A 230,686-nucleotide genomic window follows, 5' to 3' on the forward strand; every position below is an offset into this window, starting at 1 on the left:
TCTGCTAATTCCTGTCCGGAGTACCACGTCCGCTGACGAAGTGCGATCAAGATTTGTTCTCGGACTGAGTGCGCCATCGCTCTACCTCCTTCAATAATGTTACGCGGTCGTTTGGGCAAGCGCGGGTGACGACACTGTATTCCAAATGCAAAAGTGCTTCTTTGATCTGTTGTTTTTGGAGACCGAGGCGGATCATGTCTTTTCCGTCTACAGCGAGCTCTTTACGACTGCGAATCGGTAAGTCTGATCGCTCTGGATAATCCGTTCCTGTCATTTCCCGAAGGATCATCAGTTCTTCGTCCGACAATTGATAACGATCCCAGTCTTGTAACGGTCGGTGTAACAGAGGTATTAAACGCGTTGCGAGCTGCACTTGATGTTTCGATCGTTTCCAGCGTGTCAATTGATCTTTCGCGAGACCGGCATCGAGTACGAGTGTCCAGACAGCATCCTTTGAAACACCCTGAAACGACTGCTGCGCGAGTCCTGTGACGATTTCTGAAGTCATGCCGGGGAGGTAGCGTTCGATTCCAGTCCGGAGCATCGCCTGTAACGCCCGCTGTTTTCCAGGACCAAGTAAGAGTTTCTCGAACTCGATCGCAATCCGCTCAATCGCAACGGCCGCTAGGTGCGGAGCGAGTTCGACAATCGCTTGTTCAGTTGCCTCGTCAAGCGAGAAATCCAGTTGGCTCATGAAGCGGAATGCCCGCATCATTCGAAGCGCATCTTCATTAAAACGTTCGGCTGGTTCGCCGACCGTCCGGATGATCCGCTCTTCGATGTCACGCGCTCCTCCGAACAGATCGACACGTCCTGATGGTCTGAGTGCCATCGCGTTGATCGTAAAGTCTCGCCGGGTCAAATCCTCTTCCAAACTAACACCAAGCGTTACCGCATCCGGTCGCCGGCGATCGCTGTACGTTGCTTCCGAGCGGAACGTCGTGATCTCGTACGGCACGTGGTTGAGAACGACCGTCACGGTTCCGTGCTCGAGTCCTGTCGGAATGACGACAGGGAATAAGTCGATGATCTGTTCCGGTAACATCGAGCTCGCTAAATCATAGTCTCCTGGTGTCCGGTCGAGTAACATGTCGCGAACGGCGCCACCGACGATATAGGCTTCACCACCCGCTTGTTCGATCGTCTGAATGATATGATGTGCGCCTTCAAGCAAGTTCATGACGCGCACACACCCGTTCATAGACTTGTTCATAACGACGGACGATCTCATTCGAATCAAAACGACGACGCGTATCACGAATGCCCTCTTCTGCCATCCGTTCCCGTAACATCGGGTCATCCGCGAGTTCACCGATTCGTGCCGCAGCCATTTTGACGTCGTAAGTCGGAACGATATATCCGGTTAATCCGTCCTGGATGACTTCCGGTAAGCCACCTGCTGTCGAGACGACACTCGGGACACCAATTGCCATCGCCTCAAGGACGACGAGTCCGAACGCTTCTTTTTCAGACAACAGGACATGAATATCACTAATGGCGAGCAATTGCGCGACGTGTTCCTGTTTACCTGCAAAGATCACTTTGTCGTAAATGCCGAGTTCCTTTGCGCGACGTCTCGTTTGTCCCATCTCTGGACCATCCCCGACGAGCAACAGACGCATCTTCCGGTCTTTCGCTGCAATGGCGAACGCCGCAAGCGTATCATCGATTCGTTTGACCGGTCGGAAGTTCGAGATGTGAATGACGACGACTTCGTCCGCTTCGATGCCGTAATGCCGCTTCAAGCGTTCATCCCGCATCGGATAATAGACACTCTCATCAATCGAGTTCGCAATGACATCGATGTCGTAGTGTGCGTTGAGCGTCGCATTCGTCTCAAGCGCTAGACTCTCGGAGACGGCCGTGACCGCGTCTGATCGTTCGATGCCGTACCGGATGGCCGGTTGCATCTCTAAATCTTGCCCGATGACGGTGATGTCCGTTCCGTGTAACGTCGTCACGACGGCGACACCTTTTTTCTTTGCCATGTTTCGTCCGAGATCTGCACAGACCGCGTGCGGAACGGCATAATGAGCATGGATGACATCGAGATCGAATAAATCAATGATTTCTGCGACTTTTGACGCTAACGTAATGTCGTATGGTGGATATTTAAAAACGGAATACTGGTTGACTTCAACCAAGTGGACCGTGATGTTTGGCCGATATTCCGTCAGGCGAAACGGCATGCTCGACGTAATGAAGTGGACGTCATGTCCACGATCCGCTAATTTCATACCGAGCTCCGTCGCGACGACCCCACTCCCGCCGACGGATGGATAACAAAGAATCCCAATTGCTTTTTTCATGATAAAACCACACTCTCTTTATGACTTCTATTCGTCTCTATTCTAAGCAATATCAATCGGAATGACCATACTGATCACTTTTCGACTGATTTTCATAGGAAAAGCTAGTCTTTTTCCGACCGTGCCGTTACCCTAGAGAAAGAGTCTTGATTTGAAAGGAGCATACGGAAATGGCACCTCCATTCCAATTTCCGATTCGGATCCAGAACATTTTCTGGATTTTGATCGGATCATTCATCTTTGCTTTTGGTATTTATCATTTTAACGTTCAAAATGAGTTAGCAGAAGGCGGTTTTACTGGGATTACCTTGATCTTAAAAGGACTGTTCGGATGGTCTCCATCGATCACGAACTTAGTATTGAATGTCCCACTTTTTTTCGTCAGTTATAAAATTCTTGGTCGGACGACCTTCGTCTACACATTGGTCGGTACATTCAGTTTTTCCTTCTGGTATGGATTAATTGCCAAATATTCACCACTCGTCATCGACCTGCGCGACGATATGGTGCTTGCTGCGCTTTTTGCCGGTGTCTTCATCGGCGTTGGTCTTGGTATCATCTTCAACAATGGTGGTACGACAGGTGGCGTCGATATCATCGCGCGTTTGACGAAACGCTACTTCGGTTGGTCGATCGGTCGAACTTTCTTGATTTTCGATTTCTTCGTCATCGTCGCATCCTTGACGTATCTCGACTACAAACAAGCGATGTATACGTTACTTGCCGTTTACGTCGGCGCCCGCGTCATCGATTGGATGCAGGAGGGCACTTATGCTGGTAAAGCAGCGATGATCATCAGTGATCACCGGACGGAAATCGCCGACGGTATTCATGCGACGATGAATCGTGGCACGACCCGTCTGATCGCAAAAGGCGGTTACTCCGGACGGGATCTCGAAGTACTGTACGTCGTCGTCGCTCGCAATGAGATCAATCGCTTGAAGACGCTCGTTAAAAGTGTCGACCAGCACGCCTTCATCACGTTGCATGACGTCTATGAAGTAACAGGAGAAGGTTTCACGTTCGACGAAAATCGGGTCCCAATCAAAGAAACGTAAAAAAACACGGATCGCTCAAACGAGCAATCCGTGTTTTTCGTTTTAGTCATCACTTGACGGGTTGAAGACGAGCAGTGCGAGACGAAGGAACTCGGCAACAGCAACGAGTGTTGCTGCCACGTACGTCCAAGCCGCTGCGTTCAAGACACGACGTGAACCACGTTCTTCTTCGGCATCAATGATGCCATGCTCCGTCAACTGCGCCATCGCTCGATTTGAGGCATCAAACTCGACCGGTAACGTGACGAGTTGGAAGATGACGGCACCAAGCATCAAGACGACACCAAGCATCGCAAGACCACTAAATCCAGCGAACAGACCGATCAACAACAGTGGAAACGATAAGTTCGATGTGATCGACGCGACAGGTGCGATCCGGTGACGGACACGCATCATGTTGTAATCCGTCGCATCTTGAATGACGTGACCGATTTCGTGCGCTGCGATCGAAACGGCTGAGACCGTCGAACCGTAATAGACGTCTTCCGACAAACGAACGACTTTGTTCGTCGGGTCATAATGATCGGACATCGTTCCACCGATCGGCTCGAGACGGACGTTCGTGATCCCGTTCTGCTTCATGATGAAGTCTGCGACCTGCGCTCCCGTCACCCCACTCTGAATCGGAACATCTTGATATTTTTTATAGGTGCTCCGCACCCGCATCTGAGCCCAGATCGGGACGATGATGATGATCGCGAGATAGATCAAATAGTTTGCCACGAGACATCGTTCCTTTCTTTTTTTGATTATAGGTCTATTTTATGTTCAAGTGATCTTATTGTCAATTGAATCGCGCGCGACAAGCAGATATCCCATCAAAAGACATAATCCGGTCAACCAGAAGGAGCCGTAGCCGATCCACTGGATATGCTCCGCAAGCGCTGGGTAACGCGGCCATTGTCCGAGGACGTAATCGACGACATCGTTGTGAATGACCCAGATGGCGACGAGGACAAGCTCCTTGACGCGAAACGTCATCAGCGGACTGTATAATAACGCCTGGAACGCCATCGCTCCGTGCGACACCATCAACATCAGTGCCATTGCTGTTAAGATTGGATCCTCCGTTCCGAGTTGATTCAACATCAACGCATTCATGACGACTGCCCAGACCCCATATTTGATCAATGTCACGAACGCGAGCGCTTCAAATAGGCGGGAACGTCGTCCGAAAATCCAGAGAAAGACGATGATCGTAAAGAACAGGGATGCTGTCGGGCTATCCGGAATAAATGGGTAGTAATACCACTTCGATGTCGCAAGTTGTGGTTCATACCAGTAGTAACCGTATAATGTGCCTGCTAAGTTGATCAACCCGACAATCCAGAGTACGGCTTTATGTCGGAGTAATGTCAAAATACCTTGCAATCGTTTCACCTCATCATCGACAAAAGCCGGAGGATTGCTCCCCCGGCTTTTGGCTTATTTATTGTTTTCGCCGCCTTCACCGTATGAAGCGATGAATTTCGCGAGTTCTTTACGATCCGCATCTGATCCTTTGTACTGACCAGCAGGCATCGAACCGATCCCTTTATCTGCGATTTCATAAATCTCTTCTTCTGTCTTCTTCGTACCGACGAGTGCCGGAGCTGCTGCTCCACCCTCGAGGTTTTTACCATGACAGTTGACACATGACTGGTTCGAATAAATTTCGTATCCTTTTGCCGCTGTATCAATTTCTGGTCCTTCGTTCATCGTCAACTCACCTTGTTTATGGATTGTATCCCAGTGAGTCGTTTGAACAGATTCCCAAGTCAAGAAGACGATCGAGACGACTGCGAGGAGCATCATGCTGACTGCGATCGGACGTTTCGCAGGACGACGTTCAAGACCTTGGTCGAGCCATGGCGCGACGAGAAGTGCTGTGAACGCAAGACCTGGGAGAATGACCGTTCCCATCAAGATATATGGACCTGCAGCGAATTGGTATTTCAAGAGCTGATAGAGGAATAGGAAGTACCAGTCCGGAAGTGGAATGTACGACGTATTCGTCGGATCGGCAATGTTTTGAAGTGGTGCTGCTTCTACGATTGTCAGTGTCATGAAGCCGATCAAGAAGACCGCTCCAACCATCCATTCGCGAAGTAAGAAGTTTGGCCAGAACGCTTCCGTTCGACCTGGATATTCCGAGTAGTCTTTCGACTTGTTCGGCATCCGGTTGTTGATCGACACCCGTGAATCGGTGACGAATTTCATTCCTTTACCACGATGCATCGTGTTCTCCCCCTTTTTTGTTGTCTAGATGATAGTCGGTTTAAAGTGGTCCAGAGATCCCTTGTTTACGGATCATCATGAAGTGGGCCCCGAGCAAGACGAACAATGCTGCAGGAAGGAAGAAGACGTGAATCGCAAAGAATCGAGCGATTGTACTTGCGCCGACGATTTCTCCACCCGCAAGGAGGGTCTTCGCGATACCACCGATGACCGGAATACTTTCAGCAATCTGAATCGTAACTTTTGTCGCGAACAACGCTTTCATGTCCCAAGGCAATAGGTATCCTGTCAGACCGAGAGCTAAGACGACGAAGAACAAGAGAACTCCGACGACCCAGTTCAATTCACGTGGTTTCTTGTATGAACCAGTGAAGAAGACACGTAATGTATGTAGGAACAACATTACGATAACGACCGACGCACCCCAGTGGTGCATACCACGAACGATTTGTCCGTGTGCGACTTCATTTTGAAGATAGTAGACGGACGCGTGTGCGTTGATGATGTCCGGTACATAATACATCGTCAAGAACATCCCCGAAAGAATCTGGATGACGATCGTAAAGAACGTCAATCCGCCAAAACAATAAACGAAAGCTGAAAAGTTATGTGCCGGGTTGACGTGCTCCGGTACTTCATGGTCGGCGATATCTCGCCAGAGCGGCGTAATGTCAACGCGCTCATCGATCCAATCATAGATTTTTTGCATCATCGCTTACGCACCTCTTTCGACTGGTTTACCAAGGTAGAGGAAACCATCTTTCTGCTGCATTTCATAACCATCGAGTGGTTTCGTCGGAGGCGTTCCTGGAACGTTGACGCCATCCTTCGTGTACCGACCGAAGTGACATGGGCAATAGAATTGCTCCGGGTGCGTCGGATCTGAACCGAAGCTGACTTGGCAACCTAAGTGTTTACAAATTGGTGAGAGGGCTAAAATTTCTCCCTTATCATCTTTGAACACCCAAGCTGACAACGTTTCTTCGAACTCATACCATGCATCTTGCGTTTGTTTCTTGAAGTCGACCCGTTTTGGTTCTGTCGTGATATCCGACAACTTCATTACTTTTACTTTATCGCCTGCTCCTGATTTCTTCAGGACTGGATCAACTGCGAAGTTGACCATCGGCATGACCATCGTCGCCGCCATGAAACCGCCGACGCCTGTCAATGTATACGTCAAGAACTGACGACGTGTTACGTTAGACCCGTTTTGAGCCATCTCGATCCCCCCTTGTGATGTACGCTGTGCCCCAAGACGACAGTACTTCACACAAATTTCTCACATGGTAATAGTATCTTAATAAAATCATTGCGTCAACCGCTTCATAGCGCGGTCCAACGGTTTCCTAACTGTTCGAGAACTTGTCCTACAAAATTCCCGACCATCTGACCTTGTTGGTCACGACTCATCGTCTCAAGAGCTAGACGTGGCACGTAGATAATCTCTTCAGCGGCAGTCTCCTTCCACCTTAAATCAGCAGTGATGAAGGTGATGAAACGGAATTGCCCGGAAGCAGCCGCTTGACGCCATCCTTCCAACTGTTCGATCGACGGTGCATCGATATAGGTCAGAGCAGGAACGAGCAACGCCCGTCCGGATAGCTGGCGTTCGACTTCGGACGCCACCGTCAATGTCATGTCTGCGCATTCCGCGTAAGCATGCATCGCCTCATCGAAACCGACCGGAAGCAAAGGCACGATCAGCGTATCGATGTACGCTTGCTCGCTTCGTGTCCGCTGTACGTCGGATGGTTTGAAACGCAAGTCATTTCCCCCTTTCTTCGTACTTACAATTCGTCACATTTAATGTATCATATCCGCATTTCCTCCTACTCTCTTAATGTGAACGTTTTATGAAATTCCACTCTATTTTTCTTCATATTTTGCACAAATCTTCACATACGAAAGGACCCTACTACCTCTGCTGGGCAATAGAGTCCTTCTGTTAAGGAAGTTGACTTCGAACGAGCCGTAACTGTTCGGAAAGAGAGTGGAATCGATGTTGATCGCGTGCATCCAGCGCTTCATCAATCAAGCGGACTAAACGTTCTTCTTCCTGCCGATTGACCGTGACCGCGATGAAATGTGTCGCTTCATCTGCTAAGCGCGGTTCAACAGCAACTTCTGGGCGAAACGGATTTTCTTCTAGTAAAGACAAATACTCGTCATCCATCATCATACCTTGGAAGTTCAACTCGATATAGACATCTTCCGAGGTCAGGCGGATGTCATGATACGCTTTTTCTGGATCTAACGTCGTGACATCCCCTTTTTTGAAGAGAAACGGTTCCGCATCGAATCCGTATGTCGTCATGATGATTGCCTTCGGAGCGAAGGTCGCATTTTGGACGAAGTGTACTTGCTCGAGTTTTGCCTCATTACGCAGCCAATAATCGATGATCCATTTCGCTTCCCGTCGCTTTAACGTGTAATAGGTCAAGATGCGGCGTAAGAATCGCTGCTTTCTCTCTATCATCTCAATCCTACTCCCTTCTCCCGTGAAGTCATCCATCCATTCGTTCAACATAGTCGACGAGTTCGTTATCTTCTGGTGTCAACTTAGCAGCGCGGCGGAGAAGACGTTGTCCCTCTTCACGCCGTCCTTCCTCGACGAGTGCGAATCCATACTCTTTCAAGAAGAGCGCATCTTCCGTGAATGCACCTTCGACTATCGCATAATTCTCCATCGCTTGTGTGTATTCCTCTAAGGCATACAAAGCGCGTGCCCGGTACCATGTTAGAATCGGAGCCGTGACGTGTTCTTCAATGGCAGAGATCGTCTCGATCATCGCTTCGTGGTCCTCGTCTTCAGCAAGTAACGACAGCAAACGTTCCGCTGCGACTATCGATTCCGGATTCAAGGCAAGCGCCTCACGTAGCGCTTGGACGCTTCCAGCGCGATCGCCGAGTTTTAGAAGGAACAAGGCTTCCATCGTCCGCAACTCATCATTGTAATCGTCGCGCTCCATTCCTTGTTTGATGACGTTCAGTGCTTCTTTTGTCAAACCAAGTTCGGCTTGGCTTTCCGCATATGGTACGTACGCCGACGTATAGTCAGGATCCTGTGCAATCAATTGCTGGAATGTCTCGACCGCTTTTTGATGTTGACCGACACGGTGAGCCGTCATCGCAAGACCAAACAGCGTATGCAGGTCGGAACGTTCTGCGACAGCACGTTCGTACAGTGGAATCGCATCTTCAAATTGTCCTGTCATCGCGAGTGATTCCGCGTAAAGGGCATCGAGCGGCAATTCAGCACGTAACTCTGGTCGCTCCGCGATTTCGGCGAATAACGGTACCGCCTGATCAAACGCACCAAGCGTCATGTAGAGCTCAGCCAAACCGTATGCTAGTAACGGTTCGTCCGGTGCAAGGTTACGCGCTTCCTTCAGCTTCGCTAACGCTACTTCGTCAAGACCTTGCGACTGATAGAGGTCAGCGAGTAATACGAGAGAACGTGGACCATATTCCGTGTCCATTGTGTCGACCTGTTCGAGGACGGAGATCGCTTCTTCTTCGCGATCCAAATCGATATAACATTCTGCTAGTAACAAGGCTACTCCCGCGTTACCCGCATATTCGACGTAAAGCGGCGCCAAGAGATCGACCGCTCGGTCAGACAAACCGAGTTCGATATAGAGATCGGCAACAGCGAGGCGGTCCTCATCCGTTCCTGTCTTTTCGAGTTTTTCTAATGCTGCTAACGCTTCTGAGGTGTGACCATGTTCTAATTCTTCGATGATGCCATTCAATAGTTGTTCATTCAAGGCAAACGCCCCACTTTCTGTCATCCGCCTATTGCTTACTCAGATTGGTCGGATTGAAGTTTCTTTAAATCATCATAGAACGTTGGGTAGCTGACTTCAACTACTTCGCGTCCATGAACCATAATTTCTGGATTGATCGTCGCCGCGATCGTCAACATCATCGCGAGCCGGTGATCACCTGCACTGTCGACTTCCGCTGCTTGCAGAGGTGTCGGTCCTTCGATGATCATGCCGTCATCCGTTGCCTCGATGTTCGCTCCAAGACGCTGTAATGCCGTCACGACGGTCTCGATCCGATCCGTTTCCTTGACACGAAGCTCTTGTGCATCACGAATGATTGTTCGTCCTTCAGCTTGCGTCGCAAGCAAAGCGAGTAACGGAATCTCATCAATCAAGGATGGAATCTGATCACCTTCGACCGTGATTGCTTGTAACGATGTCGTCTCGACGGTCACATCTGCCGTCTCCTCTCCACCGTCTTCTGAACGATGATTGATTTCGACACTTGCACCCATCTGGCGTAATGTCTGTAAAAAACCAATCCGTGTCGGATTCATCAAGACGTGGGTCGTCGTGATGCGACTATCCTGCCCGATTGCTGCTGCCGTCCACCAAAACGCTGCTGACGATGGATCGCCTGGAATGTCGAGTGACGTTGCTTGTAAGCGTACAGGACCTTGAACACGAATGTGCCGACCATCCTCACGTTCATCGATCGCTACGTCAACACCGAACTGCGGCAACATCCGTTCCGTATGGTCGCGTGACAGGATCGGCTCGATGACTGTCGTCTCACCCGTCGCATGCAGACCTGCGAGCAACACGGCACTTTTCACTTGTGCACTTGCGACTGGCAACGTATACGTCGTTCCGACAAGCGGCGTTCCTGTGATGTGAAGCGGCGCCGTCTCACCTGTGATGTTCGCTCCGAATAAGGCAAGCGGTTCCGTGATCCGTTTCATCGGACGTCTACGCAAGGAAGCGTCGCCATCGAGTGCATACGTCGCTTGACCGCCTGCTAGGATACCGCTCAAGAGACGAATCGTCGTCCCCGAGTTTCCGCAATCGATCGTTGCTTCTTGGAATGTATCCGTTCCGGTGATCCGAATTTCCTCTGGTGTTCGATCGATCTGTGCACCGAGCGCCTGCATCGCTTCTAGTGAAGCAAGACAATCGGCCCCTTCAAGTGCGTTTCTGACACGTGTCGTTCCCTCGGCGATTCCGCCGAACAGGAAAGCACGGTGCGTCATTGATTTATCGCCAGGTACTTGTACTGTTCCTCTTAAGCCCATTCTAGACACCTCACTGTTTGATTGAATGCTTGACGCAATCGTTCTTCGCTGATCGCTTCTAAAATGAAGCGCCCTTCTTTTTCAAGTACGAATCGAATCGTTGCTTGGTGGTTCTTCTTGTCGCGACGCATCAGTTCAAGGTATGTCTTAAACGATTGTCGATCCGGTAATTCCGTTCCAAGACGATGGAGCAATTGCCCAAGCTGCTTCGCCTGTTCGTCATTTCCTTCCAAGAACTTGACGAAGACGAGTCCGATCCCTACTGCCTCGCCATGCGCAAGACCAGGACTCGCATATTCAACGGCATGACCGAATGTATGTCCATAGTTCAAAAAGGCACGCATCCCTTGCTCCGTCTCATCTTGTTCGACGATATCCCGTTTCACATTGATCCCCCGTGCGAGCCAGTCTTCCAAATCGAGTCCTTTGACAGCATCCAGCGAAATATCGAGTAACGAATCCGCAAATGATGGTCGCGCAAGGAACCCATGCTTGACTAACTCAAAGAAGCCACTTCGCCATTCCCGGTCTGGTAATGTCTGAAGGAGCGTTAAATCATACACGACACCACTTGGCTGATAAAATGCACCGACTAAGTTTTTACCGAGGGAGAGGTTAAGACCAACCTTTCCACCAACACTTGAATCGTGCGCTAACAGTGTCGTCGGAATTTGAATGAACGGGATGCCGCGCAAAAAGGTTGCCGCGACGAATCCCGCTAAATCACCAATCATTCCACCGCCAAACGCAAGGATCAGGCTATGACGTGTCATCCCATACCGAACCCCTTCTTCGAGTAGAGCGCCATAAACGGCAAGCGACTTACTGTGCTCCCCAGGCGCAACAGTGCTGATATGAACGTCGATCGACGGCGATGCATCCGCTAACGCATCCTGCAATCGATCCATCTGCAAGTGATGTACCGTTTCATCCGTGATGACCCAGATGCGGTCCGCCTCGTTCAGCGCTGAAAGATGCGATAACCGGGCTAATGCCCCATTTCCGATAAGTACTGGATATGACGTGTTCAACCGGATATCAAATTCGATCAAAACGTCCGAACCTCCTCTTTATAAGCGGCGACGGCAGCCTGAAGACGATCGAGTGTCGATGTCCCGAACATTTCAAGGATAGCGACCGCAATCTCAAATGCGACGACGGCTTCTAGAACAACCGATGCGGCTGGAACGGCACAGGCATCACTTCGCTCGATTTGTGCCGTGAATGCTTCCTTCGTCTCGATATCGACTGATTGCAGTGGACGATAGAGCGTCGGAATCGGCTTCATCGCAATTTGGACGCGAATCGGCATGCCTGTCGACATCCCGCCTTCGATTCCGCCTAGATGGTTCGTCCGCCGATGATAGCCGGATGTATCATGAACGATTTCATCTTGGACGGTACTCCCCTTGCGACGACCAAGTTCATACCCGTCACCAAAACCGACTGATTTCATCGCATTGACGCTAATGACAGCTTGTGCAATCCGGCTGTCGAGCTTTAGATCGTTTTGGGTGAAGGACCCGACGCCTGGCATCATTCCTGTCACGACGACTTCGATTTCACCGCCGAGTGTATCCCCTTCTTTTTTGGCCGCATCAATTTCCTCCATCATCCGTTGTCCCGCTTGTTCGTCAGCACATCGAACGGGTGAAGCGTCAATCGTTTCCTTATGTTCGACGGGATCCTTCCACGGTGCATCGATGCCACCGATCGACCGTACGTGCGAGAACACTTCAATCCCGAGTTCATTCAGTAATTGTTTAGCGAAGGCGCCGACGGCAACACGTGCTGCCGTCTCACGAGCGGAAGAACGTTCTAGTACATCGCGTAAATCGCGATGACCGTACTTCAATCCACCAACGAGATCCGCATGTCCAGGACGTGGACGCGTCAACGTCCGCGGGCGCTCCAACTGTTCTTCGAGCGGTTCCGCTTGCATGACTTGTGTCCAGTGCGTATGATCCTTATTCTCGATGAACAAACTGATTGGTGATCCCGTCGTATATCCATGACGAATCCCACCACGTGCATCAATTTGATCCTGTTCGATTTGCATGCGTCGTCCGCGTCCGTATCCGCCTTGGCGACGTGTCATTTCACGCTGGATGGCTTCGAAATCAATCGTGAGTCCTGCTGGCATCCCATCGATGATGACGGTCAACCCTTTTCCGTGTGATTCTCCTGCTGTCATGTAACGCATTCGCTTCATCCCTTCCTGTTTAACCGATTTTTTCGTAAAAGAAGCTCTGTTTCATCTTTAATCCAAACCGTTCGGGCTGGAAAATTTGTTCCGTTCCACCAACGAATAGGATTCCGCCTGGCTTTAAGGCCTCGACGAACGAACGATAGACGTGCGCTTTCGCTTCTTCTGTAAAATAAATCAGCACGTTGCGGCAGATGATTAAATCAAACCCTGTATCGTACCGGTCTCCTAACAGATTATGTTTACTGAAACGAACGAGTCGTTTGATTTCTGGAACGACTTCGAACGTTTGCTCTTGCTCGATGAAATATTTCTTTTTACGCGCTTCGACGACTTCATTTAATGCAGAAGCTCCATATCGACCAAGCTTGGCTTTTTCAAGAACGAGTTCATCCAAATCCGTTGCTTGAATCGTAAAGGCGGATGGATCGAGCCGTTCACTTAAAATCATCGCGAGAGAGTATGGTTCTTCTCCGGTCGAACAAGCTGCGCTCCACGTCCGGATTCGTCCATGTGCTCGCGACTCTAGGATCGGTAAAATATCTTGTTCCAATTGTTGCCAACGAATCGGATTACGGAAAAATTCACTGACATTGATCGTCATCCGGTCTAAAAACTCGTCGTATAACGATGTGTCCTTATCCATTGCCTGCATATAAGAAGCAAATGTACTATATCCTTTTTTGTCACGTAACGCCGTCAATCGCCGCTTCATCTGTGCTTCTTTATACTGACCGAGATCAATCCCTGATTTGGTCTTGAATCGTTGAATAAAAAGTTCATAATCTTCCAATTGGCACACCTCGCTCACTCTCGATATCGAATGGTCATTTCCATGACCGGTTCAACTTATTTTCTATAGTAGCATAAAGCTATAGGCATTCCAAAAAGCAATTAGACAATTGGGTCATTCCGTTTTACAAGAACACGACAAAAGGGATTCGATCAAATCGAATCCCTTCCCCGTTGTCTTTCTATTCATGTATTACGCGTTGACTGGTTGTCCTTGAAACCAGAGGGCAAGCTCACGCTCCGCACTCTCGACACTATCCGAACCATGGATGACGTTCTCGCTCATCGTGTTCGCGAAATCACCACGGATCGTTCCAGGTGCTGCTTCAAGTGGTTTTGTTTTCCCAATCATCAAACGCGAGACGGCGACGACGTCTGTACCCTCGACACGAAGTGCAACGACAGGACCCGATGTGAGGAAAGTGACCAACTCTCCAAAGAACGGTTTCTCCGCATGCTCTTCGTAATGTGCTTTTGCTAGCTCTTCTGTGACGTTCATCATTTTCATTTCACGAATGATGAATCCTTTGCGTTCGATCCGTCCAATGATTTCCCCAATCAATCCACGTTCTACGCCATCCGGTTTGACCATCAAAAATGTCTGTTCCATCTCTAGTTCCCCCTATGAAATGCTTTTAGAAAAGCGCTTACATAGTCAGTTTACTGGCTTTTGAGAAGAACAGCAAGAAATTTTTGACAATCTTTATCCTTTTCGTTTTCCAACGTAGCGTGCGACTTCTTCAAGCGATCGTTTAGCAGAAGATTTAGGTAATGGTTCGAGACGTTTGATGGCACGATGGATATAATGATCGACTGTTTGTTGCGTTCGTTCAAGAGCTCCCGAAGTTTGAAGAAACGATAATAAGGGTGCGACTTCTTCATGTGTTGGCATACTCTCGATTTTTGAAAGACGTTCATAAAAGACAGCATCTTCTGCACCATAAAAGACAGGTAACGTTTTGTGTCCATGACGCAAATCCTCTGCTACTGGCTTACCAAGTTCTGTGCGATTCGCTGTGAAATCAAGCAAATCGTCAGCAATTTGAAAAGCAAGTCCGATATCTCGTCCAAACAACCGTAACGCTTTCGTATCGGCTGCAGAACAGTTCGCAACAATTGCACCCAGGTGACAACTCGCTTCGATGAGAATAGCTGTTTTTCGTTCAATCCGTTTGATGTAGCGTTTAATTGACTGTTCCCAATCATATTGGTCATAGATTTGTTCAATCTCACCTTCGCAAATTTCACGCATCGTATGGACCATCACCTGGACAAGTTCCGGCTTTCCAACTTCACCAATCAATCGAATCGCCTCACCGAACAGATAATTCCCGGAATACAGCGCTACTTCTTCATCAAAGTATTGCATGACAGTCGGTTTCCCTCGTCGTAGTTCCGCGTCATCAATGACATCGTCATGAACGAGTGATGCCATATGGACGAGCTCAAGACTGGCCGCCACACGAATCAGCTCATCCCGATCTGCTTCACCGAATTTAGACGCTAACAATACGAATGCCGGCCGAATCCGTTTTCCACCAGCCTTCAACAGTTGCTTTCCAGCCGCATCGATCGTTGGTTCCTCAGAAGCGATATGACTGATCAGAAAACGATCGACTAAATTAACTTCCTTCGTGACATCACGGTATATGGAATGCAGTGACATCTCACCACTTCTTCCCAAGGTGCATCGCAGCAGCCCCACCCGCGAATGCCTTGACTTCCACTTGCATGAAGCCTGCCTGTTCGAAGAGTTGTTTCAGTTCGACGCGGTCGAGGAACACTTCCGTCGATTCTTGTAGCCAGTTGTATTGATCGTATGATTTCGCAAGCAATCGCCCGACTTGTGGCATGATTTTTCCGAAATACAATGAATATGCTTCGCGGAAAATCGGTGCCGTCGGTTGACTCGTCTCGAGACAGACGACCGTTCCACCTGGTTTTAAGACACGATGCATCTCTTTGATGACCTGTAGATAATCCGGTACGTTTCGTAGACCAAAACCAATCGTCACATAATCGAACGAGTTATCACCGAACGGTAGATCCATCGCATTTCCGTGAATCAATTCGATGTTTTTCATATCGAGCGCTTCTACCTTCTCCACGCCGACTCTTAGCATGTTTTCTGAAAAATCAAGTCCTTTGATGACACCTGTCGGACCGGCTGCTTTCGCTAGTTGAATCGTCCAGTCCGCTGTCCCACAACAAAGATCGAGACATTTAGCGCCCGGGAAGACTTGCATCCGGCGCATCGTCTCGCGTCTCCATAGTTTATGCAGTCGGAAGCTGATTACTGAATTCATTTGATCATAGTTCGTTGATATCGATTGAAACACTTCATATACTTTTTTTTCTTTATCTTTTGCCTGCACACCGCTCACCCTTTCCAAGATCTCATGCTACCGCCATCTGCTCGAGATGCGATAACAGTAATTTCTGTGCGACCAGATCCAATTGTTCTGCCTGTTGTTGAATGATCTGCCGCCCCTGTCGTGTCAGCCATTCTCGTTTCGTGATTGCCGCGAGTCCTTGCATTAATCCGAACTCTGCTGTTAACCATAAGAGAACCCGTTCTTCCGTCGATGCATAATTCATTTCGTGAAGGGCACACTTTGCCTCGTTGACCCGTTGAATCGTCCGTCCGAGTGAAACGAGAATCTCTTTTGGTAACCCAGCTAGCTGTTCGAAAAAGTAGCTCGAGAATAAATCCCCTGCTAATACAAGCAACTGTCGCTCCTTCGAACCGCGTAGCGTTTCATTAACACGCTCATGCAGACGTAGCGCTACTTGTGCGAAATGAATCGCTTTGACGAGTGCTTCCGTATCCAGCGTGTCATGTTGAGCGACATCAATCAACCAACTGATCTGTTCACGATCGATGGAAGGGAAATCCACATGTCGAGCCAATCGTGTCGTTTGTTTAGTGGTGAGTGCAGTGATGATTTCATCCACGCGCAGCTCATGTTGTTCCATGCTTTTACCCCCCGATCTCCAGTGCCATCTCGTTGATGGACGTTCTTCTTTTTTAATATACCATAATCGGCGGGCTTTCACGCTTCTGAATGTCCACAAAAAAGCCGCCCGAGAAAATCTCGGGCGACTATGTAGCCGGATTACTTCACAGCATCTTTCAATGCTTTACCTGGTTTGAAGGCAGGTACTTTGCTTGCTGGAATCTCGATATCTTCTTTCGTACGTGGGTTGCGACCTTTACGGGCTGCACGCTCACGGACTTCGAAGTTACCAAATCCAATCAATTGGACTTTCTCTCCAGACTGAAGTGTCTCAGTGATCGATTCGAATGTTGATTCAACAACTTTCGTCACGTCTTTTTTTGTAAGACCTGATTTTTCGACGACTGCTTGAATGAGTTCAGTTTTGTTCATTACTTTCACCCCCTCCCAATCACTTCTTCGAGGGTAATCATACCCCATAAACGTTGCTATTACAACATTTTCGTGTAAATAACGTTCAATTTTCAGATTCTTCGCTCGATTCCTCTGAAAACACAGGTTCGCCTTTTTCGTTTATCGTGTAGCTTTGAGAATAGGCAGGAACAAAAGGTTGATCTTCATAGAGCAAATACCGAATATCCTGACCGACTTTCGGCTTTTTCTTCGCAGTTTGAACAGCTTTCTTCAACTCAGGTAAATAGTTGATGAAGAGGCGTCCTTGACCATCGACATAGATCGACAACTTTTCATCTGAATACGGACTTGGGACAGTCGGTTCTTTTTTGATGAATAGTTTTTTATAGTCAAGCGTAAACTGGTTTTTTCCGAACGATCCTTTAAACGGATACTTTTCGTTCTTCTTCCGATACGCATCAATCCGAACTTGGAGCTTCTGTAACTCTTCTGCAACAAGTAAATCCATCAACTTAACAGTCGGTTTCGTGTCGACATCGACTAACAGATAGATGAATGTTCCTCCACCTTCAAAACTGTTCGATGGTGGATCACTCATATAACGCGGAATGAGCCGCCCTAATTCGATTTGATAACGCTCCATGAGCGGAGTATCTGCTTCCATCGTCTTGATGGGCAAAACACCCGTGTCTTTTTGATACGCATCGACAGCATCCTGTACGGTACGCAACTGTTGCGGATACGGTACGCGGTTCGACGGTTTCTGACTGTCTGGAAACAGACAACCCGATAACAACGTCACCGGAATGAGCATGAGGATCACGAACCACTTCTTCATGCGCTTGGCCCCGCCATGACAATGAATACCATGATGATCGACGCAACGATGAAACATACGAATGCCAAAGTCGATACGAGAACCTGCCATATCCCCTTCAACTTCGTCCGACTGACCGTGACCAGCAAGACACTGATCGCAAAGAGTCCAATGCCAGCGAACGAGATCCACATTTTTATTAATCCTGGACTCAAGGTTTCCACCCCACTCCGTTAATCTTTCGTCGTGAAGAGATGCTCGATCTCATTTTTCTGTGGTCGTTGCATCAACTTTTTGACTTCTTCTTCCGGTGTATGACCGTCAAAGAGAACATGGTAGAGGGCGGAAGTGATTGGGAGTTCACACTGTTTCGTCTCCGCCAAATCATATGCCGCTTGAGTCGCGCGAACACCTTCGACGACCATTCCCATGTTTTCTAGCACCGTCTCTAATTTTTCACCGCGACCGATGGCATTCCCCGCACGCCAATTTCGACTATGAACCGATGTACAAGTAACGATCAAGTCACCCATTCCTGTCAATCCAGTGAACGTCATCGGGTTAGCTCCAAGCATCGTACCGAGACGTGCGATTTCGACCATTCCACGCGTAATCAATGCTGCTTTGGCATTGTCCCCGTAACCGAGACCATCCGTCATACCTGCGGCAAGCGCAATGATATTTTTGAGCGCCCCACCGAGCTCAGCTCCAATGATATCCGCATTCAGATAGACGCGGAAGTTTTCATTCGTAAACAGCTCCTGCACACGACCAGCCTCTTCTAAATCATCCGATGCGATGGTCACTGTCGTTGGTTTACGTAACGCGACCTCTTCGGCATGCGATGGACCCGTCAAGACACAAACCGCTTTGCGTTTCGCAGGATCGACCTCTGCTTCGATTAATTCTGACAACCGAAGATGGGTCTTTGGCTCGATTCCTTTTGACGCATGAATCAGAACGACTGGTTCCGTCAACAATTCATTCAATTGTCGGGAAACCGAACGAATCGCAGAGGACGGTGTGACGATCAAGATATGTGTTGCGCCTTCAACCGCCACTTTAAGATCCGTCGTCGCCTTCAATGATTGTGGTAACATGACACCCGGCAAAAATTGCGCGTTTTCATGATGTTCATTGATGCGGTCGACAGTTGTTTGTTCACGACCGTAAAGCATGACTTCCTGATCATTATCGGCTAGGACGAGCGAGAGCGCCGTTCCCCAGCTTCCCGCTCCGATGACAGCGATTTTGGTCATACTGACTCACCCCATTATTGTTTTTGACGAGCTAAAATCCGGATTGGTGTACCTGTAAAATCAAATGCTTCCCGAATCCGATTCTCAAGATATCGTTTATAAGAGAAGTGCAGCAATTCTGGATCATTGACGAACAAGACGAACGTTGGCGGACGTGAGGCGACTTGAGTCGCGTAGTTGATCCGAAGACGAACGCCTTTATCCGTCGGCGCTGGGTTCATCGCGACAGCGTCAACGATGACATCGTTCAAGACGCTTGTCTGAATCCGTTGTGCATGGCTGTGCGCTGCTTGTTGAATGACCGGTAACAACGTCTGCAAACGACGTTTTGTTTTCGCTGAGACGAAGACGATTGGTGCATAGTCAAGGAAACGGAATTCTTCCCGAATCTCTTCTTGCATCTTTTTCATCGTCTTATCATCTTTTTCGACAGCATCCCATTTATTGACGACAATGATGACCGCGCGACCTGCTTCGTGAGCATATCCCGCCACTTTTTTATCTTGCTCGATAATGCCTTCTTCGCCATCAAGCACGACACAGACGACATCTGCCCGTTCGATTGCTTTTTGAGCACGCATGACGCTGAAACGTTCTGTTGATTCATAGACTTTCCCGCGTTTTCGCATCCCGGCCGTATCGATGATGACGTATTCTTGCTCATCTCGCGTAAACGGTGTATCGATCGCATCGCGTGTAGTACCAGCGATGTTTGAAACGATGACACGTTCTTCACCGAGAATCGAGTTCGTCATACTTGATTTCCCGACGTTCGGACGACCAATCAAGGCAAACTTGATCGTGCTTTCGTCATATTCTAATTCTTCTTTATCTGGTGCGAGTTCAAGGACACGGTCGAGTAAGTCACCTAGACCAAGACCATGTGTACCAGAAATCGGGAACAAGTCTCCGAATCCAAGGGAGTAAAATTCATACATTAAATCACGCATTTCAAAGTTATCGACTTTGTTGACAGCTACGACGACTGGTTTGTTCGAACGGAATAACATGTTCGCGACTTCCTCATCCGCTGCTGTGATTCCTTCGCGTCCGTTCACCATGAAAATGATGACATCCGCTTCATCAATGGCGAGCTCCGCCTGATGACGCATCATTTGAAGTAGGGGCTCATCCCCGACTTCGATTCCACCTGTATCAATCAAATGAAAATGACGATTCAGCCATTCTCCAGTTCCGTAAATACGGTCGCGGGTAACGCCTGGCTTGTCTTCTACGATTGAAACCCGATCTCCAATCACCCGGTTAAAAATCGTCGACTTTCCGATATTTGGGCGACCTACGATCGCCACGACTGGAATTGCCATCCCAACACCTTCTTTCTCTTCTCTCGCTTCATAGCCGTTCTATTGTATCAAATCAAACTGTCATATACCATAACAAACCGCATATAAAAAGCGGACACGCTTGTGTCCGCTTTGTGTCATTGCTTATTCTTTCTTATCAGAATCGTCCTCAGTCAAGTCAGCGACCGAGAATCCTTCTGATTGATTCGTATAATCCGAATAATCGTCAGCGGATGATTCTTCCTCTTCAAGGACACGTGTTGATAGCGAAATCTTATGCTCATCAAGACGTACTTCAAGCACCTTCGCCTCGATTTCCTGTCCTTCTTCGAGTACTTCCGAAGGTGAACCGATGTGACGGTTCGCGATTTGCGAAATGTGCAAAAGTCCTTCTACTTGCGGCGCAAGTTCGATGAAAGCACCGAATTGGACGAGACGGCGTACACGTCCTTTGACGATATCGCCAGCTTCGATCTTCCCTTCCATCTGTTGCCATGGACCAGGTTGTGTTTCCTTGATCGATAACTTGACCTTTTCCGTATCACGGTCGACACCAAGTACTTTGACTTCGACTTTTTGACCTTCCGTGACGATATCCGAAGGACGTTCGACACGGTGGTGTGCCATCTCCGAAATATGAACGAGACCGTCAACGCCACCGATATCAACGAAAGCACCAAAGTCCGTTAAACGTTGGACTGTACCTTCGAGGATTTGACCTACTTCTAAATTTTCGAGTGTCTCTTTTTTCTTCGCGTTCAATTCGCCTTCAACGACGGCTTTGTGCGAGAGAATGACACGGTTCTTCTCTTGATCGAGTTCAACGACCTTGACTTCGATCGAACGACCAATGTAATCCGAGAAATCCTCGACATAATGCCGTTCGACGAGTGACGCCGGAATGAATCCGCGGACACCGATATCAACGACGAGTCCACCTTTGACGATGTCTTTGACGACAACTTCAAAGATCTCACCTGATTTATACTTCTCTTCTACTTGCTCCCACGCTTTGAGCGCGTCGATTTCTCGTTTCGAGACGACGACCTCTTCATCCGTGATTTTCTTGACCTTCACTTGTAGTTCATCTCCGACGTTCAGCACGCCGCGAATATCATCGAGATGAAGACTCGATACTTCGCTGATCGGTAAGATGGCTTCTGTTTTATATCCGATATCAATGAGTGCTTGCTTGTCTTCAATTTTCACGACCATTCCGGTAACTACCTGGTCCCGATGAATTTCAAAATCAGGCATATCTTTCATTTCTTCGACCATTCCAAAACAACCTCCTCACGATGAGTACAAGAAACGCCTGACATATGTCAATGCGTTTATCCTGCTTCTAACTTCTTACAATTCTGACTATTTGTCAAGGTATTAAGCGTGATTGAAGTAGACGGATTTGATTTCGTCCATGATTCGGTCAGAAATCGATTTCGCTGCGCCGCGTTGGTCACGTAAATCCGAAATATCAACCGGTTTTCCGATCGCAACGTGCATCCGTTTGAACGGACGGTATGATCCGATGATGGCAATCGGTAAAATCTGCGCATTCGATCGTAAGGCAAAGAACCCGACCCCTGGTTGTGCTGCTGTAAATTCACCTGGCGCAGATCGCGTTCCTTCTGGGAAAATACCGACCGTCTCATCTGAATTCAATAGTTCAATCGTCCGTTTCAAGGCTTGACGATCTCCTTGACCGCGACCGACAGGGTATGTTCCTGCCGCAATCATTAATTGTTTTAAGGCAGGAACTTTGAACAGTTCTTCTTTTGCCATGTAACGTACCGCACGTTTTGGCGGAATCGCACTGACGAGGAAGACCGGGTCCCAGTTCGAACTGTGATTGGCACAGACGAGTAAGGAACCGTCTTTTGGAATGTTCTCCTGCCCCGTTACCTTCACTCGAAAGACTGTTTTGGCAATGACCCAAACGACGAACCGCGCAATCCGGTAAACGGTATCTTGACGTTTCATTTTAAAACACCTTCCGTTAGTTCCATCAAACGGACGACGACATCATCAATCGTCATCTCTGTCGTATCGAGATAAAGCGCATCGTCAGCTTGGCGCAATGGTGAGACTTCACGCTCACTGTCTCGTTTATCACGTAACGCGATCTCTTCTTGAAGAATCGTGATGTCACTGTCCATCCCACGCGCGATATTTTCGCGGTGTCTTCGAGCTGCACGCTCTTCCACAGTTGCCGTCAAAAAGACTTTTAATTCTGCATCCGGCAATACGACTGTGCCGATATCACGTCCATCCATGACGATCCCACCGCGTTCAGCTAATTTCCGCTGTGCCGTGACGAGCGCAGCCCGAACTTCTTTTTGGCGAGCGACGAACGAGACATTATTCGTGATTTCGATCGAGCGAATCGCATCCGTCACTTCGCGATCACCAATAAAGACACGTTGCCCGTTTTCACCTGGTGTTAAACGAATATCAAGCGATTTCATCAATTCGCCGAGCACTTCACCATTGTTGAGGTCAAGCGATTGTTCTAGTGCTGCCAGTGTAACGGCCCGGTACATCGCTCCTGTATCGATATATACATAGTCAAGGCGCGCTGCCAATTGTTTTGCGATCGTACTTTTTCCAGCACCCGCTGGTCCATCTAAAGCGATTTGAATCTTTTTCATCATCCATCCAATCCTTCCATCTTCCCTATGATTGATAGGGATTCATTCTTCCGAACGTTATCATAGCAAAAAAATGCGGTTAGGTGAATGGATTCATGCCCCTTCTTGAACTTTTCATTTGCATTTGATAACAGTGACGCAATACAAGTTCACGACTTCTGTCGGGAATCATCGTAAATTGAAATGCTAATTCATATCGTTCTTCGCGCCGATCAACTCGGACGAGTTCAGCGATGACATCTAACGTACTCGATATGCCCTCACTTGTAGGCAAAATGAATGTCATTTCCACCTCTTCCTCTTTTTGAACCGGTAATTGATCCGACAAGATCATCATCCCTCCAGCCGATAGATCGAGCGTCACCGTTGTAAACGGCTCGAACTGCGTTTTATGAGGGTGTACAGCAACATCGAGTATTTGCGGTACTCGGACGAACTGACGTCGTTGGATGCGTTCGATTTGATCATCCTTCGGTCGTTTCAAAGCATATCGTTGACCGCGAAGTGGATCATTTTGTCGTTCAACGACGACCGTATCAAATCCAAATAATTTGCCCTTCTCCTTAAAGAAATAAAATGAAACTTCTTCTTGCTCTGACAAGATGAATGTTTTGAGTGTCGCGACCTCACTCGGTGCTTCAATCCAAATCAATCGATTCGTCACAGCCGTCACCTTTGAGCGACCTTGTCGATCCTCACTATTCGAAAGCATTACCAAATCCCCGATTTCCATCATACTACTTCGCTCCTACTCTCTATTCGATGCCATCTGAATGTTGTTTTTTTCGTTTAAATCGCCGATTTAAACGATTGGCACCTCGTACTTGAAATAATCCAATCGTCCATAGGATGACCATGAAGACGATCGGCAAAAAAGATATACCACCATTTTCCAATATTAACAAATTAAATAAGATATGCGCAAATACCGGAAGCGCAATCGAGAGCGACAACCAGCGATAAGGATGAGGCGAGAATTTCGCCATCCCCATGAAGAATCCCATGATGACCGCAAACAAAGCATGACCAGATACGGGTAAGAGTGCCCGAAACAGCATATGTTCGACTGTTCCATTCACCATCAGATATAAGATATTCTCAAGCGTTGCGAACCCAAGTGAACAGGCTACCGCATAGATGATCCCGTCGTAATAATCATTAAACCGTTGATGGATATAGACCGTATAAAAGACGACAAACCATTTGGCGAATTCTTCCGTAACAGCTGTTCGAATCAACTGCACCTCTTCACGCCCACCAAATTCGGTCTGGACGATATAGTCGATGAACATCAAGGGAAAGACGAGTAAAATACCGAAAATGAAACTTCGAAGGATATAGCCGACTGGCTCCGATTCATGTTCGTGACGTAGATAAAAATAAGTTAGGAGTGCGATGCCTGGGGCAACTCCGGAGAAAACGATTTGAACCACGCTTCCTCTCCCCCTTTCTTCCTCATTTATAAGAATAAAGGTTTCTTGGAAAAAAGAAAACGTCCTCGTTGTTTCAAGAGGGAAAAAGGTTACAATATGGGAGAACGAATCGAATCCGTCATAGAAAGTAGGTGAAGGTCTTCTGTCTGTAGACAAGGACCCTTTAGCATGAAATCATTATTACTCATTCATACGGGTGGAACGATCGCCATGGCACAGGATCATTCTGGTCATGTCTTACCAAACGATATCAATCCACTCGACGCTTCACTCCCGCGTGCAACAGATATTGCCAACATTACGACGCGTCACTTCGCAAACTTACCTTCTCCGCATATGACACCTGACATCATGTTGCGTCTAGCCCATTTCATCGAGAGTGAGCTCAAGAAGGAACATTACGACGGTGTCGTCATCACTCACGGAACGGACACACTGGAAGAGACGGCTTATTTCTTACATTTGACGCTTGGTGCACCTGTTCCGATCGTTTTGACAGGAGCCATGCGTTCTTCTAATGAGGTCGGATCCGATGGTGAGTTTAATCTGATTACGGCACTTCGTGTCGCTGTCAGTGAAGCTGCGCACGGAAAAGGTGTCCTCGTCGTCTTCAACGGGGAAATCCATTCGGCATTCAACGTCACAAAAACGCACACGTCATCCGTCGATACATTCAAATCCGTTCATTTCGGAAATCTTGGGATGGTAACGAAGGATCATGTCTACTTATTCAATACACCGCTCTTGAAACAAACACATATGGTGACTTCGCTCTCAAAACGGGTCGCCGTTCTTAAAGTCTATGCCGGTATGGAACCCGACCTATTACTTGCTGTGAAACAACTCGGTTATGATGGACTCGTCCTTGAAGTCCTCGGTCAAGGAAATGTACCACCAAGTATCGTGGATGCCATCGCTGAATTGATTACCGTCATGCCGATCGTCATCGTCAGCCGTTGCTTCAACGGAATCGTTCAAGACGTCTACGGATATACGGGTGGTGGACAACAATTAAAAGAACTCGGCGTCATTTTCTCGAATGGACTGAATTCACAAAAAGCGCGGCTTAAACTGATGGTCGAACTCGAAATCGATGCTTCACAACTAGAACTCGAAGAATCATTCCGCGTTGAATAAATGAAAAAAACCTCTTGATCCGGAAATTCATCTTCCAAATCAAGAGGTTTTGTTTAGGCTTGTATCGATGCACCACGTAGCCGTTCAACGAGATGGTTGGCAATGTTTGCACCGTGAAAACGTCCATTTTCAATAAATATTTTATTGGCATCATATCCTGCTGCGACGACACCTGCGATGTAGATGCCCGGGACATTCGATTCCATCGTCTCTTCGTCGTGACTTGGAATACCTGTTTTACGATCAATCGTAATGCCTGTGTCAGCGAACAATCCGACATCGGGTGTGTAACCTGTCATCGCAAAAACAAAATCAGCACGGACGGTCTGTTTATCTCCATCTATTTGATAAACCACCTCTTGCTCCGTAATTTCTTCGATTGACGCTCCAAAAATCATCTTGACCTTTTCCGAACGAACGAGAGATTCGAAGTTCGGCAACACCCATGGTTTGATGGATGGACTATACTCCGGTCCACGGTAAAGGACGGTCACACGTGCTCCCGCTTTTTCAAGTTCAATCGCTGCATCAACGCTCGAATTTTTCCCACCGATAACGACGACATCTTGATCAAAATACGGATGTCCTTCCGTAAAGTAGTGCGAGACATGAGGTAATTCCTCTCCAGGAACATCCATTCGGTTCGGTAAACCATAATAACCTGTCGCAAGCACGACGGAGCGAGCTTCTCGGCTTCTTTTTTCCCCGGAACGCTCCGAGTGGATGATAAAATGATCCGCTTGACGTTCAATCCGCTCGACCGTCTCAAACGGACGAATCGTCAATTGTTTTCGTTTGACGACTTCTCGATAATAGACGAGCGCGTCGAGACGTCGCGGTTTTAATTCTTTATTGATGAACGGTACACCACCAATTTCTAACTTCTCACTACTTGAAAAGAACGTTTGATGCGTCGGATAACGATAAATCGCTTCGACGATATTTCCCTTTTCGAGCACTTCGACGTCTAGTCCCCGATCTTGCATTTCGATCGCTGCCGATAACCCACACGGTCCTGCACCGATTACGATACAATCTAACATTCGAATATCTCCTCTTCCGGTTGCTTTTTTTATATCTTAGCAAATCTCTACCATAGACGAAAGAAATTGCAATGCAAAACGCCCGCTCTTCGCAAAGAAGAAGCGGACGTTCATTATCATATTAGACCCAACCACGGAAACGAGATGCTTCCGCCATCTTCCGGACACCTACCATATAAGCGGCAAGTCGCATGTCGACATTACGCGTCTGCGCTGTCTGATAGACTTGGTTGAACGAGTTCACGAGTACTTTTTCAAGTTTCTCGTGTACTTCCTCTTCCGTCCAGTAATACCCTTGGTTGTTTTGGACCCATTCGAAGTAAGAAACCGTTACGCCACCACTCGAAGCAAGAACATCCGGAACGATCAGGATGTCACGTTCAGCGAGAATTTTCGTCGCCTCGTTCGTCGTCGGACCGTTAGCCGCTTCAACGACGATCGCTGCTTTGATATCGTGCGCATTGTCTTCTGTGATTTGATTCTCGATTGCTGCCGGAACAAGAATATCACATTCAAGTTCAAGCAATTCTTTATTCGAGATCGTATTTTTGAACAATGTCGTCACGGTACCGAACGAGTCACGACGGTCGAGTAGGTATGGAATATCGAGACCGTTTGGATCATGGAGTGCCCCGTACGCATCGCTGATCGCGATAACTTTTGCACCTAAATCATACATGAATTTCGATAAGAAACTTCCGGCGTTGCCGAATCCTTGAACGACGACACGTGCGCCTTCGAGCGAGATACCCTTTTTAGCAGCCGCTTCCCGAATCATGATTGCGACACCTTTCGCCGTCGCTGTCTCACGACCGTGTGAGCCACCGAGGACGAGCGGTTTCCCTGTAATGAAACCAGGTGAGTTGAATTCATCGATTCGACTGTATTCGTCCATCATCCATGCCATGATTTGCGAGTTCGTGAAGACGTCAGGTGCTGGAATATCCTTCGTCGGTCCAACGATTTGACTGATAGCACGGACATATCCACGGCTGAGACGTTCGATTTCACGGAAACTCATCTCACGTGGATCACAGATGATTCCGCCTTTACCGCCGCCGTATGGTAAGTCAACGATACCTGCCTTCAGACTCATCCAAACGGATAATGCTTTGACTTCAACTTCCGTCACGTTCGGGTGGAAGCGAATTCCACCTTTCGTTGGTCCAACGGCATCGTTATGTTGCGCACGATATCCTGTGAAGATTTTCGTCGAACCATCATCCATCCGTACCGGAATCCGGACTGTCAACATCCGGAGTGGTTCTTTAAGTAATTCGTACATCTCGTCTGGATAACCAAGTTTCCCTAGTGCCTCCTTGACGATTTCTTGTGTCGCTTCCAGTACGTTCTTGCGGTGATTCGCATGTTGTTGGTCAGTGATCATTCCAACGTTCCTCCCCATAAGTGGCATCCCCTATGCCGTTTCCTTGTTCGGATAAAGTATACTCTTTTCTCGAACGTAATGAAAGGGGTTACGCCTATATTTGTAAGCGCTTTCTCACTTCTTTTCCTAGGATATCATTGATTTGGTTGTTTTGTTTGACGATGTCGTTCGATCGCCAGTTCCATGAAATATTCGACCAATTCCGGATATTCGATTCCCACTGCTCGTGCACCGTCCGGGAATAAACTGGTCGAAGTCATACCAGGAAGTGTATTCGTCTCCAAGATGACTGGATTTCCGGATTCCGGTACTAGGAAATCAGATCGCGAGTATCCTGCACAGCCAAGGACTTGGTGCGCTTTAACAGCCCATTCTTGAAGTTTTTCTGTCGTTGTCTCATCCAGCTCAGCAGGACAAATATGCTCCGAACCTCCGATGGCATATTTGGATTCATAGTCATAAAAGGCGTTCTTCGGAATGATCTCGATGACCGGCAATGCTTTTTCTGCACCTTTATGACCGACGACCGGCACTGTCACTTCACGCCCTTTAATGAACTGTTCGACAAGCACTGCATCGTCCGCTTCAAAGGCTTTAGCGATTCCTTCACGTAACATCGTCTCATCTTGAGCAATCGTCAATCCGTTTGATGAGCCTTCTTGTGCTGGTTTGACGACACAAGGAAATTGACCATTCCACTCTACGATTTTTGCTTCGATATCATCTCCACGCTCTAACAGCACATCACGGGCGATCGTAATGCCTGCTTTATCAAAGTGAACTTTCGAACGTGCCTTATCCATCGCTAGCGCTGACGCTAACACACCTGAACCTGTATATGGAATGTCTGCCAGTTCAAGCAATGCTTGTACGCGTCCATCTTCACCAATTTTCCCGTGAAGAGCGATGACAGCCACATCTACATCCAGCTGGAAGAGTTCATGCGCTTGATCAGGGTGGAAATCAACAGCCGTGACCTCATGCCCTTTACTGTTTAATGCTTCCATGATCGACTTTCCACTGTTTAATGAAACCTCCCGTTCTCCTGAAGTCCCACCGTATAATACTGCCACTTTCATCCTACTTCACTCCTTCTTCTTACGTTCAATGATTATCATACCATCCTTCTGACGATGAAAAAATACAAAATGGTGCCACTTCCAGCAGAACACAAAAAGGTGCGGCATCCCCCTATGAGGGAATGTCGCACTTGATGTTTTACATATTAAACTGTTCAGCTATCGTTGCGACGGCATGTTCCGCCTGAATCGTTTTCCCATACTCCGCCATGACAAGTGGACTTTTCGGGCTCGGTTCACCGTATTCAGACAAAATCGTCGTCACCGTCTGCTCGAGCGCCTCATTCATTCGTTCTTGGAAATAGAGATAATAGCTTCCCTCGAAGAAGTAGAGGCTACCACCTGTCTCTGTACGAGGCATATGTCGCAATAATCCATGACTCGCTTGAATGACGTCTTCTAGCGATTGTAGAGCATATAAGACGTGATGGACGATATCAACTGTCATACGGATTTCGACTTGATCGAACTCCTCGTTCATCTCTTCTGGCAAATCGCCTTCACGACGTACATCAACGAGCATCCCGTCATTCGGAAAGAATGTAACGAAAAATTCGAGTGTTCCCGCTGCTTGAAAACCAAAATTCGATTCGGCTTCTTCTAATAGATTACGCAATAAAGCTTGTCCCTTCCCGACAGCCAACGTTTCTGGTCGAACGTCGTGAAGCGATAACTCCTGCTTTGTGATGAAGACACGAAGGTGTCCTTGTTTCATTTGTTCAAACCTCATATAGACTCCTCCAGTCAAAACCGGAAACCTGATGTCTCCGTTCGCTATGAATCATACTATACACCAGTTGTCGGAGTGAGTCGACTTAACCAACTTTTCCAAGATTGATCGTCTGCACCAAGTAAATGTGGACCATACCGTTCCGGCAGCTGATCGACCGCATAACCTCCAAGACCAATCTCAAGATCCGGAAAATCAGCCATCAAACGTGCCAGCGCTTCATCGAGCAACGGTAAATGATCCGATAACGTGCAGGAAAGAATAACGGCTTTCGGTTGCAGCTGGTGTGTGACCGTCACCAAATCCTGAACCGGTATACCGGAACCGAGGAAAATGACATCAAATCCAGATTGTCGTAAATAAAGTGTAAAGAAAAGTAGTCCGAGTTCGTGTTCTTCTTCCGGCGCACAGACACAGACGATTCGTGGTAAGAACGGATTGATCGGCATCTGTAACGACAATGTCGAAAGGCGAGCTCTCAGAAATGCCGTCGCAAAATGCTCGTGCGCAATCGTGATCTCACCCGACTCCCACTTCACTCCGATCTCATGCAAAAGTGGACCGACGATGTCCTGAATCACTTTATCGAAGCTAAACATCGAGAATGCTTTATTCATGATGTCATGCGCATGTCGTTCTTCAAAGTTCGTCAATGCCTGAAATAACTGATCTCGCAGTTCGACTCCGTAATCGTGCGGTACTTCAGCCCGATTGACAGGCATCTCATACAACTGGATTGCTTTAGAGACAGATAACCCCTCTTTTTGTTTATCGACGATCCAGCGTAATTTCGCGACATCGTTATCACTATAGATGCGATGTCCGGATTCACTTCGATCCGGATCAAGCACCTGATATCTCCGCTCCCAAGCACGAATGGTCGTCGGGTTGAGTCCCACTAACGCAGCGACTGCTTTGATATTATATTTCCCACGATCCATGCATCGTGCCTCCTTCCCCTTCCTTTCTAGTATACGCTGAAAGGAAAAAAATCTCCGTTCACAATGTGCCCTTACATCATGAAACCGATGGAGACGAAGGCGATGATGATCGTGATCATGAGCACCGTCAACGTGATTGCTAACGGATTTTTTCGAAATGGTTGTTTTAATCGCTCGTTTCGAACATGTTCGATACGCGAAGAACGCGGTGGAAGTGACTGATCCTCTTCGTTCTGATGCAACCGTCTCTGATCTTGTTTACTCAATGTTCATCACCTTTTCTTGAAAAATATAAGGATATTGTCTAGTTTACACCGAATCTAGTGATGAAAAAAAGACTTGTTCTAAACGCAATTTCCAATCTACCGGTTGATGCGTCCTTCTCTGCACTGGACTTTCCCACTCAATCGTTCCACATATATCACAACAACGTGGTTGTACGATTGCCTGCTCATCAAAATGATGCAACAACATCGAACGGCGACATTCGTTCCGGTGAATGTAGTCCATCATCTGGTTGATCTCTTGTCGTTTCAATTGTTTACGTTCTGTTTGCCACTGGATGATGCGTTCCTTCGACCACCCATTCTCGAGTTGTGATTTAAGTAAGCGGTATGCCGGATCTTCCGGATTAAAACGAAAACCACTTTCCATCTTGGCATAGGATTCGCCTTGATTCATTCCTTGTTGCAATTGATCGATCCACAAGACGGGCGCATATTGCGTGTCGATCAAGTACGTTTGTAGTTGTTCATCTTGAGCAGCGTAAAGTAAGATCGCAGTCGCCTCTTTACCGTCACGTCCGGCACGTCCGACTTCCTGCATGTAAGCTTCGATCGTCGCAGGCATCGTATAGTGAATGACCGTACGGACGTTACCTTTATCGACACCCATTCCGAACGCACTCGTACACACGAGACAATCAATCTCATCATGAAGAAACTGTTGTTGAACAAGCTGGCGATCTTCTATCGTCAACCCAGCATGATAATAGGTCGCGCCGTCAATGATTTCAGCAATTCGTTCCGCTTCTTTACGGGTTGTCGTATAGATGACGCATGGGCGAACGATGCGTTCCATCCACCGATTGACTGCCGCATCCTTTTCTTCTCGATCCACGCGATCGACAACGTATTGGATTTCTGGTCGGTTGACAGAACGACGGATGATTTGTGGCTCATGCATACGCAGTTGTGTTCGAATATCTTGCTCAACAGCACGCGTCGCTGTTGCGGTTAAAGCGAGACATGGTGGAAGGCCAAGTTCTTGTCGAATGTGACCAAGTCTTGCATACTCCGGTCGAAATTCGTGTCCCCATTGGGAGATACAATGCGCCTCATCGACGACGAAGAGCGCGATATTGATCTGTTTTAGCCGAGCCCGAATCTGCGGCAGCGCCAGTTGCTCCGGTGATAAGTAAAGATATCGTAGATGTTCGAGTACAGATAAGATCTGCTCCTTCTCTTCTCGTGTCTCGACAGAAGTTAATTTAGCGACAGATCGCTCCCCTCTGCGCTTAATTTGCATAACCTGGTCTTCAATCAACGAGAGTAACGGAGACAAAATCAACGTCAGTCCTTCATTTTGTACATAAGACGGAAATTGATAACAGACAGACTTTCCTCCACCAGTCGGCAAAATTGCTAGTGTATCTGTTCCGTTTAGGATGGAATCGATGATTTGGCGTTGTCCAGGTCGAAATGCTTCGTATCCAAAATGACGATGCAATAACGCTTCCATTAAATCCCCTCCCATTTACTACGTGCTAACACCAATCGAATCTGAAAATAAGATATCTCGGATTGCATCTCACTCTTGATCCGCTTCAGCGCGTAAGTTCCGAGTCGCTGTGCAATCTGTCGAACCTCTTCTTGCTGAGATAACGTAACAAAATGATCCAGCGGAAACGAAGGAGCATACATTGCAATCTCAACGAGATGATCTTCCATCGTACTATTTTTTAATCGTCTTCGGATCGCAACCGCTTCAACGGTTAATCCCTGTTGTAATAACTCCCATGTCGTTTGCGCAGACTGGGTCATTTTTGACGTGTGTAGATCAACACCTATTTGCTTTAGAAATGGTGTTTTTTCTAAGTCATCGATGCACTTTCGCCAAGCGATCGTAAATTCGTATTGAACACTCTCCACATCCGTTTTCATCATTTGAGCTAATTGCGGATAAGACCATCCTGCCTGCACGCCAGACAAGCGGTAACTGATTAATGTCGCTTCTCGCTCTGGTAAGCGCTCAAGGAGAACTATCAACTCTTGGTGCATATGATGTAACCATTCTGCTCGATTCGAGATGGTCGGAAGAACACTTTTTACCCATTCACGGATGATGGTTTCCTGTTGCACAGGAATAAACGGCTGTTTCGCTTCCAAACAAACCATCGTTTGAACCAAAAGGCTGAGTCGTTTCCACATCATCTCAGCATAACCACGAAGTTCACCACCTAGTTGATCAATGGTCGCACGATCCGTTTGCTCTACTAGTCGCGCGCCTTCGTACGTCAGTCGCAGTGTCTCTTGCCGCTCAATCCAATTCTTCTGCGCAAGTTCAGCCAAGATTGTTTCGAATCGCTGTTTATTGACTAATACAGTACCGAATACCGACTCTAAATCATAAAAATGAGCATCTTGCAGAGAAGTCGCTGATTTCTTTCCTTGAAAAACATGATAAAGACTGCGGTCAGATCGTTCATTTCGAAGGCGCTGGATCGATTCCAGAAAAATACGCTCGAGTAAAGAAACTTCCATATGTCACGCTCCCTCCTGTTGTATGTCGTTTCCAAATCAAAGATGATATGCTATTCCTGTTTCATCGTTACGTTTTAGAGAGGCCGTTTGCGGGCATGTGATGATATATACATTTTCTGCTGTCACTTGTGCTTCGTCATTGAAATGCAACGATGAGTCCGATACAATGACATATAGATGAGAACAGCGTGTTTCAATAATGTTTTCGTATAGAGAGGAGACCGTTCAATGGCTAAATTTACGATTGTCGACAAAGATACTTGCATCGCTTGTGGTGCTTGTGGAGCAGCGGCACCAGATATCTATGATTATGATGATGAGGGTTTGGCGTATGTCATTCTTGATGATAACAATGGTACTGCCGAAATTCCAGAAGCATTATTCGACGATATGATTGATGCATTCGAAGGTTGCCCGACGGATTCAATCAAAGTAGCAGATGAATCGTTCGAAGGCGATGCGTTAAAATTCGAATAAGTGAATAAAAAAAGATGTTTCCTCGCGAAGCATCTTTTTTTATTGGACTTTTTCTCATTCAATCTATCGATCATCTAAAAAAAACGGATGTCACCAATTGGCAACATCCGGTCTATGATTAGTAAAAATTTAGCGTTTACCTTTGATATACGGTACACCGACAGCTTTTGGTGCATCCGCACGACCAACGACACCAGCAAGTGCTAAGATCGTCAATAAATACGGCGCAATCAACAGATACACTTGTGGAATTTGATCGAGTAACGGCAATTGCTGACCGATGATCGAAATCGCTTGAGCGAACCCGAAGAAGAGGGCTGCCCCCATGGCACCGAGTGGGTTCCATTTTCCGAAGATCATCGCCGCAATCGCGAGGAAGCCTTGACCGAGAATCGTCGTCACACTGAAGTTCAATGAAATCGACGTCGCGTAGACAGCACCAGCAAGACCGCCGAAACCACCAGAGATCATAACGCCGATGAAACGCATCTTCGTGACGTTGATTCCCATCGTGTCCGCTGCCATCGGGTGTTCCCCGACAGAACGTAAACGAAGACCAAATGGTGTCTTGAAGATGATGTACCATGCGACGAACGCGAGAACGATCGCGATATACGATGTGTAGTAGACGTTTGCGAAGAACATCTTCAAGACTGGAATATCAGACAAGAATGGTACATTTTCTTTCGAAATCCGGTTTGGAATCGAATCTGTCTGTCCTTTACTGTAAAGTGCACGGACAAGGAAGATCGCAAGACCAACCGCAAGCAAGTTGATCGCTACTCCAAGAACCGTTTGGTCTGCTCGGAAGAGGATTGCTGGAATCGCAAGGAACAGTGAGAAGACCGCTCCGACGACGATCGCGATGAGCATCGCAAGCCAAGGACTCGCAGCACCTAAGCCCATTTTCGATAAAGTCAATGCCGTGACGACACCTGTGAAGGCACCCATGACCATTAATCCTTCTAACGCGATATTGACGACGCCAGAACGCTCACTGAAAATGCCGCCAAGTGCTGCAATGATTAACGGAGCCGAATAGGCGAGTGCGATTGGCACGATGATATAAAGTACTTCAAGAAAGCCCATTATTGACCGGCTCCTTTCGCTTTTTTAGATTCTTTCTTAACCGTGAACTTCTCGATGACGAGACGAATCGCGTAACCCGAAGCCACGAAGATGATGATGAATGCGATGATAATTTTGATCAGTTCCGGTGGAATACCAATCTGTTGCATCGACAGACCACCGATGTTGAGTCCTGCAAACAGTAACGCCGCGAGAACGACACCGATCGGGTTATTCGCACCTAACAAGGCAACCGCGATTCCGTCGAATCCAACACCTGTGAAGGACGCGTTCAATGTCATGTTTTGGAACGTCCCAAGACCTTCCATCGCTCCAGCGAGACCTGCGAACACACCTGAGATGACGAACGATAAGATGATGTTTCGGTTAACGCCCATCCCTGCATACTCTGCAGCATTTTTATTGAATCCAACTGCTCGGAGTTCATAACCAAGCGTTGTTTTCCACAAAATGAACCAGAAGACGAGGGCAGCGATGACTGCGATGAAAATCCCGTTATGCAATCGTGAAAAATCCGTCATCTCTTGTAAGAACGGTGAAGCAAGGGATGCTGATTCCTTGACTGACTCCGTCCGCTCGTTCGTAATACCGATGACATGACGTAAAATATCATTCGTCACATACAACGCGATATAGTTCATCATGATTGACGTGATGACTTCATGCACGTGGAACTTCGCTTTTAAGATACCAGGAATCGATGCCCAAAGTGCACCTGCTAAACCTGCTCCAATTAGAGCAAGCGGTAAATGAATCGCCATCGGTAGATCAAACTCAATCCCGATCCAAACTGCGACCATCCACCCGACGAGAACCTGACCTTCAACCCCGATGTTAAAGAGTCCAGTTCGGAAAGCAAACGCGACAGCAAGACCGGCAAAGATCAACGGAGCTGCTGCTCGCAATGTTTCACCGATGCTGTATGGTTCGCCAAAAATACCATAGAATAACTGATCAAAACCGGCAATTGGATCATACCCGCCGATGACCATGACGATCGCCCCGACGACCATTCCAAGGATGATGGAAAGAATCGGAATGAGGATGCCGTAAAAACGCTCTAACTTCATGAATGACCTACCTCCTCTTTCTTACCGCCGGCCATCAAGAAGCCAAGCTCGATCTCATTCGTTTCTTTTGGATCCAAGAAGGCAACTGTTTTTCCTTCATAAAGAACGGCAATCCGATCTGATACTTGAAGAATTTCTTCGAGTTCGAATGAAATCAACAAGACAGCGCGACCTTTTTCGCGTTCAAGAACCAACTGTTCATGAATGAACTCGATTGCTCCGACATCAAGACCACGTGTCGGCTGTGCTGCAATCAATAGGTCTGGTGAACGATCGACTTCACGCGCAATGATCGCTTTTTGCTGGTTACCACCTGACAAGGCACGAGCAAACGTCTCTGGACTTGGAGTTCGGACGTCGAACTTCTCGATGAGCGTTTTTGCTTTTTCCATGACTTGTTTATAGTTCATGATGCCTGCTTTTGAATACGGTTGTTTGTAATACGTTTGTAAGACCATGTTATGTCCGATTGAATAATCGAGGACAAGTCCATGTTTATGACGGTCTTGCGGAATGTGACCGACACCTGATTCCGTCACTTTACGTGGCTTCAAGTTTTTGATCGATTTATTGTTGAGGAAGATTTCTCCACTATCCGCTTTACGGAGACCAGTGATGGCTTCAATCAATTCCGTTTGCCCGTTCCCGTCGATTCCGGCAATTCCGACGATCTCTCCGGCACGAATGTCGAGATTTAATCCATCGACGGCTTTGATGCCGCGACTGTCCTTGACGACTAGATCCTTGATGTCGAGAACGAGTTCTTGTGGAGTTGCCTTGGAATACTCCGCATTAAAGTTGACTTCACGACCTACCATCATTTCAGCAAGACGCGACTGTGTCATCGTCTCATCGATATCGACCGTTCCGATATACTTACCACGGCGAATCGTCGTACAGCGATCAGCTACTTCCATGATTTCCTTCAGTTTGTGCGTGATGAGGATGATCGACTTTCCTTCTGCGATCAAGCGATTCATGATCTGAATCAATTCTTTGATCTCTTGTGGTGTCAAGACAGCAGATGGTTCATCGAAGATCAAAATGTCTGCACCACGGTACAACGTCTTTAAAATTTCAACACGCTGTTGCATTCCGACTGAGATATCCTCGATTTTTGCATCAGGATCAACAGCAAGACCATACTGTTCAGAAATCTGGCGTACCTTCTCACGTGCAGTTGCACGGTCGATCTTAATTCCGGCACGTGGCTCTGCACCTAAAATGATGTTTTCAGTAACAGTGAAATTTTGAACGAGCATGAAGTGTTGGTGCACCATACCGATTCCAAGATCGTTCGCGACGTTCGGACTCGTAATATTGGCTTTTTCACCACGTACACGAATTTCTCCAGCCTCAGGCTGATACAAACCAAATAAGACGTTCATCAGCGTCGATTTTCCGGCACCGTTTTCACCAAGTAAAGCGTGAATCTCACCTTTCCGAAGCTGGAGCGTGATATTATCATTTGCGACGAAACTGCCAAACTCTTTTCTAATGTTCAGCATCTCAATGACGTATTCCAAGAAAATCCACTCCCATGTTTAGTTTAAAAGGGGGAGCCGCAATGCTAGCGACCCCCGCTTTCATTATTATTTCAGTGACGCTTCGTATTCTTTGTACTCGTCGTCTGTCGCTGGGACTTTAACGTCGCCATCGATGATTTGTTTTTTATACTCTTCGACTTTGTCGAGCGCTTCTTTCGAAACGTTGTCTTTCGAAGGTGCGATATCAACACCGCCGTCTTTTAGACCGAACTCAACAACTTTACCTGCTGGGAAGTTGCCGTCTTTCGTATCTTTTGAGACTTGCTCAACAGCTGTATCGACACGTTTGACCATTGACGTCAATGTGACGTTCTCTGGCATACCTTCTTCGACTTGGTCACGGTCTACACCGATAACCCAAACATCCTCACCGTTTTTCTTACGGTTTTTCGCTTCTGTGAATACCCCTTGTCCTGTACCACCAGCTGCATGATAGATGACGTCGACTTTTTTACCGTACATACCTGAAGCGATCGCTTGTCCTTTTTCAGCAGCGTTGAAGTCTTCTGCATATTGAACTTCGATGTCAGCGTCTGGGTTGACTGCTTTAACACCTGCTTTGAATCCACTTTCGAACTTCTTGATCAAGTCAGAGTTAACGCCGCCGACGAATCCGACTTTATCTGATTTCGTCGTCAAACCAGCAACAACACCAACGAGGAACGATCCTTCGTTTTCTTTGAAGACGATTGACGCGACGTTTGGCTTGTCAACGACCATATCGACGAGTGCGAAGTTGCTCTTTTTGAACTGATCCGCTACTTTACCGATATCTTCTCCCATCAAGAACCCGATACCGAGGATCAAGTCGTATTTAGCACGAGCTAATTGCTGAAGGTTTGGTTGGTAATCCGATTGTTTTGCAGATTGAAGATATTTGTAGCCAGTACCTTCTTTTAGGTCGTTGTCTTTTCCGAACTTCTGGATACCTTCCCAAGCAGATTGGTTGAATGATTTATCATCCACGCCGCCTGTATCTGTAACCATACCCACTTTAAAGCCTTCTGATTTGCTACCGCTACCTGAATCTTTTGAATCGTCGTTGCCACCACATGCTGCAAGGACCGAACTCATTGCTAAACCTGTTGCTGCTAATGCGAGAAGTGACTTCTTTTTCATCTGGAAAATCCCCTTTCGAATATGGTCATACAAAGTTCAAGACTACGTCTAGCACCCGAGGCTGGCGATGAGGAGCGTTACGTAGGTTATGACGGAAAGCGCTTTCAGTATTCATCCTAAAACAATGGCTCACACACGTTTACGGATGACGTGGAAATCAAACTTATCTGCTCGGAAATAGTTCGCTGAAAAAAGAACGGAACGGTCGAGCTCATCATAATGCGTTTGACGCAAAGCGAGCAGAGGTTGGTCCGTATGTAATTGTTCAGCGATTTTCGGATCAATACGTGGCTCGATGTGCGTCACGGCATGCGTGACACGTCGTCCAAGTTCTTTTTCTAAAGCATCAAATAATGATGTCGAAGAGGTGAACTGCTCTTCATTTTTAATATAATGGCTTGGAATCTTATCGATACAATAGACGACAGGAACATCCCCTGCGAGTCGGATTCGTTCGATTCGATAAACCAATTCATCCGGACCAAGTTGAAAACGCTCTCGGTCGCGCTCAGTCGGTTGGACCATCTCGGATGATAACACTTCTGATGTCGGAACCATACCTGCGCGCGCAATCATTTCTGTTACGCTGTACAATTCTTCGATTCCAGAAGTAAACGGTGGTCTTGCATTGATAAACGTACCGACACCGTGTTTACGGATGACGATGTTCTCATCTTCAAGAATTCGTAAAGCCTCTCGAAGAGTAGCTCGACTGACGCCAAGTTGCTTTGAAAGTTCAAACTCTGAAGGGAGCTTCTCGCCTTCCTTGTAAACGCCGTCATCGATGTCAGACTTGATCTTTTCAATCACACGTAAATAAAGCAAACGATGATCTAATTTAATCGACATGACGCATCTCCATCCTCTATCTAGTTGTAACCAGTGCTCAGACTTCTGACGTATGAGAACTCCAGCCAAGATAAGTATATGACGCCCAACACAATCCTGCAATCATTTTGTAACAGGTTAGAAGTCTGACTTCTGGCGCTTTTGTAACCCTTTTCATAACGCAATCAATAATGGAAGAAAATAGGGCATTCTACCTAAGAATGCCCCTTCTTTTTTCAACGCTTATTGCTCAGGTACTTCGATTTTTCCAGAAACGACATCTGATTTTGCTTTCTCAAGCGCAGTCAACGTCTTCTTCGAAATCTTTTCAGATGGTACGATATCAACTCCATCTTCTTTCAGACCATAACGAATCGTTTTGCCGCCCTCGAGTTTACCATCCTTCGCTGCGTTTGCTGTATCTTCGACTGCACGGTCGACACGTTTGATGACAGAAGTTAATGTAACGTCTTCCGGCATACCCTCTTCTTTTTGGTCTCGGTCGACACCGATGACTGAGACGTTTTCACCGTTTTTCTTGCGGTTTTTCGCCTCTGTGAAGACACCGTTTCCTGTACCACCTGCTGCTGGGAAGATGATATCTGCGCCTTTACCATACATTCCAGCTGCGATCGCTTGACCTTTTTCTGGAGCTGCGAAGTCTTCCGCATATTGGACATCGATTTTAATCTTCGGATTGACGGACTTAGCACCTGCTTCGAAACCGGCACGGAAACGCTCGATGACGTCCATCTTCATCCCACCAACGAAACCGATATGATCTTTTTTCGTCTCCATTGCAGCAACGATCCCTGCAAGATATGCTCCTTCATTTTCCTTGAATGTGATCGACGTGACGTTCTTTCCTTCAACGACGTTATCGATGATTGCGAATTGTGTGTCTTTGAATTGATCAGCAACTGTTTTGATATCCTCATTGAACGTGTTCCCGATTCCGAAAACTAAATCTTCTCCCCCACGAGCAAGACGCGATAGATTCGGTTGATAATCTTGTTGCGATTTAGATTGTAGATAAGAGAACCCTTCATTCTTTTGAAGTTTGTTGTCTTTACCGTACGCTTGCAGACCTTCCCAAGCGGATTGGTTGAACGATTTATCATCGATACCACCCTTATCGGCTACCATCGCAACAGAGAATTGATCTTTTTGATCGGCTTTCTCACCTGAACCACCACAAGCAGCAAGACCAACCGTCGCTACTGACATCATCGATACGATTACCTGTTTCTTCTTCATTTCATCCATCTCCTCTGCAATTATGAGAGCGCTTTCATTATCTATTTGTGAAAAAGCCGCTCCCAGCCCTCGTGTTGAAGGTCGGTCACTCATATGACTGAGTATGCCAAAAACACTACTGAAAATCAACAGACGTCTGACAACTATTTTCATGAAAGCGATTTTATTTTTGATGCCTTCATTGATTTTTCCAGTCATTTCTATTTATACAAAATCATCATGTCTTTTTTTCATGTGTCTTTTCTTTTTTTCGAGACACCGGTTCTTATCTATACATTTTTTTAGAAAAGAAAAGGAAGCCTTGGAATATTCCACGGCTTCCTTTCTACTCGATTAACGTCCCATGACGCGGCGTGGTTTAGATCCTTCAGATGGACCAATCAGACCGTTTTCTTCTAACGCATCAATAAGACGGGCAGCTCGGTTGTAACCGATGCGGTACTTTCGTTGAATCATCGACGTTGATGCCGTCTCTTGTGTCAGAATGAACTGGACGACCTCATCGTAAAGTGGATCGTCGACCTCTGTTTCGCCCTCTGGTACATCTTTTGGAATCATCGCTTCAACATACTGTGCCTTTTGCTGACTGATGACATGATTGACGACCTTCTCGACTTCTTCGTCCGATAAAAAGGCTCCTTGTACGCGGACCGGTTTGTTCATGCCGTTACCAAGTAACAACATATCTCCTCGTCCGAGCAATTTATCAGCGCCTCCCGTATCAAGAATCGTCCGCGAGTCCGTCGCACTCGATACACTGAATGCGATCCGCGACGGGATATTCGCCTTGATGACACCGGTGATGATGTCAACACTCGGACGCTGCGTCGCAATGACCATATGAATTCCTGCTGCTCGCGCCATTTGTGCAAGTCGCATGATCGCATCTTCGACTTCGTTTGACGCGACCATCATCAAGTCAGCTAACTCATCGACGATGACAACGATGTACGGTAATCGTTGATGCACTTTCTCCTCTGCGTTCATCTTATCAATCAGTGCATTGTAGCCTTCGATGTTGCGCGCTCCGTTTTGACTGAAGATCTCATAACGGCGTTCCATTTCCGAGACGACCTGTTTTAATGCCTGTGCCGCTTTTTTAGGATCGGTGACGACGGGCGCTAAGAGGTGCGGAATGCCGTTGTAGACATTCAATTCGACCATTTTCGGGTCAATCATCATCAAGCGGACTTCATCCGGTCGTGCCCGCATCAATATCGAGACAATCATCCCATTGATACAGACCGATTTACCGGAACCCGTCGAACCGGCAACTAAGACGTGTGGCATCTTATTCAACTTCGCTGTCACCGTCTCACCAGAAATGCTTCGTCCGAGTGCAACGAGCAAACGATCGCTGTCGGATTGGACGCTCTCCGCTCCTAGTACTTCTCGAAGTGATACCATGGCGACTTCACGGTTCGGCACCTCGATTCCAACAGCCGCTTTACCCGGAATCGGTGCTTCGATCCGGATATCTTTTGCGGCTAACGCTAGCGCTAAGTCATCGGCGAGTCCCGTGATTCGACTAAGCTTGATTCCTTGTTTTGGTTCAATCTCGTACTTCGTGACACTTGGTCCGAGATGAATCTTTAAGACTTTTGCTCCGATCCCGAACGACTTTAAGGTTGCAATCAATTTCGTCGCATTGTCCTTCAGTCGTTTGTTCTCGCCGGACAAATCTTTTGATGTCGGTTCTGCTAACAAATCAAGCGACGGCAATTGATAACCGTCTGGTGTCTCTGTCATCGTCAACGGCCCTTGTGTCTCCGCTGCTTGGGGTTCAACGTGATCCGTGAAACCGATGATCGGAACGTCTTGAATGTTGACGGACGGATCTTCTGCTTCTTGTTCCGTTTCGATTGGTTCCTCGACAGTTGCTGGTCGCAACGTCTTCGGTTTTTTCTCACGAACCGGTTTCGGTTTCAACTCTTTTTCGACACGAGGACGTGGGGGCCGTTCACGATTGCGAAACTCTTCTGCACGTTCCCGGAGCCCAAGCCATAGCTCTCCATAAAACGATGGGTTTAGTATATGAACGGCCGTTCCGATGAAGAACAGACCAATCAAGAAGGCACCCGCGCTCGAAATATAATAAGCTGCGTTTTGATAGAGCCATCCATTGAGAATACCACGCGGTGCTCCGAGCAATAGATCAATCCAGACGACTGAACCCATCAGTAACATCGACCATGCCCATTTCTGAGCACGTGACGCATTCGAGAGGAGTAAAAGTAGCACAGCACCGATTCCACCATATAATAAGGAGCCGAACTGACCAATTAACCGCTCTCCTCCATCAGCTAGCGTCAGTCCGACTTTCCCGAACTCCCCAAAAGCGAGAACGAAAGCTAGTAATGAGACGATTGCGATGATGGTCGCATATGTACGATACGCAATCGGCTGACGTTGTTTCTTCGCTGCCGGTCGTTTCCGTGGCGGCGTTTTTTTTCGTACAGGTTTTCGTTTCGTCGTCGCCATACGTCATCCCTCCTGATAAAAAAACGGCTCAGTGGACCAGGTATTGGTCAATCTGAGCCGCTCGTTTGTTAAATCTCCATGATGATCGGAAGAATCATCGGGCGGCGTTTCGTCTGTTCATAGAGATAAGCACTGAGTTTATCTCGAATCAACGACTTCATCTCCGTCCAATCCAATTCTCCGTTTAATTTACCTTGTAGTTGTTTCGCAACGATTCGGTTTGCTTCGTTGATCATATCCTCTGATTCACGCATGTAGACGAATCCGCGAGAGATGATTTCTGGTCCCGATACGATCGTTTTGTTTTTCCGGCTGATCGTAATGACACAAAGGACGACACCGTCTTGCGATAACAAGCGACGATCACGAAGGACGATGTTTCCGACATCACCCACACCGATTCCGTCGATCAAGACGTTTCCAGCGTTCACTTTGCGTGACATCCGTGCTTTGCGCTTCTCGAACTCAACGACATCCCCATTCTCGATGATGAAGATGTTGTTCGCATTGACGCCAACCGTCTGTGCGAGACGACTGTGTGCCTTTTGCATCCGGAATTCTCCGTGAATCGGTAGGAAGAATTTCGGTTTGATCAAGTTGAGCATCAGCTTCAGATCTTCCGCATGACCGTGACCGGAAACGTGTACTTTCCGTTGGTTGTAAATGACATTCGCACCAGCACGGAATAAGAGATCGATCGTTTTCGAAACCGACTTTTCGTTACCTGGAATCGGCGAAGCCGCAACGACGACCGTATCGTTCAAGCGAATATTGACTTGCTTATGTGCGTTACGCGCCATTCGTGTCAAGGCTGCCATCGGCTCACCTTGCGATCCTGTCGTCAAGATGACGACTTGGTTATCGTCGAGGCGGTTGATGTCAGATAGATCAATCAATGTTTTCTGTTTGAAGCGTAAGTAATTCAGACGCTGTGCCACTTCGACGTTATTGACCATGCTACGACCAACGACCGCTACTTTTCGATTGTTCGCTTCTGCTGCCGCAAACACTTGTTGTAGACGATGAATGTTCGAAGCGAATGAAGCGACGATGACACGACCTGGTGCCTCATAGATGACGTCGTTCAGTTCAGAACCGACGATCGATTCTGATCCAGACATCCCTGGTCGCTCTGCATTCGTTGAGTCAGACAGTAAGCAAAGCACTCCCCGTTGACCAATTGCTGCAATCTTCCCGAAATCCGCCTGTTTTCCATCAACTGGTGTGTAATCGAATTTGAAATCCCCTGTATGGACGATCGCACCTTGAGATGTTTGAATACATACCCCGACTGCATCCGGAATCGAGTGGTTGACCCGGAAGAACGTAATAAAATGACCTGCAACGGTTAATTTCGTCTTGGCATCAATTGGACGAAGATCTGCCTTTTTCAATAAACCGGCTTCTTTTAATTTGTGTTCAATCAAACCGAGCGTCAAACGTGTTCCGTAAACCGGTACTTTTAAGTCACGCAAGACGTAACTGAGTGCCCCGATATGATCCTCGTGACCATGGGTAATGAAAATCCCCTGAATCCGCTCTTTGTTTTCTTTTAAATAACTGATGTCTGGAATGACTTTATCGATTCCAAGCATCTCGTCTCCTGGGAACATTAATCCGGCATCGATGACGAAGATGTCCTCGTCGAGTTCGACGACGTACATGTTCTTCCCGATCTCACCGGCGCCACCAAGAGCAAAGACGCTTACTTTTTCCGTCTTCTTCTTTGACACAACATGACCTCCTATAATTCATATTCACTTTTCGTGAGCCGTCCACTTATCACTATCACTATTCTAGCCGAATTTTCACAATCTGCCAACAATCGGACTAGGAAATCTAAAAAAAACGTCATTCCTGCCACATTACTCCAGGAATGACGTTGATCACGTATTCAACAAATCTTCGACCTCTTCCGTTCGTTTCGCTTTTTCCGAACGGCTTGGACGTTCACCAGCCTTCAGTTCGTCGAGCGAATATCCGAACGTCATCTCAAAATGAGGATAGTCGACGAATCGTTTCCAATCGCCTCCCCATTCGAAACCGAGCGCTTTTCCGATATCCGCGACTTCGCGCCAATCACTTTTCCCTGACCGATTCCCGTCATACTCAAGATCATATGAAATCTGGCCATTCACGAGCTGAACGAAATCGACAGCGAGTCCATAATTATGCATCGATTCACCACCACGTGCATTCGTGACGACTTCCCCTGCCTTAGAACGTCCTTGTTCATAAAGCGCATTCTGTTGCTGAATCGAGCGGTATCCTTGCGTAATCTTGATATCGATATTGTAGCAAGAATGCGCCACACGGATCAGATCCTTTGCCCCCGCTTCGACAGCTGGGTGGAGACGCTTCAGGTTCGTCTCGCTTGCATTGATCAAACGATTTTCTCCCGCTACGTCTCGTGGACAACTATCAATCCCGAGCTCCGGTTGATCCATTAAAATCGTCGGCATCCGATTCATGGATGCCGCAAGAAACAATCCAATCGCAAACATCGTCAATAAAAATACGATCCAACCGAAGATTGTTCCCCGTTTCATCAGCGGCGAAGCTTCTTCCGAAGTTTTTGTAGAATCGGTAACCCAGTCTCAAGCAACAGATAGAGCGGACGATTGAGTACATAATCGAACTCACCGATTTTTTCAATCATCCGGCTGCCCCAACCAGATTTAAAGGCGTAGAGTCCCGCGTAATGATCATTCGGGTCTGTCGAACCACTAACTCCACCGAAGTCATAGGAGAGCGCACCATGTTCTTTCGCATATTGCATCATCGTCCATTGCATCAAGTGGTTCGGCATGAACTCCCGGTACTCGTTCGATGAAGCGCCGTATAAGTAATACGAGCGACGACCAGCAAGCGTCAAAAGACCACCAGACAGGATGACACCGTTTGGATGTTTAGCAGCAATCGTCATCAGTTCTGTCTTCGACTTCTCTGCTTTTTCGATTTGTGCTGTCGTCTGCTCCAAGCGATTGTTTAAGCTTTTTAGCTTCTTCTCGGCCGTCTCTTTCTCGAGCTGACGATGAATTTTCGAGAGTTCCTTGTCAGCTTGAAGTAATAAGGCTTCTGTATTCTCAAGCGCACGAACGACATCGAGTTTCGTCAAAAACAAGACTGCATCACCTTTTGGGTGAAGATGATCGTACAGATTTTCGAAATAATCCAGACCGCGGATTGAAAAACCATCCCGTTCGCCCGTCTCGACCATCAGCTTCGCGAATGTCTTTAGCCCTTCACGATTTGCTTGTTCGCATACGATCCCTTTGCGTTCAGCAAGGCGGACGTTGTAGCGGAACTTCGAATGGAAACCGTCGAAGATCTCTTTTTCTGTCCCTACAAGACTCGTCTCCATTGTAAAGCGTGGTTGCGCGTAGTCAAAACCGCCACCGAAGCCGTTATGTTTGAATCCGAGTCCTTGCATCTCCTGCAACAGACCAGAATATTCTTCCCGCTCGACGTTTGGATCAAATTTAATCGCAATTGCCTTCTGTTGTTTTGCGACACGAATCGCTTCGTCACGAAGGGCGCGAAGTGCGTCCGTATCTGTATAATCGACGACGAAACCGCGCGGTGCATAACAAAGCGTGAACGGTAGCTTCGGTACTTTCTTGAACAAAAGAAGACCAACTCCGGCAATCTCACCGGAAGCCGTTCCGACCGCGATACGTTCATGTGTCCATCCTGTCGCGCTTTTGACTTCTCCCCATGCCGGAAGCTGGAGTAAATCACCTTTGGGATGTGTTTTTACGAATGTTTCAAATTGATCTATGGTTACAACGATTGGTTGATAAGTCACTTCTGTTCCTCCATTTGCCGTATCATCTCTTTGACGATGATTTCCTCATCGAGCGGGAATTTCTCATCCCCAATGATTTGATATTTTTCATGGCCCTTACCGGCTAAGATGACGATATTATCTGGTCGTGCGAGTCGTGCTGCGTAACGCACAGCCTCTTCTCGATCACCGATTTCAACGAACTGATCGTGGGTCATCCCTTTGGCGATACCGGATGTAATCGAATCATATGCTTCATATCGTGGATCATCCGTTGTGATGACAACCGTTCCTGCGTACGTCGAAGCGAGTTCGCCCATTTTTGGTCGTTTCGTCACATCGCGATTTCCACCTGTCCCGATCAGGAAGACGATCTTTTCCTTCGGTACGTCAACGAGTGCTTTCAGACACTGTTCGATGCCATCAGGCGTGTGCGCATAGTCGACATACACGTTATATCCTTCAATCGGCAAGCGTTGCATCCGACCTTTTGCCGGACGGATTGCTGAAATCGCGCCTGCGATCGTTGCTAGATCATATCCGCAAGACAAGAGGATCCCTGTCGCAAGCAACAGATTATAGACGTTGAAGCGACCGATGAAATTCGCCGTGACATCGACTTGTTCTTCCTTGTACAGCATCGTGAACGTCGTTTGTTGAAGCGACTGTTCAATCGCTGTTGCTCGGAGGTCAGCTGCGTTGTCGATGCCGTATGTCATGACACGAGCACCTGTCATCATCTCATACAGCTCACTCGTCGGATCATCCGCATTCAAGACCGCAACTTTCTCTGTCGACAGCCGTTGACCGAGTTGTGCAAACAACAATCCTTTGGCACGCGCATAGTTTTCAAATGTTTTGTGGAAATCAAGGTGATCATGCGTCAGATTTGTGAATCCCGCAACGTCGTAATCGACACCCGTTACCCGACCAAGCTCTAATCCATGTGAAGAAACTTCCATGATGACATCTTGGACATCTTCTTCATGCATCTGATGCAGAAATGCTTGTAACTCGGAGCTTTGTGGTGTCGTATTGCGACTTGGCACGACGCGGTCACCAATCTTGACTTCAACCGTACCGATGATGCCCGTCTTCCGACCAAGGTGCGCTAATATATCACGGACGATCGTCGTCGTCGTCGTTTTCCCATTCGTTCCCGTAATACCAATCATCCGCATCTTTTCAGAAGGATAATCATAGAATTTGCCAGCCAACTCGGCAATGGCACGTGATGTACTACGAACAAGAATGACAGGAATCGACACGTCGACCGGTTGTTCCGCAACGATCGCGACCGCTCCTTGTGCTTCCGCCTGTTTAGCATAGTCGTGTCCATCAACAGTATATCCTTTGATGGCGACGAACAATGTTCCCGGTTTAACATCCCGTGAATCGGTCGTAATGGACGTAACGTCCACTTCTACCATTCGTTCGATTTTTTGCGTCTGTATGACTTGAATCAATTCAGCTAAATTCAACGGTATTCCTTCTTTCTCGACATCGTCATTTCATATGTTTCATCTATTCCGTTCTGCTATCATGCTTCCTCTTCTTCGTCTGCCGGAAGAATATAGGCCTTTGCCGGTTCCTCCGAAAAGATGTGCTCAATCAGCCCTTCGATATCCGATGGACGAATCCGTTCGACATCCGCTAACACTTCTTCAAGTGATGGATGGCGATGTAGATGCAACTCATTTCGGGCGTTTCGATTCATGTGACTCGATGTGCCTTCGTTGCCTAGAATCAGAGAACCTTTCAGCTGTTCAATCCCATCTTCGAGTTCCTTCGTCGATAATCCATCCCGCTTCAAGCGATCAATTTCAGCAGCGAGGACCTGTTCGACCTCTTCGACCGATTCCGGAGACGTGCCGACATAGATCGTGAACGTTCCATGATCGTCAAACGTCGTGTAATAGGAAAAGACTGAATAGGCAAGACCGCGTTCCTCTCGGATTGATTGGAACAAGCGACTCGACATCGTCGCACCGAATGCATTATTGAGTAAGGCGAGGGCAGGCAAACGTGGGTCAGCAGAAGGAATCGCACGGAAATTATAACAAATATGAGCCTGTTCCGTATCCTTTTCCTTGCGAATCACACCATTTTGTAACCTTGGCTCTATCGTCTCGCGTGTCTTCGATCGTGATTCGAGGATCGACATCCGCTCTTGAATCTGCGCAATCAACGCGTCTGAGACGTTTCCGGCAACAGAAATGACGATTTGATCCGGAGCATACGCTTCTTCGAGATACCGCCCGATCATCGCTCGATCAATCCGAAGCACACTCTCTTCCGTTCCAAGAATCGGACGAGCCATGACATCCTCTCCGTAAGCCGCAACAGCTAATAACTCATGGACGAGATCATCTGGTGTGTCATCGTACATTTTAATCTCTTCAATGACGACCTTTTTCTCTTTTTCCAGTTCATCCGCGTCAAACGTCGATTCGAGGAACATATCCGCCAACACGTGAAAGGCTTCTCCTGCATGTTCATCTAATGTCTTGACGTAATAACACGTTTGATCCTTACTCGTGAACGCATTAATATTTCCACCAAGTCGATCAAAATAAACCGCAATCTCTTTTGCCGTATGGCGTTTTGTTCCTTTAAACATCATATGCTCGATGAGATGACTGATCCCATGCTCCTCGATCTGTTCCGTCCGGCTTCCTGCTTGAATGAAGATTCCAGTAGCGACGCTGCGTGCTTCCGGCATTCGTTCAACGATCAGTCGAACTCCGTTGTCTAATTGTATCCGTTCGATCATAGTAATTCCTCCAAATATAGGAAACAAGGTGGCTCTCGTTGCATTCTCTGCACCGTCGAGCCACCTTGGATTCATTAGTTACGACGTGGTGGACGTTGTCCGTCACGTGGTGGGCGTGAACCCTGATCCCGGCGTGGCGGGCGGTTCTCACGCTCTGTCTTTTTCTTTTCTTCATACGCTGCACGATCTTCTTCGCTTAAGCCTTCGACGAGCAGGACTTTGTGCGAGGCGTTGACGCGTCCCTTGTCATCGATTTCTGTGACACGGACTTTTAGCTTATCTCCAAGTTTGACGACATCTTCCGTTTGACCGACACGGTTAAGTGCGAGTTCCGAAATGTGGACGAGTGCGTCTTTTCCTTTGAACAATTCGACGAATGCACCGAATTTCTCAACACGACGAACTGTTCCATCGAACTCTTCTCCGACGACGACTTCACGGACGATATCTTCGACCAATTGACGGGCACGATCGATGCCAGCTTGATCCGTCGATGCGATGAAGACTGTTCCGTCTTGATCGATGTCGATCTTGACGCCTGTCTCATCGATGATACCGTTGATGACTTTACCACCAGGTCCGATGACATCACGGATTTTATCTGGATTGATTTTGAGTGTGACGATTTTTGGTGCGTATTGTGACAATTCGACACGTGGTTCAGCGATGACCGTTTGCATATGCTCAAGAATGTGCAAACGACCAAGACGTGCTTGTTCGAGTGCTTCTTCGAGGATTTGACGCGTGATCCCGCCAATTTTCATATCCATTTGCAGAGCTGTGACACCTTCGTGAGTTCCAGCGACTTTGAAGTCCATGTCTCCGAGATGATCTTCCATCCCTTGGATATCTGTCAAGATCGAGTAATTGTCGCCTTCCATGATCAAGCCCATCGCAATACCAGCGACAGGTGCTTTGAGTGGAACACCAGCATCCATCATGGCAAGGATCGAACCACAGATTGAAGCCTGTGATGAAGAACCGTTCGACTCAAGGACTTCCGACACGAGACGAATCGTGTACGGGAAATCGACTTCATTCGGAAGAACTGGTAAGAGTGCGCGTTCTCCAAGTGCCCCGTGACCGATTTCACGACGACCTGGTGCACGCATCGGACGTGCTTCTCCGACTGAGAATGGCGGGAAGTTATAGTGGTGCATGAAACGTTTCTCTTCCTTCAGACCAAGACCATCGATGATTTGAGCGTCACCCGCAACACCGAGTGTCGCAACAGACAAGACTTGCGTCTGACCGCGAGTGAACAAACCTGAACCGTGTGCACGTGGTAAGAGACCGACTTCTGAATCGAGTGGACGGATTTCAGCAAGACCACGACCATCTGGACGGACTTTGTCTTCCGTGATGAGACGACGGACTTCGTCTTTGACGAACTTGTTGAGAACGCCTGATACTTCTGCCAGTTGCTCTGCTGTGACTGACTCGTCAGCTGCATACAACTCGATGTATTTTGCGATGACTTCGTTGATGGCAACGTCACGTGCTTGTTTTTCTTCGACTTGAACTGCTTGTGTGACTTCTGCCAATGCTTCTGCTTTCAGGCGATTGACGATTGTCTCATCGAAGCTTGATACCGTGTAGTCGAACTTCTCTTTACCGACTTGTGCAACGATTTCTTCTTGGAACGCGATCATTTCCTTGATGACATCGTGTCCGAGCAAGATCGCTTCAAGCATTGCTTGCTCCGATACTTCCTTCGCACCTGCTTCAACCATGTTGACGGCATGTTTTGTCCCGGCAACTTGAAGGTCGATGTCGCTGACTTCCATTTGCGCTGAAGTCGGGTTCACGACGAACTCTCCGTCGACGCGACCGATCGTCACGCCTGCGATTGGACCGTCGAATGGAATATCCGAGATCGAAAGCGCAATCGAAGCTCCGATCATCGCAGCGACTTCTGGTGAATTGTCAGCATCTGACGAAAGAACCGTCGTCGCGACTTGAACGTCGTGACGGAAACCGTCCGGGAATAGTGGACGGATCGGACGGTCGATCAGACGCGAAGTCAAGATCGCGCTCTCTCCAGGGCGTCCTTCACGTTTGAGGAATCCACCTGGGATTTTCCCTGCCGCATATAATTTTTCTTCATAGTTCACTGTTAATGGGAAGAAATCTAAGTCCTTCGGTTGTTTTGATGCAACGACCGTAGCAAGAACGGCTGTATCGCCGTAACGAATCAATGCTGCTCCGTTCGCTTGTTTTGCTAATTGACCGATTTCAATCGTTAATGGACGTCCACCGAGTTCGGTCGAAAACGTCTGTTTTGTTTGTGACATGCACAAATCTCCTCTCACTGCTATCCGTTTTTTCATTCAAATCTAATTATGTAGGTTCTTGCGCAAAAAGTCCATGAATCGGCAAAAAAAAGAAACAGGAGACGATGCTCCTGCTTCCCTACCTCGTTCTCGTCGGGATTAGCGACGGAGACCAAGACGCTCGATCAACGAACGGTAACGTGCAACATCCTTGTTACGAAGGTATGTGAGCAAGTTACGGCGACGACCGACCATTTTCAAGAGACCACGACGTGAGTGGTGATCCTTTTTGTGTGTACGTAAGTGATCGTTCAAAGTTGTGATCTGTTCAGTTAAAACAGCAACTTGTACTTCCGGCGAACCAGTATCGCCTTGTTTCGTAGCATATGCTTCGATGATTTCGTTTTTACGTTCTTTTGTGAGTGCCATTGTCACTCCACCTCCATCTTATGAATGACCGTATTCCCGAGCATCGGATGGTGAGACCAGATGCCAAGTGAATCGGCTGTACGTGATCGTACTGACCTATCATAACGAACCCTGTCCGTACTGTCAAACGCTTAATCGTGTGTTTGCCTCTTCGCGGTCTCGTGCCAACTGTTCTTTCAATTGATCGATACCGTTGAAGGCTTTTTCATCGCGTAAATAAGCAATCCATTCAAGCGTCAATTCTTGACCGTAAAGATCCTCATCAAAGTCAAGAAGATGCGTCTCGATACTGACCTCTCCTGTCTCATAGAACGTCGGGCGTCTGCCGACGTTCGTCATCGCTTTGAAACGACGACCGTCCGCTAAGCGAACGAATGTCGCATACACACCAAGTTTCGGAATGACGTAAGAAAATTCCGGACGCATGTTGGCTGTCGGGAAGCCAATTTGTCGACCGCGTGCGTCACCGTGAATGATCGTGCCTTTGATTTGGTAAGGTTCTCCAAGCAAACGTGCAGCCGGTTCGACTTCTCCTGCAGCAAGTAAACGACGAATCCGGGTTGAGCTGATTTTTTCTGCTTCTTCTTGGAACTCTGCTACAACGGTGTGCGTGAACGTGCTCCGACTATGAAAATCAAGCGTCGTCATTTTTCCGGCTCCGAAGCGACCGTAGGAATAATCAAATCCAGCGACGACGTGCTCTGCTCCAGACGCAATCAGATATTCATCGACGAAAGCTTGTGGTGACAATTCCGAGAAAGGAATCGTGAACTCAATGACGTAAACACGATCGACACCAAGACGTTCGATTTTCTCTAATTTTCGTTCAAGCGGCGTGATGTAGCGGACCGGTTCATCCCCTTTACCAAGTACTTGTTTCGGATGTGGATCAAAGGTCATGACAGCCAAAGGAAGGCGACGAGCCTCCGCTTCTTTCCGTGCTGCTGCGATGACTTGCTGATGTCCGAGATGTACACCGTCAAAAAAGCCGAGCGCGATGACAGCAGGGTCTTTTTGAGGCTGTTCCGGATATGTCAAATGTATGATGTCCATGATGCTCTCTCCGATCTTAATCGATTTGTAGCATGACCTCGACGCGTGCTACCTGTTCTTCTGGAAGACGTCGATATAGCGCTAAAGGTACGTCCTCTTCATTATAGACAGTAAACAGCTCGAATTCGACTGGAATGCTTGTCAGCTTTGCTCCGTTCAAGACACGTTGCGCTGTTGCTGCATCAACCGTCAATCGTGGCCATTTTTGGATGACGTATTCGATCGGTAGGACGTGCTGCATCCGTTCTTCGACCGTCTCATATGATTCGAGTGTCTCGAGTGTGACGGTATCCGTCTCAGCAATCGCACCAGAGCCTGTCCGGCGTAAGTCGCTCATGTGTGCGGCATAACCGAGGCGTTCTCCGATTTCGACTGCTAGTGTCCGGATATAGGTCCCTTTTCCACATGCGATATCGAGGCGGAAGCGACAAAGACCATCTTCGAACACGAGGTCCGATGTCCGTTCCAATCGATCGATACGGACGATCCGTGTCGGTCGCTCGACTTCAATCCCTTTTCGTGCATATTCGTATAGTTTCTTCCCGTTCACTTTGACTGCTGAATAATACGGTGGCGTCTGTTCGATCTCTCCTGTCAAGGCGCTCAGAATATCAGCGATTGCCGTTTCAGTAATACTTTCGGGTTCGACCGGTGTTTCACGAACCGTCTCTCCGTGTGCATCTTCTGTCGTCGTTGCAAAACCAATCGTCACTTCCGCCGCGTAACGTTTTCCTTCATCCGTGATGAAACGGGCAAGTTTCGTCGCTCGTCCGAGACAAATCGGTAAGACACCTGTTACTTCCGGGTCAAGCGTCCCTGTATGTCCGACTTTTTTCGTCTGAAACAAGCGACGTAGACGAAAGACACAATCATGACTCGTCATGCCGGCTGGTTTATCTAGTGGTAATACTCCGATGGGTTCCACGTGATGTCCTCCTTGAAAAAAGGCAACCACACGCGTGGTTGCCTTAGGTGTTAATCTTTGTTCAAATTCCGAAGCAACTCATCAATGCGTGATCCGTATTCGACAGAAGAATCGACCTCGAACAATAGTTCAGGTGTTTTCCGCAGACGAATCCGCGATCCGATTTCCTTACGCATGAAGCCTTTTGATTTTTCAAGACCGATGCGCGCATCCTCACGTGCTTTTTCGTCACCGAGGACTGAATAGAAGATCGTCGCTTGTTGCAAGTCTCCTGTCACTTCGACACCTGTGACGGTAATCGGCTTGACGCGTGGATCCTTGACATCCTTGATGAGCAGTTGCGTAATTTCCTTACGCACCTGTTCGGCGACACGATTCGAGCGTAAACTCATGTTTGTTCCCTCCAGTTCGGAAGAATGGATTCCGTTCTGTTACTTCCGTTTGACTTCTTCCATGATGAACGCTTCGATGACATCATCGACTTTTACGTCATCATAACGTTCGATCTTAATACCACACTCGTAACCAGCAGCGACTTCTTTGACATCATCTTTGAAGCGGCGAAGTGTATCGAGTTTTCCTTCGTAGATGACAATGCTGTCACGAACGACACGGACACCTGCATCACGCGTTAACTTACCTTCCGTGACATATCCACCCGCGATCGTACCGACTTTCGATACTTTGATGACATCGCGGACTTCAGCTTGACCGATGATTTTCTCGACGAATTCAGGATCAAGGAGACCTTTCATCGCTTGCTCGATTTCTTCAATCGCGTTATAGATGATCCGGTGAAGACGAATTTCAACCTTCTCCTGATCCGCCATTGATTTCGCGTTACCATCCGGACGAACGTTGAATCCGATGATGATCGCATTTGCTGCCGAGGCGAGGATGACGTCACCTTCCGTGATCGCACCAACACCTGAGTGTACGATGTTAATTTTAACACCTTCGACATCAATTTTCTTCAATGAACCGGCTAAGGCTTCAACTGAACCTTGGACATCACCTTTGATGATGATGTTGAGGTCCTTGACTTCTCCTTCTTTGATGCGGTCGAAGAGATCTTCTAAGCTAACTTTCGCTGAATCGCGACGTTGTGCTTCGATTTCACGTTGGTAACGTGCTTCACCGATTTGGCGTGCTTTTTTCTCATCTTCGAATGCGAAGAATTGATCGCCCGCTTTCGGGACATCGTTTAGACCTGTGATTTCGATTGGCGTCGATGGTCCGACTTCTTTGACACGACGACCGATATCGTTGACCATTGCCCGGATACGACCGAACGTGTGACCGACAACGATCGGGTCACCAACGCGAAGTGTTCCGTGTTGAACGAGAAGTGTAGCGACTGGACCGCGTCCTTTATCGAGTTTCGCCTCGATGACTGTTCCGCGACCGTTCATGTCTGGTGTTGATTTGTATTCTTGAACTTCTGAGACGAGAAGGATCATCTCGAGCAATTCGTCGATGCCGTCTCCTTTAAGAGCTGAAACCGGTACGAAGATCGTATCGCCGCCCCAGTCCTCTGCAACGAGTTCGAACTCTGTCAATTCTTGTTTGACACGGTCAGGGTTCGCACCCTCTTTATCCATCTTGTTGACAGCGACGATGATTGGAACGCCAGCTGCTTTCGCGTGGCTGATCGCTTCTTCCGTCTGCGGCATGACACCGTCATCGGCTGCAACGACGATGATCGCGATATCCGTGACATCTGCTCCACGTGCACGCATCGTCGTGAACGCCGCGTGACCTGGTGTATCAAGGAACGTGATCTTCTTGCCGTCGATCTCAACTTGGTAAGCACCGATGTGCTGCGTGATCCCGCCGGCTTCGCCTGCAGTGACCTTCGTGTTACGGATCGAATCGAGCAATGTCGTTTTACCGTGGTCGACGTGTCCCATGATCGTAACGACCGGTGGACGCTCAGACAATTCGTACTGGTCAAGGTTCAATTCGTATTGATCAAAGTCCGTCTCATCGACTTGGACAGTCTTTTCGACTTCAAAACCAAACTCTGTCGCGAGCAGTTCGACTGTCTCGTCATCAAGATCTTGGTTGATCGTCGCCATGACACCGAGACCCATCAATTTCATGATCAGTTCATTCGGTTTTTTCGCCATTTTTTCAGCGAGTTCACCGACTGTCAAGTTGTCAGAGTATTGAACGACGTTTGCCATCGCCTCTTCTTGCGCCCGGCGAGCTGCTTTCCGTTGACTCGACTTCGAGTTCGGATCCGCTACTTCAAGTTTGCGTGGTTCTGCTTTCTTTTGGTTCGGACGACGTTTGCCGCCACGGTTGTTACGGTTGCCGAATTCTGGGCGTCCGCCTTTGCTGTTACGTGATTGGTTACCTGCTGGTTTGTTTGTACTTCCTGGTCGGTTCGGTTTATTATCTGATTTCACTTGTTTTGGAGCCTCCGTCTTTTGAGCCCGATATTTTTCGGGATTAAATACTTGATCGAGTTGCTGTACTGTCTGTTCATCTAATACTGCCATATGATTCTTGACTGGTTTCTCCAGCTTTTCGAGCTGGGTGATGACCTGCTTACTTGTTACGTTTTGTTCCTTGGCGAATTCGTATACACGTTTACCCAAAGGATCCACCTCCAATTAGTCGTTCGAGAGGAGTTCAGTTAGCTTTTTCGCAAATCCGGCTTCATTGACTGACACGACAACACGCGCATCCTTTCCTAATGCTTGACCGAGAATCGTCCGGTCGGCGACTTCTAGGTAAGGAACCTGATAACTCGTACATTTATCTGTGACTTTCTTACGCGTGGCAGCCCCCGCATCTGCTGCTAAAAGAACAAGCTTCGCTTGTCCTCCTCGTACTTCTTTCAGTACGAGTTCTTCTCCCGTCGTCACTTTTCTAGCTCGATTCGCGAGACCGAGAAGGGATTCCCATTTACTCATTTGTACCTCCCGCGATTTCAAGCAATTCATCGTATAAGGCATCTGTCGTCTTGACCTTCAAATGATGATCAAGCGTCCGTTTTTTCTTCGCCGTCGCAATGACTGCCGCATCTTTCGATAAATAGGCACCTCGCCCATTCATCTTACCATTTAAATCGATGACGACCTCTTGTTCAGGTGTCCGGACGACACGAATTAATTCTTTTTTCGGTTTCATTTCCTGTGTGATGACACACTTACGTAATGGTACCTTTTTTTGCACGAATTATTCCTCGCCTTCGACTTGGACCGCTTCTACTACCGGCTCTTCCGTCGCGAAGACATCTTCGAGATCCATCGCTTCCGCTTCAGACTCGCTCTTGATGTCGATTTTCCATCCTGTCAATTTCGCTGCGAGACGCGCGTTTTGACCACGTTTCCCGATGGCAAGCGACAATTGGAAATCCGGAACGACGACGATTGTCGCTTTCGCTGGTTCGTTGACATAGACCGCAACGACTTGAGCTGGGCTAAGTGCGTTCGCGACATATTCTTTCGGATCATCCGAGTAACGGACGATATCGATTTTTTCCCCGTTTAAATCATTGACGATGCGTTGAACACGCGCCCCTTTTTGTCCGACACATGCACCGACTGGATCGATGTCATCCGCCGCGACTGCGATTTTCGAACGGTCGCCCGCTTCACGCGCAACAGACTTGACTTCGACTTCGCCACTTGAAATTTCTGGTACTTCGATTTCAAAGAGACGTTTTAAGAGACCTGGATGTGTCCGTGATACAAGAATCGATGCCCCTGATCCTTTGACCATTGGATCAACTTTCGTGACGTACACCTTGATGCGATCACGAATCCCGAAACGCTCATTCGGCATTTGTTCGTGTGTCGTCAAGACAGCTTCGATCCCTTCTAGGTTGACGTACAAGTTGCGTGCATCTTGACGCTCGACGATACCTGTCATGATCTCGTCTTCACGATCCGCGAAATGATTGTAGATGCGTTCGCGTTCTGCTTCACGCATTTTTTGTGTGACGATCTGTTTCGCCGTTTGTGCTGCAACACGACCGAAGTCGCCTGGCGTCACTTCGACTTTATGGAAATCGCCGAGTTCATATGTCGGATCGATCTCGTGCGCTTCTTCAAGCGAAAGTTGCTCTTCTGGTTGTGTCAATCGTTCGACGACTTCCTTAAGCGCGAAGACACGGATGTCTCCTGTCTGCTGGTCGAATTCGACCTTTACAGCCTCCGATTCTTTTCCGAAGTTGCGTCGGTACGCTGAAATCAATGCCTGTTCGAGCGCATCGATGATGATGTTCTTGTCAATTTCCTTCTCTTTCGCGATTTGATTGATCGCCTCGAGTAACTGTGGTCCCATCGTTCTCTTCCTTTCCGTCAGAACATTACCGCAAGTCGCGCAAGTGAAATCTTGTCGACCGGTATCTCAATTTTCAATTTTCTTGTTTTGACACGCACTTCGATTTCAAGCATCTCAGGTGTGTACGCGAGCAACGTTCCTTCGAATTCAACCGCATTCTTTACTGGATCGTGCGTTTTGATGTACACATGTTTCCCAATCGCCTTTTCGAAGTCCTCGTCTTTCTTCAGTGGACGTTCCGCTCCTGGACTAGCGACGTCGAGGTAATACGGCTCGTCGATCGGATCATTGTCATTCAATGCTTCCGATAACTGTTCATTGATTTTGACGCAGTCTTCAAGATCTACGCCACCCTCTTTGTCGATGGAGACACGTAGGAACCAATCCGCCCCTTCTTTGACGAATTCAACGTCGACTAGCTCCATCCCCTCTCGTTCGACGATTGGTTTTGCGAGCGCTTCGACCTTTTCCGTTACGTTCGTCATCTTCATCCTCCTTCAAAAAACAAACAAGAAAGGAGCAGGTCCCCCTACTCCTTCCAAGTCGTAGTATAAAAAACATTTCCTCACTCAATATAGCATAGGAAAGCGCTCAAAGCAAGTGTTCCTAAGGGCTTACAAGTCGAACAAGGAGAGCTGATTCTCGTCTGGTAACCCTTCGAGACAGCCTAGGTTATCGAGCGTCTCAATGATCGATTTCGACAATTTAGCGCGTTTTTGGAGGTCTTCCTTCGAGAGGAATTCGCCGCCTTTACGTGCTTCGACGATTTGCTTCGCAGCATTCGTCCCGAGACCTGTAACGGCATTAAACGGTGGTAACAACGTATCCCCATCAATGAGGAATTCCGTTGCACTTGAGCGATAGAGATCGACTTTTTGGAACGTAAAGCCGCGTTCGATCATCTCAAGCGCGATTTCAAGAACCGTGTACAATCCCTTATCCTTCGCCGTCGCTTCGAAACCTTTGTCCTTGATGTCTTGCAAGACTTTCCGAACGGCAGCAGATCCCTTATTCATCGCGCCGATATCAAAGTCACCCGCACGTACCGTAAAGTACGAAGCGTAGTAATACATCGGATGATGGACTTTATAATAGGCAATCCGGACAGCCATCAAGACGTAGGCAGCAGCATGGGCTTTCGGGAACATGTACTTGATTTTCTTACAAGAATCGATATACCAGAGTGGCACATCGTTCTCGATCATCGCCTCTTCCATGTCAATCGAGAGTCCTTTCCCTTTACGGACCGACTCCATGATTTTAAAGGCAAGTGACGGTTCAAGACCGGCGTAGATCAAGTAGACCATGATGTCATCTCGACAACCGATGACATCTTTTAGTTCACACGTTCCGTTGTAGATCAATTCGCTGGCGTTTCCAAGCCAGACATCCGTTCCGTGCGAGAGTCCTGAAATCTGAACGAGCTCTGAGAACGTCGTCGGTTTCGTCTCCTCTAACATTTGGCGAACGAACTTTGTCCCGAATTCCGGAATGCCGAGCGTCCCTGTTTTTGAATCAATCTGTTCCGGCGTTACACCGATCGATTCCGTCGAACTGAAGATTTTCATGACTTCCGGGTCATCGACCGGAATCGTCTTCGGATCTCGTCCTGACAGATCTTGTAGCATCCGGATCATTGTCGGGTCATCGTGACCGAGGATATCGAGTTTGAGTAAGTTATCGTGAATCGAGTGGAAGTCAAAGTGTGTCGTCTTCCATTCAGAACCCATATCGTCTGCCGGATACTGAATCGGACTAATATCGTAAATATCCATATAGTCCGGTACGACGATGATCCCACCCGGGTGTTGTCCGGTCGTCCGTTTGACACCGGTGACACCACTGACGAGACGATCGACTTCCGCATTCCGATACGTCAACTCATTCTCCGACTGATACCCTTTGACGTAGCCATACGCTGTCTTCTCAGCGATCGTTCCGATCGTTCCGGCACGATAGACGTAATCGTCACCGAACAGGACTTTCGTATAGGCGTGTGCTTGTGGCTGGTATTCTCCACTGAAGTTCAAATCGATATCCGGTACTTTATCCCCTTTAAATCCGAGGAACGTCTCGAAAGGAATATCATGACCATCCTTGAACAATGGGACATCACATTTCGAACAGGACTTATCCGGTAAATCGAATCCCGAACCAACGGAACCGTCATCGAAGAACTCCGATTCCTTACAATTCGGACAGACGTAATGCGGGGGCAATGGATTGACTTCCGTGATCTCGGTCATCGTCGCAACGAGACTTGATCCGACCGATCCCCGTGAACCGACCAAATAGCCGTCGTCGAGTGATTTTTTAACGAGTTTATGGGAAATCAGATAGATAACGGCGAATCCATGACCGATGATCGACTTCAACTCTTTTTCGAGGCGGGCTTCGACGATCTCTGGTAACGTGTCGCCGTAAATCCGGTGCGCCATATCGTACGACAAGTTTCGGACTTCTTCATCTGCCCCTTCGATCTTCGGTGTATAGAGATCCTTTGGAATGATGTCGATGTTCTCGAATTGCTCCGCGACAGCTTGACTGTTCGTGATGACGAGACGTTCCGACACATCCGGTCCGAGGAACTTGAAGTCGTCCATCATTTCCTTCGTCGTCCGGAAGTGTGCCGGTGGCAATTGTTTTCGCATATTCAGCATGTTTGCTCCACCTTGCGTCCGAATCAAAATCTCCCGGTACGTCGCGTCATGTTGATCGAGGTAATGCACGTTTCCTGTCGCGACTGGTAAAATATCATGTTCTTCCGCAACGCGGATGATCTTTTTGATCAGTTCGCGCAGTTCGAGTTCATTCTGAACGATTTCCCGTTCGATCAAATGACCATACATCGCGGGTGGCTGAATCTCGATGAAATCATAGAACTGCATCACTTTTGCTAAATCTTCGTCCGACTTGTTCAAGGCGGCATCAAACACTTCGCCATTATCGCAAGCTGATCCGATGATCAATCCATCTCGGTGCGCGACGAGTTGCGAGCGTGGTGTACGGACGACACGGTGCACGTGTTTCGTATGAGCAATCGAAATCAATTGGTACAAATTCTTCAAGCCCGTCCGATTCTTCGCATAGACCGTCGCGTGGTATGGTCGTGCCCGCGAGATATCTTTCCCCATCTCACGGTTGAGTGAGGCGTGTGTCTTCATGTCGAACATCTCATCCGCCATTTGCAGCAACTTGACCATCAAGTAGCCTGTCGCTTCCGCGTCATAAATGGCACGGTGATGCTGCGTCAATTCGATGTCAAATCGTTTCGCGAGTGTGTTCAATCGGTGGTTTTTTAGCGTCGGCATCAAGACACGGGCTAGCTCAAGCGTATCAATGACTGGCAAGACCGATTCATCGTGTCCACCGGATCGTAGTGTTGCATTCAAGAATCCGATATCGAATGAGGCATTATGGGCAACGAGAATCGAATCGCCGACCCAGTCCATGAATTCCTTGACGACTTGTTCCGGGTCTGGTTTTCCCCGGACCATATCATCGGTGATTCCTGTCAAATCAATCGTCGTCGCCGACAATAGATGCTTCGGATCCGCGAACGCTTCGAACTTATCGATGATATCACCGTCGTGGATCTTGACGGCTGCAAGTTCGATGATCTTGTTGTACATCGCCGATAAACCCGTCGTCTCGACGTCAAAGACAACGAATGTCGCGTCATCTAAGTTACGGTCCACGGGATGATAGGCGACTTGCACCCCGTCATCGACGACATTCGCTTCGATTCCATACAATACCTTGATATCGTTTTTCTTTCCGGCATAGTAGGCATCCGGGAAACTTTGGGCACCCGCGTGATCCGTGATCGCAACAGCAGGATGACCCCATTTCGCCGCGCGTTCGACGTATTTCGTCACGTTCATGACCGCGTCCATCTGGCTCATTTGCGAGTGCGCGTGTAACTCGACACGCTTCTCGCCTGCCCAAGGGTCAGCAGGGGCTTCCATCTTCACTTCTGACAGTTGGGCAATCATCATACAAAGATCGCGCAGGAATGTATCGAACTCAACGCGGCCTGCCGCCTGGATCCACATCCCTTTTTTGATCGCAGAGAGAATCTTGACGTCTGTTTCGTCACGCGCAAACATCTTGACGACAAGGGAGTCCGTATAATCCGTCATCTTAAACGTAAAGATTGTCTTTCCGCTTCGTAATTCACGACTTTCAGCTGAGAAAACGAGACCTCGGATCGCGATCCGTCGTTCCTCGTCTTGGATCGTCTTGATTGGGACAATCTCATCTTGAATTGGTTTCCCGATCCGGATCTCAACCGGTCCTTCATCGTCATCCCGCGATTGTTCCCGTTTGAATTGCAACTCGAGCATCCGCTTTGCTTCTTCCATGTCTTCCTGTTTCACCTGATTGCGCAACGCTTCTTGTTTCGATTCGTTAATTTGAACAATCGGTTCACAGTTGAATTTCGGGAATCCGTAAGCACTATAAAGTAACTGCAATTCCCCACATAAGCTACTTTTTAAGAATCCTGCTTCCGGTTCACTCCGGACTGGAATGAATAATTTCTGTTCTTTGAACTCCGGTAAGACCCGTCCAAGTTGTGTCCGCATCGCCGATGAAACGTCGGCGAGATCTTGCACGACATATGGCCAGTAATCATGATATAGGCGTTCGTCTGGTCGACCATCCGCGTATAGGATGACTTTGACTTCGGCGAATTGCTGATACCGACTTATCAAACGACTCGTAAAGAGTTGATAGACGTTTTGGGGCAAAACGTGTGGCAAGCGGATCTCAAATGTCCAGGTTGCTTTTGCTTTATTGACGCGAAGCTTCTCAAGAACTGCTTCGTTAAAGTATTCTTCAATGATACCGTTCGGTAATTCCAAGTCACTCAGCAACAGTGACATGCGTTGTTGTGTATCCACTCGCAATTGTGCTGTCTGATCGCTTCACACCGTGACAGCAACTCCTCCTCCTCTTGCGGATTGCCCAAGGGGCGAATGGGTGTGAGACAAGAAAACAGTCACTTTATGAAAAGTGACCGTCTCCATTCTTTATTCTAAACCTTCATAGAGTGAACGAACAGCCTCAACGACTTGTTCTTGTCCAATTTCTTCTGCATCGCCACCGCGACGGGCTTTTAATTCGACGATTCCTTCTGCCGCTTTTTTGCCGACGTTCAAGCGAACCGGTAGACCGATCAAATCTGCATCGGCGAATTTGACGCCTGCTCGTTCTTTTCGGTCGTCAAGCAGGACGCTGAAACCTGCAGCTGTCAACTCTCGGTATAGTGTTTCTCCGAGTTCAAGCTGTTCTGCATTTTTACCATTGACGACAATCAAATGGACATCATATGGTGCGATCGCTTTTGGCCAAATGATCCCGCGCTCATCGTAATGCTGTTCGACGACTGCCGACAATGTCCGCGAGACACCGATGCCGTAACATCCCATGATGAGTGGTTGTGCTTTACCGCCTTCATCGAGGAACGTCGCTCCCATTCCTTCAGAGTAACGTGTTCCGAGTTTGAAGACTTGACCGACTTCGATGCCACGTGCGAATTTAACGTTTCCGTTGCCGTCTGGTGACGCGTCACCTTCTTCGACGAAGCGCAAGTCTGTATAGTCTGCTTCGAAATCACGACTTGGGTCGACATGGATATAATGCGTTTCCGCTTTGTTTGCACCACAGACAGCGTTCGTCAAGGCACGAATCGCGTAATCGGCGACGATCTTCATGTCTGCCCCAATCGGTCCGAGTGTTCCAGGCGTTGAGTGAAGCGCTGCTTCAATCTCTTCGTCGCTCGCCATCGTGATGTCGAGTGCTCCCAGATAGTTTTTCAACTTGATATCGTTGACTTCGTGATCGCCCCGGACGAGTGCCATGACAAGCCCTTGCTCCGTCTTGAAGATGACGGTCTTGATTGATTCGTTTGCTGGTAAATTCAGATGTGCGCTGACCGCTTCGATCGTCTTCGCATCTGCCGTATGCACTTCTTCAAGTGCTTCTGGTGCTTTGTCTTGCTTCGGATAGGCATCGATGGACTCTGCCATCTCTAAGTTCGCTGCATAATCCGATTGGTCCGAGTAGACGATCGTATCTTCACCGATTGCTGCTAACGCATGGAACTCATGTGTTCCACTACCACCGATTGCACCTGAGTCAGCGACGACTGGACGGAACTCAAGACCAACACGTGTGAAAATCCGCGAATACGTATCAAACATGTTTTGATACTCTTCGTCTAAGCTCTCTTGTGACGAATGGAACGAGTATGCATCTTTCATGATGAACTCACGACCACGTAATAAACCGAAACGTGGCCGACGTTCGTCACGGTATTTCATTTGAATCTGGAAGAGATTGACCGGTAACTTTTTGTACGAGTTCAATTCATCACGAACGATTGAAGTGATCAGTTCCTCGTGCGTCGCTCCGAGCGCGAACCGGCGATCATGACGATCCGTCAAGCGCATTAATTCAGGTCCATAGATATCCCAGCGTCCTGTTTCTTCCCATAGTTCAGCTGGTTGAATTGCTGGCATCAGTAATTCTTGCGCACCCGCTGCCTCTAATTCCTCGCGAATAATTGTCTCGATGTTTGCGAGAACCCGTTTTGCGAGTGGTAGATACGAATAGATCCCAGCGGCATTTTGACGCATGAATCCTGCACGAAGCAAGAGTTGGTGACTGATGGCTTCTGCATCAGATGGTACTTCACGCAACGTTGGCATGAATAGTTTTGATTGTTTCATAATGAGTCACGAACTCCTTTGACTGAGTGATTAATTAAAAGAATTTTTGAATGTCGTTCCAAGTAACGACGAGCATGAGTAACATCAAAAGCGCAAAACCGACGAAGTGAACCAATCCTTCTTTTTGAGGATCGACCGGTTTACCGCGTAAGGCTTCAAGGAAGAGGAACAGCAAGCGTCCTCCGTCAAGTGCTGGAAGTGGCAATAGGTTGAAGACTGCTAAGTTAACGGACAACAGTGCAGTCCATGTCAAGAGCATCGAGAACCCACTATCTGCGACCTGATCGGTCATTTTGACGATCCCGACTGGTCCTGATAATTGATCGACGCCAACGACACCCGTTACGAGATCTCCAACAGCTCCGACGATAAGCGTCGACATCCGCCATGTTTCTGAAACGCCCGTTTGTAGTGCTGTTCCGAATGATTTTTCTGTCTCATTCGTGACACCGATGATGCCAACCTTCTGTTCCCCTTGCTGTTGCACTTTTGGCGTGATCTCAGTTGTCGTCTCTTTTCCATCACGCTCATATTTTACTTCTGTCGCTTTCCCAGCACGATCTTGGAATCCAGCACGTAAATCTGTCCATTTTGCTGTATCCTGTCCGTTGACCGAGATAATCCGGTCACCTTCAACAAGTCCTGCTTGATCGGCAGGTGAACCTTTTTGTACTGTTCCGATGACGCTTTCCCCTGTCGGAGAGCCATTATATAAGGCAAGACCGAATAAAATGACGAACGCGAGGACAAAGTTCATGAACGGTCCTGCAGCAATCGCAAGGACGCGTTTCCAAACGGATTTCGAACCAAATGTGCGATCATACGGCGCAATTTGTGTCCGTGTCTGACCTTCGACAAGAAATGCTGTCGGTGAGACAGGATATCGAACCGATGTCTCGTCTTGTAACCCAACGAGTTCGAGTTGACGCAACAAGTCAATCCGCTCGACAGTAACGACTTGATCGACTTGTGGCTGATCTGCATCGAAATAAATCGTCTCGATGACACCGTCCTTTAACTGTAATCCGACGGTTTGACCTGATTTGATCTCTACGAGTTCAGGTTCTTCACCCGCCATCTTGACGTAACCGCCAATCGGCAACAGGCGCACCGTGTACAACGTCTCATTCTTAAACACTGAAAAGATCTTCGGTCCAAATCCAATCGCGAATTCCCGACAGAGAATACCTGCCCGCTTCGCCATTACGAGATGACCCCATTCATGGACGGCGACGAGTACACCGAACATCAGCACGATTGAAATAAAGGTCGTCATTACTTATCCCATCCTTAGTTAGCGAATGTAAGAGACGATACGAACTCACGCGCCCATCGATCAGCTTCAAGGATTTGATCCAAGGAAGGCTCCTCGATAAGCTCATGAGCTTGAAGCGCCGCCTCGACGCTCGCTTCGATTTCTAAAAAGCGAATGTCCCCTTTTAAGAAACGGTCCACCGCTTGTTCGTTCGCAGCATTGAGTACTGATGGCATCGATCCACCGGCTTGACCCGCTTCAAAAGCAAGTCGTAACAACGGATAACGATCAAATGATGCATCAGCAAAGTGTAAGCGTCCGATTTCCTTTAAGTTTAACCGTTCTCCCCCTTGGATTTCAAGGCGGGACGGATATGTAAGAGCGTACTGAATCGGTTCTCGCATGTCGGGCATACCAAGCTGAGCCATGATAGCTCCATCGTTAAATTCGACCATCGAGTGAATGATGGATTCACGGTGAATGACGACATCGATATCCGCATAGTCGACATCAAATAACCAGTGCGCTTCAATGACTTCGAACCCTTTGTTCATCATCGTCGCCGAATCAATCGTGATTTTTGCTCCCATCGACCAGTTCGGATGCGCGAGTGCTTGTTCGACCGTCACGTCTGCCAGTTCTTCACGTGATTGATCACGGAAGCTTCCGCCTGATGCTGTCAAGATGATTTGACGCACATCTTCTCGCCGCTCCCCGTTCAAGCATTGGAAAATCGCCGCATGTTCACTATCAACGGGTAAAATCGTCACGTTTTTTTCACGTGCGAGTTTCATGACAAGGTGCCCTGCCGTAACGAGTGTTTCTTTGTTCGCAAGACCAATCGTCTTACCCGCCTCAATCGCGGCAAGCGTTGGACGTAAACCAACAGCTCCTACGACCGCTGTAATGACCGTATCGACTTCAGGATGCGTTACGACATCAAGCAATCCTTCTTCACCGATGACGATCGTCGGCTGATAGGTTAACTGTTGCTCGAGTTCTTGACGTGTTGCCTCATCTTGGACTCCGACAAGCATCGGTTGCAAACGATTCAACCACGGTACAGCAACCGTCGTGTTGCGACCAAATGCAAAACTCGTCAATTCAAAAAGATCTGGATTAGCCGCAATGACATCAAGCGTCTGCGTACCAATCGATCCCGTTCCACCGATGATACTGATTTTCTTCATAATGAAGCGCCTCCTCAAGCAAAGATATCGAGTACGACGAGGACCGTAAAGACGATCATCATGCTGTCGAACCGATCAAGAATACCACCATGACCCGGTAGTAACGTTCCAGAATCCTTCACACCATAATGGCGTTTGTAAGCGGACTGGACCAAGTCACCAAGTTGCCCAACGACGGCAACGATGATGGCAAGGACAATGACTTTCCCAAAACCGACTGTCGGTTCGATACTTTCGAACACGACACCGAGTAAGATGGCAAGTAACACGCCACCGACTGCCCCTTCAATCGTCTTGTTCGGGCTGATTGACGGCCACAGTTTATTCTTACCAAATCGCTTCCCGACGAAGTACGCCCCTGAATCCGTAAACCAGATCAAGAGAATGATCAAGAGAGACCACGTTAATCCATGTTCGAGTAAACGGATGTAGGCGAACGATGCAAAACCGACACCAACATAAACCGCAGTCAGCAGTAAAAAGGCGACATCATCGAACGTAAAGACATTTTTCGAAAACACGTTCCAAAAGAGACCGATCAATAAAATGATCATTGCCCAAGCGATTGGTGAAAGTCCGATTGGGAGTGTCCGATCGACTGCCTCTTCATAGATACCGACGAATGGTAATAATGTGCCGATCCCGAATAAAATCCGTGGAATGCGCGAGCCGCTCCATTGTCGCATCCGGACAAGCTCGGTATAACCGAGAATCGTTAGTACTGCCATAAACGCTAAAAAGGGAAGTCCACCGATGTACAAAAGCGCCAAAAAGATGGCGCCTGCCCATATCCCTGTGATAATCCGAGTTTTCATAAGCTAGTTCCTCATTTAATCAGACGCCGCCAAATCGGCGTGTCCGTTGATTGTAATCTTCAATTGCTGCCAAGAAAGCATCCCGACGAAACTCTGGCCACAAGACATCTGTAAAATAAAACTCTGCGTACGCCGCTTGCCAAAGTAAGAAGTTCGATAACCGTTGTTCGCCACTCGTTCGAATCACGAAATCGACATCGGTTACGGATCCTGTCATTAGCTCGCGCTCGATCGTCTCCGGTGTAATCGCATCCGGTGACAATGTTCCTGACTGAACCTGTGCGCCCAGTTTTTGCATGACTTGTACGAGCTCATCGCGTCCTCCATAATTCAGAGCGAAAATCAGACGAAGTCCTGTATTGTGTTGCGTATCCAGTTTCGCTTGTTCCACTGCCTCACGTGTGAAATGAGGGAGGCGTGACACTTCTCCCGCTACCTCGACTTTGACATTTTGCGCGTCTAACTCTTTTAAATCCGACTCTAAAAATTGTGCCGGTAGCTTCATGAGAAAACTCACTTCTTCTTCCGGACGCGTCCAATTCTCCGTCGAGAAGGCGTATAATGTCAGACTCTTAACGCCGAGTTCATTTGCAACCCGAACGACTTCACGAATCGATTTCATGCCTTCGCGATGTCCCATGATACGCGGAAGTCCGCGTTTTTGTGCCCATCTACCGTTTCCATCCATGATGATAGCGACGTGCTCAGGCACCCGGTCATAGGTTTCGGTTTCTTTCGTCTGATTCAACCATTGAAACATCCGTACTTCCTCCTCTCTCAATTATGAAGAAAGGGACTCTTCGTGTGACAAAGAGTCCCCCCCATGACGATCCGTCGCGTCATACTTCCATGATTTCTTGTTCTTTTTCCGTTGCTGTCTGATCAAGTTGTTTAACGAACTTGTCTGTCAACGTTTGAACATCTTCTGTGTATCCACGCAAATCATCTTCTGTCAATGCACCATCTTTTTCTTGTTTCTTTAACTGCTCGTTCGTATCACGACGAATGTTACGGAGGGCAACCTTACCTTCTTCCGTATACTTCTTGACGAGTTTGACGAGTTCCTTCCGGCGCTCTTCCGTTAGTGGTGGAATCGCAAGACGGATGACCGTACCATCAGATGATGGCGCAAGACCAAGATCAGCACGTTGAATCGCTTTTTCAATCTCGCTGACCATTGATTTATCCCATGGAGTGATCAAGATCAGACGTGCTTCTGGTGTGTTGACGTTCGCTACTTGATTGAGCGGTGTCGGTGCACCGTAGTATTCGACTTGAACGGGATCTAAAATCGCAACGTTCGCACGACCAGCTCGGAGTGTCGCAAGTTCTTTCTTAAGTGAAAGATGTGCTTTTTCCATCCGTTCTTCGGCTTGTTTTAAAATTTCTTTTGACATATTATTTCCCCCTTACGATTGTCCCGATTTCGTCACCGATGACGACACGTTTGATGTTACCTTCTTCCATCAACGAGAAGACGATGAGCGGGATGTCATTGTCCATACAAAGTGAAGTTGCTGTAGAATCCATGACTTGAAGTCCATCCTTTAAGACATCCAAGTAAGAGAGCGTCTCGAATTTCTTCGCTTCTGGATCAACATTCGGGTCAGCTGAGTAGACACCATCAACGTTGTTTTTCGCCATCAAGATGACCTCTGCTTCAATTTCAGCTGCACGAAGAGCAGCTGTCGTATCTGTTGAGAAGTACGGGTTCCCTGTACCTGCTGCAAAGATGACGACGCGTCCTTTTTCGAGGTGACGCATCGCACGGCGTCGAATATACGGTTCTGCTACTTGGCGCATCTCGATTGATGTTTGAACACGTGTTTCAACACCTACATCTTCTAAGCTGTCTTGAAGCGCAAGCGAGTTCATGACTGTCGCTAACATCCCCATATAATCGGCGTTGGCCCGGTCCATCCCAAGTTCTGCACCTGTTTTGCCACGCCAAATGTTTCCAGCTCCGACAACGACCGCTACTTCGACGTTCAATTCAACTAATTCGCGAATCTGTTCCGAGATAGATTTGACGATGACAGGATTGATCCCAAACCCTTGATCTCCTGCGAGCGCTTCTCCGCTCAATTTTAACACAATCCGGTTATATTTCGGTTGCATGACTATGTCCCCCTTGCTAAATTCCGTAAAAAAGGAACACGAACCACTTCCACACGAAAGTGGATTGAAGCATACGTGTTCCTTCTCTTGTCATCAGGATGATCCCGATTCTTATTTTTTAAGTTGGTTCATAACTTCTTCAGCGAAGTTCTCTTCGCGTTTTTCCATACCTTCTCCAACTTCGAAGCGTACGAATGACACGACTTTACCGCCTTTAGATTCTACATATTTACCAACTTTGAAGTCTGGATCCTTGACGAACGTTTGATCGACGAGGCAGATTTCCTCGAAGAACTTGTTCATACGACCAACGATCATTTTTTCAACGATGTTAGCTGGTTTTCCTTCGTTCAATGCTTGCTCAGTGAGGACTTTTTCTTCACGTGCTTTTTCTTCTTCTGTGACAGAAGTACGGTCAACGTAAAGTGGACGTGCTGCTGCAATGTGCATTGCAACGTCTTTTGCAACTGTTTCGTCTGTCGTACCTTCGATGACGACGACTGAACCGATGCGTCCACCCATGTGGAGGTAAGAACCGAAGACTGCATCATCTGCTTTTGTGAAGAGCGCTACGCGACGGAGTGAGATTTTCTCTCCGATTGTTGAAGCTTCTTCTGAGATGTATGTGTCGATTGTTTTACCTGCTTCGTATTCAGAAGCAAGAGCAGCTTCTGCTGTCTCAGAACCGTTACGGAGAACAGCGTCTGCGATGTTTTGAACGAGTGTTTGGAAACGTTCGTTTTTCGCAACGAAGTCTGTTTCTGAGTTGATTTCGACGAGTGCCGCTTTGTTGCCGTCAACTGCAACTGCAGTCAACCCTTCAGCTGCAATACGATCGCCTTTTGCTGCTGCTTTAGCGATCCCTTTTTCACGCAAGAAATCTACTGCTGCGTTCATGTCACCGTCAGTTTCAACGAGTGCTTTTTTGCAGTCGAGCATACCTGCACCTGTTTTTTCACGAAGTTCTTTAACCATTGCTGCTGTAATAGCCATTCGATATTCCTCCTTATAACATCCTTAGTTTCAAAAAAAAGGTGATAAAAGGTCGATTCCCTTTATCACCTGGCATCACGAATTACTCAGCGTCTGCTACTACTTCTTCAGTAGTTTCAGGTGCTACGTTATCTTCGCCTTGTTTAACTTCGAGGATTGCGTCAGCCATTTTACCAGTGAGCAATTTGACTGCACGGATCGCATCGTCGTTCGCTGGGATGACGTAGTCGATTTCGTCTGGATCACAGTTAGTATCAACAATCGCAACGATTGGGATGTTGAGTTTGTGTGCTTCTGCAATCGCGATACGCTCTTTGCGTGGGTCAACGATGAAGAGTGCATCCGGAACGCCTGGCATATCTTTGATACCGCCGAGGAATTTCTCAAGACGAGTCATTTCTTTTTTAAGAATGATGACTTCTTTTTTAGGAAGAACTTCGAATGTACCGTTCTCTTCCATTTTTTCGAGTTGTTTCAAACGGTTGATACGTTTTTTGATTGTAGAGAAGTTCGTGAGAGTTCCACCCAACCAACGTTCGTTGATGAAGTATTGACCTGCACGGATCGCTTCTTCTTTCACAGTGTCTTGAGCTTGTTTTTTCGTACCAACGAAAAGAACGTTTCCGCCTTCTGACGCTACTTCACGGATGAAGTTGTATGCTTCGTCTACTTTTTTGACCGTTTTTTGAAGGTCGATGATGTAGATTCCGTTCCGTTCTGTGAAGATGTATTTTGCCATTTTTGGGTTCCAACGGCGTGTTTGGTGACCGAAGTGTACACCAGCTTCTAACAATTGTTTCATCGAGATTACTGCCATGATGAATTCCTCCTTTTGGGTTTTGGATGTCCTCCGCGATGATCGTCTATCCAGCTAACCTATTAAAGGCACCGCAGCTGGCGATACATGCGTGCGTAATTAACACCGTAGACTAATATAGCATAAAGATTACCGAGGGGCAACCTTCGTTTGATGAGAAAGTTTAGCAATCAAAGCAACCTCGCCCGTCCCCCGATTCAAAGACCGTGCAAGCGTCTCAAGATCCGCTCCTTCTCGTAGCGCCTGCTTGACATCCGTTAACGGTGGTTCTTGTGAAATGGATTGTTCAATTTCGACGGTTTCCGATTTCTCGTAAGTAGCCGCCTCCACCATATGTGGAGACGCATCCGGTACTTGATCAACCTGTTCGTTCGCTACATTTACGGATGTCTCCGTCATGGCGTTGACGTTCTCCATGAAATGTAATAAAACTTGTTCCGTCTCATTCTTTTCACGTTCCAACCGTGTAATTCGGTCTTTGAGCGCTGCCTGCTGGCGAAATAACACCAGCAGCGCATAACAAACTAAAGCAGCTAATAAAATATAAACGACAGTCATAATTCTTCCTTTCACATGGCGACACGATCTGCTAAGTAGGCACTTCCGAGCGCATTCTTCAACTTACGAAGCGCTTTTGAATGGATTTGTGAAATACGGGAAGTCGAGAGCCCGAGGACTTCACCAATTTCCGTAAGCGTCAATTCTTCATAATAGAATAACGAGACGACAAGTTGTTCTTTTTCGGATAACCCTTCGACTTCCTCTGCCAGTTTAGCGATCAACTCCCGCATTAATAACATATCTTCCGGTGTAGCAGTATCTGGATCTAAATAGGAGACGGTCATCGCCTTCCCCTCATCCTGTAGCGTGACTGCTTCATCGATCGATAATACATTCGCAAAATAGCTTTCTGCTAAAGCACCCTTGACCTCGTCAGGTGTCATGTCGACGATAGAAGAGACTTCGTCTAACGTCGGCGTCCGTTGCAAAGATTGTTCAAGGATCTCGACGGCTGCCTCGACCCGTTTTGCTTTTTCCCGTAAGGAACGTGGTAACCAATCGATTTTACGAAGCCCATCTAAAATAGCTCCTCGAATCCGAAAGGCGGCATACGTGTCGAATTTATTATTATGATTTTGATCGAATTTTTGAAGCGCATCGTACAATCCCATCATACCTAAACTTTTCAACTCGTCTCGATCGACACTTTTAGGCAACGTCGCACTTAAACGCTGAACGTGGTATTGAACAAGTGGTTCATAATTGTGAAGTAACAGATCTGCCACCGCAATATCGCGTGTGGTCAGCCATCGATCCCAAAGTTGTTGTAATTCCTCACGCATGACCATTCCTCCTCTAGATTTCCAGCGTCCCGACATTCACCGTCCGGATGACGAGACGCCCTGATTGTGAGTGGAACTCGATCGTTCGTCCATTCGTGCCGCCAACATCTTCGGCAACGAGTGGAATTTTGACTTGTTGAAGCATTGCTTTGACCGCAGCGATGTTTCGCTCACCGATCCGCATTGATTCATGTTCATACTTAAATTGAAACATCTGAGCCCCTCCCGCAATCTTCGCACGTAATCGGATGGCTCCACTTGCTCGTAATTCGCGGGCTACCTCTAGAATTGCCGTATCCGCGAACTTTCCGACTTCAAGCTCCCGATTCCGACTGATCGCTGAATCAGGCAACATGACATGCGCCATACTCGATAACCCTCGTTCCTGGTCATAGATGACGACGCCTACACACGATCCAAGACCCGCCGTCCGTAAAATGACGGGGCGTTTACTGATGGCGTACTCCGCAATCCCAATCCGTACGATTTCATCCATTCAAGTCCACACCCAATCGTTCGAAGACCGTCTGAAAGGCGTTCGCTTCAGGCAACAAAAGTAAATGTCCGGTCAAATCGTTTCCTGCACTAGACAAGTGCGTGTCGATATAGACAGCCATATTGCCTGGAGTCGTAGATTCAAGTAAGGCTACTTCAAGTAACGCACCAACCATATCAAACGCTGATGCAGGAACACTGACATGTAACGATAAATCAAGCCAATCGGAGATAGCCCGAGCATATGCTCCTATTAAAATATTCCCAATTTCTTCCCAAGCAGAAACCCCCATTTCGTGAGAATCGGAAAAAAAGTGGAATTCCGTCTGCATCAATTGGCTCACGAGCTTCTCTGCATCACGAAGTGGCATCAAAAAAAGTAACGTTGCTTGAATATCGCCAGAAAAACGTAACAATGCACCAGCGGTATACGTTTCCGCTCCTCCACTTCGCTCGATGATCGTTGTGAAATCCTCAAGTTCAGCGGAAGGTACCTCGATCTCAATCGGTTGTCCAAGTAAGGTCGAAAGTGCTGTCGCTGCGTGACCAGCTCCAATGTTGCCGACTTCCCGTAAAATGTCCCGTTCGTTTGGATTAAGCATGAACGATGTCCTCAAATAAGCGATTCGGTTCAATCAACGAAAACAATTGCTGATCGCCTTTTGCGACTGCAGTCAAATACGAGGCATCCTCCTGCTTTTGTTCACTGAGCGGTTCAATCCGAACATCCGTTGATTCGACGACTTCGTTTGCCCGGTCGACGATGAATCCAGCGTCCCCATGCTCCAAAGTGGCGATGATGATGCGTGTTTCTTCCGTTTCTTCCATTAATTCGAATCCAAGACGGGCGCGCAAATCAATCACGGGTGTGACGACACCACGCAAATTGATGACTCCTTTGACATAAGATGCAGCGTTCGGAATCCGTGTGATCGGGATGAGCCGTTCGATTGAACGAACAGACTGTACATCAATACCGTATGCATTATCTTCTAATTGAAAAACAACCCATTTTTGTTCCATCTTCGTTCCCCTCACTTCCGTAATAGTGCATTGCTGTCAATGATCAATGCAACCTGTCCGTCTCCAAGAATCGTTGCGCCAGAAATCGCACGGATACCTTCTAGATAACTACCGAGTGGCTTCATGACGATTTCCTGTTGACCGATCAATTCGGATACGATTAATCCTGCTAATTTTTCACCACTTCGGACGACGACGACCGAATAGGCCTCCGCCTCATGCTGCGGCAATCCATACACTTCATTCAGCGAAATAAGTGGCACCAATTGTCCACGGAAATCAAATACTTTTTCCCGGTGTGCTTGCAGGATCGCTGATTTACGTAAGGATGTCGTCTCGATGATGGCAGTCAGTGGAATCGCATACGTTTCTTGTCCGAGCTCAACGAGCATGGCTGAGATGATCGAAAGCGTCAATGGTAAACTGATACGGAAAATCGTTCCTTCTCCGCGGCGCGTCTCAACGAATACTTCTCCACCTAATGATTCGATCTTCGATTTGACGACGTCGAGACCAACACCACGACCAGACAAGTCGGTGACTTCTTCTGCCGTTGAGAAACCAGGTGCGAACAACAGCATCGAAGCCTCTTCGATTGTTAATTGCATCGCTTCTTCTTCCGTGATCAATCCTTTTTCAATCGCAATCCGTGTGACACGTTCGTGATTGATACCTGCTCCATCATCTTCAATCTCGATGAAGACTCGGTTTCCTGAATGATAGGCACGAAGCGAAAGATTTCCTTCGACCGGTTTATTCGCTAAAATCCGTTCCGCTTTGTTTTCAATTCCATGATCAATCGCATTGCGGATCAAGTGGACGAGTGGATCACCGATCTCATCGATGACTGTGCGATCAAGTTCCGTCTCAGCACCTGTAATGTGTAGTTTGATATGTTTTCCGACATCCTTCGAAACAGAACGTACCATCCGCGGGAAGCGGTTGAACACTTGTTCGATCGGCATCATTCGTAACGTTAAAACGAGTGATTGCAATTCGTTCGTACCTCGTTTGATCCGTTCGACCGTATCTGTCAATTCCGGTGAGCTGACTTCTGCTGCAATACGCTCCAATCGTCCGCGGTCGATGATGAACTCTTCGAACAGATTCATCAAACGATCAATACGCTCGAGATTGACACGAATCGTTTTCGAAGCGACAGGCACAGATAGATCTGTCTGTTCTGGTGATTCCGGTGAAGCTGTTGGTGCAGGTACTGATGTCGCAACCGGCACTTCCTGTGGAAGGGTGGATGTCGCCACCTCTGCTTCTGGTGTTGCTTCAAACACGTCCATCTTTACTGTTGCGACTTCAGAAACCGATGCAACCGCCTCTTGAATGACCGATTGCTCTTGTTGCGTCACGAATAAAACAGAGAATGACGTCTCAAAATGTTCTTGCTCCAGTTCATCAGATGTCGGATTCGACAAAATGACATCTCCGAGCTGTTGTAAACGATCAAAGACCATGTAGACACGTGCCGCTTTTAAGATGACGTCTGCTGAAAGTTCGACTTGGACGATATAGGCTTGATAACCGGACGCAATCGATTGTTTGACGACCGCTTCCGAATAGACATCACATTCGAATGTTGATGGTGCAGTTGATGGCGTAACCGAAATGATCTCTTCTTGTTCGGGACGAATGAACTGCTGTAATCGTCTCACTGTTTCCGTGACGTCAAGTTTCCCTTTTCCACCGCGACTGATGTCTTCTACCATCGTTTCCAGTTGCTCAGCAGCAACGAATAGGACATCGATCAACTCAGCTGTAGCGGGTTGTTTCTTTGATCTGACTAAATCAAGGGCGCTCTCCATCTCATGCGTCAAATCAGCGATCGCATCATATCCCATCGTTCCTGCCATCCCTTTTAGCGTATGGGCAGAACGGAAAATTTGATCGATGACCGCTTCATCGTCTAATCGTTCTTCAAAAACCAATAAGCTTGTGTTAATAGCTTGTAAATGCTCCATCGACTCATCGAGGAACAACCCCACATATTCATTTAAGTCCATGACTGATACCCTCCTTTAATCTTAACGGACATGATCTTTTCGTTTTTTCAGACGATGTAACAATCGATCTAAAAACTTCCGTTCTTTGACTTGTACACCTGTTAGAGACGTCGTGATATGATCGAGTCGCCAACTGACGTCACTCGTTCGATCCATCAAGTAAAATGGCATCTGTGCCTTGACTGCTTTGACGACTGTCGGATCTTCCGGCAAAAAACCGGTAAAGCGCAGTGGTTTTTGTAAAAATTGTTGGCTGACGAGCGCCAGTCGATCAAACGTTTCAAGTGCTTCTCCACCATTCGTCGCCCGATTGACGACTACGGAAATCGGAAGATCCGTCGCATGATGGTGTGCCAGTTTGACGAACGCATAACCGTCCATGATTGAAGTCGGCTCTGGCGTGACGATCAACCAGGCTTCGTCTGCACTACTGATAAAATCAAACGTCTGATGGTTGGCGCCGGCTCCTAAATCGAGCAACACAAAATCATACTCATAGAAAAATTGGAATTCCCGCAGTAGGAATACGACATCCTCCTTCGTCAGATTCGTCAGTTCCGCAAATCCACTCCCGCCATGAATGAAATGAAGGGATGGCGACTGTTCAACGATTGCGTGCTGGAGTGATTCTCGTCGTTTGACGCATTCCATCAAGGATGACTTCGATGATTTACCGAATAGAATACCAATGTTCGCCATCCCGATATCAAGATCAATCAAGAGTACTCGTTTTTCTTGTAACGATAATGCCACGCCAAGATTCACCGCGACATTCGTTTTTCCGACGCCACCTTTTCCACTCACGATGGCAATCGTCTTCGTTTCCTTGACGGTCACTTTTGATCGTAAGACACGTGCTTGATCTTCTCGCATCATCTCATCCCTCTCTCGACGATCATTCGGGATAACTCATCCGCCGTAGCGAACGTGATGTCTTCTGGCACTTCTTGCCCCGTTGTCACGCAATAGATTGGTAACTTCGTCTCTGTCATAAGCCCAAACATCGACCACAGTTCACTTGTTTCATCTGCTTTCGAAAAAACGATCCCTGATAAGGGAATCTTGCTGAAACGATCGTGGATCTGTAATAAATCTCGGTATTTCGATGTCAAACTAAGAACTAAGAACACATCCGTATCTTCAAAGTCATGACGACTTCGTAATTGCTCTACATACACTTCGTCAAGGAAATTTCGTCCCGCTGTATCGACAAGTACGATGTCGCATGATGCTAACGCTTGCTTTGCTCGTTCAAAATCTTCCAGGTCGTATGCAACATGAATCGGAATACCTAATATGTCGGCATATGTCTTCAGTTGTTCAATCGCTGAGATCCGGTATGTATCGGTTGTGATGAGACCGACTCGTTGATTTTTGATGAGCGTATGATGCGCAGCCAGTTTAGCGATGGTCGTCGTCTTACCGACACCAGTTGGTCCTGTTAACATGACATAACGTGCAGTCGACGGCGTCACGCGCAATGCCGACTTCACTTCTTCCGTCAAGAGATCGGTTAATTCCGTTTGCTGCGTTTGATAGTACGCAGTTAGTAATCGCTCATGCAATCGTTCAGACACTTGTTGTAACGCTGGTTCTGCCAACAGCGGCGCATAATGTCGCAATTCTTTTGGCAATGGTCGTTCGCCGACCGTAACGATCGTCGGACGCATGGGGATCGGTTGGATGGTTTCCACAATGTCCTTCCGACTCGTTGTTTGCTTCGAGACGATCGGTTCGTTCGACACATGTTCATCCACCGATGCAACCAGTTCCACTTTTTTCTTCGCAAATAAGCCAAAGAATCCGCCCACTTTGATATGGCGAGTATTTAATATGATGGCATCGTTACCGAGTTCGCGTTTGATGCGTTCCATGGCTTCGCTAACGGAATCCGCCGTGACTTTTTTGACTATCATCGCTTAAATCACCCCAATACTCTTAACTTCAATCGTCGGCATTAATTCGTTATAAGACAAAATCGGAATATCTGGAAAATACCGTTCTGTCAATTGACGGACGAACATCCGGATACTTGGAGAAGTCAGGATGATCGGATGCGCCCCGTACCGTTCGAATTCCGCTGCCCTCTCTTGCAATGTCTCGATGAAACGTGTCGCTTTTTCGGGATCAAGCGCTAAATAATTTCCGAACTCCGTCTTTTGGATGGCCGACTGGATATCCAGTTCCATCTCACTCGAGACCGTCACGACATGCAAGACATCTCCTTGCATGACTTGTTCCGTAATTTGCCGCGATAAGGATTGACGGACATATTCAGCAAGTAGTTCGCTGTCTTTCGTCACAGCTGCATAGTCCGCGAGCGTTTCGAAAATCAATGGTAGATTTCGAATCGAGACTTTTTCTTTTAATAATTGAACGAATACTTTTTGAAGTTCCCCGATTGATAACAGTTGTGGTGTTACTTCCTCGACCAAAATCGGATGCGATTCCTTCAAATGATCAACCAACTGTTTCGTCTCTTCCCGACCGAGTAATTCAGCGGCATGCTTCTTCAAGAGCTCCGTTAAATGTGTCGCAACGACGGATGGTGGATCAACGACCGTATACCCTGACATCTCTGCTCGACTGCGTGTCTGTTCATCAATCCAGAGTGCCGGCATACCGAATGCTGGTTCAACCGTATCGATCCCTCGAATTTCTGGATCATCGACACCCGGGCTCATCGCTAAATAATGATCGAGTAACAGTTCACCACTTGCCATCTCACTTCCGCGAATCTTGATTCGATAATGGTTCGGTGATAACTGCAGATGATCACGAATCCGAACGGTCGGTAGGACAAAACCAAGTTCGAGTGCTAGCTGCCGACGAATCATGACGACACGATCGAGTAAATCGCCACCTTGCGCTTCATCAGCGAGTGGAATCAAACCGTAACCGAATTCAAATTCAATCGTATCGACATTCAGTAAGGAAATGACCGATTCACTCGAACGCAAGTTTTCGCTCGGCGCTTCCTCAACGGCGACCTCTTCTTGCATCGTCTTCGTCGTCTGCTTTATTCGCCAAGCGAAGAAGCCAAATAACGCTGCAATCGGCATCGTGACGTAATCGGGAATCGCTGTGAATAGTCCGAGTAAGAAGATTGCTCCAGCCGCGATTCCGACAAGTAATGGCGTCCGTGTCAATTGACCGATGACATCCTCACCAAGGTTTCCGTCGGATGTCGAGCGCGTGACGATGATCCCGGTCGCAACCGAAATCAAAAGTGCTGGAATCTGACTGACGAGACCGTCCCCGACTGTCAGTAACGTATATAGTTCGACTGAATCCGCTATCGGTAAGCCTTGTTGGACGACACCGATGATCATCCCGAAGATCAAGTTGATGATGACGATAATAATGCCTGCGATCGCATCTCCTTTAACGAACTTCGAGGCCCCGTCCATCGCCCCATAAAAGTCTGCTTCCGATTGGATTTTTTGACGACGAGTCCGGGCTTGTAATTCGTCAATCATACCGGAGTTCAGGTCGGCGTCGATTGCCATCTGTTTTCCGGGCATCGCGTCAAGCGTAAAACGTGCCGACACTTCCGAGACTCGTTCCGAACCTTTCGTGATGACGAGAAACTGGATCAAGACGAGAATCAAGAAGACGACGAAACCGACGAGCGGCTTACCGCCGACGACAAAGCTACCGAAAGCCTCGATAACTTCGCCACCATTTCCGTTTGATAGGATCGCCCGTGTCGTCGAGACGTTAAGTGCCAGACGAAATAGAGTCACGATCAATAACAACGTCGGAAATACAGAAAACTCAAGTGCCTCTTTGGCATTCATCGCAACGAGTAATACCATCAAAGCAATTAAGATATTGATGATGATTAAAAAATCGAGCATGATAGCGGGCAGTGGAATGACGAGCATGAAGACGATCATGATGACGCCTAGCAGAACCGTTAAATCTCGTGTTGATATACTCATGATGCTTCATCCTTTCATTTTGCTTGTTTCAGTTGATAGACAAAGGCGAGTGTTTCAGCGAGCGCCTGATAGAACGTTTCATCCACTGCCATACCAATCTCTGTTTGAGCGAACAACGCCCGCGCCAGCGGACGATTTTCAACAATCGGGACATCAGCTGCTGTCGCCTTCTCCCGAATCCGGAACGCGACAGCATCTACGCCTTTTGCAACGACGATCGGTGCCATGTGTTTTCCGTCATCGTATTGAATCGCTACCGCATAATGGGTCGGGTTCGTGATGACGACGTCGGCATTCGGTATTTCTTGCATCATCCGCCGCATCGCCATCTCCCGTTGTTGTTGTTTAATCTTTCCTTTGATTTGAGGGTCACCTTCCGTGTTCTTATGCTCATCCTTTAAATCCTGTTTACTCATTCGAATCGACTTTTCAAAATCAAATTTTTGATAAGCGAAGTCCAGAATGGCTAACGCGATCAAGGCGATACTGACCGACAAACCGAGCAAAAATGTTAAATGACCAATGATAGCTAACGCATCGCCGATTGGTTCCGAGGTCAGCCTCGAAATCTCGACCTTGTTATTCCAAAGAACAGTGCCACTCGTGACACCGATGACTAACAGTTTAAAAACGGATTTCAAAAACTCGACGAGTGCTTTAACGCTAACGATCCGTTTGACGCCTTGAAGCGGATTGATCCGGTCCAGCTTCGGCTGAATCGCCTCACCACTTAAGAGCACACCAATCTGAACGAAGTTTCCAAGGATCCCGATGACGACCGCTGTTAAAAAGAAGGGGGCGACTAAAATCCCCATTTGTATCAGCATCTCGACTAAAATCTGTTCAATTCGTCCCTCTTCGACGGCTTGCAGAACTTGACTTGCACTGAGACCATCTTGTAGGACGAGTACGAATCGCCGTCCTAGAAATGGACCGAAAAAATAGAGAACAAGAAACATCGCGAATAACATAAAACTGCTTGTTAAATCTGCTGATTTTGCGACCTGTCCCTTTTTACGCGAGTCATCCCGCTTTCGAGGTGTCGCTTTTTCCGTCTTCTCACCAGCGAAGTACTGAAGATCAAGGCGTAATCGATATGAATGCATGTCCTTAACCTCCTAGTAATCGAATGGCGTCTGCAAGTACATCTTGCAACAATGGAACGAATCGACCGATTCCTGTGATCGTCGCTCCTGCTAATAAAAACAGAATCGCGTATCCCATTAACAGTTTGACGGAAAAACCAATCGCAAAAATGTTGAACTGGGGTGCCGTTTTCGCTAAGAAACCAAGTGCGAGATCCACTAAAAAGAGTGAAACAACAAGTGGCATCGCCATTTGTAAGGCAGTCAACATCGCAAGTCCGACGACACGGATGACCAAACTCATTCCTGCGTCGCCTGATACCGCAATCAGACTGCCCGGCGGAAAGATCTGAAAGCTCGTATAGATGCCGTCCAGTAAAATGAGATGCATATCAGAAGCGAGCAGGACGAGTAACGTCAGCATGTAATAAAATCGTCCGACGATTGGTGACTGTCCGCCAAACATCGGATCATAAGCGGAAGCCATCGCAAGACCCATCTGTAAATCAATAATCGAACCCGCAATTTGTGGGGCGTATAATAAAAAACTGGCAAGTAAGCCAAGAGCTAGCCCCACTAAGACTTCCGTTCCCATCCGAAAGAAAAAATCGAAGTCTTCTACACGAACGTCCGTCTTCACGGCGTAACTCGCAAAGTAAGCAAGACCCGCCGCAAGTGCTAATTTATGTTGCGCTGGTAATTGTCTTGATGAAAACAAAGGCGCCGCAACGAGAAAACCGACGATCCGTCCAAAGACGAGCAGAAAAACACTCAGGAAAGAAAGTAATGTCATTTTCGGGAAACCTCAGCGATTTGTTTGAATAGATCAATCGTAAAGGTCTGTAACTCCTGCATAATCCAAGGTCCAAAGAAGACGAGTGCTAAAAACACGGCAACAATCTTTGGAACAAACGATAACGTCTGTTCCTGAATCTGCGTCGTCGCCTGCAAAATACTGACGAGCAGACCAACGACGAGCGAGACGAGTAACAAGGGGGCCGATACTTTGAGTAATGTCCAGACAGCAGAACTCGCCAACTGAATAATCATTTCTTGAGTCATCTTTTCTCCCCCTAACGCATACTGACGAGCAGTGATTCAACAATCAGGTGCCAGCCATCGACTAAAATAAATAACAGCAATTTAAACGGTAACGCAATCATGACTGGCGGTAACATCATCATTCCCATCGACATCAAAACACTCGAGACGACCATGTCGATGACAAGGAAAGGAATGAAGATCATGAAGCCGATTTGGAAGGCTGTCTTCAATTCACTAATCGCATATGCTGGAACGAGTGCGACGAGTGGAATATCTTCAATCTTTTCCGGTTTTTCATAATTACCGTATTTTAAGAATAGTTCTAAATCATTCGTTCGCGTGTGCTTCGACATGAAGCGTTTCATCGTATCTCCTGCTTTATCAAACGCTTCATCTTGACTAATTTTATCAGCCATGTATGGTTTTAAAGCCGTCGTGTTTAATTCCGATATGACGGGCGACATGACGAAAAGCGTAATGAATAAGGCCAGTCCGACGAGTAGCTGGTTCGGCGGCGTCTGTTGTGTTCCGAGAGCCGAACGGACGAACGACAACACGACGACGACACGCGTGAAACAAGTCATTAAGATTAGTAACGAGGGCGCCAGTGATAACAACGTCAGTAATACGAGCAGCTTAATCGATGTTGCTGTTCCTGACGGAGTATCGAGTGAGATCAGGTTTTCAATCGTATTCATGAGCGCCCTCGATTCTTCTGCAGTTGCTCGAGTTGTTGTTTGAACGTCTCAAGAAATGGTGAAGGTGCTGATTTCGAAGATGCCTCTTCAAGATCCGTCGGTTCGTATCCCTCTAAATCGTCCAGCGTGTCTAAGAGTTGCACGTTCTCCCCAACACCGACGACATAAATCTTATCCTGCACTTTCACTAACTGAACCGATCGATCCTTACCAAGTGGTACACCACCTAGATGGGTCAATCGTCCGGAATGTCTGACGCCTCGCGTCCGCTCGTGAATAAAACGTGTCACGAGGATGAATCCGCCGATCAAGACGACGAGAACGACGACTCCTTTAAAGATGGTCAATGCCATGGAAGGACTCTCATCGACTTGCTGAGTCGTCGGTGCATCGTTCTTGGTTGGATTTAATTTTTCTTCGACCGTTTCAGCCTGTACAGGAAGTGTCAGCAGAAACAGAAGACAAATCAGCAAAGTCACTTTTTTCATGACGAGACAGTTTTCGAGACCGCTTCAAGCACACGATCCGCTTGGAACGGTTTGACGATGAAATCTTTTGCACCTGCTTGAATCGCGTCGATGACCATCGACTGTTGCCCCATCGCTGAACACATGATGACTTTAGCGGCAGGATTGAATGCTTTGATTTCTTTAAGCGCAGAGATTCCGTCCATCTCAGGCATCGTAATGTCTAGCGTGACAAGGTCCGGTGTCAATTCCTTATACTTCGTGACCGCTTCGCGTCCGTTTTCTGCTTCACCGACGACATCATAGCCGTTCTTCGATAGGATTTCCTTGATCATCATCCGCATGAAAGCGGCGTCGTCTACGATTAATACTTTTGCACTCATAATAGTTCCTCCTTAGAACATCCGAAGACGTTCTTTTGTATTTACGATTTCCGTAATGCGTACACCGAAGTTCTCTTCGATGACGACCACTTCACCCGTTGCGATCAATGTATTGTTGACAAGAACGTCAACTGGTTCCCCTGCCAGTTTATCCAGCTCGATGACAGAACCTTGTGTTAATTCCAATATGTCACGAACGGAGCGGCGTGTCCGTCCTAACTCAACCGTGACGTTCAACGGAACATCATATAACATTCCGATATTCCCTGGCGTGCCCTCTACTTCCATCTCACCTAACTGACTAAATTGAACTGGACTGACACCGACTGGCGTTGCTTTCGGTTCAGGTGGTGGGACGACCGTTCGTTGTTCCATCGCTGGTGCCGGTGTCGGTTGCGCTTGTGGTTGTGGTTGTTCTGGTTGCGCTTGTGCCGTTGCTTGTGGTGCAGGTTCTGCTTGTTGGGTCGTACTCGCGCTAAAGAGTTTTTGAATCAATTGTTTCGAGAAATCCAGTGGTGCTAATTGAACGATTTTTGAATCAATCATCGTGCCAATCTTCAAATCAAACTCGATGATGACCATGTTCTCCCAAAGAGAAAAGCTATCGACGATGCTCTTATCTTGTGAAAAATCAAAAATTTCAACAGCAGGTGGTGAGATATCGATTCGCATGGAGAACACTGTCGACATCGATGTCGCAGCAGCTCCCATCATCTGATTCATCGCTTCCTGTACAGCAGATAGAGCAATCGGATCCATCTCAAGCGATTCATCAATGACACCATCGCCTCCCATCATCAGGTTCGCGATGACAGAAGCATCTCGCTGTGTCAGGATCAGGACATTTTCTCCTTTGAATCCTTCTGTATAGCCGACACGCAACGCGACGTGCGGAATCGGATAACGACTTCGTAATTCTTCCATCGAAATCATCCGAACATGTGGTGTCGTGATTTCTACTTTTTGATTCAACAATGCCGATAAGGCCGTTGCTGAATTCCCAAGTGAGATGTTTCCGACTTCCCCTAGCGCATCGATTTCCATATCATCTAATATTTCCTCTGCGTCCGAATCTTGCGGTTCATCGTTTGATGGCGTTCCGCGTAACAACGCATCGATTTCATCTTGCGAAAGCATATCGCTCATGTTATTCCTCCTCAATTCGTTGTAAGACTTGCAAAGCGAGGTGTTTCCCGTTTAGTCCCGGTCGGGCTTTGAACATCTTCCGGTCATCGACGAATACATCGACGGCATCTGAGGCCCGCGTCTTCAGGGATAAACAATCGCCTACTTCGAGGTGTAACAATTCACCAAACGATAGCTCTGTTTGGCCGAGCACTGCTTTTAAATCGACGACGGAACTCATCAACTGCGTTTGCATGTGTTCAGACTCTTGATTATCTGCTGTCGTTCGCTTTTCTTGTTGCATCCAATAATGACTTGATAATTTCGGAAGAACGGATTCAAGGGTCACGAACGGCAGACAGACATTCAACGTGCCGCTCACTTCTCCAACCGTTACGTAAATCGAAACGAGGATGACCGTCTCATTCGGAGAAACGAGCTGTAGAAACTGCGGATTGATTTCTAAATCGTCGTACTCCGCCTCGACTTCCGTCACCGACTCCCAAGCGGCGCCATATTGGACGAAGGCACGTTTGAACAATTGTGTCAGAATACGCGTCTCGATTTCCGTCAAATTTTCAATCTTGTTCATCCCTTCACCCGGTCCTCCAAGTAATCGATCGAGCATCGCATAAGCAATGTTCGGATTGACTTCGAACAAGACTTTTCCATCAAGCGGATGAAGGTTCACAAGATTGATCAATGTCATGTTCGGAATAGAATGAATGAATTCATCGTACGGGAGTTGCTCGACTGTATTGACCGTGAACTGGACGTACGTCCGAAGTTGTGCAGAAAAATGCGTCGTCAACACTCGGGCGAACTGTTCATGGATACGCGTCAAATTCCGTAATTGATCTTTTGAGAAGCGAAGCGCTCGTTTAAAGTCATAGACTTTGACACGGCGCTGCTCCTCTTGGCTTCGGATTTCCTCGACTTCCATATCTCCGCTTGAAATGGCTGATAGCAAGGCATCGATTTCATGTTGGGATAATACTTCGCTCATGCTGCCACCTCACTGGATGATTTTTTTCGTCGTATAGACACGCTGGACATCACCTTCTTGAATGAGCTTCTTGAACTGCATCCGTAATCGTTCTTCGAGCTTCTCCATATCCGCTTTTGAGTCTAAGTCCGACTTTTTCATCGCAGATAAATCACCTAAGATGATGTTATTGATTTGAAACTTTCGTAATTCTAAATCATCACGTGTTGCTTGATCGTCTGTAACGATCGTAAATTGGACATTCAAAAAACGTTCATCAGCGATGTTCGTCGTCAAGTCGTCTGTCTGAAGACTTCGTGCATCAAGTTCTTCACCTGTCGGCTGTTCGACTTTTGCTTCTGTCGTATCATTAGCTAAAAAGTAATTCATGATCATATAACCTGCGCCAACCATCAGTGCTGCGACAATGATCATGATTAAAGGGATTTTTAGTTTACTCTTCTTCTTTTCCTCGGCCATCTTCGAGCCTCCTTACACTGTTCAAGCCCGCTAATCCGATTTGTTGATAAAAAGCGATTGCGATTGCCTTGACCTCTTCTATTGATTCCTTCACGACATAAATCTGTCCGCCAACGAGTTGAATCGTCGTATCCGGAGTGGAACGGACAGATTCGATCAGTATGGCGTTTAGTACGAGTGGTGCATTACGTAATGTCGTTAGCGTAATCATCGTTTCAGGTTGACCAATTCCTCAAGAACTTGGTCAGAAGTCGTGATGATTCGCGTATTCGCTTGGAAACCACGTTGAGCAATGATCATCTCCGTGAACTCTTCTGATAAGTCGACGTTTGACATTTCGAGCGTTCCAGATGTCAATTGCCCCATTCCGTTCAAGCTCGGTGTTCCAAGTACTGGCTCACCTGAGTTTTGTGACGCTGCGAACACGTTGACACCTGATTTTTCTAGACCACCCGGGTTAGCAAAGTTCGCGATCGTGATATAACCGACGTTTTGTAATGCTCCTGTCGTATCGACGTAAGTGACGAGACCGTCTTTACCGATTGATAAGTTACGTGCATCCGTTGGTACTTTTAGTTTTTGGAATCCTGCGCCACCTGCTTCCGGAAGGGGTACTGGCGGAGTACCGTTTGCAGCTCCTTGTGTCCCAGTACCGATTAAGTAGTTTCCGTCACCTGTAACTAAGTTTCCATCAAGATCCGTATAGAAGTTACCTGAACGGGTATAACGAATCCCTTCCGCCGTGACGACTTGGAAGAATCCTTCACCAGAAATCCCAACATCGAGAACGCGACCCGTATTCTGAAGCGCACCTTGGTTATACACATTATCGACTGTTGACATCGATGCTCCAAGACCGACCTGTTTCGGGTTCGTCCCACCGACATTGCCGCCTGCACCGGATGATGAACCGACCGATTGGCTGACGAGATCCTTAAACGTCACCCGTCCTTTTTTATAACCGAACGTGTTGACGTTCGCGATGTTATTCCCGACGACATCCAGTTTCGTCTGAAAGTTCTTAAGCCCACTGATTCCTGAATACATTGAACGTAACATTATTTTTCCTCCTTTGATTGAATCTGCGTCAACTCGTATACACTAATCTGTTTTCCGTTCGATAATTCGGCCATGATATCCAGCCCATCCCGTTTTACACTAACGACACTGGCTGTCTCTTCGACGGTCGTCGTCTGTTCTGCTCCAGAAGCATCGGTCGTCTTTGACTCTGCTTCATAACTGACGTTCTTACCAATCAGATTGCTGTAGGATAATAACGCCGTCGCATGTTGGTTCAAGACCATCGTGTCCATCGTCTTCCCGATTGCTTGCATCTGTTCAAGTGAAGAAAACTGCGCCATCTGAGCAATGAAATCCTTATCTTCCATTGGTGCCGTCGGGTCCTGATTCGACAGCTGGGCAATCAGAATTTTCATGAACATATCTTTATCCATTGCTTTATTCGTCGGTACTTGTGACTTTTCAGGAAGCTGGTATGAAGTACCATCTGTTTTGATTGCATCAGTCATCGTCTTCCTCCTCTTCTTCCTCTACTGGAGCGGGTGTTTCTTGATAAGGGGACTCATGCTCCTGCTGATCACGTGTGAAGGACTGTTGAAACTCCCGTGCACTAGATGCGATCATCCCCGTCTCGATCTTCACGACCGGGGTCTGCTGGTGTAAAGCTGTCTGCAATTTTCCGAGTTGTTGCTCGATCGATTGTTTCGCTTGTTCAGTACTCGCAAACAGTTTGATGGTCAATGCCCCCTCCTTACGATCGAGTTGAACGACGACCTCTCCAAGCTGCTCTGGATAAAGACGAATCGACAATCGAGTTGACCCGTCAGCACCTTTTAAGAACGGTGCCTGTTGAAGTGCAGCTTCAATCCGTTGTTGAATCTGTTCTGGTACGGGTAGCGGCACTGGAAGAATCGTTTGCAACGGGGTACCTTTGTAAATCGGCATGCTCATTGGAGTCAGCGCGGCTTTTCCTTCTGGATCAACGGGCATGGTCGCTTTTCGCATGAGTGAAGCGAATGCCAACGGGAGCGGTGTCTTTCCTTTTGCCTGCTCAGCTACAGCTACAGTGTCCGACTTGAGCGTTTCGACAATAGGACCAGGTTGCGGGAGCGTCTGTTTCACAGGCAACGCGGAAATGTCTCCTTCAATCGTAGTAAGTAATGGTTGTTTTAAGTTGTTCGTATGATGATCTTTCATTTTGATCGTATCGTTCGTTACTGTCTGCAAGACGACTTGCTGAAGCAATGGTGGCAATTGATCGAACTGATTTTTCGCCTGCTCGACATTTCCCTCAAGCAATTGTTTGACGAACGCTAGTAGTTGTTCCATTTTCTTTGGTTCTTGTTTTAACGCCTCTACTTCCGGTTGTTTTAGTAAAGAGAGAAGCTCGTCCGGTTGATCTACGAGTTCTTGTATCCAATCCGGTAATAGTGGTGTCTCCACTTTCGTCTCGAGTGCTGTCAAATCAGCTGAGAACGGTGACGATGACGCTGTTGGTAACTTCGTCAGATAATCCAGTAACGAAGCAAATTGACCACCAACCGTGGTCATCTCTCCTTTTTTCCCTGTTCCAGTATTCAAGTTCGGGGAGGATGATTGTATTACTTCCGTCATGTTCATCTGGCTTCCCTCCTTACTTCGTCGCGAGTAGCTGTGTTAAGGCCGCCGCTTTTTTAGCGTCCATCTTGGCAATGATCGCCGCCTGTTGTTCCGCATCGATGTCCTCGATGATCGGTACGACTTCTGTCGGACTGAGTTCGTTTAAGATGAGCGCAGCATCCTTTGGTGCCATTTCAGCATAGACATCTGTCACAGATGCTGCTTTTTTCTTCGTCGCCTTCGTTTGATCCGTCGTCGCGGGCGTCGGTGTTTGTTTTAAACGATCCCGTTCTGCAATCAAACGTTCGACTTCCTGTTCTTTAGCTTTTAAACTATCCGATTGTTCTTTGCTTTGATTGCGTAGTTTCTTGATTTCTTGATTCGCTACTTTCAGACGACGTTCGAGTTCTGCTGACGGATTTGCTTGATTCGTAGTCGTTTTTTCCGTTGCGAACGGTAAGGATAGCAATGGACGTCCATTCGCATAATTTAATACGAAATAAGCTGTCAGCAAGATTAAAATCAAAGGGATGATCAATAAAGGTACGATCCATCCTTTTGACGTTTTATTTTCACTCATATCATCCGTCCTCTTCCAAACTGTAACAATGCCAGTTCATCTAATTGATTTTGTTCCGTCAATGCCTCGATTCGTTTCGTTTCAACCGTATGATTCTCTTGCAGACGACTAAACTTCTTCTCCTCGATCAACGCTCGTTCGAGTGCTTCCTGTGCGCGTTCATAGCGATTTTTCGATTGTGTCACGTACAGTTGTTGCCGTTCGATTTCTTGCTTCACGACATCTCGAGCCCGCTCTCGATATTGCGAAGACGTTAATTCGACGATGCCAATCTCATCTTGCGCTTTCAGAAAGGATTCATAACGGACGAGCAGATGGTATAGTTTTTCGACTTCGATCTCATATTGTTTTTTATGAAGGCTCAATTCTTTTGCGACGCGATCTTTCTCTGCTTCAGCCAAAGGAATGATTCGTTCATAAATCGTCTTCATCTTCCGCCCTCCTTACTGAATCGTTGCCATGAGTTGCTGACAAGCTTTCTCGAAGTCACTGTCTTCATGGATTTGTTGTTTTAAGAAACGGATCAGCTCCGGATATTTATCGACGGCACGATCAATTTCCGGATTCGTCCCTTTTTTGTAGGCGCCGATATTGATTAAGTCTTCCGAATCAAGATACGTCGATAACAGCTGTCGAAATGCGACGGCAGCTGTCTTTTGTTCAGCAGTCGTGATTTGATTCATGACACGACTGATGGATCGTAAGACATGAATCGCTGGAAACTGTCCTTTGTTCGCAAGATTACGATCAAGAACGAAATGACCGTCTAAGATCCCTCGTACAGCGTCAGCAATCGGTTCATTCATATCGTCTCCATCGACGAGTACGGTATAAAAAGCCGTGATCGAGCCGTCTTGTGTCTTCCCGCTACGTTCAAGCAATTGAGGAAGAAGAGCAAATACACTTGGCGTATATCCTTTTGATGCAGGTGGTTCACCTGTCGCAAGACCGATTTCTCGCTGCGCCATCGCAAAACGTGTGACGGAATCCATCATCAAGACCACATTCTTACCCTGATCCCGAAAGTATTCAGCGATGGCTGTTGCCGTATAGGCGCCTTTTAAACGAACAAGTGGCGGTTGATCACTCGTCGCTACGACCAAGATGGAGCGTTTCATCCCCTCTTCGCCAAGTTCTGCCTCCACGAATTCCTTGACTTCACGTCCTCGTTCACCAATCAAGGCAATGACGTTGATGTCTGCTGTCGATCGTTTTGCAATCATCCCGAGTAGTGTCGACTTCCCAACTCCTGATCCTGCAAACAAACCAACGCGTTGTCCTTGACCGACCGTTAGTAGCCCATCGATGGCACGGATGCCCGTCGAGAGAACATCACTGATACGAGGTCGCTCCAATGGACTCGGTGGTTTACGAACGATTGATGTCGTACGGAAATTTTCTAATGCCTCTCCGTCCAGTGGTCTCCCTAGACCATCAAGCACTTTACCAATCAGTTCATCGCCTACAGGGACGTGGAGTGGTTTTCCTGTCGCAAGAACGATCGAGCCTGGAGCAATCGATGTCGTTTCACCATACGGCATGAGTAGGACGTGACCTTCTCTAAAACCGACGACTTCCGCTTCAATCGTCTGCCGTTGTTGAATTTGGATCAAACAACGCTCGCCGATTGCGACAGCCGTTGGTCCACGTGATTCAATCATCAATCCAATCACTTGTACGACCTTTCCGGAATGCTGAACGAGTTCTTCCGGACGAATTTCTCGAACTGCGGCTTGAATCGCATTTACGTTAAACATGATGTAAAACCTCTTTGATTTTGGTTTGTAGGGCTTCAAAGCCACTTGTCAAACCACCTGTGATTGCTCCATTCTCCGAGTCGATCCGATAATCGCGTGCTTTAAGCGCTGGATCAAATCGTAATTGAATCGTCGCATTAGCACCTAGAACACCTTGGAGCTGCTCTTCAAGCAAAACGACCCGTTCAAAATCCGCTGGTGAAGCGTAGATAATGATCTTTTCACGATCTCGGAACTGAATGATCAACTGATGTAATAATTGGTATAATGCCTCTTCTTCTTCATCATGTAACTGCTCTAGAAACTGATGCGTCACCTGGAGTCCAAGCACACACAATTCATGTTCCAATCGCATCAATCGCTCTTGATTTTGCTCTTCGATTCGTGCAGTAAACGTATTTGTCGTTGCGATTTGCTCTTCGAACGTTGCTTGTCCTTCCGCACGTCCTGTTTCAAATCCAGCCTGGTGTCCTTCTTCATATCCTCGTTGACGTGCTTCCTCTAATGCCTGAAGACGTTCTTGTTCAAACTCACGCTGACGCTGTTCAAACTCTAAAACCATCACCTGGCGAAGACGTTCTAGTTCAGCTTGACCTTCAGCCATCCGCTCTTCATAGAACGTATCTGGAACGATTGCCGATTCTTCCTGAGCATTTCGGACTTGAACGAGTGTTCGTTCCTGTCGTTCAATCACAGCTTGTCTTTTGATGACGTTAGACAACAATATCATCTCCTCCACCACGAGCCACGACGATCTCACCCATGTCTTCTAAGCGGCGGATGATTCCGACGATTCGACTTTGTGCTTCTTCGACGTCTCGGAGACGAACAGGACCCATGAATTCCATATCCTCTTTGAACGATTCGACCATCCGTTGTGACATGTTGCGGTAGACCATATCCTTGACGTCGTCTGACGATACTTTGAGTGCCAACAGTAGATCTTCGTTCGATACTTCGCGAATGATGCGCTGAATCGCCCGTGCATCGAGCGTGACGATATCTTCGAAGACGAACATCCGTTTTTTGATTTCTTCTGCGAGTTCTGGATCCTGAATCTCGAGCGTATCGAGAATCGTTCGTTCGGTTGTCCGGTCGACCCCGTTCAATACTTGAACGACCGCCTCGATACCGCCAGACTGCGCAAAATCTTGCATGCCTGCTTGTGACAGATTCCGTTCGAGAATTTGCTCTACTTCACTAATGATCTCCGGGTTCATTCTGTCCATCGTCGCAATCCGCCGTGCTACATCGGATTGTGCTTCTGCCGGTAGCTCCGAGAGAATCTGTCCTGATTTGGCAGGATCAAGATGGGCAAGAACAAGCGCGATTGTTTGCGGATGTTCATTTTGAATGAAGTTCAATAGCTGTTTCGGGTCTGCCTTTCGTGCAAACTCAAACGGTCGGACTTGTAACGTCGATGTCAGGCGATAGATGAGTTCCATCGCCTTTTCTTCACCAAGCGCCTTCTCAAGAACCGATTTAGCAAACCCAATTCCACCTTGAGTGATGTAGTTTTGCGCCATCGCTAGTTCATGAAACTCATCGAGAACGACTAACTTATCTTCTGGATCGACTCGTTTCATACTTGAGATTTGAAGGGTCAACCATTCCATCTCTTCTTCCGATAAATGTTTATATACACTGGCAGCGACTTCAGGACCTAACGAAATCATGAGAATCGCAGCCTTTTCCCGACTGTTCATTTCTAGCTTCTTCATCTCATCAATCCTCCGCTAACCAAGTACGTAATAATTTCGCAAACTCATCCGGATTGGATTCAGCGAGTTTTTCAAGCTGTTTTCGTTTGACTGCACCATCGCTCGTATCTTCTGTTGATAATTCCGGAATTTCCGTCTCAATCGGTGTCCATTCCTCAAGTTCTTCAATTTCATTCGCTCTCCGTCGACGCATGAGGAGGATGACTGCTCCAATGACGAGGATTGCCGCTCCACCAAGGGCGAACCAAACCCACATCGGTGTTGCCGTCGTCGTTTTCGTCGCTGCTGTCGTTTCCGCGAATGGTCGAGACATGACAACGACCTTATTGGCAAGTTCTGCATCCGTCAGCGTTGCTTTCGCATCTGTCTTCGTTAATGATGTCCGGATGATCGAGTACATCATCGTCTGTAAGTCAGTTTGTAGTTGTGGATCGATCTGATTCTGACCTTTTGGTGGCTCGACGATGATTTGAATTCCTAAATCACGAATCTCGTAAGGAGCTCCTGTGATTTGTTTTGTGATTCGATTGACTTCATAGTTGATGATATCGTGTGTTTTCTCACTCGTATCACCCGTCGTTCCAGTACCCGCCGGGAAATTCGTCGTCTCATTTTGCCCCGTACCTGCTGTACCAGCATTTGCAGAGCCTGTGTACGCTTCTGCTACTTTTTCAGCAGACGTGACGATCCCTTCGATTTTATCGGGATCTACTGGCTCAACAAGCTTTTGTTCTTCCTGACGTTTCGTGACATCGACATCTGCCGTAACTGAAACGAGTGCTTTTTGTGGACCGAGAACGACAGATAGCATCTGCTGAATCTGCTTGCGTAAATCGTTTTCCGTCGTTTTCTTCAGCGCCATCGGATCGGTTCCACCCGCCGTTTGCGTAGCAGATCCTGGCTCGTAATACGTAAAATACTGATCCATGATCGTAATGTTTTCTTCTTTAAGGTTCGGAATACTCTTTGCAATCAAATGATACAACCCTTGAACCGTCTGATTGTTAAGATTACTACCCGCGCTAGAAGTCAAGACGACAGAGACTGTTGAAGTTTCTTTTTCATCAGAGAGAAAAACACTTTTCTCTGGGAGAGTAATCATGACTTTCGCAGATTCAATCCCGTTGACTTGTGTAATCAAGTTTTCAAGTTCCGTCTGCATCGTATCGCGTTCGAGAATGTTCATTTCTTTATCCGTCGTTCCGAATCCAGCGTTTTCACTGAAGAAGGAATAGTCGATTTGACCGGATTTTGGTATACCAGCCGTCGCTAATTCGACTTTTAAGTTTTCAACGTTTGCTTCTGGAACAAGTATCGTCACGCCATTTGCTTCAGTGACGACTTCCGATGCGATTCCATCTTCATTTAGCTTTTCCGTCACTTGCCCCGCCTCTTGAGGGGATAGCTTCGAATAAAGAGGCGTCATTGTTGGTTTAGATAACCAGATGATCGCAACAATCAACGCCGCTAAAACGACGACGATGATTCCTAAAATCGTCGCCTTCTTCGCAAGTGACCATTCTTTCCATGTCGTATTCATTGCTCCCAATCGAGCTTTTAAACGTTCGTTCATTCAACATCTCCCACGCTTTCCTTAACAGTCACAGTTGCATACGCATCATTTCTTGGTATGCTTCGATGCCTTTGTTACGGACTTCAAGGGCGAGTTGCATAGAAAGCGATGCTTCTTCTGTTTTAATCATGATGTTATGTAGATCCGTCGTCTTTCCTGTCGCGAGATCGACGCGCGCTTGAGATGAGGCATGTTGCGTTGCATTCAGTCCGTTCATCGCCTCGCTGAGCACCTCACTAAAATCACTTGGTGTCGTCTTAGCGACTGTCTGCATGGGTAGTACCATCTGCATGTTTTGAATTGGTTGAATTGCCATCTCTTCATCTCCTCTACTTATTTACCAATCTCCATCGCTTTGACGAGCATCGCTTTTGTCGCGTTCAAAGCCGTTACGTTCGCTTCGTAAGAGCGTGTCGCGCCCATCATGTCGACCATTTCTTTTAAGATATCGACATTAGGCATCTTGACGTACCCGAGTTCATCCGCATCTGGATGCGTCGGATTATATTCTAATTTGAATGGTTCAGGATCCTTCTTCAATTCACTGACCGTGACACCATTGGCGGTCTCTTTTAACACAGCGAGTTTTCTCGCATACGGTTGCCACTGTCCATTGACGAGCTCACCTCGTGTCGTTTGAGCATTCGCGATATTCGCCGAGACTGTATCGAGCCGCAAACGCTGGGCAGTTAAACCGGACGCAGACGTATGAAATCCGTTGAACATACTCATCGATTACTTTCCTCCTCGGATAACAGACTGGATGCCAGAGAATTTACGATTCAACTGTTCGACCAACGCCTCGTACTCAATTTGATTGCGTGATAATTCAGACATCTCAAGGTCGATATCAACACCGTTTCCATCGTTGCGCATCGTATTCGGTCGATCAACGATGCTACCAGAAGTTCCAATCGTTGCGTGTCGTTTTAAACTCATTTTCATCTCTGAATCGAGCACATCTCCAAACGTGACTCGCTTTGCCTTATACCCGGGCGTATCGACATTCGCGATGTTTTTAGCGATGACTTCCTGTGCCATGACCGTTCGATTGACAGCTTGTGTCATTAAATTATAGTCAGACCCTAACCAATTCATCTTCTTTCCTCCACTCGTGGAAACTATATTCAAAATCACGACAAAAAGTAAGTCGTTAGTAACATATCTGAAATAATTGAAACAAATAGGTCAATGTTTGAAAAGAAGTTTTTTGAAAAATAGGGTAATGAGATGTTAATATTCTGTTTTTTATTCCCTTTTCTTATAAAAATGATAAATAATACCTAGTCAAACAAAAAAGACCTAGTGCTTAACTAGGTCTTCTCTCTATAAGCAGCAATTCCCTTTTTTAGTTCGATTTAATTCGTTCTAATTCATATAGGAAATTATCGTTTAAGATTTTGATGTATGTCCCTTTCATCCCGAGCGAACGTGACTCGATGACTCCTGCACTTTCGAGCTTACGAAGCGCATTGACGATGACGGAACGCGTGATACCGACGCGATCGGCAATCTTTGAAGCGACGAGTAATCCTTCATTTCCTTCCAGCTCTTCGAAGATATGCTCAATCGCTTCAAGTTCTGAATAAGACAATGAATTGATCGCCATCTGAACGACCGCTTTCTTGCGTGCTTTATCTTCCGCCTCATGAGCCTTTTCACGAAGGATCTCCATCCCGACGACTGTCGCACCATACTCCGCAAGCACGAGGTCTTCTTCGTTGAAGTCTTCTACCATACGACCGAGAACAAGTGTACCAAGGCGTTCGCCACCACCGATGATTGGTACGATCGTCGTCTTTGACGTTTCGAACGTATCACGGTTATCGACCGGGAATGCCGTATGTTCGCTATCGATGGCAATGTTTGCTGTTGTTTCAGTGACGTTAAATAATTTTTTCGTATAATCTTCCGGGAATTGACGTTCTTCTAAGAAACCACGGACCCGGTCATTTTCGATTTGTTGCTTGATTGCGATACCTAGTAACTTACCGCGCCGACTTACGATGAATGTGTTCGATTCCATGACTTCGCTGAGTCGATCAGCCATGACCTTGAAATCAACATGTGTGCTCGCTTCTTGTTGTAACATCGTATTCAGCTTCCGCGTTTTCGCCAATAAATTCATTTTTTCTTCCTCCACTTTATAAGATGAACTGACTTAAGTCTCGATCATCCGCTACTTTTCCAACTCGATCCGTCACGTATTGTGGCGTGATCGTTACATCCGTCTCCGGCATGTCTGCTGCTTCGAAGGATAATTCCTCAAGGACCCGCTCCATGATTGTATACAAGCGTCGCGCTCCGATATTATCCGTCTCATCGTTCACTTGTGCAGCAATCCGTGCGATTTCACGAATGGCTTCTTCTGTAAAGGTGACATGAACGTGTTCTGCCCCTAATAATGCTTTATATTGTTTGAGTAATGCTTGATTCGGTTCAGTTAAAATCTTAACAAAGTCATCTTCTGTCAAACTGTCGAGTTCGACACGGATCGGAAAACGACCTTGGAGTTCAGGAATCAGATCAGATGGTTTTGCCATATGGAATGCACCCGCAGCGATGAACAAGATGTGATCCGTCTTGACTGGACCATATTTCGTAACGATCGTCGATCCTTCAACAATCGGTAAGATGTCTCGCTGAACACCTTCTCGTGAAACACCAGCTGAGTCATGTCCTTTTGTCGCAATCTTATCGATCTCATCGACGAAGATGATGCCCATCTGTTCTGCACGGCGGACAGCTTCGTCATGGACTTCGTTCAAGTCAAGCAATCGTTCTGCTTCTTCCGCTGTTAAAATCGGACGTGCTTCCTTGACTGTAAGCTGACGCTTCTTCGTTTTCTTCGGCATAACTTGTCCGAGCATATCCTGAAGATTCGCAAGCCCCTCCATACCTTGTTGCCCAGAGAATAAATCCACTTGACGTTCTTCGACATCGACCTCGATCATTCGATCCTCGAGTTGCCCCGTCAGCAATTGCTGACGAAGTAACGAACGGTCGGCTGTCGCTTCCGATGTATCTGGCTCTTGTTGCTTTTGGTTACCACCGAACAACATTTCAAACGGATTCGTTCCACCACCAAGACCAGATGACGATTTTTTACCAGACAACGCATCGACGATTCGTTCGTTCGCCACTGCTTCCGCTCGATCTTTGAGCGCTTCTTTTTTCTCATCTTTGACAAGACGTAGAGACGCTTCCACGAGATCCCGCACCATTGACTCCACATCACGACCGACGTACCCTACTTCCGTGAACTTCGTCGCTTCGATTTTGACGAACGGCGCACGGACGAGTTTCGCGAGGCGTCGCGCAATTTCAGTCTTTCCGACTCCGGTCGGTCCAATCATCAGGATATTCTTCGGTGTGACTTCATCCCGCATCGATGCATCGAGTAATTGTCGACGGTACCGATTACGTAAAGCAATCGCCACCGCACGTTTAGCATCCGCTTGTCCGATGACATGTTCATTTAACTTCTCGACGATTTGTCTTGGCGTCAATTCATGCATGGTCATTGCCTCCGATCGTTTCTAGGATGATTTGATCGTTCGTAAAGACACAGAGTTCACCAGCCGTCTCAAGAGCTGCGCGGGCGATCTCTTCTGCTGTGAGATGACTTGCATGTCGAGCTAAAGCGCGACCTGCTGCAAGCGCATAATTACCACCTGAACCGATTGCGAGAATGCCGTCATCCGGTTCGATGACTTCCCCGTTTCCGGATACAAGTAAGAGATGTGTTCCATCCATGACGAGTAAGAGTGCTTCTAGTTGACGCAACATCTTATCGCCTCGCCATTCCTTCGCCAGCTCAACTGCTGCCCGTTGTAAGTTCCCGTTATACATTTCAAGCTTCGCTTCGAATTTTTCAAAGAGTGTGAACGCGTCCGCGACACTTCCAGCAAATCCGGCAATGACTTTGCCACCATAGAGGCGCCGTACTTTTTTCGCACTTTTCTTCATGATGACTTGGTTTCCGAAAGTCACTTGTCCGTCTCCGCTCATCGCGGATTGTCCGTTATGTTGAATCGCAAAAATCGTCGTTGCATGAAACATCAATGTTTCCTCCCTTAGGCACGAGGATGTGCTTGTTGATAAACATGTCGTAAGCGTTCCGTCGTTACGTGTGTATACTGACCAGTCGTCGACAGCGATGCGTGTCCAAGTAACTCCTGGACCGCTCGCAAATCGGCGCCTCTTTCCAGTAAATCTGTCGCGAAACTATGACGAAGCGCATGTGGTGTCACATGTTTCCCAACGAGTTGTTCCCCTTTTTTCATGATTTTCCGAATCGCATCCGTCGTCAATCGACGCCCTGAATGAGACAAGAACAACGCTTGCTCATGACCTGCGATTGGATCTCGTGATGGTAAGTACAGTTCTAATGCATCTTTAGCAAAGGTTCCGATTGGTGCGATGCGTTCCTTCCCACCTTTTCCATACACATGGACGTAGGAGTGATCAGTCGCGAGATCACGAAGATCTAGTTGAACGACCTCGCTGACCCGCATACCCGTCGCATATAAAAGTTCTACTAACGCCACATTCCGGTTGCCAAGCGTATCACTCGATCGAAAGGCATCGAGGAAACGTTCATATTCCGTTGGGACGAGGAATGTCGGAAGTCCTTGTTGTCGTTTTGGTGCTTTTAATCCATCGAATGGATTAGGCTCATCGGTGTCACGTGTCAAAAAACGACCAAATTGTTTGAGGCAGGAAACTTTTTGTGCAATCGTCGCCCGCGCCAGCTCCTGATCGTAAAGAGCATACAAATAACGCCGTGCACTTGCCAATTCAATCGATCGTAACTGATGATCGCGGCAAAAAGCGGCGTATTGTCGAAGTGTTTGATCATAAGAGCGACCTGTATTCGGAGATAATTGACGTTCAATATGAACATACCGCATAAAATCTTCTAGCAGTCGCTCAAAAGCAGTGTCTATCCCCATGAATGCGCCCCCTTCTGACCATTTCATTCTCGAATCGCCCTTAGCATAGCACAGACCAAGTAGTCTGACAATAGACCAAAAACCGAAAAATTAACGAAATTATCGCGCTTTTATGACAAATTAAGAAATGGGGAGAAAGAGCGCTGAATCACGCCTTTCTCCCCATCAAAAATCACATATCCGTGAAATCTTTGATTGCTTCAAGTGCTCGCTCTGCGTAGAGCGCATACTTCTCAGGTTTTTTCATCCGAACCGGATGACCAACGAGTGCTGGTACCAATCCGAAGTTGGCATTCATTGGCTGGAAGTTCTTCCCTTCCGTCGTCGTGATATAGTGCGACATCGCACCCATCATCGTTTCCTGCGGGAACGTAACCGGTTCCGCCTCATTGACGAGACGTGCCGCGTTAATTCCTGCTGTTAAGCCGGACGCTGCTGACTCGACGTACCCTTCGACACCTGTCATTTGACCAGCAAAGAACAAGTCGTCACGTGTACGTGTCTGATACGTTGGTTTCAACAAATTCGGTGAGTTGACGAACGTGTTACGGTGCATGACACCATAACGGACGATTTCTGCATTCTCAAGACCAGGAATCAAGCGAATGATCCGCTTTTGTTCGCCCCATTTCAAATGTGTCTGGAAGCCGACAAGGTTGAACAATGTTCCAGCTGAGTTATCCTGACGCAATTGAACGACAGCATATGGTCGTTTGCCTGTCTTCGGATCTTCCAGTCCGACTGGCTTCATTGGTCCGAACAAGAGCGTTTTCGGTCCGCGAGAAGCGAGAACTTCAAATGGCATACAGCCCTCGAAGTAAATCTCTTTTTCAAATTCCTTCAGTGGAACGACTTCCGCATTGATCAGCTCATCATAGAAGAGCTGGAATTCTTCTTCCGTCATTGGACAATTCAAGTAGGCAGCTTCGCCTTTATCATATCGTGATTTCAGGTAAACCTTCTCACGATCGATCGTGTCTCCATCGAGAATCGGTGCCGCTGCATCGAAGAAGTATAGGTAATCTTCACCTGTGAATTGTTTAAGTGATTCCGATAATGCCGCACTCGTCAACGGACCCGTCGCGACGATCGTCGGACCATCTGGAATCGCTTCGATTTCTTCATGATGGACGGTAACATTCGGGTGGTTTTTCAACGTTTCCGTCACATATCCTGCGAAGTCATGCCGATCGACAGCAAGTGCTCCACCTGCTGGAACGCTCGCTAAGTCTGCTGCTTTCATGATCAAGGAATCGAGCTGACGCATCTCTTCCTTTAAGACACCAACTGCGTTCGTTAACTGGTTCGCTCGAAGTGAGTTCGAACAAACGAGTTCAGCGAATTGGTCTGTATGGTGCGCGGGTGTCTGTTTGACAGGCCGCATTTCATATAAGTCTACTTGTACGCCGCGTTTTGCAAGTTGCCATGCTGCTTCAGAACCTGCAAGTCCCGCGCCGATTACCGTTACACGTTTCAACGGTCATTCCTCCTCTTGCTCCTGATCGATGCGTGTTTCATGATGTCCACAAGATGTACATTCTACTTTCACACCGTTCTTGATTTTCTTTTGTACCATCATACTGCTACATACCGGACATGGTTCTTCGACCGGTTTATCCCATGAGACGAACTCACACTCCGGATAGTTCGAACAACCGTAGAACAAACGTCCTTTTTTACTACGACGTTCGACGATGTCGCCCGTTCCACATGTCGGACACTTCACACCGATCTCGACTTGGATCGGTTTCGTGTTACGACACTCTGGGAAGTTCGAGCACGCCATGAACTTGCCATAACGCCCCATCTTGATGACCATCGGATGACCACAGACTTCACAATCTTCTCCAGCCGGTTCATCTTTGATTTCAATCTTCTCGATTTCTGCTTCTGCTCGTGTCAGACGCTTTGCAAAGGACTTATAGATTGGATCGACGACTTCCGTCCACTGCATGTCACCTTTTTCGATCGCATCGAGTAAAGCTTCCATGTCTGCCGTGAACTGGACAGTGATGAACTCTTGGAAATAGTCGCTGATCATATCGATGACGAGTTCACCGAGTTCCGTTGGTAAGAATTTCTTCTCTTCAAGCGTCACGTAACCCCGTTTTTGAATCGTATCGAGCGTCGGCGCATACGTCGACGGACGACCGATACCGAGCTCTTCCATCGCCCGGACGAGACGTGCTTCCGTATAACGTGGCGGTGGTTGTGTGAAGTGTTGTTTCGGTTCGATTGCTGATTGTTTCAACTCTTCCCCTTCATCGAGTGGAGGAAGTAGTCCTTCCTTGACGTCTGAAACCGCCTCATCGTCCGTATCTTCGATGTAGACCTTCATGAAGCCCGGGAATTTAACGGTCGACCCGTTCGCACGGAACGTGACGTCGTTCGAGACGAGATCGATTTTGACAGTATCGAGAATCGCTGGCGCCATCTGGCTTGCGACGAACCGTTCCCAAATTAGTTTATATAAGCGGAACTGATCACGCGATAAATACGATTTGACGAGTTGTGGCTCGCGCATCGTCGAAGTCGGACGAACCGCTTCGTGTGCATCTTGTGAGTTCGCTGATTTCTTTTCTTTACGTTTCTCGCTTGCGATGTATTCTTTTCCGTACGCCTGCTCAATGAACCCGTGTGCTTCGAGATTCGCCGAATCTGACGTCCGTGTCGAATCGGTACGCATATACGTAATCAAACCGACTGTACCTTCTTTTCCAATTTCGATTCCTTCGTATAGCTGTTGTGCGATCATCATCGTCTTCTTCGCTCGGAAGTTCAGCTTACGTGCTGCCTCCTGTTGCAAAGAACTCGTCGTAAACGGTAACGCCGGATTCCGTTTCCGCTCTTTTTTCGTGACGGAATCAACTGTAAAGTCTTCTGAGAGTTGATTCAAGATTTGATCGACTTCTTCTTGCGAATGAAGTTCACGCTTCTTGCCATCGACTCCGTAGAAGTTCGCTTCGAGCTTTTCACCGTTTGCATCGAGTTCGAGTTTGATCGTCCAGTATTCTTCAGGCATGAACGCGTTGATTTCTTGTTCACGATCGATGATCATCTTGACGGCAACGGATTGAACGCGTCCCGCAGATAACCCTTTTTTAATCTTCTTCCATAATAACGGACTCATGCTGTAACCAACAAGGCGGTCCAAGATACGACGGGCTTGCTGCGCATCGACAAGATCATAGTTGAGCTTGCGTGGTCGCTTGAACGAATCCTTGATGGCATCTTTCGTGATTTCATTGAAGACGACGCGGCACTCCGTTGATTCATCAACGCCTAATGCTTTAGCTAAATGCCATGCGATCGCTTCCCCTTCACGGTCGGGGTCGGCTGCGAGATAGATTTTTTGTGCTTTTTTCGCAGCTGTCTTGAGTTCTTTTAAGACCGGACCTTTACCACGGATCGTGATATATTTCGGTTCATAGTCATGTTCGACGTCGACTCCCATTTGGCTTTTCGGCAAGTCAATGACGTGCCCCATCGACGCTTTCACGGTATAGTTGGATCCGAGATAACGTTTAATGGTTTTTGCCTTAGCGGGTGACTCGACGATTACTAGATATTTTGCCATTGCAATCGCTCCCTATTAGAGGCGTACTCGTATTTTAATCTCACTTATCATAGTAGTCTCGATTCCCATTTGTCAACGTTCAGCCGAATACTTTTTGAAACTTCTTCCGGATCAAGGAGTGGAATCGCTCCTTCTGCGATCAATTGATTCGTTCCGGTAAAGAACGATTCCGTGGGACAACCCGGCAAACAATAGACCTCTTTTCCTTGGTCAAGCGCGTGACTGGCAGTATTCATCGTACCGCTTCGTTTCGCCGCTTCGACGATGATCAATGATGAAGATAATCCAGCAATGATCCGGTTCCGTTCTAGAAATTGAAATTTTTGAATAGGAGTTCCGGGCGGATATTCAGAGAGAAGAAGACCGTTCGAGAGGATGCGTTCAAAAAGAGTAGCATGGGAAGTAGGATATAGGCGATCAAGTCCGCCAGCAAGAACCGCAATCGTTGTCTGCTGATGTTTTAAGGACAAGCGATGGACGAGTGCATCGATACCATAGGCACCTCCGGAAACGGTGGCGAGATCTGGATGAAAGAAGGGTTGCAAGAAACGCATGCGGGAAAGATGGTGCGGTGAGGGGGTTCGACTACCGATGATACTGACGCGTGGAAGTGTTAGGCGGGACGGATCACCGCGGTAAAAGAGGGCATAGACCGGTTGAGGGATCGTCAGTAACACAGTCGGAAACAGTGGATCTCCTTTGACTAGAATCGACTCTTCGATCCAATCAAGCTGTAATGCTTGTTCATACCGTTTTCGAAGACGCGTCGAAACGGGTAATTCATGACTTGGAACGATTCCAAATTGCTCAATCAATCGGACGATCGTGTAGGGTACCTGACACATGGCGAAGCGGATATACAGTTCACGTTTCATGAGATCAGCGCTCCTTATTTAAGCTTCTTATTTATATAGAAGAAAGCCGTCCTGATTTGATCAGGACAGCTCCTTTTTTTGATTTATTTGACTGTGCTGTTCGTCACGCACTCGTCATAGATCCCTGCTTCTTTGATGACACGGATTAACGTCTCACCAATGACAGCTGGTGTTTCTGCCACTTCGATTCCGTTTGCACGGAGTGTCTTGATTTTTTCAGCAGCTGTTCCTTTACCGCCAGAGATGATCGCACCTGCGTGACCCATCCGTTTGCCGGCAGGAGCTGTTTGACCACCGATGAAACCAATGACTGGTTTCGTCATGTTCGCTTTGACCCACTCAGCCGCTTCTTCTTCAGCTGTTCCACCGATTTCCCCTAACATGATAACGGCTTTTGTTTCTGGATCTTCGTTGAATGCTTTGAGCGTATCGATGAAGTCCGTTCCGTTGACCGGGTCGCCCCCGATACCAACAGCTGTCGATTGACCGATACCAGCAGTCGTCAATTGATGGACAGCTTCATATGTCAAAGTCCCAGAACGTGAGACGATACCGACATGACCTGGTGTATGGATATATCCTGGCATGATACCAAGTTTCGCGACACCTGGAGTGATGACGCCCGGGCAGTTCGGTCCGATGAGACGAACTGGTTTGCCTTCGAGGTAACGTTTTACTTTGACCATATCAAGAACTGGAATACCTTCCGTGATACAGATGATCAGCGCGATGTTCGCATCTGCTGCTTCCATGATTGCATCCGCTGCGAATGCTGGTGGTACGTAGATGATCGATGCGTTCGCACCCGTTTTTTCGACCGCTTGTGCGACCGTATCAAAGACAGGAACACCACCGAGTACTTCCGTACCGCCTTTTCCTGGTGTGACACCGCCTACGAGGTTTGTGCCGTAGTCGATCATCTGTTCACCGTGGAACATCCCTTGGTTACCAGTAATCCCTTGAATAATGACTTTCGTCGATTCGTTCACCCAAATACTCATCTTTAGCTCCCCCTTACTTCACGAGCGCAGCGATTTTTTCTGCGCCGTCTGCCATTGATGTAGCTGCTGTAATCGCTAGACCTGAATCTTTGAGAATTTGTTTCCCTGCATCAACGTTCGTCCCTTCAAGACGAACGACGAGTGGCAATTCGAGACCGACTTCTTTTGTCGCCGCAACGATACCTTCTGCGATGACGTCACATTTCATGATTCCACCGAAGATGTTGACGAAAATCCCTTTGACGTTCTCATCCGACAAGATCAGTTTAAAGGCTTCTGTTACTTTTTCCTTCGTCGCACCACCACCGACATCGAGGAAGTTCGCAGGATCACCACTGAAGTGTTTGATGATATCCATCGTTGCCATGGCAAGACCAGCACCATTGACGAGGCAACCGATGTTTCCATCGAGCGCGATATAGTTCAAATCACTCTTTGATGCTTCGACTTCGCGTGGATCTTCTTCTGTTTCATCACGTAACGCCACGATGTCCGCATGACGATACAATGCATTTGAGTCGAAGTTCAACTTCGCATCCAGTGCGAGGACTTCGCCATCCTTCGTCGTAACGAGTGGGTTGATTTCTGCGATCGAACAATCCTTGTCGACGAAGAAGTTATAGAGTTTCGTGACCATACCGACGAACTTGTTGACGAGCTTCACAGGAACACCCATTGCAAACGCAAGTTTACGCGCTTGGAATCCTTGAAGACCAACTGCAGGATCGACGACTTCTTTGATGATTTTTTCTGGTGTCGCTTCCGCCACCTCTTCGATGTCCATACCACCTTCACTTGATCCCATGATGACGACACGTCCTGTCACACGATCAAGTACGATTCCAAGATAGTATTCTTTGTCAATCGCACACCCTTCTTCGACGAGAAGACGTTGAACGACTTTTCCTTCTGGACCTGTTTGGTGCGTGACGAGCGTTTTGCCGAGTAACTCCGTCGCATATTCCTTCACTTCTTCTTGCGATTTCGCAAGCTTGACGCCACCTGCTTTACCGCGTCCCCCCGCGTGAATTTGAGCTTTGACGACTTTGATCGGGCCTGACAATTGTTCTGATGCATCGACCGCCTCTTCGACGGTGAAGGCTGCGATTCCGTTTGGTACGGGTACACCGTACGAACGAAGTAATTCTTTTGCCTGATACTCATGTACATTCATGAAAAAATCCCCCTTAACCCCTTTAGTTTCGGCTCTTTCATTGTAGTTAAAATTGGAAGCGCTGTCTATCGTTATCGACCGAAAGCTTTATTTTTTCAGAAGTTCATCTTGATCGAGACGATATAAAAAGGCGAATAACTCAGCGATGACACCGTATAATTCTTCCGGAATCTGTTCTGATACTTGAACAGCATCTAGTAACGTCATCAATGTTTCGTCCTGCCGGATCGGAATATCATGTTTTAATGCCTCTTCTAAAATCCGTTCTGCGATGTGTTCCGATCCCTTAGCAACGACTTTTGGGGCATGCATCTGTTCTTCGTATGATAGAGCTATTGCTTTTTTCATATATGAAGATCCACCCTTCCGTTACGCGTTGAGATATCATGCGGTACGCGCTCTTTCGTCTGTTCGACCCAATCGAATCGCGTCAATGCATAGCCTTGTTCCTCAAGACGAGTCTGAATTTGCGGTGTGTAGGCTTGCATGAACGTATTGACGTGCGCATTTGGATGAAAGACGGAAATCGAAACATTCCGGTCTACGATCAAGACGTCGACAGCGACCTCACCGAGCGTCGGTAATTGAAGATATAGGACGACGCGGGCATGATTTGGATCAAACGTCCGTTCGAACGGTGCTTCCATCATGAGATCAACATCTTCGAATGGTCCAAATTGAGGTAATTGAAATAAATAGACTCCTTTCCCTGCTTCGTTCGTTGCTTGGACGAGTTGTTGCGCTAAAATCTGATCACTCGTCTTTCGATCAAGCGTTCGACCTGTCTCGTCACCCTTTGCCAGTTGAACGAGTTCGGTAAGGGCGTGTTTTAACTGCTTCGCTTCTCCTTCCGTCACCGGTTGACCAATTTGCCTTAGGAGTTCCCGTGTTTCCGCAGTCGGTACCGTCTGGCGTTGTAAAAAGGAGTCGAGTAACTGGGGGAGAGCCGACTTTTGCGGAACAGACTCGGTCGAGATGATTTTTAAAACCGGTTGTCCCTCTGCTGAAACGACTTGAAAGCGATACATGTTCCCTTCTTTTAATTCAGCCGTCGTCCCTGCCGTCAAGACGCGTTGACCGACTTGGAGTTCCATTAATCCGTCCGGCAACAGCTTCAATACTTTACCGACGATGTTTGCTCCTTCCCGTAACGGTAGGTTCGCATGATCGATGATTTTAAATGGAAGTAAGGCACGATGTTCGATTTGCATGCTCGATTCCTCCTAAAGACGTTCTTTGACAGGACGGAATGTTTTCCGGTGAATCGGTGTGACGCCCAGTGTATCGAGCGCTTGTAAATGTATCGGTGTTCCGTAACCTGCGTGTGTTTCAAATCCATATCCCGGATACTCGATTGCGTATTGTTCCATCATCGCATCTCGTGTCTCTTTCGCAACGACACTTGCAGCAGCAATGGAGACACTTCGCGCATCTCCTTTGATAAGAGAGAGTTGTGGTGTATCGTCGTCGAGTGTCATCGCATCGACAAGTAAGGCATCCGGTCGTAATTGGTGTACTGCGTCTTGCATCGCCCGTTTCGACGCCTGATAGATATTGATTTCGTCGATTTCAGCCGGTTCGATGATGCCGATCGCAATCTCAGCAACTTCTTGCAGATGCTTAAGTGCCGCTTGCCGCTGTACTTTACTCATCTGTTTTGAATCCGTTAGTCCTGGATGATAGAATCCGTCTGGTAAGATGACCGCTGCTGCGACGACCGGACCAGCTAGTGGACCTCGCCCGACTTCGTCCACTCCTGCAATTCGAACGTATCCTTGCTGACGATACTCGTCTTCAAATGCGAGTCGTTCCTTGAAATCGATCCGTTGCTGCTCTTCGTGCGCAAATCGTCGTTCTGTCTGACGAAACAGTGTATGCACCCCTTTTCGCGTATCTGACGCCAGTTCCTGCTTTAACTGAATAAATTCTTCTAATGTTGCTTTTTGCAATCGTTCTTTTAATTCTGCTATCTTCATACATCCTGCTCCTTTGAAAAAAACTTGGACATCAAAAGATGTCCAAGTCCGTTATGCATGCGTTTCCCACTCTTCAACCGTTTCAAGCGTCACTCGACCTAGCTTTTCCGTTCGTAGTTCATGCAGGAGCATTTCGCTCGTCCGCTCGAAATCGACATAGCCACCTGAGACGAAACCACGTTTTTTACCGATTGCTTCGAGTACATCAACCGCTTCTCCCGATACTTCGTCGAGACGATAGCGCTCACGCAATTGCTCCGGATACCTTGTCTTTAGCTCACGAAGGGCAAATAGCGCGATATCGTCGATGTTTAAGATATCATCCTTGATCGCTCCTGTCGCTGCTAACCGATACCCGACGACTTGATCGTCGAACTTCGGCCAGAGGATACCTGGTGTATCGAGTAATTCCATCTCACCTGTCTTCATTTTGATCCATTGCTGGCGTTTCGTCACACCCGGACGGTCACCGGTGATTGCGATGTTCCGACCAGCGAGACGATTGATGAGCGTCGATTTCCCAACGTTTGGAATACCGATGATCAAGGCACGGATTGCACTCGGATTCCGACCTTTTTCTCGCATCCGCGCATGCTTTTCTTTCATTAAACGTAACGCACCTTCATGGATTTGATTCAATCCTTTGTTATGCTTCGCGTCAACCGCGACGACATCGACACCATCTGCTCGTAATGCGTTCATCCATTGTTCTGTCAATCGTTTATCCGCCATGTCTGCCTTATTGAGGACGATCAGTCGCGGCTTACCTGCCGTAATCTGTTCGACCATCGGGTTACGGCTCGACATCGGAAGACGTGCATCGACGAGTTCGATCACCACATCGATCAACTTTAATTTTTCTGTGACTTCCCGACGTGCTTTGGCCATGTGACCGGGGAACCATTGAATCGTCATATCCTTCACCTCGTTCATATATTCCTGGACTTCTTGCTGATCATACGATACATGAAAAAACATCCACTCCCTAGTATACGCAACTTAAGACAAGAAAAGAAGATGAGCTGCTTACTTTTAACGGCAAGCGTCTCATCTTCTTTCGTTTTAATCGACAGAGCGTACATCATTGAATGGATAGAAGACGAAGTTCGTCGTTCCGACGATTTGTTCTTCATCCACGAAACCGATATCACGACTATCTTTTGAATTTTGACGATTGTCTCCCATGACGAATACTTTCCCTTTCGGAACGGTCGTTTCTCCCGTTCGCTCTTCAAGCGTGAAGTCTTCCGTCAATGGCACGCCACTCATCTGGGCTTTGTATTCTTTCAAGTACGGTTCGGCGACCTTCTTATCGTTGACATACAATGTATCGTCTTTGTAATACATCGTATCTCCCGGAACAGCGATGACCCGTTTGATGTAGTCTCGCGTTTCCGTTGCATGGAAGACGACGATATCGCCTCTTTCTGGTTCATTAAAATAGTACGGGACCTTATTGACGATCATTCGATCCGCATTGTGTAAGGTCGGCATCATCGATTCCCCATCAACGATGACGGGTACGAACAGGAACGTTCGAATGATGAACGCGATGACGAGCGCTACGACGAGCGCCTTTACCCAACTGAATAACTCCTTCACGAATTCCACTCCCTTGATTAACGCAATTTCTTCCTAAGGACTAGTATACGCATAAACTGCAAAAAAAAGAAGCTTGTCCGGAGACAAGCCACTTTTTCACATGATTAACGACGAATTTCTTTAATACGCGCCGCTTTACCGCGAAGGTTACGGAGGTAGTAAAGTTTCGCACGACGGACTTTACCGTAGCGAACGACTTCGATTTGTGCAACACGTGGTGAGTGGAGCGGGAAAGCACGCTCAACGCCAACTCCGTAAGAAATTTTACGGACTGTGAATGTTTCACTGATGCCGCCACCGTGACGTTTGATGACTACGCCTTCGAAGAGCTGAATACGCTCACGCGTACCCTCGACGACTTTAACGTGTACACGGACTGTATCCCCAGGACGGAACGCAGGGACGTCTGACTTGATTTGTTCTTGTGTAAGTTCACGGAACAATTGTTGTGTGTTCATGAATGATTTCTCCTTTTTTCACCAATGTTCTTATCTTCATATGCTTCAAGCATCCGACAGCGGAACATCGTTAATGGGTGGCTTTTGCCACATGTTTTAACTTATCATAGATTCAGTCGTTTGACAATCCTGAAATCGAGTCTAAATAACGTTGATCTTCATCCGTTAACGATGCATCCACGAGAAGATCAGGGCGCCGCTCATATGTCCGCTTCAGCGACTGTTCCCGTCGCCATTTTTCAATCCGGGCATGGTTGCCTGATAACAAGACATCGGGTACTCGGTACCCTTTATATTCTGCCGGGCGTGTATAGTGCGGGTATTCGAGAAGTCCCGTCGAGAAGGAATCATCTTCGTGACTCGCAGACGCACCGAGGACGTCCGGTAAGAGGCGAACGACGGCGTCGATCATCGTCATCGCAGCGAGTTCTCCTCCCGTCAAGACGAAGTCTCCGAGCGAGACCTCATCCGTCACCAACTGATCATGGATTCGCTGATCAAACCCTTCATAGTGGCCACATAAGAAGACGAGTTCTTCTTCGTTTGCCCACTCTTCCGCCATTCGTTGCGAAAACCGTTTACCGGTCGGTGTCATGACGATGATTCGTCGTTTTCGTTCCGGTAGACTTGCCATCGCATCGAAGACGGGTTGAGGTGTCAACAGCATGCCGGCTCCTCCGCCATACGGATAATCATCGACCTTACCATGTCGATTCGTTGAAAAGTCTCGAAAATTGATGGTTTCGAGTATGACGTGTTGATCGTCTTGCGCTCGCTTGACGATCGAATGATCAAGCGCTGAAAACATCTCTGGAAACAGCGTCAATACACGGATGTTCATTCCTCGATCAGTCCCGGAAGCGGCGTGATCTGAATACGTTTCTGTTCGACGTCGACGGAAGCGACGACTTGCTCGATATACGGGATCAGGACATCTTTTTTTCCGTCACGTTTGATCGTCCAGACGTCATTTGCGCCCGTTTCGAGAATGTCGGATACGACTCCGATTTTCGTCTCACCGTCATAAACCGTACAACCGATGATCTCATGATAGTAAAATTCATGCTCGTCTAAGTCCTGTAAGTCTTCTGCGTGGACATAGAGTTTCAATCCTTTGTACTTCTCGACGTCATTGATATGATGCATGCCTTTGAACGTCACCATGATGAATTGTTTATGCTTTCGGTAGCCACTGATCGTTACCGGTGTATACGTGCCTTCAGAGCCGAGAAAGACTTCTTTTCCGACCTTAAAGCGTTCTTCCGGGAAATCCGTGCTTGCGAGTAACTTCAATTCCCCTTTTAGACCGTGCGTGTTGGCGATTTTCGCAATTTCCAACCATTCCATTCGTTTCACTTCCTTTCTTGAATTAAAAAAAGGAGGTAAGCTTTCGCTCACCTCCTAACGTCTTACTTCGCGAGTTTCGCGTTGTGGAATTTCTCCATGATACCAGCTTGTGAGAAGAGGTTACGAACTGTGTCCGAAGGTTTAGCACCTTCAGAGAGCCATTTAAGAGCTAGCTCTTCGTTGATTTTAACTTCTGCTTCTGGTTTAGCAACTGGATTGTAGTATCCGATTTGCTCGATGAAACGACCATCACGTGGTGCACGTGAGTCTGCTACTACCACACGGTAGAAAGGTGATTTTTTTGCGCCCATGCGCTTAAGACGAATTTTAACTGCCATTCGTAAGTCCCTCCAAATAATAAATGATTTTTTCGTTTAGTCAAATTGACAACTTCATTAGTATACAACGTTACAGCAAAAGAGAAAAGACTTTTAAAAGAATGGAAGGCCAAAGCCTTTCTTTTTCCCTTTGCCCATCTGTCCGGAAAATTGTTTCATCATTTTCCGCATGTCTTCGAACTGTTTAATGAGGCGGTTGACTTCTTGGATACTGCGTCCGCTACCGCGGGCAATCCGCTTCCGACGGCTCGCATTCAAGATTTCAGGTTCAGTCCGCTCTCGTTTTGTCATCGATTGGATGATCGCTTCGACATACACGAGTTGCTTCTCATCGATTTGGGCGTTTTTCAACCCCTTCATCTTCCCTTTACCTGCCCCAGGGATCATTCCCAACAATTCGTCGAGTGGACCCATCTGTTTCACTTGCTGCAACTGCTCGATGAAATCATCGAATGTAAACGATGCATCGCGCATTTTGCTTTCTAACTCTTTGGCACGCGTAGCGTCCATTTGTGACTCTGCTTTTTCAATCAGTGTCAGCATGTCTCCCATGCCTAGAATCCGAGACGCCATCCGCTCGGGATAGAATGGTTCGATGGCATCGAGCTTCTCTCCAAGACCGACGAACTTAATCGGTGCTCCGGTGACTGCCTTGATGGAGAGTGCTGCACCACCTCGCGTATCTCCGTCGAGCTTCGTCAGAACGACTCCCGTTACGCCAAGCTTCTCGTTGAAGCTCTCTGCGACGTTGACGGCATCCTGACCCGTCATCGAATCGACGACAAGGAAGATTTCATGCGGTTTGGCGATCTCCTTGACATCAACGAGTTCCTGCATCAGTTCCTCATCGACGTGTAAGCGACCTGCCGTATCGATCAACACGATATCGTGATGATGCTCTTTTGCATAATCGAGTGCACCGGTAACGATTTCTTGTGGACTAACCTGATCTCCCATCGAGAAGACCGGTAACTCCAATTGTTTACCAAGTGTCTCTAATTGTTTGATTGCTGCCGGACGATAAATATCCGCCGCAACAAGCAAAGGACTACGATTATGTTTTTTACGTAAATGATTGGCAAGTTTACCCGTTGTCGTTGTTTTACCTGCCCCTTGCAGACCCGTCATCATGATGACGGTCGGAGGACGGTTCGCAAGCGTCAACGGTGACACTTCTGCACCCATCAGATTCGTCAATTCGTCATGGACGATTTTGACGACTTGTTGCCCTGGCGTCAATGACGTCATGACATCCTGACCGACGGCGCGTTCCTTTACATCATTTACGAATTGTTTGACGACCTTGAAGTTGACGTCGGCTTCGAGTAGCGCTAAGCGAACTTCGCGCATCATCTCTTTGACGTCTGCTTCAGAAATCTTACCTTTACCTCGCATTTTAGCGAGACTGGCTTGAAGCCGTTCCGATAATCCTTCGAATGCCATTAAGAATGCCTCCTACTCTAATTGCTCCAATGTCTCAATGATCACTAGGGCTTCACCCGGAAGGTCGCATTGCTTCAGCTGATCGAGTAACTGCTTTCGCCGTTCGTGTTTCTTGAACAGCGATAGTCGTTCTTCATACTGCTCGAGCATGGCTTCCGTGCGTTTTATGTTGTCGTAGACTGCTTGTCGGCTGACTTCAAACTCATCGGCGATCTCACCTAAGGAAAAGTCATCTAAGTAATAGAGTGACATGTAATTCCGTTGTTTTGGCGTCAAAAGCTCCTGATAAAAGTCAATCAGATAATTCATCCGGTTCGTTTTATCAAGTGTCATTCGAGCACCTCCGCAATGTTAAGTGAAATTCCTTTACAGATAGTATAGTACAGCCCTCACAGTGTGTTGTCAAGTTTTTTTCTTTACATGAAACGTCGCTTATTCCGCGCTTTCTTCCGTGTCGACGTTTTCTTTTTCTTCAAAGACATCGCCGAACAGTCCATATACGAATTGTTCTGCGTCAAATGGTTGTAAATCATCGATTTTTTCACCGAGACCCACGAACTTCACCGGTAGATTCAGCTCGTTCTTGATCGCAAGAACAATCCCACCTTTTGCTGTGCCGTCAAGTTTCGTTAAAACGATTCCGCTAACGTTCGTCGCTTGTTTGAAGGCTTTTGCCTGCACCATCGCGTTTTGTCCTGTTGTTGCGTCAAGTGCTAGTAACACTTCATGGGGTGCGCCTGGAATCTCACGTTCAATGACGCGTTTGACCTTTTCGAGCTCGTTCATCAAATTGACCTTGTTTTGTAGGCGTCCCGCCGTATCACAAATCAGGACGTCGACCTTACGTGCTTTCGCTGCTTGGACGGCGTCATAAACGACAGCAGCCGGATCGGAGCCTTCGCCTTGGCGGATGACCGGTACACCGGAGCGTTCGCCCCAGACTTGCAGTTGATCGATCGCACCAGCCCGGAACGTATCTCCCGCTGCTAACATGACGCTCTTACCTTCTTGTTTTAATCGGTTCGCAAGTTTCCCGATCGTTGTCGTCTTACCGACCCCGTTGACACCAACGAAGAGAATGACATTCAGCTCATGATCAAGATCAAGGGCTGTCTCTTCTTCTTCGACTAACATGTTCGCGACGACTTCAACGAGGACATCCCGGACTTGTTTTGGATCCTTGACGTTACGTCGTTTGACTTCTGTCTTTAATTCTTCGACCAAATCCATCGTCGTCGTCACACCGACGTCTGCTTGGATCAACACTTCTTCTAACTCTTCGAAAAAGTCTTCATCGACTTCACGGAAGCGGTAGACGAGATCATTGACGGCACTCGCTAAACCGTCGCGTGTCTTCGTCAAGCCTTCCGTAAATTTAGTCGTGACTTCTTGTGTCGAAGTCGTCAAGCGGTCTTTCAGTTTTTTAAAGAAACTCATCGTTTAATCTCCTTTGGTTCTTCACTTAATGTACGTCGTGCCTCTTCTAGTTTAACGGATAACACTTCAGATATCCCGTTTTGCTGCATCGTGACGCCGTAAAGGACATCTGCCGCCTCCATCGTTCCTTTCCGATGGGTGATGATGACGAACTGTGTCTCGCGTGCTAGCTGATGGACGAACTCGCCGAATCGCGCGACGTTCGCTTCGTCAAGCGCCGCCTCGACCTCATCGAGGACACAGAACGGGACAGGACGTGTCTTTAGAATCGCAAATAATAAGGCGATTGCTGTCAAAGCACGCTCTCCACCGGACAAGAGCGACAAATTCTGCAGCTTCTTACCAGGCGGTTTGGCAACGATATCAATTCCACTCGTCAACAGATCACTCGGGTCAACGAGGACTAGATCGGCTTCACCGCCCCCGAATAACTCGCGGAATGTTTCCCGGAAGTGTTCTCGGACAGCATCATACGTTTGACGGAACAATCGAATGACTTCTCGGTCCATCTCTTCGATGACGCCATAGAGATCGGTTTTAGCAGCGACGAGATCATCCCGTTGCGCGGATAGGAACGTAAACCGTTCATCGACCTCTGCGAATTCCTCAATCGCACCGATGTTGACGATGCCGATTTCTTCGAGTTGGCGTTTGAGCAGATGAATTTCCTCTTTTGCCTCTTCATACGATAAATCAAGTGGTGCAATCAGTTCGAGCAGTAATCCCATCTCTTCCAGCATTTCTTGTCTTGTCTCAAGACGCGTGCTCGTTTTCCCTTGCGAGAGTCGTAGCTGCTCGAGTGCCTGTTTCGTCGTTTGTTGATCGTCCTTCGTCTTCGCTTCGCGGATCCGGATCAAGCGCAGGGATTCTGCTTGTACTTGAATCCGTTGCCCGATCGCGACGAGTTCGGTCTCGACCTGTTGTTGTTCCTGTTCCTGTTCGCGCTGTTCCGCGTGCAAGGCATCGATTTTCGCTTCGTCGAATCCTTCGAGGACATGACGCAAGTCACGGCGTTTATGACCACGTTCAAGCTTCGCGTGACTGACCTGTTCCGTCAGGCGTTCGATCTCTTGCGTAAGCTGCGCTTGTTTCATTTGAATCGTCCGCTCTTCGAGAACTGCTTCTGCTTGTTCCTTCTTCAGTTCGTCCATCGTGACGGCACCACGGGCTTGCGCATCCTTGAGACGATCTAAGGCTTGTCTGAGCTCCGTTTGACGCTCCGTCCATTTTGCGATATCGACTTCCGACGTCTCGATGATCCGACGTGCTTCCTGTTCTTGTTCGAGTACACGTGCCATCTGTCGATCTTCAACTGATAATTCAGACGTCATGACAGCAAGATGACGGTTCGCATCTGCTAACGTATCGCGCGATTGTTCGAGTTGTCCTTGTAATGCTTGAATCGTTTCTGTCCGCGTCCGAGCAGTAGCATCAAGAGTCTGGATCGCCGCTCTCAGATCTTCCAAGCGGCGCATCTGCTCCCGAATGACCGCTTGTCCGCGCGTCAGTCCCTCTTTTAACTCGTCAAGTTCGCGCGATTGACTGAACAGTGGTGTACCTTTTTTCCGACTTCCGCCGGTCATCGTACCGCCGACGTTGACGACATCTCCTTCGAGCGTGACGAGACGATAGCGATGTCCTGTCGAACGGGCGATTTGGTTCGCCTGTTCAAGTGACTCGACGACGAGTGTCGTACCGAGCAAGTTCATCTTTAATTTCGTCAACGTCTCGTCTGTCGTCACGAGATCACTTGCGATCCCGACGAACCCAGACATTCCACCGACTTGTTCTCGTACTGAACGATTGACTTCGCGTACTTGGAGTGAGGCGAGCGGCATGAACGTCGCTCGACCGGCATTTAACCGCCGAAGCTCCTGGATCAGACGACGTCCTGTCGCATCGGTATCAACGACGATGTTTTGCATTGCCCCACCAAGCGCTGTCTCGATTGCCGCTTCAAACCGCGCCGGAACCGAAATCAACTCCGCGACCGCTCCGTAAATACCTGGGTGCTGATCTCGTTGTTTTAAAATCGTCTTCACGGCACCGAAATAACCGCTATAGTCGGCTTTGACGGATTCAAGGAATTCAATCCGGTCTTCCGTCTTATGCCGACGTCGCTCTAAATCCGCAACGGACTGTTCGACTTGTCGTAACGCATGTTGTTGTTCATTTCGTGCTGCAAGTGCCGTCGTCTCTTCTTCCGTTGCTTGGTCCAACTTCGTCCGGATCGAAGCGACATCCGCCTCTAGTCGAGCGACGTCTTCCTCGAGTTGACGACGCGTCGATTGTTTCGTACCGCTGTCCGCCGTAAATGAACGTTGTTGTTCTTCTGCCTGCATGAGATCTTGCTTCGCCCGATTATAGGCATTATTCGTCGCAGCTAATCGACTCGCCACTTCAAAGGCTTCCGAACGTAATACTTCGGCTTCCTTATCAAAATCACGATCGGTTTGTGTCAGCGCTTGATCGGCTCGTTCTCGCTCAGCCGTGATCCGCTTTGCTTCCTGATCGACTTCTGCTTGGCGTTCCTGTAAAGCGGTCAGTTCCAGTTCCAGTTCCTTAACGCGTTCTTCGACGACGGCAACCTCTTGTTCGAGTCGCTCTTTCGTCTCGGTCCCGTGTTTTTCACGCTCTTTCGCTAAGTTAAGGGCACCTTGGATCTCAACAAGTCGCGTCGAGACATATCGAAGTTGCTCCTGCAACGCGTTTTCTTGTTGTCGTTCTTCTTCGAGCGTCAATTCTTGATTTTCTCGGGACACGACGGTCTCTTCGTAAGTCGTCTTTTGAGACGCAAGGCGTTCTTCACATTGTGCGATGTCACGCGCTAGTGTTTCGAGCTCCGTCTGATACGTCGTGATTTCATGCGCCAAGATACCACGCTCGAGGACATCATGCCGTTCTCGAGCGACAAGATACTCCTTCGCGAGCGCCGCTTGTTCACGTAACGGCTCGATTCGTCCGCCAAGTTCATATAAAATATCATCGACACGCGATAGATTCGCTTCCGTATCACTTAATTTCCGCTCGGCTTGCTTCTTGCGATGACGATACTTCAAGACGCCTGCTGCTTCCTCAATGACAGCACGACGTTCTTCCGGTTTTCCGGAGATGACTTGTTCAACTCGCCCTTGTCCGATGATCGCAAAAGCATCACGCGACAAGCCTGTGTCCATGAACAGATCAAGGACATCCTTCAGGCGACATGGTTTTTTATTTAAAAAATAATCGCTGTCTCCGTTGCGGCTGACACGCCGCGTGACACTGATTTCCTGATACGGCAACGCAACCGTTCCCGACTCGTTGTCTAAGACGAGCGTCACCTCGGCAAATTGTTTCCGGTGTTCAGACAGACTGCCGGCAAAAATGACGTCTTCCATCTTCGCCCCGCGCAGTGACTTCGCAGATTGTTCTCCGAGCACCCAACGGACAGCGTCCGATATATTTGATTTCCCACTTCCGTTCGGTCCGACGACTGCCGTGACACCCGGAAGAAATTCTAATTCAGTTCGACTGGCAAATGATTTGAAGCCATTGATTTCAATTCGTTTTAAGTACATCTTGATCACCCGTATGTTTAAATTTCTTTTGAATTTCTTTCAGTTTACCATAGCCGAAACGCTAGCAACATGATAGGTTTTAAGGTAGTATCACGCGAAACAAGAAGAAGAGGAGCGAATAACACGATGACGATTGAACAAATGATTGAAGCAATCTTAGATAAATTGAACATCATCAACAAAGGGGTCATTAAAGCAGAACAGTTCGACGGCTCAAAAAACGAGGACTTAAAAGAGATTTATGAGTTCGTCATGATGCGCGACTCGTTATCACTGGCAGAGGTCGATGCGATCGTCGACGAACTGAAATCCCTCAAAACTGTCTAATCAAGCGAACTTCACACGATAAAGGCCGATCATCTCTCACGCATTCGAGAGATGGTCGGCCTTTTGTTGCTTAAAACTGTTTCTTTAATTCAAGTAAGGCTTGTTTTGCCGCTTGTTGTTCTGCCTCTTTTTTCGATCGGCCTGTCCCGATCCCTTCTAGCTCATCCGCGACTTGGACACGCGAGATGAATTCCCGACTATGCGCCGGACCGCGCTCCTCGATGATTTCATACTCGATGACACCTAAGCCGACACGTTGAATCGCTTCCTGTAATTGACTCTTGAAATCTGTCTGTTCTTCAAAAAAGCCTGTCGCCACTTTCGGAAAAACCGCTTCGGCGAGGAATCGTTCGGCTGCTTCGATGCCTTGGTCAAGATACAAGGCGCCAATGAAGGATTCGAAGACATCCGCAAGTAAGGCTGGACGATTCCGACCACCGGTCAGTTCTTCCCCCTTACCTAACAGAATCATATCGGAAAACTGATAGTGATTCGCAAATTGGACGAGTGACGGTTCACAGACGATTGCCGCTCGCAATTTCGTTAATTCCCCCTCGGAACGTTCCGGGTAGTGTTCGAATAGATAGCGTGACACCGTCAACTCTAAGACCGCGTCCCCTAAAAATTCTAGGCGTTCGTTATCCCCTTCAGACTCGCGTTGTTCATTGACGAACGAAGAGTGCGTGAAGGCTTGTTTTAATAGCTCGACATTAGAAAACGTGATATTCAGGCGCTCTTGTAACGCTTCGAATTTCTGCTCGATTTGAGCGAGCGTCCGAGCATCCTTGCGTCGTTTTACATAGGGTCCTTTTCGGACACGATGTCCTTTTTGATTCGTCATAGTTCCTCCTAAACAGCTAAAGCCCACCGCAAATTGCGGTGGGTCAGCTTCAATGATCAGACTTGTGTTTCGATGTAGTTGACGACATCGCCGACAGTCTTCAAGTTTTCTGCTTGCTCATCTTCGATCGTGATTTCGAACTTGTCTTCTAAGTCCATGACGAGTTCCATGACTTCGAGAGAGTCAGCACCGAGGTCATCTTTGAACGATTTATCAAGTGTGATTTCACTTTGTTCTTTTCCTAATTTTTCTGCGATTGCTTCTTGTACGTCTACTAAGATTTGTTCTTTTGTCATTTTAAAATCCCTCCATGAGTTGAGTATATAAGATGATTGCCGATTTGGCAAAGTACTACCGTTAGTTGTGTTACATCGTCATGCCGCCATCGACGGCAAGAGTTTGTCCTGTGATGTATCGCGCTTCATCTGAAGCGATGAAACTGACAAGTGAAGCAATATCGTCGGTTTGACCGAAGCGTTTCAACGGAATTTGCCCGAGTGACAGGTTCCGCTGTTCTTCTGTCAATTCGTCCGTCATGTCCGTCTCGATGAATCCTGGACAGATGGCATTGACTGTGACGCCTTTACTAGCGAGTTCACGTGCGACGGATTTCGTCAACCCGATCAGACCCGCTTTCGCTGCGACATAGTTCGCTTGCCCTGGATTTCCGGAAATACCGACGACTGATGCGATGTTGATGATACGACCGCTTGTTTTTAACAACGGACGTGTCGCGGCTTGCGTGACGAGAAACGCCCCTTTCAGGTTCGTATCGATGACAGCATCGAAATCTGCTTCCTTCATGCGCATCAGCAAACCATCACGCGTGATGCCGGCATTATTGACGACACAATCCAGTTGACCGAATGTGTCGATCGTCTGTTTGATCATCTGTTTGACAGCATCCGCTTCAGCGACATTCGCTTGAATCGCGAGTGCCTCACCGCCTGCTTCCTTGATTTCACGGACGACAGCTTCCGCCTTGTCCGTGCTTCCTGCATAGTTGACGACGACACGGAAACCATCTGTTGCCAATCGCTTCGCGATGGCAGCTCCGATGCCGCGTGACGCGCCAGTGACGAGTGCTACTTTACTCAACGAATTCCCTCCGCTTCCAATTGCTCAAGTGTCGTGATGCTGATGATCTTTGCATCTTTTTTGATTCGTTTCACGAGACCGCTCAACGGAGATGATGGACCGAACTCGATGAATGTATCCGCACCTTCTTCGATCAGACGCTCGACGCATGATTCGAATCGAACCGGTGAATAGAGCTGCTGAACGAGCAAACGAATCAATTCGTCTGGTTGATCATGGAACGCACTGTCGACGTTCGAGATGAATTTCGTCTTCGCCGCTTCAAACGGTGACGAGACGAGAATGTCTTCGAATCGTGGTGCGAATGGTGTCATGAGTGACGAATGGAACGCACCTGAGACATCAAGCGGTAAGACACGTTTTGCTCCGAGCTCTTTTAACTTCGCTGTAGCGGATTCGACCGCTGCGATTTGTCCAGAGATGACGAATTGCCCAGGACAGTTGTAGTTGGCGATTTGAACGATTTCTCCCGTTGCCGCAATCGATTCGACCGCGTGATGGGCTGCCTCGACATCATTCATGCCGATGACCGCCGCCATCGTTCCACCCGTGACTTGATTCATGAGTTTTCCGCGTTCTCGGACGAGATAGACGGCTTCAGACGGTGTGATGACAGAAGCTGCGACGAGCGCACTATATTCTCCAACACTGTGTCCGAGTACGAAATCAGGTGTATGTCCTTGTGCTGCGTACTGCTGTGCGAGTAATGCACTGTGTGCGACGATGGCTGGTTGAGCGATGTCCGTCGCTTTCAATTCATCCTTCGTCCCTGTCGTCATCAGCGTCGTCAGATCCAGACCAATTCGCGTTCCGAGGTCAGCGAGTGCTTGGCGTGTCTCGTCTTGCGTGATGAGCGTCTGTCCCATTCCAGGGGTTTGTGACCCTTGTCCCGGAAACATCCAAACTGTTTTCCCCATCTCGTCTCACTCCTTCTTAACGTGCTTCTGTTGCCTTCGCTTGAACGATTTTGGCAACGACTTCTTGTTCGACCATCTTTTCTGCTTGAACGAGCGCTCGGCTGAATGCGTAGGCATTACTTGAACCATGCGCCTTAATGACCGGAGCCGCTATGCCGAATAGTCCGGCACCGCCATATTCTTCATAAGCGAGCAACTGCTTCATTTTTTTCAACTTCGGTTTTAGTACGAGAGCGGCTAGCTTTGATGTCCAAGAGCTCATGAATTGTTCTTTCATGACACCCATGATCATACTGGCAGCCCCTTCTGTACTCTTAAGTAACGTATTGCCGGCAAAACCTTCCGTGACGATGACATCGACGTCACCGCTCATCGCTTCTCTCGCCTCGACGTTCCCAACGAAATGAATCGGTGCTGTCTCAAGTAGCGGATACGTTTCCTTCGTCAGTGCATTCCCTTTACCGGCTTCTGATCCGATATTCAGGAGTCCGACTTTTGGACGTGTGATGCCGCGAACTTGTTCTGCGTAGACAGACCCCATGATGGCATAATCGAGCAGATGCTCTGCCTTCGCATCCGGGTTGGCGCCAACATCTAAGATGACGACACCTTTCCCATTACGTGTCGGGAAAGTCGGGGCCAGTGCAGGACGGTCAACTCCTTCGATTCGACCGATGACGAACAATCCGGCAGTCATGAGCGCTCCCGTGTTGCCTGCTGAAATCAAGGCATCTGCCTCTCCTGATTTCACCAGGTTTGCAGCCACAACGAGTGAGCTATCTTTCTTGCGGCGAATCGCACGTACCGGTTCATCTTCTCCGGTGATGACGGATGCCGCGTGGACGATCGTCACGCGCGGATCCTCGATTGTGTATGAGCGTAATTTCAACTCATCTCCGACTAGTCGGATATCGATGTTTTCGTTTGGGCGTTCTGCCAAATAGGCAACGACTCCTTCTACGATGGCACGGGGTGCGTGGTCGCCCCCCATAGCGTCAACTGCTAAAATCATTTCGATTCCTCCTTACTACTTCGATACACCGTGAACTCACCGATGAAGACACATTCTTCACCGACATAACTCTCCACTGTGATGTCAGAACGACCATCTTGACGATGGGAACTGACGAATGCCTTTGCAACGACGCGTTCTCCGACGTGAACGGAGCGTGTGAACTGGACGTTCGCACGTGTCGTCAACGCGAGTTCATCGTCGATGAGCGCAATCGCAAGCGAGTTTGCCTGCGCGAACAAAATATGTCCGCGGGCGATCGCGTTCCGACTAAACGCATGTTCCGGCAAAATCTCAAGGATCGAGATCGCAGATGTATCGAGTTTCAGGTCAATCATATCACCAATGACTTCATTTTCAGTCAACGTACGCACATCATCCAGCCGTTCGGTCGCGACGTGTTTAATTCGCTCCCGTAATTCCGGAATCTTTAATTCCATCCGGTCGAGACGAATCGTCTGGATACTGACACGGAATCGTGTCGCCAGCGCTTCATCCGTGATGAACGGATTTTGCTCGATCGTCTGTAATAATTCTTGTTGTCTCTCTTTTTTAGGTACCCGCATGTATGTTCCTCCCACAAGAAGGATGACTACTATTATTACCTGGTACTAACAGTAGTATATATCCCTTGTTGTTCACTTTCAAGTATTATTCGATTCTTTCTCCTTCAAGTAGCCCTTGTCGTTCGATATAGTCACGCAAGACATCGTATTCCGGCGCTTGCCAAAAGGCGTCCGATCGCAGTAATCGGACTGCATCTTGTCGCGCAGTTTCCATGACTTGTATATCGAGCGCAGGATCGGTCAAGACGAAGCGCGGTAATCCACTTTGTTCGGTACCGAAGAAATTTCCGGCTCCGCGCAGTTTTAAATCCTTTTCCGCTAGCTTGAAGCCATCGTTCGTCTCCGTCATTGTCTTGATCCGTTCTTTTCCCGTATCGGAAGAGGGATCGGCGATTAGGATACAGTAAGACTGGGCATCGCCTCGACCGACGCGCCCTCTTAATTGGTGTAACTGCGCAAGACCAAAGCGTTCTGCATCATGAATGACGATGATCGACGCGTTCGGAACGTTCACGCCGACCTCGACGACCGTCGTTGAAACAAGGATTTGAACAGTATTCTCCTTAAACGCCTGCATGACCTCGTCTTTTTCTGAAGAAGTCAAGCGCCCATGCATCAAACCGACATGATAGGGCTTGAACCGCTCGGTCAATGTCGCATGTAATTCGATCGCATTTTGAACTTCGAGTGATTCGGATTCCTCGATCAATGGCGTGATGACGTAGGCTTGTCGACCTTGCGACAATTCTTTCTCGACGAACCCGAAAACGCGTTCCATCTGTTGCGGTTTCGCCCAGTAGGTCTCGACTTCCTTTCGTCCCGCCGGCATCTCATCGATGATCGAAACATCCATATCTCCAAAGACCGATATCGCAAGCGTACGCGGAATCGGTGTCGCTGTCATATATAATACATCTGCCTGTTCAGCTTTCGCGCGCAACCGCTTCCGTTGTTCGACACCGAAGCGATGTTGTTCATCGGTGATGACGAGGTGTAATGCCTTGAACTGGACAGTGTCTTGAATCAGCGCATGTGTTCCGACCAAGACGTCGATCTCTCCTGTTGCGAGGGCTTCGAGCAAGTGTGCACGCGCTTTCCCTTTAACGGAACTCGTCAGTAAACCGACCCGAATCCCAAGTGGTTCAAGCAATGGGGCGAGCGACGCTGCATGCTGTTCCGCTAAAATTTCGGTCGGCACCATCAAGGCGCCTTGTTTTCCGGCACGAACCGTCGCGAACAAGGCGATGGCAGCGATGACGGTCTTCCCGCTTCCGACATCCCCTTGCAGCAACCGATTCATTCGTTCGCCGCGACCGATGTCGTCTAGAATCTCTTTTGTCACACGTTGCTGTGCACCTGTCAGCGGAAACGGCAGGCTCTTGATGAAATTGGCAATATCCGTTTCATGAAGGGGAAGAGCAATCCCTCGACCTTTCCGTCGTCCAAGACGTAACGCCTGTAATTTCAGCTGGAAATAGAGGCACTCCTCGTAGACATAACTGCGACGAGCAGCCGTTAACTCTTGTCGATTCGTTGGGAAATGAAGCGACTTCAACATCGTCATCCGGTCTTGCAACCGATACGTCTTCCGGATGCTATCCGGGATTCGTTCAGCTAATGCCTCAGTCTCCTTGAACGCCAAGTCGACGACGCGTCGGAATGTCTTCATCCGCATGTCACCCCGGAGCGAGTAAACGGGTGTCAATTCGCCTTCGATTGCCCCGAATTGCAATTCCGTCGCAGAGATCGTCATCCGGTGTAAATCCCACTTGCCACTGACCGTCACTTCTGCTCCGAGTTGCAATTGGTCTTTGTAGAATGCCCGGTTGAACATCGTTACGGTCACACTATACCGTTCTTCAACGAGCAGACGGAACGTTAAACGATTCTTTCCTTTGCCGTAATAGCGCACAAGTGGTTCAGACTGGACTTGACCCGTGAACTTGACTTTATCCTCATGGATTGCTTCCGTTAGACTTCCCGTCACGAAGTCGTCATAACGAAACGGGACGTGCTCGAGCACGTCCGCAACGGTGAGAATATTCATCTCTTCTAGTTTTTTCGCCAAATCCCGTCCGACACCTTTTAATGTCTTGACGTCACGTGATGGATTCATTCGATAACTCTCCGAAGATTTTCGCTTCGAGCCAGCGACCCGTCGGCGTATTCGCGAGTCCACCTTTTGCTGTCTCGCGAAGCGCAGACGGCATCATCTGACCAATCTCATGCATGGCTGAGATGACTTCATCACACGGAATCCGTGACGTGATTCCAGCGAGTGCCATGTCGGCAGCGACAACAGCATTCGCCCCACCCATCGCATTGCGTTTCACGCATGGCACTTCGACGAGTCCTGCAACAGGATCACAGACGAGTCCAAGCATGTTCTTCAGCGCGATCGCAAAAGCATGCGCTGACTGATCCGGTGTTCCGCCCGCCATTTCAACGATGGCAGCTGCTGCCATCGCTGTTGCTGAACCAACTTCTGCTTGACAGCCACCAGCCGCTCCGGAAATCGATGCATTGTTCGCGACGACGAAACCAAACGCACCGGATGTGAACAAGAAGCGTAACATCTGCTCACGCGTTGGGTTTAACCGATCTTTGACAGCAAATAGTGTACCAGGCACGACACCGGCACTCCCTGCCGTTGGTGTCGCACAAATTTTTCCCATCGCAGCATTGACTTCATTCGTTCCGATTGCCTTACTAACGGCGTCCAGTAATAAATCACCGGATAATCCTTTACCTGAAGCACGGTATCGTTGAAGTAAGACAGCATCCCCACCGGTCAGTCCTGTCACCGACTGGACACCGTCACCATCAAGTGAACGAGCGACTGCTTCTTCCATCACTTGCAGGTTTCGTTCCATCATCGCATAAACTTCATCTCGCTCTAAATGACGAACCGTCATCTCTTGCTCGATCATGACTTCCGAAATCGGAATATTTCGTTCCGTCGCGATGGCGACGAGTTCTTTTACGGATTTAAACATGTCTTCACTCTCCCATCATGACGGCACGCTCGACTTGAGGTAACCGATCGATTTCTTCCAACACTTCTGCCGTTATCCGGTCATCAATCTCAATTGCCATAAGTGCTTGTTTTCCTTTTTCATGCCGTGACACTTCCATATGCCCGATATTGATTTCGTAATCAGCCAAAATGCTCGTCACGGCTGCAATCGCACCAAAGCGGTCATGGTGTAAGACGACGAGTGCCGGTCCCCCACCGGACAAACGAAGCGGTACACCATTTAATTCCGTGATTTCAATCGTTCCCCCACCAATTGAAATACCAACCAATTCAAACTCTTCTACTCCATTCGTCAAATGGACACGAGCCGTATTCGGATGATCCGTCAACGCCTCACTCGTCTCGAAATGAATCTCAATCCCTTTCGACTTCGCGATATCGATCGATTGTGGAATCCGGTCGTCAAACGTATCGTATCCGAGAACACCGCCGATGATGGCGACATCCGTTCCATGTCCACGATACGTATCCGCGAATGAACCGTAAAACGTGATGTGGATGACAGTAGGCGTTTCCCCGAATAATTTACCCGCCATCAATCCAATCCGTGCAGCCCCTGCTGTATGCGAGCTCGATGGACCAACCATGACTGGTCCGATGATGTCAAAGACGCTACGATATTTCATTTCTTTTCCCCTCTCTATGAAACAAACGAAATCCCACCTCTATTATCGCAGATGGTGGGATTCGTGAAAAGGCTAGTCGCCCTTTTTCAGTATGATGGTTTTATTCGACGCTTAAAATGTACGAATAAAGTGGTTGTTTGCCGTCGTGGACTTCCACTTCAGCATCCGGATTGACCGATTCGATGTACGCAACGAGGTCGTCGACTTCTTCTGTCGAGACGCCTTCACCGTAAAGAACCGTGATGATTTCGTCGTCCTCAGTGACGAGTGTATCGACGAGTTTCTTTACGGCACCAAGACTTGAAGAATCCGTAGCGACGATTTGTTTTTCAGCAATCGCCATATGGTCGTCCTTCTTGATTTCAACACCATCGATGTTCGTATCACGTACGGCATATGTGACTTGTCCCGACTTAACGGCTGCAATCGCATCTGCCATGTGCGCTTCGTTCTCTTCGACAGTCGCTTCTGGATTATAGACGATTGTTGCTGCTAAACCTTGTGGAACTGTTTTTGATTTCACGACCGTCACACCACAATTCGCAACAGATGCTGCTTGTTCAGCGGCCATGATGATGTTTGAGTTGTTTGGATAGACATAAACGTGTTCAGCGTGTGCATCCTCGATCGCCTTAACGATATCTTCCGTCGACGGGTTCATCGTTTGTCCGCCTTCGATGACGACACTGACACCGAGTGATTTAAAGAGTTCGCTGATTCCTTCACCCATTGCGACTGTCACGAGGGCTGCTTTCGCTTTTGCCTTCGGTGCAGCGACTGGAGTGACTTGGTTCGCACCTTCTTCTTCAAGGATCGTCGAGTGTTGTTGACGCATGTTTTCAATCTTAACAGCGACGAGTTCACCGAAACGTTGTCCTTTTGTGATGACTTCTCCTGGTGTTTCAACGTGGACGTGAACTTTAAGGAGTTCTTCATCCGCTACGACGAGCAATGAATCACCGAATTCCGCTAATTCGTTCCGGAAGTCTTCTTCGCTGAATGGTGCATTCGCAAGCTTGTCATCTTGGAAACGAACCATGATTTCCGTACAGTAACCGTAATGGATTTCTTCTGTCGACATGAAGCTTTGAGCCGTTTTATGATGCTCTGCTTCGACGAGTGCTTCCATGACAGGCGCATGCGGTTTGTCGAGTTCTTTTCCTTCGAGTGTTGCGAGGAATCCTTCATAGATACAGACGAGACCTTGACCACCAGAGTCAACGACACCGACTTCTTTTAATACCGGAAGAAGTTCTGGTGTTCCGTCGAGCGATACTTTCGAAGCTTCGACGAGTTGACGCATCAACTCTAAGAAATCCGTCGTCGTCTCAGATTGTGCGATAGCAGCGACAGCTGTTTCACGGGCAACCGTCAAGATTGTTCCTTCAACCGGTTTCATGACTGCTTTGTATGCTGTATCGACACCTTTTTGTAACGCATCTGCGAATTCCTTCGTATCAATCGTTGTTTTGCCTTCGATTGATTTCGAGAATCCACGGAACAATTGACTTAAGATGACGCCAGAGTTTCCGCGCGCCCCCATCAATAATCCACGTGCGAAGACGTTCGCGACTTCCGATACAGAATCCGAAGTTGATTTACCTGCTTCTTTTGCACCTGAAGTCATCGTCAAATTCATGTTCGTTCCCGTATCACCATCTGGCACAGGGAAGACGTTCAATGAATCGACGAAATCTGCATTTTGATAGAGATTCGCCGCGCCATTTTGAATCATCTTGACTAACTGCGCTCCTGTTAAACGATCTACACTCACTAAAGTTTCCTCCTCTATTCCCGCCTTAGACATTCGTCAAGCGGACTCCTTGGACAAAGATGTTCACAGATGTCACGTCAAGACCTAGTGCCTGACTGAGCGTGTATTTCACGCGACTCTGTACGTTGTTCGCCACCTCTGAGATTTTCGTTCCATAGCTTACGATGATATGCATATCGATATGGACCTGCTCTGAAGCCTGTCGAACGATGACACCGCGTGCAAAGTTCTCACGTTTTAAGAGTTCAGCAAGACCATCCTTGATTTGAGACTGGGATGCCATACCAACGACACCAAAACATTCCATTGCCGCGCCGCCCGCAAGTTGCGCGACGACATCATTATCTACATCAATCTTTCCATAGGTCGTTTTCATCTCGATCGCCACCTGAGTAGCCCCCTTTGAATATTGTATTCTTCTCATAATTCTACTATAAGGACCTACTATTGAAAAGTCGCCGTACTGACTATACAATGAATAAGTGAAAAATAGTAGCGGTCAAATGAACTTTTACCATCATCCTCATCCATTATTTTAAATTTCGAGGTTGTCTGTCAAGTTTTTTTCTTGTCAGCTACTTTTTTTATGTTGCAACCGCCCTGACACCATGCTAAGATAGCAAAGTGTCTATTAGGACGAACGCAAAACAACATAAAAGGAGGCGGAACGCATGGCACGTAAATGCTACGTTACTGGGAAATCGCCAAAGTCGGGTAACAACCGTTCACACGCATTGAACAAAACAAAACGTACTTGGGGAGTCAACGTACAAAAAGTACGTATCCTCGTCGACGGTAAGCCGAAAAAGGTTTGGGTTTCAGCTCGAGCTCTTAAATCAGGTAAAGTCGAACGCGTATAAGGCGCAACCACCGGATGGGAATCTTCCCTTCCGGTTTTTTTATACCCTCATTTATTTTTCTCATAAACTAATTGTCGCTTTTATTGAAAACGCTTACAATAGGAACGTACTTTATTTTGTCAGAATTGGGGGAAGTCATCATGCAACTCAAACGAGAGATGACGAGTCGACACCTGTTCATGATCTCACTCGGTGGAATCATCGGGACAGGCTTATTTTTAGGGTCAGGGTTAACGATTTCACAAGCAGGACCTCTCGGGGCGGTCCTCAGTTACATCGTGGGTGGGACCATCATGTATCTGACGATGTTATGTCTAGGGGAATTAGCGGTCTATATGCCGGTCTCGGGGTCATTTCAGACCTATACGACCCGCTTCATCGGACCAGGAATCGGCTTTGCCGTCGGTTGGATTTATTGGCTCGGCTGGGCCGTGACGGTCGCGCTCGAAATCACGGCTGCTGGCAGTTTGATGGACCGCTGGTTTCCGAACGTGCCGGTCGTCGTCTGGTGTACCATCTTTACGGTCTTGCTATTCGGTCTGAATGCCGTCTCCGCCAAAGCATTCGGTGAAGCCGAATTCTGGTTCTCGAGTTTGAAGGTCCTCGCGATCCTTTTCTTCATCATTCTAGGTGGCGCTGCCTGGTTCGGCTGGTTACCGATGGAAGCAGATCGCCCAACATCGTTATTTGCGAACTTTACGGCAAGCGGTTGGTTTCCAAACGGGATTCTCGGTGTCTTGACGACGATGATCGCCGTCAACTTCGCCTTCCAAGGAACGGAATTGATCGGTGTCGCGGCTGGGGAGTCCGACACGCCTGAAAAATCGATTCCAAAAGCCATCCGCAATACAGTCTGGCGGACGTTCATCTTCTTCGTCTTATCGATTACGATCGTTGGTGCATTAATTCCGTATGAGACGGCTGGCGGAGTCAGCAGCCCGTTCATCATGGTCTTTGATGCGATCGGCATCCCTTATGCTGCTGACTTGATGAATATCGTCGTCTTGACAGCTTTGTTGTCCGTCGGAAACTCCGGATTATATGCGGCGACCCGGATGTTATGGGCGATGGCGCAAGAAGGGATGATTTCAAAGAAATTATCTTACGTCAATGCACGTGGTGTGCCGATGCGTGCTTTACTCTTTACGATGATGTTTGCGATGTTATCGCTCCTGACCGCGTTTTTCGCAGAGGATACCGTCTTCATTTGGCTCTTGTCCTTAGCCGGACTTGGCGCTCAAGTCGGTTGGATTTCCATCTCTGCTTCTCAGCTCGCGTTTCGTCGTCAGTTCGTCCGAAACGGACACGATTTATCCGAACTGAAATTCAAGACACCACTCTATCCGGTGTTACCACTGATTTCGCTGACGTTAAACGTCGTCGTCCTCGTCAGTCTTGCGTTTCAAGCGGATCAACGAATCGCTCTATACATCGGTGTTCCTTTCTTCCTCGTCATGTGGGGAAGTTATCATCTCTTCGTCAAAGGAAAACATCTATCTGCCCAAAGCGACATCCGTGTCGCTCCTTCTCAACTCGAAGAATAATTTCATACAAAAAGAGGCCGTGGATTTGTCCACGGCCTCTTTCCTATACTTGTTCTATTCCTTAAGCGTCCGCATCATCAATAGTTCTCCTTGGTGGAGCTCTACTTTCGCTTCTGACGCACGCCATTCATTACTGACGGTCAAGGAACCTCCGACGGGTACGGGATGTGCATCGAGTGGATATTTGACTCCGGATAAGCTTAAAGTCGATGGTACGAGTGGAATGAAAGAAAGATAATGATAGCTCCCTGCTTCGACTGCATACGTTCCCTCAGCCAAGTATCGCACCTCTTCTCGTTTCGTCACGAGTCTGGTCTCTGGATATCGCTTCAACAGGTACACATTTTGGACGGTCATGTCGAGCCGCCCACCTGTCGCCCCGATGATGATGGTATCCTCAAACCGTTTCATCTCTGATGCTGTACGAAGTGCCAGTTCGAGATCCGTTTCATCTTTCTCGGCCGGATGAACGATTGCCCCTTCTGGTACATAACCAAGCGAATCAAAATCACCAATCGTCAGGTCGCATGTCAGCCCAAACGATTCAATCGTCTGAACACCACCATCGACACCGACGATAAAATCACCCGGCTGACAAAACGTCCGTAAATCCGGCACTTCTTCTCGCGGACCGGCACAGACGAGAATCGCCCGCATCTCAGACGCCTCGTGCCGAATAACGTAGTAAGCGTGGCGCAGTCGTGAATAAAAGACCCGCAACGACACCACAAAGAACGTAAGACGGTATCATGTATGTCGCGTTATAAATCAATGAATACGGTACGACTGGACCTTCGGCATACTCGGCAAAAAAGACGATTCCGCTGATGACATGACAGATATAACGGAGCCCTGCTCCTAATAACGTCGCCAGGAGAACGAACGCCATCAAGCTTTTCTTTTGTCCATTGCGCGCGGCTAGTCTGACTTGACGCGCGAACAGACCACTTAATCCGACGACACCATACGCAATCGTATAGTCAAGAATCGGTTGAACGATCGTCAAGACTTGTGGGGCAAACATCAATTGAATCGTACCAACAAGTGCTCCCGTGACGACACCTCCGACGACACCGTGGCGAAATGCCATGACGAAGATCGGTAACATCGCTAAGCTGATCGAGCCACCTTGTGGCATTTTGAATGGAATCAGTAAATCAAAGACGACTCCGAGACTGGCGAAGATGGCAATTTCCATCATCATTTGTAACCGTTTCATGCTATTTTTCCTCCTTCATTGTACGAGAGGACGCAAAAAGGCAGTACGACGAACGCCGTACTGCCTGCGTGCGCCACATCCCTACGTCCGTTTGAACGGAACAGGTTCGAAGGGTTAAAGTCTAAAAGACTCCTCTCAGCCGCTTTTCAAGCGACACCCCTTGCGGTCATCATATTTCGTTTTCTCGTTCTTATTATACGGCAGCCCCTTGACGAATGCTAGTGATCGCTTCCGCATAATCTGGTGCATTGTAGATTGCCGATCCAGCGACGAGAACGTTCGCACCGTTATCGATGCAAAGCTTTGCCGTTTCCGGATTGACGCCACCGTCAATCTCGATTTCAAATGTCAGCCCACGATCTGCTTTCATTTGCGCGAGTGCTGCGAGTTTCGGCATGACACGCTCGATGAAGGCTTGTCCACCAAAGCCCGGATTGACCGTCATCAATAATACCATATCGACATCCTCAAGGACGTGTTCAATCGTTGATAATGGCGTATGGGGATTCAAGACGACCCCTGCCTTTGCACCCGCTGCTTTGATTTGTTGCAAGACACGATGGACATGATTCGTCGCTTCGACGTGGAACGTCACGATGTCTGCCCCTGCCTTGACGAAATCTTCAACGAAACGTTCTGGCTGGTCGATCATCAAATGGACATCGAGAATCATATCCGTCTTTTGACGTAAACTGCTAAGCACAGGTAATCCAAATGAGATGTTCGGTACGAACTGACCGTCCATGACATCAAAATGGATATAGTCCGCGCCTGCTGCTTCGACTGCTTTAACATCGCGTTCGAGATTCGCGAAATCTGCTGATAAGATAGATGGTGCAATTTTAATCATCTTCAATACCTCCGGGCTCGATTCTTGATTTCGTCTATAAACATACCATAGTTCTCATAACGAGAGGACATGATTTCTTGGGCTTCGACGGCTTCCTTGACGGCACAACCGGGTTCATTCAAATGCAAGCAACCTCGGTATTTGCAATCATCTTGTACAGCCACGAATTCAGGGAAACTCCACCGTACATCCTCGATTTCCATATCATACGGAAAATCGAGGTTCGAGAAACCTGGCGTATCGGCAATCAATCCTTCGGCAAGCGGCATCAATGTGACGTGGCGCGTCGTATGACGTCCGCGTCCGAGTGATTTCGAGATCGCACTTGTTTCTAAATCAAGAGAGGGTTCCAGTGCATTGAGCAATGAACTTTTCCCGACACCGGATTGTCCGGCGAGAACGCTCGTTTTTCCAGCAAGTAACGGACGGACTTGCTCAATACCTGCCAACGTCTCACTTGATGTCTCGATGACCGTATACCCAATCTTCCGGTAAGCGGCAATCGCCTCTCGGACAGACGGTCCTTTAACATCGTCCAGCAAATCCATCTTCGTCAATAGGATGACGGGTTGAATTTCCTTCGCTTCGATCAAAACGAGAAATCGGTCGAGCAAGTGCGCTGAAAAATCAGGTTCTGCCGCCGAGACGACGAGCAATGCCTGGTCGATATTCGCGACTGGAGGGCGTACTAAAAAGTTGTCCCGCTCCTTCACTTCGAGAATATATCCTGTCTCACTTTCGATATGAAGAACGACCTCGTCTCCGACGACTGGACTGATGCCGCGTTTTCGGAAATTCCCTCTTGCCCGTGAACGGACCTCTCCTTCTGGTGTCATGACATCATAAAAGCCACCCTGCAGACGTATGATCGTTCCTTCTCGATTCTCTTCGATGCGTTGTTCCGTCATCCTATGCACTCCTTTTTCATCACATTCATTGTGCGTCTTTTGCTTGATTGTACGTGATGGTTTTTGAACGATACACCGTATCGTCTTTATAGATCGTAATTTTTCCTTCTTCTCCTGGATCAATCGTCACCGGCACGTCGAATGTCTCATCTTGATCAATCGATTCCTCGATGACGGTCCGCTTCCCTTTCGCGTCTTCCGTCTCAATCCGGATGACTTGTTTCGGTGGTTCCTCGTCCTCGTTCTCGCTGACCGCATCATAGACGACCTTTTCAGGGAACGTTGCCGTCACCGTTTTTTCTTCCTCACCTTTTGAGATGAACACCGTCACGGAGTCGTTCGGTTCGACTTGTGCTCCTGCTTGCGGGAATTGACGAATGACTTGATCGAGCTTGACGTCACTTGAAAATTCTTGTTCAAACGTGCCGTCGAGACCCATTTCATCGAGATACGCTTTTGCTTCATCACTCGATAAGTTCGTCAAATCTTTCAATTCAAAGGACGAAGTTCCTTCTGAGACAGTGATTGTAATCGTCTGTTCTTTTGCAATCACTTCCGTCCCAGCAGAGATCGATTGCCGGATCACATTACCTCGCTCGATTTCATCCGACTTTTCACGTTCGACCTCGACTTTAGCGAATCCAGCCTCTTTTAATGTGGCAATCGCCTCTTTTTCAGCGTCATCTGTCACATCCGGTACTTCGACCGGCGCACTACCTGTAGAGACGACCAAGTTGACTGTCGAGCCTTTCTTGACTTGTGCGTTTTCACGCGGTGTCTGACTGATGACATCGCCTTCCTCGACTGTATCGCTATTTCGTTCTGTCGTCTCAACAACGAATCCTAGTTTCTCAAGCTTCGTTTCCGCTTCGTCTCCATCCGTCTTGACGACAGATGGTACGGTGACCGTTGGATCTGGCCACATCGCAAACGTCGTAGCTGCACCACCTAGCAATATGAGCAATAAGAGGACGATCCACCAACGTTTTTTCTTTTTCTTTTCCGGTGTTTTCGGTTGAACGGTCGTGACGGCGGGTGATTCTGGTTCCGCTTTTGATTCTTCTGGCACTTGTACAGGCGATAAGACCATCGTTTTTTCCAGCTCATCCTCTTCTGCACCTCGGATACCTTCGCTTGCTCGTTCGTCAGACAACGCCGTCACCATATCTGCCTTAAATGCTGCGACGGACTGTTGACGGTCATGCGGTGCTTTTGCGAGCGCCTGCATGATACAGTTCTCAAGCGCTTGTGGCACTTTCGGATTCAAGACGGATGGGCGACGCGGTGTATCTTGCAGATGCTTTAAAGCAATCGCAACCGGTGAATCACCTTCGAACGGGACTTGTCCTGTCACAAGTTCGTATAAGACAGCACCAAGTGAATAGATATCCGACTTCTCATCCGCAAATTTACCTTTTGCTTGTTCCGGTGAAAAGTAATGGACGGACCCAAGGACGGACATCGTATGCGTCAGCGTCGCATTCGACATCGCCACAGCGATTCCGAAATCCGTTACTTTGACGGTACCATCCTCTCGAATCAACATGTTTTGCGGTTTGATATCGCGATGGATAATTCGGTGTGCATGGGCGTGATCGATCGCATCACAAATTTGAGCGATGATATCGACGGCCTGCGGCACAGGTAATGCTTGATTTTCACAAAATGTCTTTAATGTCATACCATCGATATACTCCATGACGATGTAATAGATGGCATCTTCTTCGCCTACATCATAGACGGCAACGATGTTTGGATGATTCAAGCTGGTAGCAGCATGAGCTTCACGTTCGAATCGACGAATGAACTGTTCGTCATGCGAAAATTCGGTCCGTAAAATCTTAATGGCAACATGACGCTTTAAAATCTCATCATAGGCTTGATAGACATTCGCCATCCCGCCACTTCCAACTAGCCGTTCTATGCGGTAGCGGTCATTTAATCGATCTCCGTATCGCATATTCAGACCCTCTTTCTTTCTTTGAACCGGATGGCGGCAATCGTAATATTATCCGCGCCTCCTCGAGCATTCGCTTCTTTCACCAATCGTCCGACGATCTCATCAAGCGGTTCATCCTGTAAGATGATCTGTTCGATGACATCATCTGGCACTTCATCGGTCAACCCGTCACTACAGACGAGGACGAGGTCATAGTCTGGAGCATCTCTGACTTGAATGTCGACTTCGACCGTTTCGTTCGAGCCGACCGACCGTGTGATGACATTCTTACGTGGATGATTTTCGACTTCCTCATCCGAAAGTTCCCCCATTTGTCGTAACATGTTGACGTAAGAATGATCATCCGTCAATTGTTTTAACGCCGTACCTTCAAGGGCATAGACCCTACTATCTCCAACATGACCGATGACGAGCAAATCTTCGACCCAGCATACGCAGGCAATGGTCGTTCCGACGATTGCAAGTTGCTCGTCTTTTGAAAACTGAAGAATCCGGGCATTTGCCTCGGCTACACGTTGTTCTATCCATTCAGACAATTCCATCGGACGATTTGGCATGAGTGAAAAGGATGCTTCAAATACCTCGCGAACGATCGCACTTGCGATATCGCCAGCAGCATGACCTCCCATACCGTCCGCAACGACGGCAAGACCACGTTCAGCGTTCCCGACGAGTAATACCGTATCCTCATTTTTAGTCCTGACTTTCCCAGTAGTCGAAAGGTGAGCTAACTCCATGACAGTCCTCCGTTCGTGTCAATCTTCTCGTTTTTTAAACGCGGCAATATAGAAGCCGTCCGTTCCGACTGTCGTCGGTAACAACTTGAGTTCTGCTCGATCCCCGATCAGATGTCGCACGGATTCCGGCATCCGTGCCGCGAAGGATGTATCAAATTCAAATCCTTGATCGAGAATGAACGCTGTCTGGTCCTCGTTCTCAGTCGGATCAATCGTACAAGTCGAATAGACAAAGGTTCCACCCTTTTTAATGAGTGGTAAGACAGATGTCAGAATATCTCGTTGAATTTTCGGGAGTTGCTCGAGTTGTTCCGGGCGTTTCGTCCATTTGATATCTGGTTTTCTCCGAATGACACCGAGTCCTGAACAAGGTGCGTCGACAAGAATCCGATCAAACGATTCTACTTCAAAGCGGTCTCCTGCTTTACGAGCATCTAACGCTTCTGCTTGAACAGTCGTAAGACCTAATCGTGTCGCTTGCTGTTCAATCAATTTAATCTTATGTGGATGAAGATCAAGTGCCTGTAGTGTTCCCGTCGTCAAACCTTCAGCAATATGCATCGCTTTCCCACCAGGTGCGGCACAGCTGTCAAGTACATGATCAGATGTTTCTGCACCGAGTGCACGGGCGACGAGCATTGAGCTCTCATCCTGCAGAGAAAGATACCCACGGTCAATCAGATCCGTTTTTTGAACGCTTCCTCGTTCGATTTCGAGACCGTCTGGCGCGACCGTAGATGGTTTTGCCGTCACACCTTGGTCGAGTAGAAGCTCGATCGCTTCCTCTCGCGTCGTCTTCGTCCGATTGATGCGAACCGTGACCGGTGCAGGTGTGTTATTCAATTGACAGATTTGAAGCGTTTCTTCCGGACCAAACAGTTCAATCCAGCGTTCGACGAGCCACTGCGGATGACTCGTTTCGATGCTGATTCGTTTTGCAACAGGCTCAATCTCAGCAAAATGGGGCATTCCCGCCCGTAATACATTCCGGAGCACTCCGTTGACGACTTTCGAGACGTGGACTTTCCCACGTTTTTTAGCAATCTCGACAGCTTCATGGATGACGGCATGATCCGGTACACGATCAAGATAAAACAATTGATACACACTCATCCGTAACAACGGACGCATGAACGGATCAAGTTTTTTCTGTTTCGCTAGATACGGCTCCAAAATATAATCCAGTGTCAATTCACGACTGAGCGTCCCGTAGACGAGTTCCGTGAACAAGCCGACATCTGTTGCTGAGATAGCACGCTTTTCAAGCATCTGATGGACGGTGATTGTCGAGAAGGCACCACCTTGACCAATTTTCATCAGTGTCGTTACTGCTGCGTCACGTACATTCATGCGTTCTCACCTACTTGTTGTCCGAGTTCAAGCGATTGACCGATCCCGCGCATGAATGTAGCACCGTCCATCCGTTTTTTTCCGGACGGCTGTAAGTCGATCAGCTTCAACGCTGTCTCCGAACCTGTCGCGATGACGGGACCATCCGCTTCTAAAGCGATGATTTCGCCTGGTCGTCCCGTTCCTTTGACTTTCGTCGCGAAAAAGACTTTCAATCGGTCATCACCAAGCATCGTATACGTACTTGGGAAAGGATTCATTCCTCGGATTTGATCATAGAGTGTCTCACCCGGTAACGTAAAATCAAGTCGTTCCCGCTCGCGTGAGATGTTCGGCGCAAACGTCGCTTCTGCCTCATCTTGCGCTTCCGGTGTCAATTCACCTGCGAACAGACGTGGTAAGGTCTCAAGCAATAGTCGCGCTCCTGCGTCCGCTAACTTTTCAAACATCGTTCCGACTGTATCGTTCTCTTCGATCGGAACAATGATTTTTGACAACATATCACCCGCGTCAAGTCGATCGACCATATACATGATCGTCACGCCTGTCTCTTTTTCTCCATCGATGATTGCTTGATGAATCGGTGCACCGCCACGATATTTCGGTAGGAGTGACGCATGGACGTTGATCGCCCCAAAGCGTGGTGCTTCCAAAATAGCTGTCGGTACAATCTGACCGTAAGCTGCCGTGATAATGAGATCTGGTTTTAAATCAAGGACGTCCTGATAGTCTTCACGAATCCGTTTCGGTTGCAACACAGGAATATCGTGTTCCATCGCGACGAGTTTCACAGGTGTCGGTTTGACTTCCCGTTTTCGTCCGACCGGCTTATCTGGTTGCGATACGACACCGACGACGTCATACCCAGCATCGATCACTTCACGCAGTGTCCCTGCCGCAAACTCAGGTGTCCCCATGAAGACGACGCGCGGTTTTTCTTGCTCGACAAGTTTATCCGTGAACAGGACACCGTCTAAATGATCCATCTCGTGCTGGATGGCACGTGCAAAAAAGCCGTTTGCCTTGATTTTGACCGTCCGCCCGAGACGATCTTGAGACTTGACGACGATGCGGTCGAACCGTTCGACCGGTCCGAAAATGCCTGGCATGCTGAGGCATCCTTCGTCATCGATTTGTGAACCATCGGCTTCGATGATTTCCGGATTGATCAGCTCGATCGGTCCTGTCTCATCATCCGTATGGACGACAGCTACACGGATCGGTTGATTGATTTGCGGTGCCGCTAAGCCGACACCATCATATTCGTACATCGTATCGAACATCCGGTCGATCATCTTACCGAGTTTTTTATCGAACTTCGTGACAGGTTCACATACCTGTCGTAATACATCATTTGGTACTTCTACTACTTTATACATACAGACACCTCACATGAATACAAATGGATTCAAGTCGATCGCGACTTGTGTTTTTGATTTTTGACGAGGGGCTAAGATATCACGGAGATGTGTCCGGACATCTTCCTGCCCTTTATGTTTAATTAAGACCTGTTGTCGGTACATATTCTTCAGTCGAGCAAGTGGCGCATCGAACGGTCCATTGACGACTAAATCCTCCGATTCGAAAGCCCGCAGCTCAGAAGCAATCTGTTGCGCTTCTGCTTGTGCTTCGAGTGGATGTGTCGCTGAGACCGTGATCAAGCCAAGGAACCAGAATGGAGGGTGTCCCCCGAGTTTGCGCAACTGCATCTCCCGCTTATAGAACGTTTCGTAATCATGCTGTTTCGCCGTCTGAATGACGTAGTGCTCAGGATTATAGGTCTGGATGATCGACTGTCCGGCGAGTTGCCCCCGCCCGGCACGACCCGACACTTGCGTGATCAACTGGAACGTTCGCTCACTTGCCCGAAAATCCGGAATACCGAGCGTCGCATCAGCAGCGAGCACCCCTACGAGCGTGACATTTGGAAAGTCGAGACCTTTTGCAATCATCTGTGTTCCGAGAAGAATGTTCCCTTCCTTACGCTCGAAGGCATCGAGTAACTTCTCGTGTGCGCCTTTACGAGACGTCGTATCTTGATCCATCCGAATAATCCGTGCTTCCGGAATCAAATGCGCCAACTCTTCCTCGATCTTTTGCGTCCCCGTTCCGAACTGACGAATCTTCGTCGATTCACAGGACGGACAAGTTTTCGGCATCGCCGCCTCGAATCCACAATAGTGGCACTTCAAGCGATCTTCATGTTGATGATACGTTAAATTGACGGCACAATGCGGACATTGAAGCGTCTCCCCGCAATCCCGACATAAGACGAATGTCGTGTACCCACGACGGTTCAAAAGTAATACCGTCTGTTCCCCACGCTCGATTCGTTCTTTGATGCCTTCGACGAGCGCGAGGCTGAACGGAGTACGATTGCCCCGTTCAAGTTCCTTACGCATATCAACGATGTCGACCGGAGGCAGTTCCCCACCGAATCGTTCGCGAAGCGGTAAGTAACGATAGACCCCTTTTTGTGCCCGCGCATACGTCTCAAGTAATGGAGTTGCACTTCCGAGCACGACGGGACAACGATGATAGGCCGCTCGCCATTTTGCAACATCACGCGTATGATAGCGCGGATTCTCTTCTTGTTTATAGGTTGTTTCATGTTCTTCATCGAGAATGATGATTCCGATATTCGTCAGCGGCGCAAACACGGCGGACCGTGCACCGACGACGACATCGACCTCGCCTTGAGCGATTTTGCGCCACTCATCATACTTTTCTCCGAGCGATAGACCGCTATGCAGGACAGCGACCCGTTCTCCGAAACGACGTTTGAACCGTTTGACCATCATCGGTGTCAGACTGATTTCTGGAACGAGCAAGATCGCTTGTCTACCGCGTTCGAGTTGTGCATGAATCGATTCAAGATAGACTTCCGTCTTACCGCTTCCTGTTACGCCATGTAACAAAAACGTTCCGGTCTCAGCTTCAGCCGTAATCGCCGAGACAGCTTCCTGTTGCTTTTCCGTCAAAGAGGACGGCACAAAGATGTCTTGGACGAGATGTTCGTAAGGATTTCGCCGTACATCAATCGTCTCGACTTCAATGATGCTTTTTTTCTCGAGGGCGTTCAACGTCGCGCTCGTTGCGCCCGTCGCCTGCTTGATTTCACTCCAAAGCGCATTCGGAAATTCTTGGATATACGCATACAGTGCCGCTTGTTGACTCGCTTGTTTCGTAAAAGTTGCCTGTTCCTCTAGGAGACGAATACGTTTATCCGTCTTTGACGTCTTTTTCTCGCGAATGACCGGTTGAAGCGTCACGTCAGCTTGTTTCGCCGCTGTTAAGATGATTTGTTGGACTTCCGTTGGTAATTGACTCATTTTCTTACCATGATATGCCCGAAGTGGGCCCGACTCGACTATGACCAGTTTATCATAACTCACCTTCAACGCAGCCGGCAGCATCGCAAGCAGTGCCGTCGCCTGAAAACACAATGTCGTTTCTGATAGATAAGCCGACAGCTCGAGTAATTCTTGCGTATAGGTCGGCGTCTCATCTAAGACACGAACGATCGATTTGACGTTCGTCAAATCAGAGGTTGCTTTCGTTCCGACGACGATCCCAAGCAACGCACGTGGACCGAACGGAACCTCTACGCGCATTCCGGGAACAATCAGCTCCTGCCAGAGTGCCGGCACGGCATAATCAAACGGACGATCGACGGTGGCCGCTGCGACATCGACGATGACTTCAGCTATCATGCCAATGCCTCCGCAAATTGGCGCATGAGCGATTTGGCGAGCGTCGATTTCAATTGTTGATCGTATCGCGTGACGGAATCATTCTTCCCAAAAACGACGACCTCATTTTCGTCGCTGACAAATCCGATGTCAGAACGAGAGACATCATTCGCGACGATGAAATCCGCCTTCTTTCGGACGAGTTTCTGTTTCGCGAACGTCTCGACGTCCGTCGTCTCCGCTGCAAATCCAACTAATACCTGATGTTCTTTCTGCTCACCGAGCGTCTTCAGAATATCCGTCGTCTCCTCGAGTTCAATCCGCAATGGTCCGTGAATTTTCTTCTGCTTCTGATCGTACTGGACAGACGGTCGATAGTCAGCTACGGCAGCGGACATGATGACGATGTCTTGCGTCTCATAGTCACGTAACATGGCTTCGAGCATCTCTTCTCCCGACTCGACGGCAATCGTTTCGACGCCAGCCGGTAGTCCGATCCGAAGTGGCCCGTGTACGAGCGTGACATCTGCTCCTGCGTCTCTTGCTGCTTCCGCAAGTGCAATGCCTGTCTTTCCTGAAGAGTCATTCGTCAAATAACGGACCGGATCAATCCGTTCAACGGTCGGGCCTGCACTGATCAAGACTTTTCGCCCGGCTAGATACTTATCTTCAAAGAAGGTTGAGAGTGTTGCGACTAAGTCTTCCGGTTCGGGTAAACGACCTTTCCCGACCCAACCACATGCGAGATTTCCGACTCCCGGTGCAATCACCTGGACACCGTCCTGCTTGAGTTGTTCGATATTGCGAACTGTCGCCGGATGTTCGAGCATGTTGACATTCATCGCCGGTGCGACGATGACGGGACACGTTGCTGCAAGGATCGTCGTCGTAATGAAGTCATCTGCGATCCCGTGCGCGAGTTTTGCAATCAAGTTCGCGGTTGCTGGTGCGACGACGATTAAATCCGCTTCGTCCGCTAAATCGATATGGGCGATTTTTGACGGATCATGCTCGATGAAGACATTGTCATAGACCGCTTTTCGCGTCAGTGCCTCAAACGTCGTCTTACCGACGAATTGTTGCGCATTACGCGTCATCGCGACTTGAACGTGTGCGCCTGCTTGAACGAGTTTGGAAGCGAGTGCTGCTGATTTATAGGAAGCGATTCCACCGCCGACACACAGTAGGATGTTTCGGTTGGTTAACATGTAGGTATCCTCCTTATTGAAAAAAACAGCCACGATGACAAGTGGCTGCTTCAAAATTAGTCTTGCGGTTGGTTCGTGACGGTTACTTCTTCGAAATAAAGCTCTTCTAAAGCTTTCCCGACCGGTTTATGCGATTTTGGGTTCATGACTTTCACGCGTTTCCCGTCTTGGATTTGACGCGCACGCTTAGCGGCAACTGTAACGATCGTATATTTCGATGGTACTTTCTTTTGAAGCTTATCAACTGATGGATATAACATATCACTTAACCTCCATGGCTTTTTTATATAGGGACGCGACACGTTCCCGACTGCAATGTTCCGCTGTGACGATTGCTTGAATACGATCACAGGCTTTATGAATTTCGTCGTTCGTCACGACATAGTCATACGCATCCATCATCTCGATCTCTTCTTTAGCGACGAGCAGACGTTGCTTAATGACTTCCTCCGATTCCGTTCCACGCCCTACGAGGCGGTTCCGCAATTCTTGGAGGCTTGGAGGTGCAAGGAATAAGAAGACAGCTTCAGGAAAATGTTCTTTGACCTGCATGGCCCCTTGAACTTCGATTTCGAGAATGACGTCTTTTCCTTCATCTAGGATCTGGTTCACCCATTCAACTGGTGTTCCATAATAGTTTCCTACGAATTCAGCATATTCCAAGAGTTGATTGTTCGCAATCATCTCTTCGAATTCTTCACGCGATTTAAAGAAGTAATGAACACCATCTACTTCTCCTTCGCGCGGTTGGCGCGTCGTACAGGATACCGAGTAATGCAGATCATTATCCTGATCTTCGCGCAAGGCACGACAGACCGTTCCCTTTCCGACACCACTTGGACCAGATAATACGAGTAATAAGCCACGCTCTTTGAAAATCACTTCAAAACCCCTCCATCTCACAAACTTCACATTGTTTCATATTAGCAGTAGAGACGGGAAGTTCGCAAGTCATCTTTTTTTAGCTCGACTGCTTTATCATACCATAACGATGCCATTTCTGTTACCTTTAGAAAGTGAGAACGAAATCAAGAAAGAAGGTAATCGTATGGCTTTTGACGGATTGATGACGACACGTGTCGTCGAAGAACTCCAACCACTCGTCGGAGGACGGATCAATAAGGTATACCAGCCTTATACATTGGATTTAGTATTCCAGGTCCGGGCTGAGCGAAAAAACGTATTGTTGCTCGCCTCTGCGAATGCCATGTATGCACGGATGCACATTACGTCGGAAGCGGTCAGCAACCCGAGTGAACCCCCACTCTTCTGTATGATGCTCCGCAAACATGTCGAAGGTGGGTTCATCGAATCAATTGAACAACTCGAACGTGACCGAATCATCGTCTTACGCGTCCGGTCTCGGAACGAACTCGGTGATGAGGAAGCGAAAAAAATCTATGTCGAGTTGATGGGACGTCACTCGAACATCATTTTGACCGATGGACAAGATAAGATCCTCGATGCGATCAAACACTTGCCACTCAGTCAAAATACCTTCCGGACGATCATGCCAGGGGTGACATACCAGCTTCCGCCGGCACAGGATAAAGCGGATCCGCTCACGGGAGATATCGAAAAGACACTCCACCGGATTGACTGGAACGCCGGTAAACTAGATCGACAGTTACTTGGTCTCTTCAGTGGTCTGTCTCCACAAATTGCAAAGGAAGTCGTCACACGGGCAGGTCTTGCCAACCGGACGAATCTTGCATCTGCCTTTCAAGATGTCCTGAAGGAACTCGATGGTCCTTATGTCTTACAACGGATGGAAGGTGGTAAGGAACGCTTCGCACCGGTCCGGCTAACGGAAGGATCCATCATCGACGAGAAGACGTTCGAGACGAGTGGTCAAGTCCTCGACGCCTTCTTCCATCAAAAAGCAAACCGCGATCGCGTCAAACAACAAGCAGCCGATCTCGAACGGTTCATCAAGAGCGAGTACGATAAGAATATCTTAAAGCGCTCAAAACTCGAAAAAGATTTAGAAGCGACGTTACGGATGGATGAATGGAAACATAAAGGGGAACTGCTGACGACCTATCTTTATCAGCTCGAACGCGGGATGAAGGAAGCGACCGTCGTCGATTACTATGATCCAGATGGTGCTGAGATCACGATCACGCTTGATCCTCGTTTCTCGCCGAATGAGAACGCGCAACGTTATTACAAACGGTATAACAAATTAAAAACCGCCAAAGTCGAAGTCGCGCGTCAGCTCGAGAAGAACCAAGCTGAGATTGCGTACTTCGAAGGCTTACTTGCGCAACTCGATGTCGCATCCCCGGAAGACATCCGGGAAATGCGCGAGGAACTCGTCGAAGAAGGTTATCTGCGCGAACGACAAAAGAAGAAAAAGAAACCGCAGCTCCCACAACTCGAAGAATACCGTTCTTCGACTGGTCTTCCATTCTTCGTCGGAAAGAACAATAAACAAAATGATTACGCGACGTTCAAGTTCGGACGCAGGTCCGATACGTGGTTACACACGAAGGATATCCCGGGATCACACGTCATCATTCAAAGTGATGCACCAGACGAGACGACGTTGAAGGAAGCAGCGATCGTCGCGGCTTATTTCTCGAAAGCACGTGAATCGAGCCAAGTCCCGGTCGACTTCACGGAACTACGTTATGTCAAAAAACCGAGTGGTGCAAAGCCCGGATTCGTCATCTACACGGATCAAACGACACTATACGTCACACCTGATCCAGATGTCGTCCAATCCTTACGTCAATGACGCTACACGAAAAAGCGCTGTTTCTCCTAAATGTCACTTAGGAGAAACAGCGCTTTTTCATCTTCACTTCATTTTTTCTAACTGTTCCCGGTAATCGAGTAAATGCCCATGGATGATGTCCTTCGCCTCGCTTAATTCTTGATCGAATGAGAACATCGCCTGTTTTCGTTCGTGAGAGAAGATGACATCGTAATGATGGCTGAGTAAGAAATCAATTTCCTGACCGAGCGTCTTTTCCTGTTCTTCTGTCATCGGGATATCCCGATGACTGGCAATGCTTTCAAGCAAGACGAGCAACTTGTCTTCAAGATCGACAAGCTCCTTCAGTCGAATGAACGCTTCACTTTGACCGCTCGCCACTAATGGATATTTTTGATCCTCTTGAAGCATCAACATCATTTCCTCATGTTTGAGGATTTGTTTACGGACGGCAAGCAAGCGTCCATCATCTTGCACAAGGCTTCGCCAATCTTCCATCAACTGTTGCGTCGTTTTTTTGACGAGTAACAGTAAGCGGTCTTCATAATGTGGTGGGAAGACGATGTAATTGACGAGGACGGCAGATAATACCCCAACGACAGTCAACAACGACCGTGATAAGGCATAGTGGACGTAGTCAGCGGTCGGGCTCTCGAACATCAAGACGATCGCAAAAGCAGCGAACGTCGACATATCCGTTCGTCCAATCATCGAATTGAGGACGAGCGAGACGACGACGGCGAGTCCGATCGTCAGTGGATTGGCACCAAGTGTCGCAACGATCGCGAGTCCACACATCAGTCCGAGTACCGTTCCGAAAATTCGATTGAAAACGATTTTAAATGAACGATGGATCGTCGGTTGCATCGCAACGATGGCTGCGACAGCCCCCATTCCTGAATAAATACCGAATACATACCAAGAGATGCTGAGTGCAAGAGCTACCGCGATACCGGTCTTGATCGTTCGAAGTCCAATCCGAAACTTTAATTTCACTCGAGCGTCACCTGCCCGACTTCACTATTGACTGTCACTTCCGGTTTTTCTTGTTTCGACAGTTCATAAATCGTCTCATCCTTATTCTTTTGTTTCGTATATCGGTCAGAGGCTTTAATATCGCCTCCCGTATCAATCGTGATCGTACCGGCTGCTTTATTTGGTTTTAGCTTCGTCGCGCCGTCAATCGTTGTGACGTCAAGACTCAACTTCGCCATATAGTCTGCCAGCGAGACACTCTCGCCTGTCACCTGCGCATGGACGGCGTCCATTTCCTTGACGGAAATCGCACGTGTAGCATTCAGTGTAATCTCATCACCTTTTACTTTATCGAGACTCATCGCTTCTCCGTCCATCTCGATCGTTTTTGCGTAGATGCCCATTCCTTTAAGTGTTCCAGCATCGACATCGACACGGTTCATATAACTTGGTAGTCCCACTTGAATCGTATAGTCTGCCGTTTTTTCGCTCGGACGATTGCCAAGTCGAGACAGCCAACCATCTCGTCCCGTCACCGTCACCGTATTCGTCGACGTACTGATTTTCAGTCGTTTTCCACTCGATGCACTATCGACGAGCTTGATTTGGACATTTCCATCTGTGCTTCGAACGAATTGTACCGTTGCGTGCGGCGCCTCGATGGCGAGAGATTTATAGCGATTCGTCGTTTTGAATGTTTCGCCGCGCGATAACAATTCCGTTGAGACGAGCAATGTGATCGAATAGATGACGACAAGTCCGAGAATGACACCACCGTATAAATAGAGCGGTCGCTTCACTGGTCCTTTTTCTCCAATCCGGTTCAACCGTGCATCCATCTTTTGTTTTTGTTTATTTTTTAAGCGTGTGAACGACGATTGTTTTCGTTTCCGCACACTCCTACTGTTATGCTCTTCCATGTCAGCCCCTCCATCTCATGTCTACCATTATTCCGAATATCTGAATCGGCTGTCAACAGCCCCCTTATTATCATAGAAGAAGTTCACCGTTTCGCCATCGGGCGGAAGAAGGAAGCGTCATCGGATGAACCACTGACATTCCAGAAGAATAATCGACAAAAAGGAGAGGAACATTGACGTTTCCTCTCCTTTGCTTAAGAACGGATTATAATTCGAGTGACTCGCCGATTGCGAGCGGATGACCAGTTTGACCTTGCGCTTCAATCTTTTCACAGAATGCGTTCGCATCTTGTTTGATTAAATCAAATGTATCGTAGTGGATTGGTACGACGGCTTTCGCTTGCAACATATCTGCAGCGATCAACGCATCATCCGGACCCATCGTGAAGTTATCACCAATCGGTAAGAAGGCTAAATCGATTTCGTGATGGGCGCCATAAAGGGCTAAATCCCCGAACAGTGCCGTATCACCTGCATGATAGATTTCTTTGCCTTCGATCGTCAGCAGGAATCCAGCCGGCATCCCCATATACGTAATCGTCTGTTTTTCCTCATCGATGATACTTGATGAATGGAATGCCTGTGTCATCTTCACTTTACCAAATGGGAATTCAAACTGTCCGCCGAGATTCATCGGATGAACGTTGAGCCCTTTGAAACTCAGATACGTCGCCAGTTCATGAGTAGCAATGATTGTAGCTCCCGTGGCTTTTGCGATACGTTCCGCATCAAGCATATGATCGGCATGGGCATGGGTTAACAAAATAAAATCTGCCTTGACGTCATCTGGATTCGTCGTCGCTTTTTCGTTACCGCTAAAGAATGGATCGATGACGAGATGATGCCCGTTCGTCTCGATTGTTACTGTCGATTGTCCGTGATAAGTCAATTTCATGAGTGTCACTGCCTCTCGTTTAGGATTCGGATAATTGATTCCCTTCCCCCCACGCGCATAAACCTTTCATGGCCGGTTGCAGTGTAAATGCCGCCTCTGTCAATTTGTATTCGACGTGTAAGACGGCTTCATCATACTCAATCCGCTCGATCATTCCGAGTCGTTCAAGTTCTTTTAACTGATCCGTCAAGACTTTCCGAGAAATCCCGGGAATGGCACGTTGTAACTCTAAAAAACGTTTCGGACCGTTCTCTAACGTGCAATATAATTGTGGACGCCATTTTCCGCCGATGATGGCGAGCGCCCGATTGACCGGAAATTGTTCTGTCGACATGTTGTTCTCTCCTCCAGAGTAGTTACTTCAAAGTGCGTACTATGCAATCGAGTGTAGCGTAAGTTAGAGTATGCGTAAATCATTTTGCAAAAGGAGTGTTAAGCATGACGTATCCACGTAATTTTTCGCACATCGGTCTTTCCGTGCCGAATCTCGACGAAGCCGTCCGTTTTTATCAAGAGGTGATGGGCTGGTATATCATCATGGAACCATCTGATGTCCTCGAAGATGATTCTGCCATCGGTGTCATGTGTACGGATGTCTTTGGTGCAGGGTGGAACAAGTTCCGGATTGCTCACATGGCGACAGGTGACCGCATCGGAATCGAGTTGTTCGAGTTCCCGAACAATGAACAACCCGAAAACAACTTCGAATTCTGGAAAACAGGCATCTTCCATTATGCGATTCAAGATCCAGACGTCGAAGGACTCGTCGAAAAAATCGTTGCCCATGGTGGCAAACAACGGATGCCAATCCGCGAATACTATCCGGGAGACAAGCCGTATCGAATGGTCTACTGTGAGGATCCATTCGGTAACCTCGTCGAAATCTACTCTCACTCGTATGAACTCACGTATTCGGAAGGAGCGTATTAAACATGAAAGCATGGTTAAACCACTCAGGTACAGCCATTGATCAATGGACATTCGAAGAGGTCGAAACACCGACGCCAGGAGAAGGTCAAGCCTTGATTCGCGTCAAGACCGTCGCGCTGAATCCCGTCGACTATAAGGCGACTAACAATCCAGCTTGGACGTTTCCGCATATTCCAGGCGTCGATCTAGCTGGTGTCGTCGAACAAATCGGCCCCGGCGCAGAAGTGAAAATCGGCGATCGTGTAGCGATTCATACGAACCTGCAACGCGATGGCGCTTTTGCTGAATATGCACTCGTCGATACACGTGCCCTCGCCCTGATTCCGGAAGACATCTCATTCGCTGAAGCCGCTGCGATTCTTTGCGCAGGAATGACTGCCTATGAAGCCATCGTTCAGAAGATGAACACGACAGGGAAAGAAACGATCCTTATCCATGCTGGTGCAGGTGGTGTTGGTGGCATCGGCATTCAACTCGCAAAACGCTTTGGTCTTAAGGTCGCGACGACTGCTTCGACAGAAAACCATGAGTGGGTCAAGCGACTCGGTGCCGATCTTGCCATCGACTACAAAAAAGAAAATGTCACGGATGTCATTCGCGATTGGACGAACGGTCGCGGTGCTGACTTGATTTTCAATACGGTCGGTCGAGATGAAGCAACAGCGGATCTCGGACGTCTTGCCTTCTCGGGGCAACTCGCCTTCATCGCCGGTGGTCCCGATCAGTCGGTCGTCAAGCCGTTCACGCTCTCCCCTTCGATCCATGAAGTGGCACTCGCGGCTGCTTATGCCAGCGAAGATGACCGTGCGATCCGAAACCTCGGTCATATGGCAAGCGAGTTATTAAAACTCGTCGCAGCGAAAGAACTCGATCCACTCGTTACAGAAGAGATTCCAGCAGCTGACATCGTCAAAGGATTGCAACGTCTATCTGAACGCCACGTCCGTGGTAAAATCATCGCTACATTCAATTGATTTCTCAGTTTGACATGAAACAGCCGATCGTCCTTAGATAACAGGATGATCGGCTGTTGTTGTGCATATCAATGTCTAGACATGTCCAAGAAATAAGTGGCTCGATATTCATCGATAGCGCTCTTGTTTCTTGATATGTAAGGATCGCCCGACTAACTCGAAACCGACATGCTGATAGATCTTATTCGCTGTCTGGTTCGACCAATCGGTATAGAGCGTCACGACCGGATAAGACTTTAGTAGATGTTCAGATAGTTTGGCGACGAGATAAGAGGCATACCCGTTTCCACGCAGTTCTTTCGGCGTATAGACGTAAGAAATCGTAATCCCAGTTTGCGTCGGACGCGTCGCTGCCGCCATCGCGACAAGCATATCTCCACGAAACAGTCCGAACAAGCTTCCTTGCTGGATGTGTCGCGTCATCGACTGATGGAGTTGCGTAAGCTGTCGCTCAGAAGGTCGCGTTTCAACTTCATGTAAAAATCCGGACGCAAACGCTAAGGCTTGTTGTCTTTCATCGTCCGAAATCGGTCGGAAGACGACGTTTTCTGGAACAAGCGGCATCTCGACCTTCGTCAGTGCATACATCCCTTGTTCCATATGTACCTCATACATGGAATGTGGGAGTAACAGCGGCGCTAAGATGGCCTGTTCTCCGACGAATCCTGGACTATCCAGAATTCGCGCAAGCTTTCGGATCCCTTTTTGCGAGAACACATCCCCTGCGACGATGGCTTGCTCCGGTATCGTTTGCAATATGACGAGACGATGATCGCCTTCTTGTGCCGTTGCCATCAAGAGCGGTTCATCCCCACGTTCTAATATGCCAAGAATCAACTGATGAGTATCCGGACGTTCAAGCAAAAACGGGAGGACGACCTTTTTGAACTGTTCATAATCACGATAATGCGTCACCATAGTCGACGACCTCCTTTATTTTTCTAGTGTACCAAAACATTCACTAGAAATCGTAGGTCGTCCGACGGAATCTATCGATTTTAGACGTTCGCTGTAAAACGTTCGCTCCAAGCGACTGGATCTATCGACCAATCCGCTAACTGTTTTTGCTCTTCTATAGTAATATCGCCTTGTTGTTGTGCGGTTTCAAGTAACGCTTCGAACGTCAGTAATGCATCCGCTTCGATCTTTGCGTCGCGGAGATTGTTTGACAAGCGCTCCATCCCGTACGAGAAGATTGCTTGAATGCGAATGACATTTGCTCCCTTCGCTTGCAGAGCTTCCGCCGCTTCGATCGCTGACATCCCCGTCGATAATAAGTCTTCGATGACGACGACACGTTGTCCAGGTTGAATGACACCTTCGATTTGATTCCCTTTACCGTGTTTCTTATTCCCACTACGTACGTAGACCATCGGTAATTCTAACCGTTCTGCGACGAATGCTGCATGCGGAATGCCTGCCGTCGCAGTTCCAGCAATCACATCGACTGCAAGTCCCTTCACTTTCTCAGCGAGTGCATCGGCAATCAAGGAACGAACTTCTGGGTACGAGAGCGTCAAACGATTATCACAATAGATCGGTGAACGAAGTCCACTTGCCCATGTGTATGGATCGTTTGGCGATAAGGTGACGGCTTCAATACGGAGTAATGCACTAGCGATTGGATTTACCATGAGAATTGCCCCTTCCATTGTTCAAGTAACATCTGATAGACCTGTTCTGGATGTTTAGCACGTGTAATCGGACGACCGATGACTAAATCCGACGCTCCATTTTGACGAGCATCAAGAACAGTCGCGACCCGCTTTTGATCATCCGCTTGACTGTTCGTCGGACGAATGCCGGGTGTGACAAACCGAAAATCTGTCCGACAGGCTGAAACTAGTTCCGGAAGATCGAGTGCTGAACAGACGATACCATCTAGTCCTGCTGCTTCTGCGAGTTGCGCATATTCACGAACGACTGCCGGCATCGCTCCTTCAATCTTTAAATCGCGTAACATCGCTTCATCCGTCGATGTCAACTGAGTCACGCCAATCAGTTGTGTCTCAGCGTTCGTCTCACGCAGTCCTTCTCGCGCAGCGATCATCATATCTTTCCCACCAGCAACATGGACATTCGTCAGTTCGACGCCTAATTGTCCGATAATCCGCATCGTCCGGCGCGCCGTTTCAGGAATGTCGTGGACTTTGACATCGAGGAACACCGCGTGTCCACGCTCAACGAGTTTACGGACGAACGTTCCGCCTGCTGCATAAAACAATTCCATCCCGACTTTCACGGCTGGTCTTGTCGCTTCGAACCGTTCGAGAAATGAAAAGACTTCTGCTTCGGTCGGAAAATCAAGCGCGATGTAAAGTTGATTCATATGCTTTCCCCCTGATGTCTAAAATATGATCGATGCCAAGTTCGTTCATCCGTTCTGGTAACTGCTGAATCAATTCTTGACAGATGTATGGATTGACGAAGTTTGCGGTACCAACGGCAACAGCAGAAGCTCCGGCGTAAATCATTTCGAGGACATCATCGACCTCCATCACGCCACCCATGCCGATGATCGGGATCGAGACGACTTGCGCGACATCATGAATCATTCGAATCGCAACCGGTTTGATCGACGGACCGGATAATCCACCGATACGGTTCGCAAGGATTGGTTGCCCCGTCCGGACATCGATTCGCATCCCAACGAGTGTATTGATCATCGTCAGTCCGTCTGCGCCCGCTGCTTCGACGGCACGCGCCATCTCAACGATCGAGGTGACGTTCGGTGATAGTTTGACGTAGACCGGTTTAGTCGAGACTCGTTTGACGCGTCGGGTCAACTCAGCGGCAAGCAACGGATCCGTTCCGAACTGGATTCCACCCGATTTGACGTTCGGACAGGAAATATTTAATTCCAGTGCATGAACGCCAGGATGCTGACTCATTTTTTCTGCGACGAGCTCATATTCTTCCGGTGTCGAACCCGCGACATTGGCGATGATCGCCGTATCGAACGTCTCGAGAAAAGGCAATTTATTCGCTAGGATGCCATCGACACCCGGGTTTTGGAGACCGATTGCATTCAACATCCCCATCCCACTCTCTGCGACACGCGGCGTCGGGTTTCCGTAACGTTCTTCCCCCGTCGCTGCTTTAATCATGATCGCCCCAAGCTCTGATAAATCATACAACTTCGCATATTCCTCACCGAATCCAAAACATCCGGATGCTGGCATGATCGGATTTTTTAAAGAGAGACCCGGCAACTCGACACGCAATCGTTCCGTCATAATACGACCTCCTCTGCCCGAAAGACTGGACCATCGGAACACGTCTTGACGTATCCGCCCGTCGGTGTTTGACAGACACAGGCAAAGCATGCTCCGATACCGCACCCCATTCGGTTTTCGATCGACAGATACTTATGTTCGATCGGTTGTTGCTGTAACGTTCGCAACATCGGTTCCGGTCCGCAGGCGAGTAGAACGTCGTAGCTTTCTGGACGTAAGGCTGCCGTGACGAATCCTGTCGTGCCATGCGTTCCATCGACGGTCGTGACCGTCGTCTTACCGAGTGCTTGGAATTCCGCTTCGTAAAAAACACTTGTTGCCGTATCAAATCCTAGAATCGCTTCACATGTCACGCCCCGGGCGACAAGTTGGCGCATCGTCTCATACAGCGGCGGGACACCGATTCCCCCACCAACGAGGACGACGCGTTGAGTTGGATGGATAGCAGCAATCGGAAACCCGTTTCCAAGCGGTCCGAGGGCATCGATCGTATCATCTGGACGCAAAGAGGCCAGTTCTGCTGTTCCTTGTCCGATTTCTTTAAAGAGAAACGTGATCAAATCATGGTCGACCCGGGCAATCGAGATCGGTCGGCGTAAGAGTGGCCCGACGCGAAGATGCATGAATCGCCCTGGCGCGATGACCTGAGGTTGCTCGAGGCGACAGACGAGTTCTGTCGCACCTTGAGCTACCGTTCGTCGAGAGACGACCGTCAAGAGTTGCTTCATTGGATCACCACTTTCTTTTCATGTGTGAAGGCTTGGATTGCACTGGCTTCAAACGAGCGACTTTCGATGACACGTAGAATTGCTTCCGCCGTATCGAGTGATGTCAGACAGACGACTTGATTCTCGGCTGCTGCCCGGCGAATGATGAAGCCATCTTTCGTGACTTGCGAGTCCCGACTCATCGTATTGATGACGTATTCGATCTCCCCTTTTTCAATCACGTCGAGCATCGATTCGGAAGACGAGTCGATTTTGCCGACCGTCTGGACCGGTAATCCTTGCTCCGTCAAGTACGCTGCCGTTCCTTCCGTTGCAAGTAACGTGAATCCAAGTGAGGCAAAGCGTCGTGCGAGATCCGTCATTTCTGCTTTATCTGGATCTGCGACTGTCAAGAGGACACGACCGTGCTCTGGAATCGCCATCCCTGATGCGAGCAACCCTTTATAGAGCGCTTTTTCGAGCGTCCGGTCCGTTCCGATGACTTCACCGGTTGATTTCATCTCCGGTCCGAGTGTCGGATCAACTTCTTTAAGCTTCGCAAATGAGAAGACCGGTACTTTGACTGAGACGAGTGGTTCTTCCGGTAGGACACCACTTGTTAATCCATAAGAAGCGAGTGTCTCACCGAGAATGATGTCCGTTGCGAGCCGTGCGACCGGAAGTCCCGTCACTTTCGAGATGAATGGCACCGTCCGGCTGGCACGCGGATTAACTTCAAGGACATAGAGGGCGCCGTCCGCGTAGACGAACTGGATGTTGAGTAAGCCTTTGATGCCGAATGCTTTTGCAATCCGTGTCGTGTAGTCGACGATCCGGTCCTTGATGTCTTGGGAGACCCGTTGTGGCGGATAGACACCAATCGAGTCACCCGAGTGAACACCGGCACGTTCGATATGCTCCATGATTCCTGGAATGACGACATCCGTTCCGTCGCAGATCGCGTCGACTTCGAGTTCGATTCCTGTCAGGTAGCGGTCTACGAGGACTGGTCGTTCCGGTGAGGCGATGACAGCGTGTTTCATGTAATGTTCTAGTTCTTCTTGAGCATAAACGATTTCCATCGCCCGACCGCCGAGGACATACGATGGACGAACGAGGACCGGGTAACCGAGTGACGCTGCTGCCGTGACCGCTTCTTCAACCGTCACGGCCGTTTTACCCGGTGGCTGTGGAATGTCGAGCGCCGTCAACGCTGCTTCGAACTGTTTCCGGTCCTCAGCCCGGTCGAGATCCTCAAGCGATGTCCCGAGGATTTTTACACCTTCTGCTGCTAATGACTCGGCTAAGTTGATCGCCGTCTGTCCACCGAACTGGACGATGACACCGAGCGGACGTTCATTTTGGATGACTTCCAGTACATCCTCCGTCGTCAATGGTTCAAAGTAAAGCCGATCGGAAATCGAGAAGTCGGTCGACACGGTTTCCGGATTGTTGTTGACGATGATTGCTTCGTATCCGGCTTGTCGAATCGCTTGAATCGAATGGACTGTCGCATAATCGAACTCGACTCCTTGACCAATCCGGATCGGACCTGATCCTAAGACGAGAATCGAAGAACGGTTCGTCGCGATGGCTTCATTTTCACGTTCGTATGTTCCGTAGTAGTATGGCGTATCGGACGCGAACTCTGCCGCACACGTATCGACCATCTTATAAACCGGATGAATCGCTTGTGCTTCACGCATCCGGCGAATTTCCGTTTCCGTTTGTCCTGTGATTCGGGCGAGCATCGGGTCACTGAATCCATACCGCTTCACATGCAGGAGTAGTTCAGGTGTCAAACCAGTTGCGACTGATTGCTCGAGTTGCCAAATATGGTGCAACTTTTCAAGGAACAGGCGATCAATCGCCGTCCAGTCATGAATCTGTTCGACGCTGTAACCGCGGACGAAGCCCGCGTACAAGGCGAAGAGTCGATCGTCGGTCGCTTGGCAAATCGCTTGTTGTAAGGCATCATCTGCCAGTTCGATGAAGCGTGGCATATACAGATCCGCTGTACCGATCTCGAGTGAACGAACGGCTTTTAGTAAGGCCTCTTCCATCGTCCGTCCCATTGCCATGACCTCACCAGTTGCTTTCATTTGTGTGCCGAGTGTCCGGTCTGCCGTTTCGAATTTATCGAACGGCCAGCGCGGAATCTTGGCGACGACATAATCGAGTGCCGGTTCGAAGGAAGCAAAACTTGTCTCGGTGATCGGGTTCTTTAATTCGGATAAGGCATACCCGACGGCAATTTTCGCAGCCAGTTTTGCGATTGGATAACCCGTCGCTTTTGACGCGAGTGCGGACGAGCGTGAGACACGTGGATTGACTTCGATGACATAGTAGTCGAAGCTCGTCGGATCCAGTGCGAACTGGATGTTACATCCACCCTCAATCCCGAGTGCACGAATGATATCGAGCGAGACGTTTCGTAGCAATTGATAATCGCGATCCGATAGCGTTTGTGTCGGAGCGAAGACGATCGAGTCTCCAGTATGAACACCGACGGGATCGAAGTTTTCCATCGCACAGACGATGATCGCCTGATTCGTCGCATCGCGCATGACTTCGAACTCGACTTCCTTCATCCCGGCAATTGATTTTTCTAGAAGTACTTGTGTTGCCGGACTTGCCTTGAGTCCCCCTTCGACGATTCGCGTGAACTCTTCTGGTGTGTTGGCGATTCCACCGCCCGTTCCTCCAAGCGTATACGCTGGACGGATGATGATCGGTAAACCGATCTGTTGCCGGAATTGTTGTGCCTCTTCAAGCGTATGCACGATTTCACTGTCCGGCACACCATGCCCGCGTTTAAACATCAGTTGACGGAACAAATCACGATCTTCTGCCTCTTCGATTGCTGACAATTTCGTACCGAGTAACTCGACACCATACTCAGCAAGGACACCGAGACGATCCAGTTCGACAGCCAAGTTCAGACCCGTTTGACCTCCGAGTGTCGCAAGCAAGGCATCCGGACGTTCCTTGCGGATGATCCGTGAGACGAACTCTGCTTGGAGGGGCTCGATGTAGACACGATCAGCGACCGTTGGATCCGTCATGATCGTTGCTGGGTTGGAGTTGACGAGGATGACTTCATATCCTTCTTCCTTCAAGGCTTGACACGCTTGTGTTCCAGCGTAGTCGAATTCAGCTGCTTGTCCGATCACGATAGGACCGGACCCGATAACGAGAATTTTCTGGATATCTTGACGTTTAGGCATGAGAGACCTCCTGTTGTTTCGTGATTTCTTCTAAAAACTGTTGGAATAGACCGTTCGCATCCATCGGACCAGGTGATGCTTCCGGATGATACTGGACGGAGAAGACCGCTGCTGTCGTATGACGGATGCCTTCGACCGTTCCGTCGTTGATCGCAAGATGCGTCACTTCAAGCACGGTATCGCGTAATGACTGTTCGTCGACGGCATACCCGTGGTTTTGCGACGTGATATCGACGCGACCTGTCCGGATATCTTGGACTGGATGATTCGCCCCTCGGTGACCGAATGGGAGCTTGAACGTATCCGCTCCGTGCGCTAGTGCAATCAACTGATGACCGAGACAGATGCCGAAGATGACGACTTTTCCCGTCAATTCTTGAATCATCGGAATCGCCGTTGGGACGTCCTTTGGATTCCCTGGTCCGTTCGATAGCATTACACCGTCCGGACGATAGCGTAAGACTTCCGTTGCACTGACGTCGTAGGGCACGACGACGACTTCACAGCCGCGTTTGACGAGTTCGCGGACGATTCCGAGCTTCGCACCGAAATCGACGAGAACGATCCGCGGTCCAGCACTTGGAATGATGTACGCTCGTTCCGTCGAGGCCCGCTTGACTTGATCCGTCTCGATAGGTGCGTTTTGAAGATGAACCAGTTCTGCTGCTAAATCGAACTCACCGTCAACGAGTCGTCCACGCATGACACCTTTCGAACGGATGTGCCGTGTCAATTGACGCGTATCGATTCCACTTAATCCTGGAATATCAAGATCTTGAAGTGCCGCATCGAGTGACATCTCACTCCGGAAATTCGACGGCGTCTGACAATGTTCACGGACGATCAGTGCTTTAGCGAGCGGACGCGTCGTCTCATAATCTTCTCGGTTAATCCCGTAGTTTCCAATCAACGGGTTCGTCAACACGATCATCTGATCGCAGTAAGATGGATCCGATAACATTTCTTGATACCCTGTCATTCCGGTCTGGAAGACGACCTCTCCTGTTGTTGTCGTATCTGAGCCAAACGCCGTTCCTTCAAACGTCATCCCATCTTCTAGTATCAGTGTCCGTTTACGCATGTGCTGTGTCCTCCTTGAATACGATTTCTCCCTTGACGAGCGTCATGACCGGGAATCCTTTTAACCGTTCTCCTGCGAACGGTGTGTTCTTGCCTTTTGAGCGGAATCGTTCCGGTGATACAGTACGCTCCGTTTCTAGATCAAGCAAAACCAGATCTGCTTCCGCCCCCACTTCGAGTTTCCCGTAAGGAAGTTCAAAGATGGCTGCTGCCTTATCCGTCAAATTCCGAATCAGTGTCTCAAGTCGCATCTCTCCTTCAGAGACGAGTTTCGTATAGAGCAATGGGAAGGCCGTCTCGAACCCTGTGATGCCAAACGGGGCGCGTTCGATACCGAGTGCCTTCTCTTCTGCCGCATGAGGAGCGTGATCGGTCGCGATGCAATCAATCGTTCCGTCCGCTAGCCCCTCGAGCAGTGCTTGGCGATCTGCTTCACTTCGCAAGGGAGGATTCATTTTAAAGTTCGGGTCCTGATTCGGTATGTCTTCATCGATCAATACCAGATGGTGCGGTGTGACTTCTGCCGTCACCCGGATCCCTGCTCGTTTTGCGTCACGGATGACACGGACCGATTCCTTCGTCGAGACATGACAGACGTGATAATGACAGCCGGTCTCTTCTGCAATCAGGACATCACGTGCGATGTGGATGCTCTCAGCAAGCGACGGAATACCTTGTAGTCCTTCTCGTCGACTGTAGTTCCCCTCGTGCACACATCCTGCTTTTAGCGAATCATCTTCACAGTGGGCAACGATCGTTTTCCCGAGGCGTGCCGCTTGTTGCATCGCTGTCCGCATGACTGCTGCCGTCTGGACACCGACACCGTCATCCGTGAACGCAACAGCATCTGTTAGTTGGTCGAACGCGACGAGTTCTTGTCCGAGTTGATTTTTTGAAATCGCCGCGTAAGGCAAAACCCGGACGGACGCCGTCTCTTCAATCTTTTGGAACAACGCATCGAGTGTTTGACGATCGTCTGGTACGGGGCGCGTGTTCGGCATCGGACAAATCGTCGTGAATCCACCCGCTGCCGCCGCTGCCGTGCCGGTCGCAATCGTCTCCTTATGTTCGCCGCCCGGTTCACGGAGGTGGACATGGATATCGACGAATCCTGGTGCGACGAATAATCCAGACGCATCAATGACCGTTTCGTTCGCTTGTGGTGTTGCTGCTAAATCCGTGATTTTCCCGGCATCGATTCGAATATCCCCCGTCCGGACTTGTCCCGCCTCGTACCATCTCGCATTCTCAATTCGTGTTGTCATCTGCATCGTCTCCTTTGATTGATTTCGTTGAAAAGCACCATTCCAGAATCGCCATGCGTGCAAAGACACCGTTTTTCATCTGTTCAAAGATCCGCGATCGCGGATGTTCGACCAGTTCGTCGGCAATCTCGACTCCCCGATTGACCGGTGCCGGATGAAGCACGATCGCGGAATGCTTCAGACGGTTCATCCGCTCATATGTCAATCCGTGCGTTGTGTGGTAGACTGCTGGGTCAAATCGTGTCGTCCCGTCATGCCGTTCGTGCTGGACACGCAGTAACATCAAGATGTCGCACTGCTCGACGGCTTCATCCATCGGAAGATACGGTATGCCCATCGCAGGGTCGTACCACTCAATAGGTCCTGATCCATAAACGATGGCACCGAGTCGCTTTAAGATGTCCGCGTTCGATCGGGCGACGCGACTATGTTGTAAGTCCCCACAGATGACGACGACTTTTCCTTCGACCGTTCCGTACGTTTCGACCATCGTCATCAAATCGAGTAAGGACTGGGACGGATGTTGACCGCTCCCGTCTCCCGCATTGATGATCGGAATATCGAGTGTCTGCATCAGTTCTTCGTAATATCCGGTTGCTCCGTGGCGAATGACCAAAGCATCTGCGCCGATTGCTTCGAGTGTCTTGCATGTATCGCGTAACGTTTCTCCTTTTTGCACGGAGGAAGTCGCCGTTTCGAACGGCAGTAGATGCATGTTCAGACGATGCTCTGCCATCTCAAAGGAAGAGCGTGTCCGAGTCGAGTTTTCAAAGAACAGATTGACAAGCGTCTTATCGGAATAATCTGGCGCTGGCTCGCCTCGTTTAAAAGCGAGACTGCGTTCAATCAAAGAATTAATTTCTGTCGTGGATAAACTTTCTAGGTTGACGAAATGCCGGGTTTTTAGGATCGTCTTCATATCATTCACTCCTCTTCAGGTCATGAAAAAGGCGCACCTTCTAAGTGAAGGTGCGCCGAAAGAAGGCAGAGTGATTCCCTGCATCTTTTCATGGCCTTCACTTTATCGTTCTCTCGGAACGTCTTAAAAGTTGTTAGCTACCGATTGAGTTGTAGAGGTTTCCGTTGTTTCTTCGACCTGCTCTGTCGTTTTTGGAAGGACTAGATTCAGGATGATTCCAAGAATCGTCGCTAGTGCCATTCCTTCGAGAGAGAAGTTGCCGATTTTAAGCGCCGCGCCTCCGATACCTGTGACGAGAATGACGGCTGTAATCGTCAAGTTCCGTTTATCGGCAAGATCGATCTTACTTTCCGTCAGCGTCCGGAGACCGTTCGACGCGATGACTCCGAATAGGAGGATACTGATCCCACCCATGACCGGTGTCGGAATCGTCTTGATGAACCCTTCGACATATCCGAGGAATCCGAAGCTGATCGCAAGAACCGCCGCACCACCGAGGACATAGACACTGTAGACACGTGTGATCGACATGACACCGTTGTTCTCACCATACGTCGTAACCGGCGGTCCGCCAAGCATCGACGCGACTGTCTTCGCGATCCCGTCACCTAGTACGGTCCGGTGCATCCCTGGATCGAGGAGCGTCTCGCGCCCGATGATCCGTGATGTCACTTTTTGTTCGCCGATATGCTCCGTCAGTGTGACGAGCGTCACAGGAACGATCAGAAGCAAGGCGGCTGTATTCCACGATGGTGTGTAATTCAAGAACGGAATCGTGAAGTCCGGCACGTGGAAGAACGTGGCTTGTTGGAGTGGTGTGAAGTCAATGATTCCGACCGATGCCGCAACGAGATAACCAACTGTGATCCCGAACAAAATCGGAATCGTGCTCCACATTCCTTTTAAGTACGTCATCGCAAGGAGTGTGACGCCAAGCGTGACCATCGCAACGAGGAAGTACAGTCCGTTGTACTTACCGTCCGCTCCATTCATCGCCATGTTGACAGCGGTCGGGGCGAGCGATAGACCGATGACCATGATGACCGGTCCGATGACGACCGGTGGGAGTAAGCGAAGCAACCAAGCAGCTCCCGTGTAGCGGATGAGGAGTGAGACAAGTCCGTAGACGAGTCCAGCGACCATTCCGCCGATTAAGGCATCCTCGACACCCCACCGCTCACTGACGGCGATGATCGGGGCGATGTAGGCAAAACTCGAACCAAGATATGTGGGTACTTTGAAGCGGGTGACGGCGAGGAAAATCAGTGTGCCGACTCCGCTTGCGACGAGCGCGACCGATGTGTTGAGTCCCGTTAAGAGCGGGACGAGCACGGTCGCACCAAACATCGCGAAGACGTGTTGTAAGCTGAGCATCAGCCAGTTTAGAGGGTGAGTAGGTACTTCTTGTACATCAAGTACTGCGGCATGTTTTGCCATATGGATGACTCCCTTTCTGGTCTCTCTGGACCACCTTAAAGGTTTTGAATTTTAGCGTTTAATGAATACTTGATCGGCTTCATCGACTTCGGCGAGCGCGACGACGACTTGTTCCTCACGGGATGTCGGAACGTTCTTACCGATGAAATCTGGTCGAATCGGTAACTCCCGATGTCCGCGGTCGACGAGGACAGCAAGTTGAATCATACTCGGTCTTCCGTGATCGACGAGCGCATCCATCGCGGCGCGAACGGTGCGTCCTGTGTAGAGGACGTCGTCAACGAGGACGACGATTTTCCCGGTGATGTCTTCCGGTAAATCAGAACCTTTGATTTCTGGTTCTAAACTTCGTTTCGACAAGTCATCCCGGTACATTGAGATGTCGACGACACCGAGTAAGACCGGTTTTCCTTCGATTTGTTCGATGCGCTTCGCAAGTCGACGAGCGAGTGTCTCGCCTCGCGTCTTGATTCCGACAATCATCAAATCATGAATTCCTTTGTTACGTTCGATGATTTCATGGGCGATCCGTGTCAGTGCACGTCCGATCGCGGCTTCATCTAAGATGACGGCTGGTTTCATGTTTTCTCCTTTCATACAAAAGACCTTCTGCGGAAATCCGCAGAAGGTCATCGAAGACAGAATCATGGCATACGTCATGTATGCATGCCTACACACAATCGTGGTAGGTTCTCCCTTTCGCAGCCTCTCCGGACTCGATTAAAGGTGATACTAGTTAGGTAGGATCGTAACTCGGACGACCGAAGTGTCAGTAGAGGATGTCTCGCATCGCTCTCTAGGTGATACTCTACCGTTTTATTAGAAAAACGTCAAGACTCTAATTCAAGTTTTTTCAATTGACCGATTTCAAATGTCATCTCTTCTGGGAGCGGTGCTTCAAAGCGCATCCACTCACCTGTGCGTGGGTGTTCGAAACCGAGAACCGCAGCATGCAAGGCTTGACCGTTCATTTTCATCGTCTTGCGTGGACCATATTTCGGGTCACCCGCAAGCGGGAAACCGATATAACGCATATGGACTCGGATTTGGTGCGTCCGTCCTGTTTCAAGTTTACATTCAACGACCGTAAAGCCTTCGTATCGATCGAGAACACGGAAATGGGTTACGGCAGACTTTGAATTCTTATCCGTTACCGTCATCCGTTGACGGTCGTTCTTATCGCGTCCGATCGGCGCTTCGATCGTTCCGAGTTCGTGCGGGATTTCACCGTGCACGAGCGCGATGTAGAGACGTTCCGTTGTCTTCTCTTTTAATTGATGCGCCAGTGACTCATGCGCTAAGTCGTTCTTAGCGACCATCAACAGACCTGACGTATCCTTATCGATTCGGTGAACGATTCCTGGACGTTTGACGCCATTGATGCCTGAGAGATCTTGACAGTGGTGTAATAAGGCGTTGACGAGCGTTCCTGAGACATGCCCTGCCGCCGGGTGGACGACCATCCCTTTTGGTTTGTTGACGACGATGACGTCCGAGTCCTCATACACGACTTCAAGCGGGATGTCTTCCGGTAAGATCTCGAGCTCCACCGCTTCCGGGATATGAACGACAATCGATTCCGTTCCCGATAATTTATAGTTCGGTTTGACGACACGACCATCGACTTCGACACGTCCCGCTTTCAACCATTCCTGTACTTGCGAACGCGACCAATCGTTTTGTTCTGCGAGCCATTTATCAATGCGCCCTGTCGCTCCATCCGCTTGTACGGACCATGTTTCTACTTCATTCATTTATCCATCGTTCCTTTCTTAGTCAACCGTTCTTCGAACATGACGCTGATCAGCATCGTGATGACACCAAACGTCAAACAGACGTCTGCGATATTAAAGATCGGAAAATTATAGCCGAACGGGAAGAAATGGAAGAAATCAACGACTTCTCCTCGTGCCATTCGATCAATGAAATTTCCGATCGCACCACTGAGCAATAACGCGATGCTCCAAGCAAATACCTTATTTTTCGTGCCTTCCTTGTAGAGGAAGTAAATCAATCCAATGACGACGACGACTGTAACGATGAAGAAAAAGCCGAATTTACCTTCGAGCATTCCCCACGCAGCGCCTCGATTTCGATACGAGTTGAGATAAAAGAAATCCGGAATGACCGTGATCGCTTGACCGATCGTCATGTTTTGAACGACAATCCATTTCGTCAACTGGTCGATTCCAACGAGTAAAGCAGCAATCCCTAAGTAAAGCCACATCCTATTGTCCTCCGCATCCAAAAATAATGAGGGACGTCCTGCGAAGTCGCAGTCGCCCCTCCCTTTGTATCATTATAAAGAATTGACGACTTCAGTACAACGTGGGCAAAGCGTCGGATGAGCCGGATCTTGTCCGAGTTCCGTCGAATATGTCCAACAACGTTCACATTTTTCACCGTCAGCTTTTTGAACCGTGATGCCGGTCGTCTCATACATCTTATCCGCCGTTTCCACGAATTCGAGTTGTGAGACTTGGAGTAACTGCTCAAGATGATCGATTGTTCCGAGCAAGGCTTTCGTCTCTTCCTTTGGTGCAAGCAAGAGTTTCGCTTCGAGTGTCTTACCGACGAGTTTCTCAACACGCGCTTCCTCGAGTGCTTTTAAGACATCATCGCGGAACGTCAGGAACGCGTTCCATTTCTCGATGAGGGCAAGTCCTTCTTCTGAGACTTCGACCGTTTCCGGAAGGTCTGTCAGGAAGATACTCTTCGTCTCAACAGCTGGTACGAATTCCCATGCTTCGTCTGCTGTGTGAGGCAAGACTGGTGCCATCAATTGCAATAAGGCAACGACTGTATCATACATGACCGTCTGAACCGCACGACGCGATGTCGCGTCTGCTTTTTCGATATACAGGATATCTTTCGTGTAATCGAGGTAGAACGACGACAAATCAAGGACACAGAAGTTGTGGAGCAATTGATAGACCGACATGAAGTCGTACGCATCATAAGCCGCTTTTACTTTTCCAACAAGTTGGTCCAGTTTCGTCCGCATGAAACGGTCTGACTCTGGTAAGTCTTCAAATGCGACGCGGTGCGTCGCAGGATCGAATTGATCCAAGTTTCCGAGGAGGAAACGAACCGTGTTGCGGATTTTACGATAGGATTCTGAGACTTGTTTAAAGTTATCCATCGATGCCCGGACATCAGCTTGATAATCGACAGATGCGACCCATAAGCGAAGGATCTCTGCTCCGAATTGTTGCATGACTTGGATCGGTGCAATCGTGTTACCGATCGATTTCGACATCTTGCGACCTTGACCATCCAGAACGAATCCGTGACTGACGACCGCTTTGTATGGTGCTTTTCCTGTCGTTGCGACGGCTGTCGATAGCGACGAGTTGAACCAACCACGATATTGGTCAGATCCTTCAAGATAGAGATCCGCTGGACGTGTCAATTCAGGACGTGTCGCAAGGACACCGGCATGTGATGAACCAGAATCGAACCAGACATCCATGATGTCCGTTTCTTTTTTGAAGATACCGTTCGGGCTTGCTGGATGTGTGAATCCTTCAGGAAGCAAGTCGACTGCTTCGCGCTCATACCAGACATTTGATCCGTGAGCTGCAAATAAATTCGCGATATGATCAATCGTTTCTGGTGTGACGATTTCCGTTCCATCTTCAGCATAGAAGATTGGAAGTGGAACGCCCCAAGCACGTTGACGTGAGATGACCCAGTCGCCGCGGTCTTTGAACATGTTGTGGAGACGTGTTTCGCCCCACTCTGGTACCCACTGGACGCCTTTGATTTCATCAAGGATTTCCGCACGGAAGTCTTTGATTGAAGCGAACCACTGTGGCGTTGCCCGGAAGATGACCGGTTTTTTCGTCCGCCAGTCGTGTGGATACGAGTGTTTGATGAACGACAGTTTTAAGAGAGCGCCTGCTTCTTCGAGTGCGAGACCGATTTCTTTGTTCGCATCTTCATAGAACATGCCTTCGAATCCAGGAGCTTCTGCTGTCATGACCCCTTTATCGTCGACTGGGCAAAGAACGTCAAGACCGTACGCTTGACCGATACGGAAGTCATCTTCCCCGTGACCTGGAGCCGTATGCACGACACCTGTCGCTTCCGCTGTAACGTGATCGCCAAGCATGACGAGTGATTCACGGTCGTACAATGGATGTTTTGCTTTCATGTATTCGAAGTCCGCACCATTAAAGATACGTCCGACTGTTGCGTCTTCCCATCCGAGTGCTTCGATGACTTCAGGGACGAGTGTTTCCGCTACGATATAGCCTTTTCCTTGATATTCGATCCGCGCATATGTCAGTTCCGCACTGACAGAGATTCCGAGGTTCGCTGGAATCGTCCATGGTGTCGTCGTCCAGATGACGAAATGATCCGTCGGCTCTAAGATGTTTTTCCCGTCCATGACTTGGAACGCGACATAGATAGCAGCTGACCGTTTATCTTGATATTCGATTTCTGCTTCAGCGAGTGCTGATTCAGAAGACGGTGACCAATAGACCGGTTTCTTCCCTTTGTAGATATAGCCTTTGTTCGCCATATCCCCGAATAAACGAATTTGAGCTGCTTCAAATTCTGGTTGCAGGGTGATATATGGGTTGTCATAGTCACCGAGAACGCCGAGGCGTTTGAACTGTTCGCGTTGGTGATCAACTTGTTCGAGCGCATATTTCGCACATAATTCACGGAATTCAGCGACCGTCATCGATTTACGATCAACACCGGCTTTTTGAAGTGCAGTTTCGATTGGTAATCCGTGTGTGTCCCAACCAGGCACGTACGGAGACTGGAAGCCATTCATCGATTTATAACGAACGATGATGTCTTTTAAGACTTTGTTTAATCCGTGACCCATGTGGATGTCACCATTCGCATACGGAGGACCATCGTGGAGGATGAACGTTGGCTTTCCAGCATTCTTTTCCTGGACCGCAGCGTAGAGATTCATCTCTTCCCATCGTGCTTGCATATCTGGTTCACGTTTTGGCAAGTTGCCTCGCATTAAAAACTCCGTTTTCATCATCAATAAGGTTTCTTTGTAATCCATCTGACCATCTCTCACCTTTCGCTTTAAAAGTACAAAAAAAGCCAAGCTCATCCCTGAGATAGGGACGAGCTTGGCTGAACTCGCGGTACCACCCTACTAATCCCGCTCGCCAGTTTGACGACGCAGGACCGCTTAAGAACTCGATAACGGGAGTGAGCCGGCATGACTTACTGTTCAGCGAACGTTCAGTCATGCACTCCAAGGGGATACCCCATCTTTTTCGTTGCTCGGGCTTCCACCATTCCCCGATTCGCTGTCAACCGTCCAAGATGCGACGTGTCCTTGTCATTGATTTTATTTATACGACATCGTCGTCATTATACGCAACTGCTGGAACATCGTCAAGCGCTCCACGAGAAGAGAAATCAAACGCATCCCAGTCATGGCTCGTCAATAATTCCATCTGCGCATCGATCAATACTTTGAATCGATTACGATAGAGTTCGATTTTTTTGCGCATTTGCTCTACTTCGAAGTCCGTCCGTTGTGCCCGGCGTTGCGCCGCATCTTGCAACTGCTCTGCTTCACGTTCTGCTTGCTTTAGGATCAAGCTTGCTTCTTTTGAAGCATTGGCTTTGACTTCTTCAGCCGCTTCCTGTGCGACGATGATCGATTTATTCAATGTTTCTTCCATCGAACTGAAGTAATCGACGCGTGCTTGCATGTTTTGGATGACTTCTTGTTGTTGACGATTCTCACGTAACAACAATTCAAAATCCTTGATGACTTGATCTAGGAATTCGTTCACTTCATCTTCGTCATAGCCGCGAAACTTTCGTGTGAACTCCTTATTATGAATATCGAGTGGCGTTAATGGCATGATGAATTCCTCCTCCGCATTTATCTTATCCTTTTAAAATACCGTATTGTAGCTTGATCCGGTCACGTTTCGTTGATCCGAGGATTGCAATCAACTTGACGCGTCCTGTTCCACGCAAGGAAAGCAAGTCGCCTTCTTCTAGCATGAAGCTCGAATCATCCACTACTTTGTAATTGACCTTACTTTCACCTTGTTTGATGAGCGTCTGTGCTTTTTGACGTGAGAAACCGAGAATTTCACTCACGACCGTATCGAACCGAAGTGAACTGACGAACCCAAGTGTCTCTTCCCACTCTTGATCCTTCACTTTCAAACGGTCTTCCGCCTCAACACGCGAAAGACGAATCTTCGTCTTCCCTGCACGTTCGACGTTTGCTTCGATATAGGTCGCGACTTCGTCCGCGACGGCAAACTGTACTTGATCCTGAATGATGACGTCGCCGAATTTAGATCGTTTCAATCCGACGTTCAATAATGTACCGGTGACTTGACGATGAGAAAGTTCAACGAATTTAGTAGGATAATGAATGCGATAGATGGAAATGTCAAAGTCATCCGCGTTGTATTCATAATAATCTGGTGCGAGGATTGCGCGTTTACGTTCAGCGCCTTCGAAACCGCCCTCAAAAAAGAGGGCGCATTTCGAGCCGACGAGTTCTTGTGTGATTTGTTGTTCACGTGGATCTAGGAAATCCGTTAATTTGAACGTATAGGTCGCTTCCACGTGATCGATCCAGTTCAAGACTGAATCGACGAATTCCCGCTCGCTTCCACGATAATGATCGTATACGCTCATACTAAAAAGATTGCTCGGATACCCGATTGAGCCAAGTTCAAGACGAGGAAGGCTACAATCGGTGAGATATCCAGCATGCCCCCGATAGGCGGGATGATACGACGGAAGGGCGCTAGGAATGGCTCGACTAACATCGCGAGCACTTGTCCGAATTTAGAATCACGGGCATTCGGGAACCACGAAAGCAGGATATAAACGATCATGACGTAACTGTAATACTGTAATAACGTACTCAATGTACGACCAATTGCGTACATCACTTGAGAATCCATACTTACCACCCCTTATGATTAATATCATCTTCTCCAAGAAGATTCGAGATGCTACCAGCTAACTCGACGTTGTTCGGAACACAGAGGAGGGTATTCTGACTGATCGTCGTAATCGTTCCATCGAGAGCGAAGACGACACCAGATAAGAAATTGATCATCTGTCGTGATTGATCTTTTGACATACGCTGCATATTGACGATGACAGCACGGTTCTGACGAAGATGTTCCCCGATTTCCTGGGCTTCGTTGAAGACACGTGGTTCACTCAAGATGACTTGCGATTTCGTTTTTTTCGTCGCATGAAGCGGCACGATATTCGATTGTCTCACGCTGTCCTCCTTTTGAGTAACACTTGGGGTAGATTCCTCGTAATACTCTTCATACTCTTGTTGTGAAGCACCTCTACCTTTATTTATTGTAGCATCATTTTCATATTCAAGTTCATCTAAATCGTCGCTGTTGCCGAGAAATAGATTTTGCATTTTTGATTTAAAACCCATATCCATTCTCCCTTCTTCTCGTTTAGGTGTGAACGAGCGTCGTCCCGATTCGGACGAACGTCGCCCCTTCTTCGATGGCGATCTCAAAATCAGACGACATTCCCATAGATAACTCCGTACATGGAGCATACGACAATTTTTTCGCCTTGACCTCTTCTTGCAATGTTTTTAATGACCGGAATACCTCACGGATACGCGTCGTATCTTCCGTTAACGGTGCCATCGTCATCAGTCCGATGACACGAATCGCTGGATACTGACCGATTTCATGTAAGAACGACGGTACATCCTCAGGCGCGATGCCTTGCTTCGATTCTTCTCCAGAAACGTTGACTTGAATGAAACAATCAATGATTCGGTCCGTTCGTTTATTGATCTCTTCCGCCAAATGAAGACGGTCAAGGGAATGCAGCACGTCAATGGCATCGATGATCTGACGAACTTTACGCGTTTGTAGCGTACCGATGAAGTGCCATGTACAGGCGGTTCGTCCGAGCTCTGCCTGTTTTTCGAGCAATCCATCCGGACGATTTTCACCGAGATGGGTCACACCTGCTGCTAATAATTCAGAAGCAACTTGACTTGAGACTGATTTCGTCACGCCAATCAACTGTACCTGCTTTTCTGAAGAACTCTTTTCACTCGCTTGTTGCATTCGTTTCGTAACCTCTTGTACATTATCAAGAATTGACATCCAATGACTCCTTTACGATCAAACTTGCAAAGCGACCACCGTGGTCGCCGTGGCGATAAGAGAAGTAATCTTCCGCCTGACAGTGTGTACATAGACCTGTGTCAAGGACATCACCGACTCCACAACGCTCAGCTAGCGCAGCGTTCGTTTTTTGTAGCGATAACATCGCTTTTCCATCTTCCTTGCGTATGTAAGGAGACTCATCGAGTTCAAGCGCATCGATTGCATCGATGACGGGTTGATCGACTTCGTAACAACAATCACGGATCGATGGACCGATGACCATTTGAATCGATGAACGACTCGCACCCGCACGTTCCATTTGCTTGACTGTTTCCTCGACGATATTGCCGACAGTTCCGCGCCAGCCGGCGTGCGTATTCGCGATGATTCCTGTCGTCGGATCACAGAAGACAAGCGGCACACAGTCAGCGAACAGCATCATCAATAAGACATTTGAATCGGTCGTCACCAATCCATCTGTACCCGGAATCGCTGTTTCGTAATCCAAAGCACCGCGCCCAGAGTCAAGTGTCGTCACCTGTTCGACGTGATTTCCGTGAACTTGCTGTGCCCAAATCGAGTTCTCGAGGGAGAGATCAAGCTGACGTGCGATGACTTGTCGGTTCTGGATGACACCGTCGCGATCATCGTTGACATGTAATCCTAAATTTCCGTTCTCATGAGGGGCTGCGAACTTCGTCGTAAAGGCGGCACGTACGGTACCCGTCGGTGTATCCCATTTGATCCATTGTCCAAACATGTTCATGCCTCCTTTGATTTTAAAAAAAGAGGCGCCGCTTTCGCGACACCTCATCGTTTAGCAGTCGTGTCACTGGAACATCGATCAACGATTATTCCGGCGAAGGAATGATGGGATGTCCATCGTTTCTTCGACATCTGGCGCTTTAGCCGGTTCAGGATTCGAGCTGACAGGTGTCTCTTCGACTTGTGGTTTAGACTCCTCAGTTGGTGGTGGAGTCGCTTGTTTTTTCTTCAAGAGGTTTTTCATCATCTCTTGTGCCGATGGGATTTCGAAATCGAGTGGTTCGTTTTCGAATTCCGTCGCGATGACTGTGACGATGATTTCATCTTCTAGGTTATCGTTGATGACAGAACCGAAGATCAAGTTGACTTCCTCATCGGCTGCACTCTGGACGATTTGTGCGGCCTCCGTCACTTCGTACAAGCTGAGGTTCGCACTACCTGTGATGTTCATCAGAACACCTTTTGCGCCTTCGATCGATGTCTCAAGCAACGGACTCGAAATCGCTTTTTTCGCTGCTTCCGTCGCGCGGTGCTCGCCTGTCGCGACACCTACACCCATCAAAGCAGAACCTTTCTCAGTCATGATCGTCTTCACATCGGCGAAGTCGAGGTTGATCAGACCAGGTACGGCGATCAAGTCAGTGATACCTTGTACACCTTGACGCAAGACGTTATCCGCTTCTTTAAACGCTTCAAGCATTGGTGTATTCCGATCGACGATTTCAAGTAACTTGTCGTTCGGAATGACGATTAACGTATCGACTTTTTCTTTGAAGTTCTGGACACCTGAAACAGCATGTTGCATCCGTTTACGTCCTTCGAACATGAATGGTTTTGTGACGACACCGACTGTCAATGCGCCGATCTCTTTTGAAATCTCCGCGATGACAGGAGCTGCTCCTGTACCCGTTCCGCCACCCATTCCCGCTGTGACGAAGACCATGTCAGCACCAGAAAGGATTTCTGTTAATTGCTCACGGCTCTCTTCCGCCGCTTTTTTACCGATTTCCGGATTGGCACCCGCACCGAGACCGCGTGTCAATTTAGCACCGAGTTGTAGTTTTACGTCAGCTTGTGACATGTTCAATGCCTGCGCATCCGTGTTTACTGCGATGAATTCTACGCCTTGGACACCGTGTTCAATCATTCGGTTGACGGCGTTCGAACCGCCACCACCTACACCGATGACCTTGATTTTTGCTACTTGGTCCATCATTTCATCAAAATGCAACATAAAAAGGGCCCCCTAATATTTTTTACTCATTGGATTTTTTGTAGGCATTAACCAAAGAATTTCTCAAAGAAACTGCTGAATGACTTTTTCTCTTTTGGAGGCTGTTCACGTGTCGACCGTTCTTCTCGAACAGGTGTCGCTTGTTCGTTCATGAGCAGTGCATCCTGTTCACGTCCGTGTGCTACGACTTCCTTCTCTTCCGCGCGGTCGAAACCTGATTTCGATACGGCGCTTCGTGAAAGTACATAACGTAACATACCAGCTGCGACGGCGTACTTCGGATGACGAATACCAAGACTAGCAGGTTGATAGACATTGACGCTCTGCTTGAAGATTCGTTTTCCAAGCTGGTCGATTCCCGGCAGTGAAGAACTTCCGCCACACAAGATTAAACCGCTGTTCATATGAGCGTATCCGGCTTGCGTCATTCGTTTTTGAATCATCTCGAAGATTTCCTCAAGTCGTGCTTCTAACACGAAACCGATTTCTGATTGTGGCTCGAAACGATGTTCCCCGTTGATCGTGACGTAAGAAACTTTCTCTTCCGGATCACCGAGTGCTTCAAGTGCAACACCGTACTCTTCTTTTGCGAGCTTCGCATCTTGATATTTACAATTCATCTTATACGTCAAATCACGTGTCAGATGATCGCCACCGTATGGCAACGTCGTCGAGTAGACGAGATCATTCTTTTCATAGATGGAAAGTGTCGTCGTCTCATGTCCGATGTCGATGATTCCGACACCGAGTTCGAGTTCATCAATCGATGCTGCGATTCTAGATACCGCTAAACTCTCCAGCACATATCCAGCAAGCTCTAAACCAGCCCGTTCAATGGAACGTTTAATGCTATGTAGGATCGTCTTTGCTCCGATGATGAGCTTCCCTGTTACTTCGAGACGATAACCAATCATTCCTCTAGGATCAGTGATCTCCGTTTGCTGATCGACCGTAAACGTCTTCGGCAGGACATCGACGACACTGAGTTCGTTTGGAATTCGCATGACCATCGCAGAATGCAGAACATCTTTCACGTCATCATCCGTGATTTCATTGTCCTCACCTTTGATTGATGTCATCCCCTGGCAATCCTTCACTTGAATGTGTTCGCCAGAGATAGCAACATATACTTCACCAATTGGTTCACCAAGTGTACGTTCCACTTCCGTGACCGCTTGTTTAATGGCATGTACCGTTTGATCGATGTCAACGATGACACCTCGTTTAACACCCGCGGATGGTGCAGAACCTTCAGCAAGAACGTTCAGCGTTCCACCAAGTAGTTCACCGACGATGAGTTTCACCTCCGATGTCCCTATGTCGAGTGCGGCAATCGTACCTTTCGTTTCCATGGGAGTGACACCTCCACTTTCATAATACTAATCCTTTTTATTCCTAATTATATTCTAGGAACAGGACAGGCTTCTTCTCGTTTAAGTCTACACTATATAAATACTTACGAAAAGAAGTTATTGCCCGTCTTAGCGTTCGAATAGATTACGATTTGATGACGATTCGAACAACGGTCGACGAATGAAAACACACGTTTGTTTTTTTGTTCGTCAACCCTTTACGAATCTTCTATTTTTTCCCTTTATATGGTTTGAAATAGATACCGCCATCAATTGTAATTGTTCCCGTCTTTCCTTTCGGTAAGGCAGAAATGACCTTCACGTATTCATTCAAGGAATTTGAAAAGGCAGACGTACTGAGTAATACCGTATTCCCATCCGTCATGAATAACTTCAGACCGCCTTTGTCCGTCTTATCGTTTGCGACGATTTCTGAGATTCGGCTCCGTACTTTCGGCTCGATTTTAACAAGTTCCTTCGTCAATCGATTTAATGACTGATCCGTGAATCCTGTCAAGATCGGAGCATCGAATAGTTCTTCCTTCGACTTTCCAGGAATGATCGTCCCGTCCGCAAGCACGATCCGGTCTCCCGGTTTATCTTTCGCGTAAGCAATCTCTTTCTCTTCCGTCACCGTCACGCGATATTGATGCAAAAACTGTTTTTGCATCGTCGCTTCTTGAATACCCGGAACCTTCTCGATTCGCTCAAGAACGTCTTCCTCCGATACATTAAAGGCGTGTGTTTCCTTCACCTTAATCCCGGACGCTTGCAAGATATCAGCAGACTTCACATTGACGTTACCATCGATATCAAATCGAGCAACCCGAGAATAACTCGATTGTAGATAAAAGACGACACCGACCAATAGACCAATCAGAATCAGGACATAAATGAGTCTTCGGTTGGCTTTTTTGCGACGTTGTTCACGGATATAAGGTATCTTATCCTCGAGACTACGGACATTCTCGTCCTCTTGTGGTCGTCCGACCGCTCTCCGTTCCCTCACGTCTCATTCCCCCTCCATACGTAACAGTTCATTTCCCTATCGGTCTTTTCCTGCAATAGTTTAGTTTTTTTGTGCCGTCAATCGTAACAATTCATCAACCAAGTCCCGTGAAGCGTTCGGCATACCGAGCGCAAGCGCCGCTTCAGACATCGTTTGTTGTTGTGCTAACGCTTTTTCACATGCCTCAAACAACCGATCACCTGTCAGTTCCTGTTCACGAATCAATAGACTCGCACCTGTCTCGACGAGCGATGAGGCATTGACCTCTTGATGATTTTCCGTCACGTAAGGACTTGGGATGAGCACACTCGGTAAGCCGAGTGTCGTCAGCTCTGCAAGCGTACTTGCTCCCGAACGCGAAATGACGAGTTGGCTGGCTTTTAAGATATTCGGTAAATCATATACGAATGGACGAAGTTGAATGCGTTCTGGTACGGAACCGACGCGTGACACAATCGTATCGTAATGAATTTGACCCGTAACGAAGAGGAGCGACCAGCCTGCTTGCTCGACCTTTGGCATCATATCGACGACTGCTTCGTTGATTGCGGGTGCGCCACGACTACCGCCATAGATGACGATGAGAGGGCGTCCTTCCTCAAAACCGAAACGTTGTCGCTCTTCAAGCGGATTGATGTTGAGCTCTGCCACTTCAGAAGCACGCGGATTTCCAATTAAAACCGTCTTCGCTTCATTCTTACCGAAGTGATGTCCAGACCCTTTAAAAGAGAGTGCAACCCGGTCCACATACCGAGCTAAGAATTTATTCGTGATACCAGGTAAACTGTTTTGTTCATGAACGAGTGTCTTGAAACCCATTTTTGCAGCCGTATACAATACCGGTCCACAAACGAATCCACCTGTACCGACGACGATATCCGGTTGGAACTGACGCAGTAGTCGACGAACACGCCGGACGCTCTTGACGAACCGGATACCGGTCTTGACGTTTTCGAACGACAAGGAACGACGGATGCCAGAAATCTCAATCGATTCAAATGGGATTCCCGCGCGACGGACGATATCCGCCTCGAGACCATTTTCTGTTCCGATATAGAGGACCTCACACGGCATGCGTTGTTCGAGCTCCCGGATCATAGCGAGTGCCGGATAAATGTGACCGCCTGTACCGCCTCCAGAGACGACGATTTTCATACTGTTGTTCCTCCTACTTCATGTACGGCACGAACGAAATGATCGCCGCGCTCTTCATATGTCTTGTATTGATCCCAACTTGCAGATGCTGGTGACAGAAGAATGATGTCGCCGGGTTGTGACACTTCAAACGCGACTTTCACCGCTTCATCCATCGCCTCAACAACGGTCGACGTATAGCCATTTTCTGACGCAAGCGTTCCGAATCGATGACCCGTCTCACCAAGTCCGATGACGTGTTTGACGTGCTTCATTGAATCGAGTAACGGTGTCAAATCCGCTCCACGCTCGAGTCCGCCACATAACCAGATGATAGGTGCCGTAAATCCGGACAACGCCGCTTCTGTTGCAACATTATTCGTCGCTTTTGAGTCGTTGTAAACTTTTCGACCAGCAATTTCACCGACGAACTGTGTCCGGTGCTCTACACCACCAAACGTCCGTAGAACGTGTTGAACGTCAGATAATGCTAAGTTAAACGGTTCGACGAGTGTTAAGGCTGCGAGAACGTTCTCGACATTATGCCCACCACCGAGAGCCAGTTCATCAACAGGTAAGATACTCGTCCCATTGATTGTCAACGTATCGTTCATGACTTCTGCGTACGCCGATTGACGACGAGAGAACAAGAGTGGCGTTACTTCAGCAGTCTTTCCGAGCGCATTAACGGACGTATCATCGGCATTCAAGACAAGACGATCCGTTTCTTTCATGTTCTTAAAGATCCGGGCTTTCGCTTCGCCATACGATTCAAAATCACCATGATAATCCAGATGCGCCGGTGATAAATTCAAAAACGCTGCCGTGTATGGTCGGAACTGCTCGATCCCCATCAATTGAAAACTTGATAATTCAATGACGATGATATCGTCCTGTTTCGCCTGACATGCGATTTCAATTGCCGGGAATCCAATGTTTCCTGCCAAATGTACACGCCGCGTACCGGTTTTCAACAATTCATGGACAAGCGTCGTCGTCGTCGTTTTCCCGTTCGATCCTGTGATGGCAATCCACGTCGCATCGGTTGCTTGATACGCCAGTTCTACCTCTGTCCAAACCGGAATATCGCGTCGCAAGGCTTCTTGTAGCAGATCAATGTGATACGGAATTCCTGGATTCTTGACGATCAAATCGATGTCGTCGAGTAGTGTGAGCGGGTGCTCACCGTAGACCGTCTTAACGTCGAGCGATGCAAGCGTCGCTTGATCACTCTCGGACGGCGTTTTCCCGTCATTGACCGTTACCTCTGCACCAACACTCGCTAAATACCGAGCTGCTGCGATTCCACTTTTCGCCGTTCCGAGAACGAGCACTTTTTGATCATTCCATTGTCGTTGTTCCATTGTTGAATCGCTCACTTTCTCTCTTCTTTTTTATTACACGAATAGATAGGCGATGAATGCCATCAAACAGCTGATTCCTGCGAATGTACCGACGATCCGCCATTCGCTCCAACCGACCATTTCGAAGTGATGGTGAATTGGGCTCATTTTGAAAATCCGTTTCCCTGTCGTCTTAAAGGAGATGACTTGTAGAATGACGGATAATGTCTCGACAACGAACACGATACCGATTAAGACGAGTAGTAATTCCAGTTTTAAGACAATCGATAGACCTGCTAGTGCAGCACCGAGTGCAAGTGAACCTGTATCTCCCATGAAGATCTTCGCTGGGTGCGCATTGAATAACAAGAATCCGATCAATGCACCGACTGCTGAGAAAGCAAAACAAGCAGCGCCTACTTCATCCGCGATAAACCAACTGTATAATCCGAAGAACAAGAATGTTGGAATCGCTGTGAATGATACGAGACCGTCCAATCCATCCGTCAAGTTGACTGCATTTGAGAAGCCAACTAACCAGAACAAGGCAACAAATGGATAGACGATACCGAAATCAAGCTCAAAATCGGTAAATGGAATCGATAGATACGTCGCATCACTCGTGAATCCACCGCTCAACCAGACGAATAACAATCCGACGACGATTTGTCCAATTAATTTTTGTTTCGAATTCAGACCAAGGTTACGTTTCTTGACGACTTTGATGTAATCATCAATGAAGCCGATGACGCCATAAGCAAGTGTTAAAAACAGTAACGATAATTGTGTCGTCGATAGATCGCCCATGACGACTGCACCGAGAACGCTGACGATCATCGCGACAAGAATGACGATTCCACCCATCGTCGGTGTTCCGGATTTGACCTGATGCCATTGCGGTCCTTCTTCCCGAATTTCCTGACCGAACTTCAATTGGTGTAGAAATGGAATCGCCTTTGGCATGACGAGTAGTACAACAAGAAATGCAAGAATAAGACTGATGAATAATGTGATCATAGCAGACACCCTTTTTTCAAAAATTAGTTTTCGTTCAGATAGGTTAATATCCGTTCAAGCGCCATCCCACGTGACGCTTTCAATAAAACGATTGTTCGTTCTCCGAGCAATGGACGCAATCGTTTTGCAGCATCCTCGACGGTTGTCGCGAATTGGATTTGAACAGACGGGTCGCTGATTCCTTCAGCAATCCACGCGCCTTTCTCCCCTACTAGGATAGCATGCGAGACAGGTAACGCAATCCGCTTTCCGACCGAGGCATGTAATAAGCGTTCTTGGTCCCCTAATTCATACATATCGCCGAGGACGAGAACGCGTGTCGTATACCCTTCCAGCGCAGTGACCGTCTCAATCGCTGCATTCATTGATGTCGGACTCGCGTTATACGCATCATTGATGACCGCAGTCTCTTCAAAGAGTAATCGTTCCATCCGCATCGGTGTCAATTCAACCGCATCGAACCCTTCTTGAATCCGGGCGTCCGTCACGCCAAGTGCACGTGCTGTCGCAATTGCATATGCTGCATTTCGGACTTGGTGTTTCCCTAGCACTGGTAGGTGAAAAGCGGTGCCATCGTAAGTAAAGGTCGTTCCAAAGAACGTTGCTTCCTTCGTTTCGATCCGGTACGTATTTCCGATTTGATAGCCGATCTTCTCCGCTTCGACTTCTGCGAGAAGTGGTTCGTCACCATCAACGAATAAATGACCACCTGGTTTGAGTCCGGATTGAATCTCAAGCTTCGCTTTGGCGATGCCACTGCGTCCACCGACTTGCTCCGCATGCGATTCGCCGATGTTCGTGACGAGTGCGATATCTGGCTCAGCTAGATTCGATAGGAATTCAATATCGCCAAACCCGTTCATTCCCATCTCAAGCACAGCGACTTCCGTATCAGCTGGCATCATGAGAATCGTTAATGGCATTCCGATATCCGAATTGAAGTTTCCTTGTGTCTTATGTGTCTTAAACGTCGTCTTGAGTACGCTCTCGACCATGTCCTTCGTCGATGTCTTCCCATTTGATCCAGTGATGGCGACAATTTTCGGCGCAATCTGCATTAAGTATCGTTTTGCGATTTGTTGCAGGGCAACCAATGGTTCATCGACTTCCAAGAAAACGATATCGATGTCTGGTCGATCAATGCCTTTCTTCCATAAGGTGACGATCGCTCCTTGGTTTTTTGCACCTTCAAGGAATCGATGACCATCGACGCGTGCTCCCTGAATCGGAACATAGAGACCGTCTTCCAGTTGTGCGCGTGAATCCGTTGCAAAATGACGAACGATACGATCATCTTTGACATCGAGATGCAACCATTCAGCGAGTTGCGTAATTGTTAACATGATATATACCTCCATTCGATGACAGCAAAAGAGGACGAATGCAAAAGTCAACGAATGACTCCTGTTCGTCCTCGTCTTCCTGTAGAAATCAGGAAACTTGCTCTACCGTTACTCTTTAGGTTCAGCTAGTTCGACCGTCAACTTTCCATTTTCCTTCACTAGTGTACCAGTTCGAGCCGATTGTTTGGTTACAAAACCTTTACCGATGACGTCGAGCTTCAAATCATATAAGCTGACAAGCTTTTTGACATCTCGTTGCGACCAACCGGTCAAATCCGGCATCTTGAACGTATTTGATGTTTTCAGCAAGACACGTTCTCCGCTGACGAATTCCTGTCCACGGGATGGAATCTGTGAAACGACTTCAGCACCATCGCCTAGGATGATCGCAACTGCCTCTTGTTCTTTTGCTAAATCAGTCGCTTGTCGAGCACTCTTCTTGATATAACTTGGCGTGATCTTCGCTTTGACATCCACCGAATCCTTTTGCGTTTCCGGTTGGATACTACGATACTGTAGTGCCGTATTCATGACACTTTTGAACACAGGACTCATGATGAGCGGACCAGAAACAGATGATTCGTTTTTCGATGGACGATCTACCGCGATGTACATGATCAATTCCGGATCATCTTTGGGGGCCATACCGATAAACGAGTGAATGAATTGTCCTTGAATATACTTTCCATTCTCAGAAATCTGAGCCGTTCCGGTCTTCCCAATGACCCGGTAATCTTTCAACTTATACATTTGACCTGTACCAAGCTTACTATTGACGACACCGTCGAGTGCTTCGCGTGTTGCTTTTGCCGCTTCAGCGGAGATCGGTTTACCGACGACCTCTGTTTTCGCTCGGTATGGTGCCTTATCCGTATGATCCGCTTTTTGGATGATATGCGGTTTGACCATCTCGCCGTCTCCAGCGATCGCTGTCGCTCCTTGAAGCAATTGCATCGGCGTGACCGCAGTCGATTGCCCCCATGAGGTGATGAGCGCATTCAACGGTTTAGACAAGTCGGATTGACTATTTACTTCTCCCGAGATGTCTATACCCGTTCGTTGGTCAAAATGAAACTTCTTAAAATAATCTTTATACCGTTCGATCCCAAGTTTTTCTGCTGTCAACTTCGAGAACATGACGTTTGAGGAGTGATAGACCCCTTCAATCATCGGAATGGTTCCCCAACCGACATCGTTATAATCCTTGATGACCGTTCCTTTGTAGTTATAACTACCCGATTTATACATCTCATTCGGACGGAAGACTCCCGCATCAATCGCCGCTGCGAGCGTAAAGATTTTCATCGTTGAACCTGGCTCGAATCGTGACGAGACGGCAAAATTCGTGAAATCTTTCATATCACGTAAATTCGGGTTGAACGATGGGCGATCCGCCATAGCGAGGATTTCACCAGTCTTCGCATCCATGACGATACCTGTCGCATTTTTCGGTTTGTACGTGTTGTACATTTTTTGCATCTCTTTTTCAAGCGACTGTTGGATTCGATGATCGATCGTCAAATAGAGATTCGATCCATCCTTCGGTTCGTTCGAGACACGTGACGCACCTTGAATCAGCGGATTACCGCTACGATCCTTTTCAAAGACACGGGCTCCGTAAGATTCACTTAAAGCATTATCATACTGCTTCTCGATTCCCATCTGACCTTGTAAAGCGACCCGACCATTTTCCTCGGTGATCTTTTGAACGAACCCCAGTGTATCAGACAAGAAGATGCCGTTCGGATAGTATCGTTTCGGCTCTTCAATCATCCGGATGCCAGGAAGCTTCAGATTGTCGATCTTCTCTTTTTGATCAAGCGTCAAATCATTTCCTTTTTTTCCGAATTCAATTTGAGAACGGTCTTTGTTTTCAATCAGATAGGTCTCCAGTTCCTTCGTCGTCATCCCAAGAATCGGCGCAAGACCTTCAGCCGTCTTTTTAAAGTCGACGATCGTCTCATCTGGATCTTTGACACCACCAAGTCGATAAACGCCAATCAGATGATAGGATGGAATATTGATCGCAATCGGGGAACCGAGACGGTCGAAAATCTCGCCACGTTCTGCTCCAAGCGTTTCTTGAGACTCCCATCGTTTCTTTTCCGCATATGCAATCATATCTTCACCGTGGAACTGTTTTGTCGTTGCTAAATACAAAAATCGGCCAATGAACACAAAAAAGAGAGTAGCAAATATCACCATGATAAAGGCTACTCTCCAACGGGATTTTTTCAGTGGATTCATTTAGGAATCACCTTGATGTTCCCTTTACGCATATCAAGACCCTGTTCTTTTGCAATCTTATAAATCCGTTCCGGAGAGCTTAAGTTCGTGACCTCTAGTTGTAAACGTTCGTTTTCTTTTTTGAGTGATTGTGTGACTTGGTTCTCTTTCGCTAAATCACGGCTCACATTATACGCTTCGTTATGCGTACTGATCGTCAAACTCCCAAATAACACAAGACCACCAATCATCGCGCTGTATAAGAATTTTTCAAAGGGATACAAGCGATACTTCGGACGGACGGCGACGCGACGCGCGATATCTTCCGTCTTTCGTGGTTCCTGAACAGGTTGTTGACGAACGGGTTGAACCGTTTGGACCGATTTACGAAGTGGTTCTGCCATTGGAATGCTCCTCTCAAGTTTCTTTCATTTTTTCAGCAACTCGTAATTTTGCCGATCGGGCGCGACGGTTATCATCGAGCTCTTCAACACCAGCCGTAATCGGCTTGCGTGTGACGAGTCGGAGTTCCGGCTCCATTTCGACGGGAATCATCGGTAACCCCGGTGGAAGCTCGGGTAGTGATGATTTTTCTTTGATTGCTTGTTTACACATGCGATCTTCAAGTGAATGGAACGTAATGACACATAGACGTCCACCGACCCGTAATAAATCAATGGCTTGGTGTACTGCACGGTCAAAGACATTCAGTTCATCATTGACGGCGATCCGGATTGCTTGGAATGTCCGTTTCGCAGGGTGACCACCTTTACGTCGTGCTGGTGCCGGAATCGCATCCTTGATCAATTCGACGAGTTCGAACGTCGTCTCGATCGGTCGCTCTTCCCGCGCTTTTTCGATTTTGCGCGCAATCTGTTTCGAGAATTTCTCTTCCCCGTATGTAAAGAAGATACGTACGAGATCATTGTACGGCCACTCATTGACGACTTCGTAAGCAGAAAGTGGAGAAGATTGATCCATGCGCATGTCGAGACGTGCGTCGTGATTGTAACTAAATCCTCGTTCCCCTTCGTCTAATTGTGGTGAAGAGACACCGAGATCGAATAAGATGCCGTCCACTTTCTCGACGCCATGTGCTGCTAATTGCTCTTTCAGATAAGCAAAATTACTCTTTATTAAAGTAAAGCGACCTTCATACGCCGCGAGACGTTCTGCTGCATGAGCGAGGGCGACATCATCTTGATCAAATGCGTATAGATGACCTGTCGTCAATTGCTTGACGATCTCTTCGCTGTGTCCTGCTCCACCTAATGTACAATCGACGTAAATACCGTCGGGTTTAATCGCGAGTCCTTCGATCGACTCCCATTTCAATACTGTTTCATGCTCAAACATGTCCTGCCTCACCTTTCACTGTCCTTGAAGGACGTTACTCTTTTTCAATGTATCACATTCTCTCGTGAAAACGTTACGAAAATGAGACAGTTTCCTTGATTTATTTAACTTTTGTGTAATTTTCGCTAAAAAAGAGAAAAAACCTGCTAGTTTCAGCAGGTTTAAAGGAAAATCTTCAGTTGATCACTCGCATTTGCTTCATAGGCTGTTCTTAAGTCCCGAACAAAATCAAGACCATGGTAATTCAACCACGGGAGGACAGAATGAATCCGCTCTTGCAGCGCTCCATCAGGAAGAAGATGATAACCCGTCTCTTTATATTGCCGTGTTTGTCGATCGAACCGACGTCGATCTTCTGCCAGTAGACTAGCGACTGCTTGATCGAGCTGTCTCTTGACCTTCTCACTCTTACTCGATGTCCGCAGTAGATCCTGTTCGAGCGAAAGGAATTCGGAGACGAAACTGTCTTTTAACATTGCTGCCGTCTGCATACGTCCTGTCATTTTCTCTTCTGAATAGAGCGGAATCGGAACGCCTGATCGGACGATTTCTTCGAGCGACACCTCGAGTTTAGCAAGACGTTTTTCATCGGTACGACGCACGAGTAACCCACCCATGCGGGGAATCAATAACGGCATCGTCCAATTCAGGTGATGAAAGAGCGGTCGTAAGCGTGTCCAGTATGCTAACTCCCCCGGACCCCCGATATAGGCAAGCGTCGGGAACAGGTAATCCTGCATCAATGGACGTGTGACGACACTGTTGGAGAAACGTTCCGGACTGGCGTACAGCAACGCGATCAATTCAAGCTCCGTATATTGCTTTCCTTGTTTCGTCTCGAATCCGTCTGCTGTCGGATACAGCAACTGACGACCGTGATCATCGACGAAAAGATGCGCCGCTTCCTCGTTCAAGAATGTATCCGGTAACTCTTGCGTCTGTGAAATACCATCCGTCAATGCTCGTCTAAATTCCGTATTGTCTTGAATCAACCGTTCAAAGAACGGAATCTCGAGTTCACGGACAGAATGTGTATCCGCATCAAAGAAGACGACATCAAAATCGATCAATTCACCGATCAGTTGTGAGAAAAACATCCCATACGATGTACACGCTTCAACGAGTTGCTTCAGGCGCGCAACTAATTGTTTCGTATGAACCGTTTCTGGCATTGCTCGGAATGCCTCTTCGATGATTTCAAGAAGTGCTGCTTGATCAAAAGAGAGCCGACTGACCGAGCGGGCAATCGATTCTGAAGGTGTGACAGCGATTTTACGCGTTTGATAATCCGCTGTCGGAACGTAAACATGGTTAATCTCATCAAAATCATGATCTTCGGTCGCGAGCCAAAAAATCGGAACGACAGGTCGCCCAAGTGTCGTTTCCGCCTGCTGCGCGACCTTCAGACAGGTCAACAATTTATAGATGGCATATAATGGTCCGCCAAAGATACCCGTTTGTTGCCCTGTAATGACAACTTGAGCTTCACCCGTACGAAGCTTCGCGACACGTTCCCGCAAACGCTCCGTCATGTTCGGATTTTGGCGTTCGAGTTCGTCTGTCAGTGCCGCAAGATGCGGGTAGTGACGTTCTTCAAGCAAACGGCTCCTCGACGCTAAACCACTCTCTCCAAGGTGGTCGACATATGTTAAGAATTCTTCTCGTGAAGCACGATGCATCAACGAGTTATCATCGTATAAGGCTTCAAATGGTTGTACCTTCAAACAAAATCCCTTCTTTCTTACCTAACTGGTCAGCTGATGAACAGTTGACGAATACCGAGTACGAACAGTATGAAATGGACGGGTAATGCCAGCAAGATGATGATCCGCCAACTGTGGCGAATCATTTGTCTCAAATCAACATCAAGTTGACGAATTCGTTGCCAGAGTGCATTCAACGCAAACACCAACAACACGACGATGACGATCCACCCTAAGTAATTTGTTCCGGTCAAGGCAATCAATGCAACATGAATCGCATACAGAACGATGAATGTTCCAAAGTCGAGTGCAAATCGAACGGCCTTCCCATGTTTCCGAAATAGAAGTAGAAAGACGAGATACAACGCAATCAGGCTGAATAAAGGAAAAATGATGAAGACTGTCACCGCGGACCCTCCCTCTGTTTGATCTGTTCATAATAAAAAGATAAACGTGGCGTCGCAGTCGTCGCCTGACGTAATGCGTATCCAAGTATCGGTTCTACTTCCGTTCGTCGTCCATACTCAAGATCTCGTAACATGGAAGAACGATTTTTGCTCGTATTCTTCATGATCCGCTCGATTTCGGAATAAATAATGTCATGGTGCGGGAAAATCGTCCGCATTTCGTCAAATAATTGACGGGCTTCTTCTCGATAAGGCATCTCTAATAAGGATCCATTCTCAACACCGTAATAAGCCGTCACTGGATTGATGACGACGTTGATGAACAGCTTCGTCAATAAGACAGCTTCCATATCTGACTCGAATTCAAAGCACAGCTGCTTTGACGACAAGTTCGCTACCTCTTGATTCCCGTAGCGGATGCGTCCTTTTCCAGTATGCTGGACTTCAAACGGTGCAGTGCGCATGGCACCATGTTCGACGATACCAAATAAGACATGCGGCAATTGCTCTTTCCATTTCAAATGATCCATTCCATTTTGCAGGAACATGACGGGACACGTCAGCCGTTTAAGGAATGGAATCACACTTTTTATATCATACGACTTTGTCGCGACAAACACCAAGTCTTCTGACTCGAGCCGATCAATCTTCCGGATCCGTACGAGACGACTCGCTTGTCCATCGCGAATGATTGGTCGTTCCTCATCTTGTTCTTGTCGCACATAAAGCGTGACTGCATGATCTTCCGATAAATAAGAGGCAAGCAATAACCCGATGGCACCCGCGCCAATGATTCCAACATTCATCTATTCATATCCCCTTTCATGAAAAAAGCGACCTTAAAACCGATTTCTCGATTCGAAGGTCGCTTTTATACCGATCAATCAGCTTATTTGCTGACGATTTCTTTACCTTTGTACGAGCCACATGCTTTACAAACGCGGTGTGAAAGTTTCATTTCACCACAGTTTGGGCACTCGACCATACCTGGTACACGGAGTTTGAAATGAGTACGGCGAAGACGTTTGCGTGTTTTCGACGTTCTGCGGAATGGTACTGCCATCGTTGTCCACCTCCTTGAAAAAATACACTCGCCTTTACTTCAGAAATCAGGAATCCTGATCTTTTTTAAAGAACTGAGCGAGACCCGCGAGTCGCGGATCGATTTTTGGTTCGGTTTCCTCTGGATCTTCTTCAGAAAGAATCGTCCAGCCTTCCCCCTCAACCAACTGATTCTCTTCATCATCCCCATGCACTTGCACTGGCACATGAAGTAAAATCAATTCTTGCACGAGCGGTCGAAGATCGACCGTATTCCCGATCGGCACGTTGATGTCATCTGCTTCGTTCGAAACAGCATCGACCTCGAGCAGGAATGGCTCGATGGATTCAATCTCGAATGGATAAGCGACGTCATTTAGCGTCCGGGCATCCGGAAGCGTCATTTCGCCGGTAATCCGAAGATTGAATATTAATTGATTCGATGTAAACGATGCATTTGCACGAACGTGCACAGGTTGCACCGCCCGGATATCCGGATGGAGGGCGACTAGCTCATTGAGCTCGATCGTCTCGTTAACCTGAAGTTGACCCAGATTGCGCAATTTATTCAATTGCATCAGGGACCATTTCATCCGAATCACCTCAATTGCAACAATATGAATTATAGAGAGGACATCTTGTTTTGTCAATGTTTTTTCTTTACACTGAAATCGCTAGAGAACGAACACTTTTGGACGTCTTTATCCATATTACCGCACTTAATTCGGTTTGCAAAGGAGAAAGTTTTCATGAGGATGACAGCTATCATTTCAGAGTACAATCCGTTTCATAACGGACACTATTATCAAGCGACGACAGCACGACGAGAAACGGATGCCGACGTCATCGTCGCCATCATGAGCGGGACGTTCATGCAGCGTGGTGAGCCCGCCTTTACGGATAAGTGGACACGTGCTCAGGCAGCCGTCGCGAGCGGTGCCATCGATCTCGTTCTTGAACTTCCCTTCTATTTTGCTGTCCAGCGTGCTGATCGCTTTGCACTCGGTGGTGTAACGATTGCCGAGACAATCGGCTGTCAGTCGCTTTCGTTTGGAAGCGAGTGCGGAGATATCGAACCTTTTCTCCATGCAGCAGCGGAACAGATCGAAGAGACACCTGCATACAAGCAAGCGTTACACGATGGATTATCAGCGGGTCTCTCTTCTGCTCACGCCGCCAGTCAAGCATTCAGGAGCGTCTCACGGACGCTTGATTTGACACAACCGAACAATACGCTTGGCTATTATTACGCTCGCGCCGCAAATACCCTATCGCTTCACACGACGAAACGGATTGGAAGTGGCTACCACGACTTATCCACCGGGGACATCATGAGCGCCACCGCGATACGCGCCCATCATCAGACACACGGTCAGCTGCTCGCACTTCCTGAACAGACCGAAGACGTCTTAGCAAGTGCCTCTTTCGCCAACTTCTCGCATTATTATCCATGGATTCGACAACGTCTACTAACGACTCCAGTAGCCGAGTTGATGCGAATCGCTGGGATCGACGCTTCGTTAGCACCACGACTCATCGAAGGGGCTAAACAAGCAACGACATTCGAGACCTTTCTGAATCACGTCAAAACACGCCGTTATACGCGGACGAGCCTGCAACGTGCCCTGATCTATCTGTTGACCTCAACGACAGCAGAGGAGGTCGCACGGATTGATTACGACCATATTGATTTCGTTCGTCCCCTCGCCTTTTCAGAACGAGGACGACAGGCACTCAAAACCATCAAAACGCGGACTACCGTCTTCAGTACCTTCACGAGTCATCCTTGGCTAACGAAAGAGAGCCAAGTGACAGCTGCATACGCACTGCCCTTGGCTCGCTACGACGCGTTGCTCGAACACCGTCGTTTTCCTTATTTTGCTGGAAGTTCTTCTAAATAATCAATCGCATCTTCGACTGTCTTGATCGGAACGAGCTTCATGTTCGTTCCGAGTTTTTTGATGGATGGTTTTGCTTCTTTGTAGTTCTCTCCTGCTGGCACGAACATGATTTCTGCTCCTGCCTCGTCAGCAGCGACGACCTTTTGCCATGCTCCGCCAATCGGTCCCACCTTGCCGCCTTCTTCAATCGTTCCCGTGCCAGCGATTTTATGCCCTTTCGCCAAATCCCCCGGCGTCAATTGATCATAAATTTCAAGGGTGAACATCATTCCAGCAGATGGTCCACCGACACCTTCGACCTGAAACGCAATATCAGGATCCGTCGTCACGTTTGAGATCGGAAGCGGTTCGTAAATACCTAGTCCGACTCGCTTGACCTCTTTAGATAACTGATCCACTCGAATCGTCGTCTTCTTGTCTTCCGATTTACGCGTGAACTGAATCGGAACAGCTGTTTTGGCTTTTTTCGCTTGAATCGTCTTCATGAAACCTTCAAATGACGTAATCGGTTTTCCGTCAACACTTGTAATCCGATCCCCTGCCTTCAGTTTCCCCTCGGCTGGACCACCGGGAATGACGCCGGAGACGTAGACCCCTTCGAAATCGACATCGACCTTTTGATCCGCCAATTCATACGCTTCGATCGTTGCGTTATGTTGCGCTTCTTCCATATACAGCTTCTGACGCGTTTCATACTGCGCGTCCGACTCGCCGTCGTACAGATAATCACTTACACTCGATGTTTCGGAGAACGGTAGAAATAAGCTTTCAATGAGAAAGTAAGGCGTGGCCCGGCGTTGTGCGATCGTCAGCATCATCAAATCTCCCGGTTCCTTGTCGCCTCCAGACACATCGATCAAATCTTCCGTCGACGTCGCGTCACCCGGATAGGAGATGAAATAGGGAAGCGGTACGAAAAATACGATCAAGGCAGCGATGATTGCTGCTAAGGCAGGTTTCCAAGCTTTCATCACAGTTCTCCTTTCGTATATTTCTGACGTAGCGCTTCTTCGACAGAAGGCGGTACGAGATCGGCAACGGAAGCACCATATTTGGCAGCTTCCTTAACGATCGAAGAACTCAAGAAGGAATACTGATTATTCGTCATCATGAATAGTGTCTCGATTTGATCATTCATCTTCTTGTTGATGGAAGCGACTTGCATTTCGTATTCAAAATCCGAAACTGCTCGTAGACCGCGTACAATCGCGGTTGCTCCGACTTCCGCCGCATAATCGACCAGTAGACCATTAAAGGAATCCACCTTGATTTGAGGTAAGTGCGATGTCACATCGGCAATTAACTCCATCCGTTCCTGGACAGAAAAGAGTGGTTGCTTCGAAGAATTATTCAGTACGGCAACGATGATCTCATCAAAAATCGGAACGGCACGCTCGATGATGTCTAAATGTCCGTTTGTGATCGGATCAAAGCTACCTGGGCAAATGGCGATTCGTTTCATTCGTGGTCTTCCTCCGCTTCCATGAATTCGTACAATGTAATCGAGATGACAGCGGAATAGCGAAGTCGACGCACGACTTCCAGTCGTCCGATCTGGTCCGGCAATTCAACCGCTGAGTCATGTTCACAGACGATGACACCGTTGTCCGTCAGCATATCGTGTTGCTCTATGTACGTGACATGTTCCGTCAATCGCTCTTTTGCATAGGGAGGGTCTAGATAAATCAACTTAAACGGCTCTTCAGATGCGAGTTCCGTTAAAGCGATCGCTACATCTTTTTTTAAAACACGTGCTTGGTCCGTATAGCGCGTCGTTCGTAAATTATCTTGGATCGTTTGGATCGCTTTATGGTGTTGGTCGACGAACACCGCCTCATCGCATCCTCTTGAAAGAGATTCAATCCCAAGACCACCGCTCCCTGCAAACAGATCCAGTGCTCGTCCTCCGTTGAAATAAGGACCGATGACGTTGAATAAGGATTCTTTTACCTTATCCGTCGTCGGTCGTGTTTGATCCCCTGGCACTGCTTTTAATCGTGTACCTTTCCGTTCCCCTGAAATGACTCGCATTTCCTTCATTCCTTTCAACAAAGAAGCGACGAGGATGTCCTCATCGCTCCATGGATTATGCTTCTTCTGGCATTTTACCTTTTTTGTTCGCGAACGTCTCCGTGATGAACGGTCGTTCTGAACGTTTGATCGATTCGACGAACGGGAGAGTCGAAATGACTTCCATCACCTGTTCATGCTGATCTAAATCGACATACAGATGAACGTATCGTTCACGTTTAGACGTAAAGTAGACGTTCCCGTAACGGCGTAATTGACGGGATGCTTTCATCGCATTGACATAGACGATGAGTCCCACTCGTTCCTTGATCACGCCAGCCTACCCCCTTCACCTTCGTTATCCGCTACAGCTACAGCTGCCACCGGTCGAACAACCTCCAGCGCATCCTTGATCGAAGAAAGGATTTCCCGTCGGTACTTTAATTTGCGGTGATACTTCTCCAGCGAGCTTCAGACTGATTTGTCCGAGTAACGTCTCGAGTTGTTTTTCCGCCTTTTTAAACTGCGCGACTTCCTCTTGTAAATCAAGTCGCCGTTTGACTTCATGGACCCTTTTCGTGATCGTCTGATAGTCAGGATGATACCGTCCGAATCGCTGTACGAGTTCGTAGTCCTCCTTGACTTGATGAAAATCGCGAATGACAGCCTGTGCCTCTGTTGACTCTTGCTGTGCTTGTTTCGCACATCTATATGCTTGCCCCGTTTCACTTTGAGCGAGAGATCGAATGAGGTCTTCCGCTGCGTTGATGAGGTCAATCGTCTTATCGGTATATATCACAACGAATCTCCTCCTTAACTTTACCATCTTATCATAACATTTCTCTCCCTCCTAGCCTGTTGAATTGTGTATAATTTGTTCAGAAGGAAGGAATGAACTTTATGCAACTGCTCTCTTTTAATATGTTCCGGACGATTGGAATCAAGACGGAACATGCCAAATCAGATTATCACTTTGATTCCTTGAAAAAAATCGAACAGGCGGATGTCGTCCTGTTCCCGGAATACTGGCAAATCCACTCAATCATCTACGGAATGAAAAAACCGATTTTCCCGTCGGCTGCTACGTTCCACTTAGGTCATGACAAGATCGAGATGACGCGGATTTTTCAAACCGTCATTCCGGATAACATCCCTCGAACCGGCATCTATGGAAAAAATGAATTCACCGTCGAACGTGTCTTACGTGAATTTTCGTTTCCGTTCGTTGCGAAGACAGTCCGTAGCTCCATGGGACAAGGTGTCCATCTCATCAAAAATGAAACAGACTGGAAGAAATACACGGATACACACGAGACGTTCTACATTCAGGAGTACATTCCGAATGAGAAGGACTTACGTGTCGTCGTCGTCGGCGATCAAGTTCTTGCTGCGTACTGGCGCGTCGGTGGTGCTCAGTTCTTAAATAACGTCGCTCAAGGTGGTGTCCTTGATTTTGATGATGTGCCACAAGGAGCAATCGACTTCGTGCTCGCTCTCGCGAAACAGCTCGATATCGATCACGCCGGTTTTGATCTCATCATCCGTGACGGACAGTGGTACGTTCTTGAGTTCAATGTCTTCTTCGGTGGAGAAGGACTGAATCATCTTGGTATCCACGCACCGGATACGATCCTTGAATATGTCGAACGAAAATATGGAAGTTCATGAATTCTTCAAAATGACTTCACATCTTTTACGTCATCGTTTCATTCATTATGGTATGATAGTTTGGAAAGACTAGTATCTACTAGCAAACTGGGGTATAGGGGGATTCAAACATGAAGTTTGAACAATATGGCATCGAAGGCAAGGAACTGAAGTTCGGTCTTCTCGAAACAATCATGGAACATCACCGCTTCGTTCGTGAAGGACAGTGGGATTACGAACGCGCGATGTACGACATGAAATATGAAAAACAATCAACAGGTGAAGTATTCTACCTGCGTGTTCCTGTCTACGCGATCCAAGGCGAGATTGAAGACCGCCATGCTGTCGTTCGTATGATGACACCACTTCTCGGGAAACACTACTATCCACACGGTGTCGAGTATGATGAGACGTTCCCTCCGGAAATCGTCAAAGACTGCGAACGTCGTTTAGCAGCATTGCTCGAAACACTCGAAAAATAAGATCCACACGTAGAGGTTCCAATGAGGAGCCTCTATTTTTTGTTCTTCATTCCAAACAAAAAAGCTAACGACCTCGCATCATCCACGAAATCATTAGCTGTTCTGTCCACCTGATTGTTATTCTTTAATACACGCGAAATCGCTTTTAACGCGCGACGAATTGTACATAAGATACGACATCGTCTCCGAGCTGAATCCCAAGCTGCTCGCGTACATGAAGATAAAGCGCGTGAAGTGACGTTGCTGGTGCATTGACCTTTACGCTAAATGCAATCTCTTCCCGGTCCATCCGTTTGATCCGGGAGTGATGGATTCCATAATCCTCGATCGCACAAGCAAGTAATTCCTCGATGGCTTGAATAGAGACGGTAACATCTCCTTGCATGTACTCTTCATAAGTCATCTGCCTTCACTCCTTTGCTAATTGTGTGACCGAAGACATGACCTCTTCTAAGTCGACCGGTTCATCCGGTGTCTTCGCCATAGACGAAATCGCCCGTACTTTATTCTCACGGTCCAAAATGAACATTTGTGTTCCGTGTGTCACCAAGCCGCTCTCAGCCTTCGAGTAATAGAAATTCAACTGACGTGTCAAACGATCGATGACGACTGGATCTCCCGTCAATACTCTCCACCCTTTGGCATCTGCTTCAAAGTTCGAAGCATACTTTTTCAAGACTTTCGGTGTATCCACTTTTGGATCAACCGTCACTGCGACGAGTTCGACGTCACTTCCGTACAATTCTTCGCTCCGAAGCTTCTTCTCAAGCTTACGGTAATCATTTAACGTCAACGGACAAATATCAGGACAGTTCGAGTAGAAGAACGTCAACACTTTGACTTTTCCGTCTTCCGAATTGAATGATTTTCCGTCTACGGCATTCGTTAATTCAAATGGTGTCGGTTCAGCGATGACAGGTAACTTTTCTTTCATGAAGAAATAATAATATCCCCCGGCTGCCGCAACTAAGATAAGGACGACGGCAGCGACCGTCAAGTAACTATTCTTTTTCAAGTTGGCTCCCCCTTAATGACTCCAGATCGCCCGGAATACGTTCGTCGTCTCACCCGGATCGTAGACGACATATAGTAAGCAATACACGATCACACCGGTAATGGCTGTCAAAAACCAAACGATTGAGGCAACCGGTCCGATTTTACGGTGACGTGCAAAGTTCTTCTTATACGCGTGATAGAGTGCCATCAAACCGAGCACCCCACCAGATGTCGCAAGAAGGATGTGGAAGATCAAGAATCCTGTGTAGTAGGCTTTGACGGACTCTGGACCGCCAAAGGCTGTGTTACCGAGCAGAATCGTACGCAAGGCATACATGATGAAGAATAATAAAGCGAGTGCAGCTGCAATCGTCATCACGGTTTGGTGAGCTTTCATATTACGACGCGTTTGGGCGATTAAAAACCAGCCAATCGCTACGAAAATCGCACTGATGACAATCAGCGACACACAAATCAACGGCAAATAACTCATGTTCCAACTTCCTCCAATTTAATCCGCTTTTGGTGTGAAGGACATGCCTTCATCCACGGCAGTACTTTTTGAACGGCGCACCCATGTAAAGAAGGTCAGTCCGAAAAATAGACCATACACGAGTTCTTGACCGAGCTTCATGAGGACACCACCAAAGCGTTGGTCCTCTAATAAGTCATCTGTCGTTCCGAGCAATCGTTCCAGGTTCAATCCGCTTAAATCATTGTTCGGCATACAGTAAGCGAGTACTTTCGCGAACGTCGCCGGATCCTGATACGCTTGATACTGAAAACTTTGACTGAAGATCATGAAGGCACAGGCTGGTGTCAACAACACACCATTCGCTACGATGTAGACCATCTTCTTCAGGTCAGAAAGGCTGTCCGCCTCATTGACCGGTGCAATGATCGGATACCACATCGTCATACTCAAGAAAATCAATGTTCCGTGGAACAGACGGTGAACGGTATAGTTCGTCAAGACATAATCAAAAATAAATGGCATGTGATAGAACGTAAACAAGGCATTAAAGACGACAAGTGCAATCAGCGGCTTGATGAAGAAGCGAAGAATCCTACCAAGATACGGTGTATCGAACAAGCGCTTATAAAGCCACTCTGGTATCGCAATCAACAAGAGCGGCGGTGCGACCATATAGACGAATACCATCTGCAGCATGTGTGCTGAGAACGTGATATGTGCTAGCAGGTCTAATGGACTTCCAAAACCGATGTAAAAAACGATCAATGCCGCGAGCATCGAAAACTTTTGCCCAAGCGTTGTTTCCGGCTCATCCGGACGACGCAACTTTTCTGTCACGACAGCATATAGGATATACAATCCAACGAGTATCAACGCATAATACGGACTCCATAAGACAGTCCATTCGAATTGCGAAAGTGCTCCCCTTAAATTGCCTAACATATTTTTTCACCCCGTTCCTTTCTCTTACAAACTAAGATTACCGTTCCCCTATTTCATTGTAAAGGTTTCTCATAAAACGATTCCAAAATAAAAGACCATCCTGCTAAACGTTAGCAGAATGGTCACATTTCTTACCAGATCAACAGACGAAGCGTCGCAACGATCGTCAAGGCGACGAAGATGCCAAGACCCATCATGACTTTGATCCATGTGTTGCCTTTGTTGTTCATATGCATGAACATGTAAAGCTGAAGGTAAACCTGAACGATTGCCATGATGATCAAGAAACCACCAGCTGCCCAGTGCGGCATGAGATCAGCCATGACAGCACCGAAAGCGATGAGCGTCAAGAAAATCATGAGTGCGAAACTGATGAGTTGCAGTTGTGTCTCACGACCACGTTCTGCTTTCATCTCAAGCTCGATTTGATTGCGCGTAAGTTGCGGTTCGTGTTTTTCCATCTTATTTCACCATCCCCATGAGGTAGACGACTGAGAAGATAAAGACCCAGACGACGTCAATGAAGTGCCAGTAAAGACTTGAAACATAGTACTTCGGCGCATTCACGACCGTGATGCCACGGTTCCAGTTCCGGATGAGCAATGTCGAGATCCAGAGAAGACCGAACAAGACGTGCGCACCGTGGAAACCGACGAGAGTGTAGAAGGCAGAACCAAATGCACTCGACGTGAATGTATGACCGATGTGGTAGTAATGATTGAACTCATAAATCTCACCCGCTAAGAATGCTAGTCCAAGAACAAGTGTGATAATTAACCACATTTTCATCTTCTTGACATCATTACGTTTCATCGCCATCATCGCAAGAACACTTGTTAATGAACTTGTGAGAAGGAGCATCGTCATGATGAAGACGAGACCCATTTCGAAGATGTCATAACTGCGTAGACCTTCTTTTGCACCGGAGTTATGGAGACCGATGTATGTCCCGAAGAGAGAGGCGAACAAAGTCGTCTCTCCTCCAAGGAAGAACCAGAAGGCTACATATTTATTCTTACCCTCAAGTGTTGCTTTTTCAACATGATCCGGAATACCCGTGATCGGGTTATTCGGTACTGAATGATGACCCATCTTACTTCGCCTCCTTTTCTGCTTCAAGGCGTAGATCTTCTTCGACGACTGATTTCGGGATGTAGTATCCTTCATCATCGATCCAAGAACGGAGGAACATCGCGATCAATGTCATCGCAAGACCAATCAAGGCAACGACAAGACCAACAGTTCCATAGTCTAGGCGAAGAATGAATCCGAGACCTGCGAGGAATAGACCGACTGACATGACGAATGGCAAGATCGTGTTGTTCGGCATGTGGATATCGCCGACTTCTTCCGATACAGAAACTGTTTTGTTTCCTGCCATTTTTTCGAGCCAATACGTATCCAAACCTTTGACGAGTGGGATTTGAGCGAAGTTATACTCTGGAGTTGGAACTGGAAGTGTCCACTCAAGTGTACGTCCATCTCCCCAGACGTCGCGTTTTACATATTCTTTTGACATCAATGCTGCTGCAATCGAAATGACGAGAACGATCGTCGACACACCCATGAAGGCTGCCCCAATTGATGAAAGTAAGTTCATTGTTTCCCAGCCTTGGTTTGGCAAGTACGTGAAGACACGACGTGGCATACCTGTAAGACCAAGAATATGTTGCGGGAAGAACGTCAAGTGGAAGCCGATGAAGAACAACCAGAATTGAATTTTTCCCCAGAATTCGTTGAGCTGTTTCCCGAACATGAGTGGGAACCAGTAGTAAAGACCTGCGAAGAGACCAAAGACAACCCCACCAACGATAACGTAGTGGAAGTGAGCTACTACGAAGTAACTGTCATGGTACTGGTAATCGGCAGGTGCAACAGAAAGCATAACCCCTGTCATACCACCAACAAGGAATGATGGAATGAACGCGACCGAGTAAAGCATTGCGACTGGGAACGTCAACTTACCGCCCCATAGCGTAAAGAGCCAGTTGAAGATCTTGACCCCTGTCGGTACAGCAATCGCCATCGTTGCTACGGCGAAGATCGCGTTTGCGACCGGACCGAGACCAACTGTGAACATGTGGTGGACCCATACCATGAATCCGAGGAAACCGATCAACATCGTCGCAAAGACCATCGTCGTGTAACCGAAGAGACGCTTACGAGCAAATGTAGGAATGATTTCAGAGAAAATACCGAATGCCGGTAAGATCAAGATATAAACTTCCGGGTGACCGAAGATCCAGAAGAGGTGTTCCCAGATGACGATGTTCCCGCCCGCTGCCGGGTCGAAGAAGTGCGCTCCGAAGAGTCGCTCGAACGTCAAGAGGAACAATCCAACCGTAAGTGGTGGGAATGCGAAAACGATCAAGGCAGAAGCAACGAATGCTGTCCATGTGAAGAGCGGCATCCGCATCAGTTTCATACCTGGTGCACGCATGTTCAAAATCGTAACGAGGAAGTTAATTCCCCCCATAAGTGTACCGAAACCAGAAATCTGAAGTCCTAACGCATAGAAGTCTACACCGAGAGACTCAGGTACTGTCGAGAGTGGTGCGTATGCAGTCCACCCTGCGTTCGGTGCAGCGCCGAAGAACCAAGAAAGGTTCAACAAGACTCCACCGAAGAAGAACAACCAGAAACCAAGTGCATTCAAGAATGGGAACGCAACGTCACGTGCCCCGATTTGAAGCGGTACTGCTGCGTTCATGTATCCAATCAACATCGGCATCGCTGCCAAGAAGATCATCGTCGTACCGTGCATCGTGATCAATTGGTTAAAGAGTTCACCGCTGACGAAATCGTTCATCGGTTTAATCAATTGAAAACGAATCATTAGGGCTTCTACGCCACCGACTAGAAGGAAGAACAATCCAGACATGATGTAGAGAATCCCGATTTTCTTATGGTCGACTGTCGTTAGCCAGTCCATGATGCCGCTTTTTTTCTGCGGCATACCCATAGTATGTGTCCCCACTATGATTCCCCCTTAAAAAATTATTGGAGCTTTTTGTCCAATAGATAATCTGCCAATTCGCTCAATTCTTCATCGCTGATCTGATCTTCAGAGAATCCAGGCATTTTCGTACCTTGTTTCTCTTTTTGAGGATCGCGAATCCATTTTTCGAGGTTTTCTTTATCATGGTCGAGGTAACCCGCGATACGTTGACGATCACCGAAGTTCGTCAAGCTAGGTGCGACTTTTCCGCCACCATGACAGCTGAGACAGTTCTGGGCATAGACTTTCTCGCCAGTCGTCCAGTTCTTTTCATTCTTTTTATCAAGCTGCTTCGTCTCTGCTTCTTTCGCAGCTTTCATATCTTTCAACCAGTTGTCGTAGTCGTCTTGTTCAAGTGCAACGACTTTGAAGTCCATCAATGCGTGAGAAGGACCACACAACTCGGCACATTTACCGTAGTAAGTGCCTGCTTCTTTTGCTTGTAACCACATTTCGTTTTCAAGACCTGGGTTCGTATCTGTTTTACCAGAAAGAGCTGGTACCCAGAATGAGTGAATGACGTCTTTAGACGTCAAGTTAACAGCAACACGTTTACCGACTGGAATGACAAGTTCTTGTCCTGTCGAAACACCTTTGTCTGGGTATTCGAACTCCCACCAGTAGAGGTTTGCTGTAACGTTGATTTGTTCGTTTTTCTTCGCTTCTTTTGCATCTGCGAGTTCAACCGTTGTTTTGATCGTCGGAATTGCAAGAACGATCAAAAGAAGAATCGGAATGACTGTCCAGATGATTTCAAGCGTATGGTTCCCTTCGACTTGCTTCGGAACCGTGTTATCACCTGATTTACGACGGAATTTCATAAGTACGTAAATATAAATGACGGCTACGATCGCAAGGACGAACAACATGACCCACAAGCTAAGCTTGATGATCTCAAGTTGCATCTCAGCGCCTTCTCCGCGAGGCTGTAGCGCAGACAATTCCGGAATTCCACAACCTGATAACATGAGTGCCATCAAGCCGATTGGAAGAAGCCGGAAGAGCATTTTTACTGATTTTTTCACAACCATCCCCACTTTCTTTGTCCCCAATTTTGTCTTTCGTAATGGTGTACGTGAATTATGTCAAATCGTTTTAGAGAGAAACGAGTACGACCGTCACGATCCAAGCCGTGAAATAAAACAGTGAGAAGAAGAACATCTTCGACGCCCATTTGATTTCGGCTTGTTCATCTTGGATCTTCAGACCTTTCAGTCCCATATAGAGCCAATATCCACCGAGCAATGCCATGACGATCATGTAGATGATGCCATAGTGTGCTAAGAGGAGTGATGATGGAATGAGTACTGCAATCCACCATACAATTTGTCGTTTCGTGATCGCGAATCCGTTTACGACAGGTAACATCGGGATACCTGCTGCCCGATACTCCTCTGTCCGTCGCATCGCGAGTGCAAGGAAATGTGGTGGTTGCCACACGAACATGATGAGGAATAAAATCCACGCATCAATGTGAAGCGTCGGAGTGACTGCCGCAAATCCAATGATTGGTGGCACAGCTCCTGATATACCACCTACGACTGTATTGATCGTGTGCGTCCGCTTTAACCACATCGTATAAATCACGACGTAAACGAATGATCCGATCAATCCGAACACTGCCGCCACATGGTTGACGATCAACAACAATACCGTACCGGTCGCAAGAATACCGAGTCCTAGTGCGAGTATCCGCTGTCCATCCATCTTCCCAGTAACGCTTGGTCTTCCCATCGTCCGTTCCATCTTGTAATCGATGTCCCGGTCAATGTAGTTATTGAGGTAGCAACTTCCGGCAATGACCAATCCACTCCCGAGAAGCGTCCACAGTAACATCCACTTGGTTTGCCACAAGTACAACAGGACATCATCCGTTATGTACGATGCTGCTACGACATACCCCGCGAAGACCGTAATCAGATTGGCACGGACAATCCCCATTTTTGCTAGGGTAATATAGTCCTTGAATGTCGGCTGATCTGCTTGCTCGATCGCCATATCCAGTGCCTCTCCAGTAACTTTCGCCATGCTGTTCCCTCCTTTTCACCGTCTGCTTCCGTTTAGCACCTAGGCTTCACGTAATTTCTTCACAGAAATAACACAGACATGCCACGAAACGCCCTTTTCTCTATAAAAGATACCACATATCGAGGACCGTGACGTATGAAAATACTTTCGACATAATGAACAAAATGTGAAATCTATGTGATTTTCATCACAGTTCACCATATTTACCTAATACTAGAATAGCGTTGTTCTAAAAGATTGCAACCCTTTCAGTACTTTTTATGCGATACTAGACCTATGGAAATCCATGTATTTCGTATTTTTTTAGAAAGGTGGTGTCCAAATCTTGAATCGAAAACTTTCGATGTTTTCAGCCTTCGTCACGTTTACGATGATGATCGTCTTACTGATGGGTGGGACAGTCACAAAAACGGATTCGGGAGATGGTTGCGGAACGGATTGGCCACTCTGTCACGGGGAACTCATTCCGACGAACCCAAGTGTTGAAACGATGATTGAATATAGTCACCGCGCTGTGACTGGAGTCGTTGGACTCTTAATCATCGCCTTATGTCTCTGGACGCTCGTTGCCTTCAAGGATCGATTAGATACGAAGATCTTTGCGTTTCTTGCTTTCATCTTCATGTTGATTCAATCGATCGTCGGTGCTGGAGCAGTCGTTTGGCAACAATCAGACCTCGTCATGGCGTTACATTTCGGAATCTCTTTGATTTCCTTTGCTTCGCTATTGATTTTGACACTGTTGATCATGGAGCGTCCGGGTCAGGAATTCAGGGAATCTGTCCCAGCATTCTTACGGAAGCTCTTGTACGGTCTACTCATCTATACGCTGATCGTCGTTTATACGGGTGCTTACGTACGCCACGTCGGGGCTACATATGCTTGCGTTGGTTGGCCTGTCTGTTCTCAACCTTCCATGACATTCGAAGCGTGGGTGCAGATGATTCACCGGATCATGGCAGGATTACTGTTCCTGTTCACCTTATTCGTCCATGTCGTTGCGATTCGCTTAAAGCATCGGACGACAACGATTGGTATGGCGTTCGCGACGTTCTTCATTTCGTGCCAAGTCGCCACTGGGGCTTGGATCGTTCTTGGTGGACATGCAACGTATGTGCCGTTACTCCACGCCTTCTTGATCACATGTTACTTCGGGGTCTTATCTTACTTGACGTACCATGCATTCCGAACACGTAAGGCAAATAGTCGTCTTCAATAAGGTCGTAAAAAAAGGATGTTCCTCAAGCGAGGAACATCCTTTTTTCATTATTTGAATCGAGCAATCGCACGCTTTCGCGCTTCGTCATGTGCGACGATTGGTTCTGGATAGCCATAATCCTTGCGTTGCTCAGCAGTCGGTTCATGAATATACTGCTTTGATAAATCCTTGATTTCCGTGACATACTTTCGAATGAACTCTCCATCCTTATCGAACTTCTTCGATTGAGTCGTCGGATTGAAGACGCGGAAGTACGGGACGGCATCCGTTCCGACTGATGCTGCCCATTGCCAACCCCCGATGTTTGATGCCGCTTCATAATCAACGAGTTTCTGCTGGAAATATCGTTCGCCTTTCTGCCAATCGACCAACAAGTCTTTTGTCAGGAAAGAAGCGACGATCATCCGTAGACGATTATGCATCCACCCCGTTTGATTCAATTGCCGCATCGCTGCATCAACGATCGGATAGCCCGTCTTGCCTTCACACCACGCCTTGAAGCCCGCTTCATCTTCTTCCCATTCGATTTCCCGATATTGCGTATTGACGGCTTGTCGTTTTGATTCCGGGAAATGCATTAAAATCATGTAATAGAATTCACGCCAGATGAGTTCGGTGATGAAGGTCTGTTTCCCTTTTGATTCTTTTGCCTCCTGAACAGCCGCATAGACGGTCCGAATGCCGACTTCTCCAGTCCGTAAATAGCGAGAAAGTAAACTCGTACCGTCGACAGCAGGAAAATCACGATTCTCTTCGTAATCTTCAAGCGATTGTTCGATGAATTTCTTCAAGCGTTGTTTCGCCTGCTTTTCACCAGGATGGAAGACGGCTTCCGACTCTGCCTTTTTAAAATAAGCGTTGATGAAACTATTATCGTGCTGACGCTTTTGATAATGATCCCGCAGCGTTTGCCATTTCACTTCATATGGTGCAGGAATATCTTTTTTCATGAATGCATTCTTATATGGCGTGAATACTTTATAGAACTTTCCATCTTGCTTTTTAATGTCATGTGGGTGAAGAAGATGTCGGTCTAGTAGTCGCTCCGTCTGACGATCTTTACGCTTTTTAATGATTTTTTCATCTCGCGTCTTGAATGGTTCGACATATTCCGCATTAAATAACAAAACGTCCGCATCACCAGTTGCGTCTAAGAAAGCCTGTTCATCGCCTTCGATGAAACGGATTGGCATCTCTTTCTCTTTGCAGGCATCAGAAAACATCTCGAGCGCTTGGAAGAAATATTGTTGCCGTGCTTCATATTCTCCGATGTAATCCGGATTGAGCCAAAAGACGAACTCGACCGTCGCCTTCGGATTTTCATTTAGTAATTCAACAGCACGTGCCAACATGTGGTTATCTTGTAATCGAAAATCACTTCGTACCCAACAAATAATGTTCAATCGTATCCTCTCCCACTACGTATTGAATGAAAAACAGGCAGCCCGCCGAGCGTGCGCCTGTTTTTCGTTGTGACCTTATACGAATTCAATCAGTAAGTCTTGACTTGCGATGGCTTCGCCTTCCTTGACGTGGACGGCTTTGATTTCACCGTCTTCCGGTGCTTGGATCGTCGTTTCCATCTTCATCGCTTCCGTGACGAGGAGTTGCTCTCCTTTACGGACACGTGTACCCGTCTCGACGAGTACCTTCAGCACGCTACCCGGCATTGATGCACCGATTTGTTTCGCATTGCTTCGATCTGCTTTTGGACGACTTGATGAACTTTCCTTAATACTGATGTCTTTGACTTCGACTTCACGAGGAACACCGTTCATCTCATAATAGATCGTCCGCATCCCATGATCGTCTGGCTGACCGATTTGAATCAACTTGAGGTAGAGTGTCTTGCCTCGTTCGATTTCAACCTCGATCGTCTCCCCTAGACGCATTCCATGGAAGAACGTATTCGTATCAAGAACAGAGATATCACCATATCGCGCGACATACGAACTGTAGTCCATGAAGACTTTTGGATAGAGCGCGTAAGCGAGTGCATCAAATTCTGTAACGGGACGTTCAAGTTTTTCGAACAACTCATGTTTGATCGCATCAAAATTGAGTGGTTCCATCATCTTACCTGGACGTTCTGTCAGCGGAGCAGCTCCCTTGAGAATAGCCTGCTGAACGTCTTGCGGGAAACCATCTGGTGGTGTTCCGAGCTCCCCTTTCATCAGTTCGACGACTGAATCCGGGAAATCAAGTCCACTTGCACGGTGCAAGACATCCTCTTCTGTCAGATGATGTTGAACCATGAAGAGTGCCATGTCTCCGACGACTTTTGACGATGGTGTGACTTTGACGATATCGCCAAACAGCATATTGACACGCGCGTACATCTCTTTGACTTCAGACCAACGATCCGCAAGTCCAACCGCTTTTGCTTGTTGCTGTAAGTTCGAATACTGTCCACCCGGCATCTCATGGTCGTAGACCGTTGGATTCGGTGCGATCATATCGAGTTCGAATGCTTGATACAGATGACGCACGTCCTGCCAATAATCCGAAATCTGTTCAAACTTCTGTGCTGATACGAGCGGTTGACGTGGATGACCACTTAAGGCATGAATCAAGCTACCACCCGCTGGCTGACTCGTCAGTCCCGACATGCTTGATGCCGCGACGTCTACGACGTCGACACCTGCATCAATCGCACGCGCATACGTATAAATCCCGTTCCCACTCGCATCGTGTGTGTGGAGATGGATCGGTAGCGATACCGCATCTTTAAGTGCTGATACGAGCGCGTAGGCTGCCTCCGGTTTCAAGAGACCCGCCATATCCTTGATGGCAATGATATGAGCGCCGCTTTCTTCCAGTTGTTTCGCTAGATTGACGTAATACGGCAGGTGATATTTCGGTCGATTCGCATCGAATAAATCCCCTGTATAACAGACAGCTGCTTCCGCGATTTTACCTGTCGGCAAGACCGCATCGATGGCAAGTTGAATCGACTCCGGGTTGTTCAAGCTATCGAAGATTCGGAAGACGTCGACTCCTGCCTGCGCCGCTTCCTTGACGAACGTGTGAATGACATTGTCCGGATAGTTTTTGTAACCAACGCCGTTCGCACCACGAAGCAACATTTGAATGAGGACGTTCGGCATCTTTTCACGTAATTTCATCAGACGAACCCATGGATCCTCCGATAAGAATCGGTAGGCGACATCAAATGTCGCGCCTCCCCATGCTTCGACAGAGAACAGTTCAGGTAGCAGTTTCGCTTCCGCCTCTGCAATCGCAACGAGATCCTTCGTCCGCATCCGCGTCGCAAGGAGCGACTGATGGGCATCACGGAATGTCGTATCTGTCAACATAACGTTCTCCTGAGCTGCCAACCATTTTGCGACGGCTTCTGGACCTTCCGCATCGAGAATCGCTTTTGCACCTGGTGTATAGTCTGTCGGGAGATTTCTCGGAATCCGGACGTCACGCGCAAGCGGCTTGTCCAATTTTCCGATTCCCGGGAATCCATTGACGGAAACCTCTCCGATGTACGTCAAAAGTTTCGTTCCCCGGTCTTGACGTTTCGGGAAGATGAATAATTCTTGTGTATCATCAATGAACGATGTATTGTAATCCCCGCTGACGAACGCATGGTGCTTCAAGACGTTGCTTAAGAATGGGATATTCGTCTTGATCCCACGGATTCGGAATTCACTTAAGTTTCGACGCATCTTCGCAACGGCTTGATCGTATGTCAAACCATGCGTCGAGATTTTAACGAGCAGTGAGTCATAATATGGTGAAATTTCCGCTCCAACATAAGCATTCCCACCATCGAGACGTACACCAAAACCGCCTGGTGAACGATAGGCTTTAATTTTCCCTGTATCCGGCAAGAAACCGTTCTCCGGATCTTCTGACGTGATTCGGCTTTGGATCGCAAAACCAAGCATCTTAATGTCTTCTTGTTGCGGAATACCAACGAGGTCGCTATGTAACGATTCGCCTTCAGCAACACGGATTTGTGTCTGGACGATATCAACGCCCGTGATCATCTCCGTAATCGTGTGCTCGACTTGGACACGTGGGTTGACCTCGATGAAATAGAACGATTCATCTTGTGTCACGAGAAATTCGACCGTACCCGCATTTTCGTATCCGACATGCTTCATCAATGTGACGGCTGCGTCACAAATCTTTTGTCGACCTTCGGCTGATAGCGTCACACAAGGTGCCACTTCGACGACTTTTTGGTGACGACGCTGTACAGAACAATCACGTTCAAACAAGTGAATGATGTTCCCATGGGCGTCACCGATGATTTGAACTTCAATATGTTTTGGTCGTTCGATTAATTTTTCGACGTAAATCTCATCCGAACCAAATGCTTTCAAGGCTTCAGATTTCGCACGTTCGATCATGTCTGGAAGCTCTTCTTCTGTCCGGACGACACGCATACCGCGTCCACCACCGCCAAGCGATGCTTTGACCATGAGTGGATAGCCTGCTTCCTTTGCGAACGCATACGCTTCATCAATGGATGAGATCGGACCATCCGTTCCTGGAATGACAGGAAGACCGGCTTCAATCGCTGTCGTTCGTGCCCGTACTTTATCCCCGAACTTATACAGATGCTCTTCTTGCGGTCCGATGAAGATGATTCCTTCTTCACGGCAACGTTTGGCTAGCTCAATATTCTCAGAGAGGAATCCATAACCAGGATGGATCGCATCACATTCGGCTTTTTTCGCTGTTGCAATGATATCTTCAATATCGAGATAAGCTTCGATCGGTTTTTTCCCTTCTCCGATCCGGTACGCTTCATCGGCTTTATAGCGATGAAGAGAACCCATATCCTCTCGCGAATAAATGGCAACGGTACGAATACCGAGTTCTGTCGCTGCACGGAAAACGCGAATCGCGATCTCCCCGCGGTTTGCTACGAGAATCTTCTGGATTTTAGTCAACTGATGCTCCCCCTTTAGTTAATGAGCTTGTGGCACTCATCGAACGTGCAGTCCGCACTTCTTTCTGATAAGCCACTCGATATTTGTTTTGCATGGAAATGTTCGCCATTACACCAAGCATCGTACTCATGACGAGTAACGATGACCCACCGTAACTGATGAATGGCAAGGTAACACCTGTACCTGGAAACAGACCGGACATGGCCGCGATATTGATACATGTCTGGATGAAGATGATACCGGATATCCCGAGAGCGAGCATGCTCGAGTAAAGCGAGACACACCGATTAGCGATGACCGCACCTTGAATCATCAAGTAGAACAGTAGACCAAGCACGACGAGGACACCGACGAACCCGAGTTCCTCCGAGATGATCGACATGATGTAGTCGGTTTCAGGTTCAGGCAAATAACCATACTTCTGAAAGCTATTCCCGAGACCTACTCCGAATAATCCCCCGTGGGCAATCGATATGACGGAGTTGATGAGCTGATACCCCTTCCCTTCTGCGTCAAGGAAGGGATTCAAACTTGCTTGAATCCGTTGCATCTGATTATCCGAAAAATTATTCCATGCGTACAAGAAGATGATTGGTACGGTGACGACACATAACATGATGTAACCACTCGGTAATCCAACTGCGAATAAAATCATCGCCGTGATGAGTAACAGAATGAACAATCCGCCGTCATCCGGTTGCATGCGAATGATGATCGCGTAAGGTGCAAGTAATACAACCATCGGAATCAAGATCCAGTCCGAGAAACTAAGTAAAATCCGTCTTCCTGGAGACGTCGCTGGAATTTGACGATGGATGAAGTGATGGACGATCCCAATCACGCCGTCCATTTTCCCTTTGTGCTTTTGATCAAAATAACTCGCAAGTCCGACGACGAGCACGAATTTACAAAGCTCAATTGGTTGAATCAAGAAGATACCGAAGTTCAACCATGCGCGAGCCCCGTTTAGTGGTGCCGAAAACAGCGTCGCCATCAACATCAACCATGTAATCGCGTACAAGAGTAAACGAATCACTGGTCCACGGAACACCTCATGATTGATTTGCGAAACGAAAAGAAACAATACGATAGCCATCGCATCAAACATCAACTGCTTCTCAAAGAAGGACGTATTCGCATAATCTCCACCGTTCCACACGCTTGCACTATAGACCATGACCGTACTGATCGCCATGAGGATAAGCATCGTAAAGAAGAGACCATAGTCAAAAAATGCTCGTTTTTCTTTAAACTTCGCTAACATATGTACACGTCCTTTTTTCATTTTCTAAAAAAAAATACCCAAACGCCGCATTTCACGTTTGAGTAGAAAATCAGCACGTCTCCGCATCATGTAAATCAGATAATTGCTGTTCAAGTGATTCGAGTAATTGTTTCCCCTCACCCGCATCAATCAGTTCAAGACGTACCGCAAAATCAATCTGACGGGATAATCCGAACATTTGTGTATCCAATACTTCCTCGTAAAGAGGACATTGTGGCATCGTTAAATTCGCAAGCTGGACCTCGATCAACCGGCGGATTTTTTGTGCATCCGCTTCTAGTAGCTCAAGAGCGCGCTGGCGATGAACTGTCTCGATTTCAGTTGACAATCCAATCCCTCCTCATCAAATGACGCGTTCCTGTTATAGCTAAACTTTACCTTACTTTCGCCAACAATTCAACGTTTCGGTATAATGGATTTGTTGGACTTACACATTTAGGGGGTAGAACAAATGATTTTTCCGATTAACGGTAAAGTACGGCATCAGTTGACGATTGATCCGACAGTCTGGATCTTTGATGAACGAAAGGTGGCAATCGAGAAAATCGGGCAACCAGCCGACACAAGTGAACAAGAAGCTTACTACGCGAAAATGGGGGCTGCGTGGGATAAAGGCATCATGGAAGGCAGTCGTACGGATCACAATCGTCCGATGACACGTGCTGAAAAAGAAGCCGCGCTTCAAGGGTCATTCGCAATGGCGCTTGCACCGTTCATCCGGAATGCCGAGCTCTTACCGGATGCGATCGCCATTCGTTTCGAAGGCAAAGAAACGGTCGAACTTCCACTTGAGCAACTCGACGAAGTGTATCTGCAGTTCTCACAAGACGGCAAAGTGTTAGCAGATGGACCCGTTCATCTGTTACACGGACAACGGATCGTCAAATCAGTTCATACGGTTACCGTCATATAAGGAAAACGTGGTGCGCCTGAATAGACGCACCACGTTTTTTCATAGTAAATCGGCTGCGAGGCGAGCCAAGTTCGAGCGCTCTCCTTTGACGAGTTTGACGTGTCCCGTCATCTTCTCATTTTTGAGTCGTTCTACAGCGTAGGATAAACCATTGGAATACTCATCTAGATACGGATGATCAATCTGTTGCGGATCCCCGACTAACACGATTTTCGAGTTTTCACCGACACGTGTCAAAATCGTCTTGACTTCATGTTTCGTCAAATTCTGCGCTTCATCGATGATGATGAATTGTCCCGGCATACTACGTCCCCGGATATACGTTAACGCTTCCAGTTGAATCGTCTTCATTCCGGCGAGAATGTTACCTAGTTCGTCTCCCGATCCCGTATTGAAAAGGTGTTCGAGGTTATCATAGATCGGTTGCATCCACGGACGAAGCTTCTCTTCCATTTCACCCGGCAAGTAGCCGATATCGTTTCCCATCGGTACGACAGGACGAGCAACGACCAATTTTTTATATTTATGCTCGTCTTCCACTTGCAGGAGACCCGCAGCGAGTGCAAGTAACGTTTTTCCGGTACCTGCCTTACCAACGAGTGTCACAAGTGGTACATCGTCACGTAATAATAACTCAAATGCCATCCGTTGTTGGACGTTTCGTGGAATGACGCCCCAGACTTGATCGACATCGATCGAAAGTGCTCGAATGATTGGCAGGTTCTGATCAACGACGGCGATGGCTGAAGCTTTCGACATGTTACTTTTTAAGATGACGAACTCATTCGGTTGCACTTTTTCTGGCAAGACATCCACCGAAAGCCGTTTGTCCTGATAGAAGGCATCAATATATTCCTGATCGACGGTCACTTCGATGAATCCTGTATAAAGACCGGTCAAATCAGCGATATGATCCGTCATATAGTCTTCAGCGACTAATCCATACGCATCCGCTTTGACGCGGACTAAGATATCTTTTGAGACGAGAATGACATCTCGTGGGGTCGCTTCGGTTTGTTGTTCCTGATGAATCGACCACGCCAGTTCAATGATCTTATTATCGTTTGATTCATGCGTAAACGGCGAACCTTCATGAATGGAGTCCCCGATATCGACGCGAAGAATACCGCCGTTTCCGAGTGGCACTCCCGCATGAAGCTGACCCGTTTCTCGTAATTGGTCTAAAATGCGAGCTGTTTCTCGTGCATTACGTCCAACCTCATCCATGTTGCGTTTTTTTCCATCTAGTTCTTCTAGTACGATCGCTGGTATGACGACGTCGTGCTCCTGGAATTGGAATAGAGAAAGTGGATCGTGAAGCATGACATTAGTATCAAGTACGTATATTTTTTTCATTCCATCGTTCGCCCCTTTAGAGTCGAGTTTGTGATGAATGTTACGCTTTTAGGATGCGATGAACGAGTTGATCCAACCGTTCAGCTGCCTGTTCATCGTATGTTTTTTCGATAGTTGGTCGTTGTGTGACAGCTGCTCCGTAAAACAAGATGTCACGTACCTCCTCAACGCGTCCCTCATAAAAAGCGAGTGGCAACGGAAGGTCTTCTTGCGGCGTAAACGCCTTGACGTCCGTACATGTTAAGCTGTACGTCGACTGATCTGCAAAAAAGATCAATGTGAAGACCGGATGTTCTCGTAATGTTTTAACGAGATGAGAATCTGCTTCGATTGTAAAACGAATCGTTTGTGAATCCGTCGCATGTACCCAACTGATTGCATGTGTGATGGGCCAATGTTTGGATTGATCATGCGTAATCAAAAAAACGAGTGGTAATTGCGATAGTGCTTCTAGTTGACCTGAGTTGAGCTGTTGTTCAACTTTATTTGCCATGACATCACCCCCTCTACGACTTAGTGATGATATTTCGATATATACTTCTCGTTTCCCTTTTTTACATCTGAATAATCTTCTAATATGATATACTAAGAAAAAAAGGGAGGACCTGGCATGCGAGTGAAATGTACGATTTGCGATAAGCGTGAAACGATTGATGATTGGTCCTTCACGGCGAAGCGATTACGCAATAAACCTGTTCGTGTCCACATTTGTGATGAGTGTCGATCACGCGTAGAAGAACGGACACTTGAACGCCACGCTTCTGGACAATTTCATTTATACCCGACTTGGGAAACGAAACGAAAACACTGGTAAACAAAAGGTCTGCGGGGAAATTCCCTGACAGACCTTTTGTTGTTCATCGATTGATTCGAACGAGTCGATCATCATCTGCCGATGGATTCCCTCTTCCGTCCGTATTATTTGTAATATAGTAAATCGATGTCTCGTCAATCCAGACATCTCGAATCCGACCTTGATTTTCGACGATCGTCTTGACTTGCTTCGTCTCTAGATCGATGGTTTGTAATCGTTGTCCGACAAGTGTTGCAAAATAAAGTGTATTCTCTGCCGTTGCAACTCCACTTGGTGCAACAGATTGTTCTCCTACTTCATACCACGGCGTCACCAGTCCATCTGCTTGTTCTTTCCCTTCAATCGTCGGCCATCCATAATTCTTTTGTTCGATTCGGTTGATTTCATCGTGCCCACTTTGCCCATGTTCGCTTGCATACAGTTGATCATCGACGAAAACAAGTCCTTGTGGATTCCGGTGACCGAGACTGTAGACGTATCCTTTTTGATTCCCCTCGAACGGTTTCCCTTCAGATGTGATACGTAAAATCTTTCCTGCCAACGAATCAATGTCTTGTGCCAGTTCGGGATTCGCTGCGTCTCCTGCTGTGACGTAGAGTGCGCCCTCAGGTCCCCACTCCAGTCGTCCCCCGTTATGAATCGTCGCTCCGGGAATATCATCGAGTAAGACACGTTCTTCCGTCCACTGATCACCCTCTTCTTTTATCGCGATGACGCGATTCGTCGCTTGTCCTTGTTTGGCGTACGTATGGTAGACGTATGCTGTCTTATTGTCCTTAAAATCAGGATCAAGTACCATCCCAAGCAATCCACCTTCTCCTTCAGCGAGGACATCCTCTTTCAGCTGAAGGCGCATCCGTTCATAATCATCTTTTTCTCCTTTGACAATCGTTCCTTCTCGTTCCGTGATGTAAAATACTTCTCCTTCTCGGACAATATTCCACGGAGCGTTTAGCTCTTTAAATACGACGCCTTCTTGCGCTTGAGATGATTGCGTCGCTTCTTGATCACCTGAATCCTGTTGATTGTTTTCTTGTGTCGTCTGATTCGTTTCCTCTGTTGACGATTCTTCTGACGTTTGTGTACACCCCATCAGGATACCCGCTAACAGTAGGGGTATGACATACCTTATTTTCACTGTTTTCTCCCCCTTTTAGTATCATTGTTCCCGCTACGCTTTAAATCATGCATCTGAATTGGCTCAAAAAAAAGAACGAACCTCCGAAGAGATTCGTTCTTTTGATTCATGACATGCTTCCGTCAAGAAGCTGTCCGTTCACGTTCACGCTTGACCATCCACATCCGGAAGCGATAAATACCAAGTACGAAGACCATCGCTAAGAGTACTTCAGGAATCGGCCATGTCCAGAAGACAAGCGTCAATGCTGCCGAGAAGACGGCGAGCAAGAGATAGACGATCAGTGATTTCCACCATGCTAGTTCCTTAGCAAATCCTAACTTAAAGACGACAAGCGTCAAGATGACGACGGTGATCATTAAAGGATAAAATCCCGCTTCGATGTTATTCGGATCACTTCCGATACCGAGAAGTTTCGCGATGAACGGAATATCGTATTTCGAGAAATCAGAAGCAACGGCAGCTTGTGCATTCATTGCCAGTCCCCCTATTCGTTCAAGACTTAATCTTTACCTAGACGACGACGTTTTTCTTGCTTTTCACGTTCGTTTTTGTTCAAGACTTGTTTACGGAGACGAACCGATTGTGGTGTGATTTCACAGTACTCATCTTCGTTCAAGAATGTCAACGACTCTTCGAGTGAGAAGACACGTGGACGTTTAAGAACGTTCGTTGAGTCTTTTGCAGATGCACGCATGTTCGTTAATTGTTTTGCTTTAACGACGTTGACAGCGAGATCGACATCACGGTTACATTCGCCGATGATCATACCTTCGTATACTTCAATACCTGGCTCAATGAAGATCGTTCCGCGGTCTTCAAGAGCTGAGATTGCGTATGCAGTTGCTTTACCTGTTTCGATTGAGACCATAACGCCACTACGACGTCCACCGATATCCGCTTGGATGAACGGACGGTATTCTTCGAATGTATGGTTCATGATTCCGTATCCGCGTGTAGCAGAAAGGAATTCGTTACGGTAACCGATCAAACCACGTGAAGGAACGATGAATTCCATCTTCGTTTGACCGTTGTCCATTGTTTGCATGTTCGTCAATTCACCTTTACGGAGACCGATCGATTCCATGACAGAACCTGTGTACTCTTCTGGTGTATCGATGACGACGCGTTCGAATGGCTCGACTTTGACGCCTTCTTCTTCTTTGATGATTACTTGCGGTTTCGATACTTGAATTTCGTATCCTTCACGGCGCATGTTTTCGATCAAGATCCCGAGGTGAAGTTCCCCACGACCAGAAACGATCCAGCGGTCCGGTGAATCTGTGTTTTCGATGCGAAGTGAAACGTCTGTTTCGAGTTCTTTTTCAAGACGCTCTTCGATTTTACGTGAAGTAACGAGATCTCCTTCACGACCAGCGAATGGCGAGTTGTTGACGATGAATGTCATTTGAAGCGTTGGCTCATCGATACGTAATAATGGGAGTGGATCAACGTGTGAAGTTGGGCAAACCGTCTCACCGACGTTGATATCTTCCATACCAGCGATCGCGATCAAATCTCCAGCTTTTGCTGTTTCGATTTCGACACGTTTTAGACCGAAGTAACCGAACAACTTCGTAACACGGAAGTTCTTTGTTGAACCATCAAGTTTTGAAAGCGAAACGCTATCGCCAACTTTGATTTCTCCACGGAAGACACGACCGACACCGATCCGTCCGAGGTAGTTATCATAGTCAAGCATCGTCACTTGGAACTGAAGCGGCTCCAACGTGTTATCGACAGGTGCTGGTGTGTGCTCAAGAATTAAATCAAGAACGTTTGTGATTGTATCTTCTTGTTTTTCTAATTCAGGTTCAAATGAACTTGATCCGTTGACTGCCGATGCATAAACGACTGGGAATTCGAGTTGATCTTCGTCAGCTCCGAGGTCGATCAAGAGATCCACGACTTCATCGACGACTTCAAGAGGACGGACCATCGGTTTGTCGATTTTGTTGACGACGACGATTGGTTGAAGTCCTTGCTCGAGTGCTTTTTTCAAAACGAAACGTGTTTGTGGCATACAGCCTTCACGTGCATCGACGACGAGGATGACGCCATCAACCATACGCATGATCCGCTCAACTTCTCCACCGAAATCGGCGTGTCCTGGCGTATCAACGATGTTGATGCGTGTGTTCTTGTAATCAATTGCAGTGTTTTTCGCAAGAATCGTGATTCCACGTTCCCGCTCGATGTCATTTGAGTCCATTGCGCGTTCTTCGACTTGTTCGTTCGTACGGAACGTACCAGACTGTTTTAAAAGCTCATCGACTAATGTTGTTTTACCATGGTCAACGTGGGCGATGATCGCAACGTTGCGTAAATCATTTCGTACTAATGTTGTCATAGGTGTGTACCTCTTTCTATTCATTTAAATAAATCTTATCATACTTTCGGTCAACTTTAAGAGTATAGCACAGGTAGAGTCCTAATTGGCAATGACTAAGATTCGACATCACTCCGAAAGCCTTTTCATTATCCTTCATTCACGCTACACTGTTAACGTACTCACGGGTAGAGGGGGAAAAAACATGCGCCTGCTATTTTTATTACTCGCCATGCTTGCCGTAGGATCCATGGCAGCCATCGGCATCTTCATCGCGGAACAAAACGTCCCAATGACGATCGCCTCTGTCATCTTAATGATTGTTACGATGGGTGCCGGGTTCGTTTTAAAGGCACGTTTACGAAAACAAGCATGAACAAAAAGGTTCCTTTCGTTCAAGACGAAAGAAACCTTTTTTCAATCCTCTTGTGTTTGTACGAATGTCAACACATCTTCAACGAACGTCTGGCTCCCTGCTAGCACACTCGTTTGTTCGAGAAATGACATCGATTCACCTGTGATCGTTCCGACACGCCCACCGACCTCTTCAATCAACAACTGACCGGCTGCGTAATCCCAAGGCATATTACGCATCGTGATATACCCGTCAACACGCCCTGCAGCTGTCCATGCGAGTTCAAGTGATGCTGCACCGATTGCTCGTACACCTACTGCGTGTCGTACGAGTGGCGCAAGACGATCCGTATTGATTCGACGATTTGGTGTCACCCAGGTCGCGTTCATACAGATGATTGCTTCTTTAACACTCCTCTCCTCGATTTGTGGTAATCGTATGCCGTTTTGATAAGCACCATGCCCTTTGATGACATGGAACAACTCGTCCGCCATGACATCGTAGACGAATCCATAACGTAACTCACCATCTATCATGATCGCAATCGAGATGGCAAACATTCGTTTTTGACGGATAAAGTTCATCGTTCCATCAATCGGATCAACGAACCAGATCGTGCCTTCGAGTGTATCGGGTCGAGCGATTCGCCCTTCTTCCCCATAAATATGATGATTCGGATAGCGATCTAAAATACCTTGAATCAATAAATCCTCGACGGCTTGATCAATCTCTGTCACTAAATCGCTTTTTCCGGTTTTTTGTTCGACGTGATACGAACCATCAATTTTTTCGCGAATGTACTTTCCCGCTCGTTTGATCAAATCTATCGCATCCAACTCAATCTGCATTTGAGTTCACTCCTTCATCGTTGTTTCCAGCTTCTTCTATAGTAACAAAAAAAGAAAACCAGCGAACAGTTCGCTGGTTGAAGAGTTGATATTTTATTATAAGGTAGAGATCGGAACGTTGAAATCAAGCTTCAAGACGTACCATCTCTTGACGATATTTTTCGAGGCGCTCTTTACTTGCGCCAACAGCTTCTGCGTCACTTGCCACCATCGCATCGTGTAATGTAGCAAGCTCATAATCGATTTCGAGACGCAATACAGGAATGCGTTTTTCTGCATCTTTTCTCTTGTATGCTTCTATCACTTGTTTCACAGTAACCACACTCCTTCGCGGGATAAACAGAGGTTTAATTTGTCAGACAATTGCGACTTATTAGTGGATTGAATCTATAATAGTACGATTCAACTTAGATGTAAAGCATCTAATTTTAAAAAATACAGTTTCACATATTTGTAAGGCCAACGTCTTGTATGTAGTATATAGCCGCTTCCTTTCCACTTTAAACAAATGTTGATCATTTCCCGCACATTTCCAGTCGGATTAAAAAGATAAGACTCCTACGCGATCGCATAGGAGTCTTATCTTCATGATCCAATTATTTCTTCATACGAACAATCGGTTCTTCCTGACGTTTCGCTTGTTGCATCGTCCGATAACTCGAGCAACCGGTCTCTTCCATATAAAACTGATCCCACTGTTTTTCCTCGGATTTCGAGGTGACGATTTGCTTGAATTCACGATACGCTTCAAGCAACCGTTGTCTTTCAACACCTGTCTCATACGCTTGCTCGACTAAATTAAAGAAGTCGATGACTTTCACGATTTCTTCAGTCGACCAATCGGAATTGAGCGGATAATTCAATGCCATCATTCCCACTTCCTTTCTGCACTTTTCTATTTTACACGCAAAAGAAGCATAAAACAGTTGCAACCGTCCGAAAACTTGTTATAGTTAGCTTGTTTGATTGTATTTTTATTCGGTTTTAAGGGGGGAAATCTGGTGCAAACAAAAAGCTTAACACAGCTCGATACACCTTTATTCGATGCGCTACTTGCGCATGCGAAACGTCAACCAATTCAATTTCATATTCCCGGTCATAAAAATGGTCAGGGAATGGATCCAGCCTTTCGATCGTTCATCGGTCAGAATGCGCTCGATATCGATTTAATCAATATCGCTCCCCTTGATGATCTCCATCATCCAAAGGCAATCATTAAAGAAGCTCATCAATTGGCAGCTCAAGCCTTCCATGCCGACGAAACGTTTTTTTCCGTACAAGGAACTTCAACGGCCATCATGGCGATGATCATGAGTGTCGTCGGACCTGATGATAAAATTCTCGTTCCTCGGAACGTGCATAAATCGGTGATGTCAGCTATCGTTCTTTCTGGTGCGCATCCGATTTTCATTCACCCTGAATTCGATGAGACATTCGGAATCGCACACGGTATCACACCAAGCGCGGTAGAACGTGCCCTTGCACTTCATCCCGATACAAAAGCAGTTCTCGTCATCAACCCGACCTATTTCGGCGTTGCTGGTGACTTAGAGAGCATCGTCAAGCTTTCCCATAGTAAAGGTATTCCGGTACTCGTCGACGAAGCACACGGCGTCCATATCGCCTTCCACGAAGATATGCCGCTGTCAGCGATGCAAGCAGGAGCTGATCTTGCCGCAACCAGCGTGCATAAACTCGGTGGCTCACTTACAGGAAGCTCTGTCCTGAACGTTCGTCGCGGACTTGTCTCTCCAGATAAAGTTCAAGCAGTGCTCTCGATGTTGACGACGACATCGACATCTTACCTGTTGCTGGCTTCTCTTGACTGCGCTCGGCGTCATCTTGCGATCAACGGTGAAGCGATGAATCGTCGGGCACTTGAACTTGCGACACGGATGCGCTTTGGATTAGCGAAGCTTCCTTATCTCGCTGTTTTCGGTGAATCCGATCTTCATTCGAGTGCGACGTTCGCCTTTGATCCAACGAAAGTGCTTGTTTCCGTCAAAGGGCTTGGCATTTCTGGTCACCTCGTCGAAGAGTTCTTACGTGAAGAACATCGGATCGAAGTTGAACTTTCTGATTTGAACAACATTCTCGTCATCATCACGTCTGGTGACTCAGAAGAGACGATTGATGCCTTTCTACATGCGATGTCGTTACTTGTCGCACGTTATCAAAATAATGGCGCCGAGACGACTGATCATTCGATTGTTCTTCCAGACATCCCAGCGCTCGCTCTCAGTCCTCGTGATGCATTCTATGAAGAGACAGAGACGATTCCGTTGGTCGATGCGGTCGGGCGGATTTCGGCTGAATTCATGATGGTATATCCACCTGGTATTCCTATCTTCATCCCAGGCGAAATGATCACGGCAGACAACCTTGCCTATATTAAAGAAAACATCGAAGCCGGTCTTCCGGTTCAAGGTCTTGAGGATCATTCGCTTGAGACGATCAAAGTCATTCAACAATCGAATGCGATTCGGTGAAGACAAGATAAAGCAGTAATCCTTATTCAATGAGGATTACTGCTTTTTTGTCATTTCATTCTGCGTATTCATCGTTTGGTGAACAAGGAATGAATGCTGCGAGTGCTTCACCGATTACTTCGACATCCTCTCGTTCAATCGCAAATGTACGAATTAAGACATCTCCATTCAACACATCCTGTTGATCGAGTAACGCTGACTGACCACCGGTTAAACTGACGACAAGTACTTTCCCGAAGAATTGTCCCGTACAGACGACAGCAAAATCATAGCGGGCGAGTGCAGTCGTCCAGCCGACAAAACGAACCTTATCCATTTCCGATACGTAATACAGCTCCTCTAAGGTAGTCACGGATTCCATGTGCGTCCACCCTCTCCGATTTTTACTTTTTCTTTTCCTTTTTTGTATCAAGACCAAACAAAAAAACACCTCATACACGGTCGGCTCCCCGTGTATAAGGTGTTTCGATATTATTTAATGATGTGGATTGGGCTACCGATTGCAACTTCAGCAGTTTCCATTGCGATTTCACCGAGTGATGGGTGTGCATGGATTGTGAGTGCGATATCTTCAGCTGTCATACCAGACTCGATTGCGAGTCCCATTTCAGCGATCATATCAGATGCGCCTGTACCAGCGATTTGCGCGCCGATCAAGAGACCATCTGATTTACGAGTGATCATTTTCAAGAAGCCGTCTGGCTCGTTGAGTGCAAGTGCACGACCATTCGCAGCGTAAGGGAATTTAGACGCGATGTAATCGAGTCCTTCTTCTTTTGCTTGTGCTTCCGTGTAACCGACTGTAGCGAGTTCTGGATCTGTGAAGACGACCGCTGGAATCGCGCTGTAGTCGAGGTATGCAGGGTGTCCTGCAGCTGCTTCAGCAGCAATTTTAGCTTCGAATGAAGCTTTGTGTGCAAGTGGTGGTCCTGGAACGATATCACCGATTGCGTAGATGTTTTCGTTTGAAGTACGGCACTGATCGTCGATTTCGACAAGACCACGGTCGCTGACTTTGACTTCTGCCATTTCAAGACCAAGATCACCAGTGTTCGGACGGCGACCGACAGTAACGAGGACGTAGTCCGCTTCAACTGTTTGTGCTTCACCGTTGACTTCGAATGTTACTTTAACGCCATCTTCCGACTCTTCTACACTTTGAGCAAGTGCTTCGTTGTGGATTGTGATGTTACCTTTTTGTTTGAGCTTTTTCTTAACGACTTGCGTCATAGCAGGCTCGAAACCAGAAAGGATGTCTTTTGTTCCTTCAAGAATGACGACTTCTGTATCGAAGTTCGCATACGCTGTACCAAGCTCCATCCCGATGTATCCGCCACCGATGACGATGAGTTTTTTCGGGATTTCAGGAAGGTTCAATGCGCCTGTTGAAGAAAGGACGCGTTTTGACCATTTGAAAGCTGGAAGTTCGATTGGAGTCGAACCTGTCGCGATGATACATTTCTTGAATTTGTAAGGAGTCGAAGAATCTTCGTTGATGATACGGACTGTATCTTCTGATTGGAAGTAAGCTTCCCCAACGACAGTCTCGACTTTGTTCCCTTTAAGAAGACCACTAACGCCGCCAGTCAATTTGTTGACGACAGATTGTTTCCAAGATTGAACTTTCGAGAAATCGACAGTTGCATTCTCAGAAGTGATCCCCATATCGCTTGAACCTTTAGCATGCTGGAAGTTATGACCTGCAGTGATCAAGGCTTTTGATGGGATACATCCAACGTTTAAGCAAACACCACCGACGTTTTCACGTTCAACGATTGTTACTTTCATACCGAGTTGCGCGCCGCGGATTGCAGCAACGTAACCACCAGGGCCAGCCCCGATTACGAGTAAATCTGTTTCTTGTGCGAATTCACCTACTACCATTGCTTATCCCTCCATGATGAGAAGTTGTGGGTCGTTCAATAGGCGTTTAACTAAGTTAAGCGCGTTTTGTGCAGTTGCACCATCGATGAGACGGTGGTCGAAGCTGAATGAAAGTGCAAGAACTGGTGCAGCAACGATTTCGCCGTTTTTAACGACTGCTTTTTCAGCGATACGGCCGATACCGAGGATTGCAACTTCTGGGTGGTTGATGACTGGTGTGAACCACTGACCGCCAGCAGAACCGATGTTAGTGATCGTGATTGATCCGCCTTTCATCTCTTCGCCAGAAAGTTTACCTTCGCGTGCTTTACCAGCAAGGTCGTTGATGTCGTCAGCGAGTGAGAAGATCGATTTACGATCTGCATCTTTAACGACTGGTACGACAAGACCGTTGTCTGTATCTGCAGCGATACCGATGTTGAAGTAGTTTTTGTAGACGATTTCTTCGTTTACATCGTCGATTGATGCGTTGATTGCTGGGTATTTTTTAGCAGCAGCAGTCAATGCTTTTACGACGAACGGAAGGTAAGTCAATTTCGTACCTTGAGCAGCCGCAACTTCTTTGAAGTTTTTACGGAGTGCTACGAGGTTCGTAACATCGACTTCGTCCATGAGTGTTACGTGTGGAGCTGTATGTTTCGAGTTAACCATTGCTTTCGAAATCGCTTTACGGATTCCTTTGATTTTCTCGCGTGTTTCAAGTTCAGGTTGAGCAGCAACGTATGGCTTAACTTCTGTTTTTGGTGCAGAAGCAGCTGCAGCTGGTGCTTTTTCTTCTGTTGCTGGTGCTTCAGAAGTTTGACCACCGTTTGCGAATGCATCGATGTCTTCTTTGACGACACGACCGTTGTCTCCAGAACCTTGGACTTCACGGATGTCGACACCTTTTTCACGTGCATATTTACGGACAGATGGCATCGCGATGACGCGTTCTGATTTATGGATTTGAACCTCGTTTGGTTTGTCTTCCACTTTTTGATCCGTATCTTGAACGTCTTTCGCGTTGTCTTCAGCTTTTGGTTGCTCTGCTTCTTCAGAAGGAGCAGAACCTTCGCCTTCGACTTCGAAAGTGATGAGGACGTCGCCAACGACAGCTACGACACCTTCGTCAACTTTTACTTCTTTAACAGTACCATCAACTGGTGATGGGATTTCAACGACTGCTTTATCGTTTTGTACTTCAAGAAGAACGTCGTCTTCCTTGACAGTGTCGCCCGCTTTTACGAACCACTTTACGATTTCACCTTCATGAATACCCTCACCGATATCCGGCAATTTGAATTCAAATAAACCCATTTGAATATGCCTCCTTTTAGTTCACTCTTCTAGTCGATTGTTATCTGTAAAAACGGAAGCAAGGAGAGAATGAACCCCTCTCCTTATTTTCCGAAATGCTCTTAGAAATTGTAGACAGTTTTGACTTTCTCAACGATATCTTTGTGATCTGGGATCCAGACGTCTTCACCTTGTGCGAATGGGAAGATTGTATCTGGAGCAGCAACACGAAGAATTGGCGCTTCGAGGTCAAGGATTGCACGTTCTTGGATTTCAGTTGCAACCATTGCAGCGATACCCGCTTGTTTTTGTGCTTCTTGAACGACGACGACACGGTTTGTTTTCTTGACAGAAGCAAGAATCGTATCGATGTCGATTGGGCTGATTGTCATCAAGTCGATGATTTCGACGCTGATGTTTTCTTTTTCGAGCTCTTCAGCTGCTTTAAGTGAAGCGTGTACCATCGCACCGTAAGTGACGATTGTTACGTCTGTACCTTCACGTTTAACATCAGCTTTTCCGAGTTCGATCGTGTAATCGCCCTCTGGCACTTCACCGCGGAATGAACGGTAGAGTTTCATGTGCTCGAGGAATACGACTGGGTCGTTGTCGCGGATTGACGCGATCAAAAGACCTTTTGCATCGTAAGGTGTTGAAGGAATGACAACTTTAAGTCCTGGTGACTGAGCCATGAGTCCTTCGAGGTTATCTGCGTGAAGTTCCGGTGTTTTAACACCGCCACCGAATGGTGAACGGATTGTAACAGGTGCACTGTATGTGCCGCCTGAACGGTAACGGAGACGCGCAAGTTGTGCTGCGACTGAATCGAATACTTCGAATACGAATCCGAAGAATTGGATTTCCATGATTGGACGGAATCCTGTCAGACTGAATCCAACAGCAAGACCACCAATACCTGATTCCGCAAGTGGTGTATCGAAGACGCGGTCTTCGCCGAGCTCATCTTGAAGACCTTCTGTCGCACGGAATACCCCACCGTTTTTACCGACGTCTTCACCGAACAAGAGAACTTGTTCGTCGCGTTTCATCTCGACGCGCATTGCGTCAGTGATCGCTTGGATCATCGTCATTTGTGCCATGGGTTATTTCGACTCCTTTGCTGTATACTCATCAAGCTGCTCTTGCAGGTTTTGTGGAAGCTTCTCAGCCATCACGTTGATGAAATCTGTAACTTTTTGTTTTGGTTCTTTGTCAGCTTGTGCAAGTGCTTCCTTAACGTCAGCTTTTGCTTGCTCGATGACTTCGTTCTCTTTATCTTCGTTCCAAAGACCTTTTGCTTCCATGAAAGCACGGAAACGGACGAGTGGATCTTGTGCTTGATACTCATCATCCATGTCTTTTGTACGGTAACGTGTTGGATCATCACCAGCGAGTGTGTGTGGTCCATAACGGTAAGTCAATGTTTCGATCAATGTCGGAACACCGTTGAGTGCTTCAACACGCGCTTGTTTCGTAGCTGCGTATACAGCAAGAACGTCCATACCGTCGACTTGGATACCATTGATACCAGCAGCGACAGCTTTTTGAGCGATTGTTTTCGCCATAGATTGTTTTTCGACAGGTGTCGAGATTGCGAAACGGTTGTTTTGAACGACGAAGATTGCAGGTGCTTTGAAAGCTCCAGCGAAGTTCATACCTTCATAGAAGTCACCTTGTGAAGAACCACCATCACCTGTGTAAGTGATTGCGACTTGTTCTTTACCGCTTTTCTTAAGACCGAGAGCAACACCAGCCGCTTGAACGATCTGCGCACCGATGATGATTTGTGGCATTAAGACGTTAACACCTTCAGGGATCTTACCACCTGTGATGTGACCGCGTGAGAACAAGAATGCTTTGTAAAGTGGGAAGCCATGGAAGACCATTTGTGGAATATCACGGTATCCAGGAAGAATCCAGTCATCTTTATCCAAAGCGAATTGCGTACCGATCATTGACGCTTCTTGTCCAGCTACTGGAGCATAGAAACCGAGACGTCCTTGACGGTTAAGTGAGATTGCACGTTGGTCCCAGATACGTGTGTATACGAGACGGCGCATTAATTCCGTAAGCTCTTCATCCGAGAGGTCTGGCATAGCGTCTTTATTGACGACTTCACCTTTCTCGTCAAGAATGCGGAACGTTTCAAAGTTTTCTTCCACGTTTTTAAACATGTTTACGTTCATCTTTTCACCTCATCCTTTCACTGCGTTCAGCGAAATATTCCTCTGACTGATTTGCCCACATGACAATAGTGTCCAAAAAACGAAGTCCCGTGTGACTATCCTTTGAACATGTGTCTGTGTACCTATTCAGTTGAGTAAACTGTATTATCATGAATCGACACGTTATAGTGTCTTGTTCATTACGTTACAAGTATAAATCTGTAACACCTTAAAATCAAAGGAAATGTTTTATTTTTTTCGCGTTTCACATTGTGAATTCAATCACAAAACTAGAATATTCCATCTTCTGTATCATTCGATATTTTCCTACTGTGTTAGTTGTCATCATTCCCCACTTTCCTATGCTATACTTTTTGTAGACGAAAGGAGTGTTGTTCATGATCACCATGAATGAAATCGTACGCGAAGACGTTCCTGCTCTTCACGAACGGTCAGTAGAAGTGACCTTCCCTCTCAGCGATGAGGATAAGGAAACGATGCGACTCATGCGCGAGTTCCTCGCCAACAGTCAAGATGATGAAATTGCGAAGAAATATGACTTACGAAGCGGCATTGGACTTGCAGCACCACAAATCGGTGTCAACAAGCGCATGTTCGCGATCCGCTTACCGGATGGTGATGATTTGCTGGAATTTGGTATCTATAATCCAAAAATCATCAGTCATTCCGTCGAGCAGACCTATTTAACGGGCGGCGAAGGATGTCTGTCCGTCGATCGTGAAGTCGAAGGACATGTACCGCGCTATATGCGTATTACCCTAACTGGCATCGATCATAACGGAAATCCTATAAAATTACGTTTAAAAGGGATGAAAGCAATCGTCTGCCAGCATGAATACGACCATCTAGATGGCGTCATGTTCTATGATCGGATTGATAAAAAAGAACCGTTCAAGGAATACGGTCCTGCCACGTAATTCAAAAATCCTCGTTTCCGTTTCGGAGACGAGGATTTTTTTGAATCAGACTTCCATGATGATCGGCATGACCATTGGATGACGTTGTGTTTTTTCTGTTAAATACGGTGTGAGCGTATCATTGATGACTTGTTTGATGTCCGTCCATTTCGTATTACGGTTCGCAAGCGATTGATCAAGCGAACGCTTGAGTAGACGTTCAGCATCTTTAATCAAATTACCCGACTCACGCATGTAGACGAAACCACGCGAGATGATGTCCGGTCCAGAGACGAGACGATTCGTCTTCGAGTCAAGCGTCACGACGACGACGACGAGTCCCTCTTCTGAGAGAATACGGCGATCGCGTAAGACGATGTTTCCGATGTCTCCGATTCCTTTTCCATCGACATAAACGGCATTCGCTTGAATCTTCCCAGTGATAGCGGCTGCATTCGCATCTAATGCGAGTACTTCACCGTTATCCATGACGAAGCAGTTCTCTTCCGGTACACCAGCATCCATCGCAAGCGACATATGCTTCTTCAGCATCCGGTATTCCCCGTGAATCGGCATGAAGTATTTCGGATTCAATAGACGTAACATGAGCAACTGCTCTTGTTGACTACCGTGACCTGATGTATGGATATCATTCAATTTACCGTACATGACATCTGCGCCAGCTTTATATAGCTGATTGATCGTCTTTCCGACAGAAACGACGTTTCCTGGGATTGGGGACGAAGAGAAGATGACGAGATCATCCGGAATGATCGAGATTTGACGATGTGTTCCGTTTGCGATACGGCTAAGTGCAGCCATTGGTTCTCCTTGTGAACCGGTACAAAGGATCGTCAACTCATTTGATTTATAACGTTTCATCTCGTTCGGCTCGATGATCGTCCCCTTCGGTGCTTTGATGAAATCAAGTTCTTGACCAATCATCATGACCTTGTCCATGCTACGTCCGAAGACGACGATTTTCCGTCCTGCTTCTACAGAAGCATTGACGACTTGTTGCAGACGATAGATGTTCGACGCAAACGTCGCGAAGATGATCCGTCCTTCCGCTTTACGGAAGATGTCTGAGATCGTTTCCCCAACGACACGTTCACTCATCGTAAACCCTTCCACTTCTGCATTCGTTGAATCCGATAGAAGACACAATACGCCTTCTTTACCGAGTTCAGCCATTTTCGCTAAATCAGCCGGCTCTCCAACTGGCGTGAAATCGAACTTGAAGTCCCCTGTATGCACGATGTTCCCTTGTGGTGTTTTGACGACGACACCGAACGAGTTCGGAATCGAGTGTGTCGTACGGAAAAACGAGATGCTTGTCTTCCGGAACTTGATGACCGAATCTTCATCGATCTCATGCAGTTCCGCGTTGCGAAGCAAACCATGCTCTTCTAACTTCACCTTGATGAGACCCATCGCAATCTTACCAGCGTAAATCGGTAAGTTCACTTGTTTAAGCAAGAAAGGCAGACCACCAATGTGATCTTCATGACCGTGTGTGATGAAGACGCCTTTGACCTTATCCTTGTTCTTGATCAAGTACGTGTAATCTGGAATGACATAGTCGATTCCAAGTAATTCATCTTCTGGGAACATGACACCCGCGTCAATGACGATGATCTCATCTTGGAATTGAACGACATACGTGTTCTTCCCGATTTCCCCGAGTCCACCGAGTGCGAAAACGGCGGCCTGATGGTTTTTGACGAACTTCATTCGAACGTCGCAACCTTGAAATCAGGATGTTGTTGTTCGTATGTCAAAAATTCTCCGCTGACTTCGCGGATGAACTCGATGTTGATATCTTTGAGGTGGTCAATCGTTGATCGCACGTCACGAATGCTTTCCCCTTCTACATACATTGTTTCTGTCCGTTCACGAACAGGTGCTTCCGAACGAAGCGGTTGGTAAAATACTTTAAAAATCATGCCTAGCAACTCCTTATCAGTACATTGTTTTTTGTCCTTAGTACAGTATACACGATACATGGACTATTTTTCATCCTTATTCGGCATGTTCCCTTCCGGCAACACGCTTTTGGTTATGCTATACTTTCACATGAACAGGTCATTTCGACCAATTAAAAAGAGAAGGTGAAACCATGGCAAATCAGAAAGTCGTCTTTTTCGATATCGACGGAACCTTATTGCATGATGGTCATTTTGTTCCGGAATCAACAAAACAGGCAATTCGTAAGCTTCAAGAAAATGGTGTCTATGTAGCCCTTGCAACTGGACGCGGACCTGCGATGTTGTCTGGAATCCGTGAACTACTCAACATCGATACGATTATCGGCTATAACGGGCAAATCGTCGTTCATCAAAATGAAATCATCTACAAACGTCCACAACCTAAGACGGATTTAACGCATTTAACGCAACAAGCGAAAGAAAACGGGCATACACTCGTTTATCTTGGCGAAACAAAAGGCTTCACGACGAAATCAAATGACACGCATGTCGTAGATTCGCTCGGCGAACTCGACATGCCATTACCGATTCACGATGAAGAAGCTTTCTTATCGCATGATGTTTTCCAAACGCTCGTCTACTGTACGGCCGAAGAAGAAGCGGATTATGTTAAACGGTATGACGCATTCGATTTCATTCGTTGGCATCCACACGCAATGGATGTCATCAATGTCGGTTCCTCGAAAGCAGAAGGGATCAAACAATTCCTGAAATTGACGAATATTCGCCGCGAAGATACCTTTGCATTCGGTGATGCTTTAAACGATTTAGAGATGCTCCGCTACGTTGGAACCGGTATTGCAATGGGCAACGGGCTTCCAGAAACGAAAGCTGCCGCTGACTATGTCACGAAACCAATCCTTGAGGACGGTATCGCACACGGATTAAAAGAATTCCAACTCATTTAATTAAGTAAATGTAAAGCTGAGGCGCGCCTCAGCTTTTTTTTAGTTCTTCACTTTATGAATCGCACGCTCTAGACGGTCGAGATCCTCATTTTCACCAATGACGACGAGATAGTCCCCTTTTTCAATCATTTCATCAGCTTGTAGAGAAATCAGAACGTTTTCTCCACGTTTAATGGCGACGACGTTCGCTCCGTATTTGCTTCGTAGATCAAGGTCGATCAATGTTTGTTTTGCCATCCGGTCACTGACTTTAATTTCAACGATCGAAAATTCTTGAGATAAGTCGAGATAGTCAAGAATATTTGAACTCATTAAACCATTTGCAATCCGGACTCCCATATCCCGTTCGGGGTGAACGATGAAGTCTGCTCCAATTTTTCGTAATACCTTTTCGTGGTAGTCGTTCGTCGCTTTAACGGTGATCGATTGTACCCCAAGCTCTTTTAAGATCAATGTCGTCAAGATGGATGCTTGAATATTTTCACCGATGGCAACGATGACATGATCGAAGTTTCGGATTCCTAGACTTTTTAAGACATTCTCATCCGTTGTGTCCGCGATGACGGAATGCGTCGCAATTCCCATGAATTCATTGACGCGCTCCTCGTCGGAGTCAATCGCTAAGACATCGTAGCCATTTTTCGATAATTCACGGACAATCGAGCCACCAAAGCGCCCTAGTCCAATTACTGCAAACTCTCCATTCATTTTCACAACTCTCCTTCACAATCGCTCTTCCTTAGTAGTGTACCCGATTCAATTTAAAAATACTATAAACGCCCCTGCGATTCGCAGAGGCGTTTATTCATCCATTATTTTGAGGATTTCCCACGTACATAATCGTTATCGAACAAGAAGAGTCGTAAAATCAAGTACAACGCCGGAATCAAGAGTAAGAGTCCGAAGATGAAGACAACGACGAGTGCGGAAGCCATTGTTTCGTTAACGACCGCTTTGTTGATATCGATATATGGATACAAGATGTATGGTAGGTGCGTATAACCGTAACCAAACCATGCCACTCCATACTGTAACATGACCGCGACGAAGGCAATTCCGTAATTCTTCTTCATGTAGACGAGTGTCACCGCAACGAGGAAGAAGATGAAACTAGCAGCGAACCACCACCAGTTCCCGTTTAAGATGTTCTCATAGTGCCATGCCGCTTGATTTTTCAATCCAAAGAAGACGAGTGCACAGACAAGAATCGTCGGACCACTCCAGAAGAGTGCCCATTTACGAATTAGCGGAGTAGCCCCTTCATCCTTCGCTTTATCTGCGTAGAACAAGAGGAACATCGCACTGATATAGAGGACGGATACGATAGCGAGTGCTACGACCGACCAAGAGTAAAAGTTCGTAAATAATTTTGTTCCTAAAAACTCGACTGTTTCATTCGTTTTACGAATGAAACCACCTTGACTGATCGTCAATGTCGTTGACATCGCCGCCGGAATCAATAGACCAGTTGCTCCATATAAGAACGTATAGAACATGCTGTCGTTTGATCCATAATTGGCAAATGCATAGAAGCTACCACGAATCGCAATCAATACGAGAACGATCGAGGCTGGCACGAGCAGTGCCGTGCCGAAATAGTAAGCGGTATCCGGGAAGAACCCGACTAGTCCGACGAAGAAGAATACGAAGAAGACATTCGTTACCTCCCACACTGGTGAGAGATAACGAAGAATCAATCGATTCGTTAAATGATCCCGCTTCGTATATTTTGAATAAAAGGCGTAAAATCCAGCACCGAAGTCAATTGAGGCAACGATGAGATATCCGTACAGGAAAGTCCAGAGGACCGTAATTCCTAGTGTTTGAACGTCCAAATCGTTCCCTCCTTACTTGTTATCATCCACGAACATAGCTTCCCCACGTGCGTGGTGGTTTTCAGCAAGTTCTTGAAGTTCTTTTCCAACCGGGTTTTTCTTGAACATCCGTAATAATACGACTGTACAAATCGTACCGAGCATCAAGTACAAGGCACTGAATAGAATCAACATCGGACCGACGGCAGTTGATGTCGTCGCCGCATCTGCTGTCCGCATGATGCCGTAAAGTGTCCAAGGTTGGCGACCAATTTCAGCATACATCCAACCTGCTTCAATGGAAATCATCGCCAGAGGTCCACCGATGAAGACACCTCTTAAAATCCATTTGTTATAAGGATTTAATTTTTTCAAACGGAATGCCAAGATGAACAAGGCAGAGATGGCAGCCAAATACATACCAATCGAAACCATGATATCGAAGAAATAGTGAACGATCAGCGGTGCTTGATCTTCTTTTGCGAACTCATTTAGACCAATGACTTCTGTATCTGGAGCTCCACCCGCAAGGATCGAGAGTGCATATGGGATTTTGACGGCTCCCTTGATTTCATAACTGCCGTCTTCTTGCTGATCAAGTATCCCACCAAAGATCAATTCTGCTTCACTTGTCGTTTCAAAATGCCATTCAGCAGCCGCGAGTTTCTCTGGCTGATATTTCGCCAAGTATTTCCCTGAGAAGTCCCCGACAAGTGCCGTCGAGAAGGCAAAAATCAATCCAGCCATAACCGTTAAGCGAAGTGCTTTTTTGTGAT

At 47.7% G+C, this 230,686-nt stretch carries 239 protein-coding genes, 1 riboswitch and 1 other annotated feature (2 of these 241 running past the window's edge); of the genes, 19 read left to right on the forward strand and 220 right to left on the reverse strand.

From position 1 onward, the window contains the following. The 3 genes in view from KNQ03_RS03195 to bshA are tightly spaced (each overlapping or abutting the next) and all read right to left on the reverse strand, a layout consistent with a single transcriptional unit that may run on beyond the window. Window positions 1–77, reverse strand: the start of a protein-coding gene (locus tag KNQ03_RS03195; RefSeq protein WP_149427577.1) for a biotin--[acetyl-CoA-carboxylase] ligase. Its footprint begins 895 nt before the window's first position; the window shows 77 of its 972 coding nt (coding positions 1–77); its start codon is at window positions 75–77; its stop codon lies off the left edge, out of view. Continuing rightward, a complete protein-coding gene (locus tag KNQ03_RS03200) occupies window positions 47–1,201 on the reverse strand; it encodes a CCA tRNA nucleotidyltransferase (protein ID WP_251140232.1) in 1,155 nt (384 codons plus the stop codon). Before KNQ03_RS03200 ends, KNQ03_RS03195 begins: the two co-directional genes overlap by 31 nt. Continuing rightward, the gene (gene bshA, locus KNQ03_RS03205) at window positions 1,167–2,309 is read right to left on the reverse strand and encodes an N-acetyl-alpha-D-glucosaminyl L-malate synthase BshA (protein ID WP_050677434.1); all 1,143 of its coding nucleotides are present in this window, start codon (window positions 2,307–2,309) and stop codon (window positions 1,167–1,169) included. Before bshA ends, KNQ03_RS03200 begins: the two co-directional genes overlap by 35 nt. A gap of 170 nt (window positions 2,310–2,479) precedes the next feature. On the opposite strand from bshA, the gene KNQ03_RS03210 reads away from it, so the two are divergent. Then, the gene (locus KNQ03_RS03210) at window positions 2,480–3,367 is read left to right on the forward strand and encodes a YitT family protein (RefSeq protein ID WP_064299676.1); all 888 of its coding nucleotides are present in this window, start codon (window positions 2,480–2,482) and stop codon (window positions 3,365–3,367) included. A gap of 42 nt (window positions 3,368–3,409) precedes the next feature. Here KNQ03_RS03210 and KNQ03_RS03215 read toward each other — a convergent pair whose 3' ends face one another. From KNQ03_RS03215 to prsW, 26 genes are all read right to left on the reverse strand, one after another. Beyond that, a complete protein-coding gene (locus KNQ03_RS03215; protein WP_023468628.1) occupies window positions 3,410–4,090 on the reverse strand; it encodes a zinc metallopeptidase in 681 nt (226 codons plus the stop codon). Window positions 4,091–4,135: 45 nt separating this feature from the next. Further along, entirely contained in the window at window positions 4,136–4,738 is a 603-nt protein-coding gene (locus KNQ03_RS03220) for a DUF1405 domain-containing protein (RefSeq protein WP_064299675.1), read from the reverse strand. Between the two features lie 54 nt (window positions 4,739–4,792). Next, window positions 4,793–5,584 carry a menaquinol-cytochrome c reductase cytochrome b/c subunit gene (locus KNQ03_RS03225; RefSeq protein ID WP_058704896.1) on the reverse strand — a complete coding sequence of 264 codons (792 nt, stop codon included), beginning with the start codon at window positions 5,582–5,584 and terminating at the stop codon, window positions 4,793–4,795. 40 nt (window positions 5,585–5,624) lie between these two features. Next, window positions 5,625–6,296, reverse strand: a complete 672-nt coding sequence (gene qcrB / locus KNQ03_RS03230) for a menaquinol-cytochrome c reductase cytochrome b subunit (RefSeq protein WP_012370658.1) — start codon at window positions 6,294–6,296, stop codon at window positions 5,625–5,627. Window positions 6,297–6,299: 3 nt separating this feature from the next. Then, window positions 6,300–6,806 (reverse strand): ubiquinol-cytochrome c reductase iron-sulfur subunit, encoded by a 507-nt coding sequence (locus KNQ03_RS03235; protein ID WP_023468631.1) that lies wholly within the window; start codon window positions 6,804–6,806, stop codon window positions 6,300–6,302. Between the two features lie 104 nt (window positions 6,807–6,910). Beyond that, window positions 6,911–7,351, reverse strand: a complete 441-nt coding sequence (locus KNQ03_RS03240; protein ID WP_023468632.1) for a DUF2487 family protein — start codon at window positions 7,349–7,351, stop codon at window positions 6,911–6,913. Between the two features lie 181 nt (window positions 7,352–7,532). Further along, entirely contained in the window at window positions 7,533–8,063 is a 531-nt protein-coding gene (locus tag KNQ03_RS03245) for a ReoY family proteolytic degradation factor (protein WP_214723550.1), read from the reverse strand. Window positions 8,064–8,091: 28 nt separating this feature from the next. Next, complete coding sequence (locus tag KNQ03_RS03250; RefSeq protein WP_214723552.1) at window positions 8,092–9,354, reverse strand: tetratricopeptide repeat protein; 1,263 nt, start codon at window positions 9,352–9,354, stop codon at window positions 8,092–8,094. 35 nt (window positions 9,355–9,389) lie between these two features. Beyond that, window positions 9,390–10,646 (reverse strand): 3-phosphoshikimate 1-carboxyvinyltransferase, encoded by a 1,257-nt coding sequence (aroA, locus tag KNQ03_RS03255; protein ID WP_214723554.1) that lies wholly within the window; start codon window positions 10,644–10,646, stop codon window positions 9,390–9,392. Next, window positions 10,637–11,698 (reverse strand): 3-dehydroquinate synthase, encoded by a 1,062-nt coding sequence (gene aroB / locus KNQ03_RS03260; RefSeq protein ID WP_214723556.1) that lies wholly within the window; start codon window positions 11,696–11,698, stop codon window positions 10,637–10,639. The genes aroA and aroB overlap by 10 nt, the downstream gene beginning before the upstream one ends. Continuing rightward, on the reverse strand, window positions 11,695–12,849 hold the full coding sequence (aroC, locus tag KNQ03_RS03265; protein WP_214723558.1) for a chorismate synthase: 1,155 nt from the start codon (window positions 12,847–12,849) through the stop codon (window positions 11,695–11,697). The genes aroB and aroC overlap by 4 nt, the downstream gene beginning before the upstream one ends. 19 nt (window positions 12,850–12,868) lie before the next feature. Next, window positions 12,869–13,645 (reverse strand): CheR family methyltransferase, encoded by a 777-nt coding sequence (locus KNQ03_RS03270; protein WP_023468638.1) that lies wholly within the window; start codon window positions 13,643–13,645, stop codon window positions 12,869–12,871. A 192-nt stretch (window positions 13,646–13,837) separates the two neighbouring features. Then, window positions 13,838–14,254 (reverse strand): nucleoside-diphosphate kinase, encoded by a 417-nt coding sequence (gene ndk, locus KNQ03_RS03275; protein ID WP_058704890.1) that lies wholly within the window; start codon window positions 14,252–14,254, stop codon window positions 13,838–13,840. 93 nt (window positions 14,255–14,347) lie between these two features. Further along, window positions 14,348–15,310, reverse strand: coding sequence for a polyprenyl synthetase family protein (locus tag KNQ03_RS03280; RefSeq protein WP_023468640.1), 963 nt, complete (start codon window positions 15,308–15,310; stop codon window positions 14,348–14,350). A 1-nt stretch (window position 15,311) separates the two neighbouring features. Continuing rightward, window positions 15,312–16,019, reverse strand: a complete 708-nt coding sequence (locus KNQ03_RS03285) for a demethylmenaquinone methyltransferase (RefSeq protein ID WP_023468641.1) — start codon at window positions 16,017–16,019, stop codon at window positions 15,312–15,314. Window positions 16,020–16,041: 22 nt separating this feature from the next. Then, a complete protein-coding gene (locus KNQ03_RS03290) occupies window positions 16,042–16,620 on the reverse strand; it encodes a heptaprenyl diphosphate synthase component 1 (protein WP_023468642.1) in 579 nt (192 codons plus the stop codon). A 140-nt stretch (window positions 16,621–16,760) separates the two neighbouring features. After that, window positions 16,761–17,033 carry an HU family DNA-binding protein gene (locus tag KNQ03_RS03295; RefSeq protein WP_012370671.1) on the reverse strand — a complete coding sequence of 91 codons (273 nt, stop codon included), beginning with the start codon at window positions 17,031–17,033 and terminating at the stop codon, window positions 16,761–16,763. 85 nt (window positions 17,034–17,118) lie between these two features. Further along, window positions 17,119–17,853: a hypothetical protein gene (locus KNQ03_RS03300; protein ID WP_029342012.1), complete on the reverse strand. Its 735-nt coding sequence runs from the start codon at window positions 17,851–17,853 to the stop codon at window positions 17,119–17,121. Then, entirely contained in the window at window positions 17,850–18,026 is a 177-nt protein-coding gene (locus tag KNQ03_RS03305; RefSeq protein ID WP_034786022.1) for a DUF2768 domain-containing protein, read from the reverse strand. Before KNQ03_RS03305 ends, KNQ03_RS03300 begins: the two co-directional genes overlap by 4 nt. A gap of 39 nt (window positions 18,027–18,065) precedes the next feature. Further along, entirely contained in the window at window positions 18,066–19,091 is a 1,026-nt protein-coding gene (locus tag KNQ03_RS03310; protein ID WP_058704888.1) for an NAD(P)H-dependent glycerol-3-phosphate dehydrogenase, read from the reverse strand. Window positions 19,092–19,105: 14 nt separating this feature from the next. After that, a complete protein-coding gene (der, locus tag KNQ03_RS03315) occupies window positions 19,106–20,416 on the reverse strand; it encodes a ribosome biogenesis GTPase Der (protein WP_029342014.1) in 1,311 nt (436 codons plus the stop codon). Between the two features lie 123 nt (window positions 20,417–20,539). Continuing rightward, window positions 20,540–21,673, reverse strand: a complete 1,134-nt coding sequence (gene rpsA, locus KNQ03_RS03320) for a 30S ribosomal protein S1 (protein WP_050677442.1) — start codon at window positions 21,671–21,673, stop codon at window positions 20,540–20,542. A gap of 102 nt (window positions 21,674–21,775) precedes the next feature. Continuing rightward, window positions 21,776–22,375 carry a lysophospholipid acyltransferase family protein gene (locus KNQ03_RS03325; RefSeq protein WP_214723560.1) on the reverse strand — a complete coding sequence of 200 codons (600 nt, stop codon included), beginning with the start codon at window positions 22,373–22,375 and terminating at the stop codon, window positions 21,776–21,778. Further along, the gene (cmk, locus tag KNQ03_RS03330) at window positions 22,372–23,046 is read right to left on the reverse strand and encodes a (d)CMP kinase (RefSeq protein ID WP_214723562.1); all 675 of its coding nucleotides are present in this window, start codon (window positions 23,044–23,046) and stop codon (window positions 22,372–22,374) included. The genes KNQ03_RS03325 and cmk overlap by 4 nt, the downstream gene beginning before the upstream one ends. A gap of 76 nt (window positions 23,047–23,122) precedes the next feature. Next, window positions 23,123–23,779, reverse strand: coding sequence for a flagellar brake protein (locus tag KNQ03_RS03335; protein ID WP_214723564.1), 657 nt, complete (start codon window positions 23,777–23,779; stop codon window positions 23,123–23,125). Window positions 23,780–23,798: 19 nt separating this feature from the next. After that, on the reverse strand, window positions 23,799–24,476 hold the full coding sequence (gene prsW, locus KNQ03_RS03340; RefSeq protein ID WP_023468651.1) for a glutamic-type intramembrane protease PrsW: 678 nt from the start codon (window positions 24,474–24,476) through the stop codon (window positions 23,799–23,801). A 168-nt stretch (window positions 24,477–24,644) separates the two neighbouring features. Here prsW and KNQ03_RS03345 point away from each other — a divergent pair, with 168 nt between their 5' ends. Beyond that, window positions 24,645–25,613, forward strand: coding sequence for an asparaginase (locus KNQ03_RS03345; protein WP_214723566.1), 969 nt, complete (start codon window positions 24,645–24,647; stop codon window positions 25,611–25,613). A 53-nt stretch (window positions 25,614–25,666) separates the two neighbouring features. Here KNQ03_RS03345 and KNQ03_RS03350 read toward each other — a convergent pair whose 3' ends face one another. The 8 genes from KNQ03_RS03350 to KNQ03_RS03385 form a co-directional block, all read right to left on the reverse strand. Further along, window positions 25,667–26,656: a YpdA family putative bacillithiol disulfide reductase gene (locus KNQ03_RS03350; protein ID WP_214723568.1), complete on the reverse strand. Its 990-nt coding sequence runs from the start codon at window positions 26,654–26,656 to the stop codon at window positions 25,667–25,669. Between the two features lie 121 nt (window positions 26,657–26,777). Further along, window positions 26,778–28,043: a Glu/Leu/Phe/Val family dehydrogenase gene (locus KNQ03_RS03355; RefSeq protein ID WP_023468654.1), complete on the reverse strand. Its 1,266-nt coding sequence runs from the start codon at window positions 28,041–28,043 to the stop codon at window positions 26,778–26,780. A gap of 134 nt (window positions 28,044–28,177) precedes the next feature. Then, entirely contained in the window at window positions 28,178–29,122 is a 945-nt protein-coding gene (locus KNQ03_RS03360) for a D-alanine--D-alanine ligase (RefSeq protein ID WP_214723570.1), read from the reverse strand. A gap of 139 nt (window positions 29,123–29,261) precedes the next feature. Further along, window positions 29,262–29,852, reverse strand: a complete 591-nt coding sequence (locus KNQ03_RS03365) for an adaptor protein MecA (protein WP_195864803.1) — start codon at window positions 29,850–29,852, stop codon at window positions 29,262–29,264. 56 nt (window positions 29,853–29,908) lie between these two features. Further along, a complete protein-coding gene (locus KNQ03_RS03370; RefSeq protein ID WP_195864802.1) occupies window positions 29,909–30,793 on the reverse strand; it encodes a MerR family transcriptional regulator in 885 nt (294 codons plus the stop codon). Between the two features lie 71 nt (window positions 30,794–30,864). Next, window positions 30,865–31,059, reverse strand: coding sequence for a hypothetical protein (locus KNQ03_RS03375; RefSeq protein ID WP_023468658.1), 195 nt, complete (start codon window positions 31,057–31,059; stop codon window positions 30,865–30,867). Between the two features lie 43 nt (window positions 31,060–31,102). After that, on the reverse strand, window positions 31,103–32,533 hold the full coding sequence (locus KNQ03_RS03380; protein ID WP_251133295.1) for a RecQ family ATP-dependent DNA helicase: 1,431 nt from the start codon (window positions 32,531–32,533) through the stop codon (window positions 31,103–31,105). After that, the gene (locus KNQ03_RS03385; protein WP_214723574.1) at window positions 32,533–33,555 is read right to left on the reverse strand and encodes a YpbB family protein; all 1,023 of its coding nucleotides are present in this window, start codon (window positions 33,553–33,555) and stop codon (window positions 32,533–32,535) included. The genes KNQ03_RS03380 and KNQ03_RS03385 overlap by 1 nt, the downstream gene beginning before the upstream one ends. Before the next feature lie 228 nt (window positions 33,556–33,783). Between KNQ03_RS03385 and KNQ03_RS03390 the strand changes: the two genes are divergently transcribed. Then, window positions 33,784–34,032, forward strand: coding sequence for a ferredoxin (locus KNQ03_RS03390; RefSeq protein WP_029342027.1), 249 nt, complete (start codon window positions 33,784–33,786; stop codon window positions 34,030–34,032). 129 nt (window positions 34,033–34,161) lie between these two features. Here KNQ03_RS03390 and KNQ03_RS03395 read toward each other — a convergent pair whose 3' ends face one another. The 85 genes from KNQ03_RS03395 to smc form a co-directional block, all read right to left on the reverse strand. Next, entirely contained in the window at window positions 34,162–35,121 is a 960-nt protein-coding gene (locus KNQ03_RS03395) for an ABC transporter permease (RefSeq protein WP_023468662.1), read from the reverse strand. Then, on the reverse strand, window positions 35,121–36,191 hold the full coding sequence (locus tag KNQ03_RS03400) for an ABC transporter permease (RefSeq protein ID WP_029342028.1): 1,071 nt from the start codon (window positions 36,189–36,191) through the stop codon (window positions 35,121–35,123). Before KNQ03_RS03400 ends, KNQ03_RS03395 begins: the two co-directional genes overlap by 1 nt. Beyond that, window positions 36,188–37,717 carry an ABC transporter ATP-binding protein gene (locus tag KNQ03_RS03405; protein WP_029342029.1) on the reverse strand — a complete coding sequence of 510 codons (1,530 nt, stop codon included), beginning with the start codon at window positions 37,715–37,717 and terminating at the stop codon, window positions 36,188–36,190. The genes KNQ03_RS03400 and KNQ03_RS03405 overlap by 4 nt, the downstream gene beginning before the upstream one ends. Before the next feature lie 66 nt (window positions 37,718–37,783). Beyond that, complete coding sequence (locus KNQ03_RS03410) at window positions 37,784–38,857, reverse strand: BMP family lipoprotein (protein WP_214723576.1); 1,074 nt, start codon at window positions 38,855–38,857, stop codon at window positions 37,784–37,786. Window positions 38,858–38,986: 129 nt separating this feature from the next. Continuing rightward, entirely contained in the window at window positions 38,987–39,706 is a 720-nt protein-coding gene (locus KNQ03_RS03415) for a GntR family transcriptional regulator (protein WP_023468666.1), read from the reverse strand. Between the two features lie 222 nt (window positions 39,707–39,928). After that, window positions 39,929–40,942: a BMP family lipoprotein gene (locus KNQ03_RS03420; RefSeq protein WP_214723578.1), complete on the reverse strand. Its 1,014-nt coding sequence runs from the start codon at window positions 40,940–40,942 to the stop codon at window positions 39,929–39,931. 333 nt (window positions 40,943–41,275) lie between these two features. Next, window positions 41,276–43,423, reverse strand: a complete 2,148-nt coding sequence (locus tag KNQ03_RS03425) for a DNA translocase FtsK (RefSeq protein WP_214723580.1) — start codon at window positions 43,421–43,423, stop codon at window positions 41,276–41,278. Between the two features lie 68 nt (window positions 43,424–43,491). Then, window positions 43,492–45,156 (reverse strand): ribonuclease J, encoded by a 1,665-nt coding sequence (locus tag KNQ03_RS03430; RefSeq protein WP_023468670.1) that lies wholly within the window; start codon window positions 45,154–45,156, stop codon window positions 43,492–43,494. A gap of 153 nt (window positions 45,157–45,309) precedes the next feature. Further along, window positions 45,310–45,972, reverse strand: coding sequence for a M15 family metallopeptidase (locus tag KNQ03_RS03435; RefSeq protein WP_251140233.1), 663 nt, complete (start codon window positions 45,970–45,972; stop codon window positions 45,310–45,312). Beyond that, window positions 45,972–47,231: a lipid II:glycine glycyltransferase FemX gene (locus tag KNQ03_RS03440; RefSeq protein ID WP_214723582.1), complete on the reverse strand. Its 1,260-nt coding sequence runs from the start codon at window positions 47,229–47,231 to the stop codon at window positions 45,972–45,974. The genes KNQ03_RS03435 and KNQ03_RS03440 overlap by 1 nt, the downstream gene beginning before the upstream one ends. Beyond that, window positions 47,228–48,691, reverse strand: coding sequence for a UDP-N-acetylmuramoyl-L-alanyl-D-glutamate--2,6-diaminopimelate ligase (locus KNQ03_RS03445; protein ID WP_214723584.1), 1,464 nt, complete (start codon window positions 48,689–48,691; stop codon window positions 47,228–47,230). The genes KNQ03_RS03440 and KNQ03_RS03445 overlap by 4 nt, the downstream gene beginning before the upstream one ends. Window positions 48,692–48,750: 59 nt before the next feature. Next, window positions 48,751–49,983 carry a M16 family metallopeptidase gene (locus tag KNQ03_RS03450; protein WP_214723586.1) on the reverse strand — a complete coding sequence of 411 codons (1,233 nt, stop codon included), beginning with the start codon at window positions 49,981–49,983 and terminating at the stop codon, window positions 48,751–48,753. A 74-nt stretch (window positions 49,984–50,057) separates the two neighbouring features. Then, window positions 50,058–52,277 carry a polyribonucleotide nucleotidyltransferase gene (pnp, locus tag KNQ03_RS03455; RefSeq protein WP_023468675.1) on the reverse strand — a complete coding sequence of 740 codons (2,220 nt, stop codon included), beginning with the start codon at window positions 52,275–52,277 and terminating at the stop codon, window positions 50,058–50,060. Window positions 52,278–52,415: 138 nt separating this feature from the next. Continuing rightward, window positions 52,416–52,685, reverse strand: a complete 270-nt coding sequence (gene rpsO / locus KNQ03_RS03460; protein WP_023468676.1) for a 30S ribosomal protein S15 — start codon at window positions 52,683–52,685, stop codon at window positions 52,416–52,418. A 123-nt stretch (window positions 52,686–52,808) separates the two neighbouring features. Further along, the gene (locus tag KNQ03_RS03465; RefSeq protein WP_214723588.1) at window positions 52,809–53,738 is read right to left on the reverse strand and encodes a bifunctional riboflavin kinase/FAD synthetase; all 930 of its coding nucleotides are present in this window, start codon (window positions 53,736–53,738) and stop codon (window positions 52,809–52,811) included. Window positions 53,739–53,754: 16 nt separating this feature from the next. Further along, window positions 53,755–54,663 carry a tRNA pseudouridine(55) synthase TruB gene (truB, locus tag KNQ03_RS03470; protein WP_214723590.1) on the reverse strand — a complete coding sequence of 303 codons (909 nt, stop codon included), beginning with the start codon at window positions 54,661–54,663 and terminating at the stop codon, window positions 53,755–53,757. 50 nt (window positions 54,664–54,713) lie between these two features. After that, on the reverse strand, window positions 54,714–55,055 hold the full coding sequence (gene rbfA, locus KNQ03_RS03475; RefSeq protein WP_023468679.1) for a 30S ribosome-binding factor RbfA: 342 nt from the start codon (window positions 55,053–55,055) through the stop codon (window positions 54,714–54,716). A 39-nt stretch (window positions 55,056–55,094) separates the two neighbouring features. Further along, window positions 55,095–57,266, reverse strand: a complete 2,172-nt coding sequence (gene infB / locus KNQ03_RS03480; protein WP_023468680.1) for a translation initiation factor IF-2 — start codon at window positions 57,264–57,266, stop codon at window positions 55,095–55,097. Between the two features lie 15 nt (window positions 57,267–57,281). Beyond that, window positions 57,282–57,584 carry a YlxQ family RNA-binding protein gene (locus tag KNQ03_RS03490; protein WP_023468681.1) on the reverse strand — a complete coding sequence of 101 codons (303 nt, stop codon included), beginning with the start codon at window positions 57,582–57,584 and terminating at the stop codon, window positions 57,282–57,284. After that, the gene (gene rnpM / locus KNQ03_RS03495) at window positions 57,577–57,846 is read right to left on the reverse strand and encodes an RNase P modulator RnpM (RefSeq protein WP_023468682.1); all 270 of its coding nucleotides are present in this window, start codon (window positions 57,844–57,846) and stop codon (window positions 57,577–57,579) included. The genes KNQ03_RS03490 and rnpM overlap by 8 nt, the downstream gene beginning before the upstream one ends. Window positions 57,847–57,849: 3 nt before the next feature. After that, entirely contained in the window at window positions 57,850–58,959 is a 1,110-nt protein-coding gene (gene nusA / locus KNQ03_RS03500; protein ID WP_058713731.1) for a transcription termination factor NusA, read from the reverse strand. 17 nt (window positions 58,960–58,976) lie between these two features. Beyond that, the gene (gene rimP, locus KNQ03_RS03505; RefSeq protein ID WP_023468684.1) at window positions 58,977–59,444 is read right to left on the reverse strand and encodes a ribosome maturation factor RimP; all 468 of its coding nucleotides are present in this window, start codon (window positions 59,442–59,444) and stop codon (window positions 58,977–58,979) included. Between the two features lie 129 nt (window positions 59,445–59,573). Further along, complete coding sequence (locus tag KNQ03_RS03510; RefSeq protein WP_200934663.1) at window positions 59,574–63,845, reverse strand: PolC-type DNA polymerase III; 4,272 nt, start codon at window positions 63,843–63,845, stop codon at window positions 59,574–59,576. Between the two features lie 147 nt (window positions 63,846–63,992). Then, entirely contained in the window at window positions 63,993–65,693 is a 1,701-nt protein-coding gene (locus tag KNQ03_RS03515; protein ID WP_047393839.1) for a proline--tRNA ligase, read from the reverse strand. A 34-nt stretch (window positions 65,694–65,727) separates the two neighbouring features. Further along, window positions 65,728–66,969 carry an RIP metalloprotease RseP gene (gene rseP, locus KNQ03_RS03520; RefSeq protein ID WP_023468687.1) on the reverse strand — a complete coding sequence of 414 codons (1,242 nt, stop codon included), beginning with the start codon at window positions 66,967–66,969 and terminating at the stop codon, window positions 65,728–65,730. 14 nt (window positions 66,970–66,983) lie between these two features. After that, on the reverse strand, window positions 66,984–68,138 hold the full coding sequence (locus KNQ03_RS03525; protein WP_214723592.1) for a 1-deoxy-D-xylulose-5-phosphate reductoisomerase: 1,155 nt from the start codon (window positions 68,136–68,138) through the stop codon (window positions 66,984–66,986). Between the two features lie 14 nt (window positions 68,139–68,152). Next, complete coding sequence (locus KNQ03_RS03530; protein ID WP_023468689.1) at window positions 68,153–68,953, reverse strand: phosphatidate cytidylyltransferase; 801 nt, start codon at window positions 68,951–68,953, stop codon at window positions 68,153–68,155. A gap of 19 nt (window positions 68,954–68,972) precedes the next feature. Next, a complete protein-coding gene (locus KNQ03_RS03535; RefSeq protein WP_214723594.1) occupies window positions 68,973–69,713 on the reverse strand; it encodes an undecaprenyl pyrophosphate synthase in 741 nt (246 codons plus the stop codon). A 79-nt stretch (window positions 69,714–69,792) separates the two neighbouring features. Continuing rightward, window positions 69,793–70,350 carry a ribosome recycling factor gene (gene frr, locus KNQ03_RS03540; protein WP_058704863.1) on the reverse strand — a complete coding sequence of 186 codons (558 nt, stop codon included), beginning with the start codon at window positions 70,348–70,350 and terminating at the stop codon, window positions 69,793–69,795. A 1-nt stretch (window position 70,351) separates the two neighbouring features. Next, on the reverse strand, window positions 70,352–71,071 hold the full coding sequence (gene pyrH, locus KNQ03_RS03545; protein ID WP_029342047.1) for a UMP kinase: 720 nt from the start codon (window positions 71,069–71,071) through the stop codon (window positions 70,352–70,354). Between the two features lie 111 nt (window positions 71,072–71,182). Next, on the reverse strand, window positions 71,183–72,064 hold the full coding sequence (gene tsf / locus KNQ03_RS03550; RefSeq protein ID WP_023468693.1) for a translation elongation factor Ts: 882 nt from the start codon (window positions 72,062–72,064) through the stop codon (window positions 71,183–71,185). Between the two features lie 82 nt (window positions 72,065–72,146). Continuing rightward, complete coding sequence (rpsB, locus tag KNQ03_RS03555) at window positions 72,147–72,881, reverse strand: 30S ribosomal protein S2 (RefSeq protein WP_012370721.1); 735 nt, start codon at window positions 72,879–72,881, stop codon at window positions 72,147–72,149. Between the two features lie 129 nt (window positions 72,882–73,010). After that, window positions 73,011–73,454: a hypothetical protein gene (locus KNQ03_RS03560; RefSeq protein WP_214723596.1), complete on the reverse strand. Its 444-nt coding sequence runs from the start codon at window positions 73,452–73,454 to the stop codon at window positions 73,011–73,013. Further along, the gene (locus KNQ03_RS03565) at window positions 73,451–74,224 is read right to left on the reverse strand and encodes a FliA/WhiG family RNA polymerase sigma factor (protein WP_047393832.1); all 774 of its coding nucleotides are present in this window, start codon (window positions 74,222–74,224) and stop codon (window positions 73,451–73,453) included. Before KNQ03_RS03565 ends, KNQ03_RS03560 begins: the two co-directional genes overlap by 4 nt. Window positions 74,225–74,237: 13 nt before the next feature. Continuing rightward, on the reverse strand, window positions 74,238–74,720 hold the full coding sequence (locus tag KNQ03_RS03570; protein WP_029342052.1) for a chemotaxis protein CheD: 483 nt from the start codon (window positions 74,718–74,720) through the stop codon (window positions 74,238–74,240). Next, window positions 74,713–75,321, reverse strand: coding sequence for a chemotaxis protein CheC (locus tag KNQ03_RS03575; protein ID WP_029342053.1), 609 nt, complete (start codon window positions 75,319–75,321; stop codon window positions 74,713–74,715). Before KNQ03_RS03575 ends, KNQ03_RS03570 begins: the two co-directional genes overlap by 8 nt. Further along, the gene (locus KNQ03_RS03580; RefSeq protein ID WP_029342054.1) at window positions 75,314–75,742 is read right to left on the reverse strand and encodes a chemotaxis protein CheW; all 429 of its coding nucleotides are present in this window, start codon (window positions 75,740–75,742) and stop codon (window positions 75,314–75,316) included. Before KNQ03_RS03580 ends, KNQ03_RS03575 begins: the two co-directional genes overlap by 8 nt. A gap of 11 nt (window positions 75,743–75,753) precedes the next feature. After that, complete coding sequence (locus tag KNQ03_RS03585; RefSeq protein ID WP_214723597.1) at window positions 75,754–77,757, reverse strand: chemotaxis protein CheA; 2,004 nt, start codon at window positions 77,755–77,757, stop codon at window positions 75,754–75,756. Between the two features lie 21 nt (window positions 77,758–77,778). Next, window positions 77,779–78,633, reverse strand: a complete 855-nt coding sequence (locus KNQ03_RS03590) for a MinD/ParA family protein (protein ID WP_050677468.1) — start codon at window positions 78,631–78,633, stop codon at window positions 77,779–77,781. Further along, complete coding sequence (locus tag KNQ03_RS03595) at window positions 78,630–79,673, reverse strand: flagellar biosynthesis protein FlhF (RefSeq protein ID WP_214723599.1); 1,044 nt, start codon at window positions 79,671–79,673, stop codon at window positions 78,630–78,632. The genes KNQ03_RS03590 and KNQ03_RS03595 overlap by 4 nt, the downstream gene beginning before the upstream one ends. Before the next feature lie 3 nt (window positions 79,674–79,676). Then, on the reverse strand, window positions 79,677–81,701 hold the full coding sequence (flhA, locus tag KNQ03_RS03600) for a flagellar biosynthesis protein FlhA (RefSeq protein WP_214723601.1): 2,025 nt from the start codon (window positions 81,699–81,701) through the stop codon (window positions 79,677–79,679). Between the two features lie 14 nt (window positions 81,702–81,715). Continuing rightward, window positions 81,716–82,807: a flagellar biosynthesis protein FlhB gene (gene flhB, locus KNQ03_RS03605; protein WP_029342059.1), complete on the reverse strand. Its 1,092-nt coding sequence runs from the start codon at window positions 82,805–82,807 to the stop codon at window positions 81,716–81,718. Window positions 82,808–82,811: 4 nt separating this feature from the next. Further along, complete coding sequence (gene fliR, locus KNQ03_RS03610; RefSeq protein WP_029342060.1) at window positions 82,812–83,579, reverse strand: flagellar biosynthetic protein FliR; 768 nt, start codon at window positions 83,577–83,579, stop codon at window positions 82,812–82,814. Then, entirely contained in the window at window positions 83,576–83,848 is a 273-nt protein-coding gene (gene fliQ, locus KNQ03_RS03615) for a flagellar biosynthesis protein FliQ (protein ID WP_023468705.1), read from the reverse strand. Before fliQ ends, fliR begins: the two co-directional genes overlap by 4 nt. A gap of 11 nt (window positions 83,849–83,859) precedes the next feature. Beyond that, window positions 83,860–84,528: a flagellar type III secretion system pore protein FliP gene (fliP, locus tag KNQ03_RS03620; protein ID WP_029342061.1), complete on the reverse strand. Its 669-nt coding sequence runs from the start codon at window positions 84,526–84,528 to the stop codon at window positions 83,860–83,862. Further along, window positions 84,525–85,016 carry a flagellar biosynthetic protein FliO gene (locus KNQ03_RS03625; protein WP_133207502.1) on the reverse strand — a complete coding sequence of 164 codons (492 nt, stop codon included), beginning with the start codon at window positions 85,014–85,016 and terminating at the stop codon, window positions 84,525–84,527. Before KNQ03_RS03625 ends, fliP begins: the two co-directional genes overlap by 4 nt. Beyond that, window positions 85,013–85,378, reverse strand: a complete 366-nt coding sequence (locus tag KNQ03_RS03630; RefSeq protein WP_029342063.1) for a response regulator — start codon at window positions 85,376–85,378, stop codon at window positions 85,013–85,015. The genes KNQ03_RS03625 and KNQ03_RS03630 overlap by 4 nt, the downstream gene beginning before the upstream one ends. A gap of 12 nt (window positions 85,379–85,390) precedes the next feature. After that, window positions 85,391–86,524: a flagellar motor switch phosphatase FliY gene (gene fliY, locus KNQ03_RS03635; protein ID WP_050677473.1), complete on the reverse strand. Its 1,134-nt coding sequence runs from the start codon at window positions 86,522–86,524 to the stop codon at window positions 85,391–85,393. Between the two features lies 1 nt (window position 86,525). Continuing rightward, the gene (gene fliM, locus KNQ03_RS03640) at window positions 86,526–87,509 is read right to left on the reverse strand and encodes a flagellar motor switch protein FliM (RefSeq protein WP_029342065.1); all 984 of its coding nucleotides are present in this window, start codon (window positions 87,507–87,509) and stop codon (window positions 86,526–86,528) included. Between the two features lie 9 nt (window positions 87,510–87,518). Continuing rightward, window positions 87,519–87,923: a flagellar basal body-associated FliL family protein gene (locus KNQ03_RS03645; protein WP_231681733.1), complete on the reverse strand. Its 405-nt coding sequence runs from the start codon at window positions 87,921–87,923 to the stop codon at window positions 87,519–87,521. 19 nt (window positions 87,924–87,942) lie between these two features. Continuing rightward, window positions 87,943–88,179 (reverse strand): flagellar FlbD family protein, encoded by a 237-nt coding sequence (locus tag KNQ03_RS03650; protein WP_029342067.1) that lies wholly within the window; start codon window positions 88,177–88,179, stop codon window positions 87,943–87,945. Next, window positions 88,176–89,027: a flagellar basal body rod protein FlgG gene (gene flgG / locus KNQ03_RS03655; RefSeq protein WP_149427591.1), complete on the reverse strand. Its 852-nt coding sequence runs from the start codon at window positions 89,025–89,027 to the stop codon at window positions 88,176–88,178. Before flgG ends, KNQ03_RS03650 begins: the two co-directional genes overlap by 4 nt. Further along, window positions 89,027–89,497, reverse strand: coding sequence for a flagellar hook capping FlgD N-terminal domain-containing protein (locus tag KNQ03_RS03660; protein WP_029342069.1), 471 nt, complete (start codon window positions 89,495–89,497; stop codon window positions 89,027–89,029). Before KNQ03_RS03660 ends, flgG begins: the two co-directional genes overlap by 1 nt. After that, the gene (locus KNQ03_RS03665; protein ID WP_214723603.1) at window positions 89,490–90,608 is read right to left on the reverse strand and encodes a flagellar hook-length control protein FliK; all 1,119 of its coding nucleotides are present in this window, start codon (window positions 90,606–90,608) and stop codon (window positions 89,490–89,492) included. Before KNQ03_RS03665 ends, KNQ03_RS03660 begins: the two co-directional genes overlap by 8 nt. Window positions 90,609–90,621: 13 nt before the next feature. Next, window positions 90,622–91,167 carry a MotE family protein gene (locus tag KNQ03_RS03670; protein WP_214723605.1) on the reverse strand — a complete coding sequence of 182 codons (546 nt, stop codon included), beginning with the start codon at window positions 91,165–91,167 and terminating at the stop codon, window positions 90,622–90,624. Further along, window positions 91,164–91,598, reverse strand: a complete 435-nt coding sequence (locus tag KNQ03_RS03675; RefSeq protein WP_029342072.1) for a flagellar export protein FliJ — start codon at window positions 91,596–91,598, stop codon at window positions 91,164–91,166. Before KNQ03_RS03675 ends, KNQ03_RS03670 begins: the two co-directional genes overlap by 4 nt. A gap of 12 nt (window positions 91,599–91,610) precedes the next feature. Beyond that, window positions 91,611–92,924 (reverse strand): flagellar protein export ATPase FliI, encoded by a 1,314-nt coding sequence (gene fliI / locus KNQ03_RS03680; RefSeq protein ID WP_214723607.1) that lies wholly within the window; start codon window positions 92,922–92,924, stop codon window positions 91,611–91,613. Further along, entirely contained in the window at window positions 92,917–93,654 is a 738-nt protein-coding gene (locus KNQ03_RS03685) for a FliH/SctL family protein (protein ID WP_149427592.1), read from the reverse strand. The genes fliI and KNQ03_RS03685 overlap by 8 nt, the downstream gene beginning before the upstream one ends. After that, entirely contained in the window at window positions 93,638–94,645 is a 1,008-nt protein-coding gene (fliG, locus tag KNQ03_RS03690) for a flagellar motor switch protein FliG (protein ID WP_050677479.1), read from the reverse strand. The genes KNQ03_RS03685 and fliG overlap by 17 nt, the downstream gene beginning before the upstream one ends. A 4-nt stretch (window positions 94,646–94,649) precedes the next feature. Then, window positions 94,650–96,218, reverse strand: coding sequence for a flagellar basal-body MS-ring/collar protein FliF (gene fliF, locus KNQ03_RS03695; protein WP_214723609.1), 1,569 nt, complete (start codon window positions 96,216–96,218; stop codon window positions 94,650–94,652). A 28-nt stretch (window positions 96,219–96,246) separates the two neighbouring features. Beyond that, window positions 96,247–96,534, reverse strand: a complete 288-nt coding sequence (gene fliE / locus KNQ03_RS03700; RefSeq protein WP_214723610.1) for a flagellar hook-basal body complex protein FliE — start codon at window positions 96,532–96,534, stop codon at window positions 96,247–96,249. Between the two features lie 17 nt (window positions 96,535–96,551). Beyond that, window positions 96,552–96,950, reverse strand: coding sequence for a flagellar basal body rod protein FlgC (gene flgC / locus KNQ03_RS03705; RefSeq protein WP_029342078.1), 399 nt, complete (start codon window positions 96,948–96,950; stop codon window positions 96,552–96,554). A gap of 3 nt (window positions 96,951–96,953) precedes the next feature. Further along, complete coding sequence (gene flgB / locus KNQ03_RS03710) at window positions 96,954–97,316, reverse strand: flagellar basal body rod protein FlgB (RefSeq protein WP_214723611.1); 363 nt, start codon at window positions 97,314–97,316, stop codon at window positions 96,954–96,956. Window positions 97,317–97,566: 250 nt separating this feature from the next. Beyond that, the gene (gene codY / locus KNQ03_RS03715; RefSeq protein WP_023468725.1) at window positions 97,567–98,346 is read right to left on the reverse strand and encodes a GTP-sensing pleiotropic transcriptional regulator CodY; all 780 of its coding nucleotides are present in this window, start codon (window positions 98,344–98,346) and stop codon (window positions 97,567–97,569) included. Between the two features lie 16 nt (window positions 98,347–98,362). Continuing rightward, window positions 98,363–99,736, reverse strand: a complete 1,374-nt coding sequence (hslU, locus tag KNQ03_RS03720) for an ATP-dependent protease ATPase subunit HslU (protein WP_058705424.1) — start codon at window positions 99,734–99,736, stop codon at window positions 98,363–98,365. Next, complete coding sequence (hslV, locus tag KNQ03_RS03725) at window positions 99,729–100,280, reverse strand: ATP-dependent protease subunit HslV (RefSeq protein ID WP_023468727.1); 552 nt, start codon at window positions 100,278–100,280, stop codon at window positions 99,729–99,731. Before hslV ends, hslU begins: the two co-directional genes overlap by 8 nt. A gap of 14 nt (window positions 100,281–100,294) precedes the next feature. Then, window positions 100,295–101,173: a tyrosine recombinase XerC gene (locus KNQ03_RS03730; protein ID WP_214723613.1), complete on the reverse strand. Its 879-nt coding sequence runs from the start codon at window positions 101,171–101,173 to the stop codon at window positions 100,295–100,297. Between the two features lie 172 nt (window positions 101,174–101,345). Continuing rightward, a complete protein-coding gene (gene trmFO, locus KNQ03_RS03735; RefSeq protein WP_023468729.1) occupies window positions 101,346–102,650 on the reverse strand; it encodes an FADH(2)-oxidizing methylenetetrahydrofolate--tRNA-(uracil(54)-C(5))-methyltransferase TrmFO in 1,305 nt (434 codons plus the stop codon). 3 nt (window positions 102,651–102,653) lie between these two features. Next, window positions 102,654–104,750 (reverse strand): type I DNA topoisomerase, encoded by a 2,097-nt coding sequence (topA, locus tag KNQ03_RS03740; protein WP_029342082.1) that lies wholly within the window; start codon window positions 104,748–104,750, stop codon window positions 102,654–102,656. A 47-nt stretch (window positions 104,751–104,797) separates the two neighbouring features. Then, window positions 104,798–105,625: a DNA-processing protein DprA gene (dprA, locus tag KNQ03_RS03745; protein ID WP_214723616.1), complete on the reverse strand. Its 828-nt coding sequence runs from the start codon at window positions 105,623–105,625 to the stop codon at window positions 104,798–104,800. 83 nt (window positions 105,626–105,708) lie between these two features. Then, window positions 105,709–106,626, reverse strand: coding sequence for a succinate--CoA ligase subunit alpha (gene sucD / locus KNQ03_RS03750; protein WP_023468731.1), 918 nt, complete (start codon window positions 106,624–106,626; stop codon window positions 105,709–105,711). 13 nt (window positions 106,627–106,639) lie between these two features. Then, window positions 106,640–107,800, reverse strand: coding sequence for an ADP-forming succinate--CoA ligase subunit beta (gene sucC, locus KNQ03_RS03755; protein WP_023468732.1), 1,161 nt, complete (start codon window positions 107,798–107,800; stop codon window positions 106,640–106,642). 87 nt (window positions 107,801–107,887) lie between these two features. Then, on the reverse strand, window positions 107,888–108,148 hold the full coding sequence (locus tag KNQ03_RS03760; RefSeq protein WP_214723618.1) for an EscU/YscU/HrcU family type III secretion system export apparatus switch protein: 261 nt from the start codon (window positions 108,146–108,148) through the stop codon (window positions 107,888–107,890). Further along, a complete protein-coding gene (locus KNQ03_RS03765) occupies window positions 108,145–109,011 on the reverse strand; it encodes a flagellar hook-length control protein FliK (protein ID WP_214723619.1) in 867 nt (288 codons plus the stop codon). Before KNQ03_RS03765 ends, KNQ03_RS03760 begins: the two co-directional genes overlap by 4 nt. Window positions 109,012–109,023: 12 nt before the next feature. After that, window positions 109,024–109,776, reverse strand: a complete 753-nt coding sequence (locus KNQ03_RS03770) for a ribonuclease HII (protein WP_214723621.1) — start codon at window positions 109,774–109,776, stop codon at window positions 109,024–109,026. Window positions 109,777–109,827: 51 nt separating this feature from the next. Beyond that, on the reverse strand, window positions 109,828–110,691 hold the full coding sequence (gene ylqF, locus KNQ03_RS03775) for a ribosome biogenesis GTPase YlqF (RefSeq protein ID WP_214723623.1): 864 nt from the start codon (window positions 110,689–110,691) through the stop codon (window positions 109,828–109,830). A gap of 147 nt (window positions 110,692–110,838) precedes the next feature. After that, window positions 110,839–111,378 (reverse strand): signal peptidase I, encoded by a 540-nt coding sequence (gene lepB / locus KNQ03_RS03780; protein ID WP_034786034.1) that lies wholly within the window; start codon window positions 111,376–111,378, stop codon window positions 110,839–110,841. 104 nt (window positions 111,379–111,482) lie between these two features. Beyond that, window positions 111,483–111,836 carry a 50S ribosomal protein L19 gene (rplS, locus tag KNQ03_RS03785; RefSeq protein WP_023468738.1) on the reverse strand — a complete coding sequence of 118 codons (354 nt, stop codon included), beginning with the start codon at window positions 111,834–111,836 and terminating at the stop codon, window positions 111,483–111,485. A 112-nt stretch (window positions 111,837–111,948) separates the two neighbouring features. Continuing rightward, a complete protein-coding gene (trmD, locus tag KNQ03_RS03790; protein WP_023468739.1) occupies window positions 111,949–112,677 on the reverse strand; it encodes a tRNA (guanosine(37)-N1)-methyltransferase TrmD in 729 nt (242 codons plus the stop codon). Beyond that, window positions 112,674–113,183 (reverse strand): ribosome maturation factor RimM, encoded by a 510-nt coding sequence (gene rimM, locus KNQ03_RS03795; protein ID WP_023468740.1) that lies wholly within the window; start codon window positions 113,181–113,183, stop codon window positions 112,674–112,676. Before rimM ends, trmD begins: the two co-directional genes overlap by 4 nt. A 62-nt stretch (window positions 113,184–113,245) precedes the next feature. Further along, entirely contained in the window at window positions 113,246–113,521 is a 276-nt protein-coding gene (rpsP, locus tag KNQ03_RS03800; RefSeq protein ID WP_023468741.1) for a 30S ribosomal protein S16, read from the reverse strand. 93 nt (window positions 113,522–113,614) lie between these two features. After that, window positions 113,615–114,964 carry a signal recognition particle protein gene (gene ffh, locus KNQ03_RS03805; protein ID WP_023468742.1) on the reverse strand — a complete coding sequence of 450 codons (1,350 nt, stop codon included), beginning with the start codon at window positions 114,962–114,964 and terminating at the stop codon, window positions 113,615–113,617. A 12-nt stretch (window positions 114,965–114,976) separates the two neighbouring features. Further along, a complete protein-coding gene (locus KNQ03_RS03810) occupies window positions 114,977–115,297 on the reverse strand; it encodes a putative DNA-binding protein (RefSeq protein ID WP_023468743.1) in 321 nt (106 codons plus the stop codon). A 99-nt stretch (window positions 115,298–115,396) separates the two neighbouring features. Beyond that, window positions 115,397–116,401: a signal recognition particle-docking protein FtsY gene (gene ftsY / locus KNQ03_RS03815; RefSeq protein ID WP_023468744.1), complete on the reverse strand. Its 1,005-nt coding sequence runs from the start codon at window positions 116,399–116,401 to the stop codon at window positions 115,397–115,399. Further along, window positions 116,398–119,961 carry a chromosome segregation protein SMC gene (gene smc, locus KNQ03_RS03820; protein WP_214724294.1) on the reverse strand — a complete coding sequence of 1,188 codons (3,564 nt, stop codon included), beginning with the start codon at window positions 119,959–119,961 and terminating at the stop codon, window positions 116,398–116,400. Before smc ends, ftsY begins: the two co-directional genes overlap by 4 nt. Window positions 119,962–120,087: 126 nt before the next feature. Between smc and KNQ03_RS03825 the strand changes: the two genes are divergently transcribed. Next, window positions 120,088–120,288 carry a DUF1128 family protein gene (locus tag KNQ03_RS03825; RefSeq protein WP_023468746.1) on the forward strand — a complete coding sequence of 67 codons (201 nt, stop codon included), beginning with the start codon at window positions 120,088–120,090 and terminating at the stop codon, window positions 120,286–120,288. A gap of 70 nt (window positions 120,289–120,358) precedes the next feature. Here KNQ03_RS03825 and rnc read toward each other — a convergent pair whose 3' ends face one another. The 11 genes from rnc to KNQ03_RS03880 all read right to left on the reverse strand — a co-directional run bounded on the left by rnc (window position 120,359) and on the right by KNQ03_RS03880 (window position 130,547). Further along, a complete protein-coding gene (gene rnc, locus KNQ03_RS03830; RefSeq protein WP_251140234.1) occupies window positions 120,359–121,129 on the reverse strand; it encodes a ribonuclease III in 771 nt (256 codons plus the stop codon). 56 nt (window positions 121,130–121,185) lie between these two features. Then, window positions 121,186–121,425, reverse strand: coding sequence for an acyl carrier protein (gene acpP, locus KNQ03_RS03835; protein WP_029342095.1), 240 nt, complete (start codon window positions 121,423–121,425; stop codon window positions 121,186–121,188). A gap of 70 nt (window positions 121,426–121,495) precedes the next feature. Beyond that, window positions 121,496–122,227 (reverse strand): 3-oxoacyl-[acyl-carrier-protein] reductase, encoded by a 732-nt coding sequence (gene fabG, locus KNQ03_RS03840; RefSeq protein WP_035396763.1) that lies wholly within the window; start codon window positions 122,225–122,227, stop codon window positions 121,496–121,498. Further along, window positions 122,224–123,144 carry an ACP S-malonyltransferase gene (gene fabD, locus KNQ03_RS03845; protein ID WP_035396761.1) on the reverse strand — a complete coding sequence of 307 codons (921 nt, stop codon included), beginning with the start codon at window positions 123,142–123,144 and terminating at the stop codon, window positions 122,224–122,226. Before fabD ends, fabG begins: the two co-directional genes overlap by 4 nt. Window positions 123,145–123,160: 16 nt before the next feature. Next, on the reverse strand, window positions 123,161–124,156 hold the full coding sequence (gene plsX, locus KNQ03_RS03850; RefSeq protein ID WP_050677493.1) for a phosphate acyltransferase PlsX: 996 nt from the start codon (window positions 124,154–124,156) through the stop codon (window positions 123,161–123,163). Continuing rightward, window positions 124,153–124,722: a transcription factor FapR gene (gene fapR / locus KNQ03_RS03855; protein WP_023468752.1), complete on the reverse strand. Its 570-nt coding sequence runs from the start codon at window positions 124,720–124,722 to the stop codon at window positions 124,153–124,155. Before fapR ends, plsX begins: the two co-directional genes overlap by 4 nt. A gap of 85 nt (window positions 124,723–124,807) precedes the next feature. Then, a complete protein-coding gene (recG, locus tag KNQ03_RS03860) occupies window positions 124,808–126,838 on the reverse strand; it encodes an ATP-dependent DNA helicase RecG (RefSeq protein ID WP_214723625.1) in 2,031 nt (676 codons plus the stop codon). Next, window positions 126,822–127,718 (reverse strand): L-serine ammonia-lyase, iron-sulfur-dependent, subunit alpha, encoded by an 897-nt coding sequence (gene sdaAA / locus KNQ03_RS03865; RefSeq protein ID WP_023468754.1) that lies wholly within the window; start codon window positions 127,716–127,718, stop codon window positions 126,822–126,824. The genes recG and sdaAA overlap by 17 nt, the downstream gene beginning before the upstream one ends. Before the next feature lie 4 nt (window positions 127,719–127,722). Then, window positions 127,723–128,385 (reverse strand): L-serine ammonia-lyase, iron-sulfur-dependent subunit beta, encoded by a 663-nt coding sequence (gene sdaAB / locus KNQ03_RS03870; protein ID WP_023468755.1) that lies wholly within the window; start codon window positions 128,383–128,385, stop codon window positions 127,723–127,725. 100 nt (window positions 128,386–128,485) lie between these two features. Beyond that, window positions 128,486–130,159, reverse strand: a complete 1,674-nt coding sequence (locus KNQ03_RS03875) for a DAK2 domain-containing protein (RefSeq protein ID WP_370567758.1) — start codon at window positions 130,157–130,159, stop codon at window positions 128,486–128,488. 25 nt (window positions 130,160–130,184) lie between these two features. Further along, window positions 130,185–130,547 (reverse strand): Asp23/Gls24 family envelope stress response protein, encoded by a 363-nt coding sequence (locus KNQ03_RS03880; protein WP_023468757.1) that lies wholly within the window; start codon window positions 130,545–130,547, stop codon window positions 130,185–130,187. Window positions 130,548–130,830: 283 nt separating this feature from the next. On the opposite strand from KNQ03_RS03880, the gene rpmB reads away from it, so the two are divergent. Then, window positions 130,831–131,019, forward strand: a complete 189-nt coding sequence (gene rpmB / locus KNQ03_RS03885; RefSeq protein WP_023468758.1) for a 50S ribosomal protein L28 — start codon at window positions 130,831–130,833, stop codon at window positions 131,017–131,019. A 140-nt stretch (window positions 131,020–131,159) separates the two neighbouring features. After that, window positions 131,160–132,563 (forward strand): amino acid permease, encoded by a 1,404-nt coding sequence (locus tag KNQ03_RS03890; RefSeq protein WP_050677496.1) that lies wholly within the window; start codon window positions 131,160–131,162, stop codon window positions 132,561–132,563. Window positions 132,564–132,617: 54 nt separating this feature from the next. On the opposite strand, the gene KNQ03_RS03895 is transcribed toward KNQ03_RS03890, so the two are convergent. The 12 genes from KNQ03_RS03895 to gmk form a co-directional block, all read right to left on the reverse strand. Continuing rightward, window positions 132,618–133,220 (reverse strand): thiamine diphosphokinase, encoded by a 603-nt coding sequence (locus KNQ03_RS03895; RefSeq protein ID WP_214723627.1) that lies wholly within the window; start codon window positions 133,218–133,220, stop codon window positions 132,618–132,620. Between the two features lies 1 nt (window position 133,221). Next, on the reverse strand, window positions 133,222–133,782 hold the full coding sequence (gene thiT, locus KNQ03_RS03900; RefSeq protein WP_214723629.1) for an energy-coupled thiamine transporter ThiT: 561 nt from the start codon (window positions 133,780–133,782) through the stop codon (window positions 133,222–133,224). 61 nt (window positions 133,783–133,843) lie between these two features. Then, window positions 133,844–133,953: riboswitch (TPP riboswitch) on the reverse strand. A gap of 22 nt (window positions 133,954–133,975) precedes the next feature. Next, on the reverse strand, window positions 133,976–134,632 hold the full coding sequence (rpe, locus tag KNQ03_RS03905; RefSeq protein ID WP_029342106.1) for a ribulose-phosphate 3-epimerase: 657 nt from the start codon (window positions 134,630–134,632) through the stop codon (window positions 133,976–133,978). A gap of 2 nt (window positions 134,633–134,634) precedes the next feature. Then, entirely contained in the window at window positions 134,635–135,540 is a 906-nt protein-coding gene (gene rsgA / locus KNQ03_RS03910) for a ribosome small subunit-dependent GTPase A (RefSeq protein WP_149427607.1), read from the reverse strand. Between the two features lie 25 nt (window positions 135,541–135,565). Further along, window positions 135,566–137,500, reverse strand: a complete 1,935-nt coding sequence (gene pknB, locus KNQ03_RS03915; protein WP_149427608.1) for a Stk1 family PASTA domain-containing Ser/Thr kinase — start codon at window positions 137,498–137,500, stop codon at window positions 135,566–135,568. A 2-nt stretch (window positions 137,501–137,502) separates the two neighbouring features. Beyond that, entirely contained in the window at window positions 137,503–138,237 is a 735-nt protein-coding gene (locus KNQ03_RS03920) for a Stp1/IreP family PP2C-type Ser/Thr phosphatase (protein WP_023468765.1), read from the reverse strand. A gap of 18 nt (window positions 138,238–138,255) precedes the next feature. Continuing rightward, window positions 138,256–139,587: a 16S rRNA (cytosine(967)-C(5))-methyltransferase RsmB gene (gene rsmB / locus KNQ03_RS03925; protein WP_214723631.1), complete on the reverse strand. Its 1,332-nt coding sequence runs from the start codon at window positions 139,585–139,587 to the stop codon at window positions 138,256–138,258. Continuing rightward, window positions 139,584–140,966, reverse strand: coding sequence for a methionyl-tRNA formyltransferase (gene fmt, locus KNQ03_RS03930; RefSeq protein WP_050677507.1), 1,383 nt, complete (start codon window positions 140,964–140,966; stop codon window positions 139,584–139,586). Before fmt ends, rsmB begins: the two co-directional genes overlap by 4 nt. Before the next feature lie 9 nt (window positions 140,967–140,975). Then, a complete protein-coding gene (gene priA / locus KNQ03_RS03935) occupies window positions 140,976–143,300 on the reverse strand; it encodes a primosomal protein N' (RefSeq protein WP_214723633.1) in 2,325 nt (774 codons plus the stop codon). Continuing rightward, complete coding sequence (gene coaBC / locus KNQ03_RS03940) at window positions 143,297–144,487, reverse strand: bifunctional phosphopantothenoylcysteine decarboxylase/phosphopantothenate--cysteine ligase CoaBC (protein WP_133207524.1); 1,191 nt, start codon at window positions 144,485–144,487, stop codon at window positions 143,297–143,299. Before coaBC ends, priA begins: the two co-directional genes overlap by 4 nt. A gap of 56 nt (window positions 144,488–144,543) precedes the next feature. Beyond that, the gene (gene rpoZ, locus KNQ03_RS03945) at window positions 144,544–144,747 is read right to left on the reverse strand and encodes a DNA-directed RNA polymerase subunit omega (protein ID WP_149427612.1); all 204 of its coding nucleotides are present in this window, start codon (window positions 144,745–144,747) and stop codon (window positions 144,544–144,546) included. A gap of 1 nt (window position 144,748) precedes the next feature. Further along, window positions 144,749–145,366, reverse strand: a complete 618-nt coding sequence (gene gmk / locus KNQ03_RS03950; RefSeq protein ID WP_174316772.1) for a guanylate kinase — start codon at window positions 145,364–145,366, stop codon at window positions 144,749–144,751. Window positions 145,367–145,535: 169 nt separating this feature from the next. On the opposite strand from gmk, the gene KNQ03_RS03955 reads away from it, so the two are divergent. After that, window positions 145,536–147,227 carry an Rqc2 family fibronectin-binding protein gene (locus KNQ03_RS03955; RefSeq protein ID WP_214723635.1) on the forward strand — a complete coding sequence of 564 codons (1,692 nt, stop codon included), beginning with the start codon at window positions 145,536–145,538 and terminating at the stop codon, window positions 147,225–147,227. A 63-nt stretch (window positions 147,228–147,290) separates the two neighbouring features. Here the strand turns inward: KNQ03_RS03955 and KNQ03_RS03960 are convergent, their stop codons facing one another. The 4 genes from KNQ03_RS03960 to KNQ03_RS03975 all read right to left on the reverse strand — a co-directional run bounded on the left by KNQ03_RS03960 (window position 147,291) and on the right by KNQ03_RS03975 (window position 150,330). Further along, window positions 147,291–148,202, reverse strand: coding sequence for an FUSC family protein (locus KNQ03_RS03960; protein WP_058704466.1), 912 nt, complete (start codon window positions 148,200–148,202; stop codon window positions 147,291–147,293). Further along, window positions 148,199–149,101, reverse strand: coding sequence for a DUF4097 family beta strand repeat-containing protein (locus KNQ03_RS03965; RefSeq protein ID WP_050677515.1), 903 nt, complete (start codon window positions 149,099–149,101; stop codon window positions 148,199–148,201). The genes KNQ03_RS03960 and KNQ03_RS03965 overlap by 4 nt, the downstream gene beginning before the upstream one ends. 205 nt (window positions 149,102–149,306) lie before the next feature. Beyond that, window positions 149,307–149,996 (reverse strand): metal-dependent hydrolase, encoded by a 690-nt coding sequence (locus tag KNQ03_RS03970; RefSeq protein ID WP_023468776.1) that lies wholly within the window; start codon window positions 149,994–149,996, stop codon window positions 149,307–149,309. A 19-nt stretch (window positions 149,997–150,015) separates the two neighbouring features. Further along, window positions 150,016–150,330 carry a winged helix-turn-helix transcriptional regulator gene (locus KNQ03_RS03975; protein ID WP_023468777.1) on the reverse strand — a complete coding sequence of 105 codons (315 nt, stop codon included), beginning with the start codon at window positions 150,328–150,330 and terminating at the stop codon, window positions 150,016–150,018. Between the two features lie 104 nt (window positions 150,331–150,434). Between KNQ03_RS03975 and KNQ03_RS03980 the strand changes: the two genes are divergently transcribed. Together KNQ03_RS03980 and KNQ03_RS03985 are read left to right on the forward strand one after the other, a co-directional pair. Continuing rightward, window positions 150,435–150,926, forward strand: coding sequence for a lactoylglutathione lyase family protein (locus tag KNQ03_RS03980; protein WP_023468778.1), 492 nt, complete (start codon window positions 150,435–150,437; stop codon window positions 150,924–150,926). 2 nt (window positions 150,927–150,928) lie between these two features. Beyond that, complete coding sequence (locus KNQ03_RS03985) at window positions 150,929–151,900, forward strand: zinc-binding dehydrogenase (protein WP_149427615.1); 972 nt, start codon at window positions 150,929–150,931, stop codon at window positions 151,898–151,900. 108 nt (window positions 151,901–152,008) lie between these two features. On the opposite strand, the gene KNQ03_RS03990 is transcribed toward KNQ03_RS03985, so the two are convergent. The 35 genes from KNQ03_RS03990 to KNQ03_RS04160 all read right to left on the reverse strand — a co-directional run bounded on the left by KNQ03_RS03990 (window position 152,009) and on the right by KNQ03_RS04160 (window position 188,399). After that, window positions 152,009–152,818 (reverse strand): GNAT family N-acetyltransferase, encoded by an 810-nt coding sequence (locus KNQ03_RS03990; protein WP_214723637.1) that lies wholly within the window; start codon window positions 152,816–152,818, stop codon window positions 152,009–152,011. 80 nt (window positions 152,819–152,898) lie between these two features. Next, window positions 152,899–153,534: an orotate phosphoribosyltransferase gene (gene pyrE, locus KNQ03_RS03995; RefSeq protein WP_214723639.1), complete on the reverse strand. Its 636-nt coding sequence runs from the start codon at window positions 153,532–153,534 to the stop codon at window positions 152,899–152,901. After that, the gene (gene pyrF, locus KNQ03_RS04000; protein ID WP_214723641.1) at window positions 153,528–154,229 is read right to left on the reverse strand and encodes an orotidine-5'-phosphate decarboxylase; all 702 of its coding nucleotides are present in this window, start codon (window positions 154,227–154,229) and stop codon (window positions 153,528–153,530) included. The genes pyrE and pyrF overlap by 7 nt, the downstream gene beginning before the upstream one ends. Beyond that, window positions 154,204–155,136 (reverse strand): dihydroorotate dehydrogenase, encoded by a 933-nt coding sequence (locus tag KNQ03_RS04005; protein ID WP_149427619.1) that lies wholly within the window; start codon window positions 155,134–155,136, stop codon window positions 154,204–154,206. Before KNQ03_RS04005 ends, pyrF begins: the two co-directional genes overlap by 26 nt. Further along, window positions 155,133–155,864 (reverse strand): dihydroorotate dehydrogenase electron transfer subunit, encoded by a 732-nt coding sequence (locus tag KNQ03_RS04010; RefSeq protein WP_214723643.1) that lies wholly within the window; start codon window positions 155,862–155,864, stop codon window positions 155,133–155,135. Before KNQ03_RS04010 ends, KNQ03_RS04005 begins: the two co-directional genes overlap by 4 nt. Next, window positions 155,861–159,070, reverse strand: coding sequence for a carbamoyl-phosphate synthase large subunit (gene carB, locus KNQ03_RS04015; protein ID WP_214723645.1), 3,210 nt, complete (start codon window positions 159,068–159,070; stop codon window positions 155,861–155,863). The genes KNQ03_RS04010 and carB overlap by 4 nt, the downstream gene beginning before the upstream one ends. Continuing rightward, window positions 159,063–160,151: a carbamoyl phosphate synthase small subunit gene (locus KNQ03_RS04020; RefSeq protein ID WP_214723647.1), complete on the reverse strand. Its 1,089-nt coding sequence runs from the start codon at window positions 160,149–160,151 to the stop codon at window positions 159,063–159,065. Before KNQ03_RS04020 ends, carB begins: the two co-directional genes overlap by 8 nt. Continuing rightward, window positions 160,144–161,415: a dihydroorotase gene (locus KNQ03_RS04025; RefSeq protein ID WP_214723649.1), complete on the reverse strand. Its 1,272-nt coding sequence runs from the start codon at window positions 161,413–161,415 to the stop codon at window positions 160,144–160,146. Before KNQ03_RS04025 ends, KNQ03_RS04020 begins: the two co-directional genes overlap by 8 nt. Then, a complete protein-coding gene (locus KNQ03_RS04030; RefSeq protein WP_214723651.1) occupies window positions 161,399–162,334 on the reverse strand; it encodes an aspartate carbamoyltransferase catalytic subunit in 936 nt (311 codons plus the stop codon). Before KNQ03_RS04030 ends, KNQ03_RS04025 begins: the two co-directional genes overlap by 17 nt. Before the next feature lie 123 nt (window positions 162,335–162,457). Further along, the gene (locus KNQ03_RS04035; protein WP_050677526.1) at window positions 162,458–163,771 is read right to left on the reverse strand and encodes a uracil-xanthine permease family protein; all 1,314 of its coding nucleotides are present in this window, start codon (window positions 163,769–163,771) and stop codon (window positions 162,458–162,460) included. A 51-nt stretch (window positions 163,772–163,822) separates the two neighbouring features. Further along, window positions 163,823–164,353 (reverse strand): bifunctional pyr operon transcriptional regulator/uracil phosphoribosyltransferase PyrR, encoded by a 531-nt coding sequence (gene pyrR / locus KNQ03_RS04040; RefSeq protein ID WP_035396895.1) that lies wholly within the window; start codon window positions 164,351–164,353, stop codon window positions 163,823–163,825. A 248-nt stretch (window positions 164,354–164,601) separates the two neighbouring features. Continuing rightward, the gene (locus tag KNQ03_RS04045) at window positions 164,602–165,525 is read right to left on the reverse strand and encodes an RluA family pseudouridine synthase (protein ID WP_023468791.1); all 924 of its coding nucleotides are present in this window, start codon (window positions 165,523–165,525) and stop codon (window positions 164,602–164,604) included. After that, a complete protein-coding gene (lspA, locus tag KNQ03_RS04050; protein ID WP_214723653.1) occupies window positions 165,522–165,998 on the reverse strand; it encodes a signal peptidase II in 477 nt (158 codons plus the stop codon). The genes KNQ03_RS04045 and lspA overlap by 4 nt, the downstream gene beginning before the upstream one ends. A gap of 72 nt (window positions 165,999–166,070) precedes the next feature. After that, complete coding sequence (gene ileS, locus KNQ03_RS04055; protein WP_058713764.1) at window positions 166,071–168,806, reverse strand: isoleucine--tRNA ligase; 2,736 nt, start codon at window positions 168,804–168,806, stop codon at window positions 166,071–166,073. A gap of 57 nt (window positions 168,807–168,863) precedes the next feature. After that, window positions 168,864–169,104, reverse strand: a binding site (T-box leader). Continuing rightward, complete coding sequence (locus tag KNQ03_RS04060) at window positions 169,105–169,626, reverse strand: DivIVA domain-containing protein (RefSeq protein ID WP_023468794.1); 522 nt, start codon at window positions 169,624–169,626, stop codon at window positions 169,105–169,107. It lies immediately after the preceding feature. Window positions 169,627–169,651: 25 nt separating this feature from the next. Continuing rightward, window positions 169,652–170,422 (reverse strand): YlmH family RNA-binding protein, encoded by a 771-nt coding sequence (locus KNQ03_RS04065; protein ID WP_214723655.1) that lies wholly within the window; start codon window positions 170,420–170,422, stop codon window positions 169,652–169,654. Then, window positions 170,419–170,694 (reverse strand): YggT family protein, encoded by a 276-nt coding sequence (locus tag KNQ03_RS04070; protein ID WP_023468796.1) that lies wholly within the window; start codon window positions 170,692–170,694, stop codon window positions 170,419–170,421. Before KNQ03_RS04070 ends, KNQ03_RS04065 begins: the two co-directional genes overlap by 4 nt. 2 nt (window positions 170,695–170,696) lie before the next feature. Further along, window positions 170,697–171,023, reverse strand: coding sequence for a cell division protein SepF (locus KNQ03_RS04075; RefSeq protein WP_231496839.1), 327 nt, complete (start codon window positions 171,021–171,023; stop codon window positions 170,697–170,699). 193 nt (window positions 171,024–171,216) lie between these two features. Continuing rightward, window positions 171,217–171,888, reverse strand: coding sequence for a YggS family pyridoxal phosphate-dependent enzyme (locus KNQ03_RS04080; protein ID WP_149427625.1), 672 nt, complete (start codon window positions 171,886–171,888; stop codon window positions 171,217–171,219). Beyond that, entirely contained in the window at window positions 171,875–172,651 is a 777-nt protein-coding gene (gene pgeF / locus KNQ03_RS04085; protein ID WP_047393727.1) for a peptidoglycan editing factor PgeF, read from the reverse strand. The genes KNQ03_RS04080 and pgeF overlap by 14 nt, the downstream gene beginning before the upstream one ends. Before the next feature lie 84 nt (window positions 172,652–172,735). Continuing rightward, on the reverse strand, window positions 172,736–173,890 hold the full coding sequence (gene ftsZ / locus KNQ03_RS04090) for a cell division protein FtsZ (RefSeq protein WP_029342137.1): 1,155 nt from the start codon (window positions 173,888–173,890) through the stop codon (window positions 172,736–172,738). Between the two features lie 47 nt (window positions 173,891–173,937). Next, complete coding sequence (gene ftsA / locus KNQ03_RS04095; RefSeq protein WP_029342138.1) at window positions 173,938–175,242, reverse strand: cell division protein FtsA; 1,305 nt, start codon at window positions 175,240–175,242, stop codon at window positions 173,938–173,940. Between the two features lie 229 nt (window positions 175,243–175,471). Next, a complete protein-coding gene (locus KNQ03_RS04100) occupies window positions 175,472–176,251 on the reverse strand; it encodes a cell division protein FtsQ/DivIB (protein ID WP_149427626.1) in 780 nt (259 codons plus the stop codon). Between the two features lie 60 nt (window positions 176,252–176,311). Further along, on the reverse strand, window positions 176,312–177,406 hold the full coding sequence (gene murG, locus KNQ03_RS04105; RefSeq protein ID WP_149427627.1) for an undecaprenyldiphospho-muramoylpentapeptide beta-N-acetylglucosaminyltransferase: 1,095 nt from the start codon (window positions 177,404–177,406) through the stop codon (window positions 176,312–176,314). Next, window positions 177,403–178,749, reverse strand: coding sequence for a UDP-N-acetylmuramoyl-L-alanine--D-glutamate ligase (gene murD / locus KNQ03_RS04110; RefSeq protein WP_149427628.1), 1,347 nt, complete (start codon window positions 178,747–178,749; stop codon window positions 177,403–177,405). The genes murG and murD overlap by 4 nt, the downstream gene beginning before the upstream one ends. A gap of 33 nt (window positions 178,750–178,782) precedes the next feature. Further along, window positions 178,783–179,745, reverse strand: a complete 963-nt coding sequence (gene mraY, locus KNQ03_RS04115) for a phospho-N-acetylmuramoyl-pentapeptide-transferase (protein ID WP_050677532.1) — start codon at window positions 179,743–179,745, stop codon at window positions 178,783–178,785. Between the two features lie 23 nt (window positions 179,746–179,768). Beyond that, a complete protein-coding gene (locus KNQ03_RS04120; protein ID WP_244290044.1) occupies window positions 179,769–181,088 on the reverse strand; it encodes a UDP-N-acetylmuramoyl-tripeptide--D-alanyl-D-alanine ligase in 1,320 nt (439 codons plus the stop codon). Between the two features lie 108 nt (window positions 181,089–181,196). Then, window positions 181,197–183,266 (reverse strand): penicillin-binding protein, encoded by a 2,070-nt coding sequence (locus tag KNQ03_RS04125; protein WP_236627099.1) that lies wholly within the window; start codon window positions 183,264–183,266, stop codon window positions 181,197–181,199. A 65-nt stretch (window positions 183,267–183,331) separates the two neighbouring features. Then, window positions 183,332–183,718 carry a cell division protein FtsL gene (gene ftsL / locus KNQ03_RS04130; protein WP_023468808.1) on the reverse strand — a complete coding sequence of 129 codons (387 nt, stop codon included), beginning with the start codon at window positions 183,716–183,718 and terminating at the stop codon, window positions 183,332–183,334. 13 nt (window positions 183,719–183,731) lie between these two features. Beyond that, complete coding sequence (rsmH, locus tag KNQ03_RS04135) at window positions 183,732–184,670, reverse strand: 16S rRNA (cytosine(1402)-N(4))-methyltransferase RsmH (protein ID WP_029342146.1); 939 nt, start codon at window positions 184,668–184,670, stop codon at window positions 183,732–183,734. A gap of 161 nt (window positions 184,671–184,831) precedes the next feature. Further along, on the reverse strand, window positions 184,832–186,394 hold the full coding sequence (bshC, locus tag KNQ03_RS04140; RefSeq protein ID WP_214723657.1) for a bacillithiol biosynthesis cysteine-adding enzyme BshC: 1,563 nt from the start codon (window positions 186,392–186,394) through the stop codon (window positions 184,832–184,834). Window positions 186,395–186,423: 29 nt separating this feature from the next. Continuing rightward, complete coding sequence (locus KNQ03_RS04145) at window positions 186,424–186,780, reverse strand: DUF3397 domain-containing protein (protein WP_023468811.1); 357 nt, start codon at window positions 186,778–186,780, stop codon at window positions 186,424–186,426. Continuing rightward, window positions 186,777–187,586: a ketopantoate reductase family protein gene (locus tag KNQ03_RS04150; protein ID WP_214723659.1), complete on the reverse strand. Its 810-nt coding sequence runs from the start codon at window positions 187,584–187,586 to the stop codon at window positions 186,777–186,779. Before KNQ03_RS04150 ends, KNQ03_RS04145 begins: the two co-directional genes overlap by 4 nt. Before the next feature lie 83 nt (window positions 187,587–187,669). After that, on the reverse strand, window positions 187,670–187,843 hold the full coding sequence (rpmF, locus tag KNQ03_RS04155) for a 50S ribosomal protein L32 (RefSeq protein ID WP_012370841.1): 174 nt from the start codon (window positions 187,841–187,843) through the stop codon (window positions 187,670–187,672). Window positions 187,844–187,889: 46 nt separating this feature from the next. After that, the gene (locus tag KNQ03_RS04160) at window positions 187,890–188,399 is read right to left on the reverse strand and encodes a YceD family protein (protein WP_230088521.1); all 510 of its coding nucleotides are present in this window, start codon (window positions 188,397–188,399) and stop codon (window positions 187,890–187,892) included. Between the two features lie 171 nt (window positions 188,400–188,570). On the opposite strand from KNQ03_RS04160, the gene KNQ03_RS04165 reads away from it, so the two are divergent. Beyond that, a complete protein-coding gene (locus tag KNQ03_RS04165) occupies window positions 188,571–189,722 on the forward strand; it encodes a tRNA(Met) cytidine acetate ligase (protein ID WP_214723661.1) in 1,152 nt (383 codons plus the stop codon). Here the strand turns inward: KNQ03_RS04165 and KNQ03_RS04170 are convergent. Genes KNQ03_RS04170 through KNQ03_RS04190 form a run of 5 tightly spaced genes read right to left on the reverse strand, consistent with a single transcriptional unit; the run spans window position 189,695 to window position 192,558 of the window. After that, entirely contained in the window at window positions 189,695–190,693 is a 999-nt protein-coding gene (locus KNQ03_RS04170; protein ID WP_064299609.1) for a SepM family pheromone-processing serine protease, read from the reverse strand. The two genes, KNQ03_RS04165 and KNQ03_RS04170, sit on opposite strands and share 28 nt — an antisense overlap. Then, on the reverse strand, window positions 190,693–191,184 hold the full coding sequence (gene coaD, locus KNQ03_RS04175; protein ID WP_029342153.1) for a pantetheine-phosphate adenylyltransferase: 492 nt from the start codon (window positions 191,182–191,184) through the stop codon (window positions 190,693–190,695). The genes KNQ03_RS04170 and coaD overlap by 1 nt, the downstream gene beginning before the upstream one ends. After that, complete coding sequence (gene rsmD, locus KNQ03_RS04180) at window positions 191,181–191,762, reverse strand: 16S rRNA (guanine(966)-N(2))-methyltransferase RsmD (RefSeq protein ID WP_149427632.1); 582 nt, start codon at window positions 191,760–191,762, stop codon at window positions 191,181–191,183. The genes coaD and rsmD overlap by 4 nt, the downstream gene beginning before the upstream one ends. Before the next feature lie 46 nt (window positions 191,763–191,808). Continuing rightward, window positions 191,809–192,066 carry a YlbG family protein gene (locus tag KNQ03_RS04185; RefSeq protein ID WP_023468818.1) on the reverse strand — a complete coding sequence of 86 codons (258 nt, stop codon included), beginning with the start codon at window positions 192,064–192,066 and terminating at the stop codon, window positions 191,809–191,811. A 24-nt stretch (window positions 192,067–192,090) separates the two neighbouring features. Then, complete coding sequence (locus KNQ03_RS04190; protein ID WP_217448912.1) at window positions 192,091–192,558, reverse strand: YlbF/YmcA family competence regulator; 468 nt, start codon at window positions 192,556–192,558, stop codon at window positions 192,091–192,093. Between the two features lie 95 nt (window positions 192,559–192,653). Here KNQ03_RS04190 and KNQ03_RS04195 point away from each other — a divergent pair, with 95 nt between their 5' ends. Both KNQ03_RS04195 and KNQ03_RS04200 read left to right on the forward strand, forming a co-directional pair. Further along, entirely contained in the window at window positions 192,654–193,400 is a 747-nt protein-coding gene (locus KNQ03_RS04195) for an ATP-grasp domain-containing protein (RefSeq protein WP_241492307.1), read from the forward strand. 110 nt (window positions 193,401–193,510) lie between these two features. After that, entirely contained in the window at window positions 193,511–193,861 is a 351-nt protein-coding gene (locus KNQ03_RS04200) for a YugN family protein (protein WP_023468821.1), read from the forward strand. A gap of 145 nt (window positions 193,862–194,006) precedes the next feature. Here the strand turns inward: KNQ03_RS04200 and KNQ03_RS04205 are convergent, their stop codons facing one another. The 9 genes from KNQ03_RS04205 to cyoE all read right to left on the reverse strand — a co-directional run bounded on the left by KNQ03_RS04205 (window position 194,007) and on the right by cyoE (window position 201,300). Beyond that, window positions 194,007–194,264, reverse strand: coding sequence for a hypothetical protein (locus KNQ03_RS04205; protein ID WP_023468822.1), 258 nt, complete (start codon window positions 194,262–194,264; stop codon window positions 194,007–194,009). Window positions 194,265–194,270: 6 nt separating this feature from the next. Continuing rightward, window positions 194,271–194,876, reverse strand: coding sequence for an SCO family protein (locus KNQ03_RS04210; protein ID WP_023468823.1), 606 nt, complete (start codon window positions 194,874–194,876; stop codon window positions 194,271–194,273). A 12-nt stretch (window positions 194,877–194,888) separates the two neighbouring features. Next, window positions 194,889–195,350 (reverse strand): DUF420 domain-containing protein, encoded by a 462-nt coding sequence (locus tag KNQ03_RS04215; RefSeq protein ID WP_023468824.1) that lies wholly within the window; start codon window positions 195,348–195,350, stop codon window positions 194,889–194,891. Between the two features lie 18 nt (window positions 195,351–195,368). Continuing rightward, window positions 195,369–196,274 (reverse strand): cytochrome c oxidase assembly factor CtaG, encoded by a 906-nt coding sequence (gene ctaG, locus KNQ03_RS04220; RefSeq protein WP_023468825.1) that lies wholly within the window; start codon window positions 196,272–196,274, stop codon window positions 195,369–195,371. 131 nt (window positions 196,275–196,405) lie between these two features. Next, the gene (locus KNQ03_RS04225; RefSeq protein ID WP_029342160.1) at window positions 196,406–196,735 is read right to left on the reverse strand and encodes a cytochrome C oxidase subunit IV family protein; all 330 of its coding nucleotides are present in this window, start codon (window positions 196,733–196,735) and stop codon (window positions 196,406–196,408) included. Between the two features lies 1 nt (window position 196,736). After that, a complete protein-coding gene (locus tag KNQ03_RS04230) occupies window positions 196,737–197,366 on the reverse strand; it encodes a cytochrome (ubi)quinol oxidase subunit III (protein WP_029342161.1) in 630 nt (209 codons plus the stop codon). 1 nt (window position 197,367) lies between these two features. Continuing rightward, complete coding sequence (gene ctaD / locus KNQ03_RS04235; protein WP_174514739.1) at window positions 197,368–199,236, reverse strand: cytochrome c oxidase subunit I; 1,869 nt, start codon at window positions 199,234–199,236, stop codon at window positions 197,368–197,370. A 35-nt stretch (window positions 199,237–199,271) separates the two neighbouring features. Next, window positions 199,272–200,303 (reverse strand): cytochrome c oxidase subunit II, encoded by a 1,032-nt coding sequence (coxB, locus tag KNQ03_RS04240; protein WP_081637364.1) that lies wholly within the window; start codon window positions 200,301–200,303, stop codon window positions 199,272–199,274. Window positions 200,304–200,367: 64 nt separating this feature from the next. Beyond that, a complete protein-coding gene (gene cyoE, locus KNQ03_RS04245) occupies window positions 200,368–201,300 on the reverse strand; it encodes a heme o synthase (protein WP_023468830.1) in 933 nt (310 codons plus the stop codon). A 343-nt stretch (window positions 201,301–201,643) separates the two neighbouring features. Here cyoE and KNQ03_RS04250 point away from each other — a divergent pair, with 343 nt between their 5' ends. Further along, a complete protein-coding gene (locus KNQ03_RS04250; RefSeq protein ID WP_035396889.1) occupies window positions 201,644–202,519 on the forward strand; it encodes a COX15/CtaA family protein in 876 nt (291 codons plus the stop codon). Window positions 202,520–202,566: 47 nt separating this feature from the next. Here the strand turns inward: KNQ03_RS04250 and KNQ03_RS04255 are convergent, their stop codons facing one another. From KNQ03_RS04255 to KNQ03_RS04270, 4 genes are all read right to left on the reverse strand, one after another. Beyond that, complete coding sequence (locus KNQ03_RS04255; RefSeq protein ID WP_149427633.1) at window positions 202,567–203,922, reverse strand: cryptochrome/photolyase family protein; 1,356 nt, start codon at window positions 203,920–203,922, stop codon at window positions 202,567–202,569. Window positions 203,923–203,997: 75 nt separating this feature from the next. Further along, complete coding sequence (locus KNQ03_RS04260; protein ID WP_214723663.1) at window positions 203,998–207,432, reverse strand: pyruvate carboxylase; 3,435 nt, start codon at window positions 207,430–207,432, stop codon at window positions 203,998–204,000. Next, window positions 207,425–208,696 (reverse strand): FtsW/RodA/SpoVE family cell cycle protein, encoded by a 1,272-nt coding sequence (locus tag KNQ03_RS04265; protein WP_149427635.1) that lies wholly within the window; start codon window positions 208,694–208,696, stop codon window positions 207,425–207,427. Before KNQ03_RS04265 ends, KNQ03_RS04260 begins: the two co-directional genes overlap by 8 nt. 70 nt (window positions 208,697–208,766) lie before the next feature. Then, window positions 208,767–209,045, reverse strand: coding sequence for an Fpa/YlaN family protein (locus tag KNQ03_RS04270; protein ID WP_023468835.1), 279 nt, complete (start codon window positions 209,043–209,045; stop codon window positions 208,767–208,769). A 123-nt stretch (window positions 209,046–209,168) separates the two neighbouring features. On the opposite strand from KNQ03_RS04270, the gene KNQ03_RS04275 reads away from it, so the two are divergent. Continuing rightward, window positions 209,169–209,630, forward strand: coding sequence for a hypothetical protein (locus tag KNQ03_RS04275; protein WP_214723665.1), 462 nt, complete (start codon window positions 209,169–209,171; stop codon window positions 209,628–209,630). A gap of 39 nt (window positions 209,631–209,669) precedes the next feature. On the opposite strand, the gene KNQ03_RS04280 is transcribed toward KNQ03_RS04275, so the two are convergent. Continuing rightward, window positions 209,670–210,986: a PhoH family protein gene (locus KNQ03_RS04280; RefSeq protein ID WP_023468837.1), complete on the reverse strand. Its 1,317-nt coding sequence runs from the start codon at window positions 210,984–210,986 to the stop codon at window positions 209,670–209,672. A gap of 40 nt (window positions 210,987–211,026) precedes the next feature. Further along, window positions 211,027–211,479: a PNPOx family protein gene (locus KNQ03_RS04285; protein ID WP_149427636.1), complete on the reverse strand. Its 453-nt coding sequence runs from the start codon at window positions 211,477–211,479 to the stop codon at window positions 211,027–211,029. Between the two features lie 117 nt (window positions 211,480–211,596). On the opposite strand from KNQ03_RS04285, the gene KNQ03_RS04290 reads away from it, so the two are divergent. After that, window positions 211,597–211,800: a YlaI family protein gene (locus KNQ03_RS04290; protein ID WP_029342171.1), complete on the forward strand. Its 204-nt coding sequence runs from the start codon at window positions 211,597–211,599 to the stop codon at window positions 211,798–211,800. 43 nt (window positions 211,801–211,843) lie between these two features. Here the strand turns inward: KNQ03_RS04290 and KNQ03_RS04295 are convergent, their stop codons facing one another. From KNQ03_RS04295 to typA, 3 genes are all read right to left on the reverse strand, one after another. Beyond that, window positions 211,844–212,938 (reverse strand): PQQ-dependent sugar dehydrogenase, encoded by a 1,095-nt coding sequence (locus KNQ03_RS04295; protein WP_214723667.1) that lies wholly within the window; start codon window positions 212,936–212,938, stop codon window positions 211,844–211,846. A 122-nt stretch (window positions 212,939–213,060) separates the two neighbouring features. Then, on the reverse strand, window positions 213,061–213,414 hold the full coding sequence (locus KNQ03_RS04300; protein WP_023468841.1) for a YlaH-like family protein: 354 nt from the start codon (window positions 213,412–213,414) through the stop codon (window positions 213,061–213,063). A gap of 26 nt (window positions 213,415–213,440) precedes the next feature. Next, window positions 213,441–215,288 carry a translational GTPase TypA gene (typA, locus tag KNQ03_RS04305; RefSeq protein WP_195864716.1) on the reverse strand — a complete coding sequence of 616 codons (1,848 nt, stop codon included), beginning with the start codon at window positions 215,286–215,288 and terminating at the stop codon, window positions 213,441–213,443. 184 nt (window positions 215,289–215,472) lie between these two features. On the opposite strand from typA, the gene KNQ03_RS04310 reads away from it, so the two are divergent. Continuing rightward, window positions 215,473–215,643 (forward strand): DUF5325 family protein, encoded by a 171-nt coding sequence (locus tag KNQ03_RS04310; RefSeq protein ID WP_158581850.1) that lies wholly within the window; start codon window positions 215,473–215,475, stop codon window positions 215,641–215,643. A gap of 41 nt (window positions 215,644–215,684) precedes the next feature. On the opposite strand, the gene KNQ03_RS04315 is transcribed toward KNQ03_RS04310, so the two are convergent. The 3 genes from KNQ03_RS04315 to KNQ03_RS04325 form a co-directional block, all read right to left on the reverse strand. Continuing rightward, window positions 215,685–216,470 (reverse strand): inositol monophosphatase family protein, encoded by a 786-nt coding sequence (locus KNQ03_RS04315; protein WP_023468844.1) that lies wholly within the window; start codon window positions 216,468–216,470, stop codon window positions 215,685–215,687. A 124-nt stretch (window positions 216,471–216,594) separates the two neighbouring features. Next, on the reverse strand, window positions 216,595–216,783 hold the full coding sequence (locus KNQ03_RS04320) for a hypothetical protein (RefSeq protein WP_023468845.1): 189 nt from the start codon (window positions 216,781–216,783) through the stop codon (window positions 216,595–216,597). A gap of 283 nt (window positions 216,784–217,066) precedes the next feature. After that, a complete protein-coding gene (locus KNQ03_RS04325; protein ID WP_023468846.1) occupies window positions 217,067–217,339 on the reverse strand; it encodes a UPF0223 family protein in 273 nt (90 codons plus the stop codon). Between the two features lie 132 nt (window positions 217,340–217,471). Here KNQ03_RS04325 and KNQ03_RS04330 point away from each other — a divergent pair, with 132 nt between their 5' ends. Then, window positions 217,472–218,959 (forward strand): aminotransferase class I/II-fold pyridoxal phosphate-dependent enzyme, encoded by a 1,488-nt coding sequence (locus tag KNQ03_RS04330; protein WP_035406702.1) that lies wholly within the window; start codon window positions 217,472–217,474, stop codon window positions 218,957–218,959. Window positions 218,960–219,014: 55 nt separating this feature from the next. Here KNQ03_RS04330 and KNQ03_RS04335 read toward each other — a convergent pair whose 3' ends face one another. The 5 genes from KNQ03_RS04335 to pdhA all read right to left on the reverse strand — a co-directional run bounded on the left by KNQ03_RS04335 (window position 219,015) and on the right by pdhA (window position 224,304). Further along, window positions 219,015–219,320, reverse strand: a complete 306-nt coding sequence (locus KNQ03_RS04335) for an SAV0927 family protein (protein WP_023468848.1) — start codon at window positions 219,318–219,320, stop codon at window positions 219,015–219,017. 110 nt (window positions 219,321–219,430) lie between these two features. Next, window positions 219,431–220,843, reverse strand: a complete 1,413-nt coding sequence (gene lpdA, locus KNQ03_RS04340; protein WP_029342176.1) for a dihydrolipoyl dehydrogenase — start codon at window positions 220,841–220,843, stop codon at window positions 219,431–219,433. Window positions 220,844–220,846: 3 nt separating this feature from the next. After that, entirely contained in the window at window positions 220,847–222,139 is a 1,293-nt protein-coding gene (locus KNQ03_RS04345; protein ID WP_023468850.1) for a dihydrolipoamide acetyltransferase family protein, read from the reverse strand. 101 nt (window positions 222,140–222,240) lie between these two features. Continuing rightward, on the reverse strand, window positions 222,241–223,218 hold the full coding sequence (locus KNQ03_RS04350) for an alpha-ketoacid dehydrogenase subunit beta (protein WP_023468851.1): 978 nt from the start codon (window positions 223,216–223,218) through the stop codon (window positions 222,241–222,243). Window positions 223,219–223,221: 3 nt separating this feature from the next. Continuing rightward, on the reverse strand, window positions 223,222–224,304 hold the full coding sequence (gene pdhA / locus KNQ03_RS04355; protein WP_023468852.1) for a pyruvate dehydrogenase (acetyl-transferring) E1 component subunit alpha: 1,083 nt from the start codon (window positions 224,302–224,304) through the stop codon (window positions 223,222–223,224). A gap of 377 nt (window positions 224,305–224,681) precedes the next feature. Between pdhA and def the strand changes: the two genes are divergently transcribed. Next, complete coding sequence (def, locus tag KNQ03_RS04360) at window positions 224,682–225,221, forward strand: peptide deformylase (RefSeq protein WP_029342180.1); 540 nt, start codon at window positions 224,682–224,684, stop codon at window positions 225,219–225,221. Window positions 225,222–225,266: 45 nt separating this feature from the next. Here the strand turns inward: def and rnjA are convergent, their stop codons facing one another. Together rnjA and KNQ03_RS04370 are read right to left on the reverse strand one after the other, a co-directional pair. Continuing rightward, window positions 225,267–226,934, reverse strand: coding sequence for a ribonuclease J1 (rnjA, locus tag KNQ03_RS04365; RefSeq protein WP_035396693.1), 1,668 nt, complete (start codon window positions 226,932–226,934; stop codon window positions 225,267–225,269). Next, window positions 226,931–227,146 carry a DNA-dependent RNA polymerase subunit epsilon gene (locus KNQ03_RS04370; protein ID WP_023468855.1) on the reverse strand — a complete coding sequence of 72 codons (216 nt, stop codon included), beginning with the start codon at window positions 227,144–227,146 and terminating at the stop codon, window positions 226,931–226,933. Before KNQ03_RS04370 ends, rnjA begins: the two co-directional genes overlap by 4 nt. 173 nt (window positions 227,147–227,319) lie before the next feature. Here KNQ03_RS04370 and KNQ03_RS04375 point away from each other — a divergent pair, with 173 nt between their 5' ends. Continuing rightward, window positions 227,320–228,096: a Cof-type HAD-IIB family hydrolase gene (locus KNQ03_RS04375; protein ID WP_064299596.1), complete on the forward strand. Its 777-nt coding sequence runs from the start codon at window positions 227,320–227,322 to the stop codon at window positions 228,094–228,096. A 39-nt stretch (window positions 228,097–228,135) separates the two neighbouring features. Here KNQ03_RS04375 and KNQ03_RS04380 read toward each other — a convergent pair whose 3' ends face one another. From KNQ03_RS04380 to KNQ03_RS04390, 3 genes are all read right to left on the reverse strand, one after another. Further along, the gene (locus KNQ03_RS04380) at window positions 228,136–228,804 is read right to left on the reverse strand and encodes a potassium channel family protein (protein WP_023468857.1); all 669 of its coding nucleotides are present in this window, start codon (window positions 228,802–228,804) and stop codon (window positions 228,136–228,138) included. A 104-nt stretch (window positions 228,805–228,908) separates the two neighbouring features. Beyond that, on the reverse strand, window positions 228,909–229,931 hold the full coding sequence (locus tag KNQ03_RS04385) for a cytochrome d ubiquinol oxidase subunit II (protein WP_023468858.1): 1,023 nt from the start codon (window positions 229,929–229,931) through the stop codon (window positions 228,909–228,911). Window positions 229,932–229,943: 12 nt separating this feature from the next. Then, window positions 229,944–230,686 carry the 3' portion of a cytochrome ubiquinol oxidase subunit I gene (locus tag KNQ03_RS04390; protein WP_023468859.1) on the reverse strand. It continues 655 nt past the right edge of the window, so the window shows 743 of its 1,398 coding nt (coding positions 656–1,398); its start codon lies off the right edge, out of view — the gene reads right to left on this strand; its stop codon occupies window positions 229,944–229,946.

Source organism: Exiguobacterium sp. s143, assembly GCF_018618895.1.
In the GTDB taxonomy this organism is placed as follows: domain Bacteria; phylum Bacillota; class Bacilli; order Exiguobacteriales; family Exiguobacteriaceae; genus Exiguobacterium_A; species Exiguobacterium_A abrahamii.

Coding starts and splice junctions, on each gene's coding strand:
- pyrH (WP_029342047.1), bottom strand. CDS start 71,071: ATGCAACCGAAATATAACCGGATTGTGTTAAAATTGAGCGGAGAAGCG.
- priA (WP_214723633.1), bottom strand. CDS start 143,300: ATGATAGCTGAAGTCATCGTCGATGTCGCAGCGGCCACCGTCGATCGT.
- fabD (WP_035396761.1), bottom strand. CDS start 123,144: ATGGGGAAAACAGTTTGGATGTTTCCGGGACAAGGGTCACAAACCCCT.
- KNQ03_RS04325 (WP_023468846.1), bottom strand. CDS start 217,339: ATGGCATTGAATTATCCGCTCAATTCCGATTGGTCGACTGAAGAAATC.
- KNQ03_RS03825 (WP_023468746.1), top strand. CDS start 120,088: ATGACGATTGAACAAATGATTGAAGCAATCTTAGATAAATTGAACATC.
- rsmD (WP_149427632.1), bottom strand. CDS start 191,762: ATGAAGGAAATGCGAGTCATTTCAGGGGAACGGAAAGGTACACGATTA.
- sdaAA (WP_023468754.1), bottom strand. CDS start 127,718: ATGTTTAAATCCGTAAAAGAACTCGTCGCCATCGCGACGGAACGAAAT.
- KNQ03_RS03395 (WP_023468662.1), bottom strand. CDS start 35,121: ATGGGCTTTCTTGAAGTACTTTATATCATCGTGCCAATCGCACTCGCC.
- sucC (WP_023468732.1), bottom strand. CDS start 107,800: ATGAATGTACATGAGTATCAGGCAAAAGAATTACTTCGTTCGTACGGT.
- KNQ03_RS03325 (WP_214723560.1), bottom strand. CDS start 22,375: ATGAAACGTCAAGATACCGTTTACCGGATTGCGCGGTTCGTCGTTTGG.
- aroC (WP_214723558.1), bottom strand. CDS start 12,849: ATGCGTTACATGACAGCAGGAGAATCACACGGAAAAGGGTTGACCGTC.
- KNQ03_RS04120 (WP_244290044.1), bottom strand. CDS start 181,088: ATGTTAACAATTACGCAACTCGCTGAATGGTTGCATCTCGATGTCAAA.
- KNQ03_RS03650 (WP_029342067.1), bottom strand. CDS start 88,179: ATGATTACGCTAACGACATTACGTAATGCACCACTCGTACTAAACGCC.
- aroA (WP_214723554.1), bottom strand. CDS start 10,646: ATGGGCTTAAGAGGAACAGTACAAGTACCTGGCGATAAATCAATGACG.
- KNQ03_RS03345 (WP_214723566.1), top strand. CDS start 24,645: ATGAAATCATTATTACTCATTCATACGGGTGGAACGATCGCCATGGCA.
- carB (WP_214723645.1), bottom strand. CDS start 159,070: ATGCCTAAACGTCAAGATATCCAGAAAATTCTCGTTATCGGGTCCGGT.
- KNQ03_RS03380 (WP_251133295.1), bottom strand. CDS start 32,533: ATGGAAGCGTTATTGCATCGTCATTTTGGATACGAAGCATTTCGACCT.
- ftsY (WP_023468744.1), bottom strand. CDS start 116,401: ATGAGTTTCTTTAAAAAACTGAAAGACCGCTTGACGACTTCGACACAA.
- KNQ03_RS03810 (WP_023468743.1), bottom strand. CDS start 115,297: ATGACACTTGATAAAACGAACCGGATGAATTATCTGATTGACTTTTAT.
- fliE (WP_214723610.1), bottom strand. CDS start 96,534: ATGGCAATTCAACCAATTCAAAACATGCAGATGGTACTACCCATGCAG.
- KNQ03_RS04065 (WP_214723655.1), bottom strand. CDS start 170,422: ATGAGCGTATACGATCATTATCGTGGAAGCGAGCGGGAATTCGTCGAT.
- KNQ03_RS04345 (WP_023468850.1), bottom strand. CDS start 222,139: ATGGGTTTATTTGAATTCAAATTGCCGGATATCGGTGAGGGTATTCAT.
- fliF (WP_214723609.1), bottom strand. CDS start 96,218: ATGAACGAACGTTTAAAAGCTCGATTGGGAGCAATGAATACGACATGG.
- KNQ03_RS03580 (WP_029342054.1), bottom strand. CDS start 75,742: ATGGAACAAAAATGGGTTGTTTTTCAATTAGAAGATAATGCATACGGT.
- KNQ03_RS03980 (WP_023468778.1), top strand. CDS start 150,435: ATGACGTATCCACGTAATTTTTCGCACATCGGTCTTTCCGTGCCGAAT.
- KNQ03_RS03975 (WP_023468777.1), bottom strand. CDS start 150,330: ATGTCGACAGAACAATTTCCGGTCAATCGGGCGCTCGCCATCATCGGC.
- KNQ03_RS04020 (WP_214723647.1), bottom strand. CDS start 160,151: ATGCGTAAACGGACACTGATACTAGAAGATGGGATGACGTTTGAAGGA.
- pknB (WP_149427608.1), bottom strand. CDS start 137,500: ATGCGATACGGAGATCGATTAAATGACCGCTACCGCATAGAACGGCTA.
- KNQ03_RS03515 (WP_047393839.1), bottom strand. CDS start 65,693: ATGAAACAATCAAAACTATTCATGCCAACGTTGCGTGAAGTACCATCT.
- KNQ03_RS03770 (WP_214723621.1), bottom strand. CDS start 109,776: ATGAAGATAGCAGAATTAAAAGAACGATTGCAAAAAGCAACATTAGAA.
- hslU (WP_058705424.1), bottom strand. CDS start 99,736: ATGCATGAATTGACGCCAAGACAAATCGTCGAGAAGTTAAATGAACAT.
- sucD (WP_023468731.1), bottom strand. CDS start 106,626: ATGAGTATTTGGGTGAACGAATCGACGAAAGTCATTATTCAAGGGATT.
- KNQ03_RS04190 (WP_217448912.1), bottom strand. CDS start 192,558: ATGGTAAAGTTAAGGAGGAGATTCGTTGTGATATATACCGATAAGACG.
- coxB (WP_081637364.1), bottom strand. CDS start 200,303: ATGGTTGTGAAAAAATCAGTAAAAATGCTCTTCCGGCTTCTTCCAATC.
- KNQ03_RS03630 (WP_029342063.1), bottom strand. CDS start 85,378: ATGAGTGCAAAAGTATTAATCGTAGACGACGCCGCTTTCATGCGGATG.
- fliG (WP_050677479.1), bottom strand. CDS start 94,645: ATGAAGAAGCTAGAAATGAACAGTCGGGAAAAGGCTGCGATTCTCATG.
- KNQ03_RS03970 (WP_023468776.1), bottom strand. CDS start 149,996: ATGAAATTGACTTATCACGGACAATCGACAGTAACAATCGAGACGAAC.
- rsgA (WP_149427607.1), bottom strand. CDS start 135,540: ATGACGGAACAACGCATCGAAGAGAATCGAGAAGGAACGATCATACGT.
- mraY (WP_050677532.1), bottom strand. CDS start 179,745: ATGATCACATTATTCATCAGTCTTATTCTTGCATTTCTTGTTGTACTA.
- rnjA (WP_035396693.1), bottom strand. CDS start 226,934: ATGAAGTTCGTCAAAAACCATCAGGCCGCCGTTTTCGCACTCGGTGGA.
- KNQ03_RS03565 (WP_047393832.1), bottom strand. CDS start 74,224: ATGCGTGAGGAATTACAACAACTTTGGGATCGATGGCTGACCACACGC.
- KNQ03_RS03465 (WP_214723588.1), bottom strand. CDS start 53,738: ATGGACATCATACATTTGACATATCCGGAACAGCCTCAAAAAGACCCT.
- KNQ03_RS04225 (WP_029342160.1), bottom strand. CDS start 196,735: ATGGAAAAACACGAACCGCAACTTACGCGCAATCAAATCGAGCTTGAG.
- KNQ03_RS03895 (WP_214723627.1), bottom strand. CDS start 133,220: ATGCGGGCGATTCTCGTCTGTGCCGGTCCGCGAGAAGAAGTGCCGGAT.
- KNQ03_RS03955 (WP_214723635.1), top strand. CDS start 145,536: ATGGCTTTTGACGGATTGATGACGACACGTGTCGTCGAAGAACTCCAA.
- pyrE (WP_214723639.1), bottom strand. CDS start 153,534: ATGGTAAATCCAATCGCTAGTGCATTACTCCGTATTGAAGCCGTCACC.
- rpsB (WP_012370721.1), bottom strand. CDS start 72,881: ATGGCAGTAATCTCGATGAAACAATTGTTAGAAGCTGGTGTACACTTC.
- KNQ03_RS04275 (WP_214723665.1), top strand. CDS start 209,169: ATGATTTTTCCGATTAACGGTAAAGTACGGCATCAGTTGACGATTGAT.
- flhB (WP_029342059.1), bottom strand. CDS start 82,807: ATGCATTCATATCGATTACGCCTTGATCTTCAGTACTTCGCTGGTGAG.
- KNQ03_RS04080 (WP_149427625.1), bottom strand. CDS start 171,888: ATGTCAATTCTTGATAATGTACAAGAGGTTACGAAACGAATGCAACAA.
- KNQ03_RS03590 (WP_050677468.1), bottom strand. CDS start 78,633: ATGATGCGAGAAGATCAAGCACGTGTCTTACGATCAAAAGTGACCGTC.
- rbfA (WP_023468679.1), bottom strand. CDS start 55,055: ATGAGTTTACGCTCGAATCGTGTCGCCGAACAGGTGCGTAAGGAAATT.
- KNQ03_RS04160 (WP_230088521.1), bottom strand. CDS start 188,399: ATGCAATTGAATAAATTGCGCAATCTGGGTCAACTTCAGGTTAACGAG.
- KNQ03_RS03370 (WP_195864802.1), bottom strand. CDS start 30,793: ATGGATCGTGGGAAATATAATATCAAAGCAGTCGCTGCGTTAGTGGGA.
- rimP (WP_023468684.1), bottom strand. CDS start 59,444: ATGACGAACGTAACGGAAAAGGTCGAAGCGCTCGCAAAACCAATCGTC.
- pnp (WP_023468675.1), bottom strand. CDS start 52,277: ATGTCACAAACAAAACAGACGTTTTCGACCGAACTCGGTGGACGTCCA.
- KNQ03_RS03670 (WP_214723605.1), bottom strand. CDS start 91,167: ATGAGTGAAAATAAAACGTCAAAAGGATGGATCGTACCTTTATTGATC.
- KNQ03_RS04375 (WP_064299596.1), top strand. CDS start 227,320: ATGGCAAATCAGAAAGTCGTCTTTTTCGATATCGACGGAACCTTATTG.
- KNQ03_RS04290 (WP_029342171.1), top strand. CDS start 211,597: ATGCGAGTGAAATGTACGATTTGCGATAAGCGTGAAACGATTGATGAT.
- fliQ (WP_023468705.1), bottom strand. CDS start 83,848: ATGACTCAAGAAATGATTATTCAGTTGGCGAGTTCTGCTGTCTGGACA.
- pyrR (WP_035396895.1), bottom strand. CDS start 164,353: ATGAAACCAGCCGTCATCTTAGATGAAGCCGCGATCGGACGTGCACTG.
- KNQ03_RS03355 (WP_023468654.1), bottom strand. CDS start 28,043: ATGATCACTGACCAACAACATGCGAATCACCGCAAGAACGTACTGGAA.
- KNQ03_RS03665 (WP_214723603.1), bottom strand. CDS start 90,608: ATGAACATGACGGAAGTAATACAATCATCCTCCCCGAACTTGAATACT.
- KNQ03_RS03400 (WP_029342028.1), bottom strand. CDS start 36,191: ATGAAGTTAGAGCGTTTTTACGGCATCCTCATTCCGATTCTTTCCATC.
- pdhA (WP_023468852.1), bottom strand. CDS start 224,304: ATGAACGTAAACATGTTTAAAAACGTGGAAGAAAACTTTGAAACGTTC.
- KNQ03_RS03415 (WP_023468666.1), bottom strand. CDS start 39,706: ATGTCGATTAAATTAGATCATCGTTTGCTTTATTTACGTGTGATTGAA.
- fliM (WP_029342065.1), bottom strand. CDS start 87,509: ATGAGCGAAGTATTATCCCAACATGAAATCGATGCCTTGCTATCAGCC.
- flhA (WP_214723601.1), bottom strand. CDS start 81,701: ATGAGTATATCAACACGAGATTTAACGGTTCTGCTAGGCGTCATCATG.
- cyoE (WP_023468830.1), bottom strand. CDS start 201,300: ATGGCGAAAGTTACTGGAGAGGCACTGGATATGGCGATCGAGCAAGCA.
- KNQ03_RS04300 (WP_023468841.1), bottom strand. CDS start 213,414: ATGAATGCACAAGCTGCCGTTGCTTCTGATTTCTCGAAATACGATATT.
- KNQ03_RS03570 (WP_029342052.1), bottom strand. CDS start 74,720: ATGGATGAAATCGTACGGATTGGGATTGCGGAGTACGCCATCAGTAAA.
- KNQ03_RS03360 (WP_214723570.1), bottom strand. CDS start 29,122: ATGAAAGTGGCAGTATTATACGGTGGGACTTCAGGAGAACGGGAGGTT.
- rpmB (WP_023468758.1), top strand. CDS start 130,831: ATGGCACGTAAATGCTACGTTACTGGGAAATCGCCAAAGTCGGGTAAC.
- KNQ03_RS04370 (WP_023468855.1), bottom strand. CDS start 227,146: ATGATTTTTAAAGTATTTTACCAACCGCTTCGTTCGGAAGCACCTGTT.
- KNQ03_RS04060 (WP_023468794.1), bottom strand. CDS start 169,626: ATGCCATTAACGCCACTCGATATTCATAATAAGGAGTTCACACGAAAG.
- KNQ03_RS03210 (WP_064299676.1), top strand. CDS start 2,480: ATGGCACCTCCATTCCAATTTCCGATTCGGATCCAGAACATTTTCTGG.
- KNQ03_RS03365 (WP_195864803.1), bottom strand. CDS start 29,852: ATGAGGTTTGAACAAATGAAACAAGGACACCTTCGTGTCTTCATCACA.
- KNQ03_RS03225 (WP_058704896.1), bottom strand. CDS start 5,584: ATGCATCGTGGTAAAGGAATGAAATTCGTCACCGATTCACGGGTGTCG.
- KNQ03_RS03310 (WP_058704888.1), bottom strand. CDS start 19,091: ATGACCAAAATCGCTGTCATCGGAGCGGGAAGCTGGGGAACGGCGCTC.
- smc (WP_214724294.1), bottom strand. CDS start 119,961: ATGTACTTAAAACGAATTGAAATCAATGGCTTCAAATCATTTGCCAGT.
- KNQ03_RS03420 (WP_214723578.1), bottom strand. CDS start 40,942: ATGAAGAAGAAACAGGTAATCGTATCGATGATGTCAGTAGCGACGGTT.
- rpe (WP_029342106.1), bottom strand. CDS start 134,632: ATGATTAAAATTGCACCATCTATCTTATCAGCAGATTTCGCGAATCTC.
- KNQ03_RS04230 (WP_029342161.1), bottom strand. CDS start 197,366: ATGGGTCATCATTCAGTACCGAATAACCCGATCACGGGTATTCCGGAT.
- trmD (WP_023468739.1), bottom strand. CDS start 112,677: ATGAACATCCGTGTATTGACGCTGTTTCCAGAGATGTTTTCAGCGCTT.
- KNQ03_RS03235 (WP_023468631.1), bottom strand. CDS start 6,806: ATGGCTCAAAACGGGTCTAACGTAACACGTCGTCAGTTCTTGACGTAT.
- KNQ03_RS03290 (WP_023468642.1), bottom strand. CDS start 16,620: ATGGAACAACATGAGCTGCGCGTGGATGAAATCATCACTGCACTCACC.
- KNQ03_RS04380 (WP_023468857.1), bottom strand. CDS start 228,804: ATGAATGGAGAGTTTGCAGTAATTGGACTAGGGCGCTTTGGTGGCTCG.
- ctaD (WP_174514739.1), bottom strand. CDS start 199,236: ATGGGTATGCCGCAGAAAAAAAGCGGCATCATGGACTGGCTAACGACA.
- KNQ03_RS03660 (WP_029342069.1), bottom strand. CDS start 89,497: ATGACTGATGCAATCAAAACAGATGGTACTTCATACCAGCTTCCTGAA.
- KNQ03_RS04350 (WP_023468851.1), bottom strand. CDS start 223,218: ATGGCACAAATGACGATGATCCAAGCGATCACTGACGCAATGCGCGTC.
- fliI (WP_214723607.1), bottom strand. CDS start 92,924: ATGTTTAACGTAAATGCGATTCAAGCCGCAGTTCGAGAAATTCGTCCG.
- KNQ03_RS03765 (WP_214723619.1), bottom strand. CDS start 109,011: ATGCAAATCGAACATCGTGCCTTACTTCCATTTAAAATCATCGATCAT.
- ftsL (WP_023468808.1), bottom strand. CDS start 183,718: ATGGCAGAACCACTTCGTAAATCGGTCCAAACGGTTCAACCCGTTCGT.
- KNQ03_RS04250 (WP_035396889.1), top strand. CDS start 201,644: ATGTTTTCAGCCTTCGTCACGTTTACGATGATGATCGTCTTACTGATG.
- KNQ03_RS04025 (WP_214723649.1), bottom strand. CDS start 161,415: ATGACAACACGAATTGAGAATGCGAGATGGTACGAGGCGGGACAAGTC.
- KNQ03_RS03435 (WP_251140233.1), bottom strand. CDS start 45,972: ATGAAACGGGGAACAATCTTCGGTTGGATCGTATTTTTATTGACGATG.
- dprA (WP_214723616.1), bottom strand. CDS start 105,625: ATGAAACGTGAACTGTATATCCGCTTCGCCATGTGTCAGGTACCCTAC.
- qcrB (WP_012370658.1), bottom strand. CDS start 6,296: ATGATGCAAAAAATCTATGATTGGATCGATGAGCGCGTTGACATTACG.
- recG (WP_214723625.1), bottom strand. CDS start 126,838: ATGAATCCATCACGTGACGTCAAGACATTAAAAGGTGTCGGACGGGAT.
- rpmF (WP_012370841.1), bottom strand. CDS start 187,843: ATGGCAGTACCATTCCGCAGAACGTCGAAAACACGCAAACGTCTTCGC.
- KNQ03_RS03985 (WP_149427615.1), top strand. CDS start 150,929: ATGAAAGCATGGTTAAACCACTCAGGTACAGCCATTGATCAATGGACA.
- fmt (WP_050677507.1), bottom strand. CDS start 140,966: ATGTATAAAGTAGTAGAAGTACCAAATGATGTATTACGACAGGTATGT.
- KNQ03_RS03990 (WP_214723637.1), bottom strand. CDS start 152,818: ATGGTGACGCATTATCGTGATTATGAACAGTTCAAAAAGGTCGTCCTC.
- KNQ03_RS03730 (WP_214723613.1), bottom strand. CDS start 101,173: ATGGGGATAGACACTGCTTTTGAGCGACTGCTAGAAGATTTTATGCGG.
- rpsO (WP_023468676.1), bottom strand. CDS start 52,685: ATGGCACTCACAAAAGAACGTAAAAACGAAATCATCGAAGCATATGCT.
- KNQ03_RS03965 (WP_050677515.1), bottom strand. CDS start 149,101: ATGGAAGAGCATAACAGTAGGAGTGTGCGGAAACGAAAACAATCGTCG.
- bshA (WP_050677434.1), bottom strand. CDS start 2,309: ATGAAAAAAGCAATTGGGATTCTTTGTTATCCATCCGTCGGCGGGAGT.
- ctaG (WP_023468825.1), bottom strand. CDS start 196,274: ATGTTAGGCAATTTAAGGGGAGCACTTTCGCAATTCGAATGGACTGTC.
- ylqF (WP_214723623.1), bottom strand. CDS start 110,691: ATGACGATTCAATGGTTCCCCGGTCACATGGCCAAAGCACGTCGGGAA.
- KNQ03_RS04215 (WP_023468824.1), bottom strand. CDS start 195,350: ATGAGTTATTTGCCGTTGATTTGTGTGTCGCTGATTGTCATCAGTGCG.
- codY (WP_023468725.1), bottom strand. CDS start 98,346: ATGAATTTATTGGCGAAAACGCGGAAGCTGAATACGATGTTACAACAA.
- KNQ03_RS03510 (WP_200934663.1), bottom strand. CDS start 63,845: ATGTCACTGTTGCTGAGTGACTTGGAATTACCGAACGGTATCATTGAA.
- KNQ03_RS04030 (WP_214723651.1), bottom strand. CDS start 162,334: ATGAAGACGATCCTAAAAACCCGGCATTTCGTCAACCTAGAAAGTTTA.
- KNQ03_RS04310 (WP_158581850.1), top strand. CDS start 215,473: ATGCGCCTGCTATTTTTATTACTCGCCATGCTTGCCGTAGGATCCATG.
- KNQ03_RS03200 (WP_251140232.1), bottom strand. CDS start 1,201: ATGAACGGGTGTGTGCGCGTCATGAACTTGCTTGAAGGCGCACATCAT.
- def (WP_029342180.1), top strand. CDS start 224,682: ATGATCACCATGAATGAAATCGTACGCGAAGACGTTCCTGCTCTTCAC.
- plsX (WP_050677493.1), bottom strand. CDS start 124,156: ATGATTTTAGCAGTTGACGCTATGGGGGGCGACCACGCACCCCGTGCC.
- KNQ03_RS04150 (WP_214723659.1), bottom strand. CDS start 187,586: ATGAATGTTGGAATCATTGGCGCGGGTGCCATCGGGTTATTGCTTGCC.
- flgB (WP_214723611.1), bottom strand. CDS start 97,316: ATGAATTGGTTAGGGTCTGACTATAATTTAATGACACAAGCTGTCAAT.
- fapR (WP_023468752.1), bottom strand. CDS start 124,722: ATGCGGGTACCTAAAAAAGAGAGACAACAAGAATTATTACAGACGATC.
- KNQ03_RS03385 (WP_214723574.1), bottom strand. CDS start 33,555: ATGGAAGTTTCTTTACTCGAGCGTATTTTTCTGGAATCGATCCAGCGC.
- KNQ03_RS04005 (WP_149427619.1), bottom strand. CDS start 155,136: ATGACGGAACGATTGCGTGTCGAGTTGCCGGGTCTCTCTTTAAAAAAT.
- KNQ03_RS03245 (WP_214723550.1), bottom strand. CDS start 8,063: ATGATAGAGAGAAAGCAGCGATTCTTACGCCGCATCTTGACCTATTAC.
- rsmH (WP_029342146.1), bottom strand. CDS start 184,670: ATGTTTGAGCATGAAACAGTATTGAAATGGGAGTCGATCGAAGGACTC.
- KNQ03_RS03685 (WP_149427592.1), bottom strand. CDS start 93,654: ATGATATTGTTGTCTAACGTCATCAAAAGACAAGCTGTGATTGAACGA.
- KNQ03_RS04335 (WP_023468848.1), bottom strand. CDS start 219,320: ATGGAATCCGTGACTACCTTAGAGGAGCTGTATTACGTATCGGAAATG.
- KNQ03_RS03920 (WP_023468765.1), bottom strand. CDS start 138,237: ATGGAGTTAGCTCACCTTTCGACTACTGGGAAAGTCAGGACTAAAAAT.
- murD (WP_149427628.1), bottom strand. CDS start 178,749: ATGGAACAACGACAATGGAATGATCAAAAAGTGCTCGTTCTCGGAACG.
- sdaAB (WP_023468755.1), bottom strand. CDS start 128,385: ATGAAATATCGTAGCGTCTTTGACATCATCGGACCAGTCATGGTTGGT.
- KNQ03_RS04280 (WP_023468837.1), bottom strand. CDS start 210,986: ATGAAAAAAATATACGTACTTGATACTAATGTCATGCTTCACGATCCA.
- KNQ03_RS03595 (WP_214723599.1), bottom strand. CDS start 79,673: ATGATAGTCAAAAAAGTCACGGCGGATTCCGTTAGCGAAGCCATGGAA.
- KNQ03_RS03490 (WP_023468681.1), bottom strand. CDS start 57,584: ATGAGTAAATGGGAATCCCTTCTCGGTCTCGCGAATCGAGCTAGAAAA.
- acpP (WP_029342095.1), bottom strand. CDS start 121,425: ATGACAAAAGAACAAATCTTAGTAGACGTACAAGAAGCAATCGCAGAA.
- pgeF (WP_047393727.1), bottom strand. CDS start 172,651: ATGTTTGGACAATGGATCAAATGGGATACACCGACGGGTACCGTACGT.
- fliY (WP_050677473.1), bottom strand. CDS start 86,524: ATGAGCGATATGCTTTCGCAAGATGAAATCGATGCGTTGTTACGCGGA.
- hslV (WP_023468727.1), bottom strand. CDS start 100,280: ATGTTTCATGCAACGACGATTTTTGCGATTCAACATAACGGACAATCC.
- tsf (WP_023468693.1), bottom strand. CDS start 72,064: ATGGCTATTACAGCAGCAATGGTTAAAGAACTTCGTGAAAAAACAGGT.
- pyrF (WP_214723641.1), bottom strand. CDS start 154,229: ATGAATCAACTTTACATCGCGCTTGATTTTCCGACCGAAGCAGAAGTC.
- KNQ03_RS03675 (WP_029342072.1), bottom strand. CDS start 91,598: ATGAAGACGATTTATGAACGAATCATTCCTTTGGCTGAAGCAGAGAAA.
- KNQ03_RS03890 (WP_050677496.1), top strand. CDS start 131,160: ATGCAACTCAAACGAGAGATGACGAGTCGACACCTGTTCATGATCTCA.
- KNQ03_RS03425 (WP_214723580.1), bottom strand. CDS start 43,423: ATGGCGACGACGAAACGAAAACCTGTACGAAAAAAAACGCCGCCACGG.
- KNQ03_RS04170 (WP_064299609.1), bottom strand. CDS start 190,693: ATGAAAGCTTGGAAACCTGCCTTAGCAGCAATCATCGCTGCCTTGATC.
- KNQ03_RS03575 (WP_029342053.1), bottom strand. CDS start 75,321: ATGCTTAATCCAAACGAACGGGACATTTTACGGGAAGTCGGCAACATT.
- fliP (WP_029342061.1), bottom strand. CDS start 84,528: ATGAATACGATTGAAAACCTGATCTCACTCGATACTCCGTCAGGAACA.
- KNQ03_RS03625 (WP_133207502.1), bottom strand. CDS start 85,016: ATGAAAAAAGTGACTTTGCTGATTTGTCTTCTGTTTCTGCTGACACTT.
- flgC (WP_029342078.1), bottom strand. CDS start 96,950: ATGAGTATGTTCAACGGATTTCATACGTCTGCGTCCGGTTTAACTGCC.
- flgG (WP_149427591.1), bottom strand. CDS start 89,027: ATGTTACGTTCAATGTATTCAGGAATCAGTGGGCTTAAGAACTTTCAG.
- ftsA (WP_029342138.1), bottom strand. CDS start 175,242: ATGGAAACGAAAGGTACGATTGCCGCACTCGACATAGGGACATCGGAG.
- frr (WP_058704863.1), bottom strand. CDS start 70,350: ATGTCAAAAGAAATTTTAAAACAAGCCGAAGAACGGATGGAAAAAGCA.
- KNQ03_RS03450 (WP_214723586.1), bottom strand. CDS start 49,983: ATGATCGAACGGATACAATTAGACAACGGAGTTCGACTGATCGTTGAA.
- coaD (WP_029342153.1), bottom strand. CDS start 191,184: ATGAAACGAATCGCCATTTGCCCAGGTAGCTTTGATCCGATCACAAAC.
- KNQ03_RS03585 (WP_214723597.1), bottom strand. CDS start 77,757: ATGGACTTAAATGAATATGTGGGGTTGTTCCTCGATGAGTCGATGGAG.
- KNQ03_RS04315 (WP_023468844.1), bottom strand. CDS start 216,470: ATGCAGATTGAGTTGGATGCGATAGATTTGATCAAACGAGCGGGAAAG.
- KNQ03_RS03760 (WP_214723618.1), bottom strand. CDS start 108,148: ATGAAAAAAGCAATAGCTCTATCATACGAAGAACAGATGCATGCCCCA.
- KNQ03_RS04035 (WP_050677526.1), bottom strand. CDS start 163,771: ATGGCAAAACATGCCGCAGTACTTGATGTACAAGAAGTACCTACTCAC.
- rpsP (WP_023468741.1), bottom strand. CDS start 113,521: ATGGCAGTTAAAATTCGTCTTAAGCGCATGGGCGCAAAAAAATCACCT.
- ffh (WP_023468742.1), bottom strand. CDS start 114,964: ATGGCATTCGAAGGATTATCGGAACGGCTTCAAGCCAGTCTCGCTAAA.
- KNQ03_RS04010 (WP_214723643.1), bottom strand. CDS start 155,864: ATGAAGCAACTCTTGACGGTCGTCTCTCGACGAACGGTAGCTCAAGGT.
- KNQ03_RS04070 (WP_023468796.1), bottom strand. CDS start 170,694: ATGGATTCTCAAGTGATGTACGCAATTGGTCGTACATTGAGTACGTTA.
- ftsZ (WP_029342137.1), bottom strand. CDS start 173,890: ATGTTGCATTTTGATGAAATGATGGACCAAGTAGCAAAAATCAAGGTC.
- KNQ03_RS03280 (WP_023468640.1), bottom strand. CDS start 15,310: ATGTCACTGCATTCCATATACCGTGATGTCACGAAGGAAGTTAATTTA.
- KNQ03_RS03530 (WP_023468689.1), bottom strand. CDS start 68,953: ATGAAAACTCGGATTATCACAGGGATATGGGCAGGCGCCATCTTTTTG.
- der (WP_029342014.1), bottom strand. CDS start 20,416: ATGGCAATTCCAGTCGTGGCGATCGTAGGTCGCCCAAATATCGGAAAG.
- KNQ03_RS04265 (WP_149427635.1), bottom strand. CDS start 208,696: ATGTTAGCGAAGTTTAAAGAAAAACGAGCATTTTTTGACTATGGTCTC.
- KNQ03_RS03335 (WP_214723564.1), bottom strand. CDS start 23,779: ATGATGGAAATCGGGGATTTGGTAATGCTTTCGAATAGTGAGGATCGA.
- KNQ03_RS03305 (WP_034786022.1), bottom strand. CDS start 18,026: ATGTGGATCTCGTTCGCTGGCATTGGACTCTTTGCGATCAGTGTCTTG.
- rpoZ (WP_149427612.1), bottom strand. CDS start 144,747: ATGTTATATCCATCAGTTGATAAGCTTCAAAAGAAAGTACCATCGAAA.
- nusA (WP_058713731.1), bottom strand. CDS start 58,959: ATGGGACCACAGTTACTCGAGGCGATCAATCAAATCGCGAAAGAGAAG.
- KNQ03_RS03410 (WP_214723576.1), bottom strand. CDS start 38,857: ATGAAAAAGAAGTCACTTCTCGCATTAGCAGCAACAGGTTTAGCAATG.
- KNQ03_RS04285 (WP_149427636.1), bottom strand. CDS start 211,479: ATGGCAAATAAAGTTGAACAACAGCTCAACTCAGGTCAACTAGAAGCA.
- ileS (WP_058713764.1), bottom strand. CDS start 168,806: ATGGATTACAAAGAAACCTTATTGATGATGAAAACGGAGTTTTTAATG.
- lspA (WP_214723653.1), bottom strand. CDS start 165,998: ATGTGGCTTTACTTAGGGATTGCTGCTTTACTCGTTGGAATCGACCAG.
- fliR (WP_029342060.1), bottom strand. CDS start 83,579: ATGACATTACTTTCTTTCCTGAGTGTTTTTCTGCTCGTCTTTGGACGG.
- KNQ03_RS03390 (WP_029342027.1), top strand. CDS start 33,784: ATGGCTAAATTTACGATTGTCGACAAAGATACTTGCATCGCTTGTGGT.
- lpdA (WP_029342176.1), bottom strand. CDS start 220,843: ATGGTAGTAGGTGAATTCGCACAAGAAACAGATTTACTCGTAATCGGG.
- rseP (WP_023468687.1), bottom strand. CDS start 66,969: ATGACGACCTTTATTTCAATCGTGCTGATGTTCGGTGTACTCGTCGCC.
- cmk (WP_214723562.1), bottom strand. CDS start 23,046: ATGATGAAAAAGATTCAAATCGCTTTAGATGGACCAGCGGGTGCTGGA.
- rimM (WP_023468740.1), bottom strand. CDS start 113,183: ATGGAATGGTTGGAAATTGCGAAAATCGCCAACACGCACGGTCTAAAA.
- typA (WP_195864716.1), bottom strand. CDS start 215,288: ATGACAACATTAGTACGAAATGATTTACGCAACGTTGCGATCATCGCC.
- KNQ03_RS04200 (WP_023468821.1), top strand. CDS start 193,511: ATGAAGTTTGAACAATATGGCATCGAAGGCAAGGAACTGAAGTTCGGT.
- KNQ03_RS04165 (WP_214723661.1), top strand. CDS start 188,571: ATGAGGATGACAGCTATCATTTCAGAGTACAATCCGTTTCATAACGGA.
- KNQ03_RS03535 (WP_214723594.1), bottom strand. CDS start 69,713: ATGTTTCAATGGTTGAATCAGACGAAAGAAACCGAAACCTATGACCGG.
- KNQ03_RS03300 (WP_029342012.1), bottom strand. CDS start 17,853: ATGAAGAAGTGGTTCGTGATCCTCATGCTCATTCCGGTGACGTTGTTA.
- rpsA (WP_050677442.1), bottom strand. CDS start 21,673: ATGGTCGAAGAAATGAAAGATATGCCTGATTTTGAAATTCATCGGGAC.
- KNQ03_RS03350 (WP_214723568.1), bottom strand. CDS start 26,656: ATGTTAGATTGTATCGTAATCGGTGCAGGACCGTGTGGGTTATCGGCA.
- rnc (WP_251140234.1), bottom strand. CDS start 121,129: ATGACGAATCAAAAAGGACATCGTGTCCGAAAAGGACCCTATGTAAAA.
- KNQ03_RS04195 (WP_241492307.1), top strand. CDS start 192,654: ATGTTCCGGACGATTGGAATCAAGACGGAACATGCCAAATCAGATTAT.
- coaBC (WP_133207524.1), bottom strand. CDS start 144,487: ATGTTAACCAACCGAAACATCCTACTGTGTGTCGGCGGTGGAATCGCT.
- KNQ03_RS03525 (WP_214723592.1), bottom strand. CDS start 68,138: ATGAAGAAAATCAGTATCATCGGTGGAACGGGATCGATTGGTACGCAG.
- thiT (WP_214723629.1), bottom strand. CDS start 133,782: ATGAAACGGTTACAAATGATGATGGAAATTGCCATCTTCGCCAGTCTC.
- rplS (WP_023468738.1), bottom strand. CDS start 111,836: ATGAACACACAACAATTGTTCCGTGAACTTACACAAGAACAAATCAAG.
- KNQ03_RS03295 (WP_012370671.1), bottom strand. CDS start 17,033: ATGAACAAAACTGAACTCATTCAAGCAGTCGTCGAAAAATCAGGTCTT.
- KNQ03_RS04205 (WP_023468822.1), bottom strand. CDS start 194,264: ATGACTTATGAAGAGTACATGCAAGGAGATGTTACCGTCTCTATTCAA.
- KNQ03_RS03645 (WP_231681733.1), bottom strand. CDS start 87,923: ATGATCATTGTCGCAGCACTGATGGTTGGCGCAGGTTATATGATCATG.
- topA (WP_029342082.1), bottom strand. CDS start 104,750: ATGGCAAAATATCTAGTAATCGTCGAGTCACCCGCTAAGGCAAAAACC.
- rsmB (WP_214723631.1), bottom strand. CDS start 139,587: ATGAATGTACGTGACGCAGCAGTAACGACACTGATGAAAATTGGTCAA.
- ndk (WP_058704890.1), bottom strand. CDS start 14,254: ATGGAACAGACATTTTTGATGGTCAAACCGGATGGCGTAGAACGTGGA.
- murG (WP_149427627.1), bottom strand. CDS start 177,406: ATGAAAATCGTCGTCTCTGGAGGCGGTACAGGCGGTCACATTTATCCG.
- KNQ03_RS04045 (WP_023468791.1), bottom strand. CDS start 165,525: ATGAATGAAGTAGAAACATGGTCCGTACAAGCGGATGGAGCGACAGGG.